The organism is Aeromonas sp. S41-2 (genome assembly GCF_027705845.1).
GTDB classification, from domain to species: domain Bacteria; phylum Pseudomonadota; class Gammaproteobacteria; order Enterobacterales; family Aeromonadaceae; genus Aeromonas; species Aeromonas hydrophila.
This window is the reverse complement of record NZ_JAPDCG010000003.1, coordinates 230,108-460,793: the sequence shown is the minus strand read 5'-3', so window position 1 is coordinate 460,793 and position 230,686 is coordinate 230,108. Positions and strand designations below refer to the sequence as shown.

186 protein-coding genes and 1 other annotated feature (1 of these 187 only partly in view) are annotated in these 230,686 nt (G+C 61.7%); of the genes, 104 read left to right on the top strand and 82 right to left on the bottom strand.

Annotated features, from left to right (window positions below; translation table 11 throughout):
- The 11 genes from OKC44_RS09980 to OKC44_RS09930 form a co-directional block, all read right to left on the bottom strand.
- Nucleotides 1-481 carry the 5' portion of an EAL and HDOD domain-containing protein gene (locus OKC44_RS09980; RefSeq protein ID WP_024945326.1) on the bottom strand. 743 nt of this gene lie to the left of the window's left edge, so only the first 481 of its 1,224 coding nucleotides appear in the window; the start codon lies at nucleotides 479-481; its stop codon lies beyond the left edge, outside the window.
- A gap of 129 nt (nucleotides 482-610) precedes the next feature.
- Nucleotides 611-1,867, bottom strand: a complete 1,257-nt coding sequence (locus OKC44_RS09975; RefSeq protein WP_270812589.1) for an OmpP1/FadL family transporter — start codon at nucleotides 1,865-1,867, stop codon at nucleotides 611-613.
- Between the two features lie 253 nt (nucleotides 1,868-2,120).
- Nucleotides 2,121-3,419 carry an outer membrane protein transport protein gene (locus tag OKC44_RS09970; protein WP_024945328.1) on the bottom strand — a complete coding sequence of 433 codons (1,299 nt, stop codon included), beginning with the start codon at nucleotides 3,417-3,419 and terminating at the stop codon, nucleotides 2,121-2,123.
- A gap of 410 nt (nucleotides 3,420-3,829) precedes the next feature.
- On the bottom strand, nucleotides 3,830-4,573 hold the full coding sequence (locus OKC44_RS09965) for a DUF3379 domain-containing protein (protein WP_101614933.1): 744 nt from the start codon (nucleotides 4,571-4,573) through the stop codon (nucleotides 3,830-3,832).
- Nucleotides 4,566-5,156, bottom strand: a complete 591-nt coding sequence (locus OKC44_RS09960; RefSeq protein ID WP_017408325.1) for a sigma-70 family RNA polymerase sigma factor — start codon at nucleotides 5,154-5,156, stop codon at nucleotides 4,566-4,568. Before OKC44_RS09960 ends, OKC44_RS09965 begins: the two co-directional genes overlap by 8 nt.
- A gap of 33 nt (nucleotides 5,157-5,189) precedes the next feature.
- Entirely contained in the window at nucleotides 5,190-6,710 is a 1,521-nt protein-coding gene (locus OKC44_RS09955) for a hypothetical protein (RefSeq protein WP_270812585.1), read from the bottom strand.
- Nucleotides 6,707-8,206: a tetratricopeptide repeat protein gene (locus OKC44_RS09950; protein ID WP_270812744.1), complete on the bottom strand. Its 1,500-nt coding sequence runs from the start codon at nucleotides 8,204-8,206 to the stop codon at nucleotides 6,707-6,709. The genes OKC44_RS09955 and OKC44_RS09950 overlap by 4 nt, the downstream gene beginning before the upstream one ends.
- On the bottom strand, nucleotides 8,206-9,219 hold the full coding sequence (locus OKC44_RS09945) for a VWA domain-containing protein (protein WP_270812582.1): 1,014 nt from the start codon (nucleotides 9,217-9,219) through the stop codon (nucleotides 8,206-8,208). Before OKC44_RS09945 ends, OKC44_RS09950 begins: the two co-directional genes overlap by 1 nt.
- Nucleotides 9,216-9,797: a DUF4381 domain-containing protein gene (locus OKC44_RS09940; protein WP_270812579.1), complete on the bottom strand. Its 582-nt coding sequence runs from the start codon at nucleotides 9,795-9,797 to the stop codon at nucleotides 9,216-9,218. The genes OKC44_RS09945 and OKC44_RS09940 overlap by 4 nt, the downstream gene beginning before the upstream one ends.
- Entirely contained in the window at nucleotides 9,782-10,672 is an 891-nt protein-coding gene (locus OKC44_RS09935; RefSeq protein WP_270812577.1) for a DUF58 domain-containing protein, read from the bottom strand. Before OKC44_RS09935 ends, OKC44_RS09940 begins: the two co-directional genes overlap by 16 nt.
- Before the next feature lie 34 nt (nucleotides 10,673-10,706).
- Nucleotides 10,707-11,657: an AAA family ATPase gene (locus OKC44_RS09930; protein ID WP_029302946.1), complete on the bottom strand. Its 951-nt coding sequence runs from the start codon at nucleotides 11,655-11,657 to the stop codon at nucleotides 10,707-10,709.
- A gap of 193 nt (nucleotides 11,658-11,850) precedes the next feature.
- Between OKC44_RS09930 and fadI the strand changes: the two genes are divergently transcribed.
- From fadI to OKC44_RS09870, 12 genes are all read left to right on the top strand, one after another.
- On the top strand, nucleotides 11,851-13,161 hold the full coding sequence (gene fadI, locus OKC44_RS09925; RefSeq protein ID WP_024945337.1) for an acetyl-CoA C-acyltransferase FadI: 1,311 nt from the start codon (nucleotides 11,851-11,853) through the stop codon (nucleotides 13,159-13,161).
- Entirely contained in the window at nucleotides 13,161-15,308 is a 2,148-nt protein-coding gene (gene fadJ / locus OKC44_RS09920) for a fatty acid oxidation complex subunit alpha FadJ (protein WP_270812573.1), read from the top strand. Before fadI ends, fadJ begins: the two co-directional genes overlap by 1 nt.
- Nucleotides 15,309-15,603: 295 nt before the next feature.
- Nucleotides 15,604-15,744: a TIGR02808 family protein gene (locus tag OKC44_RS09915; RefSeq protein ID WP_005301193.1), complete on the top strand. Its 141-nt coding sequence runs from the start codon at nucleotides 15,604-15,606 to the stop codon at nucleotides 15,742-15,744.
- A gap of 192 nt (nucleotides 15,745-15,936) precedes the next feature.
- Nucleotides 15,937-16,494: a YaeQ family protein gene (locus tag OKC44_RS09910; RefSeq protein WP_016350817.1), complete on the top strand. Its 558-nt coding sequence runs from the start codon at nucleotides 15,937-15,939 to the stop codon at nucleotides 16,492-16,494.
- Between the two features lie 11 nt (nucleotides 16,495-16,505).
- Nucleotides 16,506-17,390 carry an AEC family transporter gene (locus OKC44_RS09905; RefSeq protein ID WP_011706015.1) on the top strand — a complete coding sequence of 295 codons (885 nt, stop codon included), beginning with the start codon at nucleotides 16,506-16,508 and terminating at the stop codon, nucleotides 17,388-17,390.
- A gap of 216 nt (nucleotides 17,391-17,606) precedes the next feature.
- The gene (locus OKC44_RS09900) at nucleotides 17,607-19,541 is read left to right on the top strand and encodes a sigma 54-interacting transcriptional regulator (RefSeq protein ID WP_206817498.1); all 1,935 of its coding nucleotides are present in this window, start codon (nucleotides 17,607-17,609) and stop codon (nucleotides 19,539-19,541) included.
- Nucleotides 19,542-19,969: 428 nt separating this feature from the next.
- Nucleotides 19,970-21,157, top strand: a complete 1,188-nt coding sequence (gene ygeW / locus OKC44_RS09895; protein WP_270812568.1) for a knotted carbamoyltransferase YgeW — start codon at nucleotides 19,970-19,972, stop codon at nucleotides 21,155-21,157.
- Between the two features lie 127 nt (nucleotides 21,158-21,284).
- Nucleotides 21,285-22,484 (top strand): diaminopropionate ammonia-lyase, encoded by a 1,200-nt coding sequence (gene dpaL, locus OKC44_RS09890; RefSeq protein WP_270812566.1) that lies wholly within the window; start codon nucleotides 21,285-21,287, stop codon nucleotides 22,482-22,484.
- A 123-nt stretch (nucleotides 22,485-22,607) separates the two neighbouring features.
- Complete coding sequence (locus OKC44_RS09885; RefSeq protein ID WP_016350809.1) at nucleotides 22,608-23,825, top strand: YgeY family selenium metabolism-linked hydrolase; 1,218 nt, start codon at nucleotides 22,608-22,610, stop codon at nucleotides 23,823-23,825.
- Between the two features lie 119 nt (nucleotides 23,826-23,944).
- Nucleotides 23,945-25,369: a dihydropyrimidinase gene (hydA, locus tag OKC44_RS09880; protein ID WP_270812563.1), complete on the top strand. Its 1,425-nt coding sequence runs from the start codon at nucleotides 23,945-23,947 to the stop codon at nucleotides 25,367-25,369.
- Between the two features lie 95 nt (nucleotides 25,370-25,464).
- The gene (gene arcC / locus OKC44_RS09875) at nucleotides 25,465-26,397 is read left to right on the top strand and encodes a carbamate kinase (RefSeq protein ID WP_270812558.1); all 933 of its coding nucleotides are present in this window, start codon (nucleotides 25,465-25,467) and stop codon (nucleotides 26,395-26,397) included.
- 178 nt (nucleotides 26,398-26,575) lie between these two features.
- The gene (locus tag OKC44_RS09870; protein WP_270812556.1) at nucleotides 26,576-27,499 is read left to right on the top strand and encodes a DMT family transporter; all 924 of its coding nucleotides are present in this window, start codon (nucleotides 26,576-26,578) and stop codon (nucleotides 27,497-27,499) included.
- A gap of 68 nt (nucleotides 27,500-27,567) precedes the next feature.
- Here the strand turns inward: OKC44_RS09870 and yqeB are convergent, their stop codons facing one another.
- Both yqeB and yqeC read right to left on the bottom strand, forming a co-directional pair.
- Nucleotides 27,568-29,160, bottom strand: coding sequence for a selenium-dependent molybdenum cofactor biosynthesis protein YqeB (gene yqeB / locus OKC44_RS09865; protein WP_270812553.1), 1,593 nt, complete (start codon nucleotides 29,158-29,160; stop codon nucleotides 27,568-27,570).
- Between the two features lie 19 nt (nucleotides 29,161-29,179).
- Entirely contained in the window at nucleotides 29,180-30,028 is an 849-nt protein-coding gene (yqeC, locus tag OKC44_RS09860; protein WP_011706025.1) for a selenium cofactor biosynthesis protein YqeC, read from the bottom strand.
- Here yqeC and mocA point away from each other — a divergent pair.
- From mocA to OKC44_RS09800, 12 genes are all read left to right on the top strand, one after another.
- A complete protein-coding gene (gene mocA, locus OKC44_RS09855) occupies nucleotides 30,009-30,662 on the top strand; it encodes a molybdenum cofactor cytidylyltransferase (protein ID WP_011706026.1) in 654 nt (217 codons plus the stop codon). The genes yqeC and mocA overlap by 20 nt on opposite strands.
- A gap of 420 nt (nucleotides 30,663-31,082) precedes the next feature.
- Nucleotides 31,083-34,193 carry a putative selenate reductase subunit YgfK gene (ygfK, locus tag OKC44_RS09850; protein WP_011706027.1) on the top strand — a complete coding sequence of 1,037 codons (3,111 nt, stop codon included), beginning with the start codon at nucleotides 31,083-31,085 and terminating at the stop codon, nucleotides 34,191-34,193.
- Nucleotides 34,194-34,223: 30 nt separating this feature from the next.
- Nucleotides 34,224-35,552, top strand: coding sequence for a putative aminohydrolase SsnA (ssnA, locus tag OKC44_RS09845; RefSeq protein WP_011706028.1), 1,329 nt, complete (start codon nucleotides 34,224-34,226; stop codon nucleotides 35,550-35,552).
- Nucleotides 35,553-35,632: 80 nt separating this feature from the next.
- Entirely contained in the window at nucleotides 35,633-36,409 is a 777-nt protein-coding gene (gene ygfM / locus OKC44_RS09840; RefSeq protein ID WP_011706029.1) for a molybdopterin-dependent oxidoreductase FAD-binding subunit, read from the top strand.
- Nucleotides 36,406-39,303: a molybdopterin-dependent oxidoreductase Mo/Fe-S-binding subunit gene (locus tag OKC44_RS09835; protein WP_202795490.1), complete on the top strand. Its 2,898-nt coding sequence runs from the start codon at nucleotides 36,406-36,408 to the stop codon at nucleotides 39,301-39,303. Before ygfM ends, OKC44_RS09835 begins: the two co-directional genes overlap by 4 nt.
- Nucleotides 39,304-39,398: 95 nt before the next feature.
- On the top strand, nucleotides 39,399-40,916 hold the full coding sequence (locus OKC44_RS09830) for a nucleobase:cation symporter-2 family protein (protein WP_011706031.1): 1,518 nt from the start codon (nucleotides 39,399-39,401) through the stop codon (nucleotides 40,914-40,916).
- A 24-nt stretch (nucleotides 40,917-40,940) separates the two neighbouring features.
- On the top strand, nucleotides 40,941-42,257 hold the full coding sequence (gene guaD, locus OKC44_RS09825; protein ID WP_011706032.1) for a guanine deaminase: 1,317 nt from the start codon (nucleotides 40,941-40,943) through the stop codon (nucleotides 42,255-42,257).
- Nucleotides 42,258-42,538: 281 nt separating this feature from the next.
- Nucleotides 42,539-43,915 carry an NCS2 family permease gene (locus OKC44_RS09820; protein WP_011706033.1) on the top strand — a complete coding sequence of 459 codons (1,377 nt, stop codon included), beginning with the start codon at nucleotides 42,539-42,541 and terminating at the stop codon, nucleotides 43,913-43,915.
- Nucleotides 43,916-44,244: 329 nt separating this feature from the next.
- On the top strand, nucleotides 44,245-46,563 hold the full coding sequence (gene xdhA, locus OKC44_RS09815; protein ID WP_270812539.1) for a xanthine dehydrogenase molybdenum-binding subunit XdhA: 2,319 nt from the start codon (nucleotides 44,245-44,247) through the stop codon (nucleotides 46,561-46,563).
- Nucleotides 46,556-47,434 (top strand): xanthine dehydrogenase FAD-binding subunit XdhB, encoded by an 879-nt coding sequence (gene xdhB, locus OKC44_RS09810; protein WP_270812535.1) that lies wholly within the window; start codon nucleotides 46,556-46,558, stop codon nucleotides 47,432-47,434. Before xdhA ends, xdhB begins: the two co-directional genes overlap by 8 nt.
- Nucleotides 47,431-47,916, top strand: coding sequence for a xanthine dehydrogenase iron sulfur-binding subunit XdhC (xdhC, locus tag OKC44_RS09805; RefSeq protein WP_065477407.1), 486 nt, complete (start codon nucleotides 47,431-47,433; stop codon nucleotides 47,914-47,916). The genes xdhB and xdhC overlap by 4 nt, the downstream gene beginning before the upstream one ends.
- A gap of 531 nt (nucleotides 47,917-48,447) precedes the next feature.
- Nucleotides 48,448-51,666 (top strand): ExeM/NucH family extracellular endonuclease, encoded by a 3,219-nt coding sequence (locus tag OKC44_RS09800; protein ID WP_270812532.1) that lies wholly within the window; start codon nucleotides 48,448-48,450, stop codon nucleotides 51,664-51,666.
- Nucleotides 51,667-51,802: 136 nt separating this feature from the next.
- Here the strand turns inward: OKC44_RS09800 and OKC44_RS09795 are convergent, their stop codons facing one another.
- A complete protein-coding gene (locus OKC44_RS09795) occupies nucleotides 51,803-52,348 on the bottom strand; it encodes a glycine zipper 2TM domain-containing protein (RefSeq protein ID WP_010633922.1) in 546 nt (181 codons plus the stop codon).
- Between the two features lie 504 nt (nucleotides 52,349-52,852).
- On the opposite strand from OKC44_RS09795, the gene OKC44_RS09790 reads away from it, so the two are divergent.
- Complete coding sequence (locus OKC44_RS09790; RefSeq protein WP_017764436.1) at nucleotides 52,853-53,041, top strand: hypothetical protein; 189 nt, start codon at nucleotides 52,853-52,855, stop codon at nucleotides 53,039-53,041.
- Between the two features lie 60 nt (nucleotides 53,042-53,101).
- On the opposite strand, the gene OKC44_RS09785 is transcribed toward OKC44_RS09790, so the two are convergent.
- Nucleotides 53,102-54,628 carry a YfcC family protein gene (locus tag OKC44_RS09785; RefSeq protein ID WP_219312469.1) on the bottom strand — a complete coding sequence of 509 codons (1,527 nt, stop codon included), beginning with the start codon at nucleotides 54,626-54,628 and terminating at the stop codon, nucleotides 53,102-53,104.
- Between the two features lie 635 nt (nucleotides 54,629-55,263).
- On the opposite strand from OKC44_RS09785, the gene OKC44_RS09780 reads away from it, so the two are divergent.
- Nucleotides 55,264-56,889: an acyl-CoA synthetase gene (locus OKC44_RS09780; RefSeq protein ID WP_270812529.1), complete on the top strand. Its 1,626-nt coding sequence runs from the start codon at nucleotides 55,264-55,266 to the stop codon at nucleotides 56,887-56,889.
- A gap of 63 nt (nucleotides 56,890-56,952) precedes the next feature.
- Here OKC44_RS09780 and hisIE read toward each other — a convergent pair whose 3' ends face one another.
- From hisIE to hisG, 11 genes are all read right to left on the bottom strand, one after another.
- Complete coding sequence (gene hisIE, locus OKC44_RS09775) at nucleotides 56,953-57,588, bottom strand: bifunctional phosphoribosyl-AMP cyclohydrolase/phosphoribosyl-ATP diphosphatase HisIE (protein ID WP_270812528.1); 636 nt, start codon at nucleotides 57,586-57,588, stop codon at nucleotides 56,953-56,955.
- Complete coding sequence (hisF, locus tag OKC44_RS09770) at nucleotides 57,581-58,354, bottom strand: imidazole glycerol phosphate synthase subunit HisF (protein ID WP_011706044.1); 774 nt, start codon at nucleotides 58,352-58,354, stop codon at nucleotides 57,581-57,583. The genes hisIE and hisF overlap by 8 nt, the downstream gene beginning before the upstream one ends.
- A 180-nt stretch (nucleotides 58,355-58,534) precedes the next feature.
- The gene (locus OKC44_RS09765) at nucleotides 58,535-62,506 is read right to left on the bottom strand and encodes a PAS domain S-box protein (RefSeq protein ID WP_270812526.1); all 3,972 of its coding nucleotides are present in this window, start codon (nucleotides 62,504-62,506) and stop codon (nucleotides 58,535-58,537) included.
- Entirely contained in the window at nucleotides 62,503-64,656 is a 2,154-nt protein-coding gene (locus OKC44_RS09760; protein WP_270812524.1) for a PAS domain-containing protein, read from the bottom strand. Before OKC44_RS09760 ends, OKC44_RS09765 begins: the two co-directional genes overlap by 4 nt.
- Nucleotides 64,649-65,758: a response regulator gene (locus OKC44_RS09755; RefSeq protein WP_270812522.1), complete on the bottom strand. Its 1,110-nt coding sequence runs from the start codon at nucleotides 65,756-65,758 to the stop codon at nucleotides 64,649-64,651. The genes OKC44_RS09760 and OKC44_RS09755 overlap by 8 nt, the downstream gene beginning before the upstream one ends.
- A 165-nt stretch (nucleotides 65,759-65,923) precedes the next feature.
- The gene (hisA, locus tag OKC44_RS09750; protein WP_206817452.1) at nucleotides 65,924-66,667 is read right to left on the bottom strand and encodes a 1-(5-phosphoribosyl)-5-[(5-phosphoribosylamino)methylideneamino]imidazole-4-carboxamide isomerase; all 744 of its coding nucleotides are present in this window, start codon (nucleotides 66,665-66,667) and stop codon (nucleotides 65,924-65,926) included.
- Nucleotides 66,668-66,672: 5 nt separating this feature from the next.
- Nucleotides 66,673-67,308, bottom strand: a complete 636-nt coding sequence (gene hisH, locus OKC44_RS09745; RefSeq protein WP_065477424.1) for an imidazole glycerol phosphate synthase subunit HisH — start codon at nucleotides 67,306-67,308, stop codon at nucleotides 66,673-66,675.
- Nucleotides 67,308-68,459 (bottom strand): bifunctional histidinol-phosphatase/imidazoleglycerol-phosphate dehydratase HisB, encoded by a 1,152-nt coding sequence (hisB, locus tag OKC44_RS09740; protein ID WP_029302978.1) that lies wholly within the window; start codon nucleotides 68,457-68,459, stop codon nucleotides 67,308-67,310. The genes hisH and hisB overlap by 1 nt, the downstream gene beginning before the upstream one ends.
- 15 nt (nucleotides 68,460-68,474) lie before the next feature.
- Complete coding sequence (gene hisC / locus OKC44_RS09735) at nucleotides 68,475-69,545, bottom strand: histidinol-phosphate transaminase (RefSeq protein WP_270812516.1); 1,071 nt, start codon at nucleotides 69,543-69,545, stop codon at nucleotides 68,475-68,477.
- A complete protein-coding gene (hisD, locus tag OKC44_RS09730) occupies nucleotides 69,542-70,867 on the bottom strand; it encodes a histidinol dehydrogenase (protein WP_270812514.1) in 1,326 nt (441 codons plus the stop codon). The genes hisC and hisD overlap by 4 nt, the downstream gene beginning before the upstream one ends.
- A 12-nt stretch (nucleotides 70,868-70,879) precedes the next feature.
- Entirely contained in the window at nucleotides 70,880-71,776 is an 897-nt protein-coding gene (gene hisG / locus OKC44_RS09725) for an ATP phosphoribosyltransferase (RefSeq protein ID WP_270812511.1), read from the bottom strand.
- 24 nt (nucleotides 71,777-71,800) lie between these two features.
- Nucleotides 71,801-71,929, bottom strand: a sequence feature (His leader region).
- Between the two features lie 186 nt (nucleotides 71,930-72,115).
- Between hisG and OKC44_RS09720 the strand changes: the two genes are divergently transcribed.
- From OKC44_RS09720 to rnd, 7 genes are all read left to right on the top strand, one after another.
- Nucleotides 72,116-72,358: a hypothetical protein gene (locus OKC44_RS09720; protein WP_270812509.1), complete on the top strand. Its 243-nt coding sequence runs from the start codon at nucleotides 72,116-72,118 to the stop codon at nucleotides 72,356-72,358.
- A gap of 67 nt (nucleotides 72,359-72,425) precedes the next feature.
- Nucleotides 72,426-74,348, top strand: coding sequence for an ATP-dependent DNA helicase (locus tag OKC44_RS09715; protein WP_016350777.1), 1,923 nt, complete (start codon nucleotides 72,426-72,428; stop codon nucleotides 74,346-74,348).
- A 109-nt stretch (nucleotides 74,349-74,457) separates the two neighbouring features.
- Nucleotides 74,458-75,159, top strand: coding sequence for a tRNA (adenosine(37)-N6)-threonylcarbamoyltransferase complex dimerization subunit type 1 TsaB (gene tsaB, locus OKC44_RS09710; protein WP_041218112.1), 702 nt, complete (start codon nucleotides 74,458-74,460; stop codon nucleotides 75,157-75,159).
- A 94-nt stretch (nucleotides 75,160-75,253) separates the two neighbouring features.
- Complete coding sequence (locus tag OKC44_RS09705) at nucleotides 75,254-75,769, top strand: Slp family lipoprotein (protein WP_042067362.1); 516 nt, start codon at nucleotides 75,254-75,256, stop codon at nucleotides 75,767-75,769.
- An 8-nt stretch (nucleotides 75,770-75,777) separates the two neighbouring features.
- A complete protein-coding gene (locus OKC44_RS09700) occupies nucleotides 75,778-76,644 on the top strand; it encodes an alpha/beta fold hydrolase (RefSeq protein ID WP_270812505.1) in 867 nt (288 codons plus the stop codon).
- Nucleotides 76,645-76,842: 198 nt separating this feature from the next.
- Nucleotides 76,843-78,519 carry a long-chain-fatty-acid--CoA ligase FadD gene (gene fadD / locus OKC44_RS09695; RefSeq protein WP_011706061.1) on the top strand — a complete coding sequence of 559 codons (1,677 nt, stop codon included), beginning with the start codon at nucleotides 76,843-76,845 and terminating at the stop codon, nucleotides 78,517-78,519.
- A 96-nt stretch (nucleotides 78,520-78,615) separates the two neighbouring features.
- Nucleotides 78,616-79,728, top strand: coding sequence for a ribonuclease D (gene rnd / locus OKC44_RS09690; RefSeq protein ID WP_270812504.1), 1,113 nt, complete (start codon nucleotides 78,616-78,618; stop codon nucleotides 79,726-79,728).
- Between the two features lie 47 nt (nucleotides 79,729-79,775).
- Here the strand turns inward: rnd and OKC44_RS09685 are convergent, their stop codons facing one another.
- The 3 genes from OKC44_RS09685 to dusC all read right to left on the bottom strand — a co-directional run bounded on the left by OKC44_RS09685 (nucleotide 79,776) and on the right by dusC (nucleotide 82,039).
- Complete coding sequence (locus OKC44_RS09685) at nucleotides 79,776-80,534, bottom strand: substrate-binding periplasmic protein (RefSeq protein WP_017408381.1); 759 nt, start codon at nucleotides 80,532-80,534, stop codon at nucleotides 79,776-79,778.
- Between the two features lie 94 nt (nucleotides 80,535-80,628).
- Complete coding sequence (locus OKC44_RS09680; RefSeq protein WP_073350354.1) at nucleotides 80,629-80,997, bottom strand: TraR/DksA family transcriptional regulator; 369 nt, start codon at nucleotides 80,995-80,997, stop codon at nucleotides 80,629-80,631.
- A gap of 97 nt (nucleotides 80,998-81,094) precedes the next feature.
- On the bottom strand, nucleotides 81,095-82,039 hold the full coding sequence (gene dusC / locus OKC44_RS09675) for a tRNA dihydrouridine(16) synthase DusC (RefSeq protein ID WP_270812502.1): 945 nt from the start codon (nucleotides 82,037-82,039) through the stop codon (nucleotides 81,095-81,097).
- Nucleotides 82,040-82,247: 208 nt separating this feature from the next.
- On the opposite strand from dusC, the gene OKC44_RS09670 reads away from it, so the two are divergent.
- The 4 genes from OKC44_RS09670 to OKC44_RS09655 all read left to right on the top strand — a co-directional run bounded on the left by OKC44_RS09670 (nucleotide 82,248) and on the right by OKC44_RS09655 (nucleotide 86,482).
- Complete coding sequence (locus OKC44_RS09670) at nucleotides 82,248-82,625, top strand: YbaN family protein (protein WP_011706066.1); 378 nt, start codon at nucleotides 82,248-82,250, stop codon at nucleotides 82,623-82,625.
- Between the two features lie 131 nt (nucleotides 82,626-82,756).
- Nucleotides 82,757-83,302 carry an adenine phosphoribosyltransferase gene (apt, locus tag OKC44_RS09665; protein ID WP_016350746.1) on the top strand — a complete coding sequence of 182 codons (546 nt, stop codon included), beginning with the start codon at nucleotides 82,757-82,759 and terminating at the stop codon, nucleotides 83,300-83,302.
- Between the two features lie 182 nt (nucleotides 83,303-83,484).
- Nucleotides 83,485-86,037 carry a DNA polymerase III subunit gamma/tau gene (gene dnaX / locus OKC44_RS09660; RefSeq protein WP_270812500.1) on the top strand — a complete coding sequence of 851 codons (2,553 nt, stop codon included), beginning with the start codon at nucleotides 83,485-83,487 and terminating at the stop codon, nucleotides 86,035-86,037.
- Between the two features lie 115 nt (nucleotides 86,038-86,152).
- Entirely contained in the window at nucleotides 86,153-86,482 is a 330-nt protein-coding gene (locus tag OKC44_RS09655; RefSeq protein WP_011706069.1) for a YbaB/EbfC family nucleoid-associated protein, read from the top strand.
- Nucleotides 86,483-86,667: 185 nt separating this feature from the next.
- On the opposite strand, the gene OKC44_RS09650 is transcribed toward OKC44_RS09655, so the two are convergent.
- Complete coding sequence (locus tag OKC44_RS09650) at nucleotides 86,668-88,356, bottom strand: ArnT family glycosyltransferase (RefSeq protein WP_333563244.1); 1,689 nt, start codon at nucleotides 88,354-88,356, stop codon at nucleotides 86,668-86,670.
- Between the two features lie 1,040 nt (nucleotides 88,357-89,396).
- Between OKC44_RS09650 and OKC44_RS09645 the strand changes: the two genes are divergently transcribed.
- The 7 genes from OKC44_RS09645 to OKC44_RS09615 all read left to right on the top strand — a co-directional run bounded on the left by OKC44_RS09645 (nucleotide 89,397) and on the right by OKC44_RS09615 (nucleotide 100,789).
- The gene (locus OKC44_RS09645; RefSeq protein WP_011706072.1) at nucleotides 89,397-90,467 is read left to right on the top strand and encodes a helix-turn-helix transcriptional regulator; all 1,071 of its coding nucleotides are present in this window, start codon (nucleotides 89,397-89,399) and stop codon (nucleotides 90,465-90,467) included.
- 84 nt (nucleotides 90,468-90,551) lie between these two features.
- A complete protein-coding gene (locus tag OKC44_RS09640; RefSeq protein WP_016350742.1) occupies nucleotides 90,552-90,974 on the top strand; it encodes a CBS domain-containing protein in 423 nt (140 codons plus the stop codon).
- 213 nt (nucleotides 90,975-91,187) lie between these two features.
- A complete protein-coding gene (gene hrpA, locus OKC44_RS09635; RefSeq protein WP_270812495.1) occupies nucleotides 91,188-95,087 on the top strand; it encodes an ATP-dependent RNA helicase HrpA in 3,900 nt (1,299 codons plus the stop codon).
- A gap of 66 nt (nucleotides 95,088-95,153) precedes the next feature.
- Nucleotides 95,154-96,020 carry a hypothetical protein gene (locus OKC44_RS09630; protein ID WP_219280830.1) on the top strand — a complete coding sequence of 289 codons (867 nt, stop codon included), beginning with the start codon at nucleotides 95,154-95,156 and terminating at the stop codon, nucleotides 96,018-96,020.
- A gap of 107 nt (nucleotides 96,021-96,127) precedes the next feature.
- On the top strand, nucleotides 96,128-96,415 hold the full coding sequence (gene rplY, locus OKC44_RS09625; protein WP_270812491.1) for a 50S ribosomal protein L25: 288 nt from the start codon (nucleotides 96,128-96,130) through the stop codon (nucleotides 96,413-96,415).
- A gap of 205 nt (nucleotides 96,416-96,620) precedes the next feature.
- On the top strand, nucleotides 96,621-99,791 hold the full coding sequence (locus tag OKC44_RS09620) for a hybrid sensor histidine kinase/response regulator (RefSeq protein WP_270812490.1): 3,171 nt from the start codon (nucleotides 96,621-96,623) through the stop codon (nucleotides 99,789-99,791).
- On the top strand, nucleotides 99,788-100,789 hold the full coding sequence (locus OKC44_RS09615; RefSeq protein ID WP_011706078.1) for a response regulator: 1,002 nt from the start codon (nucleotides 99,788-99,790) through the stop codon (nucleotides 100,787-100,789). Before OKC44_RS09620 ends, OKC44_RS09615 begins: the two co-directional genes overlap by 4 nt.
- Here OKC44_RS09615 and OKC44_RS09610 read toward each other — a convergent pair.
- The 4 genes from OKC44_RS09610 to OKC44_RS09595 form a co-directional block, all read right to left on the bottom strand.
- Nucleotides 100,779-101,423, bottom strand: a complete 645-nt coding sequence (locus OKC44_RS09610) for an MBL fold metallo-hydrolase (RefSeq protein WP_270812488.1) — start codon at nucleotides 101,421-101,423, stop codon at nucleotides 100,779-100,781. The two genes, OKC44_RS09615 and OKC44_RS09610, sit on opposite strands and share 11 nt — an antisense overlap.
- A 36-nt stretch (nucleotides 101,424-101,459) precedes the next feature.
- Nucleotides 101,460-102,551 (bottom strand): tRNA 2-selenouridine(34) synthase MnmH, encoded by a 1,092-nt coding sequence (mnmH, locus tag OKC44_RS09605; protein ID WP_270812486.1) that lies wholly within the window; start codon nucleotides 102,549-102,551, stop codon nucleotides 101,460-101,462.
- A complete protein-coding gene (selD, locus tag OKC44_RS09600) occupies nucleotides 102,548-103,585 on the bottom strand; it encodes a selenide, water dikinase SelD (RefSeq protein ID WP_016350735.1) in 1,038 nt (345 codons plus the stop codon). The genes mnmH and selD overlap by 4 nt, the downstream gene beginning before the upstream one ends.
- Nucleotides 103,586-103,968: 383 nt before the next feature.
- The gene (locus OKC44_RS09595; protein WP_270812483.1) at nucleotides 103,969-105,153 is read right to left on the bottom strand and encodes an acyltransferase family protein; all 1,185 of its coding nucleotides are present in this window, start codon (nucleotides 105,151-105,153) and stop codon (nucleotides 103,969-103,971) included.
- Between the two features lie 259 nt (nucleotides 105,154-105,412).
- On the opposite strand from OKC44_RS09595, the gene OKC44_RS09590 reads away from it, so the two are divergent.
- Nucleotides 105,413-106,057 carry a glutathione S-transferase family protein gene (locus tag OKC44_RS09590; RefSeq protein ID WP_270812482.1) on the top strand — a complete coding sequence of 215 codons (645 nt, stop codon included), beginning with the start codon at nucleotides 105,413-105,415 and terminating at the stop codon, nucleotides 106,055-106,057.
- A 478-nt stretch (nucleotides 106,058-106,535) separates the two neighbouring features.
- Here the strand turns inward: OKC44_RS09590 and OKC44_RS09585 are convergent, their stop codons facing one another.
- The gene (locus tag OKC44_RS09585) at nucleotides 106,536-107,729 is read right to left on the bottom strand and encodes a class I SAM-dependent methyltransferase (protein WP_270812479.1); all 1,194 of its coding nucleotides are present in this window, start codon (nucleotides 107,727-107,729) and stop codon (nucleotides 106,536-106,538) included.
- Nucleotides 107,730-107,834: 105 nt separating this feature from the next.
- Complete coding sequence (locus OKC44_RS09580; protein WP_270812477.1) at nucleotides 107,835-109,265, bottom strand: methyl-accepting chemotaxis protein; 1,431 nt, start codon at nucleotides 109,263-109,265, stop codon at nucleotides 107,835-107,837.
- 85 nt (nucleotides 109,266-109,350) lie between these two features.
- Here OKC44_RS09580 and OKC44_RS09575 point away from each other — a divergent pair, with 85 nt between their 5' ends.
- Nucleotides 109,351-109,623, top strand: a complete 273-nt coding sequence (locus OKC44_RS09575; RefSeq protein WP_005300975.1) for an acylphosphatase — start codon at nucleotides 109,351-109,353, stop codon at nucleotides 109,621-109,623.
- A gap of 84 nt (nucleotides 109,624-109,707) precedes the next feature.
- On the opposite strand, the gene OKC44_RS09570 is transcribed toward OKC44_RS09575, so the two are convergent.
- Both OKC44_RS09570 and metG read right to left on the bottom strand, forming a co-directional pair.
- The gene (locus tag OKC44_RS09570) at nucleotides 109,708-110,343 is read right to left on the bottom strand and encodes a glutathione S-transferase family protein (protein WP_130632342.1); all 636 of its coding nucleotides are present in this window, start codon (nucleotides 110,341-110,343) and stop codon (nucleotides 109,708-109,710) included.
- Nucleotides 110,344-110,550: 207 nt separating this feature from the next.
- A complete protein-coding gene (gene metG, locus OKC44_RS09565; protein ID WP_130632343.1) occupies nucleotides 110,551-112,584 on the bottom strand; it encodes a methionine--tRNA ligase in 2,034 nt (677 codons plus the stop codon).
- 186 nt (nucleotides 112,585-112,770) lie between these two features.
- Here metG and apbC point away from each other — a divergent pair, with 186 nt between their 5' ends.
- From apbC to OKC44_RS09545, 4 genes are all read left to right on the top strand, one after another.
- Nucleotides 112,771-113,853: an iron-sulfur cluster carrier protein ApbC gene (apbC, locus tag OKC44_RS09560; RefSeq protein WP_029303004.1), complete on the top strand. Its 1,083-nt coding sequence runs from the start codon at nucleotides 112,771-112,773 to the stop codon at nucleotides 113,851-113,853.
- Between the two features lie 109 nt (nucleotides 113,854-113,962).
- Nucleotides 113,963-114,607 (top strand): uridine kinase, encoded by a 645-nt coding sequence (udk, locus tag OKC44_RS09555; RefSeq protein WP_011706091.1) that lies wholly within the window; start codon nucleotides 113,963-113,965, stop codon nucleotides 114,605-114,607.
- Nucleotides 114,608-114,670: 63 nt separating this feature from the next.
- A complete protein-coding gene (gene dcd / locus OKC44_RS09550; RefSeq protein ID WP_011706092.1) occupies nucleotides 114,671-115,252 on the top strand; it encodes a dCTP deaminase in 582 nt (193 codons plus the stop codon).
- Nucleotides 115,253-115,658: 406 nt separating this feature from the next.
- Nucleotides 115,659-117,128, top strand: a complete 1,470-nt coding sequence (locus OKC44_RS09545) for an inorganic phosphate transporter (RefSeq protein WP_011706094.1) — start codon at nucleotides 115,659-115,661, stop codon at nucleotides 117,126-117,128.
- Nucleotides 117,129-117,952: 824 nt separating this feature from the next.
- Here the strand turns inward: OKC44_RS09545 and rne are convergent.
- The gene (rne, locus tag OKC44_RS09540; RefSeq protein WP_270812472.1) at nucleotides 117,953-121,090 is read right to left on the bottom strand and encodes a ribonuclease E; all 3,138 of its coding nucleotides are present in this window, start codon (nucleotides 121,088-121,090) and stop codon (nucleotides 117,953-117,955) included.
- Nucleotides 121,091-121,501: 411 nt separating this feature from the next.
- Here rne and rluC point away from each other — a divergent pair, with 411 nt between their 5' ends.
- Together rluC and OKC44_RS09530 are read left to right on the top strand one after the other, a co-directional pair.
- Complete coding sequence (rluC, locus tag OKC44_RS09535; protein ID WP_201356046.1) at nucleotides 121,502-122,446, top strand: 23S rRNA pseudouridine(955/2504/2580) synthase RluC; 945 nt, start codon at nucleotides 121,502-121,504, stop codon at nucleotides 122,444-122,446.
- Nucleotides 122,446-123,093: an HAD family hydrolase gene (locus OKC44_RS09530; RefSeq protein WP_270812469.1), complete on the top strand. Its 648-nt coding sequence runs from the start codon at nucleotides 122,446-122,448 to the stop codon at nucleotides 123,091-123,093. The genes rluC and OKC44_RS09530 overlap by 1 nt, the downstream gene beginning before the upstream one ends.
- A 77-nt stretch (nucleotides 123,094-123,170) precedes the next feature.
- Here OKC44_RS09530 and OKC44_RS09525 read toward each other — a convergent pair whose 3' ends face one another.
- Nucleotides 123,171-123,752, bottom strand: coding sequence for a Maf family protein (locus OKC44_RS09525; protein WP_026080134.1), 582 nt, complete (start codon nucleotides 123,750-123,752; stop codon nucleotides 123,171-123,173).
- Nucleotides 123,753-123,938: 186 nt separating this feature from the next.
- Here OKC44_RS09525 and OKC44_RS09520 point away from each other — a divergent pair, with 186 nt between their 5' ends.
- The 18 genes from OKC44_RS09520 to OKC44_RS09435 all read left to right on the top strand — a co-directional run bounded on the left by OKC44_RS09520 (nucleotide 123,939) and on the right by OKC44_RS09435 (nucleotide 139,282).
- Nucleotides 123,939-125,132 (top strand): MdtL family multidrug efflux MFS transporter, encoded by a 1,194-nt coding sequence (locus OKC44_RS09520; protein ID WP_270812466.1) that lies wholly within the window; start codon nucleotides 123,939-123,941, stop codon nucleotides 125,130-125,132.
- 2 nt (nucleotides 125,133-125,134) lie between these two features.
- Nucleotides 125,135-126,109, top strand: a complete 975-nt coding sequence (gene yidZ / locus OKC44_RS09515; protein ID WP_029300874.1) for an HTH-type transcriptional regulator YidZ — start codon at nucleotides 125,135-125,137, stop codon at nucleotides 126,107-126,109.
- Nucleotides 126,110-126,178: 69 nt separating this feature from the next.
- Nucleotides 126,179-126,844: an START domain-containing protein gene (locus OKC44_RS09510; protein WP_270812463.1), complete on the top strand. Its 666-nt coding sequence runs from the start codon at nucleotides 126,179-126,181 to the stop codon at nucleotides 126,842-126,844.
- 247 nt (nucleotides 126,845-127,091) lie between these two features.
- Nucleotides 127,092-127,613, top strand: a complete 522-nt coding sequence (gene yceD / locus OKC44_RS09505; RefSeq protein ID WP_011706102.1) for a 23S rRNA accumulation protein YceD — start codon at nucleotides 127,092-127,094, stop codon at nucleotides 127,611-127,613.
- Nucleotides 127,614-127,632: 19 nt separating this feature from the next.
- Nucleotides 127,633-127,800, top strand: a complete 168-nt coding sequence (gene rpmF, locus OKC44_RS09500) for a 50S ribosomal protein L32 (protein ID WP_005300935.1) — start codon at nucleotides 127,633-127,635, stop codon at nucleotides 127,798-127,800.
- A 9-nt stretch (nucleotides 127,801-127,809) separates the two neighbouring features.
- On the top strand, nucleotides 127,810-128,829 hold the full coding sequence (gene plsX, locus OKC44_RS09495; RefSeq protein ID WP_029303012.1) for a phosphate acyltransferase PlsX: 1,020 nt from the start codon (nucleotides 127,810-127,812) through the stop codon (nucleotides 128,827-128,829).
- A 7-nt stretch (nucleotides 128,830-128,836) separates the two neighbouring features.
- A complete protein-coding gene (locus OKC44_RS09490) occupies nucleotides 128,837-129,796 on the top strand; it encodes a beta-ketoacyl-ACP synthase III (protein WP_016350719.1) in 960 nt (319 codons plus the stop codon).
- A gap of 69 nt (nucleotides 129,797-129,865) precedes the next feature.
- On the top strand, nucleotides 129,866-130,801 hold the full coding sequence (gene fabD / locus OKC44_RS09485; protein ID WP_024944762.1) for an ACP S-malonyltransferase: 936 nt from the start codon (nucleotides 129,866-129,868) through the stop codon (nucleotides 130,799-130,801).
- A gap of 13 nt (nucleotides 130,802-130,814) precedes the next feature.
- Entirely contained in the window at nucleotides 130,815-131,549 is a 735-nt protein-coding gene (gene fabG / locus OKC44_RS09480) for a 3-oxoacyl-ACP reductase FabG (RefSeq protein WP_005300916.1), read from the top strand.
- 157 nt (nucleotides 131,550-131,706) lie between these two features.
- Nucleotides 131,707-131,943 carry an acyl carrier protein gene (gene acpP, locus OKC44_RS09475; RefSeq protein ID WP_005300909.1) on the top strand — a complete coding sequence of 79 codons (237 nt, stop codon included), beginning with the start codon at nucleotides 131,707-131,709 and terminating at the stop codon, nucleotides 131,941-131,943.
- Nucleotides 131,944-132,025: 82 nt separating this feature from the next.
- Nucleotides 132,026-133,267, top strand: a complete 1,242-nt coding sequence (fabF, locus tag OKC44_RS09470; protein ID WP_011706107.1) for a beta-ketoacyl-ACP synthase II — start codon at nucleotides 132,026-132,028, stop codon at nucleotides 133,265-133,267.
- A 19-nt stretch (nucleotides 133,268-133,286) separates the two neighbouring features.
- The gene (gene pabC / locus OKC44_RS09465; protein WP_270812462.1) at nucleotides 133,287-134,141 is read left to right on the top strand and encodes an aminodeoxychorismate lyase; all 855 of its coding nucleotides are present in this window, start codon (nucleotides 133,287-133,289) and stop codon (nucleotides 134,139-134,141) included.
- Nucleotides 134,131-135,132, top strand: coding sequence for an endolytic transglycosylase MltG (gene mltG, locus OKC44_RS09460; protein WP_193758683.1), 1,002 nt, complete (start codon nucleotides 134,131-134,133; stop codon nucleotides 135,130-135,132). Before pabC ends, mltG begins: the two co-directional genes overlap by 11 nt.
- Nucleotides 135,132-135,773, top strand: coding sequence for a dTMP kinase (gene tmk / locus OKC44_RS09455; protein WP_270812457.1), 642 nt, complete (start codon nucleotides 135,132-135,134; stop codon nucleotides 135,771-135,773). Before mltG ends, tmk begins: the two co-directional genes overlap by 1 nt.
- Nucleotides 135,758-136,705 (top strand): DNA polymerase III subunit delta', encoded by a 948-nt coding sequence (holB, locus tag OKC44_RS09450; RefSeq protein WP_227291408.1) that lies wholly within the window; start codon nucleotides 135,758-135,760, stop codon nucleotides 136,703-136,705. The genes tmk and holB overlap by 16 nt, the downstream gene beginning before the upstream one ends.
- 21 nt (nucleotides 136,706-136,726) lie before the next feature.
- Entirely contained in the window at nucleotides 136,727-137,506 is a 780-nt protein-coding gene (locus tag OKC44_RS09445; RefSeq protein ID WP_011706112.1) for a TatD family hydrolase, read from the top strand.
- Nucleotides 137,507-137,891: 385 nt separating this feature from the next.
- Nucleotides 137,892-138,833 carry a site-specific integrase gene (locus OKC44_RS09440; protein ID WP_236664183.1) on the top strand — a complete coding sequence of 314 codons (942 nt, stop codon included), beginning with the start codon at nucleotides 137,892-137,894 and terminating at the stop codon, nucleotides 138,831-138,833.
- 179 nt (nucleotides 138,834-139,012) lie between these two features.
- Nucleotides 139,013-139,282: a RepB family protein gene (locus OKC44_RS09435; protein ID WP_081086192.1), complete on the top strand. Its 270-nt coding sequence runs from the start codon at nucleotides 139,013-139,015 to the stop codon at nucleotides 139,280-139,282.
- Between the two features lie 221 nt (nucleotides 139,283-139,503).
- Here OKC44_RS09435 and rsmF read toward each other — a convergent pair whose 3' ends face one another.
- From rsmF to OKC44_RS09415, 4 genes are all read right to left on the bottom strand, one after another.
- Nucleotides 139,504-140,931: a 16S rRNA (cytosine(1407)-C(5))-methyltransferase RsmF gene (gene rsmF, locus OKC44_RS09430; protein ID WP_270812742.1), complete on the bottom strand. Its 1,428-nt coding sequence runs from the start codon at nucleotides 140,929-140,931 to the stop codon at nucleotides 139,504-139,506.
- A gap of 130 nt (nucleotides 140,932-141,061) precedes the next feature.
- Entirely contained in the window at nucleotides 141,062-143,614 is a 2,553-nt protein-coding gene (locus OKC44_RS09425; RefSeq protein WP_270812453.1) for an MlaD family protein, read from the bottom strand.
- A 77-nt stretch (nucleotides 143,615-143,691) separates the two neighbouring features.
- The gene (locus tag OKC44_RS09420; RefSeq protein WP_270812451.1) at nucleotides 143,692-144,300 is read right to left on the bottom strand and encodes a paraquat-inducible protein A; all 609 of its coding nucleotides are present in this window, start codon (nucleotides 144,298-144,300) and stop codon (nucleotides 143,692-143,694) included.
- Nucleotides 144,278-144,910 carry a paraquat-inducible protein A gene (locus tag OKC44_RS09415; protein ID WP_016350706.1) on the bottom strand — a complete coding sequence of 211 codons (633 nt, stop codon included), beginning with the start codon at nucleotides 144,908-144,910 and terminating at the stop codon, nucleotides 144,278-144,280. Before OKC44_RS09415 ends, OKC44_RS09420 begins: the two co-directional genes overlap by 23 nt.
- 148 nt (nucleotides 144,911-145,058) lie before the next feature.
- Between OKC44_RS09415 and prpB the strand changes: the two genes are divergently transcribed.
- From prpB to OKC44_RS09400, 3 genes are all read left to right on the top strand, one after another.
- Nucleotides 145,059-145,946 (top strand): methylisocitrate lyase, encoded by an 888-nt coding sequence (prpB, locus tag OKC44_RS09410; protein ID WP_270812448.1) that lies wholly within the window; start codon nucleotides 145,059-145,061, stop codon nucleotides 145,944-145,946.
- An 8-nt stretch (nucleotides 145,947-145,954) separates the two neighbouring features.
- A complete protein-coding gene (gene prpC, locus OKC44_RS09405) occupies nucleotides 145,955-147,082 on the top strand; it encodes a bifunctional 2-methylcitrate synthase/citrate synthase (protein ID WP_270812446.1) in 1,128 nt (375 codons plus the stop codon).
- A 129-nt stretch (nucleotides 147,083-147,211) separates the two neighbouring features.
- Complete coding sequence (locus tag OKC44_RS09400; RefSeq protein WP_270812443.1) at nucleotides 147,212-148,657, top strand: bifunctional 2-methylcitrate dehydratase/aconitate hydratase; 1,446 nt, start codon at nucleotides 147,212-147,214, stop codon at nucleotides 148,655-148,657.
- Between the two features lie 83 nt (nucleotides 148,658-148,740).
- On the opposite strand, the gene OKC44_RS09395 is transcribed toward OKC44_RS09400, so the two are convergent.
- A complete protein-coding gene (locus OKC44_RS09395; protein ID WP_252453753.1) occupies nucleotides 148,741-149,484 on the bottom strand; it encodes an FFLEELY motif protein in 744 nt (247 codons plus the stop codon).
- Nucleotides 149,485-149,728: 244 nt separating this feature from the next.
- Between OKC44_RS09395 and OKC44_RS09390 the strand changes: the two genes are divergently transcribed.
- Both OKC44_RS09390 and OKC44_RS09385 read left to right on the top strand, forming a co-directional pair.
- A complete protein-coding gene (locus OKC44_RS09390; RefSeq protein ID WP_041213446.1) occupies nucleotides 149,729-150,061 on the top strand; it encodes a polyhydroxyalkanoic acid system family protein in 333 nt (110 codons plus the stop codon).
- A gap of 281 nt (nucleotides 150,062-150,342) precedes the next feature.
- Entirely contained in the window at nucleotides 150,343-151,767 is a 1,425-nt protein-coding gene (locus tag OKC44_RS09385) for a wax ester/triacylglycerol synthase family O-acyltransferase (RefSeq protein WP_171280551.1), read from the top strand.
- 98 nt (nucleotides 151,768-151,865) lie between these two features.
- Here OKC44_RS09385 and OKC44_RS09380 read toward each other — a convergent pair whose 3' ends face one another.
- The 4 genes from OKC44_RS09380 to OKC44_RS09365 form a co-directional block, all read right to left on the bottom strand.
- A complete protein-coding gene (locus OKC44_RS09380; RefSeq protein WP_270812438.1) occupies nucleotides 151,866-152,666 on the bottom strand; it encodes a hypothetical protein in 801 nt (266 codons plus the stop codon).
- A 42-nt stretch (nucleotides 152,667-152,708) separates the two neighbouring features.
- On the bottom strand, nucleotides 152,709-153,359 hold the full coding sequence (locus tag OKC44_RS09375; protein ID WP_016350698.1) for a TetR/AcrR family transcriptional regulator: 651 nt from the start codon (nucleotides 153,357-153,359) through the stop codon (nucleotides 152,709-152,711).
- A gap of 1 nt (nucleotide 153,360) precedes the next feature.
- Nucleotides 153,361-154,545, bottom strand: a complete 1,185-nt coding sequence (locus OKC44_RS09370) for a patatin-like phospholipase family protein (protein WP_024945220.1) — start codon at nucleotides 154,543-154,545, stop codon at nucleotides 153,361-153,363.
- Nucleotides 154,546-154,633: 88 nt separating this feature from the next.
- On the bottom strand, nucleotides 154,634-155,215 hold the full coding sequence (locus OKC44_RS09365; protein WP_024945221.1) for a phasin family protein: 582 nt from the start codon (nucleotides 155,213-155,215) through the stop codon (nucleotides 154,634-154,636).
- Nucleotides 155,216-155,463: 248 nt separating this feature from the next.
- On the opposite strand from OKC44_RS09365, the gene OKC44_RS09360 reads away from it, so the two are divergent.
- Complete coding sequence (locus OKC44_RS09360) at nucleotides 155,464-157,434, top strand: SDR family oxidoreductase (RefSeq protein WP_270812436.1); 1,971 nt, start codon at nucleotides 155,464-155,466, stop codon at nucleotides 157,432-157,434.
- 49 nt (nucleotides 157,435-157,483) lie between these two features.
- Here OKC44_RS09360 and OKC44_RS09355 read toward each other — a convergent pair whose 3' ends face one another.
- A complete protein-coding gene (locus OKC44_RS09355) occupies nucleotides 157,484-158,380 on the bottom strand; it encodes an esterase/lipase family protein (RefSeq protein ID WP_270812434.1) in 897 nt (298 codons plus the stop codon).
- A 173-nt stretch (nucleotides 158,381-158,553) separates the two neighbouring features.
- Here OKC44_RS09355 and OKC44_RS09350 point away from each other — a divergent pair, with 173 nt between their 5' ends.
- The 4 genes from OKC44_RS09350 to fabA all read left to right on the top strand — a co-directional run bounded on the left by OKC44_RS09350 (nucleotide 158,554) and on the right by fabA (nucleotide 163,258).
- Nucleotides 158,554-158,868 carry a YebG family protein gene (locus OKC44_RS09350; RefSeq protein WP_270812432.1) on the top strand — a complete coding sequence of 105 codons (315 nt, stop codon included), beginning with the start codon at nucleotides 158,554-158,556 and terminating at the stop codon, nucleotides 158,866-158,868.
- Between the two features lie 278 nt (nucleotides 158,869-159,146).
- On the top strand, nucleotides 159,147-160,424 hold the full coding sequence (locus OKC44_RS09345) for a tyrosine-type recombinase/integrase (protein ID WP_270812429.1): 1,278 nt from the start codon (nucleotides 159,147-159,149) through the stop codon (nucleotides 160,422-160,424).
- A gap of 212 nt (nucleotides 160,425-160,636) precedes the next feature.
- The gene (locus OKC44_RS09340; protein ID WP_270812428.1) at nucleotides 160,637-162,616 is read left to right on the top strand and encodes a Lon protease family protein; all 1,980 of its coding nucleotides are present in this window, start codon (nucleotides 160,637-160,639) and stop codon (nucleotides 162,614-162,616) included.
- A gap of 81 nt (nucleotides 162,617-162,697) precedes the next feature.
- Entirely contained in the window at nucleotides 162,698-163,258 is a 561-nt protein-coding gene (fabA, locus tag OKC44_RS09335) for a 3-hydroxyacyl-[acyl-carrier-protein] dehydratase FabA (protein WP_016350690.1), read from the top strand.
- 81 nt (nucleotides 163,259-163,339) lie between these two features.
- Here fabA and rmf read toward each other — a convergent pair whose 3' ends face one another.
- From rmf to OKC44_RS09265, 14 genes are all read right to left on the bottom strand, one after another.
- Nucleotides 163,340-163,519, bottom strand: coding sequence for a ribosome modulation factor (gene rmf, locus OKC44_RS09330; RefSeq protein WP_005315693.1), 180 nt, complete (start codon nucleotides 163,517-163,519; stop codon nucleotides 163,340-163,342).
- 160 nt (nucleotides 163,520-163,679) lie between these two features.
- The gene (locus OKC44_RS09325) at nucleotides 163,680-165,320 is read right to left on the bottom strand and encodes a DUF3466 family protein (protein WP_270812426.1); all 1,641 of its coding nucleotides are present in this window, start codon (nucleotides 165,318-165,320) and stop codon (nucleotides 163,680-163,682) included.
- A gap of 8 nt (nucleotides 165,321-165,328) precedes the next feature.
- A complete protein-coding gene (gene uup, locus OKC44_RS09320; protein ID WP_270812424.1) occupies nucleotides 165,329-167,251 on the bottom strand; it encodes an ATP-binding cassette ATPase Uup in 1,923 nt (640 codons plus the stop codon).
- Between the two features lie 74 nt (nucleotides 167,252-167,325).
- Entirely contained in the window at nucleotides 167,326-167,556 is a 231-nt protein-coding gene (locus OKC44_RS09315; protein ID WP_270812423.1) for a glutaredoxin family protein, read from the bottom strand.
- A complete protein-coding gene (rlmKL, locus tag OKC44_RS09310) occupies nucleotides 167,556-169,727 on the bottom strand; it encodes a bifunctional 23S rRNA (guanine(2069)-N(7))-methyltransferase RlmK/23S rRNA (guanine(2445)-N(2))-methyltransferase RlmL (protein WP_270812420.1) in 2,172 nt (723 codons plus the stop codon). The genes OKC44_RS09315 and rlmKL overlap by 1 nt, the downstream gene beginning before the upstream one ends.
- A gap of 680 nt (nucleotides 169,728-170,407) precedes the next feature.
- On the bottom strand, nucleotides 170,408-170,944 hold the full coding sequence (locus OKC44_RS09305; RefSeq protein WP_270812418.1) for a cell division protein ZapC: 537 nt from the start codon (nucleotides 170,942-170,944) through the stop codon (nucleotides 170,408-170,410).
- Between the two features lie 87 nt (nucleotides 170,945-171,031).
- The gene (gene pyrD, locus OKC44_RS09300; protein ID WP_101149101.1) at nucleotides 171,032-172,042 is read right to left on the bottom strand and encodes a quinone-dependent dihydroorotate dehydrogenase; all 1,011 of its coding nucleotides are present in this window, start codon (nucleotides 172,040-172,042) and stop codon (nucleotides 171,032-171,034) included.
- 76 nt (nucleotides 172,043-172,118) lie between these two features.
- Nucleotides 172,119-176,957 carry an NAD-glutamate dehydrogenase gene (locus OKC44_RS09295; RefSeq protein ID WP_270812414.1) on the bottom strand — a complete coding sequence of 1,613 codons (4,839 nt, stop codon included), beginning with the start codon at nucleotides 176,955-176,957 and terminating at the stop codon, nucleotides 172,119-172,121.
- Nucleotides 176,958-177,235: 278 nt separating this feature from the next.
- Nucleotides 177,236-177,457 (bottom strand): DUF2835 domain-containing protein, encoded by a 222-nt coding sequence (locus OKC44_RS09290; protein WP_005300804.1) that lies wholly within the window; start codon nucleotides 177,455-177,457, stop codon nucleotides 177,236-177,238.
- A gap of 72 nt (nucleotides 177,458-177,529) precedes the next feature.
- A complete protein-coding gene (pepN, locus tag OKC44_RS09285) occupies nucleotides 177,530-180,154 on the bottom strand; it encodes an aminopeptidase N (protein ID WP_270812411.1) in 2,625 nt (874 codons plus the stop codon).
- Between the two features lie 134 nt (nucleotides 180,155-180,288).
- A complete protein-coding gene (gene prc, locus OKC44_RS09280) occupies nucleotides 180,289-182,304 on the bottom strand; it encodes a carboxy terminal-processing peptidase (protein ID WP_016350681.1) in 2,016 nt (671 codons plus the stop codon).
- Nucleotides 182,305-182,312: 8 nt separating this feature from the next.
- On the bottom strand, nucleotides 182,313-182,951 hold the full coding sequence (gene proQ / locus OKC44_RS09275) for an RNA chaperone ProQ (RefSeq protein WP_017410055.1): 639 nt from the start codon (nucleotides 182,949-182,951) through the stop codon (nucleotides 182,313-182,315).
- Nucleotides 182,952-183,052: 101 nt separating this feature from the next.
- Complete coding sequence (locus OKC44_RS09270; RefSeq protein WP_044799975.1) at nucleotides 183,053-183,511, bottom strand: GAF domain-containing protein; 459 nt, start codon at nucleotides 183,509-183,511, stop codon at nucleotides 183,053-183,055.
- A 110-nt stretch (nucleotides 183,512-183,621) separates the two neighbouring features.
- Entirely contained in the window at nucleotides 183,622-184,080 is a 459-nt protein-coding gene (locus OKC44_RS09265; RefSeq protein WP_270812407.1) for a hypothetical protein, read from the bottom strand.
- Nucleotides 184,081-184,363: 283 nt separating this feature from the next.
- On the opposite strand from OKC44_RS09265, the gene ccoN reads away from it, so the two are divergent.
- The 11 genes from ccoN (at nucleotide 184,364) to ttcA (ending at nucleotide 194,567) form a co-directional block, all read left to right on the top strand.
- On the top strand, nucleotides 184,364-185,788 hold the full coding sequence (gene ccoN / locus OKC44_RS09260) for a cytochrome-c oxidase, cbb3-type subunit I (RefSeq protein ID WP_016350679.1): 1,425 nt from the start codon (nucleotides 184,364-184,366) through the stop codon (nucleotides 185,786-185,788).
- Between the two features lie 16 nt (nucleotides 185,789-185,804).
- Complete coding sequence (gene ccoO, locus OKC44_RS09255) at nucleotides 185,805-186,419, top strand: cytochrome-c oxidase, cbb3-type subunit II (RefSeq protein ID WP_005300783.1); 615 nt, start codon at nucleotides 185,805-185,807, stop codon at nucleotides 186,417-186,419.
- A gap of 12 nt (nucleotides 186,420-186,431) precedes the next feature.
- Entirely contained in the window at nucleotides 186,432-186,611 is a 180-nt protein-coding gene (locus OKC44_RS09250) for a CcoQ/FixQ family Cbb3-type cytochrome c oxidase assembly chaperone (RefSeq protein ID WP_005300779.1), read from the top strand.
- Nucleotides 186,611-187,600, top strand: a complete 990-nt coding sequence (gene ccoP / locus OKC44_RS09245) for a cytochrome-c oxidase, cbb3-type subunit III (protein WP_011706147.1) — start codon at nucleotides 186,611-186,613, stop codon at nucleotides 187,598-187,600. Before OKC44_RS09250 ends, ccoP begins: the two co-directional genes overlap by 1 nt.
- 118 nt (nucleotides 187,601-187,718) lie before the next feature.
- On the top strand, nucleotides 187,719-188,207 hold the full coding sequence (locus OKC44_RS09240; RefSeq protein ID WP_011706148.1) for a FixH family protein: 489 nt from the start codon (nucleotides 187,719-187,721) through the stop codon (nucleotides 188,205-188,207).
- A gap of 92 nt (nucleotides 188,208-188,299) precedes the next feature.
- On the top strand, nucleotides 188,300-190,699 hold the full coding sequence (locus OKC44_RS09235; protein WP_270812406.1) for a heavy metal translocating P-type ATPase: 2,400 nt from the start codon (nucleotides 188,300-188,302) through the stop codon (nucleotides 190,697-190,699).
- 127 nt (nucleotides 190,700-190,826) lie between these two features.
- On the top strand, nucleotides 190,827-191,018 hold the full coding sequence (gene ccoS, locus OKC44_RS09230) for a cbb3-type cytochrome oxidase assembly protein CcoS (RefSeq protein WP_005300771.1): 192 nt from the start codon (nucleotides 190,827-190,829) through the stop codon (nucleotides 191,016-191,018).
- Nucleotides 191,002-191,688, top strand: a complete 687-nt coding sequence (locus OKC44_RS09225; RefSeq protein WP_024945239.1) for a sulfite exporter TauE/SafE family protein — start codon at nucleotides 191,002-191,004, stop codon at nucleotides 191,686-191,688. Before ccoS ends, OKC44_RS09225 begins: the two co-directional genes overlap by 17 nt.
- 68 nt (nucleotides 191,689-191,756) lie before the next feature.
- Nucleotides 191,757-192,512: an FNR family transcription factor gene (locus tag OKC44_RS09220; protein WP_005300768.1), complete on the top strand. Its 756-nt coding sequence runs from the start codon at nucleotides 191,757-191,759 to the stop codon at nucleotides 192,510-192,512.
- 134 nt (nucleotides 192,513-192,646) lie between these two features.
- Nucleotides 192,647-193,591 (top strand): universal stress protein UspE, encoded by a 945-nt coding sequence (gene uspE, locus OKC44_RS09215; RefSeq protein WP_005300766.1) that lies wholly within the window; start codon nucleotides 192,647-192,649, stop codon nucleotides 193,589-193,591.
- Nucleotides 193,592-193,658: 67 nt separating this feature from the next.
- Nucleotides 193,659-194,567, top strand: a complete 909-nt coding sequence (gene ttcA, locus OKC44_RS09210; protein WP_011706151.1) for a tRNA 2-thiocytidine(32) synthetase TtcA — start codon at nucleotides 193,659-193,661, stop codon at nucleotides 194,565-194,567.
- A gap of 84 nt (nucleotides 194,568-194,651) precedes the next feature.
- Here the strand turns inward: ttcA and OKC44_RS09205 are convergent, their stop codons facing one another.
- Nucleotides 194,652-195,329, bottom strand: a complete 678-nt coding sequence (locus OKC44_RS09205; RefSeq protein WP_042066299.1) for a DUF2987 domain-containing protein — start codon at nucleotides 195,327-195,329, stop codon at nucleotides 194,652-194,654.
- A 72-nt stretch (nucleotides 195,330-195,401) separates the two neighbouring features.
- Nucleotides 195,402-196,139: a hypothetical protein gene (locus OKC44_RS09200; protein WP_270812740.1), complete on the bottom strand. Its 738-nt coding sequence runs from the start codon at nucleotides 196,137-196,139 to the stop codon at nucleotides 195,402-195,404.
- Between the two features lie 300 nt (nucleotides 196,140-196,439).
- Here OKC44_RS09200 and OKC44_RS09195 point away from each other — a divergent pair, with 300 nt between their 5' ends.
- The 7 genes from OKC44_RS09195 (at nucleotide 196,440) to OKC44_RS09165 (ending at nucleotide 203,128) form a co-directional block, all read left to right on the top strand.
- The gene (locus tag OKC44_RS09195; RefSeq protein ID WP_270812401.1) at nucleotides 196,440-197,057 is read left to right on the top strand and encodes a glutathione S-transferase family protein; all 618 of its coding nucleotides are present in this window, start codon (nucleotides 196,440-196,442) and stop codon (nucleotides 197,055-197,057) included.
- Between the two features lie 198 nt (nucleotides 197,058-197,255).
- Nucleotides 197,256-197,675 (top strand): D-ribose pyranase, encoded by a 420-nt coding sequence (gene rbsD, locus OKC44_RS09190; RefSeq protein ID WP_011706155.1) that lies wholly within the window; start codon nucleotides 197,256-197,258, stop codon nucleotides 197,673-197,675.
- Nucleotides 197,676-197,693: 18 nt separating this feature from the next.
- Nucleotides 197,694-199,226, top strand: a complete 1,533-nt coding sequence (gene rbsA, locus OKC44_RS09185) for a ribose ABC transporter ATP-binding protein RbsA (RefSeq protein WP_043122877.1) — start codon at nucleotides 197,694-197,696, stop codon at nucleotides 199,224-199,226.
- Entirely contained in the window at nucleotides 199,223-200,188 is a 966-nt protein-coding gene (rbsC, locus tag OKC44_RS09180) for a ribose ABC transporter permease (RefSeq protein ID WP_011706157.1), read from the top strand. Before rbsA ends, rbsC begins: the two co-directional genes overlap by 4 nt.
- A gap of 21 nt (nucleotides 200,189-200,209) precedes the next feature.
- Nucleotides 200,210-201,085, top strand: coding sequence for a ribose ABC transporter substrate-binding protein RbsB (gene rbsB / locus OKC44_RS09175; RefSeq protein ID WP_010634030.1), 876 nt, complete (start codon nucleotides 200,210-200,212; stop codon nucleotides 201,083-201,085).
- Between the two features lie 106 nt (nucleotides 201,086-201,191).
- Nucleotides 201,192-202,124: a ribokinase gene (rbsK, locus tag OKC44_RS09170; RefSeq protein ID WP_139749321.1), complete on the top strand. Its 933-nt coding sequence runs from the start codon at nucleotides 201,192-201,194 to the stop codon at nucleotides 202,122-202,124.
- Nucleotides 202,124-203,128 carry a substrate-binding domain-containing protein gene (locus OKC44_RS09165; protein ID WP_270812395.1) on the top strand — a complete coding sequence of 335 codons (1,005 nt, stop codon included), beginning with the start codon at nucleotides 202,124-202,126 and terminating at the stop codon, nucleotides 203,126-203,128. Before rbsK ends, OKC44_RS09165 begins: the two co-directional genes overlap by 1 nt.
- A 95-nt stretch (nucleotides 203,129-203,223) precedes the next feature.
- On the opposite strand, the gene OKC44_RS09160 is transcribed toward OKC44_RS09165, so the two are convergent.
- From OKC44_RS09160 to OKC44_RS09095, 14 genes are all read right to left on the bottom strand, one after another.
- Nucleotides 203,224-204,873, bottom strand: a complete 1,650-nt coding sequence (locus tag OKC44_RS09160; protein ID WP_270812392.1) for a GGDEF domain-containing protein — start codon at nucleotides 204,871-204,873, stop codon at nucleotides 203,224-203,226.
- Nucleotides 204,873-205,349 (bottom strand): hypothetical protein, encoded by a 477-nt coding sequence (locus OKC44_RS09155; RefSeq protein WP_270812389.1) that lies wholly within the window; start codon nucleotides 205,347-205,349, stop codon nucleotides 204,873-204,875. The genes OKC44_RS09160 and OKC44_RS09155 overlap by 1 nt, the downstream gene beginning before the upstream one ends.
- Nucleotides 205,350-205,438: 89 nt before the next feature.
- Nucleotides 205,439-206,212 carry a Sir2 family NAD+-dependent deacetylase gene (gene cobB / locus OKC44_RS09150; RefSeq protein WP_270812386.1) on the bottom strand — a complete coding sequence of 258 codons (774 nt, stop codon included), beginning with the start codon at nucleotides 206,210-206,212 and terminating at the stop codon, nucleotides 205,439-205,441.
- A gap of 84 nt (nucleotides 206,213-206,296) precedes the next feature.
- Nucleotides 206,297-206,896 (bottom strand): GNAT family N-acetyltransferase, encoded by a 600-nt coding sequence (locus tag OKC44_RS09145; RefSeq protein ID WP_017410122.1) that lies wholly within the window; start codon nucleotides 206,894-206,896, stop codon nucleotides 206,297-206,299.
- Between the two features lie 3 nt (nucleotides 206,897-206,899).
- Nucleotides 206,900-208,147: a response regulator gene (locus tag OKC44_RS09140; RefSeq protein ID WP_241870687.1), complete on the bottom strand. Its 1,248-nt coding sequence runs from the start codon at nucleotides 208,145-208,147 to the stop codon at nucleotides 206,900-206,902.
- A 1-nt stretch (nucleotide 208,148) separates the two neighbouring features.
- Nucleotides 208,149-212,108 (bottom strand): ATP-binding protein, encoded by a 3,960-nt coding sequence (locus OKC44_RS09135; RefSeq protein WP_270812737.1) that lies wholly within the window; start codon nucleotides 212,106-212,108, stop codon nucleotides 208,149-208,151.
- A 54-nt stretch (nucleotides 212,109-212,162) separates the two neighbouring features.
- A complete protein-coding gene (gene ihfA / locus OKC44_RS09130) occupies nucleotides 212,163-212,459 on the bottom strand; it encodes an integration host factor subunit alpha (RefSeq protein WP_005300715.1) in 297 nt (98 codons plus the stop codon).
- A gap of 3 nt (nucleotides 212,460-212,462) precedes the next feature.
- Nucleotides 212,463-214,862, bottom strand: coding sequence for a phenylalanine--tRNA ligase subunit beta (pheT, locus tag OKC44_RS09125; RefSeq protein ID WP_270812384.1), 2,400 nt, complete (start codon nucleotides 214,860-214,862; stop codon nucleotides 212,463-212,465).
- Between the two features lie 12 nt (nucleotides 214,863-214,874).
- Nucleotides 214,875-215,858, bottom strand: a complete 984-nt coding sequence (gene pheS, locus OKC44_RS09120) for a phenylalanine--tRNA ligase subunit alpha (protein ID WP_016350663.1) — start codon at nucleotides 215,856-215,858, stop codon at nucleotides 214,875-214,877.
- A gap of 316 nt (nucleotides 215,859-216,174) precedes the next feature.
- A complete protein-coding gene (gene rplT, locus OKC44_RS09115; RefSeq protein ID WP_005300683.1) occupies nucleotides 216,175-216,531 on the bottom strand; it encodes a 50S ribosomal protein L20 in 357 nt (118 codons plus the stop codon).
- 15 nt (nucleotides 216,532-216,546) lie between these two features.
- Nucleotides 216,547-216,744, bottom strand: a complete 198-nt coding sequence (gene rpmI / locus OKC44_RS09110; protein ID WP_005300673.1) for a 50S ribosomal protein L35 — start codon at nucleotides 216,742-216,744, stop codon at nucleotides 216,547-216,549.
- An 86-nt stretch (nucleotides 216,745-216,830) separates the two neighbouring features.
- Nucleotides 216,831-217,361, bottom strand: coding sequence for a translation initiation factor IF-3 (infC, locus tag OKC44_RS09105; RefSeq protein WP_208021905.1), 531 nt, complete (start codon nucleotides 217,359-217,361; stop codon nucleotides 216,831-216,833).
- A 21-nt stretch (nucleotides 217,362-217,382) separates the two neighbouring features.
- Nucleotides 217,383-219,311 (bottom strand): threonine--tRNA ligase, encoded by a 1,929-nt coding sequence (gene thrS, locus OKC44_RS09100; RefSeq protein ID WP_011706169.1) that lies wholly within the window; start codon nucleotides 219,309-219,311, stop codon nucleotides 217,383-217,385.
- A gap of 236 nt (nucleotides 219,312-219,547) precedes the next feature.
- Nucleotides 219,548-220,135: a tetratricopeptide repeat protein gene (locus OKC44_RS09095; RefSeq protein WP_026080375.1), complete on the bottom strand. Its 588-nt coding sequence runs from the start codon at nucleotides 220,133-220,135 to the stop codon at nucleotides 219,548-219,550.
- Between the two features lie 174 nt (nucleotides 220,136-220,309).
- On the opposite strand from OKC44_RS09095, the gene OKC44_RS09090 reads away from it, so the two are divergent.
- The gene (locus tag OKC44_RS09090; protein WP_270812383.1) at nucleotides 220,310-221,365 is read left to right on the top strand and encodes a PA0069 family radical SAM protein; all 1,056 of its coding nucleotides are present in this window, start codon (nucleotides 220,310-220,312) and stop codon (nucleotides 221,363-221,365) included.
- A 30-nt stretch (nucleotides 221,366-221,395) separates the two neighbouring features.
- On the opposite strand, the gene OKC44_RS09085 is transcribed toward OKC44_RS09090, so the two are convergent.
- Together OKC44_RS09085 and gyrA are read right to left on the bottom strand one after the other, a co-directional pair.
- Nucleotides 221,396-221,566 (bottom strand): hypothetical protein, encoded by a 171-nt coding sequence (locus tag OKC44_RS09085; protein WP_017410128.1) that lies wholly within the window; start codon nucleotides 221,564-221,566, stop codon nucleotides 221,396-221,398.
- A 336-nt stretch (nucleotides 221,567-221,902) separates the two neighbouring features.
- The gene (gene gyrA, locus OKC44_RS09080; protein ID WP_270812381.1) at nucleotides 221,903-224,650 is read right to left on the bottom strand and encodes a DNA topoisomerase (ATP-hydrolyzing) subunit A; all 2,748 of its coding nucleotides are present in this window, start codon (nucleotides 224,648-224,650) and stop codon (nucleotides 221,903-221,905) included.
- A 201-nt stretch (nucleotides 224,651-224,851) separates the two neighbouring features.
- Here gyrA and ubiG point away from each other — a divergent pair, with 201 nt between their 5' ends.
- From ubiG to yfaE, 5 genes are all read left to right on the top strand, one after another.
- Nucleotides 224,852-225,568: a bifunctional 2-polyprenyl-6-hydroxyphenol methylase/3-demethylubiquinol 3-O-methyltransferase UbiG gene (gene ubiG / locus OKC44_RS09075; RefSeq protein WP_270812379.1), complete on the top strand. Its 717-nt coding sequence runs from the start codon at nucleotides 224,852-224,854 to the stop codon at nucleotides 225,566-225,568.
- Complete coding sequence (locus OKC44_RS09070; protein ID WP_270812377.1) at nucleotides 225,568-226,254, top strand: HAD family hydrolase; 687 nt, start codon at nucleotides 225,568-225,570, stop codon at nucleotides 226,252-226,254. Before ubiG ends, OKC44_RS09070 begins: the two co-directional genes overlap by 1 nt.
- Nucleotides 226,255-226,832: 578 nt before the next feature.
- Nucleotides 226,833-229,100 carry a class 1a ribonucleoside-diphosphate reductase subunit alpha gene (gene nrdA / locus OKC44_RS09065; RefSeq protein WP_016350655.1) on the top strand — a complete coding sequence of 756 codons (2,268 nt, stop codon included), beginning with the start codon at nucleotides 226,833-226,835 and terminating at the stop codon, nucleotides 229,098-229,100.
- 66 nt (nucleotides 229,101-229,166) lie between these two features.
- Nucleotides 229,167-230,300: a class Ia ribonucleoside-diphosphate reductase subunit beta gene (nrdB, locus tag OKC44_RS09060; RefSeq protein WP_011706176.1), complete on the top strand. Its 1,134-nt coding sequence runs from the start codon at nucleotides 229,167-229,169 to the stop codon at nucleotides 230,298-230,300.
- Nucleotides 230,297-230,617 carry a class I ribonucleotide reductase maintenance protein YfaE gene (gene yfaE / locus OKC44_RS09055; protein WP_016350654.1) on the top strand — a complete coding sequence of 107 codons (321 nt, stop codon included), beginning with the start codon at nucleotides 230,297-230,299 and terminating at the stop codon, nucleotides 230,615-230,617. Before nrdB ends, yfaE begins: the two co-directional genes overlap by 4 nt.
- Nucleotides 230,618-230,686: the final 69 nt, after the last annotated feature.

Sequence of the window (230,686 nt, the reverse complement as noted above, 5' to 3'; positions counted from 1 at the left end):
GATAGGTGAGCTTGAGCTGCTGATGCTGCTGGATGAACACCTTGATCTGCAGCAGCGACGTGGCGCGCAGATCGAACTTGATGATGTGGATGTAGGGGAGGAAGCGCTCCCAGTCCGGCGACAGGGTGAAGTCGTCGAGGGCGAGCTGATAGCCCAGCCCGTGCAACTGCTTCACCTTGGCCAGCAGCGCATCGTCGGGATCGGCATCTTCCAGGATCTCGATCACCACCTTCTCCGGCGGCAGACACTCGGCCAGCCCTTCCAGCAGCAGCGAATGAGGGAAGTTGATGAAGCAGGGGCGGCCGCCGAGCAGCTGATCGATGTTCTGTTGCAGAAACTGTTCGACCACCAGTCTGGCGGTGGCTTGCTGGGAGGAGATGGGGGGGAACACGTTATCCAGACTGTCGCGAAACAGCAGCTCATAGGCGTGGGTGTTCAACTCCCGATCCAGGATGGGCTGCCTTGCTACGTATGAATACATGCATCTCTCCAGCGTGTGTACTGGATTGATTTTATTGTGAAGCCGCGCACTATGCCAGCGCTTGGAAGCCAGAAACGGTCAATAACTGGCATAGTGCTTGAATAGGTGGGCAGGGGATGCCCGCCCGCGTCAGAACAGGTAATTGAGCTGCAGACCGGCCAGCCAGGCGTCCCCTTCCGAGGTGCCCTGGAAGGTGGAGGTGGTCTGCGGGATGCCGGGTTTGAGCTGCATGGTCTCGCTCACGTCCACCATCTTGCCGTCGATCAGCGTCACCCCCAGATCCAGCGAGAGGTTGCGATCGATCTGATAACCCACCCCGGCGCTGTACCAGACCCGATCCGAGTCGGGGATGGAGATGGTGCGGCGATCCGCCGGGACCGGGCTGCGGTCATAGGCAAGACCGGAGCGCAGCTGCCATTGCGGCGCCAGCTGGTAGGTCAGGCCCAGCGCGTAGCGCCAGCTGTCTTCCCAGTGCTCGTCCTTGATGTGCATGACACCGTGGTGATCGAGCTCGGATTCCAGCTGCACGAACTTGCTCCAGTTGGTCCAGTTGATGCTCGAATGCAGTGCCAGCGCCGGCGTCAGCTGATGGAACAGGGCCAGCTCGGCGGTGGCGGGCAGCGGCAGATCCAGGCTGCCGGTATCGGTGAAGGGCTGCCCGTTCTGATCGATGCCGATGGCGTCGCCGGAGAGCTTCAGGGTGACGTCGTGGCGGTAGGAGAGGCCGATGCGGGTCGCCTCCGACAGCTCCAGCAGGGTGCCCAGGTTCCAACCCATGGCCCAGCCATCCCCTTTCAGGTGCTTGGCGATCTGGTTGTTGGACGGGAAGGTGCCACCCACTTCCCCTTCGCCCTGAATGGCGGAGAGGCCGGCGCCGACGGACCAGACGCGGTTGACGCGGTAGGCCAGCGACGCCCCCAGATCCACGGTCTTGATGTCGGAGACATTGCCGAAGTGGCCGGCGTTGTAGTTGTCCGGCATCTTGACGCCGAGCCCGTAATAGGAGGTGGCAGCCAGCCCCAGGCGCCACTGGTCGTTGAGCGGCACTATGAGGTAGGCGTTGGGCACCCAGGCATCATCGGCGATGTCGTGGGCCGCCGCATCCAGGCTGACCGGCCCCTTGGGGGTCGGCACCCGGGTGGTGCCCTCGATGTTGACGTCGGGGTGCACATAGATGAAGCCACCGGAGAAGGCCATGGTATCGAAACGGGTCATGGCGGCGGCGTTGCGGGAGAGCACGCTGGCATTGTCGGCGATGGCGGCTTCGCCGGCGAAGGCGCGGCCCATGCCGGTGGCGGATTGCTCGGCCAGCTGAAAACCTGCCGCCTGGGCCTGGCTCGACAGCACCAGCAGGGCGATGAGAGACGGCTTCATGATGGAGTGCATTGCATTGTCCTTGAAAATGAACTTGGAGTTCGAACGTTCTTATGGTTGGAGGCAGGATTTTATATGGTATGACCAGTAAGGCAACGGGCGTGGGGGCAAGGGGATGAAAACGGGATTAAATGCTGGGGGATGTGCTGCTAATAGCTTGATAAAAAAAGAAAAGCGTACAGTTGTTTACTACAGATGTACGCTGAAACATGAATTTGGAATAAAAAAAGAGCGCCCGCAGGCGCTCTGGTCAATTCGCTGATTATCAGAACTTCATGTTGAACTGAGCGGAAGCGAGGAAGGCGTTGCCGTGGGAGGTGCCTTTCCAGCGCAGCGCTTCGTTGCTTTCGACCAGCTTCTCGTTGACGTCCACTTTCTTGCCGTCCAGATAGGCCATGCCGAAGTCGACGCTCATGTCCTTGTCGATGTGGTAGGTGGCGCCAGCGCTATACCATACGCGGTCGGAATCCGGGATGCTCAGGCTGCGGTATTCCGGCTCGATCGGGGTATTGTCGTAGGCAAAGCCGATACGGGCTTCCCAGGACGGGTTGACGTACCAGGTACCGCCCAGAGAGTAACGGGTGGAGTCCTTGAACTTCTCCGGCTTGTAGAGGCAGACGCCGGCACCGTCGGTGCTGTTGCACTGACCGCTGGTGGCTTTGAGCTCCTGGAAGGCACTCCAGTCGGTCCAGTTGACGGAGTAGTGCACGGCAAACTGCTGGTTCAGACGGTGGTAACCGGCGAACTCGGCCTGGGCCGGCAGATCCAGCGGCAGTTCGCCACCGACGGTCTTGAAGCCGGAAGAGGTGCCCTGATAGTCACCCTTGAACTTCAGGTCTACCTGGGAGCGATAGGTCAGCGCGAAGCGGTTGTTCTCGTTCACTTCATACATGGTGCCCACGTTCCAGCCGTAACCCCAGTCATCACCCTTCAGGTGGCTGACGATGGTGTCCTTGCCGATACCCGGTACGCTGCTCAGCGGCGGCACGGCGGCCAGTACGCCGGCGCGGCGGTTCAGTTCAGCCTTGGCATAGACCAGGTTCAGACCGGCGCCGACGCTGAAGTGCTGGTTGACGCGGTAGGCGATGTTCGGGTTGATGTTGAAGGTGAGCAGTTCGGTGTTGCCGGCAATGGAGCCACCGTTGAAGTTCTCGGTGTACTCGGTCGACAGACCGTAGTTGGAGAACAGGCCGATACCCCAGGCCCACTGGTCGTTCAGCGGCTGGATGAAGTAGGTGGCAGGCACGAAGGCGCTCGGGGCGATGCCGCTTTCGCTGGCACCGGCCATCTTGGCGGAGCCTGCATAGATGTCACCATTTACATCCACGTCCGGCTTGATATAGGTACCGGAAACAGAGAACGCCATCTTGTCAAACTGGGTCATGGCTGCCGGGTTGCGGGACAACACGGAGGCGTTGTCCGCCACGGCGGCTTCCCCTGCATACGCACGACCCAGGCCGGAGGCTGAGTGTTCGTTCAATTGGAACGCGGCGGCGAAGGTTTGGGTACTGGCCAGGGTGACGGCGGCAGCGATCAGGCTCTTTTTGAAAAAGGCAGTTGTCATAGTGTTCTCTCTTGTAGGCAGATTTTCCGTCGGCATCAGGGCTATTTTGCCTCTGTATGTGACAAGATCTGTTGTTATTTCAGCTTCTTCCCATTCAATTCTGGCGTGATTCTATGGATCTGGTAGGAGGTAAGAAATCAGACCAGTGACAGCAGAATACATAAAAGTTTCCAGAGTGTTAATCATTTGTTTGAATTCGCCGCTTAAATAGTCTCTTTTACCATTAATTGGATAAAAAACACTCACATGCAGCGATCTGCATCACAAAAATATTTTTGGGTATTTGCAGGGAATGAGTGGCGAATAGGGGAGAATCGTGACGGGAAAGGAGATAAACGGGCAGCCAACCTGATTGGTCTGCCCGTTGGCTTGACCCGGTTCGAGGCGAGTCAAGATTGGGTTAATGCCTGTTAAATTGACCAGTGCAGCCGGGATTCCAGCTGCTCTGCCACCGGCGCCAGCGGCTCCTCCATCTCGCCGATCAGCACCATGTTGGCCCCCTTGAGTTGCAGGATCTCGCCCTTGAGCTGGCCATCTTCAAAGGTGGGCTGCAGGGTGAGTGGCACGTGCTTGGGCACCAGGAACAGGGTGACCGGGCCCATCTTGCCCTGCAATACCATGTGCAGCGCCGGCCCCTGATAGAAGGAGCAGTGGTTGACATAGGTGATCTTCAGCCCCTGCATGCCCATCAAGGTCGCGCCATATTTCTCCATCTTGGCGTTGATGGTGCGCAGGCTCACCTGCTCGTCCACATCCTTGATGAAGGGCTCTTCACCATAGACGTGGGCCATGGCGACCTGGGCCAGCGAGAGCTCGTCGGGAGCGGCCAGCGGCCAGCTCAGCCAGCGAGTGCTCATGCCGAGCAGAAAAGCAACCGAGGCCGCCATCGCCAGCGCACGCCAGTTGCTGCGCGGGCGCACCGGCAGGGGAACCACCTGTTCCTGATCAGCTTCCAGCGCCTGTCTGAGCAGGATGCGCTCGGCCAGCCCAGCCGGGACCTCGACCTCCATGGCTCGCTGCAGGCTGCGATCGAGCTGCTTCATCTCGTCCAGATGCTTGCGGTTGGCGGGGGAGCGCTGGGCCTGCTCGAGAAAGGCGGGATCCTGCTCATGTGGATGGGCTATGGCCCGACGGCGAAATTCCAGCTCATCCATTGGTGTGTCCTCTCTGTTGGGTCGTTGACTCCATGGCCTCTTTTATCTGGTTGCGGGCCCGAAACAGGCGAGTCATGACGGTGTTCTTGTTGAGCCCCAGCTGGGCGGCGATCTCGTCGCCGCTAAAGCCCCCCAGCACCTGCAGCAGCAGGGGTTCCTGATATTCGGCCGGCAGGCGGGCGATGTGGCGTCTGAGCCACTCGTTCTCCATCTCCTGCTCGCTGTGCAGTGCCTCCTGATCGCTCTGGGGATGCTCGTCGAGATCGACGAGGTCAAACTGCTTGCGCTCGAACCGGCGTGCATTTTCCCGCCGCAGTATGGTGATGAGCCAGGCCTTGGCGGCCTTGTCGTCGAGCAGGGAGTCGATGCTCTTCCAGGCGCGCAGAAAGGTCTCCTGCACCAGATCTTCCGCCACTTGCGGATCCCGGCACAGCCAGTAGGCGTAGCGGTAGATGTCCCCGTGCAGGGCATGTACCAAGGCTTCGTATTTGGTTTGTTTGTCTGCCATGCCTCCATAGACCGGGGAGGTCGTGGGATCCTTTCCGACCGTGGCACCTTTTTTTCTGAAAAAACCTAAAGCCATCGCTGGGCTTCCTTATTTGAATGAAGGCCAGGATCAACCGATCCTGGCCAGTTGCCTGAGGCCATAGGCTATCGCAAAAGTTTCGTGGCCGCATAGGGCGCTGGCAAAGTCCGCCCAGGTTTGCGGGTGGTTCTCAGTAGGGGATACGGTAGCGAAGCAGGCGCGCTCCAGGGCGGCAAAGTGGGGCACCAGGGCGGGATCGTGGCGACAGGGCAGGGCATCGAGGCGGGGATGGGGCAGTGACCAGCGCAGGCGGGCCCACGCCAGCAAGCGGGCCCGGGCCTGCTCGGCATCGGCCCGACACAGTGCCTGTTGCAGGCGATAGAAGGCGTGCCAGCGCGGCCCGTGGCGCCAGCAGGCCCGCAGCAGCAGAGCCCAGATGACCCACCGCAGGCTCTCGTCATTCGGCCCATCCTGCGCCGGCGGCGCCTGCGTGCTTGCGGCGATGTGCAGGGGCGTGGCGGGCAGCCGAGCGTATTCGATGCGCCCGCGCTGGGTGTTGAACCAGGCCAGCTCGATGGCGGGCAGCAGGTAGTCACCGGGTTCGTCCACGGTCAAAGCCTGGCGCCACTCGCGCTCGAAGCGCAGCGTCCCCTTGGCGAGATAGCGCTCCTGCTGCTGCTCCCCATCCGGCCTGGCCCTGATGCCAGCGGGCAGGCCGGATGAGCCGAGCAGGCGTGCCAGATTGAGGCGGCTGCCATCCCCCCCCTCCAGCGTGAGGGTCAGGGTGCGGATCACCGGCTCACCCGCTCTGGCCGCCGTCGGCGGATCCAGCCGCTGGCTCAGGGTGAGCTGGCTCGCCACCGGTTGCAGCGGGGGCGCATCGATCTGCACGAACAGGGTGGCCGCCCGGGCCGAGAGCGGGTCACTGCCACCGTCATCTTGCGGCAAACGCCCCTGAAAGCGGGGGGACTCCAGCGGATGGCGCCCCGCTTCTTTGGCCTGCAGCAGCCAGCTGCGGGTCAGGCGGCCGGGCAGGCCGGGACTTGCCGGTGGTTGCCACTGATCGTTGCCGAGGCGGCGAATGGTGAAGGCATCGCTGGCCGGCTCGGTGAGGTTGGGGGCCTCCATGTTGGCCGGTAGCCAGAGGCTGAGCTGATAGACAAACGGCTGGCCGGGGTAGAGCGGCCCCTGCTGCAGCACCCGGGCCTGCAGTTCGATGGGGGAAATGGCAGGCGCTGGCGCCAGGTTGCCGGCTTCGCTGCGTGGCGGAAAGGGGATGGACGGAGTCTGCTCCGCCCCCAGTGGCAGGGCTGGCACCTGCTGCGGGCTGGTATCCAGCAGGTGCAGGGGGATCTGCCAGCGGGTCAGGCTCTGCTGCGGGGCGCTGACCCGGCTCATGGTCACCTTGCCCACCGCGAACTGACGCAGCAGGGGGGTGATGGCAAGCTCACTGCTCTGGCGCTCGCCGTCCGCTTCGATGATCAGCAACCAGTCGCGGCGATCTGCTCCCGGCAGCAGCTCGGCCCGGGGCGGGGCGGCAAAAACCTGCGCCGTCATCAGCCAGAGCAGCAACAGGCACAGGGCATGGCAAGGGGCGAAGAGGCGGCTCACCAGGGATCCTCTCCTTTCAAGGTGCCAGGGGCGAGGCTGCGGTTGGCCTCCTGCTGGCGCCTGCGTTGATCTTCCTTGCGCAGCCGCTGCTCCAGCAGCAGGACGGGAGGCGACGGAGGCAGGGGAGCGTCCGGGGTGGCGGCCTGCTCTGGGGCATCGATGGGCTTGGGATCCTGCGCCTGTGGGGTTGCCTCGGGCGGCTGGGCGCGCAGCAAGGTCAGGTTGTAGCGCGCATCCTGATGGCCCGGCTCCAGCGCCAGCGCCGCCAGATAGGCCTGCTCGGCCGCTGCCAACTGACCGAGTTGCACCAGGGCATTGCCCCGGTTGTAGTGGGCAGTGGCCGTGCTGGCCCGGCCATAGGCGGCGGCCGCCTTGGCGTAGTCGCCAGCCCGATACCAGGCATTGCCCTGCCAGACGGGATCCGCAAAGGCGCGGGCGGCCTCCTGATAGCGCTTTTGCAAGAAGGCTTGCCAGGCCTGATTGTCATGGGCAGCAGGCGGGATGGCCGTTGGCGCCGGGCTGGCCTGCAGAGAGGGTGGCGTCAGCAAGAGCGTCCCCACCAGCACCAGCCAGAGGGTGCCGATACGGGCCAGCAGGGCCAGCGGCAGCAGGGGCAGCAGCAGCCAGGGGCCGAGATCCATGGCCTGGTGGGCACCTGTGGTCTGGCTCATGAGCAGGGGGGCAAAGCGTGGCGCCCCCTGTTGCAGCCACTGCAGTTGACCGCCGAGATCGCCAGTCAACTGTTGCAGGGTAACCACATCGGGTGCCGGCAGGGCACGGCCGAAGCCACCGCCTATGGTGGCGGGCAGGCGACTGGCCTGGCCGCTGTTGACCAGCAAGACGTCGAGGCGTGCCTGCACCTGGGCGTGGCAAAAGAGGCTGCCTTGGCAGGGCCACCCCGCCTTGATCCGCTCGGCCTGACGGGCGGTCAAGTCGTCGGTGATCAGCAGCAGGCGGGCCTGCTGGCCGGCGGGGATCTGCTTGAGCGCCAGCGCTACCGCACGCTCGGGCGCGCTGCCTTGCCTTGGCATGATGGCCGGGCGCAGGTCGGGCAGCAGCAGGGCGAGGGCCTGGTGATCCCGGGTCGGCGGCATGGCGAGGTAGGCATCCCCGGCAAACAGGATGAGGGCGATGGGATGGGCCGCTTCCTGTTGCGCTCGGTCAGCCAGCAGATCCTGCAGCAACACCCGCACCCGAGTGGCTCGATCCGGCAGCAGATCGGTGGCCAGCATGGAGCGGGAGAGATCCAGCAGCCAGATGTCGAGGGCCGGGCTTGGAGTGCTCTGACTCTGCTGGCGCAGGGCCGGGCCGCTCAAGGCCAGGATCAGCGGCAGGCAGGCCAGCCAGAGCCAGGGAAAGTGGCGCCGCTGCCCCGGCAGCAGATAGGCCTGCATGGCGGGGGCCAGCAGCGGGGCCTGGCGACGACGGCGCCATCCCTGCCACAGCCAGGGCAGCAGGGCCAGCAACCAGAGCGGGCGCAGCAGGGTGAGCTCCATCATGGAGCGCCTCGAGACGGGCTGTCAGGCAGTGCGGTTTTGCGGCTCAGCCGCGCCGGCCAGCGCAACCGGGCAGGCCAGCTCAGCAGCAGCCAGGCCAACGCCAGCGGCCAGGGGTAGAGCTCCTGATTGGGGCGATAGCGGGTCTGCGCGGTGGCGACGGGCTCCAGGGTATCCAGCGCCTGATTGATGGCCTCGAGATCCCCCTGGGTGCGCGCCCGGAAGTAACGGCCATGGCCCACCTCGGCCAGCTGTTGCAAGAGGGATTCGTCGAGCTCGGCACTGGGGTCGCTCTGGGCCGGGGCCTGTGAGGGGGTCATCGCCTCGGCAAAGGTATCCGGATCGGCGCCCACCCCCAGGGTATAGAGGCGAATGCCTGCGGCGGCGGCCTGCTTGGCCTCGCGCAGGGGATCGGCGCTGCCTGCGGTATTGCGCCCGTCGGTGACCAGCAACAGGGCAGTAGAGCGTTCGGGGGCCTTGTGCTGGCGCGCAAGCAGGATGGCCTCGCCTAGGGCGGTGGTGCGTCCCACCAGCTCGAAATCGAGCTCGCGGGTCAGACCGAGCAAGGCGTTGGTCTCCTGGGTCAGGGGGGAGAGCAGGTAGGCGTGATCGGCGAACACGATGAGGGCGATACGATCGCCGGGGCGGGCGGCAATGAGCCTCTCTATCTGCTGGCGCACCGCGCTGAGCCGGTCTTTTTGCTCCCCTTCATCCAGCATGTCCTGGGTGCGCATGCTGTCGGAAAGATCCACCGCCAGGATGAGATCCCGGCTGCTCTGGTAGCTCACCTGAGGCGGTTCTTGCCACTGGGGGCGGCAGAGCGCCAGCACCAGGGCGCACCAGCACAGCGCCATTCGCCACAGGGGCTGGCCGGCATGGGGGCGCAGCAAGGGAAAGCCGGCATGGGTCAATACGCCAGGATCATGTGCGCCGCGGGGGCGGGGCGGCAGACCAAAGCGCACCAGCAGCGGCAGCACCAGCGCCAGGGCAAACCAGGGCCAGGCGAGGATCATGGCCGTCTCCCGGCGTGCGCATTGCTGGTGCGAGTTCGCCCCCGCCGCCAGCGAGTGCGCAGGTCCAGCAACCAGGCTGGCGGGCAGATGCAGCTGCGTCCCCAGGCGAGGTAGGCCTGGCGCAGCGCCTGGCGCTGCTGCGCATCCGGGCTTTGACCACCGTAGAGCCAGGCAGACCAGTGCGGGGCCAGCTCGCGAAAGCGGCTGCCCCCCAGAGCATCGAGCTCCAGAGAATCAAGAAAGACGAGCCAGGGCGCGCCTTGCAGTACGGCCGCCTCGGGCCAGCGGGGCAGTACGGCCTCGCGCAACACGGCTTGCAGTTGGGGCACCAGATCGGGGGCCTGCCAGTCGAGCTGTCGCCGCCAGCGGCGATAACGCAGCAGGCTCTGCACGCCAAGGATGATCATGGCGCCGACCAGCAGCGCGATCAGCAGCCACCACCAGCCCAGCAGGCGGGGATCAGAGGCCAGTTGCAGCGGCGGGCCTGGGTGAATGTCGCGCAGCTGCGCCGCCAGCGGCGAGGTGGGGACGCTGCTGCCCGGCACGGCGTTGGCAAGCCAGTTCAGAATTGGCGGCATGCCCCCTCCTGCCACTGGCGTTGCAGCGGCTGGCCGTTGTCGAGCCGGTAGAGGCGCTGCACCAGCGGCAGCAGTTGCTGATGGTTCTGGCGGGCCAGCTGCTCGGCAGCCTCTTGATAACGCAAGGCGAACCCCGGTTCGCCGGCCTCGAGCCAGCCGCTCTGCTGGCCGGCGCGCACCGCCAGGCGGCCCTGGGCGGGCAGGGCTGCCTCCAGCGGATCCAGAATTTGCCAGCAATGCAGGTCGTGGCGCCGGCCGAGCAGTTGCAACTGGCGGCAGAGCGCCTCATCGAGGGGACTGTGATCGGTGATGAGAGTCAGTCTGGCACCGTGGGGCAGGTTGAGCCGGGCCAGAGTATGGGCGAGGGCGTGGGGGGGCGGCGTGCGCGCCAACCCCAGCCGGTAGTGGTGGCAGAGGGCCTCCAGCAAGGGCACCAGGGGACCGCGCTGGTGTTGCAGATGCGGCTCCACACCGTGGCAGATCAGGGTGTTGGCCTGCTTTTCACCTTGCCATAGCAGGGCGGCGGCCAGCTCGCAGCCCAGGCGCGCCTTGAGCTGGTGGCAAGAGCCAAAGTACATGGCCGGAGAGAGATCGAGCAGCAGCCAGTGGGCCTGATCCTGCTCTTCGCTGTAGAGCCGGGTATAGGGGCGACCAAGACGGGCGGTTACCCGCCAGTCGATGTGGCGTACCTCGTCGCCGGCCTGATAGGCGCGCAGCTCGCGAAAGGTGAGCCCCGGCGTGCGGCCAAGCCGCCCCTGCGCCACCGGTTGAATGCGCGAGCGCGGCCCCTGCCGGGCCCACAGCCTGATTGCCAGCAGTCTGGCGAGCGGCAGGACGATATCGGGATGGGTGAGGGGATCGGCGGCGTGCGTCATGGCAGCAGGGCCCGCACAGAGGAAACGAACGGGCTCAGGGGCATGGGATCGCGTCCAGCAGCAGGGTGATGAGCGCCTCGTTGTCGAGGTTGTCCGCCAGTGCCTGATAACTGGGAATGAGACGATGGCGCAGCACGGCTGGCGCCAGCTGTTGAATGTCTTCGGGCAGCACGAAATCCCGTCCGGCCAGCCAGGCCCTGGCGCGAGCCGCTCTGGCCAGACCTATGCTGGCCCTGGGGCTGGCGCCCACCGCGACCAGGGGTTCGAGTTCCGGACACAGGCCGCTGCCCGGCCGGGTGGCGCAGACCAGTTGCACCAGATAGTGCTCGAGGCGCCCCTGCATCTGCACCGCCTGCACCGCGCTGCGGGCCGCCAGCAGATCGGCCTGGCTCAGGGTGAGCGGCGGTGTTGGCAGGGTGTCGCCGCGGGCGTTTAACTGGAGGATGGCCAGTTCCATGGCGGGGCTCGGGTAGTCCACCAGCAGCTTGAGCAAGAAGCGATCGAGCTGGGCCTCCGGCAGGGGATAGGTCCCCTCCTGTTCTATGGGGTTTTGCGTGGCGGCCACCATAAAGAGGGGCGGCAGGCGCCAGCTCTTCTTGCCCACTGTGATCTGATGCTCGGCCATCGCCTCCAAGAGGGCGGACTGTACCTTGGCCGGCGCCCGGTTGATCTCGTCCGCCAGCACCAGGTGGTTGAAGAGGGGGCCGGGCTGAAACACGAAGCTGGCATCCTGGGGATGAAATACTTCGCTGCCGGTGAGATCGGCAGGCAGCAGGTCGGGGGTGAACTGGATGCGGGCAAAGCGCCCCTCCACCGCGCCTGCCAGTGCCTTGACGGCCCGGGTCTTGGCAAGACCGGGGGCGCCCTCGATCAACACATGTCCTTCACATAACAGGGCGATCAACAGCCCCTCGATGAGGGGGCCCTGTCCCAGAATTTGACTACCCAGATAGTCCCCAAGCGCTCTGAACTCGGCCGCTGCCATGCAATAAACCCGTTGTTTTCATAGAAGTTGATCTTTTTATACTCCAGTTGGCGCACAAGGGCGAGGGAGGGGGCCAAGATGGCGGCAATTTAGTTTCAATCAGCCGTATGAAATTTGTGAGTGGATTGTTAAGATGTGGCGCAATGAGGTCAGACCTCTCCCTTTAGTCTTCTCGTTTAACCAAGGAGCCAGGATGAAAGAGCCATTGAAACTGACGACTCGCCAGGGCGAACGGATTGCCGTCGTGGCGGGTTTGCGCACTCCCTTTGCCAAGCAGGCCACCGCCTTTCACGGCGTGCCTGCGGTGGATCTGGGCAAACTGGTGGTGAGCGAGATGCTCGCTCGCACCGATCTCGACCCCAAGCTCATCGACCAGCTGGTGTTCGGCCAGGTGGTACAGATGCCGGAAGCCCCCAACATCGCCCGCGAGATCGTGCTCGGCACCGGCATGAGCGTTAGCACCGATGCCTATAGCGTGTCGCGTGCCTGCGCCACCAGTTTCCAGGCCGTCGCCAACGTCACCGAATCCATCATGGCCGGCACGGTGGATATCGCCATCGCCGGCGGCGCCGACTCCTCCTCCGTGCTGCCCATCGGGGTGAGCAAGAAGCTGGCCCGCGCCCTGGTGGATCTCAACAAGGCGCGCAATCTGCAGCAGCGTTTCAATATCCTGCGCCAGTTGCGGGTCAAGGATCTGCTGCCGGTGCCGCCCGCCGTGGCCGAGTACTCCACCGGCCTCTCCATGGGGCAGACCGCCGAGCAGATGGCCAAGAGCCACCAGATCAGCCGCGAGGCGCAAGATGCGCTGGCGCACCGCTCCCACACCCTGGCCGCGCAGGCCTGGGCCGATGGCAAGTTGAGTGGCGAGGTGTTTACCGCCCACGTGCCTCCCTACAAGGCGCCGCTGGAGCGAGACAACAACATCCGCGAGAGCTCTGATCTGGCGAGCTACGCCAAGCTCAAGCCGGTGTTTGACCGGGTGCACGGCTCCGTCACCGCCGCCAACGCCACCCCGCTCACCGACGGCGCCGCCGCCGTGCTGCTGATGCGCGAAGGGCGGGCCCGCGAGCTTGGCCTCGAGCCGCTCGGTTATATCCGCAGTTTCGCGTTTTCTGCCATCGACGTGTGGCAGGACATGCTGATGGGCCCCTCCTACGCCACCCCGCTGGCGCTGGACCGTGCCGGCATCACGCTGGCCGACCTGACTCTGATCGACATGCACGAGGCTTTTGCCGCCCAGACCCTGGCCAACCTCAAGATGTTTGCCAGCAAAGAGTTTGCCCAGAGCAAGCTGGGTCGCGATCAGGCCATCGGCGAGGTGGACATGGACAAATTCAACGTCCTCGGTGGCTCGCTGGCCTTTGGTCACCCCTTTGCCGCAACCGGTGCGCGGATGATCACCCAGACCCTGCACGAGCTGCGGCGCCGGGGTGGGGGATTGGGGCTTAACACCGCCTGTGCGGCGGGTGGTCTCGGCGTGGCCATGGTGTTGGAGGTAGAGTGATGAGCGAGAAGACTTTTTCCCTGGCGGTGCGCCAGGATGGCATCGGCATTCTCACCATGGATGTGCCGGGCGAGAGCATGAATACCCTGAAAGCCGCCTTCGTGGAAGAGATCCGCGCGGTGCTGGCCGAGGTGAAAGCCAATAAAGAGCTGATCGGCCTGGTGGTGGTCTCCGGCAAGAAGGACTCCTTCATCGCCGGCGCCGACATCAGCATGCTGGCGGCCTGTACCAGCGCCAAGGATGCCGAGACGCTGTCGCGCGAAGGGCAGGTGATCTTCGCCGAGATCGAGTCGCTGCCCATTCCGGTGATCGCCGCCATTCACGGCCCCTGCCTCGGCGGCGGGCTGGAGCTGGCACTGGCCTGTCATGGCCGGGTGGTCACCGATCACGGCAAGACGGTGCTCGGCCTGCCCGAGGTGCAACTGGGCTTGTTGCCGGGCTCCGGCGGGACCCAGCGTCTGCCGCGCCTCATCGGGGTGGCCAAGGCGCTCGACCTGATGCTGACCGGCAAGCAGGTGCGGGCCAAGCAGGCCAAGAAACTGGGGCTGGTGGACGACGTGGTGCCGCCCTCCATCCTGCTGGACGCCGCCATCAAGTTGGCCAAGAAGGGCAAGCCCCGTCACGAGCTCAAGCGGGATCTGCAGGGCAAGCTGCTGGAGACCAACAAGCTGGGTCGCAAGGTGCTGTTCGATCAGGCCCGCAAAGGGGTGAAGGCGAAGACCCGCGGCAACTACCCGGCCCCGGATCTGATCCTGGAAGTGGTGCGCATCGGGGTGGAAGAGGGGATGCAGGCCGGCCTTGCCGCCGAATCCCGCCACTTTGGCGAGCTGGTGACGACCAGCGAATCCGCCGCCCTGCGCTCCATCTTCTTTGCCACCACCGAGATGAAGAAGGAGGTCACCTATCAGGGGGCCGAGCCGCGCAAGGTGGGTCATGCCGCGGTGCTGGGCGGCGGTCTGATGGGAGGCGGTATCGCCTTCGTCACCGCCACCAAGGCGGGCGTGCCGGTGCGGATCAAGGACGTGGCCAGCAGCGGCATCGGCAATGCCATGCGCTACAGCTACGACATCCTGGCCAAGAAGCTCAAGCGTCGCCAACTGCTGCGCAGCGAGCTTGAGAAGCAGATGAGCCTGCTGACCGGCACCCTAGACTACTCCGGTTTCCACCGGGTCGACATGGTGGTGGAGGCGGTGTTCGAAGATCTTTCCCTCAAGCACCAGATGGTGAAGGACGTGGAGCGCGAGTGCGGCGAGCACACCGTGTTTGCCTCCAACACCTCCTCTTTGCCTATCCACCAGATCGCCTCCGCGGCGGCGCACCCGGAGCGGGTGGTGGGGCTGCACTACTTCAGCCCGGTGGACAAGATGCCGCTGGCGGAAATCATCCCCCACGCCGGCACCAGTGCCGAGACGGTCGCCACCACCCTGGCGTTTGCCCGCGCTCAGGGCAAGACCCCCATCGTGGTCAAGGATGAGGCGGGCTTCTACGTCAACCGCATCCTGGCCCCCTACATGAACGAGGCGGCGCGCCTGGTGCTGGAAGGGGAACCGGTGGAGGTGCTGGACGGTGCCCTGCTCGATTTCGGCTTCCCGGTCGGCCCCATCACCTTGCTGGACGAGGTGGGGATCGACGTGGGTGCCAAGATCTCCCCGATCCTCGAAAAAGAGCTGGGGGGCGAGCAGTTCCAGGCCCCGGCGGCCTTTGACAAGCTGCTGCAAAATGATCGCAAGGGGCGCAAGAACGGCAAGGGCTTCTACCTCTACGGCAAGGCGGCCCCGCGCAGCAAGCTCACCGGCAAAGAGGGCAAGAAGACGGTGGACGAGAGCGTCTACGGTGTGCTCGGCATCTCGCCCCAGGCCAAGCTGGCCAAGGCGGAGCTGGCCGAGCGCTGCGTGCTGATGATGCTCAACGAAGCGGCCATGGCGCTGGACAGCGGCGTGGTGGCCTCGGCTCGCGACGGCGACATCGGCGCCATCTTCGGCATCGGCTTCCCACCGTTCCTGGGCGGCCCGTTCCGCTACATGGACAGCCTCGGCATCGAGCACCTGGTGGGGCGCCTTGAGCACTACCAGAAGCGCTATGGCGACCGCTTCGCCCCCTGCGATCGCCTCAAGGCGATGGCGGCGGAGCAGCAGCGCTTCTATTGAGCGTGCGCCGCTCGCGGCAACAGGCCAACCGACAAGGAGGCGACCCCGGGGTCGCCTCCTTCTTTTTGGCGCCGAGATGGGAAATGCGGGGGCAGCAGGCTGACAACTGGTTGAATCCCGTCCATATTTTTCCTCGGCAAGGGATAAATTGTTGATCCAACTCAAACTAGCCCCCTATTTATTACTTTGGTGGCATAGGACTCAGGCGCTGGTTGGGGTCAAATAGCATCATCAGGAACGGGGGGATAACCCCGTCACGAAAGGGACACCCATTTCACTGGATGAAGGACACATAATGAGTCTGCTTGAACAAACCATCTGGACTGTATTGGGATACGGGGCCATGCCCTTTATCTTCCTGAGCGGGTTTGTGGCGGTGGCAGTGACCTGCTGCCTGCTGCTCAATGCCTTCGGGGTCAAGTCCGCCGAGAAGTGATCCGCTTCTTTCGTTCATACCGCCAAATGCCAGTCTTCGGACTGGCATTTGTTTTTTGAGCCTTGGCAGGCAGTTATCTGCGGTCTATGGGCCAAATGTGTGCTGCTTGAGGTCGAACCGGCCGCCGATTTTGATTACACTGGCGCGCAGTTTTTCGTTTCGGCCCGCTTCCCAAGGTATTCAAGGTTTTCTATGGCTCTCAAGGCAACCGTATTCAAGGCTCAGCTCAGCCTGTCCGACATGGATCGCAATCTGTATCAGGACTTCTCTCTCACCCTGGCCCGTCACCCCTCCGAGACCGACGAGCGGATGATGATCCGGCTGGCGGCCTTCGCCTGGCACGCCGCCGAGCGACTGGAGTTCACCAAGGGCCTCTCTGCCGATGACGAGCCGGAACTCTGGCGCAAGAACTATTCCGACGAGATTGAACTCTGGATCGAACTCGGCCAGCCCGACGAGCGCCGTCTCAAGAAGGCGTGCAACCGCTCTCGTCATGTGGTGCTCTACCTCTACGGCGGCCGTGGCACCAGCGTCTGGTGGAAGCAGAACCAGGGCAAACTCGGCCTGCACGACAACCTCACCGTGATTGAGCTCTCCGACAGCCAGACCCTGCCGCTGACCGAGATGGTGGAGCGTACCATGCAGCTCACCTGCACCATCTCCGACGGTCAGCTCTGGGTGAGCAATGGCCGCCAGGAAGTAACCCTGGATCCCGTGCTGCTGATGGGAACCCCCGCCCGCGAACTGTAAAGGACTCGCTCATGTTCAGCGCGCTGCTCAATATCGTCATTCCGGTGTTTGCGGTGGTGGGGCTTGGCGCCCTCTACGGCCGGTTGCGTCCGGGCGGCGCGCTGGGTTACGTCAACCGGGCCAATATCGAGCTGTTTACCCCGGCGCTGGTGTTCTCGGCGCTGGTCAAATACCCGCTGGATCTGATGGCTCACCTGTCGCTCATCGCGGCGGGGGCCCTGGTGATCCTGCTGCCGGGGCTGCTGCTCTCCCTGCTCAGGCTTCGCAGCATCAGCCGACCGGCCCTGATCCTGCCCGCCATGTTTCGCAACACTGGCAACCTCGGCATTCCGCTGATGGTGTTGGCCTTCGGCGAGCAGCAGCTGGGCGCCATCATCATACTGTTCGTGCTCTCCAACCTGCTCCACTTCTCGGTGGGCATGTTCATCCTCTCGGCCAACACCTCCCGCTGGCTCTGGCTGAAAAGCCCTGTGCTGTGGGCCGCCCTGGCGGGCCTGCTGGTGGCCAATCTGCATATACCGCTGCCCGAATACCTGGTGACCAGCGCCTCTCTGCTCGGCCAGATCTCGGTGCCCTTGATGCTGTTTGCCCTCGGCATCCGGCTGATGGAAGGGGAGCTGGATCACCTGGGGCTCGCCCTCAAGTGCAACCTGCTCTATCTGTTGGCCGGCGGCATCTCCCTGGGTCTGGCGGTCTGGCTGCTGCCGCTGCAACCGGCCTGGATCCCGCTGCTGATGCTGTCGGTGGCGCTGCCCCCGGCGGTGCTCAACTACATGCTGTGCGAGCAGTACCAGTGCCAGCCGGAGAAGGTGGCCAGTATCGTACTCGGCGGCAATGCGCTCTCGGTCCTGGTGATCCCGCTGGCAGTCTGGCTGGCCCTGCATCTGGGCAGTTGATCCGGCTGTTCTCACCCGTTTTTGCGCACAGCAGGTGATGTCCGTGGCCTGCTCCTTGGCGTTTCTCTTCCCCAGCCTGCGCCAGCTCTCACTCCGGGGAGTGGGGTGGGTGCAAGTTCCCTTTTCGTGATCCTCGGCGAAGTCGCTGCCATCGAATTGGCATAGTATCTGGCCAGCATGAATCCCACCCGGGGTGGGAGCCAGGGGATTTACAACATGATGTCCGTCAGTAACCAATGTTTGTTGATGCAGATCCAGCCCACCATTTTGCGCTTTGCCAAGATGCTGGCCAGCGTGCTGCAACTGGAAGTGGAAATCGTGGACGCCAACATGGTGCGGGTGGCGGGAACCGGCCCTTACGGCAAGTTCTTCGGTCGCCAGCTGGAGGGTGACTCCCGCCTGTTGCGCTACGTCATCGAGCATCAGCGCGAGAAGATCGTCACCCACACCAGCGAGGATCCGGTCTGCGAGGGGTGCAGCTGCAAGGAGAGCTGCCGGGAGCGGGCCTTTCTCGGGGTGCCCATCATGGTGGAGGAGAACTGCATCGGGGTGATCAGCCTGGTGGCCTTCAACCCGGAGCAGCAGGCCCGTCTCAACAACAACCTGCAGGAGGTGTGCGACTATGTGCAGCACATCTCCAGCATCTTCGTGGCCAAGCTGCTCGACTCGCGCGGGCTGTCGGACGGGGTCAACAAGGTCTTCCTCAGCCTGATGAACCACATGGATCAGGGCTGCCTGTTGCTCGACGAGAAGAGCCAGGTGCTCTACGCCAACGAGGTGGCGCTCAAGCAGCTCAACTGCCAGCAGGAGGCGCTGCTGGGCTGCGAGATAGGGCTGCGGCCGCTCACCTTTGCCCAGCAGGGGTTGACCGGCCACCTGCAGCACATCGTTACCCTGGGGGATCGTCAGGAGCTGATCATCGGCCAATTGCACCACGTGCAGGGCCAGCAGCTGTTTCTGATGGCGTTTCACCAGTCCCACGGCACGCCGAATCCGCCGCTGGAGCCCGATGAGGGAGTCAGCATGCTGATCGGGGAGAGCAAGCCGATGCGGGCCCTGAAAAAGCTGCTCCATCGCATCGCCCTGAGCCCCTCCAGCGTGCTGGTGTGCGGCGAGAGCGGCACCGGCAAGGAGGTGGTGGCCCGCGCCATCCACCGACTCAGCCCGCGCCGCGACAAGCCCTTCATCGCCATCAACTGCGCCGCCATCCCCGAGCAGCTGCTTGAGAGCGAGCTGTTCGGCTACGTGAAGGGGGCCTTCACCGGGGCCTCCAGCACCGGCAAGCAGGGGCTGATCCAGGCCGCCCAGCAGGGCACTCTGTTTCTCGACGAGATCGGGGACATGCCGCTCACCATGCAGGCCAAGCTGCTGCGGGTGCTGGAGCTGCGGGAGGTGACCCCCATCGGCGCCAGCCGGCCGGTGCCGGTGGACATTCGCATCATAGCCGCGACCCATCAGCATCTGGAGCAGTACATCGCCGAGGGCAAGTTTCGCGAGGATCTCTTCTATCGCCTCAACGTCATTCCCATCCACCTGCCGCCCCTGCGCGAGCGGGAGGGGGACGTGGCGCTGCTGACCCACTACTTCCTCAACCTGCACACCAGCCGCATCGGTCTGCTGTATCCGGGACTGAGCCCGGAGGTGATGGCTCTGCTCGAAGGCTACCGCTGGCCCGGCAACGTGCGCGAGCTCAGCAACCTCATCGAGTACCTGGTGAACGTGGTGCAGGCGGGGGAGGTGATCGAGAGCATACTGCTGCCCCCCAATATCCTGCGCAACCAGCGCAGTGGGGCGGACGAGCCGCCTCGGAGCACGGCGCAAATCGCGCGTATGCCGCTCTCGCCCGACCCTTATTCCCATGGCGTGCTGGCCGACCCTGCGCTCAGCCCTGCCGCTGCCAACCCGGCATCGGCTACCGGGACGCCCTGGTCATCGCCAGAGGCAAGCCTGCCAGAGCCGGCCGCCGGTCAGGTAGAGCGCGGGTTGGCGCTGCCACTTGGCGAAAACGGGCTGGAGAACATGGAAAAGCAGATGATAGAGGAGACCCTGCTGCGCCTTGGCAACAAGAAGCTGGCCGCCCAGGCACTCGGGATTGGCATCGCCACCCTCTATCGCAAGATCAAGAAGTACGAGATAGCCGTGCAGGCCTGATCCCGCCGCGGGTCGCCTGGCGGCCCCGCTTGACCGCGCCGCGACCGACAATCGCGGCGTTATCATTATGAGAATGTGGCCCCGCTTTCTATCAATTGGCAGGCTCTGGTGATAGCCGGACTGATAATTATCAGGGCCAGCTTGGCCTTCTCTCACCCTATTCTCGCGCTATTTCAGCAGCGCGCAGCCATCCGCTTGAAAATAAGCTATCTCACCGGCCTTGGTGGGGCGCCATATAGCCTCAGGCTGTGCGCCGGCTCACATTCAAGACGCCTTTTCTGGTTATTTCCCGCTTATTTATGCGTTGGCACGCTTATTGATTGCCCTTATTTGACGCTGACCGATGAACTCACCCAATGGCCCTTGTTTCGGTGACCTGTGAGTGGAAGGGGAGCAATGCATTTCTCATCAACAGATTGGGGCTAACGATGAAAGCAGTGAACCAGTTAATCAAAGAGATCAATGAACTCAAGTCCAACCTGCATGAAAAAGACTTCCTGCTGACCTGGGAGCAGACCCCTCAGGAGCTGGCGCTGGTGCTCAAACTGGCCGAGGCCCTCAAGGGACTGCGCGCCGAAAACATCGCCACCAAGCTGTTCAATACCGGTCTTGGCATCTCGGTGTTTCGTGACAACTCCACCCGTACCCGTTTCTCCTACGCCTCCGCCCTCAACCTGCTCGGCCTGACCCAGCAGGATCTGGACGAGGGCAAGTCCCAGATTGCCCACGGCGAGACCGTTCGTGAAACCGCCAACATGATCTCCTTCTGCGCCGATGCCATCGGTATTCGCGACGACATGTACCTGGGGGCCGGCAACGCCTACATGCGTGAAGTGGGCGCCGCGCTTGACGAAGGGTTCGAGAAGGGAGTGCTGCCCCAGCGCCCGGCGCTGGTCAACCTGCAGTGCGACATTGATCACCCGACCCAGTCCATGGCTGATCTCGCCTGGTTGCAGGAGCACTTCGGCAGCCTGGAGAACCTCAAGGGCAAGAAGATTGCCATGACCTGGGCCTACTCGCCGAGCTACGGCAAGCCGCTCTCCGTGCCGCAGGGCATCATCGGCCTGATGACCCGCTTTGGCATGGACGTGACCCTGGCCCATCCAGAGGGGTATGACCTGATCCCGGACGTGATCGAAGTGGCCAAGGAGAATGCCAAGGCCTCCGGTGGCAGTTTCCGTCAGGTTACCTCCATGGAAGAGGCGTTCAAGGATGCCGACATCGTCTATCCCAAGTCCTGGGCGCCCTATCAGGTGATGGAGCAGCGCACCGAGTTGCTGCGGGCCAACGATCACGCTGGCCTGAAAGAGCTGGAGCAGCATTGTCTGGCGCAGAACGCCAAGCACAAGGATTGGCACTGCACCGAAGAGATGATGGCCCTCACCAAGGGGGGCGAGGCGCTCTATATGCACTGCCTGCCGGCGGATATTTCCGGCGTCTCCTGCAAGGAAGGGGAAGTGAGTGAAGGGGTATTCGAGAAATACCGGATCGCCACTTATAAAGAGGCGAGCTGGAAGCCCTATATTATCGCCGCCATGATTGTTTCCCGTAAATTCTCGGCACCGGGCGCCGCCCTCGAAGGCTTGATAAAAGAGGCGCAAAAACGCGTCAAATAATGGCCTGGCCGGGCGGGAAATAAGTCCCGCCCGGCCGTCGTCATCACGCAGTTATTGTCACGGGTTCTCTCCCCGGGGCGCTTTTCACTCGATGATCCCCGGCGAGATGACTCTTTGCGAGGTATTCATGTCCCAATTTTCCCTGAAGATGGAAATTGCCGATAACCGTTTCTTTACCGGTGAGTCGCTGCCCCTGTTTTCCCGTGCCGAGGCGCAAAAGGCCCGCGCTTTTCATAAAAAACTGGCCGGTTATGAGCCCACCCCCCTGTGCGATCTGAAAGCGCTCGCCGCCTATATCGGGGTGAAGAACATCCTGGTGAAGGATGAGTCCAAACGCTTTGGCCTCAACGCCTTCAAGATGCTGGGGGGCGTCTACGCCATCGCCAACCTGCTCTGTGAAAAATACGGGGTGGCGGTGGAGGATTTCACCTTCGATCTCATCAAGCGCACCATCAAGGAGCCGATGACCTTCGCCACCACCACCGACGGCAACCACGGTCGTGGCGTCGCCTGGGCCGCCAAGCAGGTGGGCCAGCATGCGGTGGTCTACATGCCCAAGGGCTCGGCCCAGGAGCGGGTGGACCACATCCTGGCGCTGGGGGCCGAGTGCATCGTCACCGACATGAACTACGACGACACAGTGCGCCTGACCATGAAGATGGCCGAGGAGCGTGGCTGGTACATAGTGCAGGACACCGCCTGGGAGGGTTACACCAAGATCCCGACCTGGATCATGCAGGGCTACGCCACCCTGGCCGACGAAGCGGTCGAGCAGATGCAGGCCATGGGCATCAAGCAGCCCACCCACGTGCTGCTGCAGGCCGGGGTCGGGGCGCTGGCGGGCGGCGTGCTCGGCTATCTGGTGGACTGCTTCGGGGCGAAGAACCTGCACAGCATAGTCGTCGAGCCGGATCAGGCCGACTGCATCTACCGCTCCGGTGTGGCGGGGGAGATGGTCAACGTGGGGGGCGACATGCGCACCATCATGGCCGGTCTCGCCTGCGGTGAACCCAATCCCCTCGGCTGGCCGGTGCTGCGCGGTTGCACCACCCAGTTCATCTCCTGTCACGACAAGGTCTCGGCGCTTGGCATGCGCGTGCTCGGCAACCCTCTTGGCGATGATCCCCGCATCATCTCCGGCGAATCCGGCTCGGTCGGAACCGGCGTGCTGGCGGCGGTGCGCCACCACCCGGATCGCGCGGCGCTGATGGCCCGGCTGGGGCTTGATGAGCAGTCGGTGGTGCTGGTGATCAATACCGAAGGGGACACCGACGTGGCCCATTACCGGGAAGTGGTGTGGGAAGGCAAGCACCCCGCCTGCGACTAATCCCTGCGAGAACAGAGACACGAATTGAAGAACTGATCGCGCCTCACCAACGGGGCGCGGTAACGGGCACAGGGCGCTGCCGACGAACAGGCCGCGCACTCTCAGTTGTTATGGAGAATCACAATGAGCAAGCAAATTCCGTTTGAAATGGTGTTGGAGAAGGCCTACCAGTACAAGGCCGAGATGACTCAGTTCCTGCGCGACATGATCGCCATCCCGAGCGAGAGCTGCGATGAAGAGCGGGTGGTGCTGCGCATCAAGCAGGAGATGGAAAAAGTCGGCTTCGACAAGGTGGAGATCGACCCCATGGGCAACGTGCTGGGCTATATCGGTCACGGCCCGCACCTGATCGCCATGGATGCCCACATCGATACCGTGGGGGTCGGCAACATGGCCAACTGGACCTTCGACCCCTATGAGGGGATGGAAGATCACGAGATCATCGGTGGCCGCGGCGCATCCGATCAGGAAGGGGGCATGGCCTCCATGGTCTACGCCGGCAAGATCATCAAGGATCTGGGGCTGGAAGACGAGTACACCCTGCTGGTGACCGGCACCGTGCAGGAGGAGGACTGCGACGGCCTCTGCTGGCAGTACATCATCGAGCAGAGCAAGATCCGCCCCGAGTTCGTGGTCAGTACCGAACCGACCGACTGCCAGATCTACCGTGGCCAGCGTGGCCGCATGGAGATCCGCGTCGAGGTGCAGGGGGTCAGCTGCCACGGCTCCGCGCCGGAGCGCGGTGACAACGCCATCTTCAAGATGGGCCCCATCCTGGGCGAATTGCAGGAGCTGAGTCACAACCTCGGCAACGACGACTTCCTCGGCAAGGGCACCCTGACCGTCTCCGAGATCTTCTTCACTTCGCCAAGCCGCTGCGCCGTGGCGGACAGCTGCGCCGTCTCCATCGACCGCCGCCTCACCTGGGGCGAGACCTGGCAAGGTGCACTGGACGAGATCCGCGCCCTGCCTGCGGTAAAAGCCGCCGGCGCCGAGGTCTCCATGTACCAGTACGACCGTCCGGCCTACACCGGCCTGGTCTATCCGACCGAGTGCTACTTCCCGACCTGGAAGGTGGAAGAGGATCACATCACGGTTAAAACCCTCTCCAAGGCTTACACCCAGCTGTTCAACAAGGCGCCGGTGGTGGACAAGTGGACCTTCTCGACCAACGGCGTCTCCATCATGGGTCGTCACGGCATCCCGGTGATCGGTTTTGGCCCGGGTAAAGAGCCGGAGGCCCACGCGCCGAACGAGAAGACCTGGAAGGAGCATCTGGTCAAGTGCGCCGCCATGTACGCCGTGATCCCCATGCTCTATTTGGCCGAGCTGGACAAGTAAGGGGGCTGCCGGGTGGTGACTGCCATCCCCGCCCGGCTGTCGCAAGTGTGGCAAGTGCCCCGTCTGTGTTGAGGCGGGGCCTTGCTGTTTGAAGGGAAGAAACATTCGAGGTGGTGGGGATGAAACGGCTGATCAAGAACGGCATGCTGGTCGATGTGCAGGGTGAATATCGTCAGGATCTGCTGATCGAGAACGGGGTGATCCTTGAGCGCGCCGCCGCTATCGAGCCCGATGGCGAAACCGAACTGATCGATGCCAGCGGCTGCTACGTGATGCCGGGCGGCATCGACGTCCACACCCACTTCAACATCGATATCGGGATTGCCCGCAGTTGCGATGACTTTTTCAGCGGTACCCGTGCCGCCGCCTGTGGTGGCACCACCACCATCGTCGATCACATGGGATTTGGCCCGGCGGGGTGCAACCTGCATCACCAGCTGGCCCGCTATCACGACTATGCCGCCGATCAGGCCGTGGTCGATTACAGCTTTCATGGCGTTGTTCAGCATGTGGATGACGCCATCCTCCACGAGATGGCCGCCATGGTGCAGGAGGAGGGGATCAGCAGCTTCAAGCTCTATCTCACCTACCAGTACAAGCTGGGGGACCATGACGTGCTGCGTGCCCTGGCCCGCCTCAAGGAGGTGGGGGCGCTTGCCACCGTCCACCCCGAGAACGATGCCGCCATCGCGGCGCGCCGGGCGGCTCTGCTGGCCGCGGGCCACCATGAGCCCTGGTATCACCCGCAAAGCCGCCCGCTGGAGTGCGAAGCCGAGGCCATCGCCCGGATGATCAATCTGGCGGGGCTCGCGGGCAATGCGCCGCTCTATATCGTCCACCTTTCAAACGGACTGGGGCTGGAGTATCTGAAACTGGCGCGCCGTCAGGGGCAGCCGGTCTGGGTGGAGACCTGCCCGCAATACCTGCTGCTCGATGAGCAGTGTTATTACAAGGAGAACGGGGTCGACTATCTGCTGAGCCCGCCGCTGCGCGGGCGTAGCGAGCAGGACAAGCTGTGGGTCGGCATCGCTGCGGGCGACATCGACACGGTGGCGACCGATCACTGCAACTTCTCCCACGCCCAGCGCATGACCCTCTCCGGCGGCGATTTCAGCCGCTGCCCCAACGGCTTGCCCGGGGTCGAAAACCGGATGCGGCTGCTGTTTGCCCACGGAGTGCTCGGCGGGCGCATCTCGCCGTCCCGCTTCGTGGCCCTCACCAGCGCCAACCCAGCGCGCCTGTTTGGCCTCTGGCCGCGCAAGGGCAACCTGCAACTTGGGTCTGACGCCGATCTGGTGGTGATAGATCCCCGCAGTGACACCCTGATTTCTCACCCACTGCTGCACGACAACGGCGACTACAGCCCCTACGAGGGGATGCACTGCCCCGGCCGGATCAGGCTGACCCTGAGTCGCGGCGAGATAGTGGCCCGCGATGGCGAGTTTCTGGGGCGACGTGGTCACGGCCGCTTTCTGGCCAGAGCGCCCTTTGATCCGGCGTTGGCACCGGAGCTGCACTCGCCTTGCCCCACAGTGGCCGGCTGACAATCCGTTCGAAACACGCAGATCAGCAAGGTTATGTGAACAACGAAAGGTGGGCCGGTATCGCGCCGGCTTGTCCCCTCACTGGAGATAACAAGATGAAACAGCGAATCGTACTGGCCCTTGGCGGCAATGCGCTGGGCAACAACCTGCCCGAGCAGATGAAGGCGGTACAGAGCACGGCGGGCACCATTGCCGACCTGATCGCTCAGGGGCACGAGGTGGTGGTGACCCACGGCAACGGCCCGCAGGTGGGGATGATCCAGCAGGCGTTCGAGGTGGCGGCCCGCCACGATCCCAAGGCACCTCATCTGCCCATGTCGGTCTGCGTGGCCCTGAGCCAGGGCTACATCGGCTATGACCTGCAAAACGCCCTGCGCGAGGCCCTGCTTGAGCGCGGCATCCACAAGCCGGTGGCCACCCTGGTGACCCAGGTGGAGGTGGATAAAAACGATCCCGCCTTCCTCGACCCCAGCAAGCCCATCGGCGGCTTCTTCAGCAAGGAGGAGGCCGAGGCGCTGATGGCCAAGGGCGAGCGGCTCAAAGAGGACGCCGGCCGCGGCTATCGCCGGGTGGTGGCGTCCCCCAAACCCATCGACATCATCGAGAAAGAGACCGTCTCTGCCATGCTGGCCGCCGGTCAGGTGGTGATCACCGTCGGTGGCGGCGGCATTCCGGTGCTGCGCGAAGGCAATCACCTGCGCGGTGCCAGCGCGGTGATCGACAAGGATTGGGCCAGTGCCAGGCTGGCGGAGCTGATCGATGCCGACATGCTGATCATCCTTACCGCGGTGGAGAAGGTCGCCATCAACTTCGGCAAGCCCGAGGTGCAGTGGCTCGATACCCTGAGCGTGGCCGATGCCAACAGCTTTATCGCACAGGGGCAGTTTGCCAAGGGCTCCATGTTGCCCAAGGTGGAGGCGGCGCTCTCGTTCGCGACGTCCATGCCGGGGCGCAAATCCCTGATCACCCTGCTGGAGAAGGCGGCTGACGGCATTGCCGGCAAGACCGGCACCCTGATAAGCCAGTAGGGGCGAGCAAGGTTGTAACCTGGGGGCCGTCGGCCCCCTTTCTGTTGGCTGGTGCCAGGGATTGGCAGAGGGAAGCATGGGCCGGCCAGCTCTTATCTGCGGTGGGCAGGGGGGCGGCAGAGGAGTAAGATGGCGTCCCGAATGGCGGACGTACCGACCGCAGCAACAAGGCAGCACAATGAATAGCAAGTTGAACATGGCGGCGCTGGGGGGATTGGTCCTGCTCACCGCCATCTGGAGTTACAGCTGGATCGTGATGAAGCAGGTGATGCTCTACGCGGGGGCGTTCGAGTTTACCGCCCTGCGCTGCCTGTGCGGATCCCTGGTGTTGCTGCTGGTGCAGTGCCTGCGCGGCCGCCGTTATCTCAAACCCACCCCGTTTCGCTATACCCTCGCCATCGCCCTGTTCCAGACCTGCGGCATGGTGGGGCTGGCCCAGTGGGCGCTCATCAGCGGCGGGGCGGGCAAGGTGGCCATTCTGAGTTACACCATGCCATTCTGGGTGGTGATCTTCGCGGCGCTCTTTCTGGGGGAGCGGATGCGCAAGCTGCACTATCTGGCGGTCGGGGTAGCGGCCTGCGGCCTGCTGCTGGTGATCGAGCCCTGGCAACTGCATCTCGATTCCATGAAGAGCGCGCTGCTGGGGATTGCCTCCGGCATCTGCTGGGGGATCAGCGCCATCATCGCCAAGCGGATGTATGCCCGCCATCCCGCGGTGGATCTCATGTCCCTCACCACCTGGCAGATGATCTATGCCACCCTGGTGATGGCGCTGGTGGCGGCGCTGGTGCCGGAGCGACCCATCGACTGGCAGCCCTACGTGTTTGGCGCGCTTGCCTACAGCGCCATCTTCGCCACTGCGCTGGCCTGGAGCCTCTGGCTGTTCGTGCTGAAAAAGCTGCCGGCGGGGATCGCCGGGCTCAGTACCCTGGCGGTGCCGGTGAGCGGCGTGCTGCTCTCCTGGTGGCTGCTCGGTGAAAACCCGGCGCCGGTGGAGGGGAGCGGCATTGGCCTTATCGTGCTGGCGCTGGTCGTCATCAGCCGCAAGGGCAAGCGTTCCGTGGTGTCGGTGGCGGGGGAGACCCGCATCAAGCAGGGCTAAGCCGATTGCCGGCAAAGAGATAAAAAGGGCCCGCCATGATGGCGGGCCCTTTGTGTTGGCGCGCTGGCTTATCTGCGCTGGGCCAGATGCATCATGGCTTCCAGCACGGCGCCGCCGATGGCTCTTGCCTTGTCAGAGACGGTAGTGGGATCGGCCCGCTCGCCTCTGGGGTCGATATCACCGATCTTGAAGCCGACGGTCACCTCGATGCCATCGCTGAGCAGCCCCCGCACCATGCCGGAGAGCGGCGCAATGATGGGAGCATCTCCCACGTGGGCGATCACGTCCCCCTCCTGCACCAGATCGCCGAGCTTGATCAGGCTCTTCATCACCCCGGCGACGGGGGCACGCACCACCCGGCGGGCGGAGTGCCCCTCGATCACCCCGGGAATACCGGTATTGGGCTGGGCAGGGCCCTGATAGATGACCCGCCCCAGATGGTGGCCACGGTTGGTCTCGATGACCGCATCGCAGTCGCGCCCCGCCTCGAAACCCGGGCCGAGGGCCACCGTGATGGGGGCCATCTCCCTGTGGGTGCCGAGATTCTGCTTGGCGAGGATGGCATCCACCAGATAGCGGGGCTTGAGTTCGGCAAGGGTGGCGCAGTCGGAGTCAACCAGCAGTGGAATGACGCCCAGATCCAGCTGCTCGAACGCCTGCTCGACGCTCTCCACCCGCTTGGCACGTACCCCTTCGACGCTGGTTTCGCCGTCGAACATCCCCTGGGCGAAGGCGACGGTGCGGCGGATCACCGTTGGCTTGTCGAGATCCAGCATCACCACCTTGAAGCCGGCATGGTAGAGACGCAGCGCCACCCCGGTGGCGATATCGCCTGAGCCGCGCATCACCACCAGCTGATCCCGCTTGAGGCGCACGTCATCCTGCATCAGGCCGCCCGCTTTGCCGTTTTTCACCTGCAGCAGCTCGGCGAGGATGCTGATGGCGATCTCCTCGGGGGTCTCGGCACCTATGTTGTAGCCGATGGGGGCGTGCAGCCGCTGCAGTTGGGCCTGACTCACCCCTTGCTGGCGCAGGGCCTGGGTGAAGGTCTGCACCTTGCGCTTGCTGGCGAGCAGCCCCAGGTAGGCGAGGGGACGGCTGATGAGCCGATCCAGCGCCTCCTTGTCCTGGTGGTTGGTGGCGATGATGACGAAGTTGGCGGGCTCGATGGCCAATTTCTCGATCACCGCGCTGATGGTGTCGGCCTGCTGCAGATGGGTGCCGGCCGGGAAGCGATCTGGGCTGAGGCTCCCCTCGAAGCAATCCCCCACGTGGATATCAAAGCCGAGCGGCGCCGCAGCATGGGCCAGCGCCCGGTTGACGTGGCCGGCGCCGATCAATACCAGGCGGGGGCGCAGGCCGTAGACGTCGATATAGACCGACATGGCGCCGCCGCAATCCGAGCCCACCGCATGCTCGCCGTTGCGGGCCATCCGGCCGTGGAAGATGCGCGGCTTGCGCTCGGCAATGGCGGCCACTGCTTCTTCGATCACCAACCGCTCTATCATGCCGCCGCCGATGGTGCCGAGGATCCGGCCATCGGCCATCACCAGCATCTGGGCCTGATGGCGCGGGGTGGAGCCCCGACTCTCGATGATCTGGGCCATGGCAAAGGGGGTGTTCTCCTGCTCCAGTCGGGCAGCGTGTGCAAACAGATTCATAAGGTACCTCGTATCATCCTTAACGGGTCAGCGACTGCGCGGCTTCGGGGGCAGGCCGACAGCAAACATGGTGAATGGCGCCGGGTTCACGCACGGCCCCCTGCCAGATGGCGTGGAGCTCGGGGTGGCGTTGCAGCAGGTTTATCAGGGCGGGCAGCCACTGCTGCTCATTTTGATAATCGCCATTGATAAACCAGATCCGTCGCGCCCCGGGCGGGGTGCCCTTGAACGCCCCCTCGGGGTGGGCGATGAGCCGGTCAAACAGGGCCCAGTCGAGCCGTTCACCGGCCGCAATCCCGCACAGGGCCTGGAACTCGGCCCAGCGGTGGATCTGCGCCGGGTCGGCGCAGGCGCCCACCATGGCGCCGCCCACCAGGGCGATCACCCAATCACTGTGCTGAGGAATGCAAGGTTCGTGCAAAGCGGGCGCTTTCAATAACTTGTGATGGGCGCCGTCCGCCTCCACCAGGATGATGTCGAAGCGTTGCTGTCCCTTGAGCAGATCGATCTGCTGAGGGCTCGGCCCCACCGCCTTGCCGCTGGCCCGATCGAGGTGGCTGAACAGCACCAGTTGCATCGGTTCATCGGGCAGCGCCTGGCAGCGGGTCAGCTGCCGAATGGGGTCGGCCTCGATCAGCAGAGTGCGCCGAGGGGAGGGGGCGGGCAGAAACATCCGGGTGCTGGTGGTGAGCAGCACCTTCTTGCCCTGTTGATGGAAATAGTCGGCCAACCAGAAGAGGGTGCTGGTTTTCCCCCCGGCGCCGCAAAGACTAATTAAAGTGGTACGCCCATCAATATTTTCGGTGAGCGGGTTTAATACACTCTCGATATTTGGCGAGGTGAGCAGAATGGGTGATGAAATAGCCATGGTGACGACCGATGAAAATAGAGGCGCGGTCAGTGAGAAGCACTGGCATTCGCGCGAGCGGTGCGACTGCCTAATTACGGCGGCCGGGCTCTCATCACGAATGGGCGCGTGGAAATTGATGCTACCGTATCGCCAGAGCACGATTCTTGATGAGAGTCTCAAAAATGCCCTGGTGCTGTGTGACCGGGTCATTCTGGTGGTGGGGCACCGCGCCGATGAGCTGATCAGCCGCTATGCCAATCACCCCCGTATCCGGCTGGTACACAACCATGATTATGCACAAGGGCTCGGCAGCTCCATCCGCGCGGGGCTGGCCGCCTGTAGCAGCGATCACCTCTTCGTGAGCCACGGCGATCTGCCCTGCATCCCCCCCGAGGTGTACCGCACGCTCTGGCAGGCGCGGGGGGACGAGACCCTCTTTCCCTCCTATCAGGGGGAGGCGGGCCACCCCGTGCTGTTGCCCAGAGCCCTTGTCAGGGCGCTGGCGGCGGCGCCGGCACAGGGTTCGGTGCGCCGCTGGCTGCTGGCGCATCCCCACCGATTCATCGAGGTGCAGAGCGCCGCCATCCTGCAGGATGTGGACACCCCGGAGCGCTATCAGGCGCTGCTGGCAAGGGGCGCATTCGAGCGCTGAACTGGTCGGCTGGCAGGGGCTTGCCGAGCCTTGCTTTGCATATCTATCCCCTTGTCTAACCCGTTATCAGGGGCCGACCGCGGCCGTTATCATCCTAGCCTGCCTGATAATGGCGATGGCCTCGCTCTTTATCAAACTGATAGCGCGCCGCGCCAAAGTGAGATCATTTTTAGCCGTGAGGGCGGCATTTCCATTATTTAAATTCGGTGTTGATAGCCACTCTCATTGTGGAAACTGGTATCGGTTTTCGATGTTTTATTAATTGGAGGTGCCTCACGTTTTTATGGCTGAAAAATAAAAAGATCCGGCGCTGGCCTGATTGTTGCTCCTGTCAGTTTCAAGGGGCTTTTTATGCGTGGTTATGGATGGGCCCCATTTATTCACCCTGTCAATGAGCAGTGCCGCTGCAAGGAGATCAACATGGGCGATATTATGCGACCCGTTCCCTTCAAGAACCTTCTGGTCCGTATCTTCTCGGAATATAAAGCGAGTCAATCCATCTTCGGCATTCCCGCCGCGCAATTCTATCGCAAGCAGGACGAGCGCAAGATCAAGGTGTTCGGTGAAACCTGCGAGACTCCCATCGGCCCGGCAGCCGGCCCCCATACCCAGCTGGCCCAGAACATCGTCACCTCCTGGCTGACTGGCGGGCGCTTTATCGAGCTCAAGACGGTGCAGATCCTGGACCGTCTCGAACTGGAAAAGCCCTGCATCGATGCCGAAGACGAGTGCTTCAACACCGAGTGGTCCACCGAGTTCACCCTGCCCAAGGCGTTTGACGAGTATCTGAAAGCCTGGTTTGCCCTCTACCTGCTGGAAGAGGTGTTTGACCCCCGTCTCGACGGGGAGGCCAAGTCCTTCATCTTCAACATGAGCGTGGGGTACAACCTCGATGGCATCAAACAGCCACCGATGCAGCAGTTCATCCACAGCCTGATGGATGCCGGCAGCAATCCGAAATTTGCCGAGTACCAGCAGGTGGTACGTGACCTCGTGGCCGACGAGCAGTTTATCGCCGAGCTGGGGCTGGGGGCGCGGCGCGCTCGCCTGCAACAGCTGGTGGAGCGCATTCCGGCCAATCTGGTGCACGGCGTCACCCTCTCTACCATGCACGGCTGCCCGCCCAACGAAATTGAGGCCATCTGCCGCTACATGCTGGAAGAGAAGGGGCTCAACACCTTCGTGAAACTCAACCCGACCCTGCTGGGCTACCCGCGGGTGCGCGAGATCCTCGACACCTGCGGCTTTGATTACATTGGTCTGAGCGAAGCGTCGTTCGATCACGACCTCAAGCTGGATCAGGCCAAGGCGATGCTGACCCGACTGATGGCGCTGGGGGCCGAGAAGGGGCTCACCTTTGGGGTCAAGCTCACCAACACCCTGGGCACCATCAACCGCAAGGGGGCACTGCCCGGCGATGAGATGTACATGTCCGGCCGTGCGCTGTTCCCGCTCTCCATCAACGTGGCGGCCGTGCTGTCCCGCGCCTTCGATGGCAAGCTGCCCATCTCCTACTCCGGTGGTGCCAGCAAGTTCAACATCAGCGATATCTTCGAGACCGGCATTCGTCCCATCACCATGGCGACCGACCTGCTCAAGCCAGGTGGTTACCTGCGCCAGATTGAGTGCCTCAACGAGATCGATGCCTCCGATAGCTGGGCCATGACCCAGGTTGATGTCGAGAAGCTGGAGGCCCTTGCCGCCAAGGCGCTCACCATGGATTACACCCAGAAGGAGTGGAAGTCCGAGGATCGTATCGAAGTGGGCGGCGGTCTGCCGCTGACCGACTGCTACGTGGCGCCCTGCGTCACCGCCTGCGCCGTGCATCAGGATATCCCCGAGTACATTCGTCTGATGGGCGAGGGGGAGTATGTGGCAGCCCTTGAGCTGATTTATCAGCGCAACGCCTTGCCCGCCATCACCGGCCATATCTGTGATCACCAGTGCCAGTACAACTGCACCCGTCTTGATTACGACAGCCCGCTCAATATCCGCGAACTCAAGAAGGTCGCGCTGGAGCGGGGCTGGGAAGGGTACAAGGCGCGCTGGCACAAACCGGCAGGCAGTGGTGACAAACACCCGGTGGCGGTGATTGGCGCCGGCCCGGCCGGCCTCTCAGCCGGTTACTTCCTGGCCCGTGCCGGTCACCCGGTCACCGTGTTCGAGCGTGAAGCGGATGCCGGTGGCGTGGTCAAGCACATCATCCCCGAGTTCCGCATTCCGGCGGAGCTGATTCAGCACGACATCGACTTTGTCGCCGCTCACGGGGTCAAGTTCGAGTTCGGCTGCGATCCGGCGCTCACCGTCGACAAGCTGCACGCCCAGGGCTTTACCTATGTCTTCGTTGGCATCGGCGCCGACAAGAACGGGGGCATGCGCCTCGAAGGGGGACATGATCGGGTCTACAAGTCTTTTAACTTCCTGCGCAGCTTCAATCAGGGCAAACCGCTGCCGCTGGGCCGCCATGTGGCGGTGATCGGTGCCGGCAACACCGCCATGGACTGCGCCCGCGCCGCCCTCAAGGTGCCCGGTGTCAGCGATGTGACCGTTATCTACCGTCGCAGCGAGAAAGAGATGCCCGCCTATCGCGAGGAGTATCTGGAAGCGGTGGAGGATGGGGTGCGTTTTTGCTTCCTCACCAATCCGGAGGGCTTTGAGAAAGATGGCAAGCTTGTCGTGCGGATGATGGCGCTGGGGGAACCTGACGAGCAAGGCCGCCGCCGTCCGGTGCCCACCGAGCAGACCGAGGTGATGCAGATGGATGCCCTGATCACCGCCATCGGCGAGCAGCCTGATTGCGAGGTGCTTAAAGCCATGGGCATTCCTCTTGGCAGTGATGGCTGGCCCGAGGTGGATAGCCTGAGCGGCGAAACCAGCCGTCGCAACGTCTTCCTCATCGGTGACGTGCAAAGCGGCCCATCCTCCATCGTCGGTGCCATCGGTGGTGCCCGCCGCGCCGCGGATCTGGTGCTGGCCCGCGAGCATATCGCCAGCCAGCAGCGTGACGTGACCACCCAGCCGTCGGGCAAAGACGAGATCTACCGCCGCAAGGGAAACATCGCCGTCACCATGATTGACAAGAGCGAGCGCGATGCCTTCGTGGCGCAAGAGGCGCACCGCTGCCTCGAGTGCAACTACCTCTGCAGCAAGTGTGTGGACGTCTGCCCCAACCGGGCCAACGTCGCCATCGCTGTGCCGGGCTTCAAGGACCAATTCCAGACATTGCACCTGGATGCCTACTGCAACGAGTGCGGCAACTGCGCCCAGTTCTGCCCCTGGCAGGGCAAGCCCTATCAGGACAAGGTCACCATCTTCAGCCTGCCCGAGGACTTCGACAACAGCCGCAACCCCGGTTTCTATCTGGCTGATGGCGGTGAGCTGCGGGTACGTCAGGGCGGCGAGACCTATCGCCTGACCATAGACGCCCAGAGCCGGATCAAGGATGCGCCTGCGGCCCTTGGCGACATGTGCCGCATCATCAGCCATGTCCATGCTCATCACCACTACCTGCTGGGGGCCGTCGCGGCCTGAGCGAACCACGAATAAGCGAAGGAGCCAACCATGTTTATTCTGAAAAACGTCACCGCCGTCCAGCTGGAGCCGACCCGGGTGCTGGAAGGGGTGGATATCGCCATCGAAGGATCGCTTATCAAAGCGGTGGGGCCCAATCTGCGGGCCCTCTACCCAGAGGCCACCTATCGGGAGATGGGGGGCAAGCTGGTGATGCCTGGCATCGTCTGTGCCCACAACCACTTCTACTCCGGCCTGTCGCGGGGGATCATGGCCAACATAGCCCCCTGCCCGGACTTTATCTCCACCCTGAAAAACCTCTGGTGGCGGCTCGATCGGGCGCTCGATGAAGAGTCCCTCTACTACAGCGGCCTCATCTGCTCGCTGGAGGCGATCAAGAGCGGCTGCAGCGCGGTGATCGACCACCACGCCTCGCCCAACTTCATCAAAGGCTCCCTGAATGTGCTGCGCAAAGGGTTTGTGGAGGCGGGTCTGCGCGGCATGACCTGCTTCGAGACCACGGATCGCAACGGCGGCCTCGCCGAGCTGCAGGCCGGGGTGGAGGAGAACATCCTGTTTGCGCAGGCCATTGACGCTGCCAAGGCCAAGGGGAGCGAGCCCTATCTGGTGGAGGCCCATATCGGTGCCCACGCCCCCTTCACCGTGCCCGACGAGGGGCTCGCCATGCTGCGCGAAGCGGTGCAGGTCACCGGTCGCGGTCTGCATATCCATGTGGCGGAAGACCGTTACGACATGGCTCACGGCCACCATCACCATGGCAAGGAGCCCATCGCCCGGCTGGACGAGTTTGGCCTTGTCGACAGCAAGACTCTGATCGCCCACGGCATTTACTTAAGTCCGGCTGACATCGAGCTGCTCAACAGCCGCGATGCCTTCCTGGTGCACAACGCCCGCTCCAACATGAACAACCACGTGGGCTACAACCTGCACCTGCCGGAGTATCGCAATCTGGCGCTTGGCACCGACGGTATCGGCTCCGACATGCTCGAAGAGCTCAAGTTCGCCTACTTCAAACACAAGGATGCCGGCGGGGCGCTCTGGCCCGACAGCTTTGCCCGCTTCCTCTGGAACGGCAACACATTGCTTGAGCGCAACTTCGGCGCCAAATTTGGCCGCCTGGAACCGGGCTACAAGGCCGACCTCACCATTTGCGACTACGCCGCACCGACCCCGCTGGCACCGCGCAACCTGGGTGGCCATCTCGCCTTCGGCATGGGCTCATCCTCGGTCAACAGCGTGATGGTGGAGGGGCGCATGGTCTATCAGGATCGCGAGTTCGCCTTTGACGTCGCGCCCCTTTATGAGCAGGCCAGCAAGGTGGCAAGCCGCCTGTGGCAACGAATGGACGCGCTGGCCTGAGGCCACCCTCCGCACGTTTGGACTGGATTGCCCGCCCAGTGGATCTCCCCGGCGGCGGGCAGCAAGAGTAAGGACGACACATGATTGAGCAATTCTTCCGACCCGAGCAACTGGGTCAGGCTTTGGAACTCAAGGCCCGCTTTGGCAACGACGCCGTCTACATGGGGGGTGGCAGCAAGCTCAACGCCGCCCCGACCCGCACCGACAAGAAGGTCGCCATCTCGCTGGACAAGCTCGGGCTTGGCCAGATTGAGCAGCAGCACGGTCAGCTCCACATCGGCGCCACCGTCACCCTGCAAGCCCTCAAAGATGACCCGCGTACGCCGGCCGCCCTGTGCGAGGCGCTGGGGTTTGTCTACTCCCGCCATCTGCGCAATCAGGCCACCCTCGGCGGCGAAATTGCCTGCCAGCAGCAGGACTCTCCGCTACTGCCGGTACTGCTGGTGCTTGAAGCCGTGGTGGTGCTGGAGAACAACCAGCTGCAACCCATCGACGCCTACCTGGCCGGTCAGCGCAAGGAGCTGGTGCTGGGGGTGGTGCTGCCGGAGCCTGAACTGCGCTGCGCCACTCGCCGCATCAGCCGCAACGCCGACGGCCTGGCGGTGATGACGGCCGCCGTGGCCCTCGATGCTCTTGGCGAGATGCGGGTCGCCTTGGCGGGCGTGACGCCGCAGCCGATGCGTCTGCGGGATGTGGAGCGTCATGAGCTGCGGGATGCGGCGCTGGAGGCGGCGGTGAGCGCACTGATTGCGCCGCGCGCGGATCTCGGTGGCAGCGTGGCCTACAAGCGCTATATCAGCGGGGTGGTGGTGGCGGATCTGCTGGTGGAGTGCCAGCAGCAGGAGGTACAGGCATGATGGAACTCAACTTTACCCTGAACGGTGCCCTGCGCACCGTCATCACCCCGGCTGGCGAGAATGCCCAGCGGGTGCTGTTCAACCAGTGTCGGATGCACTCGGTGCGCAACAGCGACGACGGCTTTGGCTTTGCCGGCTCCGACGCCATCCTCTTCAACGGCAAGGTGATCAACGCCTCCCTGCTGATCGCCGCCCAGCTGGAGGGTGCGCAGGTGCGCACCGCCGAGTCGCTCGGCAGCTGGAACCAGCTCAGTCTGGTACAGCAGGCCATGGTGGACGTGGGCGTGGTGCAGTCCGGCTACAACGATCCGGCTGCTGCGCTCATCGTCACCGACCTGCTTGATCGCCATCCCAACCCCAGCCGTGATCAAATCGACGACGCCCTCTCGGGCCTGTTTCACCGCGACGGCGGCTACCAGCAGTTCTATCAGGCCATCGAGCTTGCCAGCTCGCGCCTCAAGGATCCCGATTACCTGTGCCAGATTGCCCCCGAGTTTCGGGGCGACTTGCGCCACATCGGCAAGAGCTGCCCGAAAGTGGACGCCGCCAAGATGGTGCAGGCCAAGCCCTGCTACGTGGAGGACAGGGTCAGCGAGGATGCGCTGGTCATCAAGATGCTGCGAAGCCCCCATCCCCATGCGGTGATCACCAAACTCGACGTGAGCCGCGCCGAAGCCATGCCGGGCGTGGTGCACGTCATCACCCACCTCAACTGCCCGGATGTCTACTACACCCCGGGTGGCCAGAGCGCCCCCGAGCCGTCACCGCTCGATCGCCGCATGTTTGGCCGCAAGCTGCGTCACGTGGGGGACAGGGTGGCCGCCGTGGTGGCCGAGAGCGAAGCCATCGCGTTGGCGGCGCTCAAACTCATCGAGGTCGAGTATCAGGTGTTGCCGGCGGTCATGAACATAGACGAGGCGATGGCCCCCAATGCACCCTTGGTGCATGACGAGCCCATCGTCTACATGGCCGGGGCGCCGGCGGATCTGGAACAGCAGAACGCCTGCTCGGTGCGCCGCGGCGACGAGCACATGATCATCAACTTCCCCATCGGCTCCCGTCCCCACGAGAACCTCGCCGCCAGCGTCCATGGCCAGATTGGCGATGTGGCCAAGGGTTTTGCCGAGGCGGACGAGATTGTCGAGCGCACCTACGAATCGACCCAGGCCCAGCAGTGCCCGACCGAGCCGCACATCTGCTTCACCTACATGGATGGGGAGCGTCTGGTCATTCACGCCTCCACCCAGGTGCCCTGGCACGTGCGCCGTCAGGTGGCGCGCATCGTCGGCATGAAACAGCACCAGGTGCATGTGATCAAGGAGCGGGTAGGGGGCGGCTTTGGCTCCAAGCAGGATATCCTGCTGGAAGAGGTGTGCGCCTGGGCGACCAAGGTCACCGGCCGTCCCGTTACCTTCCGCTACACCCGTGAAGAGGAGTTCATCAGCAACACCTCGCGCCACGTGGCCAAGGTGAAGGTGAAAGTGGGGGCCAAGAAGGATGGCACCATCACCGCCATCGAGATGGATTTTCGTGCCAACACCGGTCCTTACGGCAACCACTCTCTGACGGTGCCGAGCAACGGCCCGGCGCTCTCGCTGCCGCTCTACCCGTGCGAGAACGTGCGCTTTACCGTCAACACCTACTACAGCAACATCTGCCCGACCGGCGCCTATCAGGGTTACGGCGCGCCCAAGGGCAACTTCGCGCTGACCATGGCCATCGCGGAACTTGCCGAGAAACTCGGCATCGATCAGCTCGAGATGGTGGAGCACAACCGGGTGCATGAGGGGGACATCCTCAAGGTGCTGGGTGCCATCGGCGAGGGCAAGATGCCCACCTCGGTGCCCCATGCGGCCAGTTGTGCCCTCGAACCCATCCTCAAGCAGGGTCGCGAGCTGATTGCCTGGGACAGCCCCAAAGCCGCCGACGGGGATTGGCGCATCGGTCGTGGCGTCGCCATCATCATGCAAAAATCGGGGATCCCGGACATCGATCAGGCCAACTGCATGGTCAAGCTGGAATCGGACGGCACCTTTATCGTCCACTCCGGTGGCGCCGATATCGGCACCGGCCTCGATACCGTGGTGGCCAAGCTGACTGCCGAAGTGCTGCACTGCCCGCTCGGGGATGTGCACGTCATCTCGGGCGACACCGACCACGCCCTGTTCGACAAGGGGGCCTACGCCTCGTCAGGCACCTGCTTCTCCGGCAACGCGGCCAAGAAGGCGGCCGAGAATCTCAAGGAGAAGATCCTGTTCCATGGCGCCGCCATGCTGGGCGAGCCGGTAGCCGATGTTGAGCTGGCGTTTCCGGGCCTGGTGCGCGGCAAGCTGGGGGAGGTGAGCCTCGCCAAGCTGGCCCACAAGGCCGAGACGGGTACCGGCTTCGGTATCCTGGTGGGCACCGCCAGCTACATCACCTCGGAGCTTGCCTTCCCGTACGGGGCCAACTTCGCCGAGGTGGCGGTCAACGTCAGAACCGGCCAGATCCGGCTCGACAAGTTCTACGCCCTGCTCGACTGCGGCACCCCCATCAACCCGGAGCTGGCGCTCGGCCAGATCTACGGGGCGACCATGCGGGCCATCGGCCACTCCCTGACCGAGGAGATCTGCTACGACGGCAAGGGCATCCCGCTCACCCGGGATCTGAAGAGCTATGGCGCGCCCAAGATTGGCGACATTCCGCGCGATTTTCGGGCCTTCCTGGTGCCGAGTGACGACAAGGTCGGCCCCTACGGCGCCAAGTCCATCTCGGAGATCGGGGTCAACGGCGCCGCACCTGCCATCGCCACCGCCATCCACGACGCCTGCGGTGTCTGGCTGCGCAAGTGGCACTTCACGCCGGAGCAGATCCTGCGCGAACTGGGCAAGCTGGAGCAACAAGCGTCGGCATAACAAAAGAAAAGGTGAGGGGCGGGCGCAGGCTCGCCCCCAGCACCTGACAGCGGAATGAGTACTCCGCCCATATTCTGTGTGATGGGACAATCAAGATGTCTAAAACAACACGCAAGCACTCGGACCTGATTTACGCGCTCGAAGACAAACCACCCTTTTACCAAACCCTGATGGGGGCCGTGACCCACCTGCTGGCCATCTTCGTGCCCATGGTGACGCCGGCCCTGATCGTGGGCGGGGCCCTCGGCCTCTCCACCGAGACCACCGCCTACCTGGTCTCCATGGCGATGATCGCCTCCGGCATCGGCACCTGGCTGCAGGTGAATCGCTACGGCCCCATCGGCTCGGGGCTGCTCTCCATCCAGTCGGTCAACTTCTCCTTCGTCACCGTGATGATTGCGCTTGGCAGCGCCATGAAAAAAGATGGCCTGCACGAGGAGCTGATCGTCTCGACCCTGCTCGGGGTCTCCTTCGTCGGCGCCTTCCTGGTGATGGGATCCTCCTTCGTGCTGCCCTATCTCAAGCGGGTGATCACCCCCACCGTGAGCGGGGTGGTGGTGCTGATGATTGGCCTGAGCCTCATCAAGGTGGGGATCATCGACTTTGGCGGCGGCTTCTCCGCCATGAGCAGCGGCACCTTCGGCAAATACGAGAACATCGGCCTGGGGCTGCTGGTGCTCTGCGTCATCGTCGCCTTCAACTGCAGCAAGAGCCCCTTGCTTCGCATGAGCGGCATCGCCATCGGCCTGCTGGTGGGTTATGCGGTGGCCCTGATGCTCGGCATGGTGGATTTCTCCGCCCTTGAGAACCTGCCGCTCATCACAGTGCCTGTTCCGTTCAAGTACGGTTTTTCCTTCGATCTGCACGCCTTTGTGCTGGCCGGCACCATCTATCTGTTGAGCGTGCTGGAGGCGGTGGGGGACATCACCGCCACCGCCATGGTCTCCCACCGGCAGATCCAGGGCCCCGAGTTTCAAAAACGGCTCTCCGGCGGCGTGCTGGCGGACGGCCTGGTGTCGGTGATCGCCTCGGCGCTCGGCTCCCTGCCGCTCACCACCTTCGCCCAGAACAACGGCGTCATCCAGATGACCGGGGTGGCCTCGCGCCACGTGGGCAAGTTCATCGCCGTCATCCTGGTGCTGCTCGGCCTCTTCCCGGTGGTGGGGCGCTTCTTCACCACCATACCGTCACCGGTGATGGGGGGGGCCATGGTCATCATGTTCTCCATGATCGCCATCGCCGGCGGGCGCATCATCATCAGTCACGGCTTCGATCGGCGCGAGACCCTGATCGTCGCCACCTCGCTCGGGCTGGGGCTCGGGGTCTCCTACGACCCGAACGTGTTCAAGGTGCTGCCGGCGGGGATCTACATGCTGGTGGAGAACCCCATCTGCGCCGGCGGCATCACCGCCATCATCATGAACCTGGTGCTGCCGCAAAGCCGCAGACGCCAGGCGGCCGCCAATGCCACCGAGGCGGTGGAGCTGATCCAGCTGAGCGACAAGCCCGACACCCGTTTTGCCACCCGGCCCGCTCCGTCGGCCACCGCCCGCCAACAGGGGCTGGCGACGGACGAGGCCCAGATACGCGCCCCGCAAGTGGATCGCGGCTAACGAACAACAAGAGGGAATTGAGAGATGAAAAACGACAACTCCGTCAAGGCGGTGCGCGGCAGCTTCTTTGACATCACCCGGGTGGTGAGCCAGCCCGAGGAGATAGAGCCCAATGCCCGCCTCATCGAAGACGGCCTGCTGATCATCCGCAACGGCTGCATCGATTGGTTCGGCCAGTGGGAGGAGGGCAAGGATCGCATTCCGGTCCAGGTACGGGTGCGCGACTATCGCGGCAAGATGATAGTGCCGGGCTTTGTCGACACCCACATCCACTACCCGCAAAGCGAGATGGTGGGGGCCTATGGCGAGCAGCTGCTGGAGTGGCTCAACCGCCATACCTTCCCGGCCGAGCGGCGCTACAACGATCTCGAGTACGCCCGCGAGATGTCCACCTTCTTCATCAAGCAGCTGCTGCGAAACGGCACCACCACGGCGCTGGTGTTCGGCACCGTCCACCCCGAATCGGTGGATGCCCTGTTCGAGGCGGCCAGCCGCATCAACATGCGGATGATCGCCGGCAAGGTGATGATGGATCGCAACGCGCCAGATTATCTGCTGGATACTGCCGAGAGCAGCTATGAGCAGAGCAAGGCGCTCATCGAGCGCTGGCACGGCAACGGCCGCTTGCTCTACGCCATCACGCCGCGCTTTGCCCCTACCTCGACTCCGGCGCAGCTGGTGATGGCGAGACGACTGCGCGAAGAGTACCCGACGACCTATCTGCACACCCATCTGTGCGAGAACAAGGACGAGATAGCCTGGGTCAAATCCCTCTTCCCAGAGCATCAGGGCTATCTCGACGTCTATCACCAGCATGGGCTGACCGGCCACAACTGTGTGTTTGCCCACTGCGTCCATCTGGAAGAGCAGGAGTGGGATTGCCTGAAGGAGACGGGCTCCACCATCGCGTTTTGTCCCACCTCGAATCTGTATCTCGGCAGTGGGCTCTTCAAGCTGCACAAGGCGTGGCACAAGCAGGTGAAGGTGGGGATGGGCACCGACATCGGCGCCGGCACCACCTTCAACATGCTGCAGACCCTCAACGAGGCCTACAAGGTGATGCAGTTGCAGGGCGAGCGCCTCTCGGCCTATCAGGCCTTCTACCTGGCCACCCTGGGCGGTGCCCATGCGCTCGGGCTGGACGAGCAGATCGGCAGCTTCGCGGTGGGCAAGGAGGCGGATTTCGTGGTGCTCGACCCGGTCGCCACCCCGCTGCAGCAGCTGCGTTATGACAACTCCACCACCTTGCGCGACAAGCTGTTCGTGCTGCTGACCCTGGGGGATGACAGATCCATCTACCGCACCTATGTGGATGGTCAGCTGGTGCACGAGCGGGGCTGATCCGGTTTTCAAAGCAGAGGGGCATGCTCGCCCCGGGAACACGGCAGCAGGGGCCAGCGTGGTGCCTGCGCCGCACGACAGGCGGGGCGTTTGCCCCGCCACAGCAGGTGAAATGGCCCGGTTTTTTTAGACGGCAAGTCAAACGTTTGCCTTGCCTGCCAACCCCGTGATGCCGGCGACCGTGGCAGCAGAGATCCACGGCACCGACCGCCATTTCGTCACGACACATTCAGGGATGCAGGAAGGAGTCGGCCATGAGCCAGACAAACAGGATAAACGAGATGGACGGGGCAGTTGCGGACAAGGGGGCGGCGGCGGGACGACAGCCCGCCGGCGGCGCACTCGATCGCTACTTCATGATCAGCGAGCGGGGCAGCAACGTGCGCCAGGAGGTGCTGGCGGGGCTCACCACCTTCCTCGCCATGGTCTATTCGGTGATCGTGGTGCCCAGCATGCTCGGCAAGGCGGGCTTTCCCCCCGGCGCCGTGTTCGTGGCCACCTGTCTGGTGGCGGGCTTTGGTTCGCTGCTGATGGGGCTCTGGGCCAAGCTGCCGATGGCCATCGGCTGCGCCATCTCGCTCACCGCCTTTACCGCCTTCAGCCTGGTGCTGGGGCAGCAGATCTCCATTCCGGTGGCCCTCGGCGCCGTCTTTCTGATGGGGGTGCTGTTCACTGCCATCTCGGTGACCGGGGTGCGCAGCTGGATCCTCGATAACCTGCCGATGGGGATCGCCCACGGCACCGGCATCGGCATCGGGCTCTTCTTGCTGCTGATCGCCGCCAACGGGGTGGGGCTGGTGATCAAGAACCCGCTGGAGGGGCTGCCGGTGGCGCTGGGGGCCTTCACCTCCATGCCGGTCATCATGTCTCTCATCGGGCTGGCGGTCATCGTCGGGCTGGAGAAGCTCAAGGTGCCGGGCGGGATCCTGCTGGTGATCATCGCCATCTCCATTTTCGGTCTCATCTTCGATCCGGCGGTCAAGTACCAGGGGCTGTTTGCCATGCCGAGCCTCGCCGACGAGCAGGGCAAGTCCCTCATCTTCAGCCTGGACATCATGGGGGCGCTCTCGCCGCTGGTGCTGCCAAGCGTGCTGGCGCTGGTGATGACGGCGGTGTTTGATGCCACCGGCACCATTCGCGCCGTGGCGGGGCAGGCCAATCTGCTGGACAAGGATGGCCACATTATCAACAGCGGCAAGGCGCTCAGCGCCGACTCCATCAGCAGCATCTTCTCCGGTCTGGTGGGGGCCGCGCCGGCCGCCGTCTACATCGAATCGGCGGCGGGCACGGCGGCTGGCGGCAAGACCGGCCTCACCGCCACCGTGGTGGGGGTCTTGTTCCTGTTGATGCTGTTCCTCTCGCCGCTCTCCTACCTGGTGCCGGCCTATGCCACCGCGCCGGCGCTGATGTACGTGGGGCTCTTGATGCTGAGCAACGTCGCCCGGCTCGACTTCGATGACTTCGTCGGCGCCATGTCCGGCCTGCTGTGCGCCGTCTTCATCGTGCTCACCTGCAACATCGTCACCGGCATCATGCTGGGCTTCAGTGCCCTGGTGATCGGCCGCATCTGCTCGAAGGAGTGGCGCAAGCTCAACGTCGGCACCGTCATCATCGCCCTGGCGCTGGTGCTCTTCTATGCAGGCGGCTGGGCCATCTAGTCCGGATCATTTCCTTCTCTTGGCGGGGCCAGCCTCTCTTGGCCGGCCTCGCCCTTTAAACCGAACTCATACCATTTTGATAACGGGGCTTACCAGATTGATAACGCCGCCTAGCACTGGCGCCGCCGAGCCCTCCATGGGCTGCTGCTGCGGGGCTGGCCACGGCCATGACGGAGCGCCTGATGGGCGCCGGATGGGATCTTCTTCACACTTCTTCCCTTTGCTCGCCGCCTTTGCCCCCCGGTTGGTCTGACTTGCCGGAAACGGGCGCATATCTTGCTGTTTTTTATACCGGTTCTGTTTTTTTCTGCCTGACAAAGGACTTGCATATGTCCATAGGATTACCGCTCAAGCGGGTGGATGCCGAGGCCAAGGTGACCGGCAGCGCCCGCTACACCGACGACAACATCATGCTCGGCATGCGCCACGCCAAGTACGTGCGAAGCCATATCGCCCACGGCAAGGTGCTCACCATCGACGCCAGCGAGGCGCTGGCCCTGCACGGGGTCGAAGCCGTGTTCACCCACGAGGATGTGCCCACCACCTGTTTTCGCACCGCCGGCCACGCCTGGTCCCTCGATGAGACCAAGCGGGACGTGAAAGACCGGCGTCTGCTCACCGACCATGTGCGCCATTTTGGCGATGGCGTCGCCATCGTGGTGGCGCGCGATCCGCTGGTCGCCGAGAAGGCCGCCGCCCTGGTCAAGGTGACCTACGAGCCGCTGCCGGTGATGACGGATGCGGCCAGTGCCCTGGCCGAGGGGGCCTGTCCCATCCACCCGACCGGCAACCTGCTGCGCCAGAGCCAGATCCGGGCGGGAGAGCCGGAACAGGCCATCGCCGCCGCCGACATGCAGTTCAAGGGGCACTACCAGACGCCGGTGGTGCAGCACTGTCATCTGGAGACGGTCACCTGCTACGCCTATATGGATCAGCCGGACCACATCATCGTCGTCACCAGCACCCAGATCCCCCAGATTGTGCGCAGCCGGGTGGCCAAATCCCTCGGCCTGCCCTGGTCGAGCGTGCGGGTGATCAAGCCCTACATGGGTGGCGGTTTTGGCAACAAGCAGGATGTGCTGGAAGAGCCGATGGCGGCATTTTTGAGCTACCAGCTCGGCGGCGTGCCGGTCAAGGTGACCTTGAGCCGGGAGGAGTGCTTCTTTGCCTCCCGCACCCGCCACGGCTTTGCCATCGACGGCACTCTCGGTATCAACCGGGATGGCGCCCTCAAGGGCTATCAGCTCGACGTGCTCTCCAACACCGGCGGCTATGCCTCCCACGGCCACTCCATCGCCAGCGCCGGCGCCAACAAGATAAGCTACCTCTATCCGCGCAGCGCCTTTGGCTACGACGCCAAAACCTTCTACAGCAACCTGCCCACCGCCGGTGCCATGCGCGGTTACGGCGCGCCGCAGGTGGTGTTTGCCCTCGAATGCATGCTGGACGATGCCTGCGCCGAGTTGGGTCTGGATCCGCTTGCAGTGCGGATCGCCAACGTGGCCCGCGAGGGGGACGTCAATCAGGTTAACCAGAAGACCATCTACAGCGCCGGCTTGCCCGAATGCCTGCGCCGGGGCGGCGAGCAGTTCGAGTGGGAGCGGCTCAAGGCCGAGTGTCTGGCGCAGGATCCGGCGAGTCGGGTACGGCGCGGCATCGGGGTGGCGTGCTTTAGCTACGGCTCCAACACTTATCCGGTGGGGGTCGAAATTGCCGGCGCCCGCATGTTGCTCAACCAGGATGGCACCGTCAATCTGCAGATCGGTGCCACCGAGATAGGGCAGGGATCGGATACCGTCTTTGCCCAGATGGCGGCCCAGACCTTAGGCATTCCGTTTGAGCAGATCCGGGTCATTTCGACTCAGGATACCGACATTACCGCCTACGATCCGGGTTCGTTCGCTTCGCGCCAGAGCTATGTGGCGGCCCCCGCCATCCATCAGGCGGCGCTGCAACTGAGGGCCCGCATCTTGTCGCTGGCGGCCCAGCTCTGTCATCAGGATGTGGGATCGCTCACTCTGATCGACGGTTACGTGGTGCTGGCGGGTGCGCCGGACAAGGTGCTCATCAGCGTCGCCGAGGTATCGGTCAACGCCTACTACCACCTCACCATCGGCGGCCAGATCACCTCGGAAGTCTCTCACAAGACCACTACCAACCCGCCGAGCTTTGGCTGCACCTTCGTCGATCTCAGCGTCGACATCGATCTCTGCAAGGTGACCATCAACCGCATCCTCAACCTGCACGATGCGGGCAAGATCCTCAATCCGCAGCTGGCAGAGGGGCAGGTGCACGGCGGCATGGGGATGGGGATCGGCTGGTCCCTGTTCGAGGAGATGATCATCGACGCCAAGACCGGCGTGGTGCGCAACCCCAACCTGCTCGACTACAAATTCCCCACCATGCTGGATTTGCCCGAGCTGGAATGCGACTTCGTGCAGACCTACGAGCCCCAGTCGGTCTATGGCCACAAATCCCTGGGGGAACCGCCCATCATCTCGCCGGGCCCGGCGATCCGTAACGCCATCCGCATGGCGACCGGGGTCGCCATCAACGAGCTGCCCATCACCCCCAAGACCCTGTTTCGGGAGTTTGTCGCGGCGGGTTTGATTGGCGAGGGATCAGGGGAGGAGCAACACCATGTTTGATATTGCCCGTTACTACAAGGCGCACAACGTGGCCGAGGCGGTCGCCCTGCGTCAGGCTGACCCCGAGGCGCGTCTCCTGGCCGGTGGCACCGATGTGATGATCCAGCTGCATCACCTCAACGCCGCCTATCGCCATATCGTCGATATTCACGACTTGCCCGAGCTCAAAGGGGTGAGCGAGTTGCCTGATGGGTCGATCCGTATCGGCTCCGGCACCACCTTTACCGAGCTCATCGACAACGAGTTGGTGCAGCGCCGCCTGCCGATGCTGGCGGAAGCGGCCGCCACCATCGCCGGCCCGCAGATCCGCAACGTCGCCACCTATGGCGGCAACATCTGCAACGGTGCCACCAGTGCTGACTCGGCGGCGCCTACCGTCGCGCTCGAGGCCGAGCTTGAGATTGCTGGCCCTAACGGCACACGCCGCATCCCCATCGCCGGTTTTCACACCGGCCCCGGCAAGGTGGCGCTGCAACCGGCGGAAATTCTGGTGGCATTTCACTTTGCGCCGGATTCTCACCCTCATGTGGGCTCCCACTACTTCAAATACGCCATGCGGGGCGCCATGGATATCGCCACCATCGGCTGCGCCGCCTACTGCCAGATTGAGGGTGGCCACTTCAAGCGCCTGCGGCTGGCCTACGGGGTGGCGGCCCCAACGCCGGTGCGCACCCCTCACGCCGAAGCAGCGGCCGAGGGGCAACCCCTGACTCGTGCCACACTGGCAGCCATTGCCGAGGCGGTGGTGGCCGATGTGGCGCCGCGATCCTCCTGGCGGGCAGAGAAGGAGTTTCGCCTGCATCTCATCAAAACCCTGGCGCAGCGGGTGATCACCTGCGCCGTCGAACGTGCCGGAGGCCAGATCCTATGATGCAACCGCAAAGCTGTCCCACTGTTGCGATCCAGTGCGAGATCAACGGCAAGCCTTACTCCTATGCTGTGTCGCCCACCATGTCGCTGCTTCACTTCCTGCGTGGGCAGGGGCTCATCAGCGTGAAAGAGGGGTGCAGTGTCGGTGAGTGCGGCGCCTGTACCGTGCGGGTGGATGGCACGGCCATCGACAGCTGCCTCTATCTGGCGGTGTGGGCCGATGGCAAATCCATTCGCACCGTGGAGGGGGAGCGGCAGGGCAACGAGCTCTCCGACGTGCAGCAGGCCTTTATCGACGAGGGGGCGGTGCAGTGCGGTTTTTGCACCCCGGGGCTCGTGATGGCGAGCGCTGCCCTGCTCGACAAGACCGAACGCCGCCCTTTGACTGATGCGGAGATCCGCCGCGGGCTGTCGGGGAATCTGTGCCGCTGCACCGGTTATCAGAACGTGGTGCGGGCGGTGAAGAAGTGCTGCAAGGGGTGACGGGGTCGCCCCTCGATGAGCCTCTTAAACCGTCGTTCGGCAGCGAGGTGACAACGCCTGAAATAGGCCGGGAGGGTTATTTTCACCCCGCCGCTCAAGCGCGCATCCCGTTATTTCGGGCGGGCAATGGAGGGCGCCTATCCCGTGTCGCCCATCTGCACGCCTGAATAATAAATAGGCTGCTGCGTGTGGCAGCCGGTGGGGTGGCAAGGGACTGTTTTTACGCGATATGTCAGCTTGTGTCGCCATCTTGTGCGCCGCCTTTGCCTATTGGCGACAGCAAATACCGGCGGGCGGGAAATAACGGAAAATAATGGCAAGGGGTCTGAAAAAAGCCCCCTTTTTTGTCACGTGGTCGCAACATTTTTCTGTAATTGTTAGCCAGCTCGCGGTGACCCTTCGCTGAAACGGGCAGAGTAGGCGCCATGGTCGGCGAAGGCCGCCATGATGCGCAATCAGGGTTGTAATCAGGTGCTGCGGCCCGCTTGGCGGGGCGCAAAACATAACATCAAAAAGAAAAAGGAAACTGGCATGTCAGGAAGACACTCTCTGGTAGCGCTGGCCGTCGGGCTGGCGCTGGCGGGACCGGCACAGGCACAGCTGCTCATCAGCGAATACCTGGAAGGCTCGGGCAACAACAAGGCGGTGGAGCTGAGCAACCTCGGCAGCGACCTCGTCGATCTCTCCCAATATCGGTTGGCACTCTACGCCAACGGCAAACCCATCAGCGAATCACCCACCAACAGCCTGGCGCTGCAAGGCACGCTGGCCCCGGGCGCCACCCTGGTGCTGGCCAACCCCTCCGCCAGCAGCGAGATCCTGGCCAAGGCCAACCGCACCAGCGGCAACCTGGTGTTCAACGGTGACGACGCCCTGGTGCTCTATCGCGGCAGCGAAATAATCGACAGCTTCGGCCAGGTCGGTGTGGATCCGGGCACGGCCTGGGTGTCGGGCAACGTCTCGACCCTGGACATGACCCTGCGCCGCAAGGCCACCGTCACCACGGGGCGGACTGATGCAACCGCCCCCTTCGATCCGGCGCAGGAATACGTGGCCGCCCCGAAAGATGACGCCAGTGGCCTGGGTTGCAGCGGCGATGGTCCCTGCGATGGTACCCAGCCGCCCGCCTTCGTCTGCCCGGTGGATAGCCTGGTGCCGGTGCCCGCCATTCAGGGCCCCGGCAGCAGCAGCCCGCTGGTGCCGGCCGGCAAGTTCGAATCGGAACAGGCCTACGCCACCCGTGGCGTGGTGACTCAGGTGGTCAGCGGCCTCTACAAGGGTTTCTTCATTCAAGATGAGCAGGGGGACGGCGATCCGGCCACCTCCGACGGCCTCTTCGTCTACAGCACCAAGGCCAATGCTGCCATCGTGCCGGGGGCCGAAGTGTGCGTCTCTGGCAAGGTGAAGGAGTATTTCAACCAGACCCAGCTCAACGCCGACGAGCTGGTGGTGACCCGGCCGCTGGGGGCCATCCCGGCTGCAGTGGATCTGCTGCCGGTGGCGGGCGAGAGCCTGAGCCAGCTGCTGGAACGTCACGAGGGGATGCAGGTTCGGCTGGTGCCGGGCTCCAGCCTGGTGGTGACCCGCAACTTCAGCTTCGATTACGACGGCAAGCGCAACAATCTGGTGCTGGCCTATGGCGCGCCGCTCATCAAGTCGACCCAGAAATTTGCCGCCATGAGCCAGGAGGCGAGCAACTGGGCCCTGCGCAACCAGCAGAACCAGCTGGTGGTGGAGACCGACGCCAAGGCGCCGGACGGTGTGCTGCCCTGGTTCCCCGGCTTCAATGCCGAGGACGGTTACCTGCGCATCGGCGACAAGCTCAACGGGCTGGAGGGGGCGCTTGGCTACTCCTACAACCTGTTCCGACTGGTGGCCAGCAACCGTATTGACGCTAGCCAGATAGATCACAGTGGCTGGGATCGGGTGGAAACGCCGGAACTTGCCGAGGCGGGGGATCTGCGGGTCGCCAGCTTCAACGTGCTCAACTTTTTCACCACGGTCGTGGGGGGCGATGCCAACCCCACCGGCAGCAACCGGGGCGCCTTGACGGTGGCGGAGTTCGAGCTGCAGCGCACCAAGATCGTCAGCGCCATCACCCGCCTCAATGCCGACGTGGTGGGGCTGATGGAGATCGAGAACAACGGCTACGGCGACAACTCCGCCATCGCCAACCTGGTGGCGGCCTTGAACGCTGCCCAGCCGGATGAGGCGGATCACTACCGCTGGATTGCCTCGCCGGATGGCAAGCCCATCGGTACCGATGCCATCACGGTGGGGCTCATCTACCGACCCGCCAAGGTGACCCCGGAGGGGGCCGCCAGCCTCATCGCGCTGCCGGTACAGCAGGCCGAGGCGGTGGACGCCAGCGGCAAGCCGGTGACCATCAACCAGGGGATGCGCGAGTCGCTGGTGCAGCGCTTCAGCTCACCCAAGGGGGATGCACCGCTGACCCTGGTGGTCAACCACCTCAAGTCCAAGGGCTCCGCCTGCTTCGAGGATTACCCCGACTATGCCACTGCCGATCCGCTGGATGGCCAGGGCCACTGCAATGCGCTGCGGGTCTCCGCCGCCAAGGTGCTGGGGGAGCATCTCAAGGATCTGGCCGGGGATCTGCTGCTCATCGGCGACATGAACGCCTACGGCATGGAGGATCCCATCCGGGTGCTGACCAACTATGATCCGGCCGCCCAATCGCGCCAGATCATGAGCGCCTCCTTCACCACTCTGGCGGGCCAGCCCTTCGAGGAGAGCGGCAGCGCACTGGGCAAGGGGTATGGCCTTATCAACCTCAACACCCGCTTCCACGGCACCGACACCTACTCCTACAGCTACGAAGGGGAGCTCGGCAACCTGGATCACGCCCTGGCAAACCCGAGCCTCGCGGCCAAGGTGATCGGCATCGAGGATTGGCACATCAACTCCGCCGAGAGCAACTTCTTCGAGTACGGCACTAAGTACAGCGGCCAGCTGGCGAAATCCGAAGGGCCCTTCAGCGCCTCGGATCACGATCCCGTGCTGGTAGCCATCCAGTATCCGCTACCGCCTGCCGGGGTATTGAGCCTCGAGAGCGCCGCTGCCAACGTGGAGGAGGGCAACACCCTGGCCTTGAGCGTGGCGCGCCGCGATGGCACCTATGGGGAGGTCAGCGTCAGCTACCGCATTGCCTACGGCAGCGCCGATGCCAACGACGTGGCACCGCTCACCGGCACCCTGCACTGGGCCGCCGGGCAGAGCGACAGCCAGACCATCAGCATCCCGGTGAAGAGCGACACCCTGCGCGAAGGGGACGAGACCTTTACCCTGGAGCTATTTGACCCGAGTGGCGCGACCCTGGGCGAGCAGCACCAGACCCTGGTGACCATCAAGGACAAGCTGGCGCCGTCCACCATCTCGCTGGCGCGCGCCAGCCTGACGGTGAACGAGGGGCAGTGGTTTGCCGAGATACCGCTGGTGCGCAGCGGCGATCTGAGCAAGCCGGCCCGGGCCCGGGTGGCTCTTGACGGAGTCACGGCGCGCTGGGGGCTGGATTTCCTGCCCTGGTTCGGTCAGTCGGTGAGCTGGGCCGCGGGCGAGGGGGGCAGCAAGTCGGTCAAGGTGCTGATCATCGATGACTGGTTCGTCGAGCCCACCGAGCAGTTCAAGGTGAGCCTGGCTGCATTGCAAGGTGGCCAGCCGGGCAACCTGCAGGAGACCCGGGTCGACATTCTGGACAACGACAAGTCCTGGTGGCCCTTCGGTCGCCACTGAGGATGACTTCTCAATATGAAAAGGGGCCTGCGGGCCCCTTTCTGTTGTCAGTCATCTTGCTGTTGTCAGCCGGGAGCGCCGAAAACAGCGAGGCCCATCACCAGGATGGGCCTCTGAGCGGGACAGGCTGACGGGATCAGCTGCCGCTCTGGGAGCCGTCGATCACCAGCTTGCCATCCTTGACCGGGATGGTGGCGCCGGGGGCCTTGTTCATGCGGATCACCCCCTCCTGACCGGCGAGGCGGTAGGTGACGTCATAGCCCAGGGTGCGGGTACTGCTCTCCTGCACCGTCTTGCAGCGCTGCTCGGTGGTGGTGTAGGTATCACCGGCCTGCATGTTGCCCTGCACCTGGTTGCCGGCATAGCCACCCGCCACGGCGCCCGCGGCGGTCGCCACCTTCTTGCCGTTGCCGCCACCGAACTGGTTGCCGAGCACCCCGCCCAGCGCCGCGCCGACCACGGTACCCAGGATCTTGTGCTCGTCTTGCACCGGTTTGCGGTGGGTCACGGTGACGTTGCGACACTCCTGACGGGGGGTCTTGATGGTCTCGGTCACCGCTTTGCTGGCCAGCACTTCGGCGAACTGAGGCTGTGATGAAAACAGGGATCCGCTGGCGGCGGCTGACAAGGCCAGCGCAGAGGCCACACCGATCCCGACTCCTGCCAACATGGATTTGTTCATTTTCTCTTCTCCTCAAATGCATCACGGGATGCGTCTCTTGCTTGCGGTCATCTTGGCACAAGGGCAAGGAGGCACAAGGCAAAGCCGATGCGGGCACGACAGCCCCTGACTGCACCGAAAAGAGCCTCGTCAAAAAGGTGTCGGGCTTTGGCGACAAAGGCGGGAGGAAGGCAGCAAACGCGATCTGCGAGTGGCATTTTGCGATTCAGGTGGGCCTATTTTCCCATTTTGCGCCAATCTGTTGCCACCGCCAGCTGGCGCAGTGGCAAACAAGGGGGGCCTAGTCGTCAACAAGGGCCAGTCAGGGCGCGCCAACCGCTTGATAAATCACTGTTGCCAGGATGGCTGGCGGCCGATAACAGATCACGGCAAGCATTATGCTTGCTCTGTTGGCAGAGAGGATCAATCGCGCGTCTCTGGCGGCCAGCAGCAATGTGAGCCGGCAGGCGCCACCCGCAGCCAGGCCAGTTCGGCTGCGGTCATCCGGTCAGCAAGGGGGTTCATATGTCGATGCTGCCAAGATGGATACAACCGGCCGTGCAGGCCGGTATCATCACCCGGGAACAAGCCCAGCGGCTGCTGGACTCCCTCTATCAACCCCTCTGTGAGACGGCGCAGGAGCTGCCCGCCGACCTTGCCGACATCAGCCTCAAGCTCTTCTGTTTTCGCCAGCAGCACAGGGTGCGCCACTAGGCTTTCCAGATCTGCGCCCTGGATAAGGCATGACCCCCGCCGGGGCGGGGGCCATGTGCCCTAGATCAGCATCACCTGCGCCACCAGCATCAGGGCGCCAAATCCCAGCACGAAGCCCACCATGGGCAGCACGAACCTGACCCACTGGTTGAACTGGATGCCGAGCATCTGCAGGGTGACCAGCACCAGTCCGGTGGGGGCCAGGAACAGCATGGCGTATTGCCCCCAGTTGTAGGCCGACACCACGATGTAGCGCGGGATCATCACGGTATCGGCGAGCGGCGCCATGATGGGCATGGAGAGCACCGCCAGTCCCGAGGAGGAGGGCACCACCAGCCCCAGCAGGGTGAACACCAGCATCTGGGCCACCGCAAACACGGCGCCGTGCATGCCGGCCACCAGACTGGAGGCATAAGCCAGGATGGTGTCCGAGATCATCCCCTGATCCAGCACCAGGTTGACCCCCCGCGCCAGCCCGATGATGAGCGACACCGCCACCAGTTCTGACGCCCCCTGAGTGAAGGCCTCGACCGCCTCTTTCTCCCTGAGACCGGAGATGAAGATGATGACGATGGCGACGGCCAGGAAGGAGGCCGCCATCTGCGGGAACCACCAGCCAGCCATGGAGACGCCCCACACCATCAGGGGGAAGGCAAGGATAAACAGGGTCAGGATGATCTTGCGGCGCAGGGTGAAGGGGACCCCTTCATCGAGGGAGCCCTCTTTCAGGAAGCGGGCCCGAAAGCTCTCTCTGTCTTCATAGGTGTAGGAGAAGGCCGGGTTGGCCTTGATCTTCTTGCAGTACCAGTAGAGATAACCGATCACCACCAGGGTGCCCACCAGACAGCCGACGGCGCGAAAGCTCAGCCCCTCGGTAAAGGGGATGCCGGCAGCGTTGGAGGCGATCACCACCGAGAAGGGGTTGATGGTGGAGAAGGTGGTGCCCATGGAGGCGGCCAGGAAGATGGCCCCCACGCAGACGATGGCGTCATAGCCGAGCGCCAGAAAGATGGGCACCAGGATGGGATAGAAGGCGACGGCCTCCTCCTCCAGTCCGCAGGTGGTGCCCCCCAGCGCCATCACAAAGCAGACCAGCGCCACAAACAGGAACTCGTTGCCGCGGGTCTTGTGCGACAGCGCCACCAGCCCCGCATTGAAGGCACCGGTCTTGTTGATGACGCCGATAAGCCCCCCCAGCACCAGGATGAAGACGATGATGTCGGCCCCCTCTATGGTGCCCTTGACCATGCTCACCGCCACGTCGGAGAGTCCCTTCGGCGCCTGGGCCAGCCGCTCATAGGTGCCGGGGATGGCGATGGGCTTGCGGATGGTGCCATTGACGAACTGCTCCACCCCGATATTGATGTCGAGCCTGGTCAGCTCATCCTGAGTGGCGGGCACGCGCCGGGTTTCCCCTTGCGGCGTATTGATGGTCAGCATATGGCTGGCGGCATTATAAGAGAGCTTGGCATAGGCGCCCGCCGGAATTATCCAGGTGAGGGCGATGGCCAACAACATAATCAAAAACAAAATGGTAAACGCGGTGGGAAATTGTCTGCGGGTCTGGGTATTCGGCTCGGCACACATAAAATGCTCCTCGATAAAGCAGGTTCGGGCTCGGCGGAATATCGGGTCGATAGGGTTCCTTCGTCATGCAGCGGGAGTGCGCAAACTCACTGGTTGTGGCGCATCGTATGGCGAGAAATCTGGCCTGATATTGAACATCCGGTAGATTGTTTCACCAAGAAACCATAACCCGCCGAGGGGAAGCATGAACAGCACTGCGGGCCTGCTTTATGGAAGCCGTCACAAAATATATTTAATGAGTGATTTGCCATTAATTTATTGGCAATAAAACGATGCGCTTGCTTATGCCATAAATATCCAAACGGTAATATTTATAAATATATCCATATCGGCAAGCCTGCAACCTGATATGCCCAGCTTGCATGCCAATATCAGCATATTCATTATTTGCCGGGTTTTATGCCGAGGATATTGGCCGTCGACATTTGTCGCTGAAAAAAAAGCCACCAGAATGCAGCTCAGTCAGATTAGCGGCGCCGGCGCAGCGCCTCTAAGACGTTTTGCTAATACCAGTGGCCATCGCCTCGCGCTAGGCTGTGATCCCCGATACGAGCACCCTCTGGCAGGACGCCAGACGATGGTTGCCGGCGCTCCCAGGAGCGCACCGCTTTTGCTACCTGTGAGGAAGGAACCCGATGACAGAGCAGAACATCTATCAGCGAGATCTGGAAAAAAATCCCGCCAATTACCAGGCGCTGACCCCCATCAGCTTTCTGGGGCGGGCCGCCCGGGTCTACCCCGACTATCCGGCGCTGATCCACGGCCCTCTGCGCCAGAGCTGGGCCCAGACCGAGCGACGCTGTCGCCAGCTGGCCTCGGCCCTGCGCCGCCGCGGCATCGGTGAGGGGGATACCGTCTCCATCGTCGCCCCCAATACCCCGGCCATGTTCGAGGCCCACTTCGGGGTGCCCATGAGCGGCGCCGTGCTCAACACCATCAACACCCGGCTCGATGCCGAGTCGATGGCCTTTATCTTCCAGCATGCCCAGAGCAAGGTGGTGCTGGTGGACCGGGAGTTTGGCGCCGTGGTGCGCAAGGCATTGGCATTGATTGAACTCGCGCCGCTCCTCATCGCCATCGACGATCCCCTCTACCGAGAGGGGGAGCTGGTCAGCGACCTCGACTATGAGGCGTTTCTTGCCGAGGGCAATGGGGATGAGCCCGGCTGGCTGCCGCAAGATGAGTGGCAGGCGATCTCGCTTAACTACACCTCCGGCACCACCGGCAACCCCAAGGGGGTGGTCTATCACCATCGCGGCGCCCACCTCAATGCGGTCAACAACGTGCTCTCCTGGGAGCTGCCCAAGCACAGCGTCTATCTCTGGACCCTGCCGATGTTTCACTGCAACGGCTGGTGCTTCCCCTGGACCCTGGCGGCGACGGCCGGGGTGAGCGTCTGCCTGCGCCATGTGCAGGCGGCGGCCATCTATGAGGCGCTGCACGAGCACAAGGTGACCCATTTTTGCGCCGCCCCCATCGTACTCAACATGCTCAACAACGCCGATCCGGCCCTCAAACGCGGGCTCGACCATCCCATCAAGGCGATGACGGCAGGCGCGGCGCCCCCCGCCACCGTGATCGCCGGCATGGAGGCGATGGGGATCGCCGTGACCCACGTCTACGGCCTCACCGAAACCTATGGCCCCTGCGTGCTGTGCGAACCGCAAAGAAGCTGGCAGGGGCAGGATGCCACCACGCTGTCGCGTCTGAAAGCACGCCAGGGGGTAGCCTCACCGCTGCAGGGGGAGATGCGGGTCATCAACCCGGTCAGCGGCGAGCCCGTCCCCCAGGACGGCAAGACCATGGGCGAAATCGTGCTGCGCGGCAATGTGGTGATGAAGGGCTATCTCAAGAATCCTTCTGCCAGCGCCGAGGCGATGGCGGAGGGGTGGTTTCGCAGCGGCGATCTGGCGGTGTGGCACCCGGACGGTTACGTGGAGATCAAGGACAGATCCAAGGACATCATCATCTCGGGCGGGGAGAACATCTCCAGTCTGGAGGTGGAGGACGTGCTCTATCGCCATCCCGATGTGGACGAGGTGGCAGTGATCGCCATGCCGGACGAGAAGTGGGGGGAGGTCCCCTGCGCCTTCGTCAAGCTCAAGGAGGGGCGCGAACTCACCCAGGCTGAACTCATCGCGTTTTGCCGCGAGCAGATGGCCCACTTCAAGGCCCCCAAGCGAATCATCTTCACCCCGCTGCCGAAGACCTCCACCGGCAAGGTGCAGAAATTTATGCTGCGCCAGCAGCTGGGCAGTTGAGGTGGTGACAGCCGTAAAACAAAACGGGCCAGATGGCCCGTTTTGTCGATATGAGTTCAACAATTATTTGTTGTGCCGCTCATATAGCCGCTGCACCACATCCTTCAACGCCAGCCCTTCGTTTTGCAGCAGCGCTGTGAGGTGGTAGAGCAGATCGGCGGATTCGTTGATGAGCTCCTCTCTGTCTTTCGCCATCGCGGCCAGTGCCACTTCGACACCCTCTTCACCCACCTTCTGGGCGATGCGCTTGGTGCCCTTGGCATAGAGGCTGGCGGTGTAGCTGGTGGCCGGATCCGCGCCTTTGCGTGCTGCCAGGATCTGCTCGAGCTCGGCCAGGAAGCCGAGCGGCGGCACGGGGTGACCGTCGAAGCAGGAGGGGTTGCCCAGATGGCAGGTGGGGCCGACGGGGTTGGCGGCGATCAGCAGGGAGTCCTGATCGCAGTCGGTGGTGATGGCGACCAGCTGGAGCACATGGCCCGAGCTCTCCCCCTTGGTCCAGAGGCGCTGCTTGCTGCGGCTGAAGAAGGTGACCTGGCCGCTGGCCTGGGTCTTTGCCAGCGCCTCGCGGGTCATGAAACCCTGCATCAGCACTTCGCCGCTGGCGGCATGCTGGACGATGGCGGGGATCATGCCGTCACATTTTGCCCAGTCCAGGCGTTCGGCGAGCGACTGCTCGTTGTTTACTGCTTGATTATTCACGGATGGCGACTCCTTCGGTTTTCAGCCAGCGTTTCAGTTCGGGAATGGGGATAAGGCCTTTGTGGAACACGGAGGCGGCCAGCGCCCCGTCCACGTCGGCGAGGGTGAAGGCATCGCGAAAGTGCTCCATGGCACCGGCGCCGCCGGAGGCGATGAGCGGCACCTTGCAGACGGCCCGCACCAGCTTGAGTTGCTCGAGATCATAGCCCTGGCGCATGCCATCCTGGTTCATCACGTTCAGCACGATTTCACCGGCGCCACGCTTTTGCGCCTCCTCGACCCAGTCGAGGGTATGCCAGGCGGTGGTGCGGGTGCGGCTCTCGTCGCCGGTAAACTGTTTGACCTGATAGTGACCGCTCTGCGCATCAAAATAGGAGTCGATGCCCACCACCACGCACTGCACGCCGAAGCGTTCGGCCAGTCGGGTGATAAGGGTGGGATCGGCCAGCGCCGGCGAGTTGATGGAGACCTTGTCCGCCCCGAACTCCAGGATCTGGCGGGCATCCTCCACGCTCTTGATGCCGCCGGCGACGCAGAAGGGAATGTCGATGACTTCGGCCACCCGGCTCACCCAGCTCTTGTCCACCACCCGCTCATCGCTCGAGGCGGTGATGTCGTAGAACACCAGCTCGTCGGCCCCTTCGCTGGCGTAGCGGCGGGCGAGCTCGACGATGCCGCCCATCACCTCGTGATTACGAAACTGCACTCCCTTGACCACCACGCCATCTTTGACGTCGAGGCAGGGGATAATACGCTTTGACAACATGCTCGTTGCTCCATGTAAAGCACTGTTAAAACTAACGTTGTTGCCAACGGGCCCAGGGGCCCGGCGGCGAGTGAAAAAGGTGGCTTGCATGCTTTAACAGCGGGTTCCTGAGCGGGAAAAAGAGACCCGAAACGGGCGGCGTCTTCACTCGGGGGAGTACCACTATATGCACGACTTTATTCAGTGATTCAACCCTTTATCCAGCTTGCTCGGCCCCTGATGCCGGCTGGTGCCAGCAGGCGCCTGGCCGCTCAAGCCTGGCTGAGAGCCATCTGCTGCCAGCCGCTCACGAAGGGTGAGCAGGGCACCGTCAAAATCAAACACTTTCAGCTGGCGAGCCAGGATCTCGCCTGGCGTCCCCAAGGCGAGCAGCAGGGGGGCCGCGTATTGCTCAAACAGCGGGATCACGGCGGTGTCGCTCTGCACCAGCAACTCCTCCATCTGGCGCAGCAGCTGTTGTTGCCCGTGGCTGCCAAGCGGCGCGGCGTTCGCGGCGGGGCTGGGTTCTTCTTCCCCCAGCAGACTGGGCAGTTCGCTGAGGAGGCGATCGATGGGGGCCATCCGCTCGGCCAGGGTCTGGCTGTTGTTGGCCAGATCCTGCTCCAGTTGTTGGCTCTGGGCGGCCAGTTCCACCAACCCGAGGGTGCTGGCCACCCCGCGCAGGGTGTGGATCAGCCGGCTGGCGGCCGGCCTGTCGCCAGCATGCAGATGGCTCTCCAACTGCTGCATGTCCTGACTGTGCTCGCTGGCGAAGTGGCGCAGCAGGGCGACGTATTTGCTCTGGTTGCCCTGCAGTGCCGCCAGCCCCTGTTGCAGATCCAGCCCGGGCAGGGTTTGCAGGCGGGTGAGGGGGCCAGTCAGCAGGTCAGTCGTCCGCCGCTGGTATTTGGGGGCGGCGGCCGTGCTGTGGGGCAGCCACTGCTGCAGCGCCTCGAACAGCTTGGCGGGGGTCACCGGTTTGGCGATGAAATCGTTCATGCCGGCGGATTCGCAGGCCTTTCTGTCCTCTTCGAAGGCACTGGCGGTCAGCGCCAGGATGGGAACCTGCTCCCAGCCCGGCAGGGCGCGGATGGCCCGGGTGGCGCTGTAGCCGTCCATCAGTGGCATCTGTATGTCCATCAGGATGAGATCGAACGGGTGCTGGCTGACGCGCTCCAGCGCCTCCTGGCCATTGACCGCCGTCTCGATGACAAGGCCGCTGTTGTTGAGCAGCTCCAGTACCACCTCGCGGTTGATGGCGTTGTCCTCTACCAGCAATACCCTGGCGTGGTTGGCAAAGAAGAGGGCCTGCTGCACCGTCTGTTCGAGCGGCGCCGGTTGCTGCGGTTCGCCCTGACCCACCGTGAGGCGGGCGGTAAACCAGAAGCAGCTGCCCTTGCCAAGGGTACTGGTGACCCCGACTTCCCCGCCCATCAGGGTGGCAAGCCGGCTGGTGATGGCCAGCCCAAGGCCGGTGCCGCCATATTTGCGGGTGGTGGAGACATCCGCCTGCTCGAAAGCCTGAAACAGCTTCTCGCTCTGCTCCGGGCTGATGCCGATGCCGGTATCCTCCACCTCGAAGCGCAGCAGATAGCCGCCGGCAAGCGGGTGATCCACCCTGACCCGCAGGGTGACCGAGCCCTGTTCGGTGAATTTGATGGCGTTGGCCGCGTAGTTGAGCAGCGCCTGACGCAGGCGGGTGATGTCGCCGTGCACCCAGGCCGGGGTATCGCCGATGTCGACTATGATGGTGAGCCCCTTGGCGCGCGCCTGCTCGCTCATCAGGGCGCTGACGTTGTCCAGCATGGCGGTAAGGGAGAAGTCGCTCTGCTCCAGCGCCATCTTGCCTGCGTCGATCTTGGAGAGATCCAGGATGTCGTTGATGATAGTGAGCAGGTGCTGGGCGGCGTTGTCGATCTTCTCCAGTCGATCCTGCTGGGTGTGATCCGGCGTGTCGCGCTTGAGCAGGTAGGTGAGCCCCAAAATGGCGTTCATCGGGGTGCGGATCTCGTGGCTCATGTTGGCCAGGAAGGCACTCTTGGCGCGGTTGGCACTCTCCGCCCGTTGATGGGCCTGAGCCAGCTGCAGGGTGCGCTCGTTGACCATCTCCTCCAGGTGATAGCGGTACTGATCCAGCTCCTCGCCGAGCTGCTTCTTCTCGGTGATGTCAGCCTGCACCGTCACGTAGTGGGTGACGGCCCCGTTCTCCTGGCGAATGGGGGAGACGGTGGCGAGCACCTGATAGTGGGAGCCGTCCTTGCGCCGGTTGATGAACTCGCCGTGCCAGCGCTGGCCGCGCTTGATGGCATCCCACAGGGCGATGTAGGTGGCCTTGGGGGTGAGGCCGGAGCGCAGCAGGGAAGGGGTCTGCCCTATCACCTCGCTCTGCTGGTAGCCGCTGGCGGCCAGGAAGGCGACGTTGACATATTCGATGCGGGCCTGGGTATCGGTGATGAAGACGCCATCCGGGCTCTGCTCCAGCGCCAGTGAAAGCTGGCGCAACTGCTGCTCGGCCTGCTTGCGCTCGGTGATGTCGAGGTGAATGCCGAGCAGGCGCAGCGGGCGCTGCTGGGCATCCCGGTAGATGCTGCCCTTGCTGCTGAGCCAGCGCACGTCGCCGTTTGGCAAGAGGATGCGAAATTCGATCTCGATGGGTTTGCCGCTTGCCGGCAGCTCGGCCAGCAACTTGTCGAGGCGGGGCTTGTCGTCCGGGTGCAGGCAGCTGTGCCACTGCTTGAACTCGCTGAGCTGTTCGGCGCTGCGACCATAGAGGCGGGCACATTCGGGCGAGAAGAAGAGCCGGCCGCCCTGCATGTTCCACTCCCAGATCCCGACGTGGGCTCCCTCCTGGGCCATCAGCAGCCGCTGCTCGCTCTCGCGCAGGGCGCTGCTGGTGGTTTCGGCGCGGATGCGGGCGCTGATGGCGTCGTCCATCAGGTTGAGCGCCGCCAGCCTGGCACGGCGCTGGGTATCGAGGGCCACCTGCTGGTTGTGCAGCAGTTGCTGCTCGGCCAGCTTGCGTTCGGTGATGTCCTGCACGGTGCCATACAGCTCGACGATGGTGCCGTCGTTGGCGCGCAGGGCGGCGCCGCGGGCGATGATCCAGATGGGTTCGCCCTGCTCGTGGATCACCTCGGCATCGCACTCGTAGGGCAGGCCATCCTGCAGACAGTGCTCGACCGACTGGGCGATGGCGCGCCAGCCATCCTGGGTGAAGTACTTTCTCACCTCGGGGTAGATGGCGGGAGGCAGGGAGGGATCGCGGCCATAGATGCGGTAGATCTCCGGCGACCAGAAGTGGCTGTCGTCGGCGATGTTCCAGCGCCAGTTGCCGATCTTGGCCAGGTGCTGGGATTCACGCAGGATCCCCTCGTTGCGGCGCAGCGCCTCTTCGGTCTCCTTGCGCTGCTGGTGATCCTCGATGACCGAGATGAAGTAATCCGGTTTTCCCTTGAGATCCTTGACCAGTGCTACCGTCAGGGTGATCCAGAGGACGTCGCCGCCCTTGCGCAGGTAACGCTTCTCCAGGGTGTAGTGCTGCCGTTCGTCTGCCAGCATCTGGGCCACGTAGGTCTGGTCGATGAAGAGATCATCCGGGTGGGTGATCTGCTGGAAGGTCATGCCCATCAGCTCGTCGGCCTGGTAGCCCAGCATGTCGCACAACCGCCGATTGACCCGCAGCCACTTGCCATCCGGGGAGACCAGGGCGATGCCGACCGCAGCCTGCTCGAAGGTAGCCTGGAAGCGGGTCTCGCTTTGTTGCAGGCGGGACTGGATGCTGCTGAGCTCCTGCCAGCGCTGGGTTTCCCGGGCGCGGGAGCGGTGCACGGCTGCGCTGAGCAGGCTGATAAGAACGCCGTTGGCGATCAGAATGCCCCACTGCACCAGATCCTGCCCGGCGCCGATGCGCAGCTCGTGAAGCGGGGCGAGCAGGAAGTAGGTGGTGAGCAGACCGCTCACCAGGGTACAGAGCAGGCCGGGCAGCAGGCCACCGAGCAGGGCGCAGACGGTGATGGGCAGCATGAACAGCACCAGCAGCGGCCGCTCGCCAAAGGCGATGGGCAGCTGGACCCGGATCTGCAGCATCAGTACGGGCAGCAGCACGGCCAGCAGGCAGACCCCCCAGCGCTGTCTGGGTTGGCGAGGGTGCCACAGTGAAGACCAGCGCGTCATAGGGACTCCTCCGGCGGGGTGGGGGCCTGCGGATAGGGGGGCTGTTGCCCGAGCTGAAGCGACAGCTCGTTGATCTTGTGCTTGAGGGCCAGCATGGCCAGCTCCCGGTCCACCATCACCTTGTTGAACCGCTCCAGTTCATTGTTTTGCTGGCGGAGCTCGCTGGCCTGACGGGTCAGGGCCTGCTCGACCTGTTCGCGTTCGGTGACATCCAGCAGCAGGCCAAGCACGGCGGGCTGGCCGCGATAGTCGACACGGCGCCCATAGAGCTCCATCTCGATGTTCTGGTGGTCGTGGTGCAGGGCGGTGAAGCGGGTGTGGATCTCGCTGTCTTCCTGTTCGCAGCGTTGCAGCTGCTCAGCCACCCTGGCACTGTCTTTCGGACTGGCGAGGGCGTGCAGGGTACCAATTTTGAGCAGGGTAGCGGTCGAGGCGTAGCCGAACAGGCGGGCAAAACCTGGGTTGATGTAACAGAGCTGGCCCTGCTGGATGATGTAGATGCCGGCCAGTGACTGTTCCACCAGGGCGCGAAACAACCCCTCCCGCTCACGCAGGCCCGCTTCGGCCCGCTTGAAATCCGTGATGTCGCGAGAGATGCCGAAGATGCCTATCACCTGGCCATCGCTGTCTTGCAGCGGCCCCTTGGTGGCGAGAAACACCCGCTCGCCGCCTGGCAGGGTCAGGTACTCCTCCTGGGTCTGTACCCGGTTGCTGGCGATCACCTGTTCGCCCAGCGCCATCAGCATGCGGGCCTGATCGGGGGGAAAGATGGCCATGTCGTCCTGACCCAGCATCTCGCTGGCCGATTTGCCGACGAACTGGCTGGCGGCGCGGTTGAACAGGATGTATTTGCCCTCTCTGTCCTTGGCGAAGATGGCATCTTCCGAGCTGTCGGCGATGGCGGAGAGCAACTGCAGCGCCTGCAGGCGGCCGGCCTGGGACTGGCGAACCTGCTCGGCCATCTGCAACCGGGTGTGCTGGCGCAGCAGTACGATGCCGGTGTTGGCGATAAGCAGCACCAGCAGGCCGATCAACCCGATCCAGACGCTCTCTTTGAGCTCAGCCCGGGTGAGTTCGGCCTTGTCTATCTTGGCCAGCAGATACCAGTCGGTACCCATGACCGGCTGTACGGTGCCAAACACCGGCGTATTGCGGTAATCCTTGCCAAAGAAGAGCGCCTTGCCCTCTTCATTGCGACTCTGCTGCAGGAACTGAGCTGCCAGCAATTCCTTGCTGCTGACGGGCAAATGCAGGGTGAGAGCCGAACCGGGGCGATAGCGCACATCATTGAGAAACTGGATCTGATCGCCGCTGCGGCGAAACAGCAGGGCCTCACCGCTGCTGTCCGGCACCGGCCAGGACTTGAGAATGTTGTTGAGCCAGTCACTGCGGCTTATCTGCAGCACGATGAAAGGCGACTTGTCGCCCGCCATGGGGAGCGGGGCGATAAAGTCGAGGCGGGCTTGACCCTGTTCGTCCAGATAGGGGCCGACCCGGGTGATGCTGCCGCTTGTTGCGTTCTTCAATGCCGCACGCAACTGGGCGCTCAGGCCGCCGGCATCCGGGGTGTGCCACAGCAGGTTACCCTCTGGCGAGAGCACGCTGGCGGCACTGAAGCGGCGAATGGAGATAAATTCGTCCAGTTTGGCCATCAGGTTGGCATGACCGGCCCGGGTGACCTGGGCCTCGCGATAGAGGGCCGCGTACAGCGGGTTTTCAAACAGAATGTGGGCGTCAAACTCCCGGGCGCTGAGCCATTCGGTGATGCGCTTGCTCTTGAGATCGGCAATGGTCTCGAGCCGGGCGGCCTCCTTGTCCTGGGTCAGGTTGATGTTCTGGGCGATGGCCATGGCGGTCAGGGCCAGGATCAGGCCGTTGAGCAGCACGAACGGCAACAGCTGGCGCCGGGAAGGGGAAGTGGTCACCGTCGGCTGGTCGATGCGCCGGCGCAGCATGGTATAGAGCATGGTGGCGGTGATGAGGATGAACAGCCACCCCTTGATGGTGCTGGCCAGCGCGAACTGGGCCGGGGTGCTGAACAGCCACTCCACCGCCTTGTCGGAGAGCAGGATCCACAGGCTCGCCACCGCGGCATAGGTGAGCACGACGTTGAGCACATGGGCCCGGGTCAACGAAGGCTGCTCAGCCATGTCTGGCCTCATTGTCATCCTGGTAGCGCTCGGCGATGGCGACGAACTGCTCGAAGTGGTTGTCAAACGCCGTCACCACATCCGGGTCGAAATGCTGGCCGCTGCCGGAGAGGATCAGGGCGCGCGCATCCTCATAGGGCATGGCCGCCTTGTAGACCCGCACATTAATCAGCGCATCGAACACGTCCGCCAGTGCCATCAAACGGGCCGAGAGCGGGATGGCGTCCCCTTGCAGGCCGTCGGGATAGCCGCTGCCATCCCACTTTTCGTGATGCCAGTGGGCTATCTCCTTGGCCAGGGTGAGAAACGCCAGCGGCTGTTCGATATCCCGTTCGGCCTCTTCGATGGCGTCGCTGCCGAGCTTGGCGTGGGTGCGCATGATCTGCCACTCCGCCGGGGTCAGCTTGTCCGGCTTGAGCAGGATCTGATCCGGAATGCCCACCTTGCCGATGTCGTGCAGCGGCGCCGAGCGGCTCAGCAGATCGATGTAGCGGGGGGTCAGGGTGTCGGTAAAACGGGGATGACTGGCCAGCGCACAGGCCAGTTGCCTGACATAGCCCTGGGTGCGCAAGATGTGATTGCCGGTCTCGGGGTCGCGGATCTCCGCCAGATGGGCGAGCGCCCGGATGGAGACTTGCTGGATGAGGTCATTCTCGGTCATCCGGCGTGCCACCTCGGCCTCCAGCGCCGCGTTTTGATTCTGCAGGCCGTCGCGGGCCTGTTTGGCCTCCAGCTGGGTGCGTACCCGCGCCTGGACGATGGCCGGTTTGATGGGTTTGGTAATGTAGTCGGCGGCTCCCAGCGACAAGCCGTACTCCTCGCTCTGGGGGTCGGCGAGGGCGGTGAGCAGCACCACCGGGATACGACTGGTGGCAGGGGTAATACGCAGCTGTTTGAGCACCTCATAGCCGTCCATGCCAGGCATCATCACATCCAGCAGGATGAGATCCGGGATTGTCTTGCCAGTGGAGATCCGCAGACACTTCTCCCCGCTCTGGGCGGCGAGCACCCGATAGGTGGGAGAGAGCAGGTCGGTCAGCACCATCAGATTTTCGGGTGAGTCATCGACAATCAGGATGGTGGCGGAGTGAGATGTAAACATAGGTCCTCCGTGACGTTGTCTCAGTGAATTCGAGTATAGAGTCAATTGTTACCAAGTAATAAGGACTTACCTCGATTTACCCCTTGATGAAGAGGCTTCCGGCCGGACGACCCGGCAGGGAGCCTCTCTCTCAATCGACGTCCTGATGGCGACGCTGCGGCTTGCTTACAGGCTGCCATTCCCCCAGCAGGCGATGGCATCCCCTACCGAGAACTTGCCCTCCAGCAGGGCGCGGCCGAGGATGATCCCCTTGACCCCTGAACCCTTGAGCGCCACGATGTCTTCGATGCCGCCAATGCCGCCGGAGGCCTGAAAGCCGACGCTCGGATAACGGGCGCAGAGATCCCGGTAGAGTTCGACGTTGGTGCCTGAGAGGGTACCGTCTCGGCTGATGTCGGTGCAGAGCACGTGCTTGAGCCCGGCAGGGAGGAAGCGTTCGATCAGCGCTTCTATGGTCACCCCGCTGTTCTCCTGCCAGCCGGCCACCGCGATATGGCGATTGCCCTGGGCATCAATGTTGACGTCCAGCGCCAGCACGATGCGCTCGGGGCCGTATTTCTCCATCCAGCTGGCCACCAGATCCGGCGATTTGACGGCGGTGGAGCCGATCACCACCCGGCTGGCGCCGGCGGCCAAGAGGTCTGCCACATCCTGTTCGGTGCGCACGCCCCCCCCCACCTGCACCGGTGCTTCGGTGGCCGACAGCAGCTGGGCGATGAGAGGGAGCTGGCGCGCCTTGGCATCCTTGGCACCATCAAGGTCCACCAGGTGTAGTTGCACCGCCCCCTGGGAGACATATTCGTCAAAGCGGGCCTGCGGGCTGTCGCTGTAGGCGGTCTTCTGGCCGTAGTCGCCCTGATAGAGTCTCACGACTTGGCCGTTAATCAGATCAATGGCTGGGATAATCATCCTTGTTACAGCTCCAAAAAGTTTTGCAGTAGGCGTGCACCGGCCGCGCCGGAGCGCTCCGGGTGGAATTGGGCGCCAAAGAAATTGCTGTGCTCTGCAACCCCGCCCACGATGGCGGTGAAAGGCTTGCCGTAGTCACAGGTCGCCAGCGTCGCTTCGGTTACCTCCAGCGCATAGGAGTGCACGAAGTAGAAGTAGCTGCCGCTCGGGATCCCCTTGAGCAGAGGATGGGTCTCGTCGTGCTCAATCTGGTTCCAGCCCATGTGGGGCAGGCGCAGGTTGCCCACCTCCATCAGCTTGATCCTGCCCGGTACTATGCCAAGGCAATCGATCAAGGCATGGGTCTTGCCATCGGCCGCCATGCTCTCTTCGGACGCCTCCGCCAGCATCTGCATGCCGAGGCAAAAACCCAGCAGCGGCTGCTTGGCGGCGCGAATGAGCGGCACCAGCCCCCGTTCGTTGAGATTCTTCATGGCGGCCACCGCGGTGCCGACGCCGGGCAGGATCAGCTTGTCCGCCTGCTCGATGTCGGCAGCCTCACGGGAGACCCGCGGCTGTACGCCGAGGCGCTCGAATGCCATGCGCACCGAGGCGAGGTTCGCGCAGCCGGTGTCGATGATGACCAAATTCTGTTTCGCCATCACAGTACTCCCTTGCTGGAGGGAAGCTCGCTCCCTTCCACCCGAATGGCCTGGCGCAGGGCGCGGCCAAAGCCCTTGAACAACGCCTCCACCTGGTGGTGGGTGTTGCCGCTGCCGACCTTCATCTGCAGGGTGATGGCCATGGCGTCCGAGAGGGAGCGGAAGAAGTGGGGCACCATCTCGGTGGCCATCTCGCCCACGCTGTCGCGGCCAAAACCGCTCGGGCAGTCGAACACGAAGTAGGGGCGGCCGCTCAAGTCGAGCGCGGTGGCCACGTCCAGCTCGGTCAGCGAGGGGGCCTGGGCACTGTCATTGGCGCCGTCAACCAGGCGGGGGCGACCGTCGATCACCGCCTGCACCTCGTCCATCGCCAGCACGAAGCCGAAGCGGCCGATGCCGCGCTTGTTGCCAAGGGCCTGGCGCAGCGCCTGACCCAGAGCCAGCCCGACGTCTTCCACCGTGTGGTGATCGTCGATGTGCAGATCGCCGCTCACTTTGAGCTTGAGCCGAAAACCTGCGTGGGTCGCTATCTGATCCAGCATGTGATCAAAGAAGCCGATGCCGGTGGCGATCTGGTTGCCGCCGCTCTTGTCCAAATCCACCGCAACCTGAATGCGGGTCTCCTTGGTGTAACGCTCCACCTCGGCCACACGTCCCTTGGACAGCAACTGATCACGGATGGCGAGCCAGTCGTGATCCTGCGGGTGGTAGCGAATACCGCGAATGCCCATGTTGTCGGCCAGCTGCAGATCGGTCTGGCGATCGCCAATCACGAAGGAGTTGGCAAAGTCGATGCGACCGGAGGCGAGATACTCCTTCACCAGCCCGAGGTGGGGTTTGCGGCAGCTGCAGCCATCGGTGGGGAAGTGCGGGCAGATCAGCACCTGCTCCCAGTTCACCCCTTGCGATTCGAACAGGTGCATCATCAGGTCGTGGGGGGGCTGGAAGTTCTCCAGCGGCAGGCTGGCGGTGCCCAGCCCGTCCTGGTTGGTCACCATCACCAGCACGTAGCCGGCGGCCTGCAATTCGCGCAGCACCGGGATCACCATGGGCTCGAAGCGCAGCTTGGCGAGGCTGTCCACCTGCTTGTCGGTCACCGGCTCTTCAATCAGGGTGCCGTCGCGGTCGATAAACAAAAACGGGGTCTTCATCGCTACATCCTTGTCTTAAAAAGAGGGAGAGGGCTGGTCACGCAATACCGCCAGTACGGCGTCCATCTCGCCCTGATAGCCGATGGTGACGCGAATGCTGTTGTCAAGGCCCGGCTTGGTCGAGAAATCCCGCAAGATGATGCCGGCGGCCTTCATGGCGGCAAAGACGGCGGCGCCATCCACAAAGCGCACCAGCACGAAGTTGCCCTTGTCCTCGAACACCTCCTTCACGCAGGGCAGGGTTGCCAGCGCGGCCTTGAAGGCGGCTTTTTGCTTGTTGAGCTCCGCCACTCGCTCCTGCATCAGTTCCAGTCCCATGGGGGAGAGGGCCTGCGCCGCGATCTGGGCGATGGGCTCGGGGATGGGATAGGGGGCGATCACCTTGGCCAGCATGGCGATCACCTCGGGGTGGCCTAAGGTAAAACCGCAGCGGATCCCCGCCAGGGCAAAGGCCTTGGAGAGGGTGCGGGTCACCACCAGATTGGGGAAGCGGGCCAGCAGGTCTACCACAGACGCCTCGGGGCAGAACTCGATATAGGCCTCGTCCACCACCACGATGGCGCGATCCCGCGCTTTCTCCAGCAGGGCGATGAGACCGTCGCGGCCCACCAGATCTCCGGTGGGATTGTTGGGGGAGCAGAGGAACACCAGCTTCACGTCGGAAAGGCGATCGGCAATGGCGGGCCAGTCAGGCTGGCGGCTGGCGGTCAGCGGCTGCTCGACGATACCGACACCGCAGGTCTCGGCGCTGATGGCGTACATGCCGTAGGTGGGCGGGCAGATCAGGATCTGATCTTCACCCGCTTCGCAGAAGGTGCGGATCAAGAGCTCGATGGCCTCGTCGGCGCCGCGGCTCACCAGCACCTGATCGGGGTTGACCCCGGCGTAGGCGGCATAGCCGTTCACCACCTCGGCCGGCTGGCACTCGGGGTAGCGGTTGAGACGGCTGCCCTCGATGGTGAAGGGATAGGCCAGCGGGGCCTCGTTGGCGTTGAGCCAGACGTGGCCCTTGCCGCCGATGCGGCGAGCGGATTGATAGGGGGTGAGGGCCCGCACCACGCGGCGCGCCAGGTTGGCAATGCTCATGACAAATCCTTCTGCTGTGCTGTTAGTTGGGGCGCGGCGGCCAGGGCGTTCAACCTGAGGGTGACGGCATTCTTGTGGCCATCAAGCCCCTCGGCCTGGGCGATGCGCTCGACGATGGGACCAAGGCCCTGAATGCCGCGCTCGCTCAGCTCCTGCACCGTGTAGCGGCGCTGATAGTCGGCGAGGCCCAGGCTCGAGCAGGTGCGGGCATAGCCATAAGTGGGCAGGGTGTGGTTGGTACCGCTGGCGTAATCGCCGACCGATTCCGGTGTCCATGCCCCGAGGAAGATGGAGCCGGCATTCTCAAGCTGATCCAGTAGATCACGGGGAGCGCGGGTCTGCACGATCAGGTGCTCCGGCGCGTAGGCGTTGGAGATGGCGCACGCTTCTGCCAGATCGTCGCAGAGGATCACCAGACTACTGCCGAGCGCCTGCGCGGCGATATCGCGGCGAGTCAGCTTGGCCAACTGGCGCTTGATCTCGCCGTTGATGGCGTCGGCCAGCAGCGGCGAGGTGGTTACCAGCACCACCTGGCTGTCGGGGCCGTGTTCGGCCTGGGAGAGCAGATCGGCCGCCACGAAGGCTGCGTTGGCGCTCTCGTCGGCGATCACCAGCACCTCGGAGGGGCCGGCCGGCATGTCGATGGCGGCGCCGCGCCAGTCGCGGGATACCTGGCCCTTGGCTTCGGTCACATAGGCGTTGCCCGGGCCGAAGATCTTGTCCACCTTGGGGATGCTCTGTGTGCCATAAGCCATGGCCGCGATGGCCTGGGCGCCGCCGATGGCGAACACCTTCTCGACCCCGCAGGCGCGGGCGGCGAACAGGATCTCGTCGCTGGCCGGGGACGGGGTGCAGAGCACTACTTCACGGCAACCAGCCAGACGGGCCGGAATGGCCAGCATCATCACGGTGGAGGGGAGCGGCGCGCTGCCCCCCGGTACATAGAGGCCGACCCGGCTGATGGGCTGGGTGCGCAGCTCGCACACCACCCCGGGCTGAGTCTCCACCCGCACCACGGGTTGCACTTGGGCGGCGTGGAAGGTGCGAATGTTGGCGATGGCCGCCTCGATGGCGCCCTTGATGTCGTCATCCAAGCGGGCGCAGGCGGCCTCGATTTCGGCGTCGCTCACCTGCAGTTGCTGGCGCGGGGCGCGCTCGAAGCGCTGGCTCAGCTCGCGCAGGGCCTCGTCGCCCCGGCTGCGCACCGCAGCGATGATCTCCCGCACCACGGCGCCGATGTCGGCTTCGTCACTCAGGGCCGGCCGGGTCAGCACGTCGGCCTGCTGGGTAGGGGAGAGGGTCTTCCAGATCAGGGTCTGCATGATGTCCCTTCCTTATTCCATCATTTTTTCGATGGGCAGCACCAGAATAGAGCTGGCGCCGAGGGCCTTGAGCTGTTCCATGGTTTCCCAGAACAGGGTCTCGCTGGAGACGACGTGCAGCGCCACCTGGTTGGTCTCGCCCGCCAGCTGCATGATGGTGGGACGCTCGGCGCCCGGCAGCAGATCGGTGATGGCATCGAGCTTGTCCTTGGGTGCGTGCAGCATGATGTACTTGCTCTCGCGCGCCTGCTGCATCCCCTGAATGCGGGGCAGCAGGGTGTCGATGATCTTCTGCTTGGCATCGGACAAGGGGTTGGGCGCCTGCACCAGTACTGCCTTGGAGCGGTAGATCACTTCCACCTCTTTGAGGCCGTTGGCCTCCAGAGTCGCGCCGGTGGAGACCAGATCGCAGATGGCATCGGCCAGGCCCGCGCGGGGGGCCACTTCCACCGAGCCGCCCAGCATCACGCTCTTGAAGCTAAGCCCTTTTTCGTCGAAGAAGCGCTTGAGCAGCCCCGGGTAGGAGGTGGCGATGCGCTTGCCGGCGAGGCTCTGTGGCCCGGTGTAGGTGACGTCGTCCGGTACCGCCAGGGAGAGGCGGCAGCCGCCGAAGTCGAGCTGCTTGAGGGTCTTGACCGCAAAGGGCTGGTCCTGGGAGGCGCGGATGAGCTGCACTTCTTCCAGCACGTTTTCACCGATGATGCCAAGGTCGACCACCCCTTCCATCACCAGTCCCGGGATGTCGTCATCGCGTACCCGCAGGATGTCAATGGGCATGTTCTCGACATGGGCGATGAGGCGCTGTTCGCGCAGGTTGATCTTGAGGCCGCAGCTCTTGAACAGGGCCTGGGAGTCCTGGCTCAGGCGACCGGATTTTTGCATGGCGATGCGCAGACGTTGTGTTTCCATTGCTCGATTTCCTTCTAGTCAAAAACGAAAAAGCCCTCGGAAGTCAGTGCTTCCGAGGGCTTATGAATCTTGCGGTCCTTTTGGAAGTCACCAGTTAAGTGTCTTCCAGCAGTCAACCTCCTGAAAGACTAGTCGGGATGATGATGGTGGTGATGAGTCTTCAGGCTGGTGAACTGCATGTAATTAATCCTTTACAAATAAGATGTCGTAGTTGACGCCCGATTTAAACTACCTGCCTTGACGGAAAAAGCAACCGGAAAATGTGATTTGGTCGATTAAAGTTGAGAAAACGGTTTTCTGGTCGATAACTAGACAAGGTGAGCCAGAGGAGGCGACATCATGCCCAGTCAGGACCTGTTATTCCCCATTCTGCCCCGGGCGCCGGCCGCCCCGAGCAGTGACGACATCAAGCGGGAAGTGACCCAGATCAGCCAGAAGCATCAGCTGCGCAAGACCAGCACCGACAACGGTGACTCCCAGCAGCGCCAGCAGCCTTATCCATCAGCCAAACGTGATCAGCCAGCACCTGAAGAGGATGATCACAAACAGGATCCCGATCACCAGATCGATCTCTTCGTCTAGGCGCAGAATCAGTCCCGCTTTTGCCACACTTTTGGCATAATGCCCCCTTTTGCTGCGGGACGCCCTTTTGACCATCCAGACCCTGTTCAAGCCAGACGGCCCTCTGGCCAGCCATATCGACGGCTTCAAAGCCCGTGCCCCGCAACTGGAGATGGCCGAGGCGGTGGCGCGTGCCATCAAGGAGCATGGTCGCTTGCTGGTGGAGGCGGGCACCGGTACCGGCAAGACCTACGCCTACCTGGTGCCGGCGCTGGAATCCGGCAAACGGGTGGTGATCAGCACCGGCTCCAAGAACCTGCAGGAGCAGCTTTTCTACCGGGATCTCCCCACCATCACGGGGGCGCTCTCCTACACCCCGCCGGTGGCCTTGCTCAAGGGGCGCAGCAACTATCTGTGCATCGAGCGGATGAACCGGCTGTTAAGCGAATCCCACCTGCAAAAGCCGGAAGTGCTCAATGACCTGGTCAAGGTGAAGTCCTGGTCCACCGCCACCGACAACGGCGACGTGGGGGATATTCCGGGGCTGCAGGAGAACGCCGAGATCCTCGCGCACGTCACCAGCACCAATGAAAATTGCCTCGGTCGCGACTGCCCCTATTACGACGACTGCCATCTGGTGGTGGCTCGCCGCCGTGCCATGGATGCCCAGGTGGTGGTGATCAACCACCACCTCTTCTTCGCCGACATGGCGGTCAAAGACACGGGATTTGGCGAGCTGGTGCCCGAAGCGCAGGTCTACGTGTTTGACGAAGCGCACCAGCTACCCGAGATTGCCACCAATTACTTTGGCAAATCGGTGGGCAGCCGCACCATTCTGGATCTGGCGCAGGATATCCAGCTCGCCTATCGGGCCGAGGCCCACGACATGGCCCAGCTCGGCAAGGCGGCCGACCGGCTCGCCATTGCCAGCCAGGATCTGCGGCTTGCCTTCGGGGTGGACGGTGGGCGCGGCAACACCCGCGACATGCTGCGCCAGCCGCTCTGGGGCCAGGCGCTGGCCCGCCTCAACGATGCCCTCGGACTCTGCTACGAGGTGCTGAAACTGGCGCTCGGACGTGGCGAGCAGCTTGACCACTGTTTCGAGCGGATCAGTGAGCTGCGCACCCGGTTGGGGGAGGTGCTGGCGATCAACCAGACCGGTTTCTCCTACTGGTACGACTGCTCGCGGCTTCATTTCACCCTCAACCTGACCCCGCTGTCGGTGGCCGAGCGCTTTGGCGCCGAGGTGCTGCGTCCCGAGGTCGCCTGGGTGTTTACTTCGGCCACCCTGACAGTGGACATGCGCTTTGATCACTTCAAAGCCGAGCTGGGACTGGCTGGCAGCGCCGAGCTTATTCTCGACAGCCCGTTCGACTATGGCGAGCAGGCGCGGCTGTGCGTGCCGCGCTTCCTGCCTGAGCCAAATGCCTTTGGCCGCGGCGAGCAGCTGGCCAATCTGATGATCCCGCTCATCAACAAGACGCCGGGGGGCTGTTTCTTTCTCTGTACCAGCCATCAGGTGATGCGCCAGGTGGCCGAGGTGCTGCGCCGGGAGATCGGGCGCACCGTCCTGTTGCAGGGAGAGGACAACAAGCAGCGACTGCTCAAGGAGTTTGTCGAGAATGGCCGCGCCGTGCTGGTGGCGACCAGCAGCTTCTGGGAGGGGATCGACGTGCGGGGGGCGGCGCTCTCCTGTGTTATCATCGACAAGCTGCCGTTTGCCAGCCCCGATGATCCGCAGCTTAAAGCGCGAGTGGATGACTGCAAGCTCAGGGGCGGCGATCCCTTCGCCGATATCCAGCTGCCGAAGGCGGTGATCGCCTTGAAACAGGGGGTGGGGCGGCTCATCCGTGATCGCGGTGATCACGGAGTACTGGTCATCTGTGATCCCCGCATGGTCAACAAGCCCTACGGCGCCACCTTCATCAAGAGTCTGCCCGCCATTCCACGGACCCGGGAGCTGGCGATGCTGGGGAATTTCTTCGAGCAGCAGGCGCTTTCCGGGCGGTGATCGCGTTTGCCTTGGCGCGGCCGGCCAAGCCTTGCAACATTTTGAAAAACTGCTGGCACTGTCTGCTTGCAGATTATGTAATTGACTGATTTTATAGAGATTGGAAAGCATGAACGAGTTGAAGATCCTGGCCGTTGATACCGCCACCGAAGCCTGCTCCGCCGCCTTGCTGGTGGGGGAGCAGGTGTTCTCCCGCTGGGAGGAGGCGCCGCGGGATCACACCCGCAAGATCCTGCCCATGGTTCAGGCTGTGTTGGACGACGCCGGGATAACCTTGGATGAGCTCGATGCCATCGCCTTTGGTCGTGGTCCCGGCTCCTTTACCGGGGTGCGCATCGGCATCGGTGTGGCGCAGGGCCTGGCCTTTGGGGCCGGCGTGCCGCTGATCGGCATCTCCACCCTGGCCGCCATGGCGCAAGGTGCCCATCGTCTGGATGGCGCCGAACAGGTGCTGACTGCCATCGATGCGCGGATGAACGAGGTCTATTTCGGTCGTTATGAGCTGATCGACGGCCGCATGCAGCTGGTGGGCGACGAGGTGGTGAGCGACCCGGCGGCCCTGGTTGACGTCCGTGGCAAGCTGGCGGGTCGAGTGACCTGCGTCGGCACCGGTTTTGAGACCTATGGCGAGATTTTGAGTGGTCTTGCCGACGAGCTGGTAGCGAGTCAGGTGCGTTTCCCGGCGGCGCTGGACATGCTGCCGCTGGCGCGCAGCGCCTGGCTGGCTGGCGAGGCGGTGGCGGTGGAGCAGGCGACACCGGTCTATTTGCGTGACAAGGTGACCTGGAAGAAGCTGCCGGGTCGCGAATAAGGGCGGGAGTGGCAGGCATGTCGCTTACGCCGCTGGGAACATGCCCCATTGCGGGTGGTTGACTGCCGGTTTCAGCCGGCCAGAGGAGCGTGACATGTTGAAGCGTGCAATGGTGATCGGGGCCGCAGGGCTCTTGCTCGGTGCCTGCAGCTCGGTCCCGAAAGAGCTGGCCTATGAGCCCGCCAACCAGCTGGTGGCCTATCAGCCGGCCCTTGCCGGCCTGGAGGGCAAACCGGCCCGCTGGAGCGGGGTCATCTCGGCGGTACACAACAAGGCGGATCAGAGCGTCATCGAGGTGGTCTATCTGCCGCTCAAGTCCAACGGGGTGCCGGAGCAGACCGAGCAAAGCCCGGGCCGTTTTCTGGCCATCATGCAGGGCTTTGTCGACCCGACCCTCTATGCCAAGGGGCGCAGCCTGACGGTGCTCGGCACCATCGACAAGCCGCTTGACAGCCAGATAGGCGAGCACAAATACCGTTTCTCGGTGCTCAAGGTGACGGGCAGCAAGCTGTGGCCGCCGGTCAAGGAGGTAGAGGTTCGCTATGTGGATCCCTACTTCTACGACCCCTTCTATGATCCCTACTGGCCGAGACGGCCGCTGCGCCGCTAGGACCGGGAGTGAACGACGTGCTGCAGGAGCGCTTCCTGACCCTGGCCGATGGCCGCCGGGTGGCCTTGCTTGAGAATCAGCCAGTGCCGGGTGAGCAGACCAGCAAACCCTTGCTGGTTGCGCTGCACGGCTGGCTCGACAACAGTGCGAGCTTTGTGCCCCTAGCCCCCTATCTAACCCACTTTCAGCTGGTCTGCATCGATCTGCCGGGGCACGGTCACTCGGATCACAAGAGCACGCCCTATGTCTTCGTCGACTGGCTGGACGATCTCTACCAGATCGCTCAGGCGGCGGGCTGGACGGCCTTCACGCTGCTTGGTCACTCCCTCGGGGCCTTGATCGCCTCCGCCTATGCCGGGGTTTTCCCTGAGCAGGTGGAGCGACTCATCCTGCTGGAGGGGCTCGGGCCTCTGAGCCAACCCGACGAGGCGGTGCCGGAGCAGCTGCGTCGCGCCATCCTGAATCGCAGTCGTACCCGCGAGCGAGCCTCCCAGGGCTTTGCGTCCATCGATGAAGCGGTGGCGGCGCGCTGCAAGGTAGCCGACATTGACCCGGGTTCGGCACGCCTCATCTGCGAGCGGCAGCTGGAAGCGCGGGCAGGGCGCTGGCACTGGCGCAGCGATCCCCGTTTGCGGGATCTCTCCCCCATGCGCATGAGCGAAGGGCAGGCCCTGGCGCTGATCCGGGCCATCCGCTGCCCTGTGCTGTTTATCGCCGGCGCAGAGGGTTTTGCCAGCCTGCAGGCACACTGGCAACAGCGTCATGCCGCGTTTGCCCAGATAGAGCGGGTCGTTTTGGCGGGAAACCACCATTTTCATATGGAAAATTCGGCAGAGACCGCGGTTTGTATCGAAAAATTTTGTGAAATTCGGTAGAATCGACGGCTTTCAATAATTCCAGGTTTGTCTTCTCCCTCACATTTTTCCGTTGTTAATTTGCTGTTAATTGATGTTGCCCTATGTAAATATGGGCGGCATTAGAGTATGAGCTTAAAACAACTGCTTGAAATGGATGTGAACAGGGACGGAGGCAACACAGTGAGCGCACAGGTGCTAGTTATGCAGGAGAAGTTCGTGGAAAAAGTCTGGCTGAAGCGTTATCCAGAAGGGGTGCCCGCCGAGATCAATCCAGACCAATACAGCTCCCTGGTCGAAATGTTTGAAGAGTCGGTGAACGAATTCGCCGACCAGCCTGCCTTCGTCAACATGGGGCAGACCATTACCTACCGTCGCCTCGAAGAGCAGTCCCGCGCCTTTGCCGCCTACCTGCAAAACGAGCTCAAGCTCAGTCAGGGTGACAGGGTCGCCGTGATGATGCCCAACCTGCTGCAGTACCCCATCGCGGTGTTCGGCATCCTGCGTGCCGGCATGATAGTGGTCAACGTCAACCCGCTGTACACCCCGCGCGAGCTGGAGCATCAGCTCAAGGACTCCGGCGCCAAGGCCATCGTCATCGTTTCCAACTTTGCCCATACCCTGGAAAAAGTGGTCTACGACACCCCGGTCAAGCACGTGATCCTGACCCGCATGGGCGACAACCTGGGTCTGGCCAAGGGCACTCTGGTCAACTTCGTGGTGAAATACGTCAAGAAGCTGGTGCCCAAATACAATCTGCCCCACGCCAGCACCATGCGCCAGGCGCTGGCAAAAGGCCGCTATCTGCAGTACATCAAACCCGAGATCAACAACGACGATCTGGCCTTCCTGCAGTACACCGGCGGTACCACCGGCCTCTCCAAGGGGGCCATGCTGACTCACCGCAATCTCATCGCCAACGTCGAGCAGTGCCTCGGGGTATACGGCCCCATGCTGGAACGGGGCAAGGAGTTCGTGGTCACCGCGCTGCCGCTCTATCACGTGTTTGCATTGACCGTGAACTGCCTGCTGTTCATGCGCATCGGCGGTTACAACCTGCTCATCAGCAACCCGCGCGACATCCCGGGCTTTGTCAAAGAGATCAGAAAGTACCCATTTACCTGCATCACCGGGGTCAACACCCTGTTCAATGCGCTGGTCAACAATGGCGAGTTCCAGTCGATGGACTTCTCCCGCCTGAAGCTGACCATAGGTGGTGGCATGGCGGTACAGCGGGCGGTGGCCGAGCAGTGGAAAGGGCTGACCGATACGCCGCTACTGGAAGGCTACGGCCTGACCGAGTGTTCGCCGCTGGTGAGCGTCTGCCCCTATGATCTGCTCGACTACAACGGTTCCATCGGCCTGCCGGTCTGCTCTACCGACATTCGGCTGGTGGATGATGCAGGCCAGGTGATCCACGAGCTTGGCAAACCCGGCGAGATGCAGGTGCGCGGCCCGCAGGTGATGAGCGGTTACTGGCAGCGGCCGGAAGCCACCGCCGAGGTGATGCAGGATGGCTGGCTCTGTACCGGCGACATCGCGGTGTGCGACGAGCAGGGCTTCTTCAAGATTGTCGATCGCAAGAAGGACATGATCCTGGTCTCCGGCTTCAACGTCTATCCGAACGAAATTGAAGACGTGGTGGCGCTGCACCCGAAAGTGCTGGAAGTGGCCGCCGTCGGCGTGCCACACAAGGTCTCCGGCGAGCTGGTGAAGATCTTCGTGGTCAAGAAAGATGCAAAGCTGCAGGAAGACGAGATTATTGCTCACTGCCGCAAACATCTGACTGCCTATAAGGTACCGAAACTGGTAGAATTTCGTGACGAACTTCCCAAGACCAATGTGGGCAAGATCCTGCGCCGCGTGCTGCGCGACGAGGAGATTGCCAAGCAGTAACCGGCGTGGCGCTGCCAAGCAGCATGCCGTCGTTATGCAAAACCGTGGGTCAGCCCACGGTTTTTTCTTTTGGCCCTGATCAACGCGCAGGCACAGATGCACTATCAACTCATTTCACAGCAAGCCGAACTGGAGCAGTATCTCGCCTCCCTGGCCGACGTTCCCCTGGCCATCGATACTGAATTCGTTCGCACCCGCACCTACTATCCCCAGCTGGGCCTGTTCCAGATCTATGACGGTGAGCATCTGGCACTGCTGGATCCGCTGACGCTGGATCTCTCCTCCCTCTGGCAACGGCTCGGCCGGGCAGGGCAGATCGCCATCTTGCACGCCTCCGGTGAAGATCTGGAGCTTATTCAGCATCAGGCAGGCCATCTGCCCAACCAGATGCACGACACTCAGCTGGCAGCCGCCTTCCTGGGTTACGGGGTATCGGTCGGTTTTGGCGCTCTGGTCAACGAGTTTCTCGCGGTGGAGCTGGAAAAGGATCAGGCCCGCACCGACTGGCTGGCGCGCCCGCTGACGCCCCGTCAGCTCGAGTACGCGGCGGCCGACGTGTTTTATCTGCTGCCGCTCTACGAGAAGGTGATGGCCAAGCTGCATGAGAGCGGCAAGTTCGCCTGGTTCGAACAGGAGTGCCAGAACCACTCCGCCCGCAAGACCCAGACCAGCGATCCCCGCCAGGCCTATCTCGACATCGTCAATGCCTGGCAACTGGGACGCCGCGAGCTGGCTATCCTGCGTGAGCTGGCCGCCTGGCGTCAGCAGGAGGCGGTGCGCCGGGATCTGGCCCTCAACTTCGTGGTCAAAGAGCTGCACCTGTTCAAGGTGGCGGAGCGCAGACCCACCTCCCTGCGCGATCTGAACGAGCTGGGGTTGGCCCCCATCGAGATCAAGATCCACGGCAAGCGGATGCTGGATATCGTGGCCGCGGCCCAGCAGAGCGCTCCCGACAGCTGGCCCGAGCCCATTCGTCGGCTGGTGGACTACCCCCAGTACAAGGCCGAGCTCAAGCGCATCAAGGGGATGGTGGAAGAGAAGGCCAAGGCCAGCAACATTCCACCCGAGCTGGTTGCCAGCAAGAAGATCATTCACCAGTATTTCACCTGGAGCTGGCGCATGAGCGACGAAGAGCGCGCCCGGGCCGACAAGCCGATGCTGCTGCAAGGCTGGCGCCATGAACTGGTTGGCCACTTGCTGGCACAGTGATCACAAGATAAAGAAAGGGGCCCTCGGGGCCCCTTTTTTTGTCGGCGTTACTGTAGCGGATAGCGGTAGCGAGCCAGGATCTGCCCGTACTCAGGGCTTTGCAAGAGGGTCCGGATCGCCTCATCAAGCCGTTGCAGCTGCTGCGGCGTGGTGGTGCGACGACTCAACATCAGGTGGACCGGGGTCTGCTGGATGTCGAGCAGGGTGGTCAGTTGATCGAGGGGGAGCCCGGCCAGATTGAGCTGCTGCAATCCCATGGGGTCCATGACAACCCCCTGGATCCGGCCAGCCAGCAGCAGCTTGATCAGTGGTTCCATTTTCAGCCTGACCAGCAGTCGCTGCTGCATCTGGGGTGACTGCATGAAGGTGCGAAAATCGGTGCCGTAATCAAAGTCACGCAGCAAGCCGATGGTGAAGTCCGGTCGGGAGAGCAAGTCGGAGAGCTGGGTTATCTCCTGCCAGCGCCCCTTGTCCTGGCGGCGGATGAGCAGCACTGTCTCTTCATTGCGATAGGGCAGGGTAAAGCGGGCATACAGGTCGCGCTCGGCGGTCTGGTTGGCGGACATGGTCAGTTGGATGGTGCCGAATTCCAGCTCGCGCAGCACGCGGGCCCAGGGCATCTCGCTGTAGTTGGCGTGAAACCCAGCCCGGTTGAAGATGGCTTCCAGCAGGTCGATATCCAGCCCCTGCAGTTGCTGCTGTTCGTCGCGAAAGCTGAACGGGTGCCAGCTTGACCAGCCTACCAGCAACGACTCTTGCGCCCAGGCGGAGCAGCACAAACACCATAACAACAAGACTCTGTACACGGAGATGTCCCTGTTCAGCGTGGTTGTTGTTGATTATTGAATAGAAATGTCGGGCTGACCAGCCCGCAGAAGAGGATGCACGGACGTGCATCCCTCAGAGTTCGTGGGCGTGGAATCCCTTGCGATAGCGGGCTTCGCAGTGTGGGCAGCGTTGCAGGGTCGGGTCCTGTTCCAGCTGTTCGATGGCCAGCGGCTCCTCGCAGTCGGAACAGAGGCCATAGAGGCCCAGATCCATCTGACAGAGGGCGGCATCGATGCGCTTGAGGCGAGCCACGCTCTGCTCCACCTTGGGCAAGTCGAGGCGGCTGGTCAGATCAACCAGTTGATCCCGCTCGCAGTGATCCACCTTTTCTGCCCACTCGTCACGCCGACAGGCTTTGAGCTGACCGATCAGCTCTTCTCTTACTTGCGCCCAGTCAGTCAGCAGGCGATCACGCCACACGGCCAACTGAGCTTGCGTCATTTCACACACACTAGCCCCCAACAGACGAATTACGAATCTGGGGCAGTATAGGGAAGCGACAGGATTATCAAGATGATATGCGTCAAGTAAAGGGCGGTTAGATCACAGTTTTCGACGCCTGCAGCAAGGCATCCCGGATGGGATGGGTCTCCTTGAGTACCCGTATTTCCCCAAACAGCCGATCCGCCTCGGGATACTCCCGTTTGAGATAGCTGAACCACTGCTTGATCCGGCTCGGGTAGTAGTCCGCCTTCTCGCTCGCCAAGTCCTGCTCGGTGTAGCTCACCATCAGCTGCAGCACCTCGGCCCAGCTCATGTGGGCACAGCCGGTCTTCATCACGTTGGCCAGATTGGGCAGGGAGATGGCGCCGCGGCCCACCATCAGGGTGTCGCAGCCGGAGACTTGGGCGCAGGTGAGGGCATCCGCATGATCCCAGATCTCGCCGTTGGCGGTGACGGGAATGGGCAGGGCACGGCGAATGGCGTCCACATACTCCCAGTGGGCCGGCGCCTTGTAGCCTTCGCGTTTGGTGCGGGCGTGCACGGCCAGCTCGTTGGCGCCACCTTGATGAACGGCCTGGGCGTTCTCCAGATAGAGCTCCTTGTCATCGTAGCCGAGGCGGATCTTGGCGCTCACCGGCAGATGGGCAGGCACCGCTTCGCGCACCGCCTTGACGATGCGATAGATGGTCTCGGGCTCTTTGAGCAGCACGGCGCCCCCCTTGCTCTTGTTGACCGTGGGGGCAGGGCAGCCGAAGTTGAGATCGACGCCAGGGGAGCCGAGTTCGATGGCTCGCAGCGCGTTTTCGGCCAGCCATTCTGGGTGCTGGCCCAGCAGTTGTACCCGCACCGGGGTGCCGGCCCGGGTCTTGCCGTCCTGTTTGAGCTCGGGGCAGAGGCGATAGAACACCTTGGCCGGCAGCAGCTGATCGACCACCCGGATGAATTCGCTGACGCAGAGGTCGTAATCGTTGACGGAGGTGAGCACCTCCCGCATCAAGTGATCCAGCACCCCCTGCATGGGGGCCAAAATAACGCGCATAACCGGTTCCGAAGGGCAAACAGAGAAAAAAGAGCGCAGATTGTAGTGGTAACGGGGCGGGTTGTCAGCCGTCACACCATGGGAATGGGCCATTATTGGCGCGCAAACCCCGTGATCTGGGGCATCAGTTGCCGTGATAATGGGAATCGTTGTTAACATGGGGGCGGATCCTGTTAGGATGACGCAAGGGCATGCAAGAGGGGCTGTGATGAAACGTTGGTGTTTGATGGGGTTGGGCTGGCTGGCATTCGTGACCGGCATCATCGGCATCGTGCTGCCCCTGTTGCCGACCACGCCCTTCATGTTGCTGGCGGCGGCCCTGTTTGCCCGCTCGTCCCCTCGTTTTCACCGCTGGCTGCTGGCCCATCCCTGGTTCGGGCCGCCCATTGCCGACTGGCAGCAGTATCGCGGCATTCGCCGCCATGCGCGGCGGCGCGCCATCCTCTTCATTCTGCTCTCCTTCTCGGTGTCGCTGGCGGTGGTCCCCCTGCTGTGGGTCAGGCTGCTGCTCATTGCCATAATGGTGATCCTGCTCACCTGGTTAATGCGTCTGCCGGTGCTGGAGCCAGTTGCAATGGAGAAGTGAAGTCCCTAAGCTATTGCGGCAATAATGCTATGGAGTCGGCCTGTCATTTTTGCGTGACGGGCCTTTTTATTTCCCGCTGGCGGGAAGCTGAGAGAAACGACCATCTGCGTCGAAAAACAAACGGTCAAACCATGAATCCGGAAACCCTGAAATTTATCGAAGCGAGCATCAAGACCATTCCCGACTATCCGAAGCCGGGCATCCTGTTTCGCGACATCACCAGCCTGATCGAGAATGCCGATGCCTTCAAGGCCACCATCGATCTGCTGGCCAATCACTATCGTGATCAAGGGATCACCAAGATTGTCGGTACCGAAGCGCGCGGCTTCATCTTCGGCGCGCCGGTTGCCTACGCCATGGGTCTGGGCTTCGTGCCGGTTCGCAAGCCGGGCAAGCTGCCCCGCGCCGTCATCGAAGAGTCCTATGCCCTCGAATACGGCACCGACACCCTGCAACTGCACACCGACGCCATCGTGCCCGGTGACAAGGTGCTGGTCGTGGACGATCTGCTGGCCACCGGCGGCACCGTCGATGCCACCGTCAAGCTCATTCGCCGCGCCGGCGGTGAAGTGGTTGATGCCGCCTTCATCATCTCCCTGCCGTCCCTCGGTGGTGATGCCCGCCTGACTGCCGCCGGCGTCAAGGTGGTTTCTCTGGTCGAACTGCCGGGCGAATAAGCCTTCAGTCTCACCAAGCAGGCAGGTCTCGTCAGCCTTGCCTGCGTCCAGACCGGTGCCCGTACGGGCATCGGTTTGAAATTCAAGCGATCCCTCCCGCCCTGGCCGATAGCCGATACAGCCCGCCCCGCATTTGTGTTAGCATCCAGCCTCAATGCCTTGTCATCCCTGCATCGAGATCTATGAGCTATCAGGTTCTGGCGCGTAAATGGCGCCCCCATACGTTTGAACAAGTGGTAGGCCAGCATCATGTGCTGACCGCCTTGACCAACGCCCTGGATCAGGGACGGCTGCATCACGCCTATCTGCTGAGCGGTACCCGCGGGGTCGGCAAGACCACCATCGCTCGCATCCTGGCCAAGAGCCTCAACTGCGAGCAGGGGATCAGCAGCCACCCGTGCGGGGTGTGCGACACCTGCCGCGAGATCGATCAGGGCAACTTCGTCGACCTGCTGGAGATCGATGCGGCGTCGCGCACCAAGGTGGAAGATACCCGCGAACTGCTCGACAACGTGCAGTACCGGCCGGCCCGTGGCCGCTTCAAGGTCTACCTCATCGATGAAGTGCACATGTTGTCGCGCCACAGCTTCAACGCGCTGCTGAAAACCCTGGAAGAGCCGCCCCCCTATGTGAAGTTCTTGCTGGCCACCACGGATCCGCAGAAGCTGCCGATCACCATCCTCTCGCGCTGCCTGCAGTTTCATCTGAAGAGTCTGGATCAGACCCAGATCGCCAAGCAGCTCGAATGGGTGCTGGATCAGGAGGGACAACCCTTTGAGCCGCGCGCCCTGTTGGCGCTGGCCAAGGCGGCCGACGGCAGCATGCGCGATGCCCTGAGCCTGACCGATCAGGCACTGGCTCATGGCAATGGCAGCGTGCGCCTCGATAGCGTGCTGGCCATGCTGGGCACGCTCGATCATCGCCATCTGCACCAGCTGCTGGAGGCGGTGCTGCGCCAGGATGCGCCGGCCACCATGGCCAAGATCACCGAAATCGCCACCCTGGGCCCCGATTTTGATCAGCTGCACGCCGAGCTGGAAGGCTTGCTCCATCGCATCGCCATGGCGCAGCTGCTGCCCGCCACCGTGCAGGAGCAGGGGGCGGACGCTGATGCCCTGCTGCAGCTGGCCCAGGCCATGAGCCCGGAAGAGGTACAGCTCTGTTATCAAATCGTGCTGGGCGGCCGTAAAGACTTGCCCTGGGCCCCCGATGGTCGCACCGCGCTGGAGATGACCTGCCTGCGGATGCTGGCCTTCTCGCCCCGGCGTGAAGTACTGCACCCCGCCAGCCTGACGGCGCTGCCCCCCGCCATGGGAGGGTTGGCGACAGAGGCGAGAAGTGGCGCAGCGGCGCCGGGAAAGCCCCAGGGGGCTGAGCCGGCCCCGGCTGCCAGTGCAGCGCCACAGGCTTCGTCTGCGCTTGCCGCCGCCGCGCCTGCAGCGCCCATGGCCCCTGTGGTGATGGCTGAGCCAGCAACTGTCGAGCCAGCTTTGGAGAGACAGGATAACGGCGCCGAGCTGGATCCGCTGTTTGCCGAGCAGGATGAGTTGCTGCGCGAGGCCGAGCAGATGGGCTACGAGGCGGCGACGTTGCCGGCCGCGTCCGGCGAAATGCCGGCAGAGCCGTCTGTGGCTCCTTCCTCAGAGCCTGTCATGGCCGAGCCCGAGCCCGAATCAATCCCGCAGGCCGAGGTGGTGGCCGACGCAGAGGCCGTTCCCTCGACGGTCTCCAGCATGCAAAGCCTGCTTGGCAAGCGCAATCTGTTGCGCAGTCGTCTGCGCAGCGAACCGTCTGTGGAGACCAGCGCTGTGCGCACTGCTCCCGCCAAACCGGTGGCAGCCGCCAGACCGGCAACTGCGATACAGTCAGCTTCCGCCACGCCATCCCCGGCTTTCGAACCGCAACCGGCGCGGGTTGATGGGCAAGGGCAGGCGTCTGCCCGGCCAGCCCCGCAGACGGGGTATGACGAGTTGCCGCCGCTCGATGCCTATGAAGAGAGCGGCAGCGACTACGAAGAGTATTTGAGCCAAGGTTTCAGCGATGCGTTCGCCAGCGCCCCTCTGCCGGAGCGGACTGCCCAGGTGGCGCCACCGGCGCCTGTCCCCGCGGCCGTGGCGCGTCCTCAGTCAGACGATCTGCCGCCTTGGGATCTGGAGGGTAGTGCACCTCGGCAGGCCACCGCAGCGCCTGTTGCGGCACCTGTGCCGGCTCCTCGCGAGGTCGTTGCCAGCGAGCCGGCGCCTGCTGTCTCGGTGATGGAGACCATCGACTGGGACGAGCTGGAGGGTGACAGCCAGCCGCAAGCGGGAGAAGTGGCGGCCAGATTGATCCCGTCCTCCCTGTTGAACAGCTGTGGCGATCCCTGGGCCGAGCTGATTGCCCGCACCGGTGTCGGTGGTCGGCTGCGTCAGCTGGCCATCAACTCGGTCATGAGCCAGCAGGGGGACAAGGTACTGTTGACCCTCAAACCGGAGCAGCGCCATCTGATCAGCGACAGGGCGCGCGCCGATCTGGCCGAGATCATCGGCCCCGAGCTGGGGCAACCGGTGCAGGTGGAGGTCACGCTGGGCAATGTGCCTGAGCAGGAGACGCCGCTGGATATAGAACATCGCCTCTATCTCGGGGTGCGTGAGCAGGTTACCCGGGATCTGGAGCAGGATCCCAACGTGCAATTTTTGCAGCAGCGATTTGGCGCCGTGCTTCACCACGACAGCATAGAGCCGCTGAGTCGCTGACAAACACCATGCCGGGCTTGGTGCCCGGTTGAAAAATGGTTTGGCTGTCCCCACTTAGGACGGGTAAACCCACGGCCCGGCGCTGGATGCCGGATTTCAAGACGAGAGACGACATATGTTTGGTAAAGGTGGAATGGGGAACCTGATGAAACAGGCCCAACAGATGCAAGAGCGCATGCAGAAGATGCAAGAGCAGCTTGCCCAGATGGAAGTGGTCGGTGAAGCCGGCGCTGGCATGGTCAAGGTCACCATGGCCGGCAGCCACAGCGTGCGCCGCATCGAGATCGACCCGAGCCTGATGGAAGATGACAAAGAGATGCTGGAAGATCTGGTGGCTGCTGCCGTCAACGATGCCGTGCGTCGCGTGGAAGAGCAGAACAAGAGCAAGATGGGCGAACTGACCGGCGGCATGCAACTGCCCCCCGGCTTCAAAATGCCGTTCTAAGCTCGGCCTGGCAGAGCGCGCCGTACCGTGTGTCTTGCGCATGACGGTGTGACCAGACGACACAGCGGATACAGAGATGTATCCGCTGTGTTTTTTTATCCGGTTTGCAAGGTGACAGCTACTCTTGTTTGGTTGCATGTTGGCTCACAGCTGTGCAGCGCTACCCCAGCCATGCAGGGGGATCATCAAGGAAGACAGCGTCCCTTCACCCAATAGATGGCTCGGGCATCCTTGTCCACCCTGGGGTGGCCTGTCGCCAGTAGCCGGTAAGGCTGCTCTGCCAGCAGTTGGGCCAGCTGGAAATGCGGGTCATCCTGGTTGATGAGCAGGCTGGTATAGACGGGGTCCCGGCAGGTCAAAATAGCATTGAGGCGGGTCTTGTCGACATTGGTTATTTGCCAGTTGCCATATACCGAGAATAATCCGCGTTCGGTTTCACCAAATTGCCAGCCGGCAATATTGTCGCGTTGTTCTATCGGTATTTTAAACAAGAAGTGTTGGGTGTCATCTTTCATATTCTTGGCGGCATCAATGGCGGGGTAAGCAAGAATAAACGTCAGCATAAACATAATACCGGCTGCGCTGGCCAGCAAGGTCGCGCCATGTATTTCACGCCAGCGCCACAACTGTTCTACTGCGAAGATAAGCAATATGGCCGCAAATACATGCCGCCAACCCAGCGTACTGATGACACTGAGCACCTTGTCGGGTATTTCCAGTGGCAACAGCGGCAGATAAAAGGGGGCCATCAGGAGCGCCAGTGCAAACAGGAACATGAACAAGGTCCAGCCACGGCCATAACCATTGAGCCAGCGAGGCCAGCAGACGCTCAGTTGCCCGATCATCAGGGCAAAGACCGGCATCAGTGGAAAGAGGTAGAGAGTTCGCTTGGTGGAGGCGATGCTGAGCAGCAGCAGGGTGCCAAGTGCCCAGCTCAGCAGAAACAGGCGGGAGGCGCTCCAGTGCTTCTGCCTGAGGGTCTGCCAGCACCAGAGCAGCACCAGGGGCAGCCAGGGCAGGGTGTATTCGGCCAGCCCGCCAAGGTAAAAGAGGTATTCACCGGGCTTGATGTGACCGAGTTCGGCCGAGCTGCCCGTCAACCTGCCCACCTGATTTTGCCAGAACCACTGCTGCCAGAGCGACTCCCCCTCAGGATGCTGCCACAGGGCAAGCAGCCAGCCGGCGATGGGGGCGACAAACAGGAGGGTCATACCGAGATGCTGTATCACGAAGCGGCCTCCCTCCTGGTGTGCAAGATGGCGTTTGAGTGCCGGCAGAAACAGCGCCAACCAGCCGAAGAAGAGGGTGATGGGACCGATGGGGCCCTTGACCAGAAAGCAGAGGGAGAGCCCAAGTCCCGCACACCAGAGCATGTGCTGGCGTTCCGCCAGATACCATTCGGCAAATGCCCACATGGTGAAGGCGACGAAAAAGGCGAGGCTGGTATCGACCCGGATCCAGTGGCTGTTCATGATGAAGCCCTCCATGGTACCCAGAGCGATCACCGACCAGAGGGCGGCAGTGCGGGAGCCCAATATCCGCCTGGCCAGCAGGCCGGTGAACAGCAGGGTTGCCATGGCCCACAGAGCCCCCACCAGACGCAGCGCCACCGTGATGCCGAGGTTGTCGTGCAGCAGGGCAAGAAAGGGAATGGTGAGGATGTAATAGAGGGGCGGCTTTTCGATGAAGCTGCTGCCGCCCAGTGTCGGGATGGCCAGTTCACGGCTGGTGAACATCTCCCAGGCGATGGCCGCCTCGCGAGGCTCGTCGGGGGTCCACAACTGGTGGCCAAACTGGCCCATCAGGGTGATGGCCAGCACCATCAGCAATAATCCGTACAGATGCGTATTCGGGGCTGTGCTAGTGGGCTGCATGAGGTCCTCTCGGCAGGCAAGGCTGCGCTTTGATAACGAACAGACTGACATCCGTGGTCAGAAAATGGGTCATGGTAATATCCATATTGATAAAGGCTCACCACACTAAAATATCGATGTTCAATCTAGTATCACATATTCTGATGGATGCTAATGAACAAGTTGTTACCAAATATTACTTAAGACGTTCACCTTAATTGTGGTGATACATGTTGTCTTGTTTCACCATTCGTCAATAAATACCTCGATGGCTTCATTTACACTTCTGATTTGGTCATCACTGAAGTGCTTGGCGAACCCTTAATAAATATGCTGACCATATATTGAGACTCCTGAACGTTGTTATGCTTTTAATTTTGCATACTGGTTTTCTGGATCTCGATGTGCGGAACCCTTGATGGAAGGTGCGCGTGGTATCGAGGGAATGGCGAAGGTAGGCAGAGCAGATGGCATTGCGTTGGGATCTTCGCTTGACTGGAGACGTCAACAGCAAGTGAGGTGATAGCGTCCTTTGGGTGTGCTCATGTTGCAGTCAGATCACCACCAACTGATCCACGTTGACCAAAACGTTGAGGAGGATGTTGGGGACGAAGGTCGAGATGAAGCGCTTCGAGTTGCCGAGAGAACCTTGCTGGTTGCCCGCAGATCTTTGGACAAGTTGCAGCCGATGCGTGCGAATGGCGGAGTGCGTTGCGCCGGCGGCAGGCCCAGAATAACTGGGGCAACGGTCCGGCTGGCGGGATGATTTTGTCGCCGCAGTGCAACTTGTCGCAACAAAGGATGCAAGAGGAGTGCTTTTGCGCACAATTGACCGTGGTACTGGCCTGTTGCCTTGTTGCAGACAGATCCAACATCAGCGACAAAGATCATATAAAACATTAACTTGGATTTAAGATTTTCGCTTTCGAAGACGCTTATGTCGTTTCATCATTACTATTTATGGATCAGTTATAAAACCTTTGTTCATTTGACTACTTTTCGCATTTCTCATTGCAGAGTAAGATGCCACTTCAATAAAAATAAGAATTAGGAGTTCGGGTGTGAAGGCATTAGTAAAAGAAAGGGTATCGCCCTATATAAGCCAGTTATATGAGTGCGGTATTAATGATTCTGACATTAAGTTGGTGGTGGACCAGTTCCGCTCCGACGTGTCGGGCAGCTCGTCGCTGTTCTTGTTGCGCGATGATGACAAGAGCGACGGCATCAAGCTCTTCGCGAGCGGCTTGACCGAGGCCCAGCAGCAGTTCTACGTCCAGCACCATCGCCAGGATGTGTGGTTCAATCACTATCTGGATAAGGGCTGCCAGGGGATCGTCAGCGCCAACACGCTGTCCAACTCGGCGGGTCTGCTGGCCAGCTTCGGCGCCCAGTTCGCGGCCGGCGGTGTCTGCCGGGTGAAGGGGCGGGGACTTAGCAGCCTGTGTACTTATCGGGCGGCCACCCAGGATGATTTCAGCGCCCAGGAAATTTCTTCCCTTGGCGAAGTTTATTCTGGCCTCGCGGCCTGGAGCCAACATTATTGGAACCTGCTGGCCCTGGAAACCCAGAACTATCAGCTGCAACAGCTGGTAAAAAACCACAATAAACCCAGCGCCATCGTGGATGACAAAGGGCATATTCATTATTCCAACGTAGCCTTCAATCGTATTGCCGACGAGAACGTGGAGTTGCGGGCAGGCAATGGTATTTTCTCGCTGCAAAATAAGGAGCAGCAACGCCAGTTCAAAGAGATATTGAATGGCTTTGCCTATCTGCTCCCCGGTGCCAGCGCTTATATGTCCATTCCCCGTCAGCCCAATCTGCGGCCGTTGCTGATCCAGTGCACCCTGATGAGCGGTCTTAACCGCTTCGAGCGGTATGTGGAAGTGGTGCTGCGGGATCCCGAACACTCCTTCAACCCCGACATCGAAGCGCTGGCCAGTCTCTATCCGCTCACCATCGGTGAGAAAGAGTTGCTGGTGCTGATGAGCAAGGGCTACAGCAGCAACGACATCGCCGAGCTGCGCGGCGTCAAGGTGGAAACCGTGCGCTCGACCCTGAAAGGGGTCTTCAAGAAGACCGATTGCCACAGCCAGAACGAGCTCTTGCTGTTGCTGCAATCCATCTCCTGATCCATGCAAGCTATGCTTGGAGTGAGCCGGACATAGTGCCCGGCTCGCGCCTCCCGGCCGGGAGGCCGGTTGGGGGAATGCAGGATGGAATCACTCAAGGCAAAGGATTACATGCAGACTCGGCCCATCACCTTCAGCGCGGAGATGATGGTGCAGGCGGCGGTGGAAAAATTTCTCAACAGCCGCCAGCTTGGCGGCCCCGTGGTGGATGGGCGGGGCCATCTGGTGGGCTGGGTCTCCGAGCAGGACTGCATCGCCGTCATGTTGAAAGAGGCCTATCACTGCGAACAGGTGGCCCAGGTACGGGACGTGATGCGCAAGGAGGTACTGGCCGTCGGCCCCGATACCAGCATCCTGGAGCTGGCCGAGATGATGATGGGGCAAAAACCCAAGATTTACCCGGTGGTGGAGGAGGGACATCTGCTCGGGGTCATCAGCCGCCACGACGTGATGCAGGCCATCCACGCCCAGCTGGGAGCCTGCTTCGTGCGCAAGGCGCGGGCCTGAACTCGGCTGATGGGGGTACTGTTGTCATCCCAAGAGCAGGCATCTGGCCTGCTCTTTCTTATGGTGATGGGGAGTGCCGCCTACCCGGATAACGCCTCTTTCATCGCCCTCGCGGCCGCTTTAAGGCTTGCACCCTCCGGCCTCGCTCTTTAGGATCGCTCGAAGCTATCGATATGGCCCTCTTGCCGGGCACTCTTTTAAGGAATTCGTACCTTGTCTCTCTCCATCGAGGCGCTGCGCCGCCGTCTCTCTGCCTGCATGAATCTCGACGCCCGCCGTCTCTCCAGCCGTTTGCACGGAGCCAAGAAGCTGCCCGAGGGCAAACAGGCGGCCGTGCTTGAGACCATCGCCGCCGATCTGGATGCGGCACTGGCGCGTTATCAGTCCCGTCTGGCAGGCGTACCCAAGGTCACCTATCCGGACAACCTGCCGGTCAGCCAGAAGCAGGCGGAGATCGCCAAAGCCATTGAAGAGCACCAAGTGGTGATCATCGCCGGTGAAACCGGCTCGGGCAAAACCACCCAGATCCCCAAGATCTGTCTGGCGCTCGGGCGTGGAGTGAAGGGTTTCATCGGCCACACCCAGCCGCGTCGTCTGGCGGCCCGCACCGTGGCGGCCCGCATTGCCGAAGAGATGGAGTCCGAGCTCGGTCACTACGTGGGCTACAAGGTGCGCTTTACCGATCAGGTGAGCGAACAGACCCACATCAAGCTGATGACCGACGGTATTCTGCTGGCGGAGATCCAGAACGACCGGATGCTCACCCAGTACGACACCATCATCATCGATGAGGCCCACGAGCGCAGCCTCAACATCGATTTCATCCTAGGTTACTTGAAGCAGCTGCTGCCAAGGCGCCCCGACCTCAAGGTGATCATTACCTCGGCCACCATAGACCCGCAACGCTTCTCCCGCCATTTCAACAAGGCACCGGTGATCGAGGTCTCCGGTCGCACCTATCCGGTGGAGGTGCGCTACCGTCCGCTCACCAGTGATAAAAGTGAAGGGCTGGAGGAGCGCGACGAGCTGCAGGGGATCTTCGATGCAGTGGAAGAGCTGGCCCGCGAGGGGCTGGGGGACATCCTCATCTTCATGAACGGCGAGCGGGAGATCCGCGATACCGCCGATGCCCTGCGCAAGCTCAACCTGCGCGACACCGAGGTGCTGCCGCTCTACGCCCGCCTCTCCAACGCAGAGCAGAACAAGGTGTTCCAGCAACACGCCGGGCGGCGCATCGTGCTCGCCACCAACGTGGCGGAAACCTCGTTGACGGTGCCGGGCATTCGCTACGTCATCGATCCGGGCACCGCCCGCATCAGCCGCTACTCCTGGCGTACCAAGGTGCAGCGCCTGCCTATCGAGCCGGTCTCCCAAGCCAGCGCCAACCAGCGTAAAGGTCGCTGCGGCCGGGTGGCGGACGGTATCTGTATCCGCCTCTACTCCGAGGAGGATTTCAACGGCCGCCCGGCCTTCACCGACCCCGAGATCCTGCGCACCAACCTGGCCTCCGTCATCCTGCAGATGCTGGCGCTCGGCCTTGGCAACATGGAGGCCTTCCCCTTCGTCGAGCCACCCGAGTCGCGCCATATCAAGGATGGCCTGACCCTCTTGAAAGAGCTGGAGGCGGTGCGCGAGCTGCCCGCCACGGGCGATCGCGAAGCGAAACTGCAGCTGACCGAGACCGGTCGCCAGCTCTCGCGCATCCCCCTTGATCCGCGTCTGGCGAAGATGGTGATCAGTGCGGCGCAGACCGGCTGTCTGAGCGAGGTGATGGTGATCACCGCGGCTCTCAGCATTCAGGATCCTCGCGAGCGGCCCATGGAGAAGAAGCAGGCCGCCGACGAGCAGCACAGACGTTTTGAGGACAAGGATTCCGATTTCCTCGCTTTCGTTAACCTCTGGAACTACCTGAAAGAGCAGCAGGATGCCCTTGGCAGCAACCCGTTCCGCCGCATGTGCCAGAAGGAGTTTCTCTCCTACCTGCGGGTGCGCGAGTGGCAGGACATTCACTTCCAGCTGCGGCAGACCGTCAAAGAGCTTGGTTTTAAAGCCAACCATGAGCCGGCGGATTTCAAGACGGTGCACTGTGCCCTGCTGACCGGCCTCTTGAGCCATATCGGCAACAAGGATCTGGAAAAGCCCGAATTCCTCGGCGCCCGCAACGGCCGTTTCCACCTGTTCCCAGCCTCAGGTCTGTTCAAGAAGCCACCCAAGTGGGTGATGGCTGCAGAATTGGTGGAGACCTCGCGTCTCTACGCTCGCATCAACGCCAAGATTGAACCCGAGTGGGTGGAGCCGCTGGCGGGCCACCTCATCAAGCTGCACCACAGCGACCCCCACTGGTCGAAGAAAAACGGCGCCGTGATGGCTAAGGAGAAGGTGACGCTTTATGGCCTGACCCTGGTCAACGAGCGCACCATCAACTTCAGCCGCATCGACCCGGCGCTGTGCCGCGAGCTGTTTATCCGTCGCGCCCTGGTGGAGGGGGATTTCGAGACTCGCCACCGCTTCTTCAGTGACAACCGCAAGCTCCTAGCCGAGGTGGAGGCGCTGGAGCACAAGTCCCGTCGTCGCGACATTCTGGTGGATGACGAGGACTTGTTCCGCTTCTACGATGCCCGTTTGCCGGAGGATGTGATATCAAGCCGCCATTTCGACAAGTGGTGGAAAGAGGCGCAAAAGCAGGACGCCGAGCTGCTCAACTTCGAGAAAGAGATGTTGATGAAGGGGGATGCGGCCCACATCAGCGATCTTGACTACCCCAACTTCTGGCAGCAGGGGCGCCTCAAGCTCAAGCTGACCTATCAGTTCGAGCCGGGGGAGGCGGCGGATGGCGTGACCCTGCATATTCCGCTGCCGCTCCTGAACCAGGTGGAGGTGATGGGGTTCGAGTGGCTGATCCCGGGGCTGCGTCACGAGCTGTTGGTGGCCCTCATCAAGTCGATGCCAAAGCCGATGCGCAAGAACTTCGTGCCAGCGCCCAACTATGCCGATGCGCTGCTCGCCAGCATCAACCCGGAGCAGGGGCCGCTCTTGGACGAGATGGAGCGCCAGCTGCGCCGCATGACCGGTGTGACCGTGCCCCGTGAATCCTGGGACTGGGCTGCGGTGCCCGATCACCTGAAACTCACCTTCCGGGTAGTGGACGACAAATACAAGAAGGTGGCGGAAGGCAAAGATCTGGAGGCATTGAAAGAGTCGCTGCGCGGCAAGGTGCAGGAGACCCTGTCACAAGTGGCGGACGATGATATCGAGCAGTCCGGCCTTACCCTGTGGAGCTTTGGCGAGCTGCCCCAAGAGTACAGTCAGAAGCGGGGCGGTTTCGAGGTGAAAGCCTATCCGGCCCTGGTGGATCAGAAGGATTCGGTCGCCATCCAGCTGGTGGAGAGCCCGGTGGTGCAGCAGCAGCTGATGTGGGCGGGCCAGCGCAGGCTGGTGCTGCTCAACGTGCCATCGCCCATCAAGTATCTGCAGGAGAAGCTGCCCAACAAGGCCAAGCTGGGGCTCTATTTCAACCCGTTTGGCAAGGTGGCCGAGCTTATCGATGACTGCATCGCCTGCGGCTGTGACAAGCTGATTGAGCAGCACGGCGGCATGGCCTGGGACGAGGCCGGTTTCGAGGCGCTCAAGGAGTATGTCCGCGCCGAGCTCAACGATGCGGTGGTGGAGGTGGCCAAGCAGGTGGAAGCCGTGCTGACGCTGTCCCATGAGATCAAGAAACGGCTCAAGGGCAAGATGCAGCTCGACACCGCCTTTGCCATGTCCGATATCCAGCAGCAGCTGGGCAACCTCATCCACAAGGGCTTTGTCACCGAGACCGGCTGGCAGCGGCTACCTGACTTGCTGCGCTACCTGCGGGCCATCGAGCGGCGTCTCGAGAAGCTCGCCATCGATCCCAACCGGGATCGGGTCTACATGCTCAAGGTGCATAGCGTGGAGTCCGAGTACAAGGCGCTGCTAGCCAAGATCCCCAAATCCCAGCTTATTCCCACCGAGGTGGCCAATATTCGCTGGATGATCGAGGAGCTGCGGGTGTCGTTTTTTGCCCAGAATCTGGGAACCCCCTATCCGGTCTCCGATAAACGGGTGCTGAACGCTATCGCTCAGTGCTAATCTGCTGTAAAGGAGAGGGGCCGGTGCCGTATTACCGGCCGGTTGGACGCTGACGGAGGAGCAAGGATGCTTGGAATCTGGTTAGGGATGGCGATGGTCAACATCAGTGGCTATCAACCCATTGCCGAGCAAACCTGGGTGCAACTGAACCCGGAATACTACCCGCTGCAACGCACCCCGCCCGCCATGTTCGTGGCCTGGCGGGGCAATCAATTTCCCACCTTGGAACTCAAGAAGAAGAAGGGGCGCTGGCAGGTGCTGTTTCCGGCCAGGCTGGTGCCACCGTTCGATCTGTTCGAAGGGGAGGCCGAGCTCTCCAAGGCCTATTTGGCCAGGTTAAGGCGCATTGACGAGGCGGCCTACGGGCTGGCCCCCGTTGCTATCCCCCCTTATCAGCATCATCAGCAGCAAGAGGTGGTCACCCTTGGCGTGTCCTTTATGGCCGAGTTTGCCGCGCCGCAACGACCAGGTCAGCCCCGTAGCAATAGTACAGAGGGTGCCGAGCCCCTGCTGGCCGTTCTGAATCTGCGAGCGGCGGACTGGCAAGCGCCTACGACGCTGCTTGCACAAGCAGGTGAGGCGCAGGAGCCCGCGCTGGTTTCACTGGCGAGCGAGCCGACCGGCAGTACCCTCACGCTGGCGGCGCCAGCGGCGGGCGGCAAACGGGTATGTCATCAGGTTGCGGCGGGGGAGACGCTCTGGCGTATCGCCGCCATGCTGGCCCAGAGCGGTACCGTGACGGGGGCGGCGGGGGATACCTACAGCTATCTGCTGGCCATCGTCGATGACAATCGGGCGCTGATGGGCAACGGTATTCGGGTCAAGGCCGGAGACACCCTGTATTGTCCGGCGCCGCAGACCCTGGCCCGCTTCGATGCCCTGAGCCCGGCCCAGCGGCAGCAGCGCTTTGCCCGGTTGGAGCAGGGGCGTTAAGGTCTCTTGTCACTGTTCGGAGCCCGTGATAGTATGCGCCCTCGTTTTGCGAGGTGCTGACCGGTCGCAGTCAACACCATACATTCATCTATATTGAGATAAACATTATGTCTTTCGTATTCCAAGCTGAAGTCCGTTCTGACCTGGGGAAAGGTGCGAGCCGCCGCCTGCGTCATGCTGACCAAGTTCCTGCCATCGTTTACGGTGCAGGCAAAGAAGCCCAGTCCATCACCGTTGACCACAAGAAATTCATCCTGGCCCAAGAAAAGCCGGAATTCTACGAGTCTGTACTGACTCTGGTTATCAACAGCGAAGAAGTTAACGTGAAAGTGAAAGCTATCCAGCGTCACCCGGTACGTTACAAGCTGGTTCACCTGGACTTCGTTCGCGTTTAATCGACAGCGAACGTTCCAGTAAAGAGGCCACCCAAACGGGTGGCCTCTTTGTTTTTACAGCATTTTTCCCCGATAAAAATAAAATACTCAAATAGTACTGTTAGTCTTTACTTGTAGGCATGATTGACAGCAACACACCAACTGTGATGCTCTGGCATCTACAAAGTATTCGAACAAGTCCAAATACGGGGTAATGTTGACCGTGATGAAGGGAATCATACGGGGATATTTCCTGCTGTTCACACCCATTCTGGTACTGGTTTTGGTGGGTGGGTATCTGCTGGGTGACGCACTGATCGAGCGCGAGCTCTACCGTGTTCGGAGCGATGAGCGCACCTTCCTGTCGCTTGCCAGCGGTCGTCTCGATGACGAGTTGGCGGTGCCGCTGCGCCATGTGCGCAGCATGTCTGAAGAGCCCATCCTGCTCGAGGCGGCGGGTCGCAACGAGCGTGACAACATTGCCGCCCAGTTTACCGTGCTGATGAACCGCAATCCTGACTACGCCCAGGTGCGTTGGCTGGCGCCGGATGGCATGGAGTTGGTGCGCTTCAATCGTCAGGGCCAGCATCTGCAGCGTGTGCCTGATGACCAGCTGCAAAACAAAAAGGATCGTTACTATTTCCACGATGCCATGGCGCTGCCCTGGGAGCGGATTTACGTCTCGCCGCTCGATCTCAACGTCGAGCAGGGGGTGATCGACCGCCCCTTCAATCCCATGATCCGTATTGCCAAGCGCCTGCGCCTGGGAGATCGCGATCTGGGCTTGCTGCTCATCAACGTGCAGGCCGGCCGTATGCTCAAGGTATTCGCCAACAGCAGTGGCAGGGCCGCCGATCACACCATGCTGTTCAATCAGGATGGCTATTGGCTGCGCAGCCCGGACCCGGCACAAGAGTGGGGCTTCATGCTCGAGCGTCCGGACCTCACCTTGAAGCAGTATTCTCCCCAGGCCTGGCAGGCATTCCTGGGTGCTTCGAGCGGCCAGGTTGAGCTTGCCGACGGTCTGTGGAGCTGGACCACGCTGTACCCGGCACTGAATCACGATCAGCTGGCCTGGAAGGCTGCCTCCATGGTGCCACGCAGCGAGCTGCTGGCCATTCGCACTCATATCTGGGGGATCATCTCGGCCACTTGCGCCATCTTGCTGTTGCTGTTCGGCGCCGCAGTGGCCTCGCTGGTGCTCAGCCGGCATCGGGAGCAGCTGGCGCAGCAGGAGGCGGCCAGACTGGCGCGGGTCAAAGGGGATTTCATCGCCAACATGAGCCACGAGATCCGCACCCCCATGAACGCCATCATGGGGTTGGCTTACCTGCTCGAACAGGGGGGGCTCGACGATGGCCAGCGCGCCCTAGTACGCAAGATCCATCAGGCCGGGCAGGCTCTGCTCGGGATCATCAATGACATTCTCGATTTTTCCAAGATTGAATCGGGCCGGCTCGAGCTCGAGCAAGTGCCATTCAGCCTGGAAGAGGTGCTCGATCATGTGGCAGCCATCATGTCCACCTGCGTTGGCAACAAGCACCTCGAGCTGGTGGTGAGCAGCGCCCCCGAGCAGGCCGCCCACCTGGTTGGGGATGCCCTGCGCCTCGAGCAGATATTGCTCAACTTGACCGGCAACGCCATCAAGTTCACCGAGCGCGGGGAGGTGGAAGTCAGGGTCGAGCTGGAAGCCGAGCAAGACGGCATGGCCACCTTGCTGTTTCGGGTGCGTGACACCGGGATCGGCATTCCGCCCGAGCAGCAGGCCAACATCTTCAATGCCTTCTCCCAGGCCGACTCCTCCACCAGCCGCCGTTTTGGGGGAACCGGGCTCGGCCTGACCATCAGTCGCCGCCTGGTGAACCTGATGGGGGGCGACATCGGCGTCACCAGCGAACTGGGCAAGGGGAGCGAGTTCTGGTTCCGTGTCCGGCTGGAGCAGGTAGAGCGGCCCGAGGCTTTCCACGAGCGGTTGCAGCACGTCTCGCTGCTTATCGCCGACGACAACCAGGTGACCCGCGACACCCTGTCGATGACGGTGGGATCCCTCGGCTGGCAGTCACGGGTGGTGGAGTCGGGCGAGCAGGCCTTGCACCATCTGCTGCGGCAGGGGGAGCGTTTTGACGTGATCCTACTCGACTGGATCATGCCGGGCATGGACGGTCTCGAGACCTGCGTGGCCATTCGCCGAGCTTTCGAGCAGCAGGATCGCTCGCCCATCATCATCATGGCAACGGCCTATTCCCAGGAAGAGTTGATGCGCCGCCCCGGCTCGGAGCAGGTGGATCTGGTGCTGCACAAGCCGGTCACCGGCTCCAGCCTCTACAACGCGGTGGCACGCCTCATCCATGAGAAGCGCGAGCATGTGGATCTGCTGGAGAGCGGCCAGCGCCGTCTGCGCCTGCCTGGTGTTCAAATACTGCTGGTCGATGACAGCGACATCAACCTGGAGGTGGCAACCCGCTTGCTGCAGCGGGAGGGGGCAGAGGTGATCACCGCCATCGACGGGGAGCGGGCCCTGGCCTGCCTTGCCGACTCGGCGCAGCGTATCGATCTGGTGCTCATGGACGTGCAGATGCCGGTGATGGATGGCTACGAGGCGACCCGTCGCCTGCGCCAGCTGCCGGGACACAAGGAGACGCCCGTGCTGGCACTCACCGCCGGGGTGTTCAAGGATCAACGCGAGGCGGCGCTGGCCTGCGGCATGAACGATTTCATCGCCAAGCCGCTCGACGTGGAGCAGCTCATCGCGACCCTGTTGCGTTACCTGCCCGACAGTGTGGTTCCACTCACGATCAACGACGCGCCACCTGCCGTGGAGCCGGTGGCCGGCATTGACATCGATACCGGGCTTCGCAACTGGGGGGAGGCCTCCGTCTATCTCAAATACCTGCGCCGATTCCGCGATGACTACATGACGGTCGGTACTGTGCTGCCGGACTACATCGCCCAGCACGAGACTGATGCGGCCGCGAGCCTGACACACAAGCTCAAGGGGGTGGCGGGCAGCCTGTCGCTCACCGATGTGGCGCGCATCAGTGCAGAATTGAATGAGGCCATCGAGCAGGGGGGAGACACCAGTCAGCTGATGGCCCCCTTCCTTGAGGCGCTGGAGCGGGCGCAGCAGGCCATCGACCTCTATGCCGGGCGCGAGCCGGGGGCCGTCAGCTCCCCGCTGGCGCAGGGCGAGGCGCAGGAGGTGTGCCTGCACGCCCTGCGTGAGGCACTGATGAGCGAGGATCTGGAACTGATTGAACCGGCGCTGGGCCAGGCCAAGAGTTACTTGCCTGCTGAGCTGGTGAGCGAGATCAGTGCGGCCCTGGAGCTGTTCGACATCCAGCTCGCCACCTGCAAGCTGGAGGGGTATCTGGACAATCGGGAGGCAGCTGGATCATGAATCGACCGCGCGTGTTGATCATCGACGACGAGCCGAGCAACCTCGGGCTGTTGCGGCAAATCCTCAAGGAGGAGTACAGCCTCTTTTTTGCCAAGGGCGGCGAAGAGGGGCTGGCCGCCGTGGCGCGCCACGAACCGGCCCTGATCCTGCTTGACGTGCGCATGCCTGACATGGACGGCTACGAGGTGTGCCGCCGGCTCAAGGCCGATCCGGCCCACGCCGGGATCCCGGTACTGTTCATCACGGCGAGCGACAACCCGGACAGCGAGAGCCAGGGGTTCGAGGCGGGCGGGGTGGATTACATTTACAAGCCGGTCTGCCCAAGCACGGTGCGCGCCCGGGTGCGCACTCACCTCTCGCTGGTGCGCCTCGATCAGCTCGAGCGCAGCTACCGCACTGCCATCGTGATGCTGAGTGAGGCGGGTCACTACAACGACACCGACACCGGGGTACATATCTGGCGCATGGCCGCCTATGCCCGAGCCCTGGCCGACGCGGCAGGCTGGAGTGCGGATCAGTCCGAGTTACTGGAGCTGGCGGCCCCCATGCACGACATGGGCAAGATTGGGATCCCTGATCACATCCTCAAGAAGCCCGGCCCCCTTACCGAAGAGGAGTGGGCCATCATGCGCACCCATCCGCGCATTGGTTACGAAATCTTGAAGCGCTCAGACGGGCTCATCTTTCGCATGGCGGCGGAGATTGCCCTGCATCACCACGAGAAGTGGGACGGCTCGGGTTATCCTGCAGGAGAAACCGGCGAAGGGATCCCCGAGGCGTCGCGGATCGTGGCCATCGCCGATGTGTTTGATGCCTTGAGCGTGCGTCGCCCTTACAAGGAGCCCTGGCCTTTGGAGCAGGTGCTGGCGACGATGCGTGACGGTGCTGGCCAGCATTTTGATCCCCGGCTGCTCGCCTGCTTTCTCGAGATCATGCCGGAGATCTTGCGCCTCAAGGCCCAGTGGGACACCCGCGAGGAGCGGGGGATCACCAGATAGGTTGTGTCAGGTAGGGATTGCTTGCCTGTTCGCGGCCGAACGTCGAGCTGGGACCGTGGCCGGGGATGAAGACGATGTCATCGCCAAGGGGCAGCAGGGTCTCGGTGATCGACTTGATGAGCGTCCCGTGATCGCCACGGGGGAAATCGGTCCTACCTATGCTGCCGGCAAACAGCACATCGCCCACCCAGGCAAGCCGCTCGGTTTGAGAGAGCAGCACCACATGGCCCGGGGTGTGGCCTGGACAGAAGTACACCTCCAGCTCGCATTGACCCACCTTTACCTTGTCACCTTGCTCAAGCCAGTGATCCGGCGTGAACGCGGGGGTATGGGTGAAGCCGAACATCTGGCTCTGCTGGGGCAGCATGTCGAGCCAGAACGCATCCTCTTTGTGGGGGCCGGTGATGGCCACCCCGGTTTTCTCCCGCAGCTCGGCAGCAGCACCGACGTGATCCAGATGACCGTGAGTCAGCAGGATATGGGTCAGGGTCAGCCCGCGTTTGGCGATGGCGGCCAGCAGCTTGTCCGCTTCGCCGCCCGGATCGATGAGGGCGGCCTGATGGGTCTCGTCACACCAGATGAGGGAGCAGTTCTGGGCAAACTGGGTGACCGGGATCACCTCGAATTTCAACATATGGGGTCCTCTTGATGGGCCGCTGATTCAGGTGCGCTACTTGGCAAAGAAGTCGAGGCAAGCCTGCTTGTCACCCTGGAAGATGATGCGCTCGCGCTTGTTGCCAAGCTGGTAAAGATACATGGGATCGTAATAGCGGGTCAGCAACAGGGTGATCCAGGCCAGGTGCAGCGAGGTATCACCGCTGCTGGCTTGCTCGGCGAGCGCGCTCTGCATCAGGGCGTCCAGCTCGCGATGGGCCTGATCGCCAAGCCTGCGCTTGAGTCTGGCCAGTGCATCGGTCAGATAGGCGGCAAACAGTGGCCAGCCCTCTTCGGCGCCAAACATCGCCTGATAGCGCAGCCAGAGATCGTGCACATAGTCCTGGCGGATCTGTTCGGCTCGCTCGCTCTGCGGCACCTCGACCACCACCAGCGGCGCCTGGCTCATGGCATCGAACAGTGGATTGGGCAGGCAGCAGCGACCGATGAGGCGGCTCTCGTCTTCCACCACGAACGCCTGCTCACCCTGATGGCGACGCTTGAGCAGCTCGATGGCCAGGTTGTTTTCAAAGTTGATGTTGCTGGGCTGGCCGCCTGGCAGCTGGCCAAACGACGACCCCCTGTGATGGGCATGGCCTTCCAGATCCAGCGCCTGGGCCACCTCGGCCAGCATGTGGGTCTTGCCGGAGCCGGTCATGCCGGTCAGCACGGCCCATTGGCACTCAGCCGCCGCACTGTCTAGGGTATCGATGAGGAAGCGGCGCAGATCCTTGTAGCCGCCGGCGATCCGCGGGCGGGTGACTCCAGCTTCATGCAGCCACTGCTGCACCGTTTGCGAGCGCAGGCCGCCGCGAAAGCAGTAGAGCACGGCATCCGGCTGCCGGCGCAGCTGGGCCAGCCAGCCCTCGAGGCGTTCGGCCCGCACGGCGCCACCGACCAGTTGATGGCCCAGTGCGATGGCGGCCGCCTGCCCCTGCTGCTTGAAGCAGGTACCGACCTGGGCCCGCTCATCATCCGTCATCAATGGCAGATTGGTGGAGCAGGGGAAGGCCCCCTCCTTGAACTCGATGGGGGCACGCAGGTCGATGAGCGGAACGTCATCCAGAAAAATCCGGGCGTAATCCGTGGCCAGTGGCAGTGCACTCATTGGACAACCTCGATGAACTGGTTGCCGGTGCGGGCCTGCAGCTGGCCGATGGGGGAGAGGGTCAGCCCTGCCTGTGCGGCAATGGCGAGGAGCTCGGCTTCACTTTCTTTACCGACGGCTACCAGCAGGCCGCCGCTGGTCTGCGGGTCGCACAGGATGTTGCGGGTGCGATCATCCATGGCGTCCAGCTTGTCGCCATAGGAGTCGAAGTTGCGCAGGGTACCACCCGGTACGCAGCCCTCACTCAGGTAGTAATCCACCTCGTCCAGCAGCGGCAGCGCCTTGAAGTCCAGACGGGCACTGACGCCGGACCCTTCGCACATCTCCAGCAGATGGCCGGCCAGACCAAAGCCGGTCACGTCGGTCATGGCATGCACGCCGGGCAGCTCGGCAAAGCGCTGGCCAATCTTGTTGAGGGTGCACATGGCGTTGGGGGCCAGTTGTTCGTGCTCGGGTTTGAGCTTGCCCTTCTTCTGGGCGGTGGTGAGGATGCCGATGCCAAGCGGCTTGGTCAGATAGAGGGTGTCACCCACCTTGGCGGTGTCGTTCTGCTTGATGGCATTGAGCGGCACGATGCCGGTCACCGCGAGGCCGAAGATGGGCTCGGGGGCATCGATGCTGTGGCCGCCGGCCAGAGAAATACCCGCTTCGTGGCACACCTGACGGCCGCCGTCGATCACCTGCTGGGCCACTTCCGGCGCCAGGGTGTTGATGGGCCAGCCGAGGATGGCGATGGCGACGATGGGTTTGCCGCCCATGGCGTAGATATCGCTGATGGCGTTGGTGGCGGCGATGCGGCCGAAGGTGAAGGGGTCATCGACGATGGGCATGAAGAAGTCGGTGGTAGAGACGATACCCTGACCGTTGCCGATATCGACCACGGCCGCGTCATCCTTGCTGCTGTTGCCGACCACCAGCGTCGGGTCGTCAAAGCCCGGGATCTGGCTCTTGAGAATGGTGTCGAGCACCTTGGGAGAGATTTTGCAGCCGCAGCCAGCGCCGTGGCTGTATTGGGTCAGACGAATGGAAGACATACTTTCCCCTTGTGTGTGCAAACTTGCGTGTACAAATAAGTGCAGCGGCTCTGTGGAGCCGTCAAATGTGCGCGTATGCGCGCGAAATTCGGGTGGCCTTGGCTGGCTTTGAGCGCAGCGATGTCAGGCAGCCGTGCAAGGCCGTCTGGCAGGACGGGGGAGGAGAGGCGACAGATGCGCCGGCGCAGCCCCGCCAAGGGCCACAGGACGGGCCATTATGCCACAAATGGCCGCTCTGGTTCGAACTGGAATTCACACAAAGCGCAGGGAATTGGCGGGTTTAGAGGAAAGGGTCAGCCTTCGCTATGACGCTGACAAGGCTCTCCCCAATGTAGCCCCGAAGGCGAGCCATGTTGCCATCGGGGCCATCTTTGGTGGGGAACTTAGCCGGCTTGCTCCATCACCGGCTGGCGAGCCTTGCCGAGCCGGCGCAGGCGCTGTTGCAGCGGCCGCTCCAGCAGGGTGTAGCTCAGCGCCGAGAGCCCGATCAGCACCGTCAGCATCAACAAGGTGGCCAACACACCCAGCAAGGGGTTGGTCTGGGCGTACCACCACGCGGTGAGCCCTGGCGCCAGATAGTGGATGAGCTCGCAGCCGGTGAGCAGCACCAGGGCGTGAAGCAGGTAGAGGGAGTAGGAGAGATCTCCCAGCCAGTTGGTGAAGCGGTTGTCCAGCAGGCGCAGCAGCGGGCTCTGGCGATCGCCCTGGCAGGCGGCAAGCCAGATCAGCAGCACGTAGGCGCTGATCAGCAGCAGGGTCAGCTGCGGCGTCATGGTGAACTGCATCAGAGCGAAGGGGAGCAGAAAGGCGAGCAGCAGCGGCAGATCCCGCTGCATCATGGGCCACTGCTGGGCGGCCTTGACCTTCGGCAGCAGCCAGAGGCCGAGCACGAATTCACTCACCCCGCGCCCGATGGCCAGCGCCCCGCTGGTGACATCCAGGGTACCCTGGCTGTGCACGATAAAGGCCAGCACCGTCAGGGCCAGCAAGGGGGCGAGGTTGCTCCAGCGGCTGCGGGTGACGGCGAGCGGAATGAGCAGCGGAAACAGCAGATAGCTGATCCACTCCACGCTGAGCGACCAGGCGGCGAAGTTCCAGGTCAATCCGTGATCGGTCACCACCTGCAGCAGCAACAGGCTGCTTGGCAACGCCTCGGCCGGGGTAAAGGGGGAGCCAAAAGGAGGCATTCCCTCCCACTCCCACATCTTGAACAGGGGGCCGGCGTAGAAGCCAATCCCATGGTGGGCCTTGTAGAGCTCCCAGCCCAGCAGCAGCAGCAGGGTCACCAGGTAGAGGGGATAAACCCGGGTCAGCCGCAGCCAGAGGAAGCGGCCATAACCGATGGTGCGGGGCGAGCGGGCGAAGCCCTCCCCGTAGACATGGGCCAGCACCAGCCCGCTCAAAATAAAGAACAGATCGACCCAGAGGTAGCCGTTCTCGATGAGTTGGGTGTGGCCGGCGATCGACTCCATCCACTGGGGAAAGAGCAGCAAGCGGGCGTGGAACAGCACCACCATCAGGGCAGCGATGCCCCGTAGCGGCGTCAACAGCGGCAATGATTGATTCATGACGGGATCCTTGATGATGTTCAGCTTGGCCTGACATCGATTTTTGTTGTGGTGCCGCTCATCAACCCTGATGAGTCGGCTGCCCAGGCTTGGCGGCCACAGGCGGGATCACCCTACCTAAAAGAGAGCCATACGGGTGTGATTTTCGTCATGAATGCGCATTTATCATCCAAAAACCAGCAAGGGATCCGCGCTGCAGCGAAGGTGAGAGGGGATCTAGACTAGGGAAGTCATCCATCAGCGTGCAAGGATTGTCCCGATGAAACTCTATGCCCATCCTTTCTCATCCTACAGCCAGAAGGTGTTGATCGCCCTCTACGAGAATGCCACCCCGTTCGAGTACCGGAATCTCGAAGAGCCGGCGGCCAACGCCGAACTTGCCGCCCTCTGGCCACTCAAGCGCTTCCCCGTGTTGCTCGATGACGGTCGCTGCATTCTCGAGAGCAGCACCATAGTCGCCCATCTGCAGGCGCACCACCGGGGCCCCGTCTGCCTGATCCCGCCTGGCGATGCGGGTCTGGAGGTGCATATGCTGGATCGCGTCTTCGATAACTATGTGATGACGCCGATGCAAAAAGTGGTGCTGGATGCGCTGCGCCCGATCGCGGATCGCGACCGTTATGGCGTAGCGGAGGCCCGCGAGCTGCTCGATCAGATCTACCCCTGGCTCGATCAGCGGCTCGAAGGACGCTACTGGATTGCCGGTGCAGACTTCACGCTGGCCGATTGCGCCGCCGCCCCCTCGCTCTTCTACGCCGACTGGGCCCACGAGATCCCCGCTGGATATGGCCGTCTGCGTGCCTATCGCGCCCGGTTGCTTAGCCATCCCTCCATCGTGCGGGTAGTGGAGGAGGCCAGGCCATTTCGGCACTACTTCCCGCTGGGCGCGCCGGCGCGTGATTGAGCGGGATGATTTGTTGCGGGCGGAATTATTGCCGCCCCGAGCAATGTGCGAGGTGGACAGGGGCATGGCGTGATCAACCGCAGGGAAAAAACAGTGATATTCATTCAGGTGAGTGAGTATGCGTTTATGGCCGATATTTCCCCGAGGAATTTTTAATGTTGATGCGTAATATTTCATGTTTTTGCATAAAGAAAATGCCGAACAGTCCCTGCCGGTGGGCTGTGTATGCCATGTCTGGGTGAAAGAGAGATGAGAATCGGGCTAACGATGGGGCAATTCCAGATTGAGGATGGCTGTCGTCAGTTGAAGAGGAGAGACAGGAGCACCCATCGCTGCTGGTGGCAAAGTCGGGGGGCGGTTATCTCTTTGGCGGCCGCATGAAAAAAGCCCGCTTTGATCGCGGGCTTTTTGATGATTTGCCGGACGTCCTGGCCCGGATCTGGAACCGGGGACAGGGGGCAGCGCTGGTCTGCTCGGCTTAGCGGGCGCGCACCACCAGCCCCTTGAGGTAGAAGCCTTCCGGATAGGCGGTACCGATGGGGTGATCGGATGCCTGGGAGAGCAGCTCCAGGATCTGGGCGTCGCGACCGGCATCGAGCGCCGCATCGGCGACGATCTTCTGGAACAGGCTCTGCTCCATCAGGCCGGAGCAGGAGTAGGTCAAGAGCACGCCACCCGGTGCCAGCAGCTGGAACGCCAGCATGTTGATGTCTTTGTAGCCGCGACAGGCGCCCAGCAGCTGGGCCTTGCTCTCGGCAAACTTGGGCGGATCCAGCACGATGACATCGAACTTCTCGCCCTTTTCGCGGTATTCACGCAGCAGCTTGAACACGTCGTGACGAACGAACTGGGTGTTGCTGGTATCCAGCCCGTTCAGCTCGGCGTTCTGGCGGGCGATATCCAGTGCATTCTGGGAGAGATCGACGTTGATCACTTCCTTGGCGCCGCCCTTGAGGGCGTAGACGCCAAAACCACCGGTGTAGCAGAAGCAGTTGAGCACCCGCTTGCCTTCGGTGTACTTGGCGGCAGCCTGGCGGTTGTCCCGCTGATCCAGATAGAAGCCGGTCTTGTGACCGTTGCGGATGTCCACCAGGATCTTGACGCCACCGTTCTCCTCGATGATCACGGGATCGGTCGGGGTCTCGCCATAGATGACACCGGTACGTTCCTTCAGCCCTTCCTTCTTGCGTACCGCCACGTCGGAGCGCTCATAGATGCTGCACTCGGGGTAGAGAGTGCGCAGCGCTTGCGTTATCAGCTCGCGCTGGAACTCGGCGCCGGCGGAGAGAATTTGGCACACCAGAAAGTCGGCATAACGGTCGATGGTCAGACCCGGCAGGCCGTCGGATTCGGCGGCACAGAGGCGATAGCCGGTGAGGCCTTGACGCTTGATGAGCCCATCGCGGGACTCCTGGGCGTATTTGAGGCGACGGATGAAGAAGTCGAGATCGACAGCTTCCTCTTTGTCGAAGGTCCAGACCCGGGCACGGATCTGGGAGCTGCCGGACCAGGCACCGCGGGCGAGCCACTTGCCATCCTGGGTGTAGATCTCGACGGTATCGCCATCGATGGGGTTGCCCTGTACCCGCTCGATCCCTTTGGAGAAGATCCAGGGGTGGCGACGCAGCAGGGATTTTTCGCGGCCTTTGACGAGATAGATGGAAGCGCTCATGGGGGTTGCCAGATGGTCAAAAGAAAAGGGGCCACATTCTATGTGGCCCGCTGGCAAAACTCAAACAACCTTGGCAGATAGCGTCAGGCTTTGGGAGCTTGCTAATCAGATTTTTAGCCCCTTCAATGCCTGTGCCAGCTCGGTGGCGGTGGCCTTGAGGCCGGCGGTGCCGGCCACCGAGGCGCTGGCGGACTCTTCCACCTGACCCGCTTCGTGGCGCACCTGATCCAGATTGCGGGTGATCTCCTCGGCCACCGAGCTCTGCTGCTCGCTGGAGGTGGCGATCTGGGTGCTCATCTCCAGCACCGCATCGCTGTGGTTGCTGAGTTTGTCGATGTCGAGCCCCACTTCGCTGATCAAGGCCTGGCTGCTGGCGGCGCGACCTACGGTTTTCTCCATGATGTCGTTCAGCGCGCCGGTGCCGGCCTGCAGCTCTTCGATCATCTGCTGGATCTCCACCGTGGCCTGCTGGGTGCGGCTGGCGAGGGTGCGTACCTCGTCGGCCACCACCGCGAAGCCGCGGCCCTGCTCGCCGGCGCGGGCCGCCTCGATGGCGGCATTGAGGGCCAGCAGGTTGGTCTGCTGGGAGATGGCGTTGATGACGTTGACCACTTCGTTGATGCGATTGGCGTTGTGGGTCAGCCGTCCCACCGCGCCGGAGGCGTTGCCGATCTCGTCGGCCAGGGTGCGGATGGCGGTGATGGTGCGCGATACCCGGGCGGCGCCGTTGGCCGCCTCTTCACTTGACTGACGGGTCTGCTGCAGGGTGTCGTTGGCGTTGCGGGCCACTTCACGGATGGCGGCAGACATCTGCTCCATGGCGGCGGCCAGGGAGTCCATGTGCTGGCGCTGGGAGCGGGCCATGCTCTCACCCTCGCTGGCGTGATCGCGAAACTCGTCGGCGGCCAGGGTCAGCGCCTCGGCGGACTCTTCCACCAGTTGCACTATCTTGTGCTGGCGGTCGGTGAACCTGTCGATGCTGCCCGCCAGAATGGAGAACTCGTCGCGCACCGGGAAGAAGTTGAGGCGGAAGGTGAGGTCGCCATCCGCCACGGTCTGCAACGCCTTGTTGGTGGAGTAGAGCGCACCGGAGACAAAGGTCATCAGGTAGTGGGTGACCAGCGCCAGCAGGGCAGCCAGCACGGCGATGATGGTGAGCGTGGTGCCCTGACCATCCCACATGGAGTAGCGGGAGGCATCCAGGGTGCCGGTGACGATCCCGGCCTGACCGGCGCTGGCGCCGTATCGATAGATGTCGCCCTGCCGGGTTAGCCCTGTGCTGCCGGTCGGGCTCAGCGTGAGCTCGGCCGGCAGGGTGAGACCGGCATGCTGGCTTGAGAGCTGGGCACTCAGTTCGACCCGCTGCTTGAGCTGATCCAGGCGCAGCTGTATCTGTTGCTGGTGACCGTCGGCCAGCAGATACCAGCTGAGAAAGGCGATGAACAGCAGCGGGCACCAGAAGGTGATGAGAAATTTTTCGCTGATCGTGAGGTGAATGAGATAACGGTCAACCCACCGAAACTTTACTTCTTTCATAATGGTATTGCGTCCTGCAAGGGGATGAGAGTGTCGCGCTCATTATCGCCTTGGGGGGAAATTTCTTAAGGGGAAGGTGTGAGAAATGGGAGAGCAATCGTTTGTCGTGCGAGTGTGGGGCCTGGTTCAGGGGGTGGGGTTTCGTTACTTCACCCGGGAGCGGGCGCTGCAACTGGGGCTGCGGGGCCATGCCTACAACCTGGAAGATGGCTCGGTGGAGATCCTCATCTGCGGGCCGGAGCAGAGCGTGCAAATGATGCTGGGTTGGCTGGAGCGCGGGCCGCGCACCGCCGAGGTGACCCGGATGGAGTATGAAGTGGCGCCGCCACCCAAGGGGAGCGGCTTTCATACCAATTGAGCGCCTTGCCACGCCAATGACGCCGAACCGCCATGAAAAACGGGAGCCACACAGGCTCCCGTTTGCGTCGATGGCGCTCTTGGGTCAGCCGGCCTGGGCGGCATCGGCGATGGCCTGGGTCTTGGCCAGCACCGCCTGCAGGGCGGGGCGTTTGGCCAGACGATCCCGATAGGCCGCCAGCTTGGGGGGAATGGTCTGCTCGAAGCGGGTGGCCCACATCAGGGTATGGGCCAGCAGCAGATCGGCGATGGTGATCTGTTCCCCCAGCAGGTAACCCTGCTCGGGTACCCAGGATTCGGCGATGGCCGCCGCCTTGTCGAACTCCCACTTGGCGGTGGGGAAGATGGCCGGCAGACGCTGGGCCTCGGGCAGGGCGAAGCGGTGCTTGCCGATGGTCCACAGCGGCTGCTCCAGCTCGCAGGTGATGAAACTGACCCACTGGGCGTGCAGCGCCGAGGTCTGGGTCCCTCTGGCTGGCAGCCAGTTCGGGCCATACACCTCGGCCAGGTACTGCATGATGGCGGCAGATTCGGTCAGCACAAACTCCCCGTCCTTGAGCACCGGCATCTTGCCGCTCGGGTTGAGGGTCAAAAACCAGTCGCTGCGGTTCTCGCCCTTGGCGAAGTCGAGAAACTGGAACTGCCACGCCACGTCCAGCTCTTCCAGTAACCAGGATACGCGCAGGGCCCGACTGACGGGGGTGCCATATAAGGTGATCATGCTTGCTCCTTGCCTGATGAAGGGGGCCATGGGCCCGAAGTGAATCGCCAGTCTAGGCAAATTACCCAAACGCAACAAGCACCGAAGGGGTGAAGTGCGCACCATCCAGGGCGTTCAGTGGGGAGAGGAAAGAGGGAAGGGGGCGAAGAGGGAAAAATAAAAGGGAGGCCGCAGGCCTCCCTTGATTGCTTGATGACCGGGCTTCGCTTACTTGACGCGCATGCCGGGCTGGGCGCCGTCCTGCGGCTCCAGGATCCAGAGATCCTTGCCGCCCGGGCCTGCCGCCAGCACCATGCCTTCGGACATGCCGAAACGCATCTTGCGCGGGGCCAGGTTGGCCACCATCACGGTCAGCTTGCCTTCCAGATCTTCCGGATTGTAGGCGGACTTGATACCGGCAAACACCTGACGGGTCTCACCGCCGATATCCAGCTGCAGCTTGAGCAGTTTGTCCGCTTCCGGTACGGCTTCGGCCTTCTTGATCAGCGCTACGCGCAGGTCAATCTTGGCGAAGTCGTCGTAGCTGATGGTCTCGCTGATGGGATCGTCTACCAGCGGGCCGCTCGCTTTCGGTGCCTGCTCTTTGGCCAGATCTTCCTTGGACGCGTCGATCATGGCTTCGATTTTGGCCGGTTCGATGCGGGAGAACAGCGCCTTGAACGGGGCAACGGTGTGATCAACCAGCGGCATTTCGATGCCATCCCAGCTGAGGGTTTCCCCCAGGAAGGCTTCGGCACGCTCGGCCAGCAGCGGCATTACCGGCTTGAGGTAGGCCATCAGCACGCGGAACAGGTTGATGCCGACGGAGCAGACCGCCTGCAGCTCGGCGTCAGCGCCTTCCTGCTTGGCGATGACCCAGGGAGCCTTGTCATCCACGTAGCGGTTGGCCTTGTCGGCCAGCGCCATGATCTCGCGGATGGCGCGGCTGAACTCGCGGCTCTCGTAGGCCTCGGCGATGGCAGTGCGGGCGTTGGCGAACTCGGCGTAGAGCTCAGGCTCGGCGCAGGTCGCCGCCAGCTTGCCGTCGAAACGCTTGGCGATGAAACCGGCGTTGCGCGACGCCAGGTTGACCAGCTTGTTGACCACGTCGGCGTTGACGCGGGCGACGAAGTCATCGAGGTTCAAGTCCAGATCGTCGATGCGGCTGTTGAGCTTGGCGGCGTAGTAGTAACGCAGGCACTCTGGATCCAGATGGTTGAGATAGGTGGAAGCCTTGATGAAGGTGCCCTTGGACTTGGACATCTTGGCGCCGTTGACGGTCACGTAGCCGTGTACGTTGACCTTGGTCGGCTTGCGGAAACCGGCGCCTTCCAGCATGGACGGCCAGAACAGGCAGTGGAAGTAGGCGATGTCCTTGCCGATGAAGTGATAGAGCTCGGCCTCGGAGTCCGCTTTCCAGTAGCTGTCGAAATCGATGTCGCCGCGCTTGTTGCACAGGTTCTTGAACGACGCCATGTAGCCGATGGGGGCATCCAGCCAGACGTAGAAGTACTTGCCCGGGGCGCCGGGAATTTCGAACCCGAAGTAGGGGGCGTCACGGGTGATGTCCCACTGCTGCAGGCCGCTCTCGAACCACTCCTGCATCTTGTTGGCCATCTCTTCTTGGATGGCGCCAGAGCCGCGCACCCACTCTGCCAGCCATTTTTCAAACTGCGGCAGGTCGAAGAAGAAGTGCTCGGAGTCCTTCATCACCGGGGTGGCGCCGGAGACGGCGGATTTCGGATCGATCAGCTCGGTCGGGCTGTAGGTCGCGCCGCAGCTGTCACAGTTGTCACCATACTGCTCAGGGGACTTGCACTTGGGGCAGGTACCCTTGACGAAGCGGTCCGGCAGGAACATGGACTTTTCAGGGTCGAACAGCTGGGAGATGGTGCGGCTCTTGATCTTGCCGCCAGCCTGCAGACGGCCGTAGATCAGCTCCGCCAGCTCGCGGTTCTCGTCGCTGTGAGTGGAGTGATAGTTGTCAAAACTGATGTTGAAGCCGGCGAAGTCGGCCTGGTGCTCCTTGGAGACGGCCGCGATCATCTCTTCCGGGGTGATCCCCAGCTGTTGGGCCTTGAGCATGATCGGGGTGCCGTGGGCATCGTCGGCACAGACAAAGTGCACCTGGTGACCGCGCATTCGCTGATAACGAACCCAGATATCGGCCTGGATGTGTTCCAGCATGTGGCCAAGATGGATGGAGCCATTGGCATAGGGAAGGGCGCAGGTTACCAGCATTGTACGAGGATCAGTTGCCATATAGTCGTTCTTGATGTGCTTGTTGGGATGATAGAGTGCCGTGCATGTTACCCGAATTGGGGGTAGCCTGCCTAGGGTTGTGGCTCGTCCGCCCTGCCGGCGCACGCTGGTCGACCAGCAGGCAAGCCACTGATTTGTGTGCGGTAACCGTTCACCTCAAGATAAAGACAAGATAATGAGGAGTTAATGGTGATTGATTCAGTAAAACAGATCCTCGCCGAATTTAAGCCAACTGGCTGGGGCAAGGATCTGGTGGCTGCCGGCTTCGTGCGCAGCATCGACAAACAGGGCTCGACGCTGACCATCAAGCTGGTGCTGCCCTTTGCAGGCCACTCCCTGTTTGAGCAGATCAAGCAGGAGTTTGACGCCCGCCTGCGCAGCGCCACCGGCGCCACCCGTATCGACTGGGTAGGCGAAATCGAGGTCGCCAGCTTGCCGCGAGCGCAAGGGCTGGCGGCGGTGCAGGGCATTCGCAACATCATCGTGGTTGCCTCCGGCAAGGGCGGGGTGGGCAAGTCCACTACCGCGGTCAACCTGGCGCTGGCGCTGCAAAAAGAGGGGGCGCGGGTCGCCATTCTGGATGCGGACATCTACGGCCCCTCCATTCCGACCATGACCGGGACCTTGAAGGAGCGTCCTGTCAGCCATGACGGCAAGCTGATGGAGCCGGTGATGGCATGCGGCCTCAAGAGCAACAGCATCGGTTATCTGGTGGCCGAGCAGGATGCCACCATCTGGCGTGGCCCCATGGCGAGCAAGGCGCTGGCCCAGATCCTCCACGAGACCCGCTGGGGCGAAGTGGACTATCTGGTGGTGGACATGCCGCCGGGTACCGGCGACATCCAGCTGACCCTGGCCCAGCAGGTGCCGACCACGGCGGCGGTGATCGTCACCACGCCGCAGGACGTGGCGCTGGCGGATGCCCGCAAGGGACTGGCCATGTTCAACAAGGTCAGCGTGCCGGTGCTCGGCATCATCGAGAACATGAGTTACCACGTCTGCAGCGCCTGTGGTCATCATGAGCCGCTGTTTGGTACCGGTGGTGGCCAGAAGATGGCGGAACAGTATCAGGTGGCACTGCTTGGCCAGCTGCCGCTGCACATCGACATCCGCCAGCACATGGACGATGGCTGTCCGACCGTGTTCGGCGCCCCGACCGGGGAGCTGGCAGAGGCCTATCTGAAACTGGCTCGTCGGGTGGGAGCTGAACTCTATTTCAGCGGTAAACCGATTGCGACCCCCCTCTATGCCATGGCGCTGGATGAATAATCGGCGGTCGACCGCCTGGGGTGGATTTGAGGGTGGGCATGGCTCACCCTTTTTTATATAATGGATCGGTTTAAACCATCCCCACTGCTCTTCTCTTTAGGTATTTTCAATGTCTGATACTCAACATTCGTGTGTGATCATCGGTATTGCTGGTGCATCCGCTTCCGGCAAGAGTCTTATAGCCCAAACCATCTATGAAGAGCTGGTGGCCGAGCTGGGAGCCGGTCAGATTGGCGTGATCACCGAAGATTGCTACTACCGCGATCAGACCCACCTGACCATGGAAGAGCGGGTCAAAACCAACTATGACCACCCCAACGCGCTGGATCACGATCTGCTGGTCCAGCACCTGAGCCAGCTGGTGCAAGGTGATGCGGTCAATATTCCCCAATACTCCTATACCGAACATACCCGCATGAGTGAAGTGACCCCGTTCGCACCGCGCCGGGTGATCATTCTGGAAGGGATCCTGCTGCTGACTGACAGCCGCTTGCGAGATCTGATGGATGCCTCCATCTTCATGGATACGCCGCTCGATATCTGCCTGCTGCGCCGTCTGGTGCGTGACGTGCAGGAGCGTGGCCGGACCATGGACTCGGTGCTCAAGCAGTACCAGAAGACGGTACGCCCCATGTTCCTGCAGTTTATCGAGCCTTCCAAGCAGTACGCGGACGTGATCGTCCCCCGTGGCGGCAAGAACCGCATCGCCATCGACATGCTCAAGGCGCGTATCCGCCACATGTTGATTGGTTGAGAGATATCAAGCCGGGTGATGCCCGGCTTTTTTAAATGAACAATTTGTCAGGAGAGTCGCCCAATGCGTCTTTGTGATACCGATATCGAACGTCATCTGGATGAAGGCAAGATCGTCATTGAGCCCAGACCCGGCATTGAACGGATCAGCGGCGTCAGCGTCGACGTGCTGCTGGGCAACGAGTTTCGGGTGTTTCGCGATCATACCGCCCCCTACATCGATCTGAGCGGCCCCAGCAGCGAAATGGCCGACGCCATCGATCGGGTGATGAGCGATGAGATCCATGTGCCGGATGGCGAAGCCTTCTATCTGCACCCGGGTCAGCTGGCCCTGGCGGTGACCTATGAATCGGTCACCCTGCCGGCCGATATCGTCGGCTGGCTCGACGGCCGCTCGTCCCTGGCCCGCCTCGGGCTGATGGTGCACGTGACCGCGCACCGCATCGATCCGGGCTGGTCCGGCCGCATCGTGCTGGAGTTCTACAACGGCGGCAAGCTGCCGCTGGCGCTGCGCCCCAAGATGAAGATCGGTGCGCTGAACTTCGAGATGCTCTCCGGTGTGGCGGCGCGTCCCTACAACAAACGGGAAAACGCCAAGTACAAGAGCCAGCAGGGTGCGGTTGCCAGCCGCATCAATCAGGACTGAGAGCGGGTCGACAGTCGAGCCGACGGCAATGTGTTAAAAGAGGGCGCCGATGGCGCCCTCTCCATTCGCTTGGGCAGATTGATGTGGCAAAGAGGGCAGGGCGAGGGAGTGATCTTGCCTGTCATTTGTACAAACAGGGCGATGCGGTTGGTCGAAAATTGACGGAGCCTAAGTCGGTGAGAGTGGTTTTTGCGGCATACTGATGATGAATTGTTCCCGTTTGGGAACTGTTTTTGTCAGGCAAGGTCTGTTTAATTAATCAAGGACAAGCCGCATGGTGACTGGCTCTAAGCTATTTACTGGCGGAATGCTCTTTTTTTTTCTTACTGAAATATTTCAACAACGGGTATGGCGTTACCAGCCTTCTGGCATAATCCGCCGCAACTCATAAACAGGTTCGTTTTTTATGTTTGAAATGTTTAGTGGTTTGGGTTTGTGGTGGTCAATCGGTTTGGTATTGGCCGTTTTTTTTGTGTTGGCCTATGAATTCATCAACGGCTTTCACGATACCGCCAACGCGGTAGCAACGGTTATCTATACCAAGGCGATGCCGGCACACATGGCAGTAGTAGCCTCCGGTCTGTTCAACTTTGCCGGGGTCATGATGGGTGGTCTGGGCGTGGCTTATGCCATTGTCCACCTGCTGCCCATCGATCTGCTGCTGGGGATGGACTCCACTCAGGGTCTGATCATGGTGTTCTCCCTGCTGTTTTCCGCCATCGTGTGGAATTTGGGTACCTGGTTCTTCGGGATCCCGGCGTCCAGCTCACACACGCTGATCGGCTCCATTCTGGGGGTAGGCGGCGCCTATGCCTGGATCAGCCATCAACCGCTGCAGGAAGGCATCAACGTCGCGAAAGCCATCGACATCATGCTTTCCCTCATCATCTCTCCCACCGTCGGTTTCATCATCGCCGCGCTGCTGCTGTTCGCCATGAAACGCGTCTGGCAGGGCAGCAAGATCCACAAGACCCCGGAAGAGCGTCTGCTGGTGGACGGCAAGAAGCATCCGCCGTTCTGGGCGCGTCTCACTCTGGTGGCGTCTGCCATGGGCGTGAGCTTTGTGCACGGTTCCAACGATGGCCAGAAGGGCATCGGTCTGGTGATGCTGGTGCTGATCTGCATGGCACCTGCCTATTTCGCACTGGACATGAACAGTCGCTCCTATGACCTGGATCGTACCCAGGATGCCAATCAGCGCATCATGGAGATCTATCAGCGCAACCATGAGCAGGTTTCCAAGGTAGTGAACTTCAGTGTGCCTGCCCAGGCCCAGGAAGAGTTGATGACTCACTGTGCTGCTGATGGTGCTCTGCAGGCCATGGCCACGCTGGACAATCGTCTTGCCCAAGTGCGGACCTATGAAGAGATGGACCTGACCGACCGCCGTGAAGTGCGCCGTCTGTTGCTGTGCATCGACGATACCGCTCGCAAGGTGTCCAAGCTGCCGCTGCCGGCCAAAGAGCTGACCGACCTTGCCAAATGGCGCAAGGATCTGACGGCCACTGCCGAATATGCACCGACCTGGGTCATCGTCTCCATCGCGCTGGCGCTGGGCTGTGGCACCATGGTGGGCTGGCGTCGTATCGTCTACACCGTAGGCGAGAAGATTGGTTCCTCCGGCATGACCTACAGCCAGGGGATCGCCGCCCAGATCACCGCTGCCGCCTCCATCGGTGTGGCCAGTTTGACCGGGATGCCGGTATCGACCACCCACATCCTCTCCTCTGCCGTAGCGGGGACCATGGTGGCCAACAAGTCGGGCCTGCAGAGCCAGACCATCAAGACCATCTTGATGGCCTGGGTGCTGACCCTGCCGCTGACCATGCTGCTCTCTGGTGGTCTGTTCCTGATCAGCCATCATCTGTTCAGCTGATAGCAGATACCAGAAGTATGTTGAGAAAGGGCCCTTGCGGCCCTTTTTTCATGACCTCAAAACGGATATGTGATGCCTGGCTCCCGCCAGCCGGGTTTCCAATTTGATCATCCTTTATATGCCATCAAACTAAATTTTCCATCCAATCAATTACTTCTCTCACCTACTAAGATCATCCCCACCCATCAATAGGTATTCAAGACAGAGGGAGGTGGCAGATTGGGCGTCTTTTGCGGTTAATACCCCCCCTGCATAGGGTGCCGCGAGAGTCATGGAGCTGCTCGGCTAAGGTTGATACCTGCCATCTCATGGCACATGACTGCCTAAATTAGCAGATGGGATTACTTGTGTTGGCGGCTGTGGAAGAGGGGTCTTTGCCTGCATTGGTCGGCAGCACGTCTGGATTGCCGAGAGGATGAAAGGTCGAATGACCAATCGATGCCGGTTGATAGAGGCATACGCACTTCAAACCGATTTCGAGATGGGTGACAGGCTTGGCCATGCAGTTCATGCGCAGCAGTGTCGTCAAGGATGTCTACACAGCGCGATATTTGTATCTGTGCCGGCTCTTATCTTATCCAGTCTGCCTAAATCAGGAGCCATACAGTCGCAGCAGCAGGAAGACAAAACAAGGAGTGTGGATTGAGCCGCAGCGAGCCAATGGCTGTGGTTATTCAATATGATAAGGGAGACTTGGGGCACTAAGTGCTAGTAGGTAGGTAGGTCGTGGTAAAGGAACGGGTAACCGAAACAAACTGGCGCTAAATAATATCTAAAAAAAGAGCCACACAATGTGTGGCTCTTTTTGTCAGACTAGCGAGTCATCAAGGACGACCGGCCGGGCTGGTTGCAACGTTGACCGCTGCGGTACTGCCGCCATGGCGACCTGAGCTTGCCACTTCACTGCGCACCAGCGGCGCATGATCAACCGGCTCGCGTACTGGCAGGGCAGGGGCCGCAGCCGGTGTGGCCATCGGAGCAGAGGCCTTGCGGGCACCGGCCAGCAGGCCACCACCACGTTTGACTTGCTTGGCCACAGGGGCTGCTATGGCAGCGGCTACCGGAGCCTCGTCAGCAATGACAGGTTCAGCTTCAGCGACCGGAGCTGGCTGTTCAACCACCAGAGGGGCAACCTCGGCTACAACCACTGCCGGAGCCGCTTCTTCAACTGCTGGGGCAGCAGCTGCAGCTTCAACCACGGCAGTCTCGACGGCCGGTGCCTCAACAGCAACGACTTCCGCTGCGACCGGGGCCGCAACTTCTGCAACCACTGGCTCGTTGACAACCGCTACCTGGGCTTCTTCAGCAGCTACCGCTTCGGTTACCACTGGCTCTGCAGCCACGACCTCAGCCTGCTCGTGAGCTTCGGCCACAACGGCTTCTGGCACGACATGCTCGGTCAGCGCAGCAGAGGCCTGCAGGGCGGCGGCAACAGCTTCAGCACTGGGAATGGTGATGACAGGGACAGCCGGCTCTTCCACTTTTACCTGGGCGGCATCTGCCTGGGCAGCTGCTGTCAGGGTAGGGGCAGCGCCTTCGGCAGACTGTTCTTCATCTTCACGCTGGCTGCGGGCATCTTCATTGATGCGCTTGCGACGTTGGCCTTCGATACGCTGATTGCGCGGCGTACGGCGGGAACGACGCTGGCCTTCGGCCTGCTCATCGTGCTGCTCTACTGCGTCGGAGGCCTCTTCGGCAACAACCGGAGCATCGGCGGGCAGGGCGGCAACGTCGCTGGCCGGGGCATCGACCCGGATCTGCTTGCGCAGTTGACGGCGTTCGCGGCGCTCAGCCACTTTCTGCTCTTTTTCCAGACGCGGCTCGTCGTTGACCATGGTGGTATCGACGGTTTCTACCGCGTCAACGACCACTTCGGCGCGAGGTTCACGCGGAGCACGGGGTTCACGAGCAGGGCGCGGTGCGCGGGGTTCGCGTTCCTGACGTGGCTCACGAGCCTCGCGAGGTTCACGTTCCATGCGCTGTTCACGCACTTCGCCACGGGCTTCACGCTCCTGGCGCGGCTCACGCTCTTTGCGGGGACGACGGTTGCGGCTTTCACCACCTTCACGATTGGCACCCGCTTCCCGCTTCTCTGCCGTATCGGCAGGGCTGCGGTTACCACGGTTGTCATCACGACGACCACGCTGACCACGGCTGCGAGTTTCATCGCGCTGATGACGATGCCCCTCATCCTTGCGTGCTTCGCGCTGGGCTGCCGGTTTGTCGGCAGGAGCCTTCACGTCGGCAGGGGCGGTGTCGGAACCGAACAAGCCGGAGATGGCCTTGAACAGTTTGCCAAACAGGCCTGCTTCGGGCGCTGCCGGTGCGGCAGGCGCCACGACCGGGGCCGGCGCGGCGGGAGCCGGCTGGGGCGCCTGGACAAAACCTTGCAACAGCGGTTGTTCGCGCTCGATCACCTGAGCCTGCTTCGGCTGGTAGACCGGCTTGGCAATCTCGGTTTTCAGCTCGTAGCTGGCCGCTTCCGGGATCTCGTTCTGACGGATGCGGGTCACTTCGTAGTGCGGGGTTTCCAGATGCTGGTTCGGAATGATGTAGACACGCACATCATTGCGCTGTTCCAGGCTGGCGATGGAGGCACGCTTCTCGTTGAGCAGATAGGCGGCAACATCGACCGGCACCTGACCGTGAACCTGCTCGGTGTTGTCCTTCATGGCCTCTTCTTCGATGAGACGCAGGATGGACAGCGCCAGTGATTCGTTGTCACGGATCACTCCCTGGCCCTGGCAACGAGGGCAGATATGGCTGCTGGACTCGTTGAGGGAGGGACGCAGACGCTGGCGAGACATCTCCAGCAGACCGAAACGGGAGATCCGGCCCAACTGGATGCGGGCACGGTCCTGATGCACCGCTTCACGCAGACGGTTTTCCACTTCGCGCTGATGGCGAACCGGGGTCATGTCGATGAAGTCGATGACGATCAGGCCACCCAGGTCGCGCAGACGCAATTGACGGGCAATTTCGTCGGCCGCTTCCAGGTTGGTTTGCAGCGCCGTCTCTTCGATATCGCCGCCCTTGGTGGCGCGGGAGGAGTTGATATCGATGGAGGTCAGTGCTTCGGTCGGATCGATGACGATGCTGCCGCCGGAGGGCAGACGCACTTCACGCTGGAAGGCCGACTCGATCTGGCTCTCGATCTGGAAGTGGTTGAACAGGGCAACTTCACCCTTGTACAGCTTCACGCGATTGAGGAAATCGGGACGAACCAGCTCGATATGCGCCTTGGCACGCTCGAAGATGACCGGGTTGTCGATCAGGATCTCGCCGACATCGCGACGCAGGTAGTCACGGATGGCACGCACGATGACGTTGCTTTCCTGATGGATCAGCACCGGTGCAGAGCGGCTCTGTGACGCCTTGTGGATGGATTCCCAGTGGTTGAGCAGAACGTTCAGATCCCATTCCAGCTCTTCCGGGGATTTGCCCACACCGGCAGTACGCACGATGAGGCCCATGCCGTCCGGCACGGTCAGGCCGCTCAGGGCTTCTTTCAGTTCAGTCCGTTCATCACCTTCGATACGGCGGGAGATACCACCGGCGCGAGGATTGTTCGGCATCAGTACCAGGTAGCTGCCGGCCAGACTGATAAAGGTAGTGAGGGCTGCACCCTTAGTGCCACGCTCTTCCTTGTCGATCTGGACGATCACTTCCTGGCCTTCGCGGACCACTTCTTTGATGTTGGGACGACCCTGATAGGAGTAACCGGAGGGGAAGTAATTGCGGGCGATTTCCTTTAACGGCAGGAAACCGTGGCGCTCGGCGCCATAGTCGACAAAAGCAGCTTCAAGACTGGGTTCTACGCGGGTGATTTTGCCCTTGTAAATGTTCGCTTTTTTCTGCTCGTGTCCCGGACTTTCAATATCCAGATCGTAGAGCTGTTGTCCGTCAACCAGCGCTACGCGCAACTCTTCTTCCTGAGTCGCGTTGATTAGCATTCTTTTCATTGAGTTCTCGTTATTTTGTCATTTTGATTTCCTCCACAGGATCCTGCCGGCGCCGGCCTCGGGTCTTCAGCATACTGGGGCAACCTCCCGGTTGGGGTATGCATGAGGCGCAAACTAAGGGCACTCTGGTCCAGCCTTCTCGAGAAGGCATGAAAAGGATACCGGTGTGGAGACAAATTAGCGGTTCTGTTTGCGTTCTCCATGCGCTGTACCTCGCACCCGGGAACCGTCATGTTCTTATATACACGGTGTTTCGGGATTGGGTGGCATAAATTTTGGCCACTTAGTACAAGGCTTGAACACAATGACAAAACCTTGTTTATTATCCCATTTAAACCACTTTTATAGCAAGGCGCCATTTTTCAACAAAGCATGCAGCCAAGGGCCGCCGGCAGTGTTAAAATCCGCGCCATGACACAGATACATCAACAAGTGCAGCTGCTCACCATCGAAGCTGAGCATGAAGGGCAGCGCATCGACAATTTTCTCAAGACTCAGCTAAAGGGCGTCCCCAAGAGCCTGATCTATCGCATCCTTCGCAAAGGGGAAGTGCGCGTCAACAAAAAGCGCATCAAACCGGAATACAAACTCTGCACTGGCGACGAGGTACGGGTTCCCCCCGTGCGGGTTGCCGAAAAGAACGAATTGCCCTCGGCCAATCTCGGCAGCATCCAGCGTCTGGAGAGCCAGATCCTGTTTGAAGATGACGCCATGATAGTGCTGAACAAGCCGTCCGGCATGGCGGTACACGGCGGCAGCGGCCTGAGCTTTGGCGTGATTGAAGGGCTGCGCGCCCTGCGCCCGGAAGCCCGTTTCCTCGAACTGGTGCATCGGCTCGATCGCGACACCTCTGGCGTACTGCTGGTTGCCAAGAAGCGCAGCGCCCTGCGCAGCCTGCATGAACAACTGCGGGTCAAGACCATGCGCAAGCAGTACCTGGCGCTGGTGCGTGGCCAGTGGCAGCCTCACGTCAAGGTGGTCAATGCGCCGCTGCGCAAGAATGACCTGCAATCCGGCGAGCGGGTAGTGCGGGTCAGCAGCGATGGCAAGCCCTCCGAGACGCGTTTCCGGATTGCCCGTCAGTTTGCCGAGGCCACCCTGGTGGAGTGCAGCCCGATCACCGGTCGTACCCACCAGATCCGGGTGCATACCCAGCATGCGGGTCATCCCATCGCCTGTGATGACAAGTATGGAGAAGCCGCATTTGACGATAAAATGCGCAGCCAGGGGCTGAAACGACTGTTTTTGCATGCCTGGAAGCTGAGCTTCATCCATCCGGCCGATGGCCGCGAGATGCAGGTGGAAGCCCCGCTGGCCCCCGAACTCGACGACTTCCTGAACAAGTTGGCCCGCTGATGCAGACCATCCGGCTCGCCATCTTCGACTGGGACGGTACCCTGATGGACTCGGTGGGCCGGATTGTTGCCTGTGTGGCGCACGCGGCGGGTGATTGCGGTGAGCCCGTGCCCACCGCCGTCGAGACGCACCAGATCATCGGTCTCAGTCTGGAGGTCGGTATCCCCCGGCTGTTTTCCCTGGAGCAGGGGGGTGAGCGAGCCAACGCCCTGATCGCCCGCTATCGCCACCATTACGTGCATGACAGCACACCCAGCCCGTTGTTTGCCGGTGCGAGGGAACTGCTGCTGCATTGGCATGCACAAGGGGTGGCCCTGGCGGTCGCTACCGGCAAGTCCCGGCGTGGATTGGACAGGGTACTGGATGAAACCGGGTTGCGGCTGCTCTTTGCCGCCACGCGCGGGGCGGACGAGGCCAACTCCAAGCCTGATCCCCTGATGCTGACGCAAATTCTGGATGAGCTGGGCATTGCCCCGCACCAGGCGGTGATGATCGGTGATTCCATCCACGACATGGCGATGGCCGAGGCGCTGGCCATGCCGCGGATCGGGGTGAGCTGGGGCGTGCACGACCGTACCCGCTTGCTGGCCCATCATCCGCTGGCGGTGGTCGATACCATGGCGGAGCTCCAGCGGTTGCTGGATTAGCCTTGCGATATGACAGATGAATAAATGAAAAACGGGAGCCAAGGCTCCCGTTTTTCATGGCTGACATGCCGCTCCCATCAGGGCAGGGCGATACCGTGGCGGGCCAGCAGCTCGATCAGGCCGATCAACGGCAGGCCGATCAGCGCATTGGGATCGCGCCCTTCCAAGGCCTTGAACAGCACGATCCCCATGCCTTCACACTTGAAGCTGCCCGCACAGTCGAGGGGCTGTTCAGCTTCTACATAGCGGCGAATGGCCGCCTCATCCAGCTGGCGAAAGTGAACGGTGAAGGGTTCTATCAGCTGTTCGGCGCGGCCAGACGCGGCGTCCAGCACGCACAGGCCGGTATAAAAGGTGACGCTGCGCCCCTGGGCCGCCATCAGCTGGGCCACTGCTCGCTCGACCGTTCCCGGCTTGCCCAGGATCCGGCCATCACAGACGCACACCTGATCCGAGCCGATGATCAACCCCTGATCATGCTGGTCGGCGATGGCACGGGCCTTGGCATGGGCAAGGCGAGCCACCAGCGTCTGTGCATCTTCACCGGGCAGCACGGATTCATCAACATTTGGCGCGGCGCACTCAAAGGGGAGGCCCAGCTTTTCCAGCAGGGCTTTGCGGTAACGGGAGGTGGAAGCGAGGATCAGGGGACGCGACATGGCAATCAGGTATCCAGGTTCAGAAACGGGCAGGCGTGGATGGTATCGCCACCGTGCGGTGAGGGCAAATATCGCCGCTATTCTCTTTTCCAGCATGTCGAGATTGGAAAACACCGCTATCGGCTTATTCATCCGGCCTGACGCTATAGTGCCCCGTCGATGCTACCCATTCGCTGAGGAGTCACCATGGGCCGTTACATGCTCTGCTGTTTTTTGATGATCACGCTCTACCCAGTGGGGATCGATCTCTATCTGGTGGCGTTGCCCAACATAGGTGCCAGCCTTCAGGCCAGCGAGGCTCAGCTGCACACCGCGTTTTCCCTCTATCTGCTCGGCATGGCCGCGACCGTCCCGCTGGCCGGCCTGCTGGCGGATCGCCACGGTCGCAGGCCGGTGATCCTGAGTGGGGCCGGCTTGTTTATGCTGGCGTCGCTACTGGCCGGCAGCGCCGACGACCCTGCGCAGTTTCTGCTGGCGCGGGTAGGCCAGGGGGCAGGGGCTGGCGCGCTCTACATCATGACCTTTACCGTGCTGCGAGACGTGTTGCCACCGGCACGGCTGGCGGCCGTGCTGTCGGCCATCAATGGGGTCATTTGCGTGATCCCCGTGCTGGCGCCGCTGCTCGGCTATCTCATCCTGACCGGCTTCCCATGGCATGCCATCTTTCAGGCCATGGCGCTGCTTGGCGGCGTGGTGCTGCTGATCAACCTGCTGGGGCTGAAAGAGAGCCTGCCGGCGCACCCTGAGCCATCCTCGAGTGCGTCAGCAGCCCGCTTTGCCTTCTTGCGAGTGCCGCAGTTCCTCTGGATGTGTGGGTTGAGCAGTGCCGGCATGACCTGCATTCTGACCTATGTCAGCACTTCACCCATGATCCTGATGACCCAGAGGGGGCTGGCAGCCGCAGAGTATGCCCGCATCATGATGATCATGGCGATGATCAGCATGATCACCTCCTTCTTCGCCCCCTTGTTGCTGCGTCGACTCCACAAGCACAGCCTGCTCGCACTGGCCCACGGCGGGTTGGGGTTGGCGCTGCTGCTGATCCTGGCCTCTCATCTTGAGAGCTCCTGGGGCCTGTGGCTGCTGCTGGCGGGCTTTGCCTTCACCTGCATCGGTTTTTCCGCGAGCTTCGGCATCGCCATGGGCGAGGCGCTGGCCAGTTGTCGTCATCAGATAGCGCTCGCCAGCGCCACTCTCTGCCTTGCCCAGATAACCGTGAGCGCCGGCTATATCTGGCTGATGGGGTGGCTTGGCTTTGCCCCCAGCACGCTGCTTGCCTGTGCCCTGCTCGGCGCCGTGTTACTCTATCTGCTCTTTCGCGCCCTGGGACCGGCCTTCGATAGCCCCGCCCATGGTGTCCCGGTCATGGAGAATCCCTGAGCATGCGTCCCCTGATCGACCTCGATCTCAATTTGTTGGTGGTATTTCGGCTGTTGCTGCAAGAGCGCAGTGTCACCAAGGCTGCCAAGAAACTCAATGTCACGGCGCCTACCGTCAGCAAGGCGCTGGCGCGGCTGCGCGACTGGTTCGACGACCCGCTGTTTCTTCGCACTCAGCGGGGGTTGGAGCCCACCAATCTGTCGCTCACCCTGGAGGAAGAGCTCAAGGAGTGGTTCCAGCTATCGGGCAACATCGCCTCTCTCTGCGGCAATGCCATTCCGGCGGGGGCCGCCTTCAGGCTGGTGCTGGAGTCGCCCTTTTACATCAGCTTTCTCAATGATCTGCCCATGGTGATTTATGAAACCTATCGCAAATCGACCATCCGGATCATGAACTGGGACCATCACTCCCTCAACGACATCATCAATGGCGATGCCGATCTCGGCTTCTGTGCGAGGGAAACCCACCCCAGCTCGCTGGCCAGGGTCAACCGGCTGCCCTATTACATCGATCACGAGGTGTTGTTCGAAGACAGGCCCATGGTGTTTTTGCGCAAGGATCATCCGCTGCTGGCCCGCACCTGGAATCTCGACAACTTCCTCGCCTATCCCCATGTCAGCGTGGTGTGGGAGGCGAGCGATGCCTGGGCGCTCGACAGCCTGCTGGATGATGAGGGGCTCAGCCGGCAGGTGCCGATCCGGGTCTCCAGCTTCGAGCAGGCGCTGCACATCGCAGCCCAGTCTGACCACGAACTGATCGCGGTGGTGCCCTCCTATTGCGCCAGCTATGCCCGCCAGCACCACGACAATCTGATCTCCTTGCCGCTGCCGCTGGATGAAGCCCTCTATCGGCAACTCGACATCGCCTTCATCCTGCTCTGGCACAAGCGCAACAACCACAACACCAAGGTGCTGTGGCTGCGCGACGAGATCAAACGGCTCTACCACCAGCATATCGGGGCCGCTGGCGCGGGTTAACCCTGATCAGTACCTCGCAGGGCCAGAAAAACGGCTATAAGCATAGGAATGGGCAAGGCGGGGTCATGGATGATGAGAGTCGGGATATGGCTGTTATGGTTGCTCTGCGTGCCGGCCTGGGCACAGGGCTGGCACCTGCAGGCGGGGGAGGCGGGCATATTGCTGTGGAGCCGGGCTCATCCCCCTGGCGCTTTTCAGGCTTTGCGCCTGGAGATGAACGTGGCCGCTCCGCCGTCGGCGCTGCTGGCCGTACTGCGCGATACTGCCCGCCATCAGGAGTGGCTGCCTCAGAGCTTGGAGGTAAGGGTGCTGGCCAAACCGGCGCCCGATGAAGATCTGGTCTATACCCGGCTCTCTGCGCCCTGGCCGGTGCAGGAGCGGGAGCTTATCACCCACTCCCGCCTGCAACGCCAGCCAAATTGTGGCCTGGTGCTGACGGTATGGGCCGCCCCTGATGCACTGCCGCCTTACCCCGGTCGGGTGCGGATCCGCGCAAGTGAAGGACGTTGGGAGGCGGTGCCGCAACTCAACGGCACTACCCTGATACGCCTCGAAACCTATACCAACCCGGGTGATAACCTGCCAGCCTGGCTCATCAACCCCATCGCCGCCCAGGCCGCGCTGGACAGTTTTCGGGCCATCCGTCGCCTGATGGAGGCCATCCCGCCCGAATCTTGCCCTTGCGCCCATATGTGGCAGGGACGCCAGGTCGGGCCGTGCGACAGCCATCCATGAACCCGCAGGGGCAGGGGAGTGGTTGATTCACCTGCGCTGTGAAATTCTGCTGTCAAGGAGTGAGCCGGATCCATACCGTCAGCGCAAATACGGCCAGGATCCGGTGTCGGATCCGTTGGTTTATGGCATAATCAGCCACCGGTGAGCGCAAGTTCCGCCATGAGCGGGGGTTGTGAGGTTAAAATCATCGGCGGTAAGGACTTTTTCCTTTGACTATCAGTTGTTGGACCTATAATATTCGCGCCCTATGCAAAAGGTGAAGTTGCCCGTAAAGGTTGATCCAGTCCGTAGTGCCTCGAAGCTGCTCGATTATGTCGGGATAGTGGAAAAGTCGCAGATGCCCAGGCTGGAGGAATCAACCGCAGGCTTGCAGAGTGATATCGATGTATCGCTGCACTTTGGCAAAGATGTCCAGAAGTTGACCGTTATGAAAGGCACTGCCCATGCCAAGGTTGACCTGGTTTGCCAGCGTTGTGGAGAAACATTCGAGCATCTCTGTGAAGCTGAATTTATCTACACTCCGCTGTTCGAGAGAACAAACGAGGAAGAACTGCCGGAAGCTTATGAGCCCATTGAGTTGGACGAAAACGGCGAGATGGATCTTCATCAAATCCTGGAGGATGAACTCATCCTCTCGTTGCCGCAGGTGGCCATGCATCCCATGGATGCTTGCCCGCGCGGTAACATGGAGATGACCTGGGGTGAAATCGAACCTGCTGATGAGCGGCCGAATCCCTTTGCAGTTCTTGAAGAGCTTAAACGTAAGTGAATTTAGGAGTTAGCCTACAATGGCCGTACAACAGAACCGTAAAACCCGTGCCAAGCGTGGCATGCGTCGTTCCCACGATGCGCTGACCACCGCTGCCCTGACTGTTGATCAGACCAGTGGCGAAATCCATCGTCGTCACCACGTGACTGCCGATGGTTTCTACCGCGGTAAAAAGGTAATCGCTTAAGGATTGCCTTTGTCTACGCAAACTGTCGCGCTAGACATCATGGGGGGAGATATTGGCCCCTCGGAAACAGTGCCTGCCGCCGTGCAGGCACTGTCTCTTTTACCCCAGTTAAAACTGATCCTGGTTGGTGATCAACACCAGACCACCCCTCTTTTGCAGCAACATGGCTTGCTGAATCATCCCCGCGTTCGTTTCGTGCATGCATCCCAGGTGGTTGGCATGGGCGACAAACCGATCGTGGCGCTGCGCACCCTGAAAGACTCCTCCATGCGGGTCGTCCTCAATCTGGTGAAGGCCGGCGAGGCCGATGCCTGCGTCAGCGCCGGCAATACCGGTGCGCTGATGGCCATGGCCAAGTGCGTGCTCAAATCCCTGCCCGGGGTCGACCGACCCGCCCTCATCAAGGCGCTGCCCACTCTTTCCGGCAAACGTACCGTGATGCTCGATCTTGGCGCCAACGTCAGCTGCGATGCCGATACCCTGCTGCAATTTGCGGTGATGGGCGCCGTGGTGGCTGAAAAGGTGGAGGGCATTGCCACTCCCAGGGTGGCCCTGCTCAACGTGGGGGAGGAAGAGATCAAGGGCAACGATCTGGTGCGCCACAGTGCCGAGTTGCTGCGCCAGTGCCAGGCGCTCAACTTCGTCGGTTTTGTCGAAGGGGACCGGATCTTCAGCGGCGAGTGCGACGTGATCGTCTGCGACGGTTTTGTCGGCAACGTGGCCCTCAAGACGGCGGAAGGGGTCGTGCGGATGATGGCCCAACTGGCCGGATATCCCCGCAAAAAACGCAGTTTTCTTGGTCGTATCGCCGGATTTATGTTCAAACGGCGTTTTTCTTACCTGAACCCCGACCAGTATAACGGTGCAAGTCTGTTAGGATTGCGCGGCATTGTGGTAAAAAGCCACGGGCGGGCCGAACGGCGCGCCCTGTGTAACGCGATCCTGCTGGCCGCGCAAGAGGCCAAGCATCAACTTCCATTGCAAATAGCAGATCGCCTTGAATCTGTCTTTTCCGACAGGGATCTATAAGAACTCTATGCATAGCAAAATTTTGGGTACTGGCAGTTATCTGCCGAACTCGGTACGTACCAATGCCGATCTCGAACAGATGGTGGAAACCAGCGACGAGTGGATTGTGGAGCGTACCGGGATCCGTGAACGTCGCATTGCCGGTGCCGATGAAACCGTCGCCACCCTGTCTCACCAGGCCGCTCTGCGCGCCCTGGACGCGGCGGGCCTGACCGCCGCCGATCTCGACATGATAGTGCTGGCCACCACCAGTGCCGAGAACGCCTTCCCGGCCGCCGCCTGTGAATTGCAGGGCCTGCTCGGGGTGCAAGGGATCCCGGCTTTTGACGTGGCCGCCGCCTGCGCCGGCTTCACCTACGCGCTCTCCATCGCCGATCAGTTCGTCAAATCCGGTGCCGCCCGCCACGTACTGGTGGTCGGGGCCGATGTGCTGTCGCGCATGTGCGATCCGGAAGATCGCGGCACCATCATCCTCTTTGGTGACGGGGCAGGGGCCGTGGTGATCGGCGCCAGCGACACGCCGGGCATTCTCTCCACCCATCTGCATGCGGATGGCCGTTACGGCGATCTGCTCAAGCTGCCGCAGCCGCGCCGCGGTATGCCGGGGGCCGAACTTGAAGCCTACATGTACATGAAGGGCAACGATGTGTTCAAGGTGGCGGTCACCCGTTTGAGCGAGATCGTCACCGAGACCCTGGCCGCCGCCGGCATCGCACCGAGCGAGCTGGACTGGCTGGTGCCTCATCAGGCCAACTTCCGCATCATCAGCGCCACCGCCAAGAAGCTTGGCATGGGGCTGGACAAGGTGGTGCTGACCCTCGACAAGCACGGCAACACCTCTGCCGCCTCCGTGCCCATCGCCTTCGATGAAGGGGTGCGTGACGGCCGGATCAAACCGGGCCAGCTGGTATTGCTGGAAGCCTTCGGCGGTGGTTTTGCCTGGGGCTCGGCGCTGGTTCGCCTCTGATCGTGGTCGGGATGAGCAATCTGGCTCATCCTGCCGCTCTCATTTTTGTCTTATCTAAAGGAATCAATGATGACCCAATTTGCCATTGCCTTCCCGGGACAGGGCTCCCAAACCGTCGGCATGCTGGCCGAGCTGGCCGAACAACATGCCGTGATCAAGGAGACCTTCGCCGAGGCGAGCCAGGTGCTGGGTTATGACCTGTTTGCCCTGGTGATGGATGGCCCGGCCGACGATCTGAACAAGACCTGGCGTACCCAGCCTGCTTTGCTGACAGCTTCTGTCGCGCTGTGGCGCCTGTGGCAACAGCAGGGTGGGGCAACCCCCGCCGTGATGGCTGGCCACAGCCTGGGTGAGTACTCCGCCCTGGTGTGCAGCGGTGCACTGGCCTTTACCGATGCGGTCAAACTGGTCGAGCTGCGTGGTCTGGCCATGCAGGAAGCCGTACCGGAAGGCACCGGTGCCATGGCCGCCATCATCGGGCTGGACAATGACGCCATCGCCGCCAACTGCGAAAAAGCGGCGCAAGGACAAGTGGTCTCCCCGGTCAACTTCAACTCTCCGGGCCAGGTGGTCATCGCCGGTCACAAAGAGGCCGTCGAGCGTGCCAACGTGCTGATGAAAGAGTCCGGCGCCAAGCGTGCACTGCCGCTGCCGGTCTCCGTGCCTTCTCACTGCGCCCTGATGAAACCTGCCGCAGAAAAATTGGCAGCTGCGCTGGACGGGATCGAGATCAAGGTTCCTGCCATCGCTGTCATCAATAATGTCGACGTATCCTGTGAACAGGATCCGGCCGCCATCAAACAGGCTCTGGTGCGTCAGCTGTTCAGCCCGGTTCGTTGGACCGAGACTGTCGAGCGGATGGCCAATGAGGGGGTTACCCTCGAGATCGAGATGGGACCGGGCAAGGTATTGACCGGGCTCGCCAAGCGCATCGACAAGCGCGTGGAAGGTATTCATGCCAACGATGCAGCCTCTTTCGAGCAGGCGCTGGCCCAGATCAAGTAAACAGGAGCAAGTAATGAGCTTTACCGATAAGGTTGTGTTGGTGACCGGTGCCAGCCGTGGCATCGGCCGTGCAATTGCCGAAACTTTTGCGGCCCGTGGCGCCAAGGTAGTCGGCACGGCGACCAGCGAGAGCGGCGCCGAGGCGATCAGCGCCTATCTGGGTGAACAGGGTTGCGGCATGGCACTGAACGTGACCAGCCAGGAATCCATCGAAGCCGTCTTCGCCGCCATCAAGGCGCGTTTTGGCGACATCGACATCCTGATCAACAACGCCGGCATCACCCGTGACAACCTGCTGATGCGGATGAAGGACGATGAGTGGAACGAGATCATCGACACCAACCTCACTTCCCTGTATCGACTGAGCAAACCGGTGCTGCGCGCCATGATGAAGAAGCGCAATGGCCGCATCATCAGCATCGGCTCCGTGGTGGGCACCATGGGCAATGCCGGTCAGGTCAACTATGCTGCTGCCAAGGCGGGGCTGGTTGGATTTACCAAGTCGCTGGCCCGTGAAGTGGCCTCCCGCGGCATTACCGTGAACGCGGTTGCCCCCGGTTTCATCGAGACCGATATGACCAAGGCGCTCAATGAAGAGCAGCGTGCCGGCATCATGAGTCAGGTGCCTGCCGCTCGTCTGGGCGATCCAAAAGAAATTGCCGCTGCTGTGGTATTCTTGGCATCGGATGATGCCGCCTACATCACTGGCGAAACCCTGCATGTTAATGGCGGGATGTACATGGTGTAATCAATTTGTCGTGAGATCTGTTCAAATTTGCGATAGTACGCCGAAGTTTGGCGAATTTCGTGGTTTGACCAGCGGCAAGCCACTTGCAAACTCACGTCAATTGAATAAACTACCCCAACCAGACGCAATAGCGTATTTTTAAAGGAAAATTCAGGTCATGAGCAACATCGAAGAACGCGTAAAGAAAATCATCATCGAACAACTGGGTGTTAAAGAAGAAGACGTTAAGAACGCTGCCTCCTTCGTCGACGACCTGGGCGCTGACTCTTTGGATACCGTTGAACTGGTAATGGCGCTGGAAGAAGAATTCGATACCGAAATTCCTGATGAAGAAGCCGAGAAGATCACCACTGTTCAAGCGGCTATCGACTACATCACCGCTAATCAGGAATAAGTTCCTGTTCTGAAAGAAGCGGCCCAAGGGCCGCTTCTTTTATGTTTACCCCTTTTCAAAACACCTCTCGGAGACTACCTCAGTGTCAAAACGCAGAGTCGTGGTGACCGGCTTGGGGATGCTTTCCCCGGTAGGCAACACTGCCGAATCCAGCTGGCAAGCCCTGCTCAACGGGCAGAGCGGCATTTCTCCCATCGAACACTTTGATGCCAGCGAGTTTGCGACCCGTTTCGCAGGCCAGGTCAAGGATTTCGATCCCGAGCAGTACGGTATCAACCGCAAAGAAGCTCGCAAGATGGACCTCTTCATCCAGTACGGTATCGCCGCAGGCATACAGGCGCTGGATGATGCCGGTCTCGTCATCAACGAGGCAAATGCCGAGCGCGTCGGTGTGGCGATCGGTTCCGGTATCGGCGGCCTGGGTCTGATTGAACAGAACCACAGCAGCCTGGTCAACGGCGGCCCCCGCAAGCTGAGCCCCTTCTTCGTGCCGTCCACCATCATCAATATGGTGTCCGGTCATCTCTCCATCATGAAGGGTCTGCAAGGGCCGAACATCGCCGTGACCACCGCCTGTACCACAGGTACCCATGCCATCGGCATGGCCGGCCGGATGATCGCCTACGGTGATGCGGACGTGATGGTGGCCGGCGGCGCCGAGAAAGCCTCCACCCCGATGGGGATGGGTGGTTTTGCGGCGGCCAAGGCGCTCTCCAACCGCAACGACGAGCCCACCAAGGCCAGCCGTCCGTGGGATAAAGATCGCGACGGTTTCGTGCTGGGTGATGGCGCCGGGGTGCTGGTGCTGGAAGAGTACGAACATGCCAAGGCCCGCGGTGCCAAGATCTACGCCGAGCTGGTCGGTTTTGGCATGAGTGGCGATGCCTACCACATGACGGCGCCTCCCGCTGACGGCAACGGTGGCGCCCGCGCCATGCAAAATGCCATCAAGGATGCCGGCATCGCTCCCGAGCAGGTGGGTTACATCAACGCCCACGGCACGTCCACCCCCCTGGGTGACGTGGCCGAACTGCGCGGCATGAAAGCGGTGTTTGGCGAGCATGCCAAATCCCTGATGATCAGCTCCACCAAGTCGATGACCGGTCACCTGCTGGGTGCCGCCGGCGCCATCGAGGCGATCATCACGGTACTGGCGCTGCGCGATCAGATGGCGCCGCCCACCATCAACCTGGACAACCCGGATGATGAGTGCGATCTGGACCTGGTGCCTCATGTTGCCAAGGCTGGCGACTTCGAATATGCCCTCTCCAATTCCTTCGGTTTTGGTGGCACCAATGGCTCACTGATCTTCAAACGCGTATAATTCGCCCTGGGCGGATAGTATGGGCCCGATACGACAGTATCGGGCCTTTTTTATCGGAGGGATCCTTTTGCTGATCAATGGAATACCGACAGACAGCGTTTCCGCCATGGATCGTGGCCTGGCTTATGGCGATGGCCATTTCACCACCTTGCTGGTCAAGGATGGTCGCCCCGTCTGGTGGCCGGCTCATCTGGCACGGCTGCAGCAAGCGAGCGCCAGACTCGGCCTTGCCGAGCTGGACTGGCAACAGCTTGGCGACGAGGTCGCCGGGATGGCTCGCGACCAGACGCTGGCGGTGATCAAGGTGATGCTGACCCGAGGCAGTGGTGGCCGGGGGTATGATGGCACTGCCTGCCATGCGCCGACCCGGATCCTGTCGCTGGCCGCTTACCCGGCTCACTATCCGGCGTGGCAGCAAACCGGTATTCCACTGCTGGTGTGCCAGCAACGACTGGGCGATGCCCCCATGCTGGCGGGCCTCAAGACCCTCAACCGGCTGGAGCAGGTGCTGCTGAAAAGCGAACTTGCGGCGCGTTCGGGAGTCGAAGGTATAGTCTTGAACAGCAGGGGATTTCTGGTAGAAGGGGTCAGTGCCAATCTGTTTTGGCGCCGTGGCAGAACGGTGTTTACGCCGGATCTTGCCCACTGCGGCATAGACGGCATCATGCGGCGCCATGTGATGGCGATGCTAAAACAGATGAGCATTGAACTGCGTGTCGTGGAGGCTCCGCTGGAGTCACTGTGGCAGGCTGAAGAGGTATGGTTGAGCAATACCCTGATGGGCATAGTGCCGGTGACCGGCATCGGGGAGACCCAATATGCCAGTCCGGTATTGATCCGCCGCTTACAGGAGCGTTTGGTCATTGAAGTTTAATCGGCTTTACACCCTGCTCGCGGGCGCGGCGCTGACAGTCGCCGTGGTCGGGGGCTATGTACATTACAAATGGCAGCAGGTGGAGACGCTCACCAACAAGGGGCCGACCCGCCTCTTTACCGTCGAGAAGGGGGCCCATGCGGCGCGCCTGATCGCCGAACTGGGGGAGGGGGAAACCAGCCCCTGGGCGGTGCGGCTCTGGCTGCGCGGTCACCCCGAGCTGGTTGCCATCAAATCCGGCACCTATGAAATCAAGGAAGGGGCTCCGCTCAAGGAGACCCTCTCCCTGTTCGCCTCCGGCAAGGAGTTTCACTTCAGCCTGACCTTCGTCGAAGGATCCCGTTTCGAGGATTGGCTGAAGCAGCTGGCTAGCGCCCCTTATCTGGAGCGCTTGACGGTGGAGCAGAGCGAGGCGGATCTGGCTCAGGAGCTTGGCATCGACAACGGCAAGCTGGAGGGGTGGTTCCTGCCGGAAACTTACGCCTATACCACCCATGCCAGCGATATTTCCATCCTGCGCCGCGCCTATCAGGACATGCGGGCCTTCCTGCAGCAGAGCTGGGACAAGCGCCAGGCCAATCTGCCTTACAAGACCCCTTACGAGGCGCTGATCATGGCCTCGATCATCGAGAAAGAGACCGGTCAGCCGGAAGAGCGGGCCCAGATTGCTTCGGTGTTCGTCAATCGCCTGCGCCTTGGCATGAAGCTGCAGACCGATCCCACCGTCATCTACGGGGTGAAGGACAGGTATGACGGCAACATTCGCCGCAGCGACCTGACCGATGTGAACCCCTACAACACCTATGTGATCGACGGCTTGCCGCCCACGCCCATCGCCATGCCGGGCAAGGCTTCCATCGAGGCGGCGCTCAACCCCAAATCGACCGACTACCTCTATTTTGTCGCCAAAGGGGGCGGTGCCCACTACTTCTCCAAGACCCTCGATGAACACAATCGGGCGGTCCGCGAATACATATTGAAGAAACCCTAATGTCTAAATTTATCGTGATTGAAGGACTGGAAGGAGCAGGGAAGAGCTCCGCGGTGCGTTATGTGACCGACTATCTGCATGGCCACGGCGTGGCACGGATCGAGTGTACCCGTGAGCCGGGCGGTACCCCGCTGGCCGAGCGGATGCGAGCCATCGTCAAGGAGGTGCACGATGAGCGCCTCACCATCGAAGCCGAACTGTTGCTGATGTACGCCTCACGGGTACAGCTGGTCGAGATCCGCATCAAGCCGGCCCTGGCCGACGGCATCTGGGTGGTGGGCGATCGCCACGATCTCTCGTCCCAGGCCTATCAGGGCGGTGGCCGCGGCATCGATGCCAACCTCATCGGCGCCATCAAACGGGCCGTACTCGGCGACTTCAAACCGGATCTGACGCTCTATCTCGACATCGATCCCGCCATCGGCCTGCAGCGGGCCCGCCACCGCGGTGAGCTGGACCGGATCGAGCTCGAGCAGCTCAGCTTCTTCGAACGCACCCGCCAGCGCTATCTGGAATTGGCCGCCGCCGATGAGTCAATCAAGGTGATCGATGCCGGCCAAGCGCCGGAGCAGGTCAAGGCAGCCATCGAGACTGCATTGGCCCACTATCTGAAAGATGAGCCCTCATGTATCCCTGGTTGATCCCGGACTGGCATGCCTTGAGTCAGACCGCCGCGGCCGGTCGACTCGGTCACGCCTGGTTGCTGCTCGGCGATCCCGGTCTTGGCAAGGAGCAGCTTGCGGAACAATTGGCGCGCTTGCACCTCTGTCATCGGCCCGATCGGGGTGAGCCCTGTGGGCAATGTCACTCCTGCCAGCTGTTTGAGAAGGGCCATCATCCGGATCTGGGCACCCTGACGACGGAGAGCAAGACCATCGGGGTCGAGGCCATCCGCGAGATCTGTTCACGCCTGCAGAATTCGGCCCAGCTTGGCCGCGGCAAGGTGGTGATCATCCCGGATGCGGAGCGCATGACGGAGTCTGCCGCCAACGCCCTGCTCAAAACCCTGGAAGAACCGGCTGGCGACAGCTTGCTGCTGCTGATCGCCTCTCAGGTTTCCCGTCTGCTGCCGACCATTCTCAGTCGCTGTCACAAACATGTCTGCCAGTTGCCTGCCGAAGGTGAGACGGTGCGCTGGTTGGCCGAGCAGGGTCATCAGGCCACGCTGGCCCAGGTACGGATCTGCCAGGGGGCGCCGCTGCGGGTGCTGCGCTATATCGAAGAGCAGCAAGACAGTGCCCGCCGAGATCTGCTGGAGAGTTTTCTCGCGCTGGCACAGACGCCGACTCGGGCCAACCACGTGTGTGGTCTGCTGGCGACCGATACCCAGGTCAGGCTGCACTGGCTGCAGCTGTTCTTGTGCGATGCCCTCAAGACGCAGGCCGGTTGCGGCCATCATCAGCTGGCGATGCCGGATCTGACGGTACTCAGTCAGCAACTGGCCGAGCTGCATTCCAGCGAGAAGCTGCTGGAGGCAGAGCAACAGCTGGTCGAGCTGAAGATAGCCTGCCAGCCGGGACAGCTCTCCAATCCCACCATCCATCTGATGAACTGGCTGACTCGCTGGTTATAGATCTCGCTACAAAGGTTTTATATGTTACTCGTTGATTCCCATTGTCATCTCGATCGCCTGAGCTATGGCAGCAAGCAGACCAATATGGCCGATGTGCTGGCCAAGGCCGCCGAGCAGGACGTGGGATATTTTCTGTGCGTGAGTGTCACCCAGGCACAGTTCCCGACCATGCTGGAAGCGATCGCCCCTTATCCTCAAGTGTTTGCCTCCTGTGGCGTGCACCCTCTCAATCAGGAGCCTGGCGTCGATGCCGCCTTGTTGCTGACCCAGGCGGCAGATGAAAGGGTGGTGGCCATCGGCGAGACCGGGCTCGACTACTTCTATTCGCCGGAGAACAAGGAAGTACAGCAGGCCTCGTTCCGCGAGCATATCCGGGTGGCCCGCGCCCTGAACAAACCCCTCATCATCCATACCCGCGATGCCCAGCAGGATACCCTGCAGATCATGCGCGAAGAGGGGGCCGAGCAGGTCGGCGGGGTGTTGCACTGCTTCACCGAATCGCTCGAGATGGCCGAGGCGGCCATGGCGATGGGTTTTTATATCTCCATCTCCGGCATAGCTACTTTCAAAAATGCGGCTGCTCTGCAGGCGGTGGTCAAGGCGCTGCCGCTGGAGCGGTTGCTGGTTGAAACCGACTCACCTTATCTGGCGCCGGTTCCGCACCGGGGCAGGGAGAACGAGCCGGCCTTTGTGCGCGACGTGGCCCAGTTCATCGCGGATCTGCGGCAAATACCGCTGGCCGAATTGGCGCAAGCGACCAGTCACAACTTCTTTGAGTTGTTCAAGTTGGCAAAGCGATAACAAACAACGCCCCGCATAGCGGGGCGTTTTACTATGACAATCAGCACTATCATGACCCATCCAAAAACGATCACGGTAGGTCGTTATCTCTCACTTGATGTGGTGGATGCTGATGAGATCAAATCCCTAACCCTGATAAAACGGAGCAGGGATGAAAGGAGCTTGAGGAATAAATGAGGAGGGTAAAATGGGTTAAAAGGACCCTACATAAGTATCGATAATATTCATTATCGATACTTGATAGATCTGCAAGATCCTGTAAGATCCAACGAAACTCCGCATTAAATCATAGAGTTAAGTGAACTACCCACACATCCAGGCCCAAACTCAACAGGCTTTGCAGAGTGTCTTCGATCCTCAGTTGAACAGCCGGGCCAGACGCTTCTTGCGCAGCGCCAAAGCCGATTCCACCCTCAATGCCTATCAGGCCGATACCCGCATCTTCGTGTTCTGGTGTCAGCTGCATGGGCTCGATCCACTGCAGACTACCCATCATGACATCATGAACTTCCTGGCAGATCAGGCCGACGGCATCCTGGCTGACTGGGTCTGGCTGGACAAAGAAGAGGGGAAGGGGGAGCTGCGCAACGGTGAGCCCCGCAAGCCGGCCACCCTGGTAAGACGTCTCGCCGGCATTCGTTATGCTTTCAAGCAGAAGGGGATCCACCCCATGCCGACCGAGCACGCGGAGATAAAGGAGATGATGCGGGGTATAGTGCGGCTCGGTGACAACCGCAAACGCAAAACGGGGGCGCTGACCCTGAAACCGCTGGCCTGTGTGCTCGACGAAATCGACACCGGCAATCTGGCGGGACTACGGGATTACACCCTGTTGCTGCTGATGTTCAGCGGCGCCTTGCGACGCTCGGAGGCCGCAAGAATTGAGGTGGATGATCTCGATTTTGTGGGGCAGGGGATCCGTCTTCGGCTCAAGCCCAGCAAGCATCAGCTGCATGAAACGGAGATCGCCCTGGTACCCGGCAAACAATATTGTCCGGTATCGGCACTGGCGCGCTGGCTCAAACAGAGCAGGATCAGCGAGGGCGCCCTGTTTCGCCGCATGAATCGCTGGGGTCAGCTCATGCAGGAACCGCTCGGTCCACAGGGTATCAACCTGATGATCAAGCGGCGTACCGGTCAGGCCATCGACGATCTCCAGGTCAGCGGCCACAGTCTGCGGCGCGGCTTCATCACCTCGGCGGTCACTGCCGGCAAACCGATGAACAAAATCATCGAAGTCACCCGCCACAAGGACATCCGTACCTTGCAGGAGTATTTCGACGATGCCCACAAGTTCTCGGATCACGCCCTGGATGGCTTGCTGTAATATAACCGCGTCACTCATATTTTTATGTTAAATGATATCTTCTTGATCCAATGATATATTTGCAGCGCACTGAACTCACCCCATCAAGAGGGGGAGAGTCAGGCTCCTCACGTTCGTCAGCGAATGGTGAAGAATCGATGAGAGATAACAGGCGATAAAAATCAAAGTTGCAAGGTGATATGAGCCAGGAAATGAAAGTGAGCAGTGCGCAAGACAACGCCGAGCGGCAGCGCCAGCACGTGAAACGCAAGCAGGAAACTCACAGCCGATTGCAATGCTGGATCAGCAATCGCCACGCCGAACGGTTGGCCATGCTGGGGTTGCAACTCGAAGACAGCCAGGCTTCTCTCATCGAGCAGGCCATCGATCTGCTTTATCAACATGAGCTGCAACAGAAACAAACCGCGCCGCATGTCGAAGTGCCAGAGCCGGCAGACATGCTCGAGTAAACGTACCGGCGGCATGATGCTTCATTGCGACATGCGAACGGCGAGCATAAAAAAAGCCAGGTACGAATTCCTTGTACCTGGCATAGGGGAATTGGCTCCTTGCAGAGCCGTGCGCTAACTGGTGTTCGGATAGCCTTAAGCTTAGACAAGGCTCAAGGCTTTTCAAGATCCACGTAAAAGTTCAACCGGAGTGTGGGTTTTCCCTGCTCCGACGACACTCGTTACACGAACAGATTGTTGTCGCGCACCAGCTCGCGGGGCAGGGCATTCTTGACCCGGCTGCCCACCCATTTCCCCATGCCCAGGGTATGACCCTGATAACGGACGATCACCTCGCCAGTGCCGGCGGCTTGCTCCGGCCACACATCCCGCCCCATCATGAACTCCCGCGCATCAGCAATGCCGAGCTCCACGAATCCCTTGCTCGCACCGTCACCATAGGCCAGCGCCCACTCATGGGTCAGTCGATAACCCTTCTTGAAGGTCTCCGCCAGTTTCAGCCCGATGCGATCGAAGCGCAGCTTGCCCTGTACCTGTTCGAACAGCCGGGGGAAGAGCCAGATCTCCTCGCTGCGGCCAAACAGATTTCCCTGCGGCACGACCCCGAAGGCGGCTTCAATCTCGCGCAGCATGGGCTCGGACTCTTTGGCCGGCAGCGGCGAGAAGGGGAATTTGCCGAGCTTGCCCGGTTTGAACATGGTGTTGGGTACGGAGTGGTGCTTGCGCAATCTGGCAACGAAAAAGCCTTCACTGTCGAAGATCTGGGGCCAAACGTGCAGGTATCCTTCCGGTGTGCAGGCCTGCTCTGCAGCGGGGAAGAGATCGGCCAGCGAGTCAAAGCTGAACGCATCGCCAAACTTGTCCAGCAGTGACTGACAAACAGCCTGGTTCTCCTGCAGGCTCAAGGTACAGGTGGAGTAGACCAGCACGCCGCCCGGTTTGAGGGCATGAAAGGCACTCTCCAGCAACCCCTGCTGCACCGCGGCAATCTCGTCGATGCTCTCGATGCTCCAGTTGCGCAAGGCGTCTTCATCCTTGCGCACCGAGCCCTCGCCAGAGCAAGGGGCGTCGAGCAGGATGGCATCGAAGGTCTCCGGCAACCACTGGCCGAAGACCTTGGCATCAAAATGGGTCATCCCTACGTTGGTCACGCCGCAGCGCTGCAGATTGGCACTGAGCACCTTGAGCCGGCTGCTGGAGTACTCGTTGGCAACCAGCATGCCCTGGTTGTTCATCAGGGCCGCGATCTGGGTGGTCTTGGAGCCGGGGGCCGCCGCCGCGTCCAGCAACATGCCGTCGCGCCGGGTCTGCTCACTGGCAAACAGGGCGGTGACCGGCAGCATGGAGCTCGCCTCCTGAATGTAGAAGAGGCCGCTCAAATGCTCGGCGGTGTTGCCAAGGGGCACGCTCTCGTCTTCGCGGCTGAGCCAGAAGCCGGTGTCGCACCAGGGCACGGGATCGAGCTGCCAACCGAGCGGTTGCATCCGCGCTACAAATGCCGCCACCGATATCTTCAGGGTGTTGACCCGGATGCTGCGTCGCAGCGGTCGTCGACAACTGGCCACGAACTCATCCATGGAGAGGTGCGCCGGCATGATGGCCGCAATATGGCGCAAGAAGTGATCGGGAAGATAGGTGTTGTCGTGCACGGTGCAGTCTCGTTGACCGAAAAAGAGGGGCGACATCTTATCACAAGGGTAGGAATATTCTGAAAGCGCGGCGGGTAAAAACAAGCCCGGCACAGTGCCGGGCTTGAGTGAGCGTGGGTGAGGGGAGAGATCAGGGCTGGATGCGAGGGCTCCACTCCTGCCACTCTTTTTCCGCCTTGGCATGCAGCGGGTAACTGTGGCCGGCCTTGATGGTCGGCCCCATCTCTTTCTCCGGGGTGTTGAAGGCGATACCGCCGGCGAGCAGGCTCTGCACCGTCTCCACCTCGATGGTGCCACCGGTCAGGCCGATATCTGCCTTGACCCCGGAGACATTCCAGAAGCGGGAGTTGGCCCGCACCAGATGGGCGTACTCCTGCTCCACGTTGACGTCGATCAGCACCTCGCTGCCATCGCGGGCCAGCGCCACCTTGGTCACGCTGCCCACCACCATCTTGCGAAACAGCAATGGGCTCCCGACGCTCAAGCCGTTGACCGACGCGCTCTTGAGGGTGAGCGCCAGGCCGGTCGGGCCGCTTTGGCTGAGGGGGAAGCGCTCCTTGCCCGCGCCTTGACCGGGCTGCGCCTCCACAAAGGCGCCCTTGATCAGGGTATCGAGATGAGCCACGCCGCCCAGCCCCAGCTTGGCCTGAACCAGAGTGAAGCGGGCACCAGACTGCAGGAAGCGCGCGGCATACTGGCCATCCAGCTCGGCCTTGAAGATCACCTGTCCCAAGGTCGGCTCCAGCTCAATCTGTTCAATCTTGCCGATGTCGACCCCGCGGTAGCGGATCGGGCTGCCGACCCCGAGTCCCGGGTTGCTGTCAGCCACCAGGGAGAGGGTCCGTACCTTGGCCTTGGCCTGCTCCTTGCTGTCAAACAGCTGGTGACTGCTGCGACCCGTGCCGAGCCGATCGAATTCGATGGCGCCGCGCAGCAGGGTGGCGAGGTTCCCCACCTTGACCTGCACGCCATCCACCCGCACCCGGGTATCCAGCGCCGGCTTTTTCCAGAATTGCGGCTGCTGCTCCAGCAGGGGGGCATAGACACCGGCGATCTCGAGTTCGATCTCCACCCCCTCCTTGGCGGCGCGCAGCGCGTTGACCTTGCCGGCCTCGAGCCCCAAATAGAGCACGGGGGAGCCGATGCCGATGCCGTCAGCCTGTTCCGCCTTCAACACCCAGCGCCGGGGCTTGGCATCCCGGGTGCCGAGCAGGGCCAGCTCCTGGCTGGGATAGAGCCGGTTGACCCGCTCGCCGACAGGGGCCTGCACCAGCTTGATGCCACCACCAATCCAGGCGCTGGCCGGACTGGTTTCCACCTTGATGCCGCTCAGATCGGCATCGATCTGCAGCGGCGCAGCCCGATAGAAACGGGCCCGGTTGAGCAGATGCTGATACTGGCTCTGCACGACCAGGGCTACGCTGGCGTTGCCGCCGCCATCCAGGGTGAGCTGGCTGATCTGACCCACCTGCAACCCCTTGTACCAGAGCGGCGCCCCCTCGTTGAGGCCGGCCAGATCGTCGGCCTGCAGCACCAGCTTGATGCCACCCGGTTGTTCTTTGCTGCTCAGGGTCATGGCCTTCACCCGCTCGCCCGCCACATAATCGAGACGAATGGCCGGGCCCGCCAGCAGGCGATCCGCATGCTTGATGCCGCCGGCGCCGAGGGAGACGCTCTCCCACACCAGACGGCTGTTGCCGGTGATCCGAAACGCCTGCTCCGGGTTGATCAGCGCGGTCACCCCCCGGCCCTTGTCGGTCAGGCGAATGGGGTCGATGCGGCCGATCTCGATGCCTTCGAACAGGATGGGCATCCCCTCCTTGATGGGCAGATCCTCCGCCAAAATGTCGATCCGCTCACCGCGGGCCGCCTCGGCCAAGCCTTTGTAGAGGGTAAAGACCTGGCCTTTCTCCGGCTCCGGAGAGTCCTTGGGAGAGTCGAAAGCGATGCCGCCGCTCAGAATGGAGGTAAGACTGCCGGCCTCCACATTGACCCCGGCCAGGCTGAAGGAGCCCTTGATGCCGCTGATGTTCCAGAAGCGGGTGTCGGCCTTGATGAGGTGCTCAAAACGCGGCTCGATCACCAGATCCAGGATCACGTTCTGGTTCTCTTCGCCAAGGCGGGTGTTGATGACGCTGCCCACCTCGATGCCGCGAAAATAGAGTTTGGCGCCGATGCCGACCGAACCGAGCGAATCGGCAGTCAGGTGCAGCATCCGCCCCTGGGCCTGATAACCGGGGGGAGGGCCGTCCAGCGCGTCGAACTCCTCCTGCAGCGGGTTGTTGTCCCGCCCGGGCTGCAGGTTGATGTAGTTGCCGGAGACCAGGGTATCGAGACCGGAGATCTCGGTGAGCGATGCCTTGGGGCTCACCAGCCAGAAGTCCGAGCCTTTGCGGATGAGCGGGCGGGCCCGGCTGTCAATCTTGGCCAGCACGGCTATCTTGCGGCCATCCTCGGCCAGCTCCAGCTCCTGCACCACCCCGATGGCGACCCCCTGATAGCGCACCTGGGTCTTGCCCGGCAGGATACCGTTGCCTTGGGCGAAGTTGATGCGGATCAGCTGGCCACTGCTGGCAAACTGCTGGTAGATGAAGCCCCCCGCCAGCAACAGGGCGATAAAGGGCAGCAACCAGACGGGTGACAACCAGCGACGCTTCTCAATGACGGGTTCAGCCCCGATCATACCGACTCCTTAATTGGCTGAGATAAACAGCAGTTCAGATAAAGACAAACAATTTCAGGCATATGTGATGGCCGACCCTAACGGGCCGCCTTGTCCCACAGCAGGCGCGTATCCAGCATGCGGGCCGACATCATGGTCAGCACCACCACGCCGGCAAAGGCGGTGGCGCCGGGGCCAGCCCGCACGTTGAGCAGCACGCCGCGATCCACCAGGGCCACCATCAGCGAGATGACGAACAAGTCCAGCATGGACCAGCGGCCGATGAAATCGATGATGCGATACATGATGAGCTGGCGTTTGCGGCGCACCGGCTTGCTTCGCTGCAGCTGCCAGCAGATCCAGCCCAGCCCCAGGATCTTGCCCACCGGCACTATGATGCTGGCGGTGAGGACGATGGTGGCGATGCCCGACATCTTGCTGCGATAGAGCATCATGATACCGCTGAAGATGGTGTCGGACTGCAACAATCCCTTGTTGTAGAAATGGGTGATGGGCAGCAGGTTGGCGGGCAACAGCATGAAGCTGGCCAGCGCCAGCAACCCCCAGGACCAAGCCAGGGAGTGGGGAATGCGCACCTGCAACCGACTGTGGCAGCGAGGGCAGACGCTGCCCGCCTGATAGCGCACCAGCAGGCCGCAGGTGTGGCAGCGGCAGAGCCCCAGTTCACGGGCGCTGGTCTGGAACATGGTCCGGCTCCTCCAGCGGTACTCGCTCCCAGTAGGGGGCCGGGTCAAACAGGATCAGCAGGGTCAGGTTGAGCAGCATCAGGATCCCCAGGCTCAACAGACCGCCGCCGAGGCGCACGTCGGCGATGTCGATCAGCTTGAACAGGGCGACCAGCAGGCTGACGATGTAGACCTCCAGCATGGCCCAGTGACGAAATACCTCCACCGCCTTCAGGGTCGGCGCCAGTATGTGCCAGCGTTTGGCGAGGCCCGAGGCCAGCGCAAAGATCCCGAGCAGCAAGCCCACCGGCGCCAGCACGGCGCACCAGAACACCAGCCCCGCCACCCAGATCTCGTGCTCGAGCAGCAGCACCATGATGCCCTTGAGCAGATTGGCGTCCGAGTTGACGCCGGCCAGGCGCAGGTAGATCAGCGGTTCGAAGAAGGCGGACGGGAGCAACAGGAAGCCGGTGATGGTCAACGCCATCAATTGGGAGGGGCGAAATGCATAGCGCCCGTACAGATGCTGGTGACAGCGGGGGCAGTGGGCGTGGCGCCTCAGCGGCAATAACTTGCGTTCGATCAGCAAGTCGCAAGCCGGGCAAACGATCACGGGATTGAGATCCGACATTACGATTCAACCTGTTGAAGGAATTGGTGAAATTTACCCTAAAACCCGCGTCCTGTCTTGCCTGGCGGGGGCATGCCACGAAAGTATGATTGACGTTAACGTAAACGTGATATTAGATAGTCTCACCAGACAAGTGAAAGGAGTCATGATGTCCAGCCTTACCCCCTCGGCAGGCCTGCGTTTTCGCACCGCCCTCGCCAACGAACGCCCCCTGCAGATCGTCGGCACCATCAATGCCTACATGGCGCTGATGGCAGAGCGCAGCGGCTTTCAGGCCATTTATCTGTCAGGCGCCGGCGTTGCCAACGCCTCCTATGGCCTGCCGGATCTCGGCATGACCTCCCTCAACGACGTACTGATAGACGCCGAGCGCATCACCGCTGCCACCCGTGTGCCACTGCTGGTCGACATCGACACCGGCTGGGGAGGGGCGTTCAACATCGCCCGCACCGTGCTCGCCTTCGAGCGGGCCGGAGTGGCCGCCGTGCACATGGAAGATCAGGTGGCCCAGAAGCGCTGTGGGCACCGGCCCAACAAGGCGGTGGTCTCGCAGGAGGAGATGTGCGATCGCATCAAGGCGGCGGTGGATGCCCGCGAGAATGGTGAGTTCGTCATCATGGCTCGCACCGACGCGCTGGCAGTGGAGGGGATTGGCCCGGCGCTGGAGCGCGCCGCCGCCTACGTGGCCGCCGGGGCCGACATGATCTTCGCCGAGGCGGTGACCGAGCTCGGTCAGTATGACCTGTTCAAGCAGGCGGCCGGGGTGCCCATTCTCGCCAACATGACCGAATTCGGCAAAACCGAGCTGTTCGACAAGGAGGCGCTCGCCGCCCACGGCGTCGACATGGTGCTCTATCCCTTGAGTGCCAGCCGGGCGGCCAATCAGGCGGCCCTCAACGTCTATCAGCACCTTCGCCAGGATGGCCATCAGCGGGCCGTCGTCGACACCATGCAGACCCGGGAGTCGCTCTACGACTTCCTCGGTTATCACCACTACGAGCAGACGCTGGACCGTCTGTTTACATCCAGGGACTAGGAGGAAAAATGGGACAGCAAAAACCGTTGGGTGGCGCCGGCCTGCGTGGCCAGAGCGCCGGGGAGACCAGCATCTGCACCGTGGGCAAGAGCGGCACCGGGCTTACCTATCGCGGCTATGACATCCAGGAGCTGGCCGATGGCGCCCAGTTCGAAGAGGTCGCCTACCTGCTGCTCAAGGGCGAGCTGCCGGACGAGCAGCAGCTCGAGGATTACAAGCGGACGCTGCTCCGCCTGCGCACCCTGCCTGCCGCCCTGCTGGAGGTGCTCGAGCGCATTCCCGCCGATGCCCACCCCATGGATGTGCTGCGCACCGGCTGCTCCATGCTCGGCGATCTGGAGCCGGAAGATGGCTTCGAGCACGAGCACGAGGTGGCGGATCGGCTGCTGGCCGCCTTCCCGGGCATTCTCCTCTACTGGTACAAATTCAGCCACGACGGAGTACGCATCCCCCTCGACACCGACGAAGAGTGCATCGGCGGTCACTTCCTGGCGCTGCTGCACCAGAAGGCGCCGAGCGAGCTGGAGCGTCGGGTGATGCACGTCTCCCTCATTCTCTACGCCGAGCATGAGTTCAACGCCTCCACCTTCGCGGCGCGGGTCTGCGCCTCGACGCTCTCTGACATGTTCTCCTGTGTCACCGCGGCCATCGGCACCCTGCGCGGCCCGCTGCACGGCGGCGCCAACGAGGCCGCCATGGCGATGATCGAACCCTGGCAGGATGAGGCCCAGGCACGGCGCGAGCTGCTGGCCAAGCTGGCGGCCAAGGAGAAGATCATGGGCTTTGGCCACGCCGTCTATCGCACCTCGGATCCCCGCAACGTCATCATCAAGAACTGGTCGGCCAAGCTGGCCGAGGCAGTGGGCGATGACCGGCTCTACCGCGTCTCCTGCGAGGCGGAAAAGGTGATGTGGGAGGAGAAAGAACTCTTCCCCAACGCCGACTTCTTCCACGCCAGCGCCTATCACTACATGGGGATCCCGACCAAGCTGTTCACCCCCATCTTCGTCTGCTCGCGGGTCACCGGCTGGTGCGCCCACGTGATGGAGCAGCGCGAACACAACCGGATCATCCGTCCGAGCGCCGATTATGTCGGCCCGGCGCCCCGTCATTTCGTCTCGCTGCAGCAGCGATAAACATGGGCGGCCCTGTCACTCCCTTGCCTCACCCGACCCCGGCAGCAGCGGGGTCGATACGCGCAGGCGGGCGGGCAGGGCGCCGTTTCATCACCCTGTTTCATTCACAACAACGATAAGGAAGTCACGATGTCCGCCAACGTCGACGTCAACCACAGACCAGACCCCGATCAGGTGCTGGTCGATATTGCCGATTACGTCTGCCATCACCCCATTACCAGCCAGGCCGCCCTCGATACCGCCCGTTACTGCCTGATGGATACCCTGGGCTGCGGCCTCTTGGCCCTGCGTTTTCCCGAGTGCACCAAGCACCTTGGTCCCATCGTGCCGGGCACCGTCGTGCCCTTCGGCGCCCGGGTACCCGGCACCCAGCTCTGCCTCGACCCGGTCAAGGCGGCCTGGGATATCGGCGCCATCATCCGCTGGCTCGATTACAACGACACCTGGCTGGCCGCCGAGTGGGGTCACCCCTCCGACAACCTGGGTGGCATCCTCGCCACCGCCGACTGGCTCTCCCGTACCCGCGTGGCCGAAGGCAAGGCGCCGCTCACCATGAGCGATGTACTGACGGCCATGGTGAAGGCCCACGAGATTCAGGGGGTGCTGGCGCTCGAAAACTCCTTCAACCGAGTCGGTCTCGATCACGTGGTGCTGGTGAAGGTTGCCAGTACCGCCGTGGTGACCCACATGCTGGGCGGCAGCCGCGATCAGGTGATCGATGCGGTCTCCCAGGCCTGGGTCGATGGCCAGAGCCTGCGTACCTACCGTCATGCGCCCAATGCGGGGTCGCGCAAGAGCTGGGCGGCGGGGGATGCCACCTCCCGGGCGGTGCGCCTCGCCCTTATCACCATGAGCGGCGAGATGGGCTATCCCGGCGTGCTGAGCGCCCCCAAGTGGGGCTTCTACGACGTGCTGTTCAAGGGCAACCAGTTCGCCCTGCACCAGGGGTACGCCAGCTATGTGATGGAGAACGTGCTGTTCAAGATCTCCTATCCCGCCGAGTTCCACGCCCAGACGGCGGTGGAGTGCGCCATGAAGCTGCACGAGCAGGTGAAGGGACGCCTCGACGAGATTGACCGCATCGAGCTCACCACCCATGAGTCGGCCATTCGCATTATCAGCAAGGTCGGCGTCCTCAACAACCCGGCTGATAGGGATCACTGCCTGCAGTACATGGTGGCGGTGCCGCTCATCTTCGGGCGTCTCATCGCCGAGGATTACGAGGACGCCGTGGCTGCCGATCCCCGCATTGATGGGCTGCGAGCCAAGATGGTGGTGCAGGAGGACAAGCGCTACAGCCGCGAATATCTGGAGGCGGACAAGCGCTCGATTGCCAACGCCATCCAGATCTTCTTCAAGGACGGGTCCCACACCGCCAAGGTGGAGGCGGAGTACCCGGTCGGTCATCGCCGCCGCCGCGAAGAGGGGATCCCGCTGCTGGTAGAGAAGTTCCGCCACAACCTGGCCACCCGCTTCCCGGCCAAACGGGCCGAGGCGATCCTGGCCCTCTGCCAGGATGGCAAGCAACTGGCCGCCACCCCGGTGCACGCCTTCATGGACCTGCTGGTGATCTGACCGCTATCTACAGGCAAACAGCGATAAACGAAAAGCGGGCCACTCGGCCCGCTTTGTCATGTCTGCCCGTATGGCTCCCAAGATCAATCCAGCACTGTGTCGTCGCCCGCCAGCAGCGCCTGCATGATGGCCGTCTCGCGGCTGGCGATGGTCTCGAGAAACTCGTTGGCTCGCCCCATGTGGTGACATACCCGGTAACCCCGTTCGACAAAGGTAAAGAGCTCGCCCAGTCCCGCCAGATGGGCCGGCCCCGATATCAGCTTCAAGGTCGCCCCGAGCAGCGGCTTTCTGGCCAGCCGATCCAGGGTCATCCCCAGTTCGTTGACCAGTTGCAACTGGTGACGGCGACGCGCTTCTTCCCCGACCTCCTGATAGGCGAGGGCATAGGCCTTGGCGTTCAGCCGCGCCATGCTGCCGCTGCGACGCAGCGCCACCACCATCAGGTAGTCGAGCTCCTCGGAGAGGGCATCGAGTTCAATGGCCTGCGCCAGCACCTTGAGACCGGATTCCGGCAACAGCCGCTCGGCGGTCGGCATCACCCGCATCACGTCCGCATCCCGGCGGGCACAGTCCCCCGGCCCGTAGAGGTCGGTCAGGAAGAACTGCGCGGCCGGCCCGTAGCGCTTGCTCTCCAACAGGTCGCGGTGGGTGCGCCCCAGCCGATCGGCCTGCCATTGGCGCAATGCGTCCCTGTCTTGCTGATCCTGCGGATGGGTGCGCATCTGCTCGCGCAGCGCGGCCACCCGGTTGAGCTGGCGATAGAGTCGCGCCAGGGTACTCTCTTCATCCGGTTGCGGGTCATCGAATGGTTGTTGCTGTTGGGTCATCTGCTGCTCTCTTGACCTGTTTCCAATGGCCTGTCACGGATAGACATGACGACAGGCGGCGCCTTGCCGAGGCTCGTCACGTGTTGCCGACCCAGTGTAACGCGGCGGCAGCCCAGGCGGAATCGATGGAGCTTTTACTCAACAGGCTTTGTTAAGTGAGTCCCAAAAATGTTGCAAATGGCTTTCACTTGTTTGATTCATATGTTTAATATCAATAAATGTTGTCATCGCTCAGAGAGTTAGCATGTTTCTATACGATCCCCTTGCCGGCAGCAGCCTGTCGACCATCCAGGTCAGCCGCCAACACCCGCTCGGCCTCGCCGGCGCCAGACTGGCCGCCGAAGCCATTGCCCAGGACATGAGCGAGGAGTACGAACTCGACTGCGAGTGGGAAGACGAGGAGGAGACCCGCTTGCTGTTTCGTGGCGCCGGGGTCAACGGCTCTTTGTTCCTCACCGACGATACCCTGTCGCTGGAGGTGCGCCTCGGCCTGATGCTGTTGCCGGTGCGCAGCGTGCTGGAGCAGGAGATCCTCGAATACGTCGATCAGCGCCTGCCTTGCCCAACCCGGCGCTGATGAGGCCAATAAATACTGATCCAGCGCAAGAAACAATCATGAAATAACCGATTCCACTATCGTTACCCGGCCTGACATTTATTATTAAAAGGGCCGAGCAAACTTTGTTTTTTTATTTTAAGAGGCATGAAAACTGCCTCCCTTTTTGTCATGAAACATCATCTTGAATTAATCGCCGTGCAGTTTCACCAACATATAAGTGCTATTTGTTCATTCACTCCTGATCAAGCTAATTCATGAAACGGCAGGAGACAAATAACGCGAAACGATAGGGATAATACATGTCTGTGTGTGAACTCATCTCCTGTGTCGATACCGCCTGGCTGCGGATGGACCGGCCCAACAACTTGATGCAGATCGTCGGCGTGCTGATGTTCGACGGTCAGCTGGATGAAGCCATCTTGCGGGAGAGCCTGCTGCACACAGTTCGGGTACAGCCGCGCTTCGGGCAGAAGGCCTGCCTGGAAGGGGGCGAATACTACTGGCGCACCGATCCCGACTTCGACCTCGACCTGCACCTCAAGCGGGTGATTCTGCCAGGCAAGGCCGGCAAGGTCGAACTGGAGCGGCTGGTGGCCGACTTTGCCTCCACCCCGCTCAACCACCAGCGCCCGCTGTGGGAGATGCACCTGGTGGATACCTCTCTGGGCGGCCAGGCGCTGGTGGTGCGTTTTCACCACGCCATGGGGGACGGCTTCTCCCTGGTGCGGGCCATGCTGACCATGATGGACGAGAGTCCGGTGGCGCCCCCCAGGCCACAACCCGAGCCGGTGGCCAATGACGACGGCGACGAGGAGCACGATCAGCAGGGCAGTCGCCTGTTGCGGGCCGGCCTCAAGCTGACCGGCACCCTCTGGTCCAAGTACGTCGAGGTACTGACCCATCCCACCAAGGCGATGGACTACCTCAAGACCAGCCGGGACGTGACCGCCGAGCTTTACACCATCGCCACCCTCTCCGACGATGCCAATACCCGGCTCAAGGGGGAGACCGGCAGCACCAAGCGGGTAGCCTGGTCAGAACAGATCCCGCTGCCGGACGTGAAGGCGGTAGGACGGGTACTCGGCTGCTCGGTCAACGATCTGCTGATCGCCGCCACCGCCGGCGCGTTTCGTCACTACCTGCTGGAACAGGGCGACCAGACCGACATCGACATCCGGGCGCTGGTGCCGGTCAACATGCGCGCCCCGGACGACAAGGGGGCACTTGGCAATCGCTTCGGGCTGGTGGCACTGGATCTGCCCCTCAACATCGAGCACCCGCTGCAGCGGCTCTATGCGGTGCGGGATCGGATGCAGGCGCTCAAGTCCTCCCTGCAACCGGCGGTGGTGCTCAACCTGCTGGAAGTGATGGGCATGGCCCCCAAGGCGGTGCAGCAGCAGGCCATCGACATCCTCTCTGCCAAGGCCAGCGCGGTCATCACCAACGTGCCGGGCCCGCAGCAGACCCTCTATCTGGCCGGCGCCCGCCTGCGTCAACCGCTGTTCTGGGTGCCCCAGGCCGGCGACATCGCGGTCGGCGTCTCCATTCTCTCCTATGACAACAAGGTGCAGCTCGGCCTCATCACCGACAAGAAGCGGGTGCCGGACCCGGATCTCATCGTCGAGCGCTTCGCCGTGGAGTTTGAGCAGTTGCTGCTGCTGGTGTTGATGGAACCGGACCTGATCTACGATCCCGACATGCTGGATCTGCTGCTGCACGGCTGACCGCGCCACTCTTGCAAGACGAGGAGCCGGCAAGAAAAGAAGTCTAAAGAGAAGAGGCCAACCCAAGGGTTGGCCTCTTTCATTGCGGCAATGGCACCTTACTCGTCCGCCAGCTCCTCGCGGGCGGCTTCCACGTCGAGCCGCTCCATGGCATCCAGCGGCTCGCACGCGGCGGCCTCGCCGTAGAGCGCCTCGGCGGCCGCCATCTTGCTCTTGCCGTGCATCATCACCATGGCATTGGCGTACTCCATGCGGGCGATGGCGGAGTGGGGGATGATAGCCAGCGCCGCCTTGAAGTGACGCTCGGACTCATCCTTCTTGGCGCCGTAGGTGATGCCGCCGATCATGGCCCCCAGCTTGTCGATGATTTCCGCATGCCAGGCACCGAAGGCGATATGGGCTTCCGCGTGATCAGGTTCAAGGATCAGCGCCTGCTCCAGGCTGCTCTTGATCTTGTCACCGATACCGATGGAGAGCGCCTTGGAGACCGAGATCACCTGGCTGTAGCGACCCAGCGCCAGGGCGTGGAAGTACCAGGCGTTGACGTTGTCTGGCTGGCGTTTTTGCAGCTTCTCGGCGTTGCTGGCGGCCAGCTCGAATGCTTCGCGCTTGGCATACTTATCATCCAGCAGGTAGCTGGCGTGGATCACCAGCGCCTTGTTCGCCACGTTGAGGCCATCCTCGCCGGCGCCCAGCCCTAGGCTGACGGCGCGGGCGAAATCACCGGCGTGATAGGCGCGCCAGGCTTCCTGCACCTGTTCATCTTCGGGCCAGGGCTCGGCATCCCCCTGGTGCAGCCGTTCCCAATGCTGCGCAAGGCGCTCCCCGGCATAGTCATAGGCCGCGTCCGGCCAGGGGAAGGGGGTGAAATCGGACAATTTGGGCTGTGAAGTGGTCATATGATTCTCCCTGTTAAAAACACAATCAAATACACGATGCTGTCAGCTCGCCGTGGTGGCGGGCTGATAATGGGTGGCGATGGCATCCAGATCGGCGCGGGCATCGGCTCGTAGCCGGGGGGCCACCAGCTGCATCACCTGAAACACCCCGAGCGCGATGTCGGCATCGGCCCGCGGGTGCAGCGCCCGCTGGTAGGAGATCCAGAAGGTCCCGACCAGCGCGATGTTGGCGGCCAGCGCCGTCACCTGCGTCTCATCGCCTTGCAGCAGGCCGCTGCGCCAGAGGCTGTGACAGATGGCAGCGGCGGTCTGCTCCTTGCGCCGCAGCAGAGCCGAGAAGCGCAGCTCCACCTTGTGGTTGCCGCTCATCAGGGTGCTGATGTCGTAGTAGAAAAAACGGTACTTCCAGATGAGTTCGAACATCAGGTGCAAGAAGAACCAGATGTCCTCCGCTTCGTTCAACGGCGGAGTAATGGTGTCGAGCAGGTGGGCCATCTCCTGTTCGAACTCGCCGAACAGGGCGTTGACGATCTCCTCCTTGTTGTGAAAGTGGTAATAGAGGTTGCCCTGACTCATCTCCAGCTCGGCCGCGATGGCGGAGGTGGTGACTGTCGGCTCGCCCAGCAGGTTGAACTGGGCGAGGGCGGTGGCCAGGATGCGATCCCGCGTACGCCGCTTGGGTTTGCAGTCCATGCTACTCCTTCGATTGCCGGCGACCCTTGCCGCCATAGCGGCGAGTCAGCCAGTGCTGCAGCTGGGTCAAAGAGGCATCCAGCGCCGCCACCGAGCCGGTGCCCGGGGTCAGCAGGGAACGTTGTTCATCGGCCAGCGCGCCCAGATCCAGTTCCAGCCCATGTCTGGCGAGGATGGGACCAAGCTCGGCCCGTCGCTGCCACAAATCCTGGCGGGTATGCTGGAAGGCGTGCTCGCACAGATGGCGCCGATCCCGGTAACTGAACACATTGGTAAAGAACATCTCGCCGTCCGCCGAAGAGGGTTCGAACAGCAGGGCATCCGCCTCCGGATACTGGTGCTTGTAGCGATCCATCCCCACGTGCATGCGCGAATGGATAATGGCGCGAAACGTCTGGGCCAGCACCACCGGCAGACCGCGGTCCACCAGCTTGGCGGGGTGTTCGCTGGCCAGTCCCGCATCAAAGGGCACCAGCGGATTGATGCAAAACACCAGGTCGGCCCCCTCCTGCAGCGCCACCGAGGCGTGCAGCGTCTTGATCAGCGCCCCGTCCACGTAGTAGCGGCCATCGATGAGCGAGGGCGGGAACAGGCCGGGCAGGGCGGCCGAGGCCTGTACCGCGGCGGAGATGGGCACCTGGTCCAGCCCCGGGCTGCCGAAGGCCACCGCACGGCCGGTATCGAGCTCGGTAGCGATGACGAACAGCCGGCTGGCAAGCTCACGAAAATCGTTGCTGCGACCGGGGCGGGAGAAAAACTGGGTGAGGATCCGATCCACCCCGCGGCTGTCGAACATGCCGGTCGGGATCGCTCGGGACAACCCCTGCAACGAGCCGAGCAGGCTCTTGTTCCAGGGGGAGGAAAGATAGTCGGCCAGACACGTCAGCACCAGCGGCGGCAGCGAGGTGAGCCGGTCAAAATACTCCCCGAAGGCGGGACGCAGCAGGGTGGAGGGGTCGAAGAACTCGCCGGTGTCATCGCTTAACAGGATCCGCACCAGCTTGTCCGGCGAGATGCCGTTGGCCAGCGCCGAGGCGATCACCGCTCCCGAACTCACCCCCACATAGATATCGGCCTGCTCGAAACGCAGCCCCTTGATGCTGTCGGCCAGGGCGGCGCAGGCTCCGATCTCGTAGATCCCCCCCAGAGGTCCCCCTCCGGCGAGGGCAACCGCAATCGTGCTCATGATTTGCCTCCCTTCTCATGCAAAACCGGCCCAGCAGAGGGCATGGGCCGGTGGATCATTACGCAATCAGAACAAGCCGGTCAGCGGATCAGAAGAGCGTGGTTTCACTCTTCTCCTTGACCTCTTTGGCCACGCTCTCCACTTCCGTTGCCAGTGCTTTCACCTCTTCCTTCACCTTGGCGATGGGGGCGGCGGCTTTCTTGACCGGCGGCTTTTTGGCTGCAACCGGCTTCTTGGCAGCGGCGGCGGCAGGCTTGGCCTCGTCAGCCGGGGCAACGTCATCCAGGTCCTGGGCATCGATCAGCTGCTGTACCACCTCGGTCAGCTCGGCCATGCGCTTGGAGAGCTTGTCGATGTCCTTGCGGGTCGGAATGCCAAGGCTGGCGACGGCGCGGGCCACGCGATCCTCAAACACCTGCTCCAGACGTCCCCAGGTACCGGCCGTCTTGTCGGTCATGGCAGCGATCTTCTCGTCTGCGCTCTGGCGGGTACGGGTTTGCAGGGCTTCCCCTTCCTGCACCAGGGCTTCGAAGATTTTACCGCCTTCTTCCTGGGCTTTGGCATAGGCACCCAGACCCGCCAACCAGATCTGCTGGGTGGACTCCTTGATGGTGGAGGTGAGTTGGTTGTCGGTCACCGAACTTGCCAGTGCTTTCAATTTTTTGGCCATGACAATCTCCTTGCTCGTGATATAGATGATGGTAATGACAACAACCTTGATATATTCGTTGTGGCATTACTTGGCTTTCATCCTCAGTCTATGGAGAAAAAATAGAGGGTTCTACCTAATAACGGAACAAGCAACCCTGGTAATTTTGGTCTGGGTCACGAAGAATGATATTCGAATGAATATTTTGCGTTAAAGCTTGATATATCTAACAGCAACTAACAGCCCAATCAGTAAGGGATATAAATACCATGGACTATTTCATCACGGGGGGCAGCGGCTTTATCGGTCGCCGGCTGATTAAAAAAGTGCTGCAGCGCCCGAATAGCCGGGTGCATTTCTTGATGCGTGCCGCCCATCTCGATCGGGTACCCGATCTGCTGGCCTACTGGGGGGTTGAGGCGGATCGCGCCATCCCCGTGGCCGGCGACATGACCCACCCGCTGCTCGGCGTGGGCAGTGCCGAGCTGGAGCCCCTCATCGGCAAGGTCGATCACTTCCTGCATCTCGCCGCCATTTACGATCTCAACGCCAAGGCGGGCATTCAGCAGCAGGTCAATGCCGAAGGCACCCGTCAGGCCCTGCAACTGGCCGAGCGGCTCCAGGCCCGCTGTTTCCATCACTGCAGCTCCATCGCGGTGGCCGGTCTGTTCGACGGACTGTTTCGCGAAGACATGTTCGATGAGGCCGAACACCTCGACATGCCCTATTTCCAGACCAAGCACGAAGCCGAAGGGATAGTGCGCAAGGAGAGCACGCTGCCCTGGCGCATCTATCGACCGGGCATCGTGGTCGGTGATGCCAACACCGGCGAGATGGACAAGGTGGACGGCCCCTATTACTTCTTCAAGACCATCCAGAAGCTGCGCCGCATGCTGCCGCCCTGGATGCCCGCCATCGGGGTCGAAGGGGGACGCATCAACCTGGTGCCGGTCAACTTCGTGGTGGATGCCATCGATCACATCGCCCATCTGGAAGGGGAGGACAACAAGGCGTTCCACCTGACCGATTCCCACCCCATGCGGGTCGGCGACATGCTGAGCACCTTCTCCCGCGCCGCCCATGCCCCTGAGCCCGCCATTCGCATCAATGCGGCCCTGTTCAGCTTCATTCCCCGCCATCTGATGACCATGCTGATGGCGCTGACGCCGGTGCGGCGCATTCGCGATGCGGCGATTGCCGACCTGGGGCTGCCCAAGGACATCTTCCGGCTCATCAACTATCCCACCCGCTTCGACAACCGCGAAACCCAGCGGGTACTGAAGGGGACCGGCATCGAAGTGCCGCCGCTGCACAGCTATGCCTGGCGACTGTGGGATTACTGGGAGCGTCACCTCGACCCCGAGCTGTTCATCGATCGTACCCTGCGCGGCCGGGTCGAGGGCAAGGTGGTGCTGATCACCGGCGCCACCTCCGGCATCGGCAAGGCCACGGCGAGAAAACTGGCCGAGGCGGGTGCCAAGGTTCTGACCATCGCCCGGGACGAGCACAAGATTGCCGAGACCCAGGCAGAGTTTGCCGAGCTGGGATTGACCCTGCAGGTCTATCAGGGGGATCTGGCCGATCTCGCCCAAGGGGAGGCGATCACCCGGCAGATCGTGGCCGAGCATGGCGGGGTGGACATCCTCATCAACAATGCCGGTCGCTCCATCCGCCGCGCCATCGAGGACTCCTTCGATCGTTTCCATGATCTCGAGCGCACCATGCAGCTCAACTACTTCGGCACCCTCAAGGTGATCATGGGGCTGCTGCCCACCATGATCGAGAAGAAGAAGGGCCACATCATCAACATCTCCTCCATCGGGGTGCTGACCAATGCGCCGCGCTTCTCCGCCTACGTCGCCTCTAAATCGGCGCTCGATGCCTGGGTGCGCACCGCCGCCTCCGAGTTTGCCGACAAGGGGGTCAACTTCTCCATCATCAACATGCCGCTGGTGAAGACCCCCATGGTGGCGCCCACCAAGGTGTATGAGCAGGTGCCAATGATGACGCCGGAAGAGGCCGCCGATCTGGTGTGCGACACCATCATCAACAAGCACGTGCGACTGGCTACCCGGCTCGGGGTGTTCGGCCAGGTGATCCATGCCCTGGCGCCGCGAGTGGCCCAGGTGATCATGAACACCAGCTTCCGTACCTTCTCCGACCCCAAGGAGGGCAACGAGTCCAAGGCCTCGGCGGATCAGATGGCGGTCTCCACCCTGATCAAGGGGATCCACTTCTAAGGGGAGCGACAACGAACTGAGGTAGCAAAAACGGAAAGGGCCTGAGCAATCAGGCCCTTTTCATTTGCGGCTGCAGGCGGGAGAGCAGGGTCAACAACAAGGCCGTGGTACGGCGGGAGTAGAGCAGGGAGAGGTGGCCGAGGGCGGCGAGCTCCACGTCCTCCATGCCATCCAGCCGTTGGCGGGACTGAGGCAGCACGAAGTTGTCGTGGCTGGTGCGCACCGAGACCCCGGGCACGCAGAGCGGCACGGCGGCGAAGCGCTGCAACCAGCCTGAGCCTGGCTCCATCTCGCGGGCATTGTCGCCCAGCCCCAGGGTCGCCAGCTGGCTGCCCTGATGGGGGGTGGCCAGGGTGATGAGCCGGGCCACCTTGTCACCACCCGCCACCACCAGATAGTCGCGGCACACCAGGCCACCCATGCTGTGGCCTATCAGCACCAGCTGCAACGCACCGGTGGCGGCCAACACCTCATCGATGCGATTGGCCAAGAGCGGCACCATGTCGTCGAGATGGCCGAAGGGAGGGGTCAGGGTGACGGTTGCTACCGTGTAGCCGGCAGCCTCCAGTCTGGCCCGTTGCACCCGCCAGATGCCGCGACTGCAGCCATAACCGTGGATCAGCAACAGGGGCAGGGGGGAGGGTGTCAGCCTGTCTGGCGCCATCAGCCAACGCTCGAACGGCAGCAACCAGGTGAAGGTCAGCAGGTAGGCCACAATCTCTCGCCCCACCATGGGCAACCATTCTCGCCAGCCGATGGCAGGCACCGGGTAGAAGCGGGAAAAGCCCCAGGTCAGCACCACCACCAGGGTGCGCAGCCCCAACAGGGCCACCACCACGAACAGGATGGAGAGCGGCAGCGAGAACCCGATGACCAGATGGGCGATACCCCCAAGGAGCGTCACCTCAACCAGCAGCAGGATCAGTAGTTGCTTTGTGATCGTCATGACCCAATCATCCGACCAGTTTGGCATGGAAGTCAAATGACCCTTTCATCAATGTGATGACAAGCGCGCAATCACCCGTCGGCGCGGCAATAAAGCACTTCTGCATGGGGTTATTTGCAATACTGTATATCCATACATATACTTGTAACCACTATCAGAAGGAGGACGCCGCGATGGCCGTTGAGATCAAATATGTTGTGGTACGTGGGGGAGTGGAGAAGATGACCTTTGCCAGCAAGAAAGAGGCCGATGCCTATGACAAGCTGCTGGACACTGCCGATGAGTTGATGCATTTGCTGGCGGGCGCGCCCGTTTGCCTTGAACCTGAACAGCAAGAGAGCCTGGCCTTCTACCTGGCCGAGCAACGCGATCTGCTGCAAAACGTGCTGCGCGGGGCCAAGGGGCAGGGGAGCAGCAAGTCGGAGCCACAGGAAGAACAGAGTGACGCAGGCAAGCCAAAAGACAAATCCCTCAAGCGGGTAGCGTGAGGACGATATGGGGGAGGCTGCCCGTCACAGGATGAAAACAGCCTCAATTTATGCATTGATGAGAATTTTAAAGCATTTACATGGATATTTACCCCGATAACTTTCCAACCAAGGTGCATATCCATTGAATAAATACACTATGCAGCATCAGCTGTTGATAGCGATGCTGTTCGCTACACAGCATCGACGTTCCAGTCCCACGTGATGCCGATAACCCCATTTATCGGCATCACCATCACGCAGACCCCGAGCCGAGTCTCTCATCCACAAGCATCATCATGACCACTATGTTACTTCCACCCGCCATGCCGCTGTTCGATGGTCTGGCCTACCTGGAGGCGGGCAATCCCCAGGTCAATCAATATCTTGCCAATCTCAGCCTCAACGATGTTCCCGATGCCGGGCTGGTCTACGAACTCGCCGTCGACTGGCTGCTGGAGCAGCGCAACAGCGAGAACAACTACAAAACCTATCGCAGCGAGCTGACCACGTTTTTGCACTGGTGCTTCGGCGAAATGCGCATCAGCCCCAAGGATCTGACCCGGCGCATCATGATGCGTTATCTCGATTACTGTCAGGCGCCGCCGGCGGCCCTGATTGCCTATCGCAACGTTGCCCAGTTCGTGCTCGACAAGGAGTGGGGAGAACGACTGCCCAATCCCCAATGGCGACCCTTCCTTGGCAAACGGGAGCTGGGCCGCGAGCTGCCGTACCGCCTCAGCGAACAGGCCATGAAGACCAAGCTCGCCATTCTGTCTGCCTTCTTCCAGTTCTTGATCCAGGAAGAGTACATGGACCGCAACCCGGCGCTGTTACTGCAACGGGTGAAGCGCTCAATGCAGCAGGAGCCGGACGACCATGGCCAGGCCTTCAGCGAGCTGCAGTGGTCCTATGTGATGCAGGCAGCCGACCTGCTGGCGGCCGAATCACCCGAGCAGCACGAGCGCAGCCGCTTCCTGATAAGCCTGATGTACGCCTGTTACCTGCGGATCTCGGAAGTCGCGGCAAGGCCAGGGTTTACCCCCGTCATGGGGCAGTTTCGCCGCGATGGAAAAACCGGTGTCTGGGGCTATTTCATTCCCCGCAGCAAGGGTGGCAAGCGCCGCACCGTGGCGGTGTCTCATGCCTTGCTCGAGGCCCTCAAACGCTATCGGACGTTTCTCGGTCTTTCACCATTGCCGGTACCCGATGAGCAGACTCCGCTGTTTGTGCGCCACAAGGCTGCGGCACATGGCCGGGAACAAGGCGAGCTCAACGCCAACCTCGGGATCCGCCAGCTGCGTGACCTGGTGATGAGCGTCATCCAAACCGCCGCCGAGTTGGCAGGAAAAGATGGGTTTGTACAGGACGGCGCCGAGATGCGCAACCTGACACCACACTCCATTCGTCATACCGGTATCACCCACGACATCAATCTCAACGGGCGGCCGTTATCACATGTGCAAGCCGATGCCGGCCACGACAGCATCGACACCACCTCCAAGTACCTGCACACCGGCAACAGCGAGCGCCATGAAAGTGCCAATCACAAACCGCTGGATCGGCTGCACGACTAGGCCTTTCAAAATGAGAGATAACGAAAAGAGAAGTTCAGGAGCATGGCTGTAGATGACCAGCGTTTTTTAACCGACCTCATTCCGGATTCTTCCATAACCCAATACCGCGCATAATGAATATTATGTTAAATTAAATATCTTGTTTCCTGTCACCACCTATTGAACTGTGTATAATGGCAACAATTGATCCTATCTCCGACCGGATGTCTTAAGTGGCTGAATTAACATCAGAACAATTAAAACCTGTTTTTTCGATTGAACAGTTTCCTGCCCTCAGCGAACTCGAACCCATTCCTTTTGCCGCCTTGCAACCCAGAGCCATTTCCGGCATCAAGCGTCTCGCCAGCTTTGATGGCGACTGCCCGGTCATGCTGCTCAACGGTTTTCCCGGGGTGGATTATGAAGGCGTTTGCCAAACGCTGATCGCCGCCTCCAACGGCAATGATGGCGACCTGTTCGATCTCTGCTACACCGAAAATCTGAACAATCCGTTCAAGCCCATCTGGCTGCGCCTGCAACCCGGTACCGGCTTCGAGTTCTGTGAAATGGTCGGCGAATTGCTCAAGCTGATGAGCCATCATCTGGATGCCGAGCGCCTGGTCACCCGCATTATGCGCAAGCAGAACAACGATCCCAAGCTCGATGACTTCCTCTCCGATCTGGCGGCGCACGTGGCACAGGGGCTCGAATTTCAACATCCGGTACTCATCAACCTGCTGATCCACCATGAAGAGCAGGAAGCGCCGATCATCTATGGGCGGGATTTGAACTGGGATACCCTGTTTGGCTCCATCAACTATCAGACCGAGCAAGGTTCGGTTTACGCCAACCAGCACCTGCTGGAGCCGGGCCTGCTGCGTCAGGCCAACGGCGGCTATCTGATTTTGCAACTGGATGAGCTGCTGGACCAGCCCCACCTCTGGTTCAAGCTCAAGAACGCGATGCAAAAAGGCGAGCTGGACTGGAACGCCTATCAGGAAGGTAAGACCCTGACCCCCTTCTTCACCCCGGAAGCCACCCCCATCAAGCTCAAGCTGATCCTGGTCGGCGATCGGTTGGATGTGGCCGAGTTCCAAATGCTGGACCGCGACATGTCCGAGCGCATCTTCCTGCGCGCAGATCTGGTCTCCGAGGTGAACATCGAAGAGGATCTGCCCGATTATCTTCAGTATCTGGCCTGGCTGCGCGAGCGCTGGGAGCTGCTGGACTTCACCCCGGCCGCCCTCGCCGCCCTTTGCCGCCACGCCAGCCGGCTGTGCGACCACCAGGAGTGGCTGTCACTCTCCGAGGTGCAACTTTCTGCCATCATGCGGATGGCCGACAGCCTGGCACGCGAGCTGGAAGCGGACGTCGTCACCGACGAGCACATTCGCGGTGCACTGGAAGAGCAGGATTACCGCCTCAACTATCTGGTCGAGCAGTCCGACCAGGGCGTCATCGACGGCCAGATCCTGCTGCAGACCGACGGTGAGGAAGTGGGCCAGATCAACGGCCTCTCCGTCATCCAGGTCTCAGGGCATCCCTATGATTTTGGCGAGCCGGTGCGTCTCACCGCCACCGTGCATCTGGGGGATGGCGATGTGGCGGACATCGAGCGCAAAGCGGAGCTTGCCGGCCATATCCACGCCAAGGCGATGATGATCATCCACGGCTATCTCTCCAACAAGTTTGGTGCCGAGAACCCTTCCCCACTGTCGGCCAACCTGGTGTTCGAGCAGTCCTACCATGAAATCGATGGTGACAGCGCCTCGTTGACCGGCCTGTGTGCCCTGCTCTCTGCCCTCGCCCGCCAGCCCATCTACCAGCACTTTGCGGTGACCGGCGCGGTCGATCAGTTCGGCAATGTGCAAGCCGTCGGCGGCGTCAACGAGAAGATCGAAGGCTTCTTCCGGGTATGCAAGATCCACGGTCTCACCGGCAAACAGGGGATCCTGTTGCCTGGCACCAATGCCCAGCAGCTCAACCTGTCCGATGAGGTGATTGCAGCCGTCGAAGCCGGCCAGTTCCATATCCATCCGGTGGATCATGTGGAAGAGGCCATCGAGTTGCTGACCGGTTGTGTTGCTGGTGAGCCGGATATGCCGGATACCCTGTTCGGCCGGATCCAGCAGCGACTGGATGAGCTCAACGGCACCGACGTCATCAAGGGTGGCATGCTGCGCCGCCTGCTTGGTCGAGTGTTCGGACGGTGAGAAAAGAAGTGATCGGAGTTGTTTAGCGAACAACTGTACGCTAAATTGGCCCGGCTTTGACCCATTTGAAGGATAAACAGCGTGACCGTAGACAATACCACCATTGATGCCCGCCTTTCCCTGTGTGAACAAGGCAAAGACTCGTTTACCCGTGAAGAGCTGCTCGCCTGCAGCCGTGGCGAATTGTTTGGTGAGGGTAACAGTCAGCTGCCCGCCCCCAACATGTTGATGATGGATCGCATCGTCAAGATCAATGACAACGGTGGTGAGCATGGCAAGGGCGAAATCCTGGCAGAGCTCGATATCACGCCGGATCTCTGGTTCTTCGATTGCCACTTCCCGGGCGATCCGGTCATGCCTGGCTGTCTCGGTCTGGATGCCATGTGGCAACTGGTCGGTTTCTTCCTGGGCTGGAAAGGCGGCCCCGGCAAGGGTCGTGCACTGGGGGTTGGCGAGGTGAAATTCACCGGCCAGATCCTGCCGACCGCCAAGAAAGTGACCTACAAGATCACCTTCAAGCGCGTCATCAACCGCAAGCTGGTGATGGGGATCGCCGATGGCGTGGTGGAAGTGGATGGTCGCCCGATCTACAGCGCTACCGATCTGAAAGTGGGTCTGTTCAAGGACACCACCGCATTCTAAGTCTGACCTTCAGGTCGAACTGAACAACGTAAAGGGGCCATCATGGCCCCTTTCCTTTTGCAATGAGTGATGAAGTACCGGCTACTTCATGAAGAGGCCTGAGCCCCGCCCTTCCATGGCATCACGCCAACCACCAAGCCAATGCCCACGGGCATCCAGGCATTGATACGGACACGCTTCTTTCTGTTTGCCGACCACGCCAGCCTGATAACCACGAGCACGAGCTCTTTCCAGACGGTCCCGTTTTTGTCTCTTCATCATCTACGACCCTCTTCCGTGGAACAAAAAAAGCGACCAATTTTTCATCGGTCGCTTTCATCTTTACCCCAGGGGGTCGGCAGGGTCAAACAAAAAATTTCATGCTATCCGGTCATTGTGACACAAGACACTGAACCGCATTAATTTTTAGTGACACAACTTTTTAGCGCTGGAAACGGCGCAGCCAGGCGAATGGCAGGGCCAGCAGAGTCAACCAGAACAGGCTGCCACCACCGCTGCCGCCATCCTGACCGGTCTGGTTGTTGACCGGTGCGTTGGCAACCACGTAGTCTGCCGGCTCGTTACCCTTGTAATTTTCATGCCCCTTTGGCGCCAGCTTGACGCTGACCACGGTAGCATTGGTGCGGTTGTTCAGATCGCTCTCGCTGTTGTAGCGATAAGCGGTGGCCGCGACGGTACCGTTGCTGCTGATGCCGCTGGCATAGGCGATGTGGTAGTAGTAACCGTTCTGGGTACACTGCTTGGCACCCGCATCATCCAGACCACAGATGAGATCGTTCAGATACCAGTTGTTGCCGGTCGCCGCGTTGAGCAGGAAGCCTTCCTGCATGCGGTTGGTACCGTTGACCACGGGCTGGGTCTGATGGCGGGAATCACGCCAGCCAACCACCATGTTGTGGTTGTTGATGGCAGCCGCTTCAGAGCCGGAGCCGCTGAGCGGCTTGTCCTGCAGGGAGACCACGGCGTTGGTGGTCGGCGTGTTCAGGTTGAACACGAACATCTCGACCGGGCGGTTCTGGCCCTTGTTAATGCGATAGAGCTGGTTGCCGATCACATAACCGTTGTCGTTGACCCCCACGGCCCAGCTGTGTTGCAGCTTGGCGTCATCCTTACCGGGCTCGCCTTCGGCCAGCGGGATGATCTGGGTAGTGCCTACCTTGCTGCCATCCAGATCCAGAGTCCAGTAAGCGGCCAGGTTGCGACCGTCCAGGTAGTTGGTGCCGATCTCGCCGGTGGAGGAGTACCCTACCCCGTACAGATTGCCGTTGAATTTACCCACCCCGAGCGCGGAGGCGGTCTGCACCACTTCGTTGCGGGCGCGGGCATACTCGTTGGCCTGCAGCAGCTTGTTGAAGGTGCCGGTACTGTTGACCAGCCAGAAGCTGGCCTGGGTGTTGAGGCCCGGGCAGTAGCGGTAGTCGCCGTACTGGCCGTCGTTGCCGGCAAAGCACCAGTTGTAGGTTTCGGAGTTGACGGGGATGTTCTTGCCGGTGGCGGCGGTACCGGTCACCAGATACTGGCCGTTGTCCAGCTTCTTGATGCTGGTCGGCACGCTCAGGCTGTGAGTGCCGGCGCCGTCTTTCAGCTCGACAGGGTTGCCCTCCTCGACCACGGCGAAGGCAGTGCGCAGCTTGCCACTCATCTTGTAGCCTGCCCGGGTGCCGGGTACGTCGCCCAGCGCGGTCACCAGACCATCGGTCTCGCCCAGCTGCACGTAACCTACGTTGTTGCGCTGGTCGACCCCGTCGAGGAAGTCACGACGCCACTGATAGGCGAAGTTGCTGTTGTCGTTCCAGAAGGAGTTGCAGACCGAGTTGGAGAGCATGCAGCCCTGCTCGAAACGGAAACGATCGACCAGGAAGTCGGCGAAGCGCACGGTCGAGAAGTGCTCGGCCATGTTGTTCTTGGTATTGATCCCGATGAGCCCGTTGCCGTCGCCGCTGATCCCGCTGGCGTAACCCTTGTCGGACCCATCGACAATGGTGAAAAAGGGATTTTGTGCCGCCTGGGCATGCAGGCTGGCGCTGACCAGAATGGCCAGCATGGATAATTGCTTTTTCATCTACTTCCTTAGTCCTGATGTTTCAACGCTTCCAACTCCTCCCAACGGGAGAAGGCTTGTTCCAATGCAGACTCTGCTGCATTCAGGGCATCCAGTTTGGCTTGAGTCTGGTCGCTCGGCAGGGAGAAGAAACCGGGGTGGTTGATCTCGGTCTGCAGGGCATCCAGCTCTGCCTCCAGCTGTTCCAGTCGAGCGGGTAGATTATCCAGCTCCAGCTGCAACTTGTAAGAGAGCTTTTTGGCTTTTGTGGCAGCAGGCGCCGGCGCCACGACAGGCTCTGGCGTTTTGTTCTGCGCCTGTTTGGCGATTTGCTGCGCAGACTGCTGTGCCTGTTGTTGAGCACGGGTGACCATCATGTCGGCGTAACCGCCCACATAATCGCTGATCTGCCCGTCCCCTTCAAACAACCAGCAACCGGTCACGGTATTGTCGATGAAACGACGATCGTGGCTCACCAGCAACAGGGTGCCGGGGTAGTCCGCCAGCAGCTCTTCCAGCAATTCCAGCGTTTCGACATCCAGGTCGTTGGTTGGTTCATCGAGGATCAGTAAATTACTGGGCTTCAAGAACAATTTGGCCAACAGTAAACGGTTTTTTTCACCCCCTGACAAGGCTTTCACCGGAGTGCGTGCCCGTTTTGGCTCAAACAGGAAGTCCTGCAGGTATCCGAGAATGTGGCGGGAGCGGCCGCGCACCATCACTTCCTGCTTGCCCTCCCCGACGTTGTCCACCACCGTCTTCTCGGGATCGAGCTGCTCGCGGTACTGATCGAAGTAGGCCACTTCCAGATTGGTGCCCCCCTTGACCGTGCCACGACTTGGGCTCAACTGGCCGAGCAGCAGCTTGATGAGCGTCGACTTGCCACAGCCGTTGGGGCCGACCAGCGCAATCTTGTCGCCGCGCAGCACCTGCAGATCCAGCCCCTGGAACAGGGTGCGATCACCAAAGTCCAGCCCCAGGCCTTCACTTTCAAATACCAGCTTGCCAGAGCGGCTTGCCTCATCCAGCTGCAGCTTGGCCTTGCCCTGCAGTTCACGGCGCTGGGTCCGCTCCATCCGCATCGCCTTGAGGGCGCGCACGCGTCCCTCATTGCGGGTACGACGGGCCTTGATCCCCTGGCGTACCCACACCTCTTCCTGGGCCAGCTTGCGATCGAACTCGGCGTTCTTGAGCTCCTCGACCCGCAACCACTCCTCTTTCCCCTGCAGGTACTCGTCGTAGTTGCCGGGCCAGGAGGTGATCACGCCGCGGTCCAGATCGATGATCCGGGTCGCCAGCTTGTGGATGAATTCCCGGTCGTGGGAGATGAAGACGATAGCGCCGCGAAAATCCTTGAGGAACTCTTCCAGCCAGTTGATGGCATCGATGTCCAGGTGGTTGGTCGGCTCGTCCAGCAGCAACAGATCCGGATCGCAGGCCAGCGCGCGGGCCAGTGCCACCTTGCGCAGCCAGCCGCCGGAGAGGCTGTCGAGGGTCACGTCGGGATCCAGACCCAGCAGGGTCAGCACCTGGTTGATGCGAGTCTCGAACTGCCAACCATTCTGGTAGTCGAGCTGCTCCTGCAGCTGACTCATCTTGCGGATGTTGGCATCGGAGGCATCGTGTGCCAGCTCCATGGAGATATGGTGATACTGCTTGAGCAGCTCCCCTACCCCGGCCAGCCCTTCGGCGGCGTAGTCAAACACGGTGAGCTCGCTCGACGCGGGGGGATCCTGCTCGAGACGGGTCACTTTCAAATCTTGTTGCAGCACCAGACGGCCGTCATCGAGCGGCAGTTCGCCGGCGATAACCTTCATCAGGGTGGACTTGCCCGCCCCGTTGCGCCCCACCAGGCAGAGGCGCTCGCCCCGCTCGATGGTGAGCTCGGCTTGATCGAGCAGCGGAAAATCACTGAACGACAACGACGCGCCGTGCAATGTCAAAAGAGCCATTCTTGTTCCTTATTGCTAATGAAAAAACGGGTGGCAGAATGGATCTCCCCCCGTTTCATCGTCAAATCGCCCGCTCACCCCTGCCTGGCAAGCCACGCTTGCAGCTCAGCCAGGGTGAAGGGCCAACCCAGTTCACGCCCCGCATCATCGCGCAGTACCGGAATGCGGACCCGATAGGTTGCCAGCCACTGCGCATCGTCCATGATGTCGCACTGGCGAGTGTCAGCCGCAAGACCGGCCTGCTCCACCAGCGCCCACGCCTGTTCGCACAGGTGGCAGCCGTCGGTGTGAAACAGGGTCAGCATCAGGCCTGGGCCTCCGCATGGGTGATGATCCAGCAGTTGTGGATATGCTGGTTGCGCTCGAAATCTTTGGGCCGGGTCTTGCCCGTGATGTTCTGGGCCTTGAGGCCGATGGCCTCGAGGCCGGCCAGATCCATCTTGAAGTGGCGCTTGTTGTTGGAGAACACCAGGGTGCCACCCGCGGCCAGCAGCCGCTTCAGGTGCTGCATCAGCAGCAGGTGATCGCGCTGCACGTCGAAGCTCTCATCCATCCGCTTGGAGTTGGAGAAGGTGGGCGGATCGATGAAGATGAGGTCGTACTGCTCGTCCGCCTCGGAGAGCCACTTCAGACAGTCGGCCTGCACGAACTTGTGCTCTCGGCCCACCAGCGAGTTGAGGCGCATGTTGTCTTGTGCCCAGTTGAGGTAGGTGCGCGACATGTCCACCGTGGTGGTCTCGCTGGCACCGCCGAGCCCCGCGTGCACGGTGGCACTGCCGGTGTAGGCAAACAGGTTCAGGAAGCGCTTGCCCTTGGCCATCTGACCCAGCATGCGACGGGTCTGACGGTGGTCGAGGAACAGCCCGGTGTCGAGATAGTCATAGAGGTTGACCCACAGACGGGCGCCGTACTCCTGCACCTCCATCCGGTGCTGCTCTTCGGAGAGCTTCTGGTACTGCTGTTTGCCTTCCTGACGCTCGCGCACTTTCAGGATCACCTTCTCGCCGTCCATGCCGGTCACCTTGATGGCGGCCTGCACCATGTCGAGCAGACGCTGACGGGTCTTCTGGGCGGGAATGTCCTTGGGCGCCGCGTACTCCTGCACCACCAGATAGTCCTGATAACGGTCGATGGCGGCGTTGTATTCCGGCAGATCGGCATCGTAAAGGCGATAGCAGTCGAGGTTCTCTTTTTGTGCCCACTTCTCCAGGGTTTTCAGATTCTTGCGCAGGCGGTTGGCAAAGTCCTGCGCCACCTCTTTCTGGGAAGCAACGGAGTCCTGTGCAATCTGGTAGTTGCGCAGCTGACACTCGAGGGCGCCGTTGAACAGGCGGTATTGCTTGTCGGCGCGCAGACGCAGACAGCTCAAAAGCTCGGGGGATGCGGAAAGAATGGAGACTTTCCAGCCCTGGAAGCTGCGACGCAGGGCATCGCCGAGTGCCTGGTGGACTTCCAGCAGGGCCGGGAACTCGCCAAGACGCTCGCCATAGGGCGGGTTGGAGATCAGCATGCCGACCTGACGGTCCTCCCCTTCCACTGCCGGCATCGGCAGCGGGTTTTCCAGCGCGGTAACATCGGCCTGTTTGAAGGTGATGAGATGGGCCACGCCGGCGGCTTTGGCGTTGTCGCGCGCTTTGAGCAGCACGCGGCTATCGGCATCACAACCAAACAGCTTCACTTCACACCGCTGCATGCCGCGCTTGGCCCGTACCTGAGCCTCCATCAGCAGGCTCTGCCACAGCTCGCTATCGTGCTGTAGCCAGCGATCGAACCCGAAACGCTCACGGCGCAGGGCAGGTGCCATGTCGGCGGCGATAAAGGCGGCTTCCACCAGCAGCGTACCGGAGCCACACATGGGGTCCATCATGGGCTCGCCGGCCCAGCCGCTACGGGCAATCATGGCGGCGGCCAGGTTCTCTTTTAGCGGCGCCTCGCCGGTGCCCTGACGGTAGAAACGCTGGTGCAGCGCGGGGCCTGACAAGTCCAGCGTGATATTGGCCTTGCCCTTGCCCAAGTGCGCCATGATGCGAATATCCGGCGACTTCTTGTCCACGTCAGGACGCACATGACCGCGCTTGGTGAAGCGATCGACGATGGCATCCTTGATCTTCAGGGCTCCGTACTGGGTATTGCGAATGGCCGGATTGGTACCGGTAAAGTCCACCGCAATGGTGGAGGTACCGGAGAAGTGCTCTTCCCAGGGAATGGTGTGAGCACCCAGATAGAGATCCAGGTCGTCATTCATCTGGAATTCGGACAGCACCAGCACGATGCGGGAGGCGAAACGGCTCCACAGACAGGCCTTGTAGCCAATGGCCAGTTCGCCTTTGAAATGCACGCCAGCCACGGTCTCACGGACCTGCTCTGCGCCCAGGTTGGTCAGCTCGACGGCCAACAGGTTTTCCAGCCCTTTGGGGCAGGTTGCAAAAAATTCTTTCATCACGCTCACGGGGAACCCATAAAAATAGTGCCGCATTATACCTTAAGCCGCGATCCGGAGCAGCAAAAGCTTGCCAGTGACGACATAAACAGAAGCCATTTGACATGCGCCGCCTCCGGCCTTTTGGCCGTTCTGGCGAGGCATGTGCGCAGAAAGGATCTGACGAAGAAAAAACGTACAGGCTGCTCGGCAAGTTCAAACAATAACCAGGTGCACTCCGGCACCTCTCATTGGCACGGCATTACTTTGCTGAGGCTGCAACCATATATGACATGGCCATGGTCAGGAATAGGTGAGCTGTCCCGCTGCCATATCTGACAGGCGTCAAACAAGACTCAACTCGTTATTATTTCCCACGACAGAGCAAGTCCTTTCTGTAAACCCCGTGTTTGGCCCTCCCGTTATCGTCCGTAAACGGGAGGGCTATTTTTTCATCTCCTTCCTGTTCATCTCGCTATTGTCCGACTGTCACATCTATCAGGTTTCAAGAGAAACTACAGGATTTAAAATAACCCCGTGTTGTTGATACAACCGCTTATTCCTCCTGTAGTGTGTGTTTGCCGCCCTCTTATCAAATTGATCGGAGGGCGTTTTTTGCACAAAGCAGTTGCCTGAAATAATCAAGGCTAATGATAGGAACAGAATGGGGACGAGTGAATGTTCATCAGGATGAACTGAATGAGAGGATAAAGGCTTGCTATAAAATAACCCGAGGTTCAACTCACCTGGCGATATTGCGCCTGTGCCACCGGCCTTGGGCTCATGCGATTGTTCATCACCTTGATAACGCCAAAACGGGGCAGTGTCTTGCTGGTGGTTAATATCAGGTCATCGGTCAGGTGCAAACAGACGCTGGCCTGTTCACCGGCTTCGATCACCAGAAACTCCCCTTTGCCGTGTGGGGTGCCCATGCACACCAGCGCACCGGTTTCGGGAATAATGGCGGGGTGGGTTTCCCCAAAGAACCAGCTTTGTGGCATCAGGGGTTTGTAAAAGCGGCTGACGGCGATGGCATTGAGTACCAGCTGAACCTGATGCGGTACGCTCCATTCCAGTTCGGCAACCCTGTCCATCAGCTGATAATAGAGCGCTGCATCATCCACGCAAAAAGGCTGGGTGGTGAAGGAGCTTGGCACCAATTGTCGCCCTTTATATTCGGTGGCGAAGATCATGCGATCGGATAAATCCAGCATCAGACGATCATCATGAGCATCATAATGCCACTGCCAATTGTCATTGGGTTGGATACACATGCAGGTGCCCTTACTGAAAGTCGTTACTCGACTTTATTCCATGTCGAGAATTTCAGCAACTTTAAATAAAGGGCACCGATTTATTTCTTATATATGGGTCACAATCTCTTTGACCAGAACCGGCCCCTTATAAATAAAGCCGCTGTAAATCTGGACCAGACTGGCACCCGCAGCAAGCTTCTCGCGGGCCGCCATGGCACTGTCGATGCCACCTACGCCAATAATGGGCAGCGCACCATCCAGTGCCTTGGCCAGCTGGCGGATCACTTCGGTGCTCTTGTGCTGCAAAGGACGACCGCTGAGGCCACCCGCTTCAGCGGCATGGGGCATGTCATAAATCATGTCGCGCTCAAGGGTGGTATTGGTGGCAATGACCCCATCAATGCCATTCTTTATCAAGGATGCGGCCACCTGATTAATTTCATCCGGGGTCAAATCCGGCGCAATTTTAACGGCCAGTGGCACGTATTTCTTATATTGCGCGGCCAGCTCCTGCTGACGAACCTTGAGGGCGGCCAACAGTTCATCCAGCGCATCGCCATATTGCAGCGAACGCAACCCCGGCGTATTGGGGGAAGAGATATTGACGGCAATATAACCGGCATGGTCATACACCTTGTCCATGCAGATCAAGTAATCATCCTTGCCCTGCTCGATGGGGGTGTCCTTGTTCTTGCCGATATTGATGCCAATCACCCCCTGATATTTGGCTTTCTTGACCTGGGCAACCAGATGGTCGACCCCTTTGTTGTTGAAGCCCATCCGGTTGATGATCCCCTCTGCCGGAATCACCCGGAACAGACGCGGCTTGTCATTGCCGCTCTGGGGTCTGGGGGTGACGGTACCGACCTCGATAAAGCCGAATCCCATGGCCCCGAAGGCATCGATACACTCGCCATCCTTGTCCAGACCGGCCGCCAGACCCACCGGATTGGCAAAAGAAAGCCCCATGACAGTGACGGGGCGTTTGGGCAAGGAGTGGCGGAAGAAACAATCAAGCGGCGTACCGAGAAGGCGGGGCAAATATTTGATGGAGAGATCGTGCGCCTGTTCCGGGTTGAGCTTGAACAGGAAATGCCTGGCGAGAGGGTACAGCATGTTTGCTCCTTAAAAAAAGCCCCGGCAACTGGCCGGGGCTTTGGGTGTGATACCGCTGTCATGCCTTAACTGGCAATCACAGTGCTCGGCAATTCAACTGGAGCAGGTTCAACTCCCGCAAGGCCACCGAGAACTTGGCGAACTCATGGGTACTGGTGGTCTTGAAGTCGGCCAACATGTGGGTCCAACGGGACAAGAGTTGCTCATGCTCCGAAATCCAGTCGGCCAGTATGGTAGCGCATTCTCCCTGGTCTTTGCACCCTTCCAGCACTACGGAAGTGAGGCTGCGCTGCTGCCAGTCCAGATCTTCGCGGAAGGAGGCCCGCGCCATCGCCTGCCAGTGGTTGCCCACCGGTTGATGGTTGATCTGGTCGAGGAACCAGTGCAGATCCAGCTTGGCGCCGAGGCGATAGTAGACGTTGGCGGCACGCAGGATGTCGGTCTTGTGCTCCGCGGCGATCTGCGCCAGATCCAGGCTGGAGAAGAGGCTGCTCATGTGGGCTACCTGACGGGCGATGGCTTGTGGCACTTGCTTGGCCACCAACGCCGCGACCGCCTGCTGGTGCTCGGCCACTTCGCTCTCGTCCATCACCTCGTAGAGGTGCTGACCCAGCGTCTCGAAGGCCGGACGGAAGAAGGCGATGTTCTCGCTGATGCTCCAGCTGCGATTGCGGGCGCGCAGGAACCAGCGGGTGGCGCGGCGCACGATGCGGCGGCTGTAGAACATCAGCTCGAGTTGGGTCTCTGCCCCCACCAGGTTGTCGCACCCTTCGATGTCGCGCCACAGCTGGTTGAGGCCGAATACCTCGCGCGCCATGGCGAAGCAGCAGGCCACTTCCGCCACCGAGGCACCGGTCTCGTCCTTCATCCGGCTGGCGAAGTTGAGCCCCATGTCGTTGACCAGCATGTTGGCCACCCGGGTCGCGATGATCTCGCCGCGCAGCGGATGCTGGGCCAGTGCCGCCCCGAACTGCTGCTGCAGCTTGGCCGGGAAGCTGGTCACCAGCATGTTGGCGAGGAACGGCTCGTCGGTCACTTCCGGGCAGTTGAGCTGCTCTTTCAGTACCATCTTGCCGTAGGCCACCAGCACCGCCAGTTCGGGTCGGGTCAGCCCCTGCCCCGCCGCCATCCGCTCGGAGAGCTCCTCGTCGGAGGGCAGGAACTCCAGGGCGCGGTCGAGCTTGCCTTCCCGCTCCAGCCCCTGGATGAAACGCTGCTGCTCCTTGAGCTGCTCGGCGCCGCGGAAACTGGTCACCGAGATGGACTGGGACTGGCGATAGGCGTTGGTGATGACAATCTGCGCCACGTCGTCGGTCATCTCATAGAGCATCTGGTTGCGCTGCTTGAGGGTCAGGTCACCGGCCGCCACCAGCTGGTTCAGCAGGATCTTAATGTTCACCTCGTTGTCGGAGCAGTCCACCCCGCCCACGTTGTCGGTGAAGTCGGTGTTGATGCGACCGCCCTGGCTGGCGTACTCCACCCGGCCGAGCTGGGTAAAGCCAAGGTTGCCGCCCTCACCCACGATGCGGGCCCGCAGATCGCGGCCATTGACCCGCAGCACGTCGTTGCTGCGATCGCCCACTTCGGCGTCACTCTCGCGGGAACTCTTCACATAGGTGCCGATGCCACCGTTCCACAGCAGATCGACGTTCAGACAGAGCAGCGCCTTGATCAGCTCGTTCGGGGCCATGCTGGCCTTGTCGGTGCCGAGCAGGGTCTGGATCTCGGGGCTCAGCTTGATGGACTTGGCCGAGCGCAGGAAGATGCCGCCCCCTTGTGATATCAGCTCCCGGTTGTAGTCATCCCAGCTTGAGCCGGGCAGCTCGAACAGCCGCTTGCGCTCGACGAAGCTTTTGGCCGCATTGGGGGTCGGGTCGATGAAGATGTGCATGTGGTTGAATGCGCCCACCAGCTGGGTGTGCTCGGAGAGCAGCATGCCGTTGCCGAACACGTCCCCCGCCATGTCGCCGATGCCGACGCAGGTGAAGTCGGTGGTCTGGCAGTTGACGCCGATCTCGCGAAAATGCCGCTTGACCGATTCCCAGGCACCACGGGCGGTGATGCCCATCTTCTTATGGTCATAGCCGACCGAGCCGCCGGAGGCGAACGCGTCGCCCAGCCAGTGGCCGTATTCGAGACTTATCTCGTTGGCGATGTCGGAGAAGGTCGCGGTGCCCTTGTCGGCGGCCACTACCAGGTAGTAGTCATCCTCGTCGTGACGCACCACGGATTTCGGCGGGATCACCTCGCCGCCGATGATGTTGTCGGTCACATCGAGCAGGCCGCGGATAAACAGGCGATAACAGGCCTTGCCCTCTTCCTGGATGGCGGCACGGGGGGCCCCTGCCGGCATTTGTTTGCAGTAGAAGCCGCCCTTGGCACCGACCGGCACGATGACGGTGTTCTTCACCTGCTGGGCTTTGACCAGACCCAGCACTTCGGTACGGAAGTCCTCCTTGCGATCAGACCAGCGCAGACCGCCACGAGCCACCTTGCCCCAGCGCAGGTGCACCCCTTCCACCCGCGGCGAGTAGACGAAGATCTCGAACTTGGGCAGCGGCAGCGGCATGTCGGTGATGCTGGAGGGGGCCAGCTTGAAGGAGATGTAGGGCTTGATGTTGCCCGCCTTGTCCAGCTGGTAGTAGTTGGTGCGCAGGGTGGCGTCGATCATCTCCACATAGCGGCGGATGATGCGATCGTCGTCCAGGTTGGCGACCTGATCCAGCTTGGCGGCGAGCTGCTCGTGCAGCTTGGCCTGAACCTTGGCGTCCTGCTTGCCGGCCGGGTCCAGGCGCTGTTCGAACAGGGTGAACAGCAGCTGGGCGATATCCGGGTAGCGGGTCAGGGTCTCTTCGATGTAGGACTGGCTGAAGGAGACGCCGGTCTGACGCATGTATTTGGCATAGGCGCGCAGTACCGAGACCTGACGACCGGTGAGGCCGGCCCCCAGCACCAGGCGGTTGAAGCCGTCATCTTCCAGCTGCTTGCTCCAGATGGCCGCGAAAGCCTGCTGGAAGCGCTGCTGACTCTGCTCCAGATCAAACGGCTGCTCGCCATGCAGCAGCATGGAGAAGTCGAGGATCCAGAAGATGTCGCCCGCCGGGGTGCGCACCTGGTACGGGGTTTCGCCGATGACGCGCAGCCCCATGTTTTCCAGCATGGGCAACACATCGGAGAGGTGGATGGGTTCGGTGCGGTGGAACAGCTTGAGGCGGACCCGGCGATCGTTCTCTTCCTCCTGGGCGCGGTAGAACAGCATGCCGAGCGGATTGGCCTCGCTCAGGTTGTCCAGTTCCATGATGTCGGCCACGGCGGAACCCGGCAGCACGTCTTCCTTGTAGGCACGGGGGAAGGCGGTGCTGAAACGGCGGCGCAGTTCGTTGCCGCGGGCTTCACCGTAGTGAGAGAGCAGCACGGAGTCGAGGCGATCATCCCAGCTGCGGGCCGCTTCAATCAGGTTGTTCTGTACTTCGTTCACATCCACATCCACGTTGTTGTTGTTGACCCGCACTATGTAGTGGGTCCGTGCCAGCACGCCCTCGGTGAAGTAGACGTTGAACTCCACCTCTTCGCTGCTGCCAAAATACTTTTGCAGGATCTGCTGGGTCTTGACCCGCAGCGCCGTGTTGTAGCGCTCCTTGGTGACATAGACCATGCAGGAGAAGAAACGGCCGTACACGTCGCGGCGCACGAACAGACGCAGCATGTCGCGCTCCTGCATCTCCAGCACGCCAAGACCGGTGGCCAGCAGCTCCTCTTCACGGGCCTGGATCAGCTCGTCGCGCGGGTAGGTTTCCAGTACGTTCAGCAGCGCCTTGTAGGCGTGGGAGCCCTTCTCGTGACCGGAGGCGGCCATGATGTGCTCGAGACGGTGACTGATGAGCGGGATCTGGGTCGCGCTGGTGTTGTAGATGGAGGAGGCATACAGGCCGATGAAGCGATCCTCTCCCACCACCTTGCCGTGCTCGTCGAAGCGCTTGATGCCGATGTAGTCCACATACGCCGGGCGATGCACCCGGGACTTGCTGTTGGACTTGGTGAGGATCAGCAAGTCGGAGCTCAGCGCCGCGTGACGGGCACTGGCCGGCATGTTGCCAAGGCGCTGCCCCACTTCCTTGATGGAGTTCTTCATCAGGCCCAGGCTGGAGTCCGCCTGGGGCAGGATCTCGTGATCCCCCTCCACCGCCTTGACGTCGTAGCGACGGTAGCCCATCAGGGTGAAGTTATGGGCGGCTACCCACTTGAGGAAGGCAACGCAGGAGTCCACTTCGGCCTGACTGACCGGGTTCTTGCGCTTGGGCAGCTCGTCGATGATCTCGTTCAGACGTGCCAGCATCGGCTGCCAGTCACCGACCGCCAGGGCTACTTCACCGGCCACCGAGTTGAGCTCGGCGGTCAGCCCATCCATCTGCTCCTCGCTGGTGAGGTGATCGATTTCGATGAGGAAGGCGGTCTCGACGGAGGTCTGTTCGGCACTGTTGTCGAGATCCAGAATGGCGCTGATCTTGCCTTCGTTGCCGCGAATGAGGTGCAGCGGCTGGTGCAGCATCATGTGCGCCGTGATGCCCCGGCGCTTGAGCGCCATGCGGATGGAGTCCACCAGGAAGGGGGAGTCCTGCAGGATGATCTCGACGATGGTATGAGGAGACTGCCAGCCATGACGGGTCAGCTCAGGATTGTAGACCCGGATATAGGGGGAGGTCGAGGTGCGCTGGTTGAGCGCATTCCACAGGCTGAGCGCGGCGCCATAGAGATCGCTGTCATTGCGATCGTGCAGATCGGTGCTCGCCATGTTGCCGTAGAACTTGGCGACGAAACACTCGACCAGGGAGGCACTCTTCTTGGGCAACTTCTGATGGATCAGGCTGAGAACGTTTTCGAGCAGAACTGAGGTAGGGGCGTCTTTCAATGCCATTTCTATATTCCTTATCGGACGACATTAACCACCGACACAGAGACATCCACCCTGGATGCCCACCGGTACAGAGTTGCTGCGAAGTGTAATGTCTTGGATCAAGGAAGGCGAGCAAAGGTGATAATGAGTTGTTAAAAACAAGGGTCAGATCACGCCTTAAGCTGTGAAATATTTTGCCGTTCTGGCAAAAAACAGAAAATCCCACTGGATGATTACGGATTTACCGGATAGATAGTGACTTAAAGCAGTGAATTGCGCGGAAATATGTTCAAGTTTTGTTAATTTATGCGTTCGAGGCTGATAAAGCGATAATCGTCCTGGGTTTTGAGGCGAAAATAGCCATGTACCCCGCTGATGGCGACGAAAGGCCGGATTTTCTCAATGCCCAGCTCCAGGGTCAGCCCCTGCTCGCTGCGTACCACCAGACGTTTGGCATGGCCCTGATACATCAGCATGACCTCGTCGTGGCTCAGGGACAGGCGAAAGGTAAACTGCTTCACGATGACTCCTCTGGTCTGATAAACGGCCCGGGGGTTGAAAGGGTGGGAGATGGCTCCCCCACCCCGTCGGGTTTACTGCTGCAGTGCCTTGCTCACTTTCTCGAACAGATCCCGTGCCAGCCCCCCGAGGTTGGCCAGACGGGTCAGCTCGGTGCGGATCAGCGCCTTGCGCCCCTCATCGAGCCGCTTGAACTGAATGAGCGGGGTGATGAGGCGGGAGGCCACCTGCGGATTGACCTCGTTGAGCTCGATCAGCAGGTCGGTCAGGAAGCGGTAGCCGCGACCATCGCGCGCATGGAACTGCACCTGGTTGTTCATGGCAAAGCTAGCCACCAGCGCCCGCAGCCGGTTCGGGTTGCGGATGCTGAAGGTGGGATGCGCCATCGCCAGCTTTACCTCCTCCAGCACGTCTTCCGCCGGCTTGGAGCCCACCAGTCGCAACCAGTTGTCCAGCACCAGCCCGTCCTTGGCCCACTTGCCTTCGAAGTCGGCCAGCAGCTCGGAACGGCACGGCAGCAGATGGCTGTTGGCCACCTGCAGCGCCGCCAGGGTGTCGGTCATGTTGTCGGCGGTGGCATATTGCTGGCGTACCAGCAGATCGGCACTGCCGGCGTCGAGCGCCGCCAGATAGCCCAGCACGACCCCCTTGAGGGCCCGCTTGGCCATGTCGGCATGCACCACCTGATACGCCGGCAGGCGCAGCGCCTCGTAACTGCTCGTCAGACGGGCACCGAAGGCGTGGGCCAGCGAGGTGTGGATCTCGTTGCGCACCTGATGGATGGCATCGATGTCGGCCACCTCGAACAGCTCGGCCAGGGTCGCTTCACCCGGCAGCGCCAGGATCTCCGCCTTGAGGGCCGGGTCCAGCTCGCCATCGTCCAGAATGGCGACAAAGGCCGCCAGCAGAGTCTGGGAGAGCTCAACCCCCTGCCCGTGCTGGACCCGGGCCACGCCTTCGATGACTGCCTTGTTGATCAGCATCTGCGCCGCATCCCAGCGAGCAAACTCGTTGCGGGCATGGCGCATCAGGAAGGCCAGCGCTTCGTCGCTGTAGTCAAAATGCAGCTTGACCGGCGCGGAGAAGTCCCGCAGCAGGGAGGGCACCGGCTTGACCGCCACCCGATCAAACACAAAGGTCTGCTCCGCTTCCAGCACGTCCAGTACGTTGCCAATGGCCTTACCCTGATATTGCAGCGCAATGACGGCACCTTGTTCGTCATAGAGTTCGATGTCGAGTGGAATATGCAGCGGCAGTTTTTGCGGCTGATCCTGGGTCGGCGGGGTGTGCTGGCTCACGTGCAAACGATAGACGCCGCTTTCGGCATCGTACTCGTCGGTCACGGTGAGCTCGGGGGTACCGGACTGGCTGTACCAGCGGCGGAAGCGGCCGAGATCGACCCCGGAGGCATCTTCCATCGCCTGCACGAAGTCGTCACAGGTGACGGCCTGACCGTCAAAGCGCTCGAAATAGAGGCGCATGCCTGCCTGGAAGGCGGCCTCACCCAGCAGGGTGTGCAGCATGCGGATCACTTCCGAGCCCTTCTCGTAGACGGTCAGGGTGTAGAAGTTGTTCATCTCGATCACCACATCCGGGCGGATGGGGTGCGCCATGGGACCGGCATCTTCGGCAAACTGCGGGCCGCGCACGGTGCGCACGTTGTTGATGCGATTGACCCCGCGCGAGCCCAGATCGGAAGAGAACTCCTGATCCCGGAACACCGTCAGCCCCTCTTTCAGGCTGAGCTGGAACCAGTCGCGACAGGTGACGCGGTTGCCGGTCCAGTTGTGGAAGTATTCGTGGCCGATCACCCGTTCGATGCCGTGGTAGTCGCTGTCGGTGGCGGTAGCCGGATTGGCCAGCACGAACTTGGAGTTGAAGATGTTGAGCCCCTTGTTCTCCATGGCGCCCATGTTGAAGAAGTCCACCGCCACGATCATATAGATGTCGAGGTCGTACTCGAGGCCGAAGCGCTGCTCGTCCCAGCGCATCGAGTTGATGAGGCTCTCCATGGCGAAACCGGCGCGATCCAGGTTGCCCTTGTCGACGAAGATCTCGAGGGCCACCTTGCGGCCGCTCTTGGTGACGTAATGGCTGCGCTCCACATCGAAGTCCCCGGCCACCAGGGCAAACAGGTAGCTCGGTTTGGGGAAGGGATCCTGCCACTGCACGAAGTGGCGGCCGTCACCCAGATCGCCGCTGTCGACCTTGTTGCCGTTGGAGAGCAGGAAAGGAAACTGGGATTTGTCGGCGGTGATGCGGGTGCTGTAACGGGCCAGAATGTCGGGCCGGTCCAGGTAATAGGTGATGCGCCGGAACCCTTCCGCCTCACACTGGGTGCAGTAGGCGTCGCCGGACTTGTAGAGCCCTTCCAGCGCGGTGTTGGCGGCCGGATCCAGCAGGGTGACTATGGTCAGCACGCACTCGGCCGGCAGGTTGAACAGAGTCAGGCTGCTCTCGCCCTGCTCGTACTGGGTGAAGGGTACCCCGTCCACGCTGACGCTGTGCAGGGAGAGGCCTTCTCCATCCAGCACCAGCGGTTCATTGTGCTCGCCATTGCGTCGCAGACGGGAAATGGCGGTCACCTGGGTCAGCGGCTCTTGCAGTTGAAAGTCGAGATCGATGCTGTCGATCCAGTAGAGCGGAGCCCGGTAATCCTGGCGATATTTGGCCGTCATGGCCTGGGAGTGATCGGTCATTATTGTTTGCTTCCACGCTTGTAATTGACGTGTCAGAGGCTGTCACAACCGGTTGGCAGGGTCAAATAGTTTGCATTCAGGCAAAAGAAAGGGCGACCTCAGTCGCCCTTGTTGATTAATTGACTCACCGATGATCAGCTGCGTTTGCTGAGCTTGGCCAGGTCCGCCGTTATGTTGGCTGCCTCGACCAGATACTCGTCGGGAGCCTCGAAATCGGCGGGCAGTTCATCCAGACTCTTCACCGCCGGCTTGCCGAGACGGGCAAGGCGCTCGTTGGTACGCTTGAGAGCCTTCTCGTCCTGCTTGGCCTGATCCGCCAGACGCTCCGCCTCGTTGAGGGAGACCGACTTCTTGTCTTTCTCCTCCTTGTAGTCGGCAATGTCCTGCATCACGTAGGCAAACTCCGGATCCTTGTTGATCCGTGCCTCGTGGGCAGACTGCAGCTTGGGCAGCAGGCTGGCGAAGTTGCCGAGCTTGTCGTACTTGGCCGATGCAATCTTGTCCCACGGCAAGGCATTGAACTCGCGGCTCTCGCCCGTCTCTTCCGGTGCCACCGCAGTCGGGAAGCTGATGTCCGGAGCGACGCCCTTGTTCTGGGTGCTGCCACCGTTGATCCGGTAGAACTTGGCGATGGTGTACTGCACGTGACCGAGCGGTTGCTCGTAGAAGTCGTACACCTTGGCGAGGCTGCGATGCTGCTGCACCGTGCCCTTGCCGAACGAGTTCTCGCCGAGGATCAGGGCTCGGCCGTAATCCTGCATGGCGGCGGCGAAGATCTCGGAAGCCGAGGCGCTGTAGCGGTCGATCATCACCGACATGGGACCGCCGTAGTAGACGTTGCCGTCGTCATCACCGTTGACGGTGATGCGGCCCATGTGATCCCGGATCTGCACCACGGGACCGCTGGCGAAGAATAGGCCGCTCAGGGCAGAGGCTTCGGTCAGCGCACCGCCGCCGTTACCACGCAGATCGACGATGAGGCCATCGATCTTCTGCTTGTTGAGGCTGGAGAGCTCCTTGATCACGTCATCGTGCAGGTTGACGTAGAAACTCGGGATCTCGAGCACCCCGATCTTCTTGCCTTCGGCGGTGATCACCTTGGACTTGGCGGCTCGGTCTTCCAGGCGCACCTTGTCACGCACCAGCTCGATCTGCTCGGTCTTGGCGGCGGCGCCCTTGCCACGCTGGATCTCCAGCTTCACCTTGCTGCCTTTTGGTCCCTTGATGAGTTCGACCACGTCATCGAGACGCCAGCCGATCACATCGACAATCTTGCCGTCGTCCTGCCCTACCCCGACGATCTTGTCATCGGGCTTGAGGTGATTGGACTTGGCAGCAGGACCACCGGGCACCAGGGAGCGAATGACGGTGAAGTCATCCTCGGCCTGCAGCACGGCACCAATCCCCTCCAGCGAGAGGTTCATCTCGGTGTTGAAACGATCGGCGCTGCGCGGAGACAGATAGCTGGTGTGCGGTTCGATGGCGCGAGCGAAGGAGTTCATGAAGAGCTGGAACACGTCCTCGCTCTCGGTCTGGGACATCCGCTTGATGGCGTTGTTGTAACGCTTGCCAAGCAGTTCCTTGATCTCGGGCCACTCCTTGCCGCTGAGCTTGAGGCTCAGAGCATCGAACTTGACCCGCTGGCGCCACAACTCGTTGAGTTCGGCTTCGTCTTTCGGCCAGGCCGCCCCTTCCCGATCAAAGATGTAGTTGTCGGGCTGGGTAAAATCGAAAGGAGTATCGAGCAGTTTGAGGGCGTATTCGAACCGCTCATAACGCCGCTGCTGACTCAGATTGAACATCTCGTAAGCCGGGGCCAGCCGTCCTCTTTCGAGGTCGGTGTCAAAACCGGTACGGTACTTTTCAAAGCGGCTGATATCAGAGGCCAGAAACAGGTTGCGGCTGTAGTCCAGATTCTCCAGATACTTGTCAAAGATCACGGAGGAAAAGGCATCGTCCAGCTTGAACTGCTTGTAATGCGAGCGGGTAAACAGATTGGCAATTCGCTTGCTAGCCGTAGCATGTTGGCTCTCCTGAGCCAACACAGGCAAATCACTTTCCTTGAGCACCGGCTCGATGGCCTGTGCAAGCCCGGCAAGCGCCAGGCTACAGGCAACGAGGGAAAAACGAATTACGCCATGCTTCAACATTTGTCTCCTTAGAGAACCAGGTGCTCGAATTTGACCCGCAGCATCATGCCGGTCTGCAATTGAACCTGAACGTCATCCTTGGTCACTTCCTTGATGGTGGCCGGCACCGGAGACTTGCCCAGCACAACCCGGACGCCCTGATCCACTTTCAGGGTAGCGGCATCCACTTTGACCAGCGGTGCTTCGACAGCAGCGGGAGCAGCCTTGGGAGCGGCTTTCGGCTTGTCGGATTTGGCGGCAGCATCGGCCTTGCGCGGGGCAGGACGACGTGGCTGTTTGGCCTTTTCTTCCTTGGTGTTGGTACGACGGCTGGCAAAGACACGCTCTTTGCTCTCTTTGAGGGCTTGCTTGGCGTGCTCGATGTGCTCTTCGGTGAGCAGCTCGCCCGGATTGCCGTCCAGATCGACACGGGCCTGGCCAGCTTTGAGGCCATGCAGGTAACGCCAGCTGGAGGTGTATTGACGCAGAGCAGAACGCAGCATGGTCTTGGAGACTCTGGCGTCGTCAGCAAGACGCTCGGCCAAATCCTGGAAGATGCCAATCTTGAGCGGCTTGGCCTCTCCTTCAGCAATGAAGCAGGCCGGGAATTTCTCGACCAGGTAGGCAACGATCTCTTTACTGTTCTTCAGCTTCTCAGTGTTTTCCATGTATAACCTTGGCTTTCATATAAACGCGCGGGCACACCCGAGCACAACAAAGGCCCCATTATAGAGAGCTTGGGGCCTTTTGCGAACCATCAAGCAATGACTTAGAGCATGCTTTCCAAAATTTGCACCGTTTCTTCCAGTCCAATCCGGTCTTGCGCATCAAAGCGGTTAAAGATTGGACTATCGATATCCAGTACGCCAATGATCTCGCCACCATGCCGCAGCGGGATCACGATTTCGGCATTGCTGGCACCGTCGCAGGCGATGTGACCTTCAAACTGGTGCACGTCGTCGATGAGCTGGGTCTTACCCTCGGCCACTGCCGTACCACATACCCCGCGCCCGACCGGAATGCGCACGCAGGCCGGCTTGCCCTGGAACGGGCCGAGCACCAGCGTCTCGCCCTGCAACAGGTAAAAGCCGACCCAGTTGATGTCGGCCAGCTCCTGGTTGAGCAGTGCAGACAGGTTGGCCAGGTTGGCGATGAGATCCGGCTCTCCTTCCAGCAATGCTTGGGCCTGCTGGTTGAGGGTGCGATAAAATGCTTGTTTTTCAATCATGATTAAATGAACTTCACTCCCTGACAATCAGTGCAAGGTAACGCTCCGCCTGAAAAATTCAAATCAATTTTCACCTCACCCCCCATCCTTTCTTCAATCAGGCGAGGCGTTTAGCGGGCGACGGAGAGCGCCAGTTGCTGGCGCTGGCCATTGCTCCACTCGATATTGAGCAGCCAGACCATCAGCGGCGAGGTGCAGGATCCCACCAGGGTAGTCCCCTGCCAGCCCTGCTCGGTGGCCTCAAAGTTGACCGGAATGGTCCCCATGAACATGTCCCGCCCCTCCAGCCACGCCTTCACCGGCGTCACGGCCGGATCGCCGCCCTGAAGCTGTATCACAAAGTCACGTTCGGCCTGCACCGGCAGCGAGGCAAGACGCACGGTCAACGACTTGTCGCCCAACCGGGTGTTGCAGCTGGTGTGGGACAGATCACAAATCTGATCTTTTTCTGATCCCGCCACCGCGGTCTGCGCGTTGCCGAACCAGGTTCGATAGGCAACCAATCCGAGCAAAATGGCCAGGACGATCGCCAAATGGACAATTTTGCGTGAAGTGAGTCTCTCTTTCATGAAAAAACAGCCTTGTAAGATGTCTGAAAAATGACATTTTCGTGATCTCGCGCAAGGTAAATAATTGAACAGGCGAGACCCAACGGAGCCAAATATATCACTGTTTATACTGTTATTTTACCTGTCAGTTCAGTATCATTCCCATTGAATTTTCATTTAGCTACTTTTTGCTTTTCCTTTTATTAACAGTTGTTAACAAGAGAAAAGGCAGTAGCCAATGAAGTCGGTCCAGGTCACTGGACACAAAATCAAACAACAGCAGCATCGGAAGCGGAATACAACGATGAGCCATACAACTAACCATCCTGAGTACAACTACACCGTTGTTCGCCAGTTCACCATCATGACGATTGTCTGGGGAATTGTCGGCATGTCGGTTGGCGTACTGATCGCAGCCCAGTTGATCTGGCCTGCCCTCAACTTTGATACTCCCTGGCTGACTTACAGTCGCCTTCGCCCTCTGCACACCAACGCGGTCATCTTCGCATTTGGCTGTAGCGCCCTGATGGCGACCTCCTTCTATGTGGTGCAACGCACCTGTCAAACCCGACTGTTCGGCGGCAAGCTTGCCTCCTTCGTGTTCTGGGGCTGGCAGGCGATCATCCTCTCGGCCGCCATTTCGCTGCCGCTGGGATACACCACCTCCAAGGAGTACGCAGAGCTGGAATGGCCGATTGATATCGCCATCACCATCGTCTGGGTCGCCTATGCCGTGGTCTTCTTCGGCACCCTGGTCAAGCGCACCACCTCCCACATCTATGTGGCGAACTGGTTCTTCGGTGCCTTCATCATCACGGTGGCAGTGCTGCACATCGTCAACAACATGGAAGTGCCGCTTTCCGGCATGAAGTCCTACTCCATGTACTCCGGCGCCATGGATGCCATGGTGCAGTGGTGGTATGGCCACAACGCGGTAGGCTTCCTGCTGACCGCCGGCTTCCTCGGCATGATGTATTACTTCGTGCCCAAGCAGGCGGGTCGTCCGGTCTACTCCTACCGTCTCTCCATCGTTCACTTCTGGGCGCTGATCTCCCTCTACATCTGGGCCGGTCCGCACCACCTGCACTATACCGCGCTGCCTGACTGGGCCCAGTCGCTGGGCATGGTGATGTCCCTGATCCTGTTCGTGCCCTCCTGGGGCGGCATGATCAACGGCATCATGACCCTCTCCGGTGCCTGGCACAAACTGCGTTACGACCCCATCCTGCGCTTCCTGATCGTGTCCCTGTCGTTCTACGGCATGTCCACCTTCGAAGGCCCGATGATGGCGATCAAGACCGTCAACGCCCTCTCCCACTACACCGACTGGACCATCGGTCACGTCCACTCCGGTGCACTGGGCTGGGTTGCCATGGTCTCCATCGGAGCCGTGTACCACCTAATCCCGAACCTGTTCGGCCAGGGCCGCATGTACAGCATCAAGCTCATCAACGTCCATTTCTGGCTGGCCACCGTGGGCACCGTGCTCTACATCGTCGCCATGTGGATTTCCGGGGTGATGCAGGGTCTGATGTGGCGTGCGGTCAACGACGACGGCACCCTGACCTACAGCTTCGTAGAAGCGCTGCAGGCCTCTTATCCCTTCTACTTCGTGCGCTTCCTGGGTGGCTGCTTCTTTGTCACCGGCATGTTGCTGATGGCCTACAACGCCTATCGCACCATCACTGCGCCCAAAGGTTCCCTGGAACCTGTCGCACAGCCAGCATGATTGAAGAGGTCAAAGCATGAGCAACAATAACCGTCACGAGATCTTTGAAAAGAGCGTTCCCATGCTGGTGGTCGGCATCATATTTGCCATCAGCCTGGGGGGCCTGGTCGAAATCACCCCGCTGTTCTTCCAGAAGCAGACCACTGAGCCGGTCGAGGGCCTCAAACCCTATACCGCTCTGCAGATGGAAGGGCGCGACATCTTCATCCGCGAAGGCTGCACCGTCTGCCACAGCCAGATGATCCGTCCGTTCCGCGCCGAAACCGAGCGTTACGGCCACTACTCGGTCGCCGGTGAGAGCGTGTGGGAGCACCCCTTCCTGTGGGGCTCCAAGCGTACCGGTCCGGATCTGGCCCGAGTCGGCGGTCGTTATTCCGACGACTGGCACCGTGCCCACCTGATCAACCCGCGCGACGTGGTGCCCGAGTCCAACATGCCCGCCTTCCCCTGGCTCGACACCAACGTGCTGACCGGTGAACTGACCGGCAAGAAGCTGGCCCTGTTCCGCGATCACTTCGGCGTACCCTACACGGATGCCGACATTCAGGGTGCCGGTGAGGCCGTGAAGGGCAAGACCGAGCTGGATGCGCTGGTAGCCTATCTGCAATCACTGGGTCATGCCCTGAAATAAAGGAGTCAGGATATGGATTACGGCACATTTCGCGGCCTGTATACCCTGCTGTTGATGGCCATCATGATCGGCATCATCGTCTGGGCCTACAGCAAGCGCCGCAAGACCTCCTTCGACGAGGCTGCCAATCTGGTTTTTGCCGACGACGAGCAACCCAGTGCTGATAACAAGAACGCAGGAGCGAAACAATAATGAGCACTTTGTTTAGCATTTTTGTCACCGTCATCAGTCTGGGGACCATCCTCGGCTGCTTCTTGCTGCTGGTCTGGTGCCTGCGCGACAAGATGGGGGTGGAAGAGGGCAAGTCCATGGGACACGCCTTCGACGGCATCGAAGAGATCAACAACCCGCTGCCGAAGTGGTGGACCTACATGTTCCTCTTCTTCATCGTCACCGGTCTGGTCTATCTGATTGCCTTCCCGGGCCTTGGCAACTTCAAGGGCGTACTGGGCTGGCAGAGCTCCAACCAGGACGTACGCTCGCTGGCCGAGTCCAAGGCTGCGGCGGCCTCCGCCAAGGCCGAAGGGCGCGCAGTGGAGTACGATCGCGAGCTCATCAAGGCCGACGAGATCTACGGTGCCAAGTTCCGCGAGCTGGCCTATCAGGCCGATGGCAAGACCTATCGCGCCATCGAAGAGATCGCCGCCGATCCGGAAGCCCGCAAGGTGGGTCAGCGTCTGTTCCTGCAGAACTGCTCCCAGTGCCACGGCTCCGACGCCCGCGGTGGTCGCGGTTTCCCGAACCTGACCGACAGCGAATGGCAATGGGGCGGTGCGCCCGACCAGATCAAGACCACCATCATGGGTGGTCGTCAGGGCGTGATGGCAGCCTGGGGCGAGATCCTCGGCAAGGACGGAGTCAAGGAAGTGGCCTCCTACGTGCTGAGCCTCTCCGGTCGCAAGGTGGACATGGTGGAAGCCAAGAAGGGTGAAGCGCGCTTTACCATCTGCGCCGCCTGTCACGGTCCGGACGCCAAGGGCGGCATCGCCTTCGGGGCGCCTGATCTCACCAACAACACCTGGCTCTACGGCGGTTCCCGTCAGGTGGTCGAGCAGACCATTACCCACGGTCGCCACGGCGTGATGCCGGCCTGGAAGGATATTCTGGGTGAAGACAAGGTGCACCTGCTCGCCTCCTACGTTTACAGCTTGTCCCACAACGACCAGCAAAATAAGCAGTAACATGTGATAAACACGTGATTACTCAGCAAAAAGCCTCGACTCTTCGAGGCTTTTTGTTATCTTGTGTTGACTGAAATTCCTCTGTTTCGTTAATCACTGGTTTCACGGTAGTAGCACTATGTCCCAACCCTGGTATCGCCAATTCTGGCCCTGGTTCATCATCGCCCTCCCGACCGCAGCCGTGATCGGCAGCATCAGCACGGCGATCATCGCCAGCAAGGATGGCGTCAACCTAGTGGCCGAAGACTATTACAAGCAAGGCAAAGAGATTAATCAGGATCTCAGCAAGTTTGATCGCTCCGAAGCCCTCAACATCCACATCGCGCTGGAGGTCAACGGCAACGAGCTGACCCTCAAGCCGCTGTCGGGTGATATCCCGGCCGGCCAGGCGCTCTACCTCTCCCTGTTTCACCCCACCCTCGCCGGCATGGACAGCGAGCACATGGTGACCGCCGACGGCAACGGCGTCTATCGCCTGCTGCTCGACAAGCCGCTCACCGGCAAGTGGCACGTGCGGGTGGATGCCTTCAACCACGAATGGCGGCTGCAAGAGACTGTCCAGCTCCCCACCAAGGCCCCCGTCGAACTCGATCCCAAAGGACGCTGAGTCATGAGCCGTCCTGTTCACCATGACACGCTGGCAGCAACCGGCGCTTCACTGTTTCTGCCGACAGGCCGGGTAGCCTGCGGCCAGCTGTCATGAGCGGCTGCTTTCACTGTGGTGAGCCGGTGCCCGCCGGCAGCCGCTATGCCCTCGAGATAAAAGGCATAGTCCAGCCCATGTGCTGCCCCGGTTGTCAGGCGGTGGCGGAAACCATTCTGGAGTGCGGCCTGGCCAGCTACTACGAGCACCGCACCGCCCCCGGCACCAAGGGCGAGCTGGTACCCGCAGAGCTCGCCGCCCTCACCCACTACGATCTGGCCGAAGTGCAGCAGGATTTTGTCACCGACAGCGCCACCGGCAGCCACAAGGTGCGCGAGATCCAGCTGACGGTGGAAGGCTTGACCTGCGCCGCCTGTGCCTGGCTCATCGAACGCCATCTGGGCAACCTGGCCGGGCTGCACTACATCAACGTCAACACCACCACCCACCGGGCCCGCATCAAGTGGGATCCGGACCGGCTCTCTTTGAGCGATATCCTCAAGGGCTTTGCCAAGATCGGCTATCGCGCCTACCCCTTCCAGACTCACCAGCAGGAAGCACTCTACGCCAAAGAGGTGCGCAGCTACATGTTCCGGCTGGCACTGGCGGGGCTCGGCTCTATGCAGGTGATGATGTGCGCGGTGGCGCTCTACATGGACCTCTTCATCAGTGTCGAAGAGGAGTTCATGGTCTACTTCAAGTGGATAAGTCTGCTGCTCTCCACCCCCATCATGATCTACTCGGCCCAGCCCTTCTACGTGGGCGCCTGGCGCAGCCTCAGGCAGGGGCACCTCTCCATGGACGTGTCGGTGTCGCTGGCGCTGATCGGTGCCTTCGTCGCCTCCATGTGGGCCACCGTGTTCAATACCGGTGAGGTCTATTACGACTCCATCACCATGTTCGTCTTCTTCCTGCTGCTGGGGCGCTTCCTCGAGCTGCGGGCCAGACGCAAGGCCTCCGAGTCGAGCTCCAACCTGGCGCGGCTGGTGCCCATCATGGCCACCCGGCTCGATGAGGATGGCGAACACGAGGTGGCCGCCAAGACGCTGCAGGTGGGCGATCGGGTGCGAGTGCTGGCGGGGGCCACCCTGCCGGCAGATGGCATCATCCTGCTTGGGCAGGCCAGCCTCAACGAATCCATGCTGACCGGTGAACAGCTGCCGCTGCTCAAACAGGCGGGGGATCCCGTCTACGCCGGCACCATCAACACCGACGCCCCCCTCGAAATTCGGGTCAGCCATCGCATCGAAGAGTCGCGCCTGGCCCAGATCATGCGGCTACAGGATCACGCGCTGGACGACAAACCGGCCATCGCCCAGATGGCGGACGTGCTCTCCCGCCACTTCATTCTGGTGCTGCTGTTCATCGCCGCTGGCGTCTGGACCTTCTGGCACTTCCATCAGCCGGAGCAGGCCTTCTGGGTCACCCTGGCGGTGCTGGTGGCGACCTGCCCCTGCGCCCTGTCGCTGGCCACCCCCACCGCGCTCACCTCGGCTACCGCCCGCCTGACCCGCGCCGGCATCCTGCTGCGCCGCGGCCACGTGCTGGACGTGCTGACCCGGGCCAACCGCATCGTGATGGACAAGACCGGCACCCTGACCACGGGCAACATCAGCCTCACCGAGACAGAAGCCTTGGGTAATCTCGACGCGGCGCGCTGCCATGCCATCGCCCGCGCCCTGGAGGCCTATTCCGAACACCCCATCGCCCGCGCCTTTCGCAGCAAGGCCGCAGAGGACGCCGTGCTGCTGGCGGCCAGCAAGGTGACCCCCGTCATCGGACACGGTATCGAGGGGGTGATCGACGGTCGCCACTATCGGCTCGGTAGTGCCCGCTGGCTCGGCATCAGCGATGCCCAAGAAACACGAGCGGACGGGCTGGTCATCTACCTGGCCGACGAGGATCGGGCGCTCGCCCGTTTCCTGCTGACCGACACCCTGCGCCCCGATGCGAAGGCGCTGATCCAGGCCTTCAAGGCTGCCGGCCTCAAGACCACCATTCTCACCGGCGACAGCTCGGCCCAGGCCGACGAGGTGGCCCGCGAGCTGGGGGTCGATGAGCTGGTCAAGGGTGTCACGCCGGATGGCAAGCTGGCTTATCTCAAGGAGCACGAGGCCCATGGCGACATCAGCATCATGGTGGGAGATGGCATCAACGACGCCCCTGTGCTGGCCGGCGCCCACGCCTCCTTCGCCATGGCCGGCGGCACCGATCTGGCCAAGAACAGCGCCGACGCCATTTTGCTGGCCGACGATCTCTCCCGCCTGCTGGATGCCCGCGCCCTGGCGCTGCGCACCCGCAAGATCATCAAGGAGAACTTCGCCTGGTCCATCGGCTACAACCTGCTGGTGCTGCCATTGGCGGCGAGCGGCTGGCTGCCCCCCTACGTGGCGGCGGCGGGCATGTCATTGAGCTCCCTCATCGTGGTCACCAACTCCATGCGGCTCAACCGCTGAGCCGTGGCCACAGGGACAGACAGGGTGAAGGGATCTGGCTCCGCTCAGGCTCCCTTCACCCTCAAATCGACGGGTCTGCGGCCACCAACGGGTGTACCATGACCCCTTTCATTGCAAGGCTTGCTGCATGAACATCATCTTCGTCCTCATCCCCATCGCCATCCTCTTCGTCATCATCGCCGGCGCCGTCTTCTTCTGGGCCATTCGCTCCGAACAGTTTGAAGATCTCGACCGCCAGGGTTCCAATATCCTGTTCGATGAAGAGCAACCCGCCCCCAAACACGCCGAGCACGAGCACAAAGATGACGGCCACCCTTGATCTGCTGGGCGCCCTGCTGGTGGGACTGGCTGGCGCCGGCCACTGCATCGGCATGTGCGGCGGTGTCTCCGCCGCCCTCTCCATGGCCATTCCTGCCGAGAAGCAGCACTTCTGGGGTCGGCTCGGTTACCTGCTCAACTACAACCTCGGCCGGATCTTGAGCTATGTGATTGCCGGTGCCCTGGTCGGGGGACTGCTGGCCACCACCAGTGAACTCGGCGCGGGCAAGCACGCCATCGCCGGCCTGCGGCTGGTGGCGGCCTTCCTGATGATTGCTCTCGGGCTCTATCTCGCCGGCTGGTGGCAGGGAGTGTTGCTGCTCGAGCGCATTGGCGCCAGGTTGTGGCCCCGCCTCAAGCCGCTGGCGGGCAAGTTCATCCCCTTCACCTCGGCCTGGCAGGCACTGCCGTTTGGCATGGTGTGGGGCTGGCTCCCCTGCGGGCTGGTCTACTCCATGCTGACCTGGAGCGCAGCGGCGGGATCCGCTGGCGGCGGAGCGCTGATCATGCTCTTTTTCGGCCTCGGCACCCTGCCAACCCTGTTTGCGCTAGGGGGGCTGGCGGATCGGCTGCGCTACTGGCTGACCCTGCGCAGTTTGCGCCTTGGTGGGGCCCTGCTGCTCATCGCATACGGGCTGCATACCCTCTGGATCGGGATTGCGTCCTTTTGAAACCCTATCCAAAACGGATGAGTTGATGGTAAACTTGTTTGATATAAATCAATTATTCGTATGAGCCTATGATCCCGGAAAAGAAACCTGGCAGACGTATTCAGAGCGGTGGCTGTGCAATTCATTGCCAGGATTGCAGCATCAGCCAGCTCTGCATTCCCTTCACTCTGAACGACAACGAGCTCGATCAGCTGGACAGCATCATTGAGCGCAAGAAGCCGATCCAGAAGGGTGAAGAGTTGTTCAAGGCCGGCGATGAGCTCAAGTCGCTCTACGCCATCCGTTCCGGGACCATCAAGTCATACACCATCACCGAGCAGGGTGACGAGCAGATCACTGCCTTCCACCTGGCTGGCGATCTGGTTGGGTTTGACGCCATCCACAAGCAGGCGCACCCCTCCTTCGCCCAGGCGCTGGAAACCGCCATGGTGTGCGAGATCCCGTTCGACGTGCTGGACGATCTCTCCGGCAAGATGCCGAAGCTCCGCCAGCAAATCATGCGGCTGATGAGCAACGAGATCATGGGCGACCAGGAGATGATCCTGCTGCTCTCCAAGAAGAATGCCGAAGAGCGCCTCGCCGCCTTCCTGCACAACCTGTCGGTGCGCTTCTCCGAGCGTGGCTTCTCCGCCAAGGAGTTCCGCCTCTCCATGACCCGCGGCGACATCGGCAACTACCTCGGCCTCACCGTCGAGACCATCAGCCGCCTGCTGGGCCGCTTCCAGAAGTCCGGTCTCATCAGCGTCAAGGGCAAATATATTACCGTTCTGGATCACGTCGCCCTCGGCGTCATGGCCGGTGCAACCCGCCCCCCCTGCGGTTAAGCTTCCTCTCTCTGGTGCCGGATCGGTTTACCCCGAAATTTGATCCGGCACACGTCCCCCCTTCTCCTCCTGAGCTAAGCTGTAATGGCTAAAGGTCTGCCATCATTGGTATTTTTGCCAAGGAGGAGGAGAACATGGTCAAGTACCGAAAAATTCTGGTGGTCATCAACCCGGAAGAAGAGCGGCAAATCGCCCTCGAACGAGCGGTCAAGGTAGCCGAGCTGGATGAAGGCGCCCAACTGACCCTGTTGCTCACCATTTACGACTTCTCGTATGAAATGACCGCCATGCTGTCGGTGGATGAGCGGGAAGAGATGCGCCACGGAGTGATTGCCCAGCGCCGCGAATGGCTCGACGACATTCTCAAACCCTACCGCGCCCGGGGACTGGATTGCGAGATCAAGGTGGTCTGGCACAACCGACCCTTCGAATGCATCATTCAGGAAGTGCTGGAGCAACGCCACGATCTGGTGGTCAAGGCCACCCACCACCACTCCTTCCTGCAAACCTTCATCTTCACCCCCACCGACTGGCATCTGCTGCGCAAGTGCCCCTGCCCCGTACTGCTGGTGAAAGAGGGTCATTGGCAGCGGGGCGGCAACATCATCGCCGCCATCAATTGCTCCAGCGACGATCAGGATCAGAAGCTGCTCAACGAGCGGATCACCGAAGAGGGGATCGCCATCGCCGAGCTGCTCGGCTCCAACCTCTATCTGGTCAACACCTATCCGGGCACCCCGGTCAACGTGGCCATCGAGCTGCCGGAGTTTGACCCCAACGCCTACAACGACGCCATTCGCAAACACCATGAGAGCCTGCTGCTGAGCCACGCCGACAAATATGGCATCGGCCATCTCTGGACCCGGGTGGCGGAAGGCCTGCCCGAGGAGGTGCTGCCCGACCTCGCCGGCGAGCTGCAGGCCACCCTGATGATCATGGGGTGCGTCGGTCGCACCGGGCTCTCCGCCGCCCTGCTCGGCAACACCGCCGAACACGTGGTGGATCGCCTCGCCTGCGACATGCTGATCCTCAAGCCCGCCGATTACAGCTGCCCGGTCGATAGCCGCCGTCCAGCATAAGCCTTTCTTGCCCTCCCCCGGGACATGGCTATAATAAGCCGCTTATTTTTGTCCCGGGTTTCAGGTCATGCTAGAAGAGCTTAACGCCAAAGAAAAATACAGTTTCAACAAACTGCAGAAGCGCCTGCGGCGCAACGTAGGTCAGGCCATCGCCGACTTCAACATGATTGAAGAGGGTGACAAGGTCATGGTGTGCCTGTCCGGCGGCAAGGACAGCTTCGCCATGCTCGACATTCTGATGAGCCTGAAGGCCAGCGCCCCCATCCACTTCGATCTGGTGGCGGTCAACCTGGATCAGAAGCAGCCCGGCTTCCCCGAGCACGTGCTGCCCGAATACCTGACCACCCTCGGTATCGACTTCAAGATCGTCGAAGAAGATACCTACGCCATCGTCAAGGAGAAGGTGCCGGAGGGCAAGACCACCTGCGCACTCTGCTCCCGCCTGCGCCGCGGCATTCTCTACCGCACCGCCCAGGAGCTGGGCTGCACCAAGATTGCCCTTGGCCACCACCGCGATGACATCCTCGAGACCCTGTTCCTCAACATGTTCTACGGCGGCAAGCTCAAATCCATGCCGCCCAAGCTGGTGAGCGACGATGGCAAGAACGTGGTGATCCGCCCGCTCGCCTACTGCAAGGAGAAGGACCTAGTGCGCTATGCCGAGGTCAAGGCCTTCCCCATCATCCCGTGCAACCTGTGCGGCTCTCAGGAGAACCTGCAGCGCCAGGCCATCAAGCAGATGATGCAGGAGTGGGATCGCCGCTTCCCGGGTCGTCTCGAGACCATGTTCACCGCCATTCAGGACGTGATCCCGAGCCACCTGCTCGATCACAAGCTGTTTGACTTCAAGAGCATCAACCGCGACTCCGGCATCATCGACGGCGGCGACAAGGCGTTTGATCCGCCCGAGCTGCCCAAGGCGCCGCTGCTGGACATCGACGAGATGGACATGCTGGACGTCATTGAGGTGCGCTAAGCCCACCTCAACCATAAAAAAGGAGCGCATCGCGCTCCTTTTTCATTTTTATGCCGGCCACCCTTAGTGGCGGCTCAAGATGGGCTAGCCCTTGTGCAGCCAGGGGGTCAGCCGCAGGATCTCCCCCTGCAGCTGCAGCTTGCCCTCGGCAAACTCCGCCAGCTGGGCGTTGCTCAGCAGCAGTTGCCCCTCCTGCCAGGGCAGCGGCAGCTGGCGAGCACCGTCGATGAGGTAGGCGGTACCGCTTGGCTGCACCAGGCTGACCCTCACCCCCGTCATCTCGGGCAGGAAATATTTGCCGACCATGCCGGCCAGCTTCTCCAGCAGGCTCTGCATGTCGTGCTGGCGCCCCGTCAGCTCGCTCACCTTGAGCTCCCACCGACTGTCTGCCGGCGGCGGCACGTCCGCCATCACCTGTACCGACAGATCGCAGGCCTCGTGAGGCTCGGTGAGTCCCACCACCACGGTCGCCTTGTCGAGATTCAAGTCGTCGTCATAGGGCAGCCGCAATTCGCTGTCGATGGTCACCTCGGCCGCCACGTCCCGATCCAGGGTCGAGACCCGGGCCGAGGTGAGCAGGCAGCGCCGGCCATTTTGCTGATCGGTCAGATAAAAACCCAGCCTGGCGTGACCAAACTCCCCTTTGGCGAAGGTCTTCATCTGGCTGTAGAAGGTGCCGTACTGCAGCTCAAGGGAGGGCTGCGCCACTGCCAGCATGGGCGCCATCAGCAGCGCGGCCGCCATCCCGTATCGATTGTTCATATGCCATCCTTTTGCATCACGCATCTGCACGCGCCACTATCTGTTGCTGTTGTCTGACGCCCTGCATGCCCGTCAGGCGTTGAAATGATCGGGGCCCTGGCTCACCTCGGTCACTTCGACCGCCACCCCGCACAGATCCCGGTAGAGGATCCCCTTGCAGTTGAAATAGAGCGGTGCCACCCAGATAAGTCCGAGCCCCATGGGGATCAGCGCCAGGAAGAACAGCGCCATCATGACCCCGTGCAGCAGCACTATGCTGGGCCAGCCGCGGGCAAACAGCCGCAGGGAAACCAGGATGGCCTGCACCGGCGACAGGCCGCGCTCCAGCACCAGCGGCACGGTAAACACCAGCCCCATGCCGATCAGGGCCGATGGAATGAAGGCCATCATCACCGACAGACCCAGCAGTTCGAACAGCGGACCGAACAGGCTGGTGATGAGGCTGCCGAGCAGGCTCAGGCTGCCAAGGCGCAGGAAGTGGCGAAAGAAGTCGAATACCTGGCTCGGCCGGGCACGCACCCCCACCGACTGCTGTAAGCCCAGCATGTCGAGGGAGGAGGTCATGGGTGACATGATGATGGTGATGAGCAGGCTCAGCACCAGGGCCACGTCCATCCCCCCTTCCTGATTGACGTAGGGGGCAAGCAGGGTGTTGCTCAGCAGCATCCAGATGGCCGTCACCCCGACGATGGCCAGCAGCAAGCCGAATCCGGTGCGCCGCGTCTGTTGCCAGCTCTCCTGCAATACCCCCTTGAGGTCGAGACGATATCCCTGGCTCAGGGACTGTTCGAGGGAACCACCTATCCGCATTTTGTTACTCAATTGACTATCCAACATCCGAAAAACTGCTATTCAAGGAGCACATTATAGCGATTTGACCCGGCATGCGTAGCCGTTTTTCCTGTTATCTGCCGTTCAGAAACTCATTGATTTCACAGGGAGCCGTGGCATTTTTCCGGACAAAGCCGGGTTCCCAGGCCCACTCACCCACCTGACTCGCAATACCCGCTTGGTTCCCCTGACGCATGGGGGTAGGATGCCCAAAGCGCCGCCAGCTTGCTCATTGGGCGGCGGATTTCATGCACACCCGTTCGATAAAGGATATCGACCATGTCAGAACTGACCCTCTACCTCACCCCCGGCACCTGTGCCATGGCGGTTCGTATCGCCCTAGTGGAGGCTGGCGCACCTCACCAAATAAGGCGCGTGGACTTCGCCAGCGGCGAGCAGCGCTCCCCCGCCTACCTCGCCATCAATCCCAAAGGCCGAGTGCCGGCGCTGGTGACCGAGCGGGGCGTGCTCACCGAAACCCCGGCCTTGCTGCTCTATGTGGCGCAGCGCTTCCCGGATGCCAAACTCGCCCCCCTCAATGATCCTTTCCTGCTGGCCCGCATGCAGGAGGTCAACAGCTTCCTCGCCTCTACTGTGCACGTCGCCCATGCCCATAGCCGGCGTGCGGCCCGCTGGGCCGATGATGAGCAGGCCATCGCCGCCATGCAGGCCAAGGTGCCGCGCAACATGCGCGATGGCTTCTCCCAAATAGAAAACCACTATCTCGCCGGTCCCTGGGTGCTGGGAGAGTGTTTCAGCCTGGCCGACATCTACCTGTTCGTGGTGGCCAGCTGGCTCAAGAGTGACGGGATCGCCATCGACGAGTTCCCCAGGGTGGCCGCCCACACGGCGCGGGTGCTAGCCCGTCCCGCAGTACAACAGGCGCTGATCGTTTAATCCCCTGCGGGCCAGCGCTCTGCTGTCCCCATTTGTACTTTATGTTTGCCCCGCATTGAGATCGTTTTCACATTTCTGCCATCTCTTGGTGGATCAAAACCTCCTGAACGCCTATCTTCCACCTCATAACGCAACCGGTTGCGTAACCGGTTGCCTAGCTAACATCAGATACGCGGGCATAGCCTGCCGAGGTGCTGTATGAAACGAGGCGTACTGCTCAATGCTCCCCTGAGTGCCCTGGTGGCACGGATGGGTCACACCGACGAGATCACCGTCTGCGATGCCGGCCTGCCCATTCCGGCCGGCCCGGAGCGCATCGATCTGGCGCTGATGGCGGGGACGCCGAGCCTTGAAACCGTGCTGACCGCCCTGCTCACCGACCTGGTGGTGGAGAAGGTGATCATGGCAAGCGAGATCAAGCAGATCAGCCCCGCCGCCCATCAGGCGCTGGTGGATCAGCTGGAGGCGCACGCCGCCGCCCAGGGCAAGCCCATCACCATCGAGTACTGCCTGCACGAAGCGTTCAAGGCTCGCTCCCACCAGAGCAAGGCCATCGTGCGCAGCGGCGAGGTGACCCCCTACGCCAACCTCATTCTCTGCGCCGGCGTGGCGTTTTAAATTCCCAAGGAAGCAGCTATGAGCAACGCCAATATGCTCCCCTCGCCCATTCTGGCTCTTTCCGGGATCATCAAGACCTTCCCCGGGGTACGCGCCCTCGATGAGGCGGGCCTCAAGGTCTATCCGGGTCAGGTGATGGCCTTGCTCGGCGAAAACGGCGCCGGCAAGTCGACCCTGATGAAGGTACTGACCGGCATCTACCAGGCCGATGCGGGCAGCATCAGCTATCGCGGCCAGCCGGTTCACTTCAAGGGGCCCCGCGACTCTCAGGATCAAGGGATCAGCATCATCCACCAGGAGCTGAACCTGCTGCCTGAGCTGTCGATCGCCGCCAACATCTTCCTCGGCCGCGAACCCCGTACCCGCTTTGGCAGCATCGACCACAAACAGCTGCGCGAACGGGCCAGCACCCTGCTGGCACGGCTTGGCGTCAAACACGGCCCGGATACCCGGCTCGGGGATCTCTCCATCGGTGAACAGCAGATGGTGGAGATCGCCAAGGCGCTGTCGTTCGATGCCAGCGTCATCATCATGGACGAGCCCACCGATGCCCTCACCGACACCGAGACCGAGCAGCTGTTCGTGGTTATCCGCGAGCTGCGTGAGCAAGGCTGCGGCATCGTCTACATCTCCCATCGCTTGAAGGAGATCTTCGAAATCTGTGATCGGGTCACCGTGCTGCGGGACGGCAAGTGGATCGGCGAGCAGGCGGTGAGCGAGCTCGACGAAGACAGGATCATCGAGATGATGGTGGGTCGCCGGCTGGAAGAGCAGTACCCGCGCCTCGCCCGCGAGCTCGGCCCGGTCAGCCTGCAGGTCAAGGATCTGGCCGGCCCCGGCGTGCGCGGAGTGAGCTTCTCCCTGCGTCAGGGTGAAATTCTGGGCTTCAGCGGCCTGATGGGGTCCGGGCGTACCGAGCTGATGAAGCTCATCTACGGCGCCAGCCCCATCAGCGCCGGTGACATTACCGTGGATGGCCATGCACTGGTCCCCAAAAGCCCGGCCGATGGTCTGGCCGCCGGCATCGCCTACATCTCCGAGGATCGCAAGGGCGACGGCCTGGTGCTGGAGCTGTCGGTGCGCGAAAACATGAGCCTGTGCGCCCTTGGCGAGTTCATCAGCCACGGCAAGATTGACGGCCAGGCCGAGCGCCAGGCGGTGGGCGACTATGTGCGCCTGTTCAACATCAAGACCCCGAGTCAGGATCAGCTGATCAAGCTCCTCTCCGGCGGCAACCAGCAGAAGGTGGCCATCGCCAAGGGGCTGCTGACAAGGCCCAAGGTGCTGATCCTGGATGAGCCGACCCGCGGCGTCGATGTCGGCGCCAAGAAGGAGATCTATCAGCTCATCAACCAGTTCAAGAAGGAGGGGATGAGCATCATCCTGGTCTCCTCCGAAATGCCGGAAGTGCTCGGCATGAGTGATCGCATCATGGTGATGCACGAAGGGCGCATCAGCGCAGAATTCAACACCCGCGATGCCAATCAGGAGAAGCTGATGGCAGCGGCAGTCGGTAAACAGTGGCAAGCAGAGCAAGAGGCAGCACAATGACAACCCAAACCCTTTCCCGCCGCGGCGTCATGAGCAAGGCCTGGTGGATCGAGAACAAATCCCTGGTCGCGCTGCTGGTGCTGATCGGCGTGGTCTCCTTCCTGAGCCCCAACTTCTTCACCGCCGACAACCTGCTCAACATCCTGCGCCAGACCTCGGTCAACGCCATCATGGCAGTCGGCATGACGCTGGTCATCCTCACCGCCGGCATCGATCTGTCGGTCGGCTCGGTACTGGCCCTGTGCGGCGCCCTGGCCGCCACCATGGTCGCCATGGAGCTGCCCATCGCCCTGGTGATCCCCCTCACCCTGGGGGCCGGCGCCCTGCTTGGCGGCATCAGCGGTCTCATCATTGCCAAGGGCAAGGTGCAGGCCTTCATCGCCACCCTGGTCACCATGACCGCCCTGCGCGGCGTCACCATGGTCTATACCGAGGGGCGCCCCATCTCCACCGGTTTCAGTGACGGCGCCGATCACTTCGCCTGGCTGGGTACCGGTTACCTGTTCGGTCTGCCGGTGCCCATCTGGCTGATGGCCATCGTCTTCCTGCTGGCCTGGTTCATGCTCAACCACACTCGCCTGGGTCGCTACATCTATGCCCTCGGTGGCAACGAATCGGCCACCCGCCTCTCCGGCATCAATGTGGACCGGGTCAAGCTCGCGGTGTATGGTCTGTGCGGCATGCTGTCGGCACTGGCCGGGCTCATCGTCACTTCCCGCCTCTCCTCCGCCCAGCCGACCGCCGGCATGGGGTACGAGCTGGATGCCATCGCCGCCGTGGTGCTGGGTGGCACCAGCCTGATGGGGGGCAAGGGCCGCATCATGGGTACCCTGATCGGGGCGCTCATCATCGGCTTCCTCAACAATGCCCTCAACCTGCTCGACGTATCGTCCTATTACCAGATGATCGCCAAGGCCAGCGTGATTTTGCTCGCCGTGATGATCGATAACAAAAGCAAGTAAGCACACACAAGGAATGAAATGATGAAAAAGCTCAATACCCTGCTCGCTGCCGCCATCATGTCCGTGCTGGGCACCGCCCAGGCCGCCGATCACACCCTGGCCATGGTGGTCTCCACCCTCAACAACCCCTTCTTCGTCACCATGAAGGAAGGGGCCGAAGCCAAGGCCAAGGAGCTTGGCTACGAGCTGGTGGTGCTGGACTCCCAGAATGACCCGGCCAAGGAGCTCTCCAACATGGAAGATCTCACCGTGCGCAAGGTCAACGCCATCCTGATCAACCCGACCGATTCCGAAGCGGTAGGCAACGCCATCCGCTTGGCCAACAAGGCCAACATCCCGGTGCTGACCCTGGACCGCGGCGCAGCGCAGGGTGACGTCAAGGCCCACATCGCCTCCGACAACGTGGCAGGTGGCAAACTGGCCGGCGATTTCATCACCCAGAAGCTGGGTGCCGGTGCCAAGGTGATCCAGCTGGAAGGGATCGCCGGTACCTCCGCCGCCCGTGACCGCGGCGAAGGCTTTGCCCTGGCCGTGGCCGCCAACAAGCTGGAAGTGCTGGCCTCCCAGCCCGCCGACTTTGACCGCACCAAGGGTCTGAACGTCATGGAGAACCTGCTGGCCGCTCACCCGAGCGTGCAGGCGGTGTTCGCCCAGAACGACGAGATGGCGCTGGGTGCCATCCGCGCCGTGCAGGCCGCCGGCAAAGAGGTGATGATCGTCGGCTTCGACGGCACCGACGATGGCAAGGCCGCCGTGGCCAAGGGTAAACTGGCCGCCACTGTGGCCCAGCAGCCCGCACTGATCGGCGCCATCGGCGTGGAAACCGCCGACAAGGTGCTCAAGGGCCAGCCGGTGGAAAAATCCATCCCGGTTCCGCTGCAAGTGGTCAGCAAGTAAGTTGACGGGGGAGGTTCGCCTCCCCCTTTTCACTCAAGGTTGACGGTGCCTCCCGGCCTGGATCCGGCTTTCGTGTCCATGCCAAGATGCATCAGGAGTACTCAACATGAATCGTCTCGTCGTTCTGGGCAGTGTCAATGCAGACCACGTGCTGCGCGTTCCCCACTTTCCTCGCCCGGGTGAAACCCTGACCGGCCACAGCTATCAAGTGGTGCCCGGTGGCAAGGGCGCCAACCAGGCGGTGGCCGCCGCTCGGTTAGGTGCCGAAGTCTCCTTTATCGCCCGCATCGGCGATGACGCCATCGGCCACCAGATGAAGACCGGCTTTGCCAAAGATGGCATCGACGTCAGCGCCGTCGAACTCGACCCCAAGCTTCCGACCGGCATCGCCATCATCTATGTGAGCGATGAGGGGGAGAACAGCATCGGCATCTCCGCCGAAGCCAACGGTGCCCTCACCCCGGCCGTGGTGAAAAGCCATGACGCGATGATCGCCGCCGCCCATACCCTGCTGCTGCAGCTGGAAGTGCCGCTGGAGAGCGTGCTGGAAGCCGCCCGCCTGGCCCGTGCCCACGGCACCCGGGTGGTGCTCAACCCCGCCCCCGCTCGCCCGCTCTCAAGCGAACTGCTGGCACTGGTCGACCTCATCACCCCCAACCAGACCGAAGCCGAGCTGCTGACCGGCGTCAAGGTCACCGACGAGGCGAGCGCGGCCGAGGCTGCCGTCCGTTTCCACCAGATGGGCATCGGAGAGGTGATGATCACCCTGGGCTCGCAAGGGGTCTATTGCAGCAAGGGGCAGCAGCAAGCGCTCATTCCGGGTTTTCGGGTGAAAGCAGTAGACACCACGGCGGCCGGCGATACCTTCAACGGCGCCCTGCTGGCGGCCGAGCTCGCCGGCGCGGACTTTGACGCGGCCGTGCGCTTTGCCCACGGCGCCGCGGCGCTTTCCGTCACCCGGTTTGGTGCCCAGAGCTCCATCCCGAGCAAGCAGGAGGTCGACGCCTTCCTGCTTGAGCAGACTGCGCAGGGGCACTGATGGCCAATATCAAGGAGGTGGCGGCGCTGGCGGGGGTGTCGACCACCACCGTCTCCCACGTCATCAACGAGACCCGTTTCGTCGCCGAGGAGACCCGCGAGCGGGTCTTCAGTGCCATGCGCGAGCTCAACTATGCCCCGAGCCTGGTGGCCCGCAGTCTCAAGGTGAAGGAGACCAACAGCATCGGCATGCTGGTCACCACCTCCAGCAACCCCTTCTTCGCCGAGGTGGTGCGCGGGGTGGAGCGTTACTGCTTCGAGCAGGGCTACAACCTGATGCTGGGCAACACCGAGGGGCAGGCCGAGACGGCGCTCTCCTACCTCAAGATGATGCTGCGCAAGCGGGTCGACGGCCTGCTCATCATGTGCAGCGAGGGGCAGCAGGAGGTGTTCAACCAGCTCGACTGGCTCAAGAGCCTGCCAGTGGTGGTGATGGACTGGGGGATGGAGAGCGCCGACGTGGACCTCATCGCCGACAACTCCCATCGCGGCGGCTACCTGGCGACCCGCCACCTGCTGGGGTTGGGTCACACCGCCATCGGCTGCATCACCGGTCCCCACAGCCGCGCCCCCGCCAACCAGCGTCAGGCGGGCTTCGAGCAGGCGATGCAGGAGGCCGGGCTCACCGTCAACCCACAGTGGGTCCAGGAGGGTGACTTCGACTGCGCCAGCGGCCACCAGGCGATGACCCGCCTGCTGGCGCTGCCCGAGCGCCCCAGCGCGCTGTTCGTCTGCAACGACATGATGGCGATGGGGGCCATCAGCGCCGCTCATCAGGCGAGGCTGGTGATCCCGCGCGATCTCTCCATCGTCGGCTATGACAACGTGGCGCTGGCCGAATTCATGTCGCCGCCGCTCACCACCGTCAATCAGCCGAAAGAGGAGCTGGGTCGCCTCGCCGTCACCCGGCTGCTGGCGCGTATCAATGGCGAGGCGGTGGCGGACCATCTGATCACCGTCGACCCCGACCTGGTGATCAGGGATTCCTGCGCCCCCCGCCCCTGACATTCGCCTGCAATACCTGCAATAAAAGCGCAAGGCGACCCTGGGGTCGCCTTGCTGCGTTTTGTCTCTGGCCGGTTCAATACCGATCTTTGTGCTCAGGCCAGCTGCCTTGCCTCACTGCCCACCAGCATCTGCAGTTGCACCAGCCCCAGTCGCCGGGCCAGCGGCTGCAACAGCTCGCTGTGTTCCGCATCATCTGGCAGCCAGTAGCGGACAGGCCAGCCGGCCGCCAGCTGGGCCGGGGTGGCGCTGCCAATGTCTCTGAGCGCCAGGGTGCAGCCTTGCTGCCGCAATCCCGCCAGCAAGGCTGCATCAGGCTGCAGCGCCGGCACCAGCAGCACCCGCGGTGTGCGGGAGGCGTCCGGCAGATAGGCCACGACATGGGCCAGCTGGGCCTGGTTGTCGAGCGGAAGCAACAACGCCCGCCCATCGGCATGCTGCGCCTCGTGCGCTTGCAGCAACCGGGTCAGCACGGGCCCCAGCACGCCGCACTCCTGCAGCCAGCGCATGGGACAGGGCGCCCCCTGCTCACGCCAGTAGAGTGTCATTTGCCACAGGTCGTTACCCTGCCCGTCCGTCAACCCCTGCAACGCCACTCGCAGCGGCGCAGGCTCGCGCCCGGCCAGCCAGCCCCGCAGCTGATGAAGCTGATGCTGGCTCAACTGCAGCTGTTGCAGCATGGCCGGTTCAAACCAGCAGATGTCCCCCTCCTGGCTGCGTTTGGCCTGATTGAGGGCCAGAATGGCCTGATCCAGCAGCCGGCCGGCATCTTGCTGCTGCGCCTTGGCCACCCCGAGCCGACAGGCCAGATCGAAGCTGCACTCCCGGGTCACGAACTCGAAATGGAGCAGGCTCACCAGCTCATGAATGCGGGTTTCCAGCGCGCCATCCGCTCGGGTCAACACCACCGCAAACTCGTCGCCACCGAGCCGGTAGGCGTGGCCACCGTGGGCCTGCTGCAGCTTGTCGGCCACCGTCTGCAACAGCCGATCACCGACCTGATAGCCGAGCAGATCATTGACCTGCTTGAAGCGCTTGAGATCGAGCACCACCAGGGCGCTCGCCTCGCCGGCATGCAGGGCACGGGAGAGCTGCTCCTGCAGGGCGCGGCGGTTGCCAAGCCGGGTCAGGGGATCGAGCAGGGCGAGCCGGCGATTCGCCAGGTTGGCGCGAATGAGGGCGGCCACCAGGGCGCCACCGGTCAGCAGCAGGATCAATTGCCAGATCTGCAACCAGAACAGGCTGCTGCGGATCTGGCTGACCGAACGCTCCCGCTCCTGGCCGGAGAGGATCTGATCCCCAATCTGCTCGATGAGGCGGGTCTGGCTGGCGATCGCCTCCTGCAAGCGGGCAAGCTCGGCCCCCTCGGGCAGGGCACCGGCCTCCATCTGAGGTTCGAGCTGCTTGATCTGCTCGAACAATCCGGCCAGCGCCTTGCCGAGCCCATGCCGCTGGCGCGCCTCGGCGGTTTCGCTGCTGATGAGAAAGATGTCGAGCCGGTTCCACAGCAGATCGTAATCGAGGCTCAGGGTCTCCATCCCCAGCCGGCCGGCCCGATAGAGCTGCAGGTCGTAGAGGAAACGCTGGGATTCCAGCATCACCTGGCTGATGTTCCAGTGGATATTGCGGTAGAAGGTATCGACCAGCTGCTCCTGGCGATGCTGCAGATAGAGGCTGCTGCCCGAGGAGAGCAGAAACAGCAGCGACACCGCAACCAACAGCAGTTTGTGGCGGGATGGCCCCATCAATCGACGATCTCGATGCGGGTTACCTGCCACACCATGCAGTTGTGGATGGCGGGCACGTCCAGCTTGGGATAGGAGGTGAACGGAATGAGCAGCCAGAGCGGGCCCTTGTTGCGCCGGGTCAGCAGCTTGCCGTCCTCCTGGCGCACCAGGGTCAGCGGCACGCCGGCGAACAGGGCCAGATCCACCACCTGCTGATAGCCGTTGAGGGCCGAAACGGCGATCTTGCGGACATCCAGGATCCCTTGCGCCGCCAGCACGGCTGCCAGGGTCGGCCCGCGATAGTGGTGGGCGCCCTGGGTCCAGGGGGTGGTAGTGGTGAATTCGGTCTGCGGCAGGGCGGACAGGGCCGCCTCATCGAGGGCCACTTGCTGGCCACCTGGCAGCACCAGGATCATCAGGGGGATCGAGGCCGATGCGCCGGCACTGGCCAGCATCAGGAGAAAAAAAGCGATCCATTGCTTTACTGCGGTCATGGTAATTTGCGCCAACTGCGTCCCATTTTTTGTGGCTGCCAGTGTGGCGATTTCACCGGTTCATTGCAACTGTCCAGTCGCACAATAGCTCAGGAACCGCGCATCTCCATCCAGTTGTGGCCCTCGATCTGTGCCGGCTGGTGGACGCCGCAGCTTTGCAGCAGCTCATCCACGTAGGCCGGCACCAGCAACGAGGCCGGACCGTAGCGCTTCTCGTCAAACTGGCTGCCCACTTCGCTCGGCTCGAGATTGAGCTCGATGGTGTGGGCCCCGTTCAATCCCGCCTCGTGCACGAAACCGGCTGCCGGATAGACGGCGCCCGAGGTGCCGATGGAGATGAACAGATCGCACTGGGCCAGCGCGCTGTAGATGCGATCCAGCCCGAGTGGCATCTCGCCGAACCAGACCACGTGCGGGCGCAGCGGTTGGGGAAACTGGCAGCAGGTGCACAGCTCCTCCTGCTGCAGATCGCCGCGCCACTCGATCACCTGGCCCGAGCCCGGGCAGCGCGCCTTGAGCAGCTCCCCGTGCATGTGAATGAGGTTCTTGCTGCCGGCACTCTCGTGCAGGTTGTCGATGTTCTGGGTCACCAGGGTGACGCAGCCCGGCAGCAGGCGCTCGAGCCGGGCCAGCGCATAGTGGGCCGGATTGGGGTGGATGTGGGGTTGCTGCAGCTGGTGGCGGCGGGAGTTGTAAAAGCCCTGTACCAGGGCGGGATCCCGTGCGTAGCCCTCCGGCGTTGCCACGTCTTCGACCCTGTGCTCTTCCCACAGACCGTCACAGGCACGAAAGGTCTTGATGCCCGACTCGGCCGAGATCCCGGCACCGGTAAGAATGACGATGTGTTTCGCTGACTGCACCATGACTGACTCCCTCTGACGACCTCTCTGGCTGACCTTAGCACAGGGTGAAAAACCGGCCTATTCGCCCTTGGTCTTATGACGCGGTTACAGGGTGTCGAGCACGCTCAGATCGAGTCGCACGAACACCAGCTCCCGCCCTGTCACCAGGGTGAGCGGCAAGCCCAGCCCGCGCAACAGCGCCAGCATGGGGCGATTCTGGGGCAGCACCTCCGCCGTCCACTCGCGAATGCCTTCGGCGCGCGCCAGCAAGGCCAGCGCCAGCAGGATGCGCCGCCCTGCGCCCCGGTGCTGGAAGTGATCGGCAACGATGCAGGAGAACTCGGCCCGATCCGGGTGCAGTCGCCGCCGGATGGACTGGGCCTGGGCCAGCGGTCGCCCCTGACCGTCGGTCAGCAGCAGCCCGATCTGCTGCTCCTTGGGGTAATCGAGGAAGAAGGCGAGCTGCTCGTCACTCGGGATCTGCTTGGCGCGCATGAAACGCAGGTAGACACTCTGTTCGCTGAGCTCGCCATAGGCGGCCCTGATCCGCTCGGGATCGGCCCCCGCCAGCTCCTGCAAGCGGCAGGGAATGCCCCCCACCTCCATCATCAGCGGCAGGGCAGCCCGCGAATGAGGATGCAGCCAGCCGGCGAGGGCGCGCCGCAAGCGGGCCTCGTCCGGTGGCCAGCAGAGATAGCGGGCCACCGTCTACCAGCGCCCCGCCACGCCCTGATCGCGCCACAGATTGCTGTCCAGCAGGTTGAAGGGATCGTCCAGATAGAGGGCAATCCCGAGCTCCCTGGCCCGGTTGATGAAGCGCCCCAGCAGGGAGTCCGGGGTCATGGCTTCCAGGCCAGGCAGCAGACTCTGTCCCAGCAGCAGGTGCTGCAGCGGCATCCGCTCCAGCAAGTCGAACGGCATGTGCTGATCGTTGTCCAGCAGCAGTGCCAGCTTGGCCCCCGCCAGACTGGCCTGCAGCACCAGGGCAAAACGCTCCGCCTGGCTCAGCAGGTGGTCGCGCCGGTGGATGAGCAGGGTGAGCTCGCCGGGCTCCCTGCCCTGCTGGACCAGCCACTCGCGCACCCGCTCCCAGCGCGGCGGCAAGCCGGTCACCGCCAGCCAGATGGGCAAGGGCGACGGGGGATCGGACAAGAGCCCGAGCAGCCCTTTCTCTTCTCCCTGCCAGGTGCGGATGGTACGGCGCAGGCCGCTCAACCGGCGTTGGCGCTGCGGCCCCAGATAGAGCGTCTTGAGCAGCCGCAGCAGATCGTCGGCCAGCAGCGGCTTGGCCAGGGCGGCCAGCACGTTGAAACCGGCGTCGTGCAGCAGGCGGCGGGCGCCGTCGATCAGGGTCTGATCGTGGGCCGAGAGCAGCACGATGGGCAAGCCACTGTGCTGGTATTGGGGCTGGCTCATCAGCAGGCTGATGGCATCCTGCTCCACCAGACTGAGATCGCTCACCAGCAGCTTCACCTCGCCGCCGGCCAGCGCCTTGATGCAGGCGTTGCCATCCTGCACCCACTGACAGGGCACCCCCAGCCCCTTGATCTCCTGCTGGATATGGGCCCCCTGAAACGGGTGATCCTCCAGCAACAGCACCTGGGTCTGGGCCAGCCACTCCTGCCACGCCAGGTAGCGACCATTGACCCCCGCCAGCCAGTCATCGGTGAGGCGATAGACACCCTCGGCCTGCGCCGTCAGCTGCGGCAGATAGTCAGCCCCCACATGGGAGTCGGGATCGAACAGGGCGATGGCACCGGCGGCAAACAGCCCTTCCCACTGCCAGCAGGCATCGGGGCGGGTACGGCGCAAGGTGGCAAACTCGGGTAGCTCGACGGCCTTTGCCGTTCGATAGGCGACCCCGTCCAGGGCGTAGATGGTCACGGGGTGGAACAGGCGCTCGTCCGTCTCTTCCGAGTTCAGCAACGCCAGTAACTCTTCATCTGTGATGATCATGTCAGAGCCTCTCACGTAGTCGCCGGCACACCTCATCCAGAGCTTGCCGCAGCGGGGGTAGCAGGGGTTGCCGTGGATCCCGTTTCCACTGCTCGATCACCTGAACAAGCGGGGTGGCTCCCACCATTTTGGCGGCCCCCTTCATCTTGTGTAAAGCGGCTTCAAGCGCCATCTCGTCCCCTTGTGTGACGCAGCGCTCAATGTCGGCCAGATCCTGCCCGGTCGCATCCAGATAGAGCGGGATAAGCTCTGGCGCCAGCAGCGACACCTCCTGCGCTGCCCAGACCTCCCCTTCTGCCGATACGCCGCTTTGAGGGGGCGGCTCGGATGCCGGTGCCTGGTCGGGCTCGCCCAGGCCGCGCAGCAGATTGGCCAGGTCTTTGAGCAGCAGCGGCTTGTCCAGATGACCGCGACAACCACAGCTGGTCAGCTGCGCCGCCGCCTGCTCGCTGAGATCGGCGGTGATGACGTAGGTGGGCAGATGCTGCCAGCGCGGCGAGTCCCGCAGCTGGCGGCAGAGCTCGGCCCCGTCCATCACCGGCATCTGCAGGTCGGTCAACACCAGATCGACCGTTTCATGCTGCAGGATGTCGAGCGCCAGCTGGCCGTTGGCGGCGCTGATCACCTTGGCCCCCAGCTGGGTCAGCTGCATGCTGATCAACACCCGGTTCACCTCGTGATCTTCAACCAGCAGCACCCGCATCCCCTGCCCCGGCAGCGTGATCATGCCCTGGCTAGAGGGCACCAGCCTTGGCTGCATCAGACTCACCACCGAGCCCGGCACCCAGGGTTCCCCCTGCCAGTCCCAGTAGCGCAGCCCCTGCTCATCCAGCCGGACGCTCAATACCGGGCCGGCCGGATCGTCCTGCAAATCCAGTTCGCCCAGCCAGGGCAGCAGATAGTCCCGCTCCGCCTCGCCGAGTTGCACATGCACGCTGGCCACCCTTGGCCGCCAGCGCGGCATCTCCTGCAGCAACACCAGTGGCAGCGCACAGAGGAAACGGCTGCCGCCGGTCGGCCGCGGCTCGACCCGGATCTCGCCACCCATCTGCTCCATCAGCTGGCGACAGATGGCAAGTCCGAGCCCGGTGCCCTGGGCCCGCGGCTGACCCGCCTCCCCGCCCTGCTCAAAGGGCAGGAACAGCCGCGGCAGCAGCTCGGCACTGATGCCGGGCCCCTCGTCGTCCACTCCGCACAACAGCTGGGAGCCAGCGCGGCGGGCCCACAGCACCACCTCGCCACGGGAGCTGAACTTGATGGCATTGGCCAGCAGGTTGTGCAGCACCTGCTGCACCCGATGGGGATCCAGCTCCACCTGGGCGGGCAATCGATGATCGAGATCCAGCCGCAACTGCAACCGCTTGGAGCGGGCCTTGGACCAGTGCACGGCCGCCACGTGCTCGCACAAATCCACCAGATCGGTGGGCTGCAGCGAGAGCGCCAGCTGCCGGTTCTCGTTGCGACTGAAGTCCAGCACGTCGTTGAGCAGGCCCAGCAGCTCGTCCCCCGCCTGGCGGACGTGGGCCAGTGCCGAGCGCTGCTCGGCATTGAGGGAGGTGTGGCTGAGCCACTCCAGCAACCCCAGAATGGCGTTCATGGGGGTACGAATTTCGTGGCTCACCGCCGCGAGGAAACGCCCCTTGGCCAGCACCGCCTGCTCGGCCCGCTCGTGGGAGGCCTGCAGCGCCTGCTCCTGCTCGACCCGGGTCGTGACATCCTGCACCACCCCGTACACCCGCCAACCCTGCTCGGACTGGCTGCGCCCCCGGCCGTAGAACTGCAGCCAGCGGGTGCCCTTGCCCGGGTGCTCATAGCGCAGCGCGTAGGAAAAAGGCTGACCGGCCTGCAGCATCTCCAGCATAGGGGCCTTCATCTTGCGCCTGTCATGTTGATCCAGCCGGCCCAGCGCCTGACCGGGATTGCGGCGGATCTGCTGGCTGGCCAGCCCCAGCAGCTCGTAGCTGCCACGGCTGATGAACTCTACCTGGGCGATGCCTTCTCGCTGCAGCAGGAACTGGATCACCACCCCGGGCACCGTATTGGTCAATGCCCGCAGGCGGCGCTCGGCCTGGCGCAGCAAGCGGGTGCGCTCACGCAGGGCGCTGATGTTGGAGAGCGCGATGAGATCCCCCGCCGGCGACTGCTTGCCAAGCTGAAGCGGGATCTGGGCATAGGAGTAGACCTGATCGCCCAGGGCCATCTCCCCCTCGCCCCCCTGCAACTGGGCCTCTGGCAGGTGCAGCTCGGCCAGGTAGCGCGCCTCCAGCCGTTTGGCCTGCTTGTTGCGCTTGATGATCTCGCCCTGGTTGTCCCGCAGAAACACCGGCACCGGCAGCGCCTGGAACAGCGACTCCCTGAACTGGCTCTCCAGCGCCAGGGTCTGCTCCATCTCCTGACGCTGGCTCACTTCCCGGGCCAGCTGCTGGCGGGAGCGCCAGATCAGCCAGATGACGCCGGCACTGATCAACAGCGCCAGCGACACCGACCCCAGCCAGATCCCGTAGCTGACCCCGGCTTGCTGGGTCAGCACCAGCCGGCGCCAGCGCTGATTGAGATCGTCATTCTGCCTGCTGGTGAAGGCCATCAGGCTCTGCTCCATCACCCCGCTGAGTCGCGGGCTGTGATGGCTGATGGCAAACCCCAGCCCGAAGCGTTGAGGTAGCTCCCTGATATCCAGTCCGTCCAGCTGGTTGTTGCGAAGCGGGTATTGCAGCTGGTAGAGCTCGGCCAGCATGGCGTCAGCCTCGCCACTTTGCACCGCCGCAAGCCCCTGCGCCAGGGTGTCGCTTTTGCGCCAATGATGTTCGCCATCCAGCCGGGCCAGCATCGCTTCGTCATAGAGGGTGGCGGGCACCACTAGGTCACCCTTCACCGCCGCCAGCGTGTCGAACGATTTCGCCTTGCGACTGACCAGGGCATAGCGATTGAGCGCCATGATGCGGGTGAAATCGAAGGCAGCGGTCAGCGCCGGCGTTTCCAGCAGGCCGGCCATCATGTCCGCCTCACCGCTGCGCAGCTTGGCCAGCGCCTCTTCCTTGCTGGCGGTGGGGATCACGTGGAAGTTGAGGCCGGTCTGCTGGCTCACCTGCCGCAGTACGTCGGCGCTCCACCCCTTGAGCTCCCCCTGCTCGTCGAGACCGCTGTAGGGCATGAAATCCGGGTTGACGACCAGCTTGATGGCACGGGAGGTGCCAACCAGCCAGGCCTGTTCCTTGTCGGTGAAGTGAAGCGGGTTGATGTCCTGCTCCCCCTGCGCCAGATAGCGATCTAGATCCTTGTAGAGGGCACCGGGCGGCAGATAACGGATGGCGGTATCGATGAGCTCGCGCAGTTCGGGCTGGTCGCGCATCATCAGCCGGTAGCTCACCACCAGTTCATCACTGCGCAGGCGGCGCAGCCGCAGCCCCTGATCCGGATATTCCCGCATCAGGTAGCGCAGTTGCAGATAGTCACCGAGGTAGGCGGTCCCCTTGCCGGCCGCCAGCGCCGCGTACCAGTTGTCCGCCTCGGTCAGGGGCAACTGGGTTGAGCGGGGATAAAGTGCCCGCAACACCTCGTTCGCCTGCCAGATGGGGGATACCAGGAAGGTTGCCCGCTCCAGATCGCCACGATAGAGGATGGCGGATTCGGCCTCCAGCATGGCACGACTGAGCGCCATGCCCGGCAGGGCCTGCAACGAAGGGCCGACATTGGGAATGAGATCGCAGCGCCCCTCCTGCAAGCCGCGCTGCACTGCCGACCAGTTGGGCAGCTTCTCGTGCAGGAGCGGAAAAGGGAGCTGTTCTGCCAACCGCTCCATCTGATCGATCAGCAAGCCTCCCGATTCCTCGAGATAAGGCGGCCGGATCAGCGCCGGATAACAGATGGTCAGCGACTTGGTGGCATTGGCATACGCCTTGGCCGCCGTGGAGAGGGGTAGATCCATCGCCTGCAGTGGCGTAGCCAGCAGCAGGCCTAGCAATAGGCTGGTTTTTCTCATGAAAAAATAAAAGCCAGGCGGTTGCCTGGCTTTTTGTCACTCGTTGGGCTCAACATTTTCGACCCTGGCCTTGAGCTTCTGACCAGGGCGGAAGGTGACCACCCGTCGGGCGCTGATAGGAATATCTTCGCCGGTTTTCGGGTTACGTCCAGGACGCTGGTTCTTCTCACGAAGATCAAAGTTACCGAAGCCTGAAATCTTGACTTGTTCACCACGCTCAAGCGCTTGTCTGATCTCTTCAAAGAAGGCTTCCACCATATCTTTGGCTTCACGCTTGCTCATCCCGAGCTGGGTGAACAGGTGCTCTGCAATGTCGGCTTTGGTAAGCGCCATAGATCAATCCCTCAAGGATGCATTCAACTCTTCACCAAGGGCCCGCACGACATTGTCTACGGTCTCGGCAATCTCTTTCTCCTCCAGAGTGCGCTGGGTGTCTTGCAGAACAAGACTGATGGCCAGGCTCTTCTTGTCCTCTGCCATGCCAGCACCCTGGTATACGTCAAACAAGTTTATTCCAACTACCTGATTTCCGCCAACTTTTTTAATTACTGCGAGGACATCACCGGCCAGGACCTGACGATCAACCACCACGGCAATGTCACGACGGTTGGCAGGGAACTTGGAAACCTCGGCAGCAACCGGCACCTTGGCCGGGGTCAGCTTGTCCAGCTCCAGCTCGAACATCACGGCGCGGCTCTTCAGACCCAGCTTCTTCTCGAGGCTCGGATGGATCACGCCGATGTGGCCGATCACCACGCCATTGCGCAGGATGGCCGCGCTCTGACCCGGGTGCAGGGCACTGTGCTCGGCACGCTCGAAGGTGAAGGTGGCCCCTTCGGCGGTCAGATCCAGCACCGCTTCCAGATCCCCTTTCAAATCAAAGAAGTCGGCAGCGCGGCTCTTGATATCCCAGTGCTCGTCGCTCTGGTTGCCGGTGATGATGCCGGCCAGCATGGGCTCCTGACGGATGCCGTTCTCGGCATTCTCGTCCTTGATGAAGCGCAGACCCTGCTCGAACAGGCGCACCCGCGGCTGCTGGCGGTTCTGGTTGTAAACCACGGCCTGCACCAGACCCGGGAACAGAGAGACGCGCATGGCGGACATCTCGACCGAGATAGGGTTTGGCAGCACGATGACATCGCTCTGCGGGAACAGGGTCTGCTGAGCCTTGGGATCGACGAAGCTGTAGGTGATCGCTTCCTGGAAGCCGCGATCAACCAGCAGGTCGCGCACCCGCTTCAAGGTCACCTGCCCTTCTGCCTGCTCCACCATCGCCAGAGAGGCGGCTGGTTTGAGGTTCGGGATGTTGTTGTAGCCGTAGATGCGAGCCACTTCCTCGATGAGGTCTTCCTCGATGGCGATGTCGAAACGCCAGGAGGGGGCCAGTGCGGTCCAGCCGTCGGCTTCAACGGTTACCTGCATGCCGAGGCGAGTCAGGATCTCGACCACTTGGGCATCGGCCACGCTGATGCCGATCACCTTGTCGAGTTTGGCACGACGCAGCTTGATGGGGGCCGCTTTGGGCAGATGGGCATCGGATTTGACCTCGATGACCGGACCGGCTTCACCGCCGCACTCTCCGCCACAAATGTCCAGCAGCAGACGAGTGGCACGATCCATCACCTTGGCCTGCAGCTCCGGATCCACCCCGCGCTCGAAGCGATGGGAGGAGTCGGTGTGCAGACCGTAGGCACGGGCACGGCCGGTGATGGAGAGCGGTGCGAAGAAGGCGCACTCCAGCAGGATGTCGGTAGTGGTCTCGGAAACGCCGGTGCGATCGCCGCCGAAGATGCCGGCCATGCAGGCAGGGCCTTTGGCATCGGCAATCACGAGCGTGGTCTCTTTGAGCTTCACCTCGTTGCCGTCAAGCAGGGTCATGGGCTCGTCGGCCTTGGCGCGACGCACCACCAGTTCCCCTTCGAGCGTCGCCAGGTCGAAGGCGTGCATCGGCTGGCCGTATTCCAGCAGCAGGTAGTTGGTGATGTCAACGATGGCGTCGATGGAACGAATGCCGCCACGGCGCAGCTTCTCCTGCATCCAGAGCGGGCTCTGGGCGTGCAGGTTCAGCCCCTTGATGACACGGCCCAGATAACGGGGGCAATCTGCCGGCGCTTCAACCCGGATCGGGAAAGTTGCATCAATGGTGGCAACGGCTGGCACCCAGGTCGGCTCGACCACGTCCACGCTGTTGAGCACGCCAATTTCACGAGCCAGACCCGCGATGCCGAGGCAATCGGCACGGTTCGGGGTCAGATCCACATCGATGCTGACGTCGTTGAGCGCGAGGTATTCACGGATATCGGTCCCGATAGGCGCATCCAGCGGCAGCTCGATGATGCCATCAGCCTCGACGTCGATCCCCAGCTCGCTGAAGGAGCAGAGCATGCCGTGAGACGGCTGGCCGCGCAGCTTGGCTTTCTTGATGGTGAAATCACCCGGCAGGGTCGCCCCGACCTTGGCCACGCACACTTTGAGGCCCTGACGGCAGTTCGGCGCACCGCAGACGATGTCCAGCAGCTCGGCCTCGCCCACGTTGACCTTGGTCACCCGCAGCTTGTCGGCGTCCGGGTGCTGGGCGCACTCGACCACTTCGCCCACCACCACGTTGTTGAACTGGCCGGCCACCGCTTCCACGGCGTCCACTTCCAGACCGGCCATAGTGATCTGCTCGGCCAGTGCGTTGTCACTCAACTCGGTGCGGACCCACTCCATCACCCAGGATTTACTGAATTTCATGTTCTCTCGCCCTTACTTGAACTGCTTGAGGAAGCGCAGGTCGTTTTCGAAGAAGGCACGCAGGTCGTTGACCCCGTAACGCAGCATGGTCAGGCGCTCAACGCCCATGCCGAAGGCAAAGCCGGAGTATTTTTCCGGATCGATGCCGACCGAACGCAGCACGTTCGGATGCACCATGCCGCAGCCCAGCACTTCCAGCCACTTGCCGTTCTTGCCCATCACGTCCACTTCGGCGCTCGGCTCGGTGAACGGGAAGTAGGAAGGACGGAAACGGATGGTCAGGTCTTCCTCGAAGTAGTTGCGCAGGAAATCGTGCAGGATCCCTTTCAGCTCGGTGAAGCTGGCATGCTCGTCGACCAGCAGGCCTTCGACCTGGTGGAACATCGGGGTGTGGGTCATGTCGTAGTCGTTACGATAGACACGGCCCGGCGCTATGATGCGGATCGGCGGCTGCTGATGTTCCATGGTGCGGATCTGCACACCGGAGGTGTGAGTACGCAGCATCAGATCAGGATTGAAGTAGAAGGTATCGTGATCGGTACGCGCCGGGTGATGCGCCGGGATGTTCAGCGCATCGAAGTTGTGGAAGCCATCTTCAATCTCGGGACCACGGGCAACCTTGAAACCCATTTCGCCAAACAGGCGCTCGATGCGCTCGATGGTGCGGGTCACCGGGTGCAGACCGCCATTCTCGATACGGCGGCCCGGCAGGCTGACGTCGATGGTCTCGGCGGCCAGCTTCTGGTTGAGCACGGCGACTTCGAGGGCTTCACGACGCTCGTTCAGGGCATCCTGAACCTGCTGTTTGGCCTGGTTGATCACGGCGCCCGCGGCGGGACGCTCTTCAGCGGACAGGGCGCCCAGGCCCTTCATCTGCTCGGTAAAAAAGCCTTTTTTACCCAGATATTTGACCCGGATTTCGTCAAGGGCGGCGATGTCGCTTACGCCCTCAATTTCGGCCCTGGCTTGGCCGACTACTTCTTCAAGCTGTTGCATGTCTTCCTCGTCACCACTCCCGGTACAGGAGCCTTTAGGCTAAATAAGGTCAAGAGGGGAATAATACAAAAAAAGCCCCTTCACTGACCATAGTTAAGGTGCCCTTTTCTCCCTAGAAATCATTTTGTTATCAAGTAGGGCTTCGAGCCGGACCGGCTTCTTCTTTGCGATTGGCTACACAATTTTAGTTTGATGGCATATGAAGCCATATGCCTAGCTATCATGATGGTCGAGTCGTCACCGTCTGCAAGCGACAAATGACAGACAACAAAAAAGGAGGCCTGAGCCTCCTTTTAGCATTTATAACAGAACCGGATTAGACCAGAGCTGCTTTGGCCTTTTCAACCAGGGCGGTGAAAGCCAGCTTGTCGTGAACGGCGATATCGGACAGGATCTTGCGATCGATCTCGATGGAAGCCTTCTTCAGACCGTTGATCAGACGGCTGTAGGACAGACCGTTCTGACGGGCTGCTGCGTTGATACGAGCAATCCACAGTTGACGGAACTGACGCTTTTTCTGGCGACGGTCACGGTAGGCATACTGACCAGCTTTGGTTACCGCTTGTACCGCTACGCGGTAGACACGGGAACGGGCGCCGTAGTAACCCTTGGCGGCTTTCATTACTTTCTTGTGACGAGCGCGAGCGGTCACACCACGTTTAACTCTTGGCATTTTTCACATCCCCCCTTATGCGTACGGCAGACAAGCGACAACACGTTTGTGGTCGGCAGCGGAAACAAAGAACTTCGGTCCCAGCTGACGCTTACGCTTACTGCTCTTCTTGGTCAGGATGTGACGCAGGTGGTTGTGCTTGCACTTGAAGCGACCTGAGCCAGTCTTCTTGAAGCGCTTTGCGGCGCCCCGGTTGGTTTTCATCTTCGGCATTTCATACTCCGCATTGTGAGTGACAACAAAATCGCAAGGCGAACCGACTCATGGGGATGGCCCCATGAGTCAATTTCTTGTGGGCCTTAAGATTTCTTCTTAGGTGCGAGGACCATCACAGCTTGACGGCCTTCGACTTTCGGGAACGATTCGACTACGGCCAGCTCTTCCAGATCGTTCTTGACGCGCTCCAGAACCTTGATACCAAGTTCCTGGTGGGCCATTTCACGACCACGGAAGCGCAGGGTGACCTTTGCCTTGTCCCCGTCTTCCAGAAAGCGAACCAGGTTGCGTAGTTTTACCTGATAGTCGCCTTCGTCGGTGCCAGGACGGAATTTGATTTCCTTGACCTGGACGACTTTCTGCTTTTTCTTCTGTTCTTTGGTGGTCTTGCTCTTTTCGTAGAGGAATTTGCCGTAATCCATGATCCGGCAAACGGGCGGCTCAGCGTTCGGACTGATCTCGACCAGATCCACTCCGGCCTCAAGGGCCAAGTTCAAGGCATCCTGGATGGAGGTGATGCCAATGGCTTCACCATCCAGACCAGTCAGACGAACTTCTTTCAGACGGATCTCTTCGTTGATCCGGTGAGCGCGGGCTTGCGGTTGCTTGCCCAGTTTTTTTCCGCCTTTTATAGCTTATTCCTCCACTTTCTTTTGTCCGCGGGTCTGAACTTCCTGGGTCAACAGAGCAATCAGCTCTTCAACAGGATAAGTGCCCAGGTCAGCCCCTTTACGAGTACGCACTGCAATCTTGCCGGCTTCTACTTCTTTATCGCCGCAGACCAGCATGAAGGGTACTCGCTTCAAAGTATGCTCGCGGATTTTAAAGCCAATCTTCTCATTTCTCAAGTCCGCTTTTGCGCGAAGGCCCGCATCATTCAATGCTTTGGCTACTTTCACTGCATAATCGGCCTGATTGTCGGTGATATTCATGACCACGGCTTGGGTCGGTGCCAGCCAGGTCGGGAACAGTCCGGCGTACTCTTCGGTCAGGATCCCGATGAAACGCTCCAGCGAGCCCAGAATGGCGCGGTGGATCATCACGGGAACATGACGTTCGTTGTCTTCACCCACGTAGGTGGCGCCCAGACGGCCCGGCAGGGCAAAATCGAGCTGCACGGTACCACATTGCCACGCACGATCAAGGCAATCGTGCAGGGTAAATTCGATCTTGGGACCGTAGAAAGCCCCCTCACCCGGCTGCAGATCGTACTTCAGGCCGTTCAGCACCAGGGCTTCGGCCAACGCGGCCTCGGCACGATCCCAGGCTTCATCGGAGCCGATACGCTGTTCCGGACGAGTGGAGAGCTTGACCACGATATTCTCGAAGCCGAAGGTGCCATAGACGTCGTAGACCATGCGAATACAGGCCGACACCTCTTCCATGATCTGCTCTTCGGTACAGAAGATGTGTGCATCATCCTGGGTAAAACCACGTACCCGCATCAAACCGTGCAGGGAGCCGGACGGCTCGTTGCGGTGGCAGGAGCCAAACTCGGCCATGCGCAACGGCAGATCGCGGTAGGATTTCAGACCCTGGTTGAAGATCTGCACGTGACCCGGGCAGTTCATCGGCTTGATGGCGTACTCGCGGTTCTCGGACTGGGTGGTGAACATGGCCTGGGCGTATTTCTCCCAGTGACCTGAACGCTCCCACAGCACGCGATCCATCATGAAGGGGCCTTTCACCTCCTGATAGTCGTACTCTTTGAGCTTGCCGCGGATGAAGGTTTCCAGCTCGCGGAAGATAGTCCAGCCATCGTTGTGCCAGAACACCATGCCGGGCGCTTCTTCCTGCATGTGATACAGGTCGAGCTGCTTGCCGATCTTGCGGTGGTCGCGCTTGGCGGCCTCTTCGAGGCGCTGCAGGTAAGACTTGAGCTGCTTCTTGTCGGCCCAGGCGGTGCCGTAGATGCGCTGCAGCATCTTGTTATTGGAGTCGCCGCGCCAGTAGGCGCCGGACATCTTCTGCAACTTGAAGTGGTGGCAGTGACGCATGTTGGGCACGTGCGGGCCGCGACACATGTCGATGTACTCTTCGTGATGATACAGACCGGGCTGGTCATCACGGGCAATGTTCTGATCCAGGATCTCGACCTTGTAGGTCTCGCCACGGGCTTCGAACACGTCGCGTGCTTCCTGCCAAGAGACCTTCTTCTTGATCACGTCGTAATCCTTGGCGGCCAGCGCCAGCATGCGCTCTTCCAGCGCAGCCAGATCTTCGTCGGTCAGGGTGCGATCGAGATCGATATCGTAGTAGAAACCGTTGTCGATGACGGGACCGATGGCCATCTTGGTCTGGGGCCAGAGTTGCTTGATGGCATGACCCAGCAGGTGAGCACAGGAGTGGCGCAGGATGTCCAGACCTTCTTCGTCTTTGGCGGTGATGATGGCCAGGGAGGCATCGGCTTCGATCAGCTCGCAGGCATCCACCAGTTCACCGTTTACCCGACCGGCAATGCACGCCTTGGCGAGACCGGGACCGATGTCCGCGGCCACATCCATGACGGAAACGGCGTGGGCAAATTGACGTTGGCTGCCATCAGGCAGAGTAATGATTGGCATTGTGTGTTTCCTTATACAGTGGTGCCCCCTACCAAAGGGCACATGCGGGATGGAAAGATTCATTCAAAAATGGGTGATGTTCTGGCTCTCCACAGCACTTTGCGAAGGCGCCCCGCGACGCAAACAACCCGTTCAACGTCGCAAGACAAACCAAAAACCGGACCATGCTACCAGAAGTAGACGGGGCTGTATCGGGTTTGCTGAGATTTTCTACAGTCAGATGAAGTGCTTGGCAGCTATTCCCCCAGCAGGGGCTGCCAGTTGAAATCGAACGTGGAGCTCCCCTCCTGCGCCAGTTCCAGCTCCTGCAGTACCTTGAGCGCCAGCTGGTTGCCCTGCTTGGCCGCCTGATAGAGCCACTCCTTGGCACGGGGCAGATCGACCCGCCCGCTGACCCCCATCAGATGCAGCACCCCCACCTTCAACATGGCGGGCACATCGCCGTTCTTGGCTGCCAGCTCCATCCAGTGAAACGCCTCGCGCAGATCCCGCTTCACCCCGGCCCCCCGCAGGTAGACCTCCCCCAGCCGGTATTGGCCGAAGGCATCCCCCGCCTGCGCCGCCTGACGATAAAGCGTGATGGCACGGCTGATATCCTGCTCGCTCCCCTGCCCCACTTCATGGCTCCAGCCCATCAGGGCCTGGGCCCGTGGCTGGCCCTGCTCGGCCAGCGGCGACCAGATCCGGGTCGCCTCATCGAAGTGACCGGTGCGCCAGGCGCGATTGGCCGAGGCCAGCTCCTGCTCGGTGGAGAGCGGGATCAGACGCCAGATAACCAGCGCAATGACAGCGATGAAGAGCCAGCGAGAGGTGATGGGTGCCATGATGATTTCCGTGATCCAGTTCGCATTTCGTCTATGTAAACGAAATGTAGCGCCGCGATCAAGCAAGAGATCCCTTTGACATACTTTTTATAGCGGGCTGAGTCGGCAAGGCTTGCATTCGGCAATGGGGGTCAGCATGATAACTGTATGTATAAACAGTATTGGTGTAATGCGATGGCTGGTCGAGGCAGTTCCCACAATGTTGATCACCGCTTCAGCGGCCAGCGGGTCGATGCGGTCGACGACGGCTGGTCCCAACCCGAGTGGGAAGCGGTATTTGCCGCCAGCGATCCCCGCACCGAGGTGACGGAGATCAGCGCCCGCAGCATCATCAGTTACAACAGCTCTTCCGACGTCCCTTTCAGCCGCTCCATCAATCCCTATCAGGGCTGCGAGCACGGCTGCATCTATTGCTACGCCAGACCGAGCCATGCCTATCTCGAACTCTCCCCCGGCCTCGACTTCGAGACCCGCTTGTTCGCCAAGCTCAATGCCGCCGAGCTGCTGCGCCGAGAGTTTGCCAGACCCGCCTATCAGCCGCAGACCATAGTGCTGGGAGCCAATACAGACCCCTATCAACCCATCGAGCACCACTATCGCCTCACCCGCGAGTTGTTGACGGTGATGCTGGCCCACCGCCATCCGGTCGGGATCATCACCAAGAGCGCCATGATATTGCGCGACCTTGATCTGCTGACGGAGCTGGCCCGGGAGGGGCTTTGCCAGGTGATGGTGTCGGTCACCACCTTGAATGAGACGTTGCGGCGACAGCTGGAGCCAAGAGCCAGCACCGGGGCCGGCCGGCTCAAGGTGGTGGAGAAACTGGCCAGGGCCGGCGTGCCGGTCGGTGTGCTGGCGGCGCCCATGATCCCGCGCCTCAACGAGCCCGAGCTCGAGCAGATCATCAAAGGCGCTGCCGAGGCCGGCGCCCATTGCGCCGACTATATCCTGCTGCGACTGCCCCACGAGCTGGCACCGCTGTTCAGTGACTGGCTGGATGAGCACTATCCCGGCCAGAAGGAGGCTATCCTCAACCAGCTGCGGGCCAGCCGGGACGGCGCCCTCAACAGTCCCGCCTTCGGCAGCCGGATGCGGGGAGAAGGCCAGTTTGCCGATCTGCTGGCCCAACGCTTTCGGTTGATTGCCAAGCGGCTCGGGCTCGGCAAGCGCCACTTTCAGCTGCGCCAGGATGCCTTCATCCGCCCAGGGGAGCAGTTGCGGCTGTTCTAGGCTCCCGTCAAGCCCGCCACGGGCAAAGCCTCAGCCCCTTGGTCGCGACGCACTGGCCTTGCTGCTGCGGGCAATCAACTCGGCGGGCAAACGGGCTGGCTCATGTGCCACCTCAGGTTCATGTTCGCCTGCGCGGGCATCCATCTCTGCCTCGCCCCATACCCGGCTCCACCAGATCTCCCACATTACCCAGCTGGTCATGACATGCTCCTGGCAGGCGTTACCTGCGTTTATGGTGGTTTCTCTCCAACGGGAGCAGCATGGCTGGCCGCCATGACAGAGCGATGACACTCACATGAAGGAGCCGTGTCGAGGCCATGCTCCCTTGGGAGCAGCCCTGGCAAGCGGGTAGTGCCTGTTCTTCCTGCCATGACAGGCAAGACTGGACAGGGGAAAAAGGAAGAGAAGGAAGAGAAGGAAGAGAAGGAAGAGAAGGAAGAGAAGGAAGGAGGATAACGGGGGACGCCAGCAACAAGCGAGCCAATGAAAAGAGCGGCCATGAGGCCGCTCTTTGGTATCGGGTAAAAAGGAGAGCGATTATTCGTCGCCCGCTTCACCTGCATCGACAGCACCGGTGTCCGCTGCGGTATCGGTGCCTTCAGACACCTCCCCTTCAACGGCCAGCACTTCGTTTTCGTCTTCGTCGCTTTCGGCAACCCGCTGCAGACCGACCACGGTCTCGTCTTCACCGGTACGGATCAGTCGCACACCGCCGGTGTTGCGGCCGATGACGCTCACCTCGGACACCCGGGTACGTACCAGGGTACCGCCGTTGGTGATCAGCATGATCTGGTCGGTATCTTCGACCTGGATCGCATCGATCACCTTGCCGTTGCGCTCATCCACCTTGATGGAGATGACGCCTTGGGTACCACGGCTCTTGGTCGGGTACTCGTCCAGCGCGGTACGCTTGCCGTAACCGTTCTCGGTGGCGGTGAGGATGGCCCCATCGCCACGCGGCACGATGAGGGACACCACCTTGTCACCGGCACCCAGCTTGATGCCGCGCACACCGGCAGCGGTACGACCCATGGGACGTACGCCCTTGAAGGTGCCCTTGCTTTCGGTGCCTTCGCCGTTGTCGCTGCCATCATCGTCGTTGCCGGCGTCGTCGTCGGTTTCGACTTCGTCAGTGGCATCGGCATCAGCGCGACCGCTGCCTTCCGCGAAGCGAACAACCTTGCCCGCATCGGAGAACAGCATGATCTCGTTGCTGCCATCGGTGATGTCCACCCCGATCAGCTCATCACCCTCTTTGAGGTTGATGGCGCGGATGCCGGAGGAGAGCGGACGGCTGAAGTCGGACAGGCTGGTCTTCTTCACGGTACCGTTGGCGGTGGCGAAGAACACATACTTGTCGGCGTCATATTCCTTGACCGGCAGGATGGCGGTGATGCGCTCACCCTCATCCAGCGGCAGCAGGTTGATGATCGGACGACCGCGGGCGCCACGGGACGCCTCCGGCAGTTGATACACCTTGAGCCAGTAGACCTTGCCACGGGTGGAGAAGCACAGAATGGTGTCGTGGGTGTTGGCCACCAGCAGACGCTCCACAAAGTCCTCTTCCTTGATCCGGGTGGCCGACTTGCCACGACCACCGCGGCGCTGGGCCTCGTAGTCGGAGAGCGGCTGATACTTCACGTAACCCTGGTGAGACAAGGTCACGACCACGTCTTCCGGGGTGATCAGATCTTCGATGTTGATCTCGGCACTGGACATGCTGATTTCGGTACGACGCTCGTCGCCGTACTGCTCGTGCACGGCCAGCAGTTCGTCACGGATCACTTCCATCAGTCGCACCGGGCTCGCCAGGATGAACAGCAGCTCGGCGATGAGATCCAGCAGAGATTGGTACTCTTCCAGGATCTTCTCGTGCTCGAGGCCGGTCAGCTTGTGCAGACGCAGGTCAAGGATGGCCTGGGCCTGCTGCTCGGTCAGGTAGTAGTGACCTTCGCGGATGCCGAACTCGGGTTCCAGCCACTCGGGGCGGGCCGCATCGTCACCGGCTTTCTCCAGCATGGAGGCCACGTTGCCGAGCTCCCAGCCACGGGCAACCAGGCCCGCTTTCGCATCGGCCGGGGTCGCGCTGTGGCGAATGAGCTCGATGACGGGGTCGATGTTGGCCAGCGCCACCGCCAGACCTTCCAGGATATGAGCCCGATCCCGCGCCTTGCGCAGTTCGAACACGGTCCGGCGGGTCACCACTTCACGGCGGTGCAGCAGGAACGCATCCAGGATCTCTTTGAGGTTCATCACCTTGGGCTGGTTGTTATCGAGCGCCACCATGTTGATGCCGAACGTGGTCTGCATCTGGGTGTGCTTGTAGAGATTGTTCAGCACAATCTCGCCGGACTCGCCGCGCTTGATCTCGATAACGATGCGCATGCCGTCCTTGTCGGACTCATCGCGCAGGGCACTGATGCCCTCGATCTTCTTCTCTTTGACCAGCTCGGCGATCTTCTCGATCAGCCGCGCCTTGTTCACCTGATAGGGGATCTCGTGAACGATGATGGTCTCGCGACTGGTCTTCTCGTCCACCTCCACTTCGGCCTTGGCACGCACATAGACGGAGCCACGACCGGTACGGTACGCCTGCACGATGCCGGAACGACCGTTGATGATGCCACCGGTGGGGAAATCCGGGCCGGTGATGTAGGTCATCAGCTCGTCGATGGTGAGGTCGCCGTTCTCGATCAACGCCAGACAGCCGTTGACTATCTCGGTGAGGTTGTGAGGCGGAATGTTGGTCGCCATGCCCACCGCAATACCGGAGGAACCGTTGACCAGCAGGTTGGGAACCTTGGTGGGCATGACAGCCGGGATCATCTCGGTGCCGTCATAGTTCGGCACCCAGTCCACGGTCTCTTTGTCCAGATCGGCCAGCAGCTCATGGGAGATGCGGGCCATCCGCACTTCGGTGTAACGCATGGCGGCGGCGCTGTCGCCGTCGACCGAACCGAAGTTGCCCTGACCATCGACCAGCATGTAACGCATGGAGAAATCCTGCGCCATGCGAACAATGGTGTCATACACGGCAATGTCGCCGTGCGGGTGATATTTACCGATTACGTCACCGACCACACGGGCCGATTTTTTATAGGGCTTGTTCCAGTCGTTCCCCAGCTCGTTCATTGCATACAGAACGCGGCGGTGAACCGGTTTCAAGCCATCACGCACATCCGGCAGAGCTCGTCCTACGATCACGCTCATGGCGTAATCAAGATAGGAACTCTTGAGCTCTTCTTCGATGTTGACCGGCGTGATCTCTCTGGCCAGATCGCTCATAGAAAGCCTTAATCCCTAATTAGTTGTTCTTTGGCTTAAACAGCGCGACATGGTAACACACTGAGCCAAATACCTTAAGCCACAAATCCGGTAACAAGTCGGGCTGGTGTGACAAAGTCCGTCCGTTATAATGCCCGCCAGGACAACAGATTGCGCGCGCCCCACCCAGCCTGCGCGCCCTTGCCACAGGATCATCAAAAAATGCACAGTGATGCCAATGTCGATCTGACAGAAATTGCCAAATTCGAAGCCATCGCCTCCCGCTGGTGGGACATGGAGGGAGAGTTCAAGCCGCTGCACCAGATAAACCCGGTGCGCCTTGACTGGATCACCGACAAGAGCGGCGGCCTGTTCGGCAAGCGCATCCTCGACATCGGCTGCGGCGGCGGCATTCTCGCCGAGAGCATGGCCCGCCGGGGTGCCAAGGTCACCGGCATCGACATGGGCAAGGAGCCCCTCGGGGTCGCCCGTCTCCATGCCCTCGAGGCGGGAGTGGAGCTCGAGTATCGCCAGATCACCGCCGAGGCCCACGCCGATGAGGCCCCCGCCCAGTACGACGTGGTCACCTGCATGGAGATGCTGGAGCACGTGCCGGATCCCGCCTCCGTGCTGTGCGCCATCGCAACCTTGGTGCGCCCGGGCGGCAAGGTGTTCGTCTCCACCATCAACCGCAACCCGAAAGCCTATCTGATGATGATCCTCGGCGCCGAGTACCTGATGAAGATGGTGCCCAAGGGTACCCACGACCACAAGAAGTTCATCACCCCCGCCGAACTGTGTCGCATGGGTGAGGCAGCAGGCCTGCTGGTACGAGACATGAGCGGGGTGCACTACGCGCCGCTCTCCAACAGCTTCAAGCTCGGTCGCAACGTCGACGTCAACTACATGGTGGCGTTCGAGCGCCCGGAGCAAGGCTGATGACGACTCACTCTGCTGCGCCCCTTGGCTGCGTGCTGTTCGATCTGGACGGCACCCTGCTCGACACCGCGCCCGATCTGGGGGCCGCCGTCAATCACGTGCTGATAAGCGAAGGCTTTGCCCCCCTCTCTGACGACATCATCCGTCAGACCACCTCCCACGGGGCGCTCGGGCTGCTCAGGGCCGGTCTTGGTGATGAGCTGCTGGAAGAGCTGGGCGCCACCCGCCTTCGCACCGCCCTGCTCGACTACTATGCCGCCAACCTCTGCGTTGGCACCCGCCCCTATGAGGGGATGGTGGATCTCATCGAGTGGCTCGACGAGAAGCAGCTGCCCTGGGGCATCGTCACCAACAAGCCGGGCTTTCTCACCGAGCCGCTGCTGGCGGCCCTGCCCGAGCTCGCCAGTTGTGGCGTGACCGTCAGCGCCGACACCCTGCCAGTGCGCAAGCCCGACCCCGCCCCCATGTACTTTGCCTGCGACCAGCTTGGCATCGAGGCGAGCCACTGCCTTTATGTGGGGGATCACGTGCGCGACATCGAGGCCGGCCGCAACGCCGGCATGCGCACCGCCGTCGCCGGCTGGGGTTATCTCAATGACGACGAGGATCCGGCCCAGTGGGGCGCCGATCTGCATTTTGACACCGTGCAGGCCCTGCACCACTGGCTGCGCTACGAGCTGGGCTGAGATTGCCAGCCCGTGCCGGGTCCCTCTGGTACAGGAAGCAGACAACAGAGATGGATAACAAAGGCAGCTTTGCCGCCAAAGGGTGGCCAGATGAGCACTGTTGATTGATCGCGGCAGTGCCTCGGTAGTCACCACGGGGGATCCCTGGCGATCCCCCGTTTTGGCGGTTTGACAAGCAGGGAAGCGGCGAGATCGGACACCTTTTGACCCTTGCTGCACAAGGGATAATCAGGCTGAATTTGCTAGTAAAAACACCCCCTTTTCGCAAGCAAAAAAAGTTATTTAAATTTTCCATGTTCGATCATCAGACTTGCATTTACCGGATCGGACGGATGAAAACCCACTCGCTGTGAGCGTCCACTAACACAGAGCGGAACACCCACAATTTATCCACAGCTAATCCCTTATCCACAGATTGCAAAGCCGGGCCGACCTCACTATCTTGTAGCTCGAAATCAAAATAACACTATATCTTGTGATTCATCGCACAATAGGTCCCCACCTCCCACGCCTCTCACAGGCCTGGAGGCGAACGCCGTGCGATGGTTTTTCGGGAATCAACTAAAGGTCATCAGCCAATGAACTTGTTTGTGACGAAGCGTAACGGCCACAAAGAACCCATCGATCTGGATAAAATTCACCGCGTGCTCGACTGGGCTGCCGAGGGTCTCGACAACGTGTCGGTCTCCCAGGTGGAACTCAAGTCCCACATCCAGTTCTATGACGGCATCCGTACCGCCGATATCCACGAAACCGTCATCAAGGCCGCTGCTGACCTGATCTCCGAGCAAAGCCCGGACTACCAGTACATGGCCGCCCGCCTGGCCATCTTCCACCTGCGCAAGAAGGCTTACGGCCAGTTCGAGCCGCCCCACCTCTATCAGCACGTCGCCAAGCTGGTGGACATGGGCAAGTACGACAAGCACCTGCTGGAAGACTACAGCCAGGCCGAATTCGAGGAGCTGAACCAGCACCTGGATCACTGGCGCGACATGGACTTCTCCTACGCGGCGGTCAAGCAGCTGGAAGGCAAGTACCTGGTCCAGAACCGCGTCACCGGCGAAATTTACGAGAGCCCGCAGTTCCTCTACATCCTGGTAGCGGCCTGCCTCTTCTCCAAGTATCCGAAAGACACCCGTCTGGACTACATCAAGCGCTTCTATGATGCGGTCTCGACCTTCAAGATCTCGCTGCCGACCCCGATCATGAGCGGCGTGCGCACCCCGACCCGTCAGTTCAGCTCCTGCGTGCTGATCGAGTGCGACGACAGCCTGGATTCCATCAATGCCACCGCCAGCGCCATCGTGCGTTATGTCTCCCAGCGCGCCGGCATCGGCATCAACGCCGGCCGCATCCGTGGTCTGGGCAGCCCGATCCGTGGCGGCGAAGCGTTCCACACCGGTTGCATCCCCTTCTACAAGTACTTCCAGACTGCCGTGAAGTGCTGCTCCCAGGGCGGCGTGCGCGGCGGAGCGGCCACCCTGTTCTACCCGCTGTGGCACACCGAAGTGGAGAGCCTGCTGGTACTGAAGAACAACCGCGGCGTGGAAGAGAACCGGGTTCGTCACATGGACTACGGTGTGCAGATCAACAAGCTGATGTATCAGCGCCTCATTAAGGGCGGTGACATCACCCTGTTCTCCCCGTCCGATGCACCTGGCCTGTACGATGCCTTCTTCGCGGATCAGGACAAGTTCGAAGCACTCTACGTCAAGTACGAACAGGATCCGAGCATTCGCAAGAAGACCCTCAAGGCGGTCGATCTCTTCTCCTTGATGATGCAAGAGCGCGCCGGTACCGGTCGCATCTACATCCAGAACGTGGACCACTGCAACACCCACAGCCCGTTCGATCCGAGCGTGGCGCCGGTGCGCCAGTCCAACCTCTGCCTCGAGATTGCGCTGCCCACCAAGCCGCTCAACAACGTGGATGACGAAGAGGGCGAGATCGCGCTCTGCACCCTGTCCGCCTTCAACCTGGGTGCCATCGAGAAGCTGGAAGATCTGGAAGAGATGGCGGATCTCGCCGTGCGCGCCCTGGATGCCCTGCTCGACTATCAGGACTATCCGCTCAAGGCCGCGATGAAGGGCAGCATGAACCGCCGTACCCTGGGGATCGGTGTCATCAACTACGCCTACTACCTGGCGAAGAACGGTGCCCGCTACTCCGACGGTTCCGGTCTGGCGCTGACCCACCGCACCTTCGAGGCGATCCAGTACTACCTGTTGAAAGCTTCCGTGCAGCTGGCCCGCGAGTTCGGCCCCTGCCCGGCATTCAACGAGACCACCTATGCCCAGGGGATCCTGCCCATCGATACCTATAAAAAGGATCTGGACAACCTGTGCAACGAGCCGCTGCACCTGGACTGGGAAGCCTTGCGCGAAGAGATCCGCACCGTGGGTCTGCGCAACTCCACCCTGACCGCCCTGATGCCGAGCGAGACCTCCAGCCAGATCTCCAACGCCACCAACGGCATCGAGCCGCCGCGCGGCCTGGTGTCGGTCAAGGCCTCCAAGGACGGCATCCTCAAGCAGGTGGTGCCCGAGTATGACCGCCTGAAGGATCAATACGAACTGCTCTGGAAGCAACCGAGCGTCGATGGTTACCTGCAGCTGGTCGGTATCATGCAGAAGTTTGTGGATCAGGCGATCTCCGCCAACACCAACTATGATCCCGCCCGTTTCGAAGGCAACAAGGTACCGATGAAGCAGCTGCTGAAGGACTTGCTGACCGCCTACAAATACGGCCTCAAGACCCTCTACTATCACAACACCCGTGATGGTGCGGACGATGCCCAGACCGATCTGCAAGATGACGGTTGTGCCGGCGGCGCCTGCAAGATCTGATGAACCGGGCGGGAGCATGAAGCTCCCGCCCTCCTGTTTCCCCTTATTCAAGACATTCAAATCACCATGGCCTATTCAACGTTCTGCCAGACCCAAAACGACCAGCTCAAGGAGCCGATGTTTTTCGGCCAATCGGTCAACGTGGCCCGTTATGACCAGCAAAAACACGAAGTGTTCGAACGGCTGATCGAAAAGCAGCTCTCCTTCTTCTGGCGCCCGGAAGAGGTGGACGTCTCCCACGACCGCATCGACTTCCAGGCCCTGCCGCCCCACGAGCAGCACATCTTCATCTCCAACCTGAAGTACCAGACCCTGCTGGATTCCATCCAGGGTCGCAGCCCCAACGTGGCGCTGCTGCCGCTGGTCTCCATTCCGGAGCTGGAAACCTGGATCGAGACCTGGGCCTTCTCGGAGACCATTCACTCTCGCTCCTACACCCACATCATCCGCAACATCGTCAACACCCCCGCCCAGGTGTTCGACGACATCGTCACCAACGAGCAGATCCTGAAGCGCGCCGGCTCCATCAGCCACTTCTACGACGATCTGATCGAGGCGACCGCGCTCTACAACCTGCACGGTGAAGGCACCCACCGGGTGGCCGGTCGTGACGTGACCATCACCTTGCGCGAGCTGAAAAAGAAACTCTATCTGTGCCTGATGAGCGTCAACGCGCTGGAAGCGATCCGCTTCTACGTCAGCTTCGCCTGCTCCTTCGCCTTCGCCGAGCGCGAGCTGATGGAGGGCAACGCCAAGATCATCAAGATGATCGCCCGTGACGAAGCGCTGCACCTGACCGGAACCCAGCACATGCTGAACCTGATGCGCAGCGGCCAGGACGACCCCGAGATGGCCGAGATTGCCGCCGAGTGCGAGCAGGCCTGCTTCGAGCTGTTCAAGGAAGCCGCCATTCAGGAGAAGGAGTGGGCCGAGTACCTGTTCCAGGACGGCTCCATGATCGGCCTGAACAAGGACATCCTCTGCCAGTACGTGGAGTACATCACCAACCTGCGCATGAATGCGGTGGGTCTGCAGCCAGCCTTTGCCGGGGCCAAGCAGAACCCGATCCCCTGGATCAACACCTGGCTGTCGTCCGACAACGTGCAGGTCGCCCCGCAGGAAGTGGAAGTGAGTTCCTACCTGGTGGGTCAGATCGACAGCGAAGTGAATGCCGAAGACCTGGGTGATTTCGAGCTGTGAGTGACGCCACCGGCACGCTGACCCCTGCCCCGCACGCGGCCCCCGCCCAGAGCGACGCAGGCTCGCCACGGGTGCATACCCAGGATGGCGTACTGCACGCCCATCCCGGCGAGAGCGTGCTGGAAACTCTGGAGCGCCACGGTCATCACGTGGAGTTCCAGTGCCGCAGCGGCTATTGCGGTGCCTGCCGCACCCCCCTGCTGGCAGGCAAGGTACACTATGCCGCCGTGCCGCTCGCCTTTGTCTCGCAGGGAGAGTGCCTGCCCTGCTGCTGCAAACCGGTGGGTGCCATCCGGCTGGACATCAAGAAGCGCTGAGACCCCCTCAGGTTCGCGTCAGCAAACAAAAAGCCGCCGGATTGCTCCGGCGGCTTTTTACATCCATCT

Excerpts from the sequence above, each read along its gene's own strand:
- ccoO (WP_005300783.1), top strand. The coding sequence starts at position 185,805 with ATGAGCAACAATAACCGTCACGAGATCTTTGAAAAGAGCGTTCCCATG.
- OKC44_RS09490 (WP_016350719.1), top strand. The coding sequence starts at position 128,837 with ATGCATAGCAAAATTTTGGGTACTGGCAGTTATCTGCCGAACTCGGTA.
- uspE (WP_005300766.1), top strand. The coding sequence starts at position 192,647 with ATGGTCAAGTACCGAAAAATTCTGGTGGTCATCAACCCGGAAGAAGAG.
- ttcA (WP_011706151.1), top strand. The coding sequence starts at position 193,659 with ATGCTAGAAGAGCTTAACGCCAAAGAAAAATACAGTTTCAACAAACTG.
- OKC44_RS09390 (WP_041213446.1), top strand. The coding sequence starts at position 149,729 with ATGTTTCTATACGATCCCCTTGCCGGCAGCAGCCTGTCGACCATCCAG.
- yceD (WP_011706102.1), top strand. The coding sequence starts at position 127,092 with ATGCAAAAGGTGAAGTTGCCCGTAAAGGTTGATCCAGTCCGTAGTGCC.
- rbsD (WP_011706155.1), top strand. The coding sequence starts at position 197,256 with ATGAAACGAGGCGTACTGCTCAATGCTCCCCTGAGTGCCCTGGTGGCA.
- xdhA (WP_270812539.1), top strand. The coding sequence starts at position 44,245 with ATGTCCATAGGATTACCGCTCAAGCGGGTGGATGCCGAGGCCAAGGTG.
- OKC44_RS09835 (WP_202795490.1), top strand. The coding sequence starts at position 36,406 with ATGATGGAACTCAACTTTACCCTGAACGGTGCCCTGCGCACCGTCATC.
- thrS (WP_011706169.1), bottom strand. The coding sequence starts at position 219,311 with ATGCCAATCATTACTCTGCCTGATGGCAGCCAACGTCAATTTGCCCAC.
- OKC44_RS09140 (WP_241870687.1), bottom strand. The coding sequence starts at position 208,147 with ATGATCATCACAGATGAAGAGTTACTGGCGTTGCTGAACTCGGAAGAG.
- OKC44_RS09970 (WP_024945328.1), bottom strand. The coding sequence starts at position 3,419 with ATGACAACTGCCTTTTTCAAAAAGAGCCTGATCGCTGCCGCCGTCACC.
- apt (WP_016350746.1), top strand. The coding sequence starts at position 82,757 with ATGAATCCGGAAACCCTGAAATTTATCGAAGCGAGCATCAAGACCATT.
- OKC44_RS09580 (WP_270812477.1), bottom strand. The coding sequence starts at position 109,265 with ATGAAAGAAGTAAAGTTTCGGTGGGTTGACCGTTATCTCATTCACCTC.
- hisB (WP_029302978.1), bottom strand. The coding sequence starts at position 68,459 with ATGAAGACCCCGTTTTTGTTTATCGACCGCGACGGCACCCTGATTGAA.
- rpmF (WP_005300935.1), top strand. The coding sequence starts at position 127,633 with ATGGCCGTACAACAGAACCGTAAAACCCGTGCCAAGCGTGGCATGCGT.
- OKC44_RS09085 (WP_017410128.1), bottom strand. The coding sequence starts at position 221,566 with ATGACCAGCTGGGTAATGTGGGAGATCTGGTGGAGCCGGGTATGGGGC.
- pepN (WP_270812411.1), bottom strand. The coding sequence starts at position 180,154 with ATGACCGATCACTCCCAGGCCATGACGGCCAAATATCGCCAGGATTAC.
- OKC44_RS09360 (WP_270812436.1), top strand. The coding sequence starts at position 155,464 with ATGGACTATTTCATCACGGGGGGCAGCGGCTTTATCGGTCGCCGGCTG.
- rbsC (WP_011706157.1), top strand. The coding sequence starts at position 199,223 with ATGACAACCCAAACCCTTTCCCGCCGCGGCGTCATGAGCAAGGCCTGG.
- hydA (WP_270812563.1), top strand. The coding sequence starts at position 23,945 with ATGAAACGGCTGATCAAGAACGGCATGCTGGTCGATGTGCAGGGTGAA.
- ygfK (WP_011706027.1), top strand. The coding sequence starts at position 31,083 with ATGGGCGATATTATGCGACCCGTTCCCTTCAAGAACCTTCTGGTCCGT.
- OKC44_RS09795 (WP_010633922.1), bottom strand. The coding sequence starts at position 52,348 with ATGAACAAATCCATGTTGGCAGGAGTCGGGATCGGTGTGGCCTCTGCG.
- OKC44_RS09445 (WP_011706112.1), top strand. The coding sequence starts at position 136,727 with ATGTTACTCGTTGATTCCCATTGTCATCTCGATCGCCTGAGCTATGGC.
- OKC44_RS09755 (WP_270812522.1), bottom strand. The coding sequence starts at position 65,758 with ATGTTTACATCTCACTCCGCCACCATCCTGATTGTCGATGACTCACCC.
- dcd (WP_011706092.1), top strand. The coding sequence starts at position 114,671 with ATGCGTCTTTGTGATACCGATATCGAACGTCATCTGGATGAAGGCAAG.
- OKC44_RS09545 (WP_011706094.1), top strand. The coding sequence starts at position 115,659 with ATGTTTGAAATGTTTAGTGGTTTGGGTTTGTGGTGGTCAATCGGTTTG.
- rbsA (WP_043122877.1), top strand. The coding sequence starts at position 197,694 with ATGAGCAACGCCAATATGCTCCCCTCGCCCATTCTGGCTCTTTCCGGG.
- OKC44_RS09225 (WP_024945239.1), top strand. The coding sequence starts at position 191,002 with ATGACGGCCACCCTTGATCTGCTGGGCGCCCTGCTGGTGGGACTGGCT.
- OKC44_RS09415 (WP_016350706.1), bottom strand. The coding sequence starts at position 144,910 with ATGTCGGATCTCAATCCCGTGATCGTTTGCCCGGCTTGCGACTTGCTG.
- ygeW (WP_270812568.1), top strand. The coding sequence starts at position 19,970 with ATGAAAGCAGTGAACCAGTTAATCAAAGAGATCAATGAACTCAAGTCC.
- OKC44_RS09240 (WP_011706148.1), top strand. The coding sequence starts at position 187,719 with ATGTCCCAACCCTGGTATCGCCAATTCTGGCCCTGGTTCATCATCGCC.
- hisF (WP_011706044.1), bottom strand. The coding sequence starts at position 58,354 with ATGTTGTCAAAGCGTATTATCCCCTGCCTCGACGTCAAAGATGGCGTG.
- OKC44_RS09265 (WP_270812407.1), bottom strand. The coding sequence starts at position 184,080 with ATGAAAGAGAGACTCACTTCACGCAAAATTGTCCATTTGGCGATCGTC.
- yqeC (WP_011706025.1), bottom strand. The coding sequence starts at position 30,028 with ATGGCTATTTCATCACCCATTCTGCTCACCTCGCCAAATATCGAGAGT.
- OKC44_RS09975 (WP_270812589.1), bottom strand. The coding sequence starts at position 1,867 with ATGCACTCCATCATGAAGCCGTCTCTCATCGCCCTGCTGGTGCTGTCG.
- OKC44_RS09220 (WP_005300768.1), top strand. The coding sequence starts at position 191,757 with ATGATCCCGGAAAAGAAACCTGGCAGACGTATTCAGAGCGGTGGCTGT.
- OKC44_RS09900 (WP_206817498.1), top strand. The coding sequence starts at position 17,607 with ATGATGTCCGTCAGTAACCAATGTTTGTTGATGCAGATCCAGCCCACC.
- OKC44_RS09830 (WP_011706031.1), top strand. The coding sequence starts at position 39,399 with ATGTCTAAAACAACACGCAAGCACTCGGACCTGATTTACGCGCTCGAA.
- OKC44_RS09385 (WP_171280551.1), top strand. The coding sequence starts at position 150,343 with ATGTCTGTGTGTGAACTCATCTCCTGTGTCGATACCGCCTGGCTGCGG.
- OKC44_RS09780 (WP_270812529.1), top strand. The coding sequence starts at position 55,264 with ATGACAGAGCAGAACATCTATCAGCGAGATCTGGAAAAAAATCCCGCC.
- pheS (WP_016350663.1), bottom strand. The coding sequence starts at position 215,858 with ATGCAACAGCTTGAAGAAGTAGTCGGCCAAGCCAGGGCCGAAATTGAG.
- rbsB (WP_010634030.1), top strand. The coding sequence starts at position 200,210 with ATGAAAAAGCTCAATACCCTGCTCGCTGCCGCCATCATGTCCGTGCTG.
- rplT (WP_005300683.1), bottom strand. The coding sequence starts at position 216,531 with ATGCCAAGAGTTAAACGTGGTGTGACCGCTCGCGCTCGTCACAAGAAA.
- OKC44_RS09325 (WP_270812426.1), bottom strand. The coding sequence starts at position 165,320 with ATGAAAAAGCAATTATCCATGCTGGCCATTCTGGTCAGCGCCAGCCTG.
- OKC44_RS09400 (WP_270812443.1), top strand. The coding sequence starts at position 147,212 with ATGTCCGCCAACGTCGACGTCAACCACAGACCAGACCCCGATCAGGTG.
- OKC44_RS09960 (WP_017408325.1), bottom strand. The coding sequence starts at position 5,156 with ATGGCTTTAGGTTTTTTCAGAAAAAAAGGTGCCACGGTCGGAAAGGAT.
- nrdA (WP_016350655.1), top strand. The coding sequence starts at position 226,833 with ATGAACTTGTTTGTGACGAAGCGTAACGGCCACAAAGAACCCATCGAT.
- OKC44_RS09885 (WP_016350809.1), top strand. The coding sequence starts at position 22,608 with ATGAGCAAGCAAATTCCGTTTGAAATGGTGTTGGAGAAGGCCTACCAG.
- guaD (WP_011706032.1), top strand. The coding sequence starts at position 40,941 with ATGAAAAACGACAACTCCGTCAAGGCGGTGCGCGGCAGCTTCTTTGAC.
- OKC44_RS09640 (WP_016350742.1), top strand. The coding sequence starts at position 90,552 with ATGGAATCACTCAAGGCAAAGGATTACATGCAGACTCGGCCCATCACC.
- OKC44_RS09425 (WP_270812453.1), bottom strand. The coding sequence starts at position 143,614 with ATGATCGGGGCTGAACCCGTCATTGAGAAGCGTCGCTGGTTGTCACCC.
- OKC44_RS09950 (WP_270812744.1), bottom strand. The coding sequence starts at position 8,206 with ATGGAGCTCACCCTGCTGCGCCCGCTCTGGTTGCTGGCCCTGCTGCCC.
- OKC44_RS09785 (WP_219312469.1), bottom strand. The coding sequence starts at position 54,628 with ATGTGTGCCGAGCCGAATACCCAGACCCGCAGACAATTTCCCACCGCG.
- dusC (WP_270812502.1), bottom strand. The coding sequence starts at position 82,039 with ATGCGCGTTATTTTGGCCCCCATGCAGGGGGTGCTGGATCACTTGATG.
- OKC44_RS09800 (WP_270812532.1), top strand. The coding sequence starts at position 48,448 with ATGTCAGGAAGACACTCTCTGGTAGCGCTGGCCGTCGGGCTGGCGCTG.
- OKC44_RS09910 (WP_016350817.1), top strand. The coding sequence starts at position 15,937 with ATGGCTCTCAAGGCAACCGTATTCAAGGCTCAGCTCAGCCTGTCCGAC.
- hisA (WP_206817452.1), bottom strand. The coding sequence starts at position 66,667 with ATGATTATCCCAGCCATTGATCTGATTAACGGCCAAGTCGTGAGACTC.
- fabD (WP_024944762.1), top strand. The coding sequence starts at position 129,866 with ATGACCCAATTTGCCATTGCCTTCCCGGGACAGGGCTCCCAAACCGTC.
- OKC44_RS09270 (WP_044799975.1), bottom strand. The coding sequence starts at position 183,511 with ATGATTGAAAAACAAGCATTTTATCGCACCCTCAACCAGCAGGCCCAA.
- OKC44_RS09305 (WP_270812418.1), bottom strand. The coding sequence starts at position 170,944 with ATGTGTATCCAACCCAATGACAATTGGCAGTGGCATTATGATGCTCAT.
- OKC44_RS09720 (WP_270812509.1), top strand. The coding sequence starts at position 72,116 with ATGCCCAGTCAGGACCTGTTATTCCCCATTCTGCCCCGGGCGCCGGCC.
- OKC44_RS09965 (WP_101614933.1), bottom strand. The coding sequence starts at position 4,573 with ATGGATGAGCTGGAATTTCGCCGTCGGGCCATAGCCCATCCACATGAG.
- rmf (WP_005315693.1), bottom strand. The coding sequence starts at position 163,519 with ATGATGAAGAGACAAAAACGGGACCGTCTGGAAAGAGCTCGTGCTCGT.
- dnaX (WP_270812500.1), top strand. The coding sequence starts at position 83,485 with ATGAGCTATCAGGTTCTGGCGCGTAAATGGCGCCCCCATACGTTTGAA.
- holB (WP_227291408.1), top strand. The coding sequence starts at position 135,758 with ATGTATCCCTGGTTGATCCCGGACTGGCATGCCTTGAGTCAGACCGCC.
- mocA (WP_011706026.1), top strand. The coding sequence starts at position 30,009 with ATGGGTGATGAAATAGCCATGGTGACGACCGATGAAAATAGAGGCGCG.
- rbsK (WP_139749321.1), top strand. The coding sequence starts at position 201,192 with ATGAATCGTCTCGTCGTTCTGGGCAGTGTCAATGCAGACCACGTGCTG.
- OKC44_RS09295 (WP_270812414.1), bottom strand. The coding sequence starts at position 176,957 with ATGGCATTGAAAGACGCCCCTACCTCAGTTCTGCTCGAAAACGTTCTC.
- tsaB (WP_041218112.1), top strand. The coding sequence starts at position 74,458 with ATGAACGAGTTGAAGATCCTGGCCGTTGATACCGCCACCGAAGCCTGC.
- pyrD (WP_101149101.1), bottom strand. The coding sequence starts at position 172,042 with ATGCTGTACCCTCTCGCCAGGCATTTCCTGTTCAAGCTCAACCCGGAA.
- OKC44_RS09670 (WP_011706066.1), top strand. The coding sequence starts at position 82,248 with ATGAAACGTTGGTGTTTGATGGGGTTGGGCTGGCTGGCATTCGTGACC.
- dpaL (WP_270812566.1), top strand. The coding sequence starts at position 21,285 with ATGTCCCAATTTTCCCTGAAGATGGAAATTGCCGATAACCGTTTCTTT.
- rluC (WP_201356046.1), top strand. The coding sequence starts at position 121,502 with ATGACACAGATACATCAACAAGTGCAGCTGCTCACCATCGAAGCTGAG.
- OKC44_RS09940 (WP_270812579.1), bottom strand. The coding sequence starts at position 9,797 with ATGCCGCCAATTCTGAACTGGCTTGCCAACGCCGTGCCGGGCAGCAGC.
- pheT (WP_270812384.1), bottom strand. The coding sequence starts at position 214,862 with ATGAAATTCAGTAAATCCTGGGTGATGGAGTGGGTCCGCACCGAGTTG.
- ccoS (WP_005300771.1), top strand. The coding sequence starts at position 190,827 with ATGAACATCATCTTCGTCCTCATCCCCATCGCCATCCTCTTCGTCATC.
- OKC44_RS09655 (WP_011706069.1), top strand. The coding sequence starts at position 86,153 with ATGTTTGGTAAAGGTGGAATGGGGAACCTGATGAAACAGGCCCAACAG.
- ihfA (WP_005300715.1), bottom strand. The coding sequence starts at position 212,459 with ATGGCGCTTACCAAAGCCGACATTGCAGAGCACCTGTTCACCCAGCTC.
- OKC44_RS09620 (WP_270812490.1), top strand. The coding sequence starts at position 96,621 with ATGAAGGGAATCATACGGGGATATTTCCTGCTGTTCACACCCATTCTG.
- OKC44_RS09090 (WP_270812383.1), top strand. The coding sequence starts at position 220,310 with ATGGCTGGTCGAGGCAGTTCCCACAATGTTGATCACCGCTTCAGCGGC.
- OKC44_RS09200 (WP_270812740.1), bottom strand. The coding sequence starts at position 196,139 with ATGCGGATAGGTGGTTCCCTCGAACAGTCCCTGAGCCAGGGATATCGT.
- OKC44_RS09650 (WP_333563244.1), bottom strand. The coding sequence starts at position 88,356 with ATGCAGCCCACTAGCACAGCCCCGAATACGCATCTGTACGGATTATTG.
- OKC44_RS09315 (WP_270812423.1), bottom strand. The coding sequence starts at position 167,556 with ATGCTGACCCTGTTTCACACCGACGGCTGCCACCTGTGCGAACAGGCG.
- OKC44_RS09615 (WP_011706078.1), top strand. The coding sequence starts at position 99,788 with ATGAATCGACCGCGCGTGTTGATCATCGACGACGAGCCGAGCAACCTC.
- OKC44_RS09375 (WP_016350698.1), bottom strand. The coding sequence starts at position 153,359 with ATGGACTGCAAACCCAAGCGGCGTACGCGGGATCGCATCCTGGCCACC.
- ssnA (WP_011706028.1), top strand. The coding sequence starts at position 34,224 with ATGTTTATTCTGAAAAACGTCACCGCCGTCCAGCTGGAGCCGACCCGG.
- OKC44_RS09935 (WP_270812577.1), bottom strand. The coding sequence starts at position 10,672 with ATGACGCACGCCGCCGATCCCCTCACCCATCCCGATATCGTCCTGCCG.
- hisG (WP_270812511.1), bottom strand. The coding sequence starts at position 71,776 with ATGGAAACACAACGTCTGCGCATCGCCATGCAAAAATCCGGTCGCCTG.
- yidZ (WP_029300874.1), top strand. The coding sequence starts at position 125,135 with ATGCGTCCCCTGATCGACCTCGATCTCAATTTGTTGGTGGTATTTCGG.
- fadI (WP_024945337.1), top strand. The coding sequence starts at position 11,851 with ATGAAAGAGCCATTGAAACTGACGACTCGCCAGGGCGAACGGATTGCC.
- OKC44_RS09095 (WP_026080375.1), bottom strand. The coding sequence starts at position 220,135 with ATGGCACCCATCACCTCTCGCTGGCTCTTCATCGCTGTCATTGCGCTG.
- cobB (WP_270812386.1), bottom strand. The coding sequence starts at position 206,212 with ATGGTGCAGTCAGCGAAACACATCGTCATTCTTACCGGTGCCGGGATC.
- ccoP (WP_011706147.1), top strand. The coding sequence starts at position 186,611 with ATGAGCACTTTGTTTAGCATTTTTGTCACCGTCATCAGTCTGGGGACC.
- prpC (WP_270812446.1), top strand. The coding sequence starts at position 145,955 with ATGGGACAGCAAAAACCGTTGGGTGGCGCCGGCCTGCGTGGCCAGAGC.
- OKC44_RS09435 (WP_081086192.1), top strand. The coding sequence starts at position 139,013 with ATGAGCCAGGAAATGAAAGTGAGCAGTGCGCAAGACAACGCCGAGCGG.
- OKC44_RS09610 (WP_270812488.1), bottom strand. The coding sequence starts at position 101,423 with ATGTTGAAATTCGAGGTGATCCCGGTCACCCAGTTTGCCCAGAACTGC.
- ccoN (WP_016350679.1), top strand. The coding sequence starts at position 184,364 with ATGAGCCATACAACTAACCATCCTGAGTACAACTACACCGTTGTTCGC.
- OKC44_RS09790 (WP_017764436.1), top strand. The coding sequence starts at position 52,853 with ATGTCGATGCTGCCAAGATGGATACAACCGGCCGTGCAGGCCGGTATC.
- udk (WP_011706091.1), top strand. The coding sequence starts at position 113,963 with ATGTCTGATACTCAACATTCGTGTGTGATCATCGGTATTGCTGGTGCA.
- OKC44_RS09870 (WP_270812556.1), top strand. The coding sequence starts at position 26,576 with ATGAATAGCAAGTTGAACATGGCGGCGCTGGGGGGATTGGTCCTGCTC.
- OKC44_RS09235 (WP_270812406.1), top strand. The coding sequence starts at position 188,300 with ATGAGCGGCTGCTTTCACTGTGGTGAGCCGGTGCCCGCCGGCAGCCGC.
- fadJ (WP_270812573.1), top strand. The coding sequence starts at position 13,161 with ATGAGCGAGAAGACTTTTTCCCTGGCGGTGCGCCAGGATGGCATCGGC.
- rpmI (WP_005300673.1), bottom strand. The coding sequence starts at position 216,744 with ATGCCGAAGATGAAAACCAACCGGGGCGCCGCAAAGCGCTTCAAGAAG.
- OKC44_RS09365 (WP_024945221.1), bottom strand. The coding sequence starts at position 155,215 with ATGGCCAAAAAATTGAAAGCACTGGCAAGTTCGGTGACCGACAACCAA.
- rlmKL (WP_270812420.1), bottom strand. The coding sequence starts at position 169,727 with ATGCGGCACTATTTTTATGGGTTCCCCGTGAGCGTGATGAAAGAATTT.
- fabG (WP_005300916.1), top strand. The coding sequence starts at position 130,815 with ATGAGCTTTACCGATAAGGTTGTGTTGGTGACCGGTGCCAGCCGTGGC.
- xdhB (WP_270812535.1), top strand. The coding sequence starts at position 46,556 with ATGTTTGATATTGCCCGTTACTACAAGGCGCACAACGTGGCCGAGGCG.
- OKC44_RS09250 (WP_005300779.1), top strand. The coding sequence starts at position 186,432 with ATGGATTACGGCACATTTCGCGGCCTGTATACCCTGCTGTTGATGGCC.
- selD (WP_016350735.1), bottom strand. The coding sequence starts at position 103,585 with ATGTCTTCCATTCGTCTGACCCAATACAGCCACGGCGCTGGCTGCGGC.
- OKC44_RS09765 (WP_270812526.1), bottom strand. The coding sequence starts at position 62,506 with ATGACGCGCTGGTCTTCACTGTGGCACCCTCGCCAACCCAGACAGCGC.
- OKC44_RS09525 (WP_026080134.1), bottom strand. The coding sequence starts at position 123,752 with ATGTCGCGTCCCCTGATCCTCGCTTCCACCTCCCGTTACCGCAAAGCC.
- uup (WP_270812424.1), bottom strand. The coding sequence starts at position 167,251 with ATGGCTCTTTTGACATTGCACGGCGCGTCGTTGTCGTTCAGTGATTTT.
- ubiG (WP_270812379.1), top strand. The coding sequence starts at position 224,852 with ATGCACAGTGATGCCAATGTCGATCTGACAGAAATTGCCAAATTCGAA.
- OKC44_RS09570 (WP_130632342.1), bottom strand. The coding sequence starts at position 110,343 with ATGATCACCTTATATGGCACCCCCGTCAGTCGGGCCCTGCGCGTATCC.
- hisC (WP_270812516.1), bottom strand. The coding sequence starts at position 69,545 with ATGAGCATTGCCAACCTGGCGCGCCGCGTGGTGCGGGCCCTCACCCCC.
- OKC44_RS09510 (WP_270812463.1), top strand. The coding sequence starts at position 126,179 with ATGATGAGAGTCGGGATATGGCTGTTATGGTTGCTCTGCGTGCCGGCC.
- prc (WP_016350681.1), bottom strand. The coding sequence starts at position 182,304 with ATGTTGAAGCATGGCGTAATTCGTTTTTCCCTCGTTGCCTGTAGCCTG.
- OKC44_RS09630 (WP_219280830.1), top strand. The coding sequence starts at position 95,154 with ATGCTTGGAATCTGGTTAGGGATGGCGATGGTCAACATCAGTGGCTAT.
- pabC (WP_270812462.1), top strand. The coding sequence starts at position 133,287 with ATGGGCCCGATACGACAGTATCGGGCCTTTTTTATCGGAGGGATCCTT.
- OKC44_RS09195 (WP_270812401.1), top strand. The coding sequence starts at position 196,440 with ATGTCAGAACTGACCCTCTACCTCACCCCCGGCACCTGTGCCATGGCG.
- OKC44_RS09905 (WP_011706015.1), top strand. The coding sequence starts at position 16,506 with ATGTTCAGCGCGCTGCTCAATATCGTCATTCCGGTGTTTGCGGTGGTG.
- OKC44_RS09760 (WP_270812524.1), bottom strand. The coding sequence starts at position 64,656 with ATGGCTGAGCAGCCTTCGTTGACCCGGGCCCATGTGCTCAACGTCGTG.
- OKC44_RS09155 (WP_270812389.1), bottom strand. The coding sequence starts at position 205,349 with ATGACCGCAGTAAAGCAATGGATCGCTTTTTTTCTCCTGATGCTGGCC.
- nrdB (WP_011706176.1), top strand. The coding sequence starts at position 229,167 with ATGGCCTATTCAACGTTCTGCCAGACCCAAAACGACCAGCTCAAGGAG.
- OKC44_RS09590 (WP_270812482.1), top strand. The coding sequence starts at position 105,413 with ATGAAACTCTATGCCCATCCTTTCTCATCCTACAGCCAGAAGGTGTTG.
- OKC44_RS09575 (WP_005300975.1), top strand. The coding sequence starts at position 109,351 with ATGGGAGAGCAATCGTTTGTCGTGCGAGTGTGGGGCCTGGTTCAGGGG.
- OKC44_RS09380 (WP_270812438.1), bottom strand. The coding sequence starts at position 152,666 with ATGACCACTTCACAGCCCAAATTGTCCGATTTCACCCCCTTCCCCTGG.
- OKC44_RS09165 (WP_270812395.1), top strand. The coding sequence starts at position 202,124 with ATGGCCAATATCAAGGAGGTGGCGGCGCTGGCGGGGGTGTCGACCACC.
- hisD (WP_270812514.1), bottom strand. The coding sequence starts at position 70,867 with ATGCAGACCCTGATCTGGAAGACCCTCTCCCCTACCCAGCAGGCCGAC.
- rnd (WP_270812504.1), top strand. The coding sequence starts at position 78,616 with ATGCACTATCAACTCATTTCACAGCAAGCCGAACTGGAGCAGTATCTC.
- OKC44_RS09585 (WP_270812479.1), bottom strand. The coding sequence starts at position 107,729 with ATGAGCGCTTCCATCTATCTCGTCAAAGGCCGCGAAAAATCCCTGCTG.
- tmk (WP_270812457.1), top strand. The coding sequence starts at position 135,132 with ATGTCTAAATTTATCGTGATTGAAGGACTGGAAGGAGCAGGGAAGAGC.
- proQ (WP_017410055.1), bottom strand. The coding sequence starts at position 182,951 with ATGGAAAACACTGAGAAGCTGAAGAACAGTAAAGAGATCGTTGCCTAC.
- OKC44_RS09355 (WP_270812434.1), bottom strand. The coding sequence starts at position 158,380 with ATGACGATCACAAAGCAACTACTGATCCTGCTGCTGGTTGAGGTGACG.
- ygfM (WP_011706029.1), top strand. The coding sequence starts at position 35,633 with ATGATTGAGCAATTCTTCCGACCCGAGCAACTGGGTCAGGCTTTGGAA.
- OKC44_RS09205 (WP_042066299.1), bottom strand. The coding sequence starts at position 195,329 with ATGAACAATCGATACGGGATGGCGGCCGCGCTGCTGATGGCGCCCATG.
- acpP (WP_005300909.1), top strand. The coding sequence starts at position 131,707 with ATGAGCAACATCGAAGAACGCGTAAAGAAAATCATCATCGAACAACTG.
- prpB (WP_270812448.1), top strand. The coding sequence starts at position 145,059 with ATGTCCAGCCTTACCCCCTCGGCAGGCCTGCGTTTTCGCACCGCCCTC.
- hisH (WP_065477424.1), bottom strand. The coding sequence starts at position 67,308 with ATGGCGAAACAGAATTTGGTCATCATCGACACCGGCTGCGCGAACCTC.
- OKC44_RS09395 (WP_252453753.1), bottom strand. The coding sequence starts at position 149,484 with ATGACCCAACAGCAACAACCATTCGATGACCCGCAACCGGATGAAGAG.
- OKC44_RS09705 (WP_042067362.1), top strand. The coding sequence starts at position 75,254 with ATGTTGAAGCGTGCAATGGTGATCGGGGCCGCAGGGCTCTTGCTCGGT.
- OKC44_RS09420 (WP_270812451.1), bottom strand. The coding sequence starts at position 144,300 with ATGTTCCAGACCAGCGCCCGTGAACTGGGGCTCTGCCGCTGCCACACC.
- metG (WP_130632343.1), bottom strand. The coding sequence starts at position 112,584 with ATGGCAACTGATCCTCGTACAATGCTGGTAACCTGCGCCCTTCCCTAT.
- OKC44_RS09070 (WP_270812377.1), top strand. The coding sequence starts at position 225,568 with ATGACGACTCACTCTGCTGCGCCCCTTGGCTGCGTGCTGTTCGATCTG.
- OKC44_RS09595 (WP_270812483.1), bottom strand. The coding sequence starts at position 105,153 with ATGAATCAATCATTGCCGCTGTTGACGCCGCTACGGGGCATCGCTGCC.
- mnmH (WP_270812486.1), bottom strand. The coding sequence starts at position 102,551 with ATGAGTGCACTGCCACTGGCCACGGATTACGCCCGGATTTTTCTGGAT.
- OKC44_RS09945 (WP_270812582.1), bottom strand. The coding sequence starts at position 9,219 with ATGATCCTCGCCTGGCCCTGGTTTGCCCTGGCGCTGGTGCTGCCGCTG.
- OKC44_RS09530 (WP_270812469.1), top strand. The coding sequence starts at position 122,446 with ATGCAGACCATCCGGCTCGCCATCTTCGACTGGGACGGTACCCTGATG.
- OKC44_RS09820 (WP_011706033.1), top strand. The coding sequence starts at position 42,539 with ATGGACGGGGCAGTTGCGGACAAGGGGGCGGCGGCGGGACGACAGCCC.
- apbC (WP_029303004.1), top strand. The coding sequence starts at position 112,771 with ATGGTGATTGATTCAGTAAAACAGATCCTCGCCGAATTTAAGCCAACT.
- OKC44_RS09350 (WP_270812432.1), top strand. The coding sequence starts at position 158,554 with ATGGCCGTTGAGATCAAATATGTTGTGGTACGTGGGGGAGTGGAGAAG.
- OKC44_RS09680 (WP_073350354.1), bottom strand. The coding sequence starts at position 80,997 with ATGACGCAAGCTCAGTTGGCCGTGTGGCGTGATCGCCTGCTGACTGAC.
- gyrA (WP_270812381.1), bottom strand. The coding sequence starts at position 224,650 with ATGAGCGATCTGGCCAGAGAGATCACGCCGGTCAACATCGAAGAAGAG.
- rplY (WP_270812491.1), top strand. The coding sequence starts at position 96,128 with ATGTCTTTCGTATTCCAAGCTGAAGTCCGTTCTGACCTGGGGAAAGGT.
- OKC44_RS09160 (WP_270812392.1), bottom strand. The coding sequence starts at position 204,873 with ATGGGGCCATCCCGCCACAAACTGCTGTTGGTTGCGGTGTCGCTGCTG.
- arcC (WP_270812558.1), top strand. The coding sequence starts at position 25,465 with ATGAAACAGCGAATCGTACTGGCCCTTGGCGGCAATGCGCTGGGCAAC.
- OKC44_RS09520 (WP_270812466.1), top strand. The coding sequence starts at position 123,939 with ATGGGCCGTTACATGCTCTGCTGTTTTTTGATGATCACGCTCTACCCA.
- xdhC (WP_065477407.1), top strand. The coding sequence starts at position 47,431 with ATGATGCAACCGCAAAGCTGTCCCACTGTTGCGATCCAGTGCGAGATC.
- OKC44_RS09930 (WP_029302946.1), bottom strand. The coding sequence starts at position 11,657 with ATGGCAGCGGCCGAGTTCAGAGCGCTTGGGGACTATCTGGGTAGTCAA.
- yqeB (WP_270812553.1), bottom strand. The coding sequence starts at position 29,160 with ATGAATCTGTTTGCACACGCTGCCCGACTGGAGCAGGAGAACACCCCC.
- OKC44_RS09915 (WP_005301193.1), top strand. The coding sequence starts at position 15,604 with ATGAGTCTGCTTGAACAAACCATCTGGACTGTATTGGGATACGGGGCC.
- OKC44_RS09345 (WP_270812429.1), top strand. The coding sequence starts at position 159,147 with ATGACCACTATGTTACTTCCACCCGCCATGCCGCTGTTCGATGGTCTG.
- OKC44_RS09370 (WP_024945220.1), bottom strand. The coding sequence starts at position 154,545 with ATGAGCACGATTGCGGTTGCCCTCGCCGGAGGGGGACCTCTGGGGGGG.
- rne (WP_270812472.1), bottom strand. The coding sequence starts at position 121,090 with ATGAAAAGAATGCTAATCAACGCGACTCAGGAAGAAGAGTTGCGCGTA.